This window comes from Rhizobium sp. BR 314 (genome assembly GCF_047445805.1).
GTDB classification, from domain to species: Bacteria; Pseudomonadota; Alphaproteobacteria; order Rhizobiales; family Rhizobiaceae; genus Rhizobium; species Rhizobium lusitanum_B.
Genome location: NZ_JARWLA010000002.1, coordinates 282,658 through 496,931, shown reverse-complemented (window position 1 = coordinate 496,931; position 214,274 = coordinate 282,658). Strand labels below are relative to the sequence as shown.

General features: G+C 59.4%; 201 protein-coding genes, 7 tRNA genes and 1 pseudogene (1 of these 209 running past the window's edge). 96 read left to right on the top strand and 113 right to left on the bottom strand.

Annotated features, from left to right (window positions below):
• The 4 genes from QD461_RS04930 to QD461_RS04915 form a co-directional block, all read right to left on the bottom strand.
• Nucleotides 1–247, bottom strand: a 247-nt coding sequence (locus tag QD461_RS04930) for a GTP-binding protein (protein WP_034884511.1), incomplete at its 3' end; no start/stop codon positions are given.
• 417 nt (nt 248–664) lie between these two features.
• The gene (locus QD461_RS04925; protein ID WP_414086690.1) at nt 665–1,093 is read right to left on the bottom strand and encodes a DUF3597 domain-containing protein; all 429 of its coding nucleotides are present in this window, start codon (nt 1,091–1,093) and stop codon (nt 665–667) included.
• Nucleotides 1,094–1,341: 248 nt separating this feature from the next.
• Nucleotides 1,342–1,415, bottom strand: a tRNA-Gly gene (locus QD461_RS04920).
• A 25-nt stretch (nt 1,416–1,440) separates the two neighbouring features.
• Nucleotides 1,441–1,525: transfer RNA gene (locus QD461_RS04915), tRNA-Tyr, on the bottom strand.
• 199 nt (nt 1,526–1,724) lie between these two features.
• On the opposite strand from QD461_RS04915, the gene rlmB reads away from it, so the two are divergent.
• On the top strand, nt 1,725–2,633 hold the full coding sequence (rlmB, locus tag QD461_RS04910) for a 23S rRNA (guanosine(2251)-2'-O)-methyltransferase RlmB (protein ID WP_414086689.1): 909 nt from the start codon (nt 1,725–1,727) through the stop codon (nt 2,631–2,633).
• Nucleotides 2,634–2,672: 39 nt separating this feature from the next.
• A complete protein-coding gene (locus tag QD461_RS04905; RefSeq protein ID WP_414086688.1) occupies nt 2,673–3,362 on the top strand; it encodes an AprI/Inh family metalloprotease inhibitor in 690 nt (229 codons plus the stop codon).
• Between the two features lie 158 nt (nt 3,363–3,520).
• Here the strand turns inward: QD461_RS04905 and QD461_RS04900 are convergent, their stop codons facing one another.
• From QD461_RS04900 to QD461_RS04890, 3 genes are all read right to left on the bottom strand, one after another.
• Entirely contained in the window at nt 3,521–3,814 is a 294-nt protein-coding gene (locus tag QD461_RS04900; RefSeq protein WP_414086687.1) for a hypothetical protein, read from the bottom strand.
• 176 nt (nt 3,815–3,990) lie between these two features.
• Entirely contained in the window at nt 3,991–4,260 is a 270-nt protein-coding gene (locus tag QD461_RS04895) for a hypothetical protein (protein ID WP_414086686.1), read from the bottom strand.
• A 132-nt stretch (nt 4,261–4,392) separates the two neighbouring features.
• A tRNA-Thr gene (locus QD461_RS04890) sits at nt 4,393–4,468 on the bottom strand.
• 166 nt (nt 4,469–4,634) lie between these two features.
• On the opposite strand from QD461_RS04890, the gene QD461_RS04885 reads away from it, so the two are divergent.
• Complete coding sequence (locus QD461_RS04885; RefSeq protein WP_184701907.1) at nt 4,635–5,408, top strand: NAD kinase; 774 nt, start codon at nt 4,635–4,637, stop codon at nt 5,406–5,408.
• A gap of 76 nt (nt 5,409–5,484) precedes the next feature.
• Here QD461_RS04885 and prfB read toward each other — a convergent pair.
• From prfB to QD461_RS04870, 3 genes are all read right to left on the bottom strand, one after another.
• Nucleotides 5,485–6,616, bottom strand: a protein-coding gene (gene prfB / locus QD461_RS04880) for a peptide chain release factor 2 (RefSeq protein WP_184701905.1) whose coding sequence is annotated in 2 segments (ribosomal slippage) — nt 5,485–6,546 and nt 6,548–6,616 — 1,131 coding nt in all. Because the reading frame shifts where the segments join, the coding sequence is not laid out codon by codon here.
• 126 nt (nt 6,617–6,742) lie between these two features.
• Nucleotides 6,743–9,205 (bottom strand): penicillin-binding protein 1A, encoded by a 2,463-nt coding sequence (locus QD461_RS04875; protein WP_414086685.1) that lies wholly within the window; start codon nt 9,203–9,205, stop codon nt 6,743–6,745.
• Between the two features lie 243 nt (nt 9,206–9,448).
• A complete protein-coding gene (locus tag QD461_RS04870) occupies nt 9,449–10,621 on the bottom strand; it encodes an N-acetylmuramoyl-L-alanine amidase (protein ID WP_414086706.1) in 1,173 nt (390 codons plus the stop codon).
• Nucleotides 10,622–11,345: 724 nt separating this feature from the next.
• Here QD461_RS04870 and QD461_RS04865 point away from each other — a divergent pair.
• Nucleotides 11,346–14,249: an Rne/Rng family ribonuclease gene (locus QD461_RS04865; RefSeq protein ID WP_414086684.1), complete on the top strand. Its 2,904-nt coding sequence runs from the start codon at nt 11,346–11,348 to the stop codon at nt 14,247–14,249.
• Nucleotides 14,250–14,487: 238 nt separating this feature from the next.
• Here the strand turns inward: QD461_RS04865 and QD461_RS04860 are convergent, their stop codons facing one another.
• A complete protein-coding gene (locus QD461_RS04860) occupies nt 14,488–15,645 on the bottom strand; it encodes a pyridoxal phosphate-dependent aminotransferase (protein WP_414086705.1) in 1,158 nt (385 codons plus the stop codon).
• A 210-nt stretch (nt 15,646–15,855) separates the two neighbouring features.
• Between QD461_RS04860 and QD461_RS04855 the strand changes: the two genes are divergently transcribed.
• From QD461_RS04855 to QD461_RS04825, 7 genes are all read left to right on the top strand, one after another.
• Complete coding sequence (locus QD461_RS04855; RefSeq protein WP_414086682.1) at nt 15,856–16,623, top strand: DsbA family protein; 768 nt, start codon at nt 15,856–15,858, stop codon at nt 16,621–16,623.
• A 184-nt stretch (nt 16,624–16,807) separates the two neighbouring features.
• Nucleotides 16,808–17,245, top strand: a complete 438-nt coding sequence (gene aroQ, locus QD461_RS04850; RefSeq protein WP_414086681.1) for a type II 3-dehydroquinate dehydratase — start codon at nt 16,808–16,810, stop codon at nt 17,243–17,245.
• Nucleotides 17,246–17,269: 24 nt separating this feature from the next.
• On the top strand, nt 17,270–17,743 hold the full coding sequence (gene accB / locus QD461_RS04845) for an acetyl-CoA carboxylase biotin carboxyl carrier protein (RefSeq protein ID WP_184701894.1): 474 nt from the start codon (nt 17,270–17,272) through the stop codon (nt 17,741–17,743).
• Nucleotides 17,744–17,747: 4 nt separating this feature from the next.
• Complete coding sequence (accC, locus tag QD461_RS04840; RefSeq protein WP_184701892.1) at nt 17,748–19,100, top strand: acetyl-CoA carboxylase biotin carboxylase subunit; 1,353 nt, start codon at nt 17,748–17,750, stop codon at nt 19,098–19,100.
• Nucleotides 19,101–19,103: 3 nt separating this feature from the next.
• Entirely contained in the window at nt 19,104–19,727 is a 624-nt protein-coding gene (aat, locus tag QD461_RS04835) for a leucyl/phenylalanyl-tRNA--protein transferase (protein WP_414086680.1), read from the top strand.
• 147 nt (nt 19,728–19,874) lie between these two features.
• On the top strand, nt 19,875–20,768 hold the full coding sequence (locus QD461_RS04830) for a DUF2167 domain-containing protein (protein ID WP_414086679.1): 894 nt from the start codon (nt 19,875–19,877) through the stop codon (nt 20,766–20,768).
• A gap of 323 nt (nt 20,769–21,091) precedes the next feature.
• On the top strand, nt 21,092–21,727 hold the full coding sequence (locus tag QD461_RS04825; protein WP_414086678.1) for a DUF1062 domain-containing protein: 636 nt from the start codon (nt 21,092–21,094) through the stop codon (nt 21,725–21,727).
• 65 nt (nt 21,728–21,792) lie between these two features.
• Here the strand turns inward: QD461_RS04825 and QD461_RS04820 are convergent, their stop codons facing one another.
• The 3 genes from QD461_RS04820 to QD461_RS04810 all read right to left on the bottom strand — a co-directional run bounded on the left by QD461_RS04820 (nt 21,793) and on the right by QD461_RS04810 (nt 23,311).
• On the bottom strand, nt 21,793–22,233 hold the full coding sequence (locus tag QD461_RS04820) for a DUF2155 domain-containing protein (RefSeq protein WP_414086677.1): 441 nt from the start codon (nt 22,231–22,233) through the stop codon (nt 21,793–21,795).
• Between the two features lie 105 nt (nt 22,234–22,338).
• Nucleotides 22,339–22,737 carry an NADH:ubiquinone oxidoreductase subunit NDUFA12 gene (locus QD461_RS04815; protein ID WP_184701885.1) on the bottom strand — a complete coding sequence of 133 codons (399 nt, stop codon included), beginning with the start codon at nt 22,735–22,737 and terminating at the stop codon, nt 22,339–22,341.
• Nucleotides 22,738–22,843: 106 nt separating this feature from the next.
• On the bottom strand, nt 22,844–23,311 hold the full coding sequence (locus tag QD461_RS04810) for a GNAT family N-acetyltransferase (RefSeq protein WP_414086676.1): 468 nt from the start codon (nt 23,309–23,311) through the stop codon (nt 22,844–22,846).
• Nucleotides 23,312–23,358: 47 nt separating this feature from the next.
• Here QD461_RS04810 and QD461_RS04805 point away from each other — a divergent pair, with 47 nt between their 5' ends.
• A complete protein-coding gene (locus QD461_RS04805) occupies nt 23,359–24,003 on the top strand; it encodes a hypothetical protein (RefSeq protein ID WP_414086675.1) in 645 nt (214 codons plus the stop codon).
• 61 nt (nt 24,004–24,064) lie between these two features.
• Here the strand turns inward: QD461_RS04805 and QD461_RS04800 are convergent, their stop codons facing one another.
• From QD461_RS04800 to QD461_RS04790, 3 genes are all read right to left on the bottom strand, one after another.
• On the bottom strand, nt 24,065–24,565 hold the full coding sequence (locus QD461_RS04800) for an N-acetyltransferase family protein (RefSeq protein WP_414086674.1): 501 nt from the start codon (nt 24,563–24,565) through the stop codon (nt 24,065–24,067).
• A 3-nt stretch (nt 24,566–24,568) separates the two neighbouring features.
• Complete coding sequence (gene gatB / locus QD461_RS04795; protein ID WP_414086673.1) at nt 24,569–26,074, bottom strand: Asp-tRNA(Asn)/Glu-tRNA(Gln) amidotransferase subunit GatB; 1,506 nt, start codon at nt 26,072–26,074, stop codon at nt 24,569–24,571.
• Between the two features lie 85 nt (nt 26,075–26,159).
• A complete protein-coding gene (locus tag QD461_RS04790) occupies nt 26,160–26,669 on the bottom strand; it encodes a GNAT family N-acetyltransferase (protein WP_414086672.1) in 510 nt (169 codons plus the stop codon).
• A gap of 304 nt (nt 26,670–26,973) precedes the next feature.
• On the opposite strand from QD461_RS04790, the gene QD461_RS04785 reads away from it, so the two are divergent.
• Entirely contained in the window at nt 26,974–27,231 is a 258-nt protein-coding gene (locus QD461_RS04785) for a YjhX family toxin (protein ID WP_414086671.1), read from the top strand.
• A 75-nt stretch (nt 27,232–27,306) separates the two neighbouring features.
• Here QD461_RS04785 and QD461_RS04780 read toward each other — a convergent pair whose 3' ends face one another.
• The 5 genes from QD461_RS04780 to QD461_RS04760 form a co-directional block, all read right to left on the bottom strand.
• Entirely contained in the window at nt 27,307–29,307 is a 2,001-nt protein-coding gene (locus tag QD461_RS04780) for a DUF4139 domain-containing protein (protein ID WP_414086670.1), read from the bottom strand.
• Between the two features lie 182 nt (nt 29,308–29,489).
• Nucleotides 29,490–29,789 (bottom strand): GNAT family N-acetyltransferase, encoded by a 300-nt coding sequence (locus QD461_RS04775; RefSeq protein ID WP_414086704.1) that lies wholly within the window; start codon nt 29,787–29,789, stop codon nt 29,490–29,492.
• Between the two features lie 185 nt (nt 29,790–29,974).
• Entirely contained in the window at nt 29,975–31,456 is a 1,482-nt protein-coding gene (gene gatA / locus QD461_RS04770; protein WP_414086669.1) for an Asp-tRNA(Asn)/Glu-tRNA(Gln) amidotransferase subunit GatA, read from the bottom strand.
• Nucleotides 31,457–31,513: 57 nt separating this feature from the next.
• Nucleotides 31,514–31,801 (bottom strand): Asp-tRNA(Asn)/Glu-tRNA(Gln) amidotransferase subunit GatC, encoded by a 288-nt coding sequence (gene gatC / locus QD461_RS04765; protein WP_184701868.1) that lies wholly within the window; start codon nt 31,799–31,801, stop codon nt 31,514–31,516.
• Between the two features lie 92 nt (nt 31,802–31,893).
• Nucleotides 31,894–32,604 (bottom strand): metal-dependent hydrolase, encoded by a 711-nt coding sequence (locus QD461_RS04760; RefSeq protein ID WP_414086668.1) that lies wholly within the window; start codon nt 32,602–32,604, stop codon nt 31,894–31,896.
• A 206-nt stretch (nt 32,605–32,810) separates the two neighbouring features.
• Between QD461_RS04760 and ruvX the strand changes: the two genes are divergently transcribed.
• Nucleotides 32,811–33,308, top strand: coding sequence for a Holliday junction resolvase RuvX (gene ruvX, locus QD461_RS04755; protein ID WP_184701864.1), 498 nt, complete (start codon nt 32,811–32,813; stop codon nt 33,306–33,308).
• On the opposite strand, the gene QD461_RS04750 is transcribed toward ruvX, so the two are convergent.
• From QD461_RS04750 to QD461_RS04730, 5 genes are all read right to left on the bottom strand, one after another.
• Nucleotides 33,242–33,577: a DUF6105 family protein gene (locus QD461_RS04750; protein WP_184701862.1), complete on the bottom strand. Its 336-nt coding sequence runs from the start codon at nt 33,575–33,577 to the stop codon at nt 33,242–33,244. The two genes, ruvX and QD461_RS04750, sit on opposite strands and share 67 nt — an antisense overlap.
• Nucleotides 33,574–33,705 carry a hypothetical protein gene (locus QD461_RS04745; RefSeq protein ID WP_414086707.1) on the bottom strand — a complete coding sequence of 44 codons (132 nt, stop codon included), beginning with the start codon at nt 33,703–33,705 and terminating at the stop codon, nt 33,574–33,576. Before QD461_RS04745 ends, QD461_RS04750 begins: the two co-directional genes overlap by 4 nt.
• A 170-nt stretch (nt 33,706–33,875) precedes the next feature.
• Nucleotides 33,876–34,532: a TetR/AcrR family transcriptional regulator gene (locus QD461_RS04740; RefSeq protein ID WP_414086666.1), complete on the bottom strand. Its 657-nt coding sequence runs from the start codon at nt 34,530–34,532 to the stop codon at nt 33,876–33,878.
• Between the two features lie 103 nt (nt 34,533–34,635).
• Nucleotides 34,636–35,253 (bottom strand): N-acetyltransferase family protein, encoded by a 618-nt coding sequence (locus QD461_RS04735; RefSeq protein WP_414086665.1) that lies wholly within the window; start codon nt 35,251–35,253, stop codon nt 34,636–34,638.
• A gap of 2 nt (nt 35,254–35,255) precedes the next feature.
• The gene (locus QD461_RS04730) at nt 35,256–36,914 is read right to left on the bottom strand and encodes an acyl-CoA dehydrogenase family protein (protein ID WP_414086664.1); all 1,659 of its coding nucleotides are present in this window, start codon (nt 36,912–36,914) and stop codon (nt 35,256–35,258) included.
• A 185-nt stretch (nt 36,915–37,099) separates the two neighbouring features.
• Here QD461_RS04730 and QD461_RS04725 point away from each other — a divergent pair, with 185 nt between their 5' ends.
• From QD461_RS04725 to rpmG, 10 genes and pseudogenes are all read left to right on the top strand, one after another.
• Nucleotides 37,100–38,056 (top strand): aspartate carbamoyltransferase catalytic subunit, encoded by a 957-nt coding sequence (locus QD461_RS04725; protein WP_113233019.1) that lies wholly within the window; start codon nt 37,100–37,102, stop codon nt 38,054–38,056.
• On the top strand, nt 38,053–39,342 hold the full coding sequence (locus QD461_RS04720) for a dihydroorotase (protein WP_414086663.1): 1,290 nt from the start codon (nt 38,053–38,055) through the stop codon (nt 39,340–39,342). The genes QD461_RS04725 and QD461_RS04720 overlap by 4 nt, the downstream gene beginning before the upstream one ends.
• 34 nt (nt 39,343–39,376) lie before the next feature.
• A complete protein-coding gene (plsY, locus tag QD461_RS04715) occupies nt 39,377–39,994 on the top strand; it encodes a glycerol-3-phosphate 1-O-acyltransferase PlsY (protein WP_414086662.1) in 618 nt (205 codons plus the stop codon).
• Nucleotides 39,994–41,140: pseudogene (dprA, locus tag QD461_RS04710) on the top strand (DNA-processing protein DprA). Before plsY ends, dprA begins: the two are co-directional and overlap by 1 nt.
• A 175-nt stretch (nt 41,141–41,315) precedes the next feature.
• Nucleotides 41,316–43,985, top strand: coding sequence for a type I DNA topoisomerase (gene topA / locus QD461_RS04705; RefSeq protein ID WP_414086703.1), 2,670 nt, complete (start codon nt 41,316–41,318; stop codon nt 43,983–43,985).
• Entirely contained in the window at nt 43,982–46,360 is a 2,379-nt protein-coding gene (gene rnr, locus QD461_RS04700; protein WP_414086661.1) for a ribonuclease R, read from the top strand. Before topA ends, rnr begins: the two co-directional genes overlap by 4 nt.
• Nucleotides 46,361–46,391: 31 nt before the next feature.
• Nucleotides 46,392–46,847: a DUF983 domain-containing protein gene (locus QD461_RS04695; protein WP_184701843.1), complete on the top strand. Its 456-nt coding sequence runs from the start codon at nt 46,392–46,394 to the stop codon at nt 46,845–46,847.
• Nucleotides 46,844–47,161: a hypothetical protein gene (locus tag QD461_RS04690; protein ID WP_414086660.1), complete on the top strand. Its 318-nt coding sequence runs from the start codon at nt 46,844–46,846 to the stop codon at nt 47,159–47,161. Before QD461_RS04695 ends, QD461_RS04690 begins: the two co-directional genes overlap by 4 nt.
• Nucleotides 47,154–48,338 (top strand): MFS transporter, encoded by a 1,185-nt coding sequence (locus tag QD461_RS04685; protein WP_184701840.1) that lies wholly within the window; start codon nt 47,154–47,156, stop codon nt 48,336–48,338. The genes QD461_RS04690 and QD461_RS04685 overlap by 8 nt, the downstream gene beginning before the upstream one ends.
• 96 nt (nt 48,339–48,434) lie before the next feature.
• A complete protein-coding gene (gene rpmG, locus QD461_RS04680) occupies nt 48,435–48,602 on the top strand; it encodes a 50S ribosomal protein L33 (RefSeq protein WP_003547442.1) in 168 nt (55 codons plus the stop codon).
• 817 nt (nt 48,603–49,419) lie between these two features.
• Here rpmG and QD461_RS04675 read toward each other — a convergent pair.
• The gene (locus QD461_RS04675; RefSeq protein ID WP_414086657.1) at nt 49,420–50,793 is read right to left on the bottom strand and encodes a PleD family two-component system response regulator; all 1,374 of its coding nucleotides are present in this window, start codon (nt 50,791–50,793) and stop codon (nt 49,420–49,422) included.
• A 16-nt stretch (nt 50,794–50,809) separates the two neighbouring features.
• Entirely contained in the window at nt 50,810–51,181 is a 372-nt protein-coding gene (locus tag QD461_RS04670; protein WP_028754034.1) for a response regulator, read from the bottom strand.
• Nucleotides 51,182–51,312: 131 nt separating this feature from the next.
• Between QD461_RS04670 and QD461_RS04665 the strand changes: the two genes are divergently transcribed.
• Together QD461_RS04665 and QD461_RS04660 are read left to right on the top strand one after the other, a co-directional pair.
• Nucleotides 51,313–51,621 carry a DUF3572 domain-containing protein gene (locus QD461_RS04665; protein WP_414086656.1) on the top strand — a complete coding sequence of 103 codons (309 nt, stop codon included), beginning with the start codon at nt 51,313–51,315 and terminating at the stop codon, nt 51,619–51,621.
• A 2-nt stretch (nt 51,622–51,623) separates the two neighbouring features.
• The gene (locus QD461_RS04660) at nt 51,624–52,271 is read left to right on the top strand and encodes a hypothetical protein (RefSeq protein WP_414086655.1); all 648 of its coding nucleotides are present in this window, start codon (nt 51,624–51,626) and stop codon (nt 52,269–52,271) included.
• Between the two features lie 15 nt (nt 52,272–52,286).
• Here the strand turns inward: QD461_RS04660 and QD461_RS04655 are convergent, their stop codons facing one another.
• Nucleotides 52,287–52,865 (bottom strand): GNAT family N-acetyltransferase, encoded by a 579-nt coding sequence (locus QD461_RS04655; protein ID WP_414086654.1) that lies wholly within the window; start codon nt 52,863–52,865, stop codon nt 52,287–52,289.
• 82 nt (nt 52,866–52,947) lie between these two features.
• Between QD461_RS04655 and QD461_RS04650 the strand changes: the two genes are divergently transcribed.
• The 3 genes from QD461_RS04650 (at nt 52,948) to QD461_RS04640 (ending at nt 56,944) form a co-directional block, all read left to right on the top strand.
• Entirely contained in the window at nt 52,948–54,237 is a 1,290-nt protein-coding gene (locus tag QD461_RS04650; protein WP_414086653.1) for a DNA polymerase IV, read from the top strand.
• 191 nt (nt 54,238–54,428) lie between these two features.
• Entirely contained in the window at nt 54,429–55,475 is a 1,047-nt protein-coding gene (locus QD461_RS04645; protein WP_184701827.1) for a GH25 family lysozyme, read from the top strand.
• 194 nt (nt 55,476–55,669) lie between these two features.
• A complete protein-coding gene (locus QD461_RS04640; RefSeq protein ID WP_414086652.1) occupies nt 55,670–56,944 on the top strand; it encodes a L,D-transpeptidase family protein in 1,275 nt (424 codons plus the stop codon).
• 21 nt (nt 56,945–56,965) lie between these two features.
• On the opposite strand, the gene dnaE is transcribed toward QD461_RS04640, so the two are convergent.
• Nucleotides 56,966–60,463, bottom strand: a complete 3,498-nt coding sequence (gene dnaE, locus QD461_RS04635) for a DNA polymerase III subunit alpha (RefSeq protein WP_414086651.1) — start codon at nt 60,461–60,463, stop codon at nt 56,966–56,968.
• A 355-nt stretch (nt 60,464–60,818) separates the two neighbouring features.
• Between dnaE and QD461_RS04630 the strand changes: the two genes are divergently transcribed.
• Nucleotides 60,819–61,412 (top strand): hypothetical protein, encoded by a 594-nt coding sequence (locus tag QD461_RS04630; RefSeq protein WP_414086650.1) that lies wholly within the window; start codon nt 60,819–60,821, stop codon nt 61,410–61,412.
• A gap of 79 nt (nt 61,413–61,491) precedes the next feature.
• Nucleotides 61,492–61,959: a DUF5680 domain-containing protein gene (locus QD461_RS04625; protein ID WP_414086649.1), complete on the top strand. Its 468-nt coding sequence runs from the start codon at nt 61,492–61,494 to the stop codon at nt 61,957–61,959.
• A 7-nt stretch (nt 61,960–61,966) separates the two neighbouring features.
• Here QD461_RS04625 and QD461_RS04620 read toward each other — a convergent pair whose 3' ends face one another.
• The 25 genes from QD461_RS04620 to QD461_RS04500 form a co-directional block, all read right to left on the bottom strand.
• Nucleotides 61,967–62,650: an ABC transporter ATP-binding protein gene (locus tag QD461_RS04620; RefSeq protein WP_184701819.1), complete on the bottom strand. Its 684-nt coding sequence runs from the start codon at nt 62,648–62,650 to the stop codon at nt 61,967–61,969.
• 14 nt (nt 62,651–62,664) lie between these two features.
• Nucleotides 62,665–63,975, bottom strand: a complete 1,311-nt coding sequence (locus QD461_RS04615) for a lipoprotein-releasing ABC transporter permease subunit (RefSeq protein WP_414086648.1) — start codon at nt 63,973–63,975, stop codon at nt 62,665–62,667.
• Between the two features lie 26 nt (nt 63,976–64,001).
• A complete protein-coding gene (proS, locus tag QD461_RS04610; protein ID WP_414086647.1) occupies nt 64,002–65,324 on the bottom strand; it encodes a proline--tRNA ligase in 1,323 nt (440 codons plus the stop codon).
• A gap of 622 nt (nt 65,325–65,946) precedes the next feature.
• The gene (locus tag QD461_RS04605) at nt 65,947–66,225 is read right to left on the bottom strand and encodes a DUF1467 family protein (RefSeq protein WP_414086646.1); all 279 of its coding nucleotides are present in this window, start codon (nt 66,223–66,225) and stop codon (nt 65,947–65,949) included.
• Between the two features lie 202 nt (nt 66,226–66,427).
• Nucleotides 66,428–66,832, bottom strand: coding sequence for a methylmalonyl-CoA epimerase (mce, locus tag QD461_RS04600; protein WP_414086702.1), 405 nt, complete (start codon nt 66,830–66,832; stop codon nt 66,428–66,430).
• Between the two features lie 128 nt (nt 66,833–66,960).
• Nucleotides 66,961–68,634 (bottom strand): ribonuclease J, encoded by a 1,674-nt coding sequence (locus tag QD461_RS04595; protein ID WP_184701810.1) that lies wholly within the window; start codon nt 68,632–68,634, stop codon nt 66,961–66,963.
• A 14-nt stretch (nt 68,635–68,648) separates the two neighbouring features.
• Nucleotides 68,649–69,413 carry a biotin--[acetyl-CoA-carboxylase] ligase gene (locus QD461_RS04590; protein WP_414086645.1) on the bottom strand — a complete coding sequence of 255 codons (765 nt, stop codon included), beginning with the start codon at nt 69,411–69,413 and terminating at the stop codon, nt 68,649–68,651.
• Entirely contained in the window at nt 69,413–70,855 is a 1,443-nt protein-coding gene (nuoN, locus tag QD461_RS04585) for an NADH-quinone oxidoreductase subunit NuoN (protein WP_414086644.1), read from the bottom strand. Before nuoN ends, QD461_RS04590 begins: the two co-directional genes overlap by 1 nt.
• A gap of 18 nt (nt 70,856–70,873) precedes the next feature.
• Nucleotides 70,874–72,385 carry an NADH-quinone oxidoreductase subunit M gene (locus QD461_RS04580; RefSeq protein WP_414086643.1) on the bottom strand — a complete coding sequence of 504 codons (1,512 nt, stop codon included), beginning with the start codon at nt 72,383–72,385 and terminating at the stop codon, nt 70,874–70,876.
• On the bottom strand, nt 72,385–74,379 hold the full coding sequence (gene nuoL, locus QD461_RS04575; protein ID WP_414086642.1) for an NADH-quinone oxidoreductase subunit L: 1,995 nt from the start codon (nt 74,377–74,379) through the stop codon (nt 72,385–72,387). Before nuoL ends, QD461_RS04580 begins: the two co-directional genes overlap by 1 nt.
• Nucleotides 74,380–74,386: 7 nt before the next feature.
• Nucleotides 74,387–74,695: an NADH-quinone oxidoreductase subunit NuoK gene (gene nuoK, locus QD461_RS04570; RefSeq protein WP_004122490.1), complete on the bottom strand. Its 309-nt coding sequence runs from the start codon at nt 74,693–74,695 to the stop codon at nt 74,387–74,389.
• Nucleotides 74,696–74,726: 31 nt separating this feature from the next.
• Nucleotides 74,727–75,341, bottom strand: coding sequence for an NADH-quinone oxidoreductase subunit J (locus QD461_RS04565; RefSeq protein WP_414086641.1), 615 nt, complete (start codon nt 75,339–75,341; stop codon nt 74,727–74,729).
• Between the two features lie 151 nt (nt 75,342–75,492).
• Nucleotides 75,493–75,984 carry an NADH-quinone oxidoreductase subunit NuoI gene (gene nuoI, locus QD461_RS04560; RefSeq protein WP_184701798.1) on the bottom strand — a complete coding sequence of 164 codons (492 nt, stop codon included), beginning with the start codon at nt 75,982–75,984 and terminating at the stop codon, nt 75,493–75,495.
• A gap of 40 nt (nt 75,985–76,024) precedes the next feature.
• Nucleotides 76,025–77,068, bottom strand: a complete 1,044-nt coding sequence (nuoH, locus tag QD461_RS04555) for an NADH-quinone oxidoreductase subunit NuoH (RefSeq protein WP_120663607.1) — start codon at nt 77,066–77,068, stop codon at nt 76,025–76,027.
• 12 nt (nt 77,069–77,080) lie between these two features.
• Nucleotides 77,081–79,162, bottom strand: coding sequence for an NADH-quinone oxidoreductase subunit NuoG (gene nuoG, locus QD461_RS04550; RefSeq protein WP_414086640.1), 2,082 nt, complete (start codon nt 79,160–79,162; stop codon nt 77,081–77,083).
• A 244-nt stretch (nt 79,163–79,406) separates the two neighbouring features.
• Nucleotides 79,407–80,168 (bottom strand): 5' DNA nuclease, encoded by a 762-nt coding sequence (locus QD461_RS04545; RefSeq protein ID WP_414086639.1) that lies wholly within the window; start codon nt 80,166–80,168, stop codon nt 79,407–79,409.
• A 20-nt stretch (nt 80,169–80,188) separates the two neighbouring features.
• Nucleotides 80,189–81,493 (bottom strand): NADH-quinone oxidoreductase subunit NuoF, encoded by a 1,305-nt coding sequence (gene nuoF, locus QD461_RS04540; RefSeq protein ID WP_184701792.1) that lies wholly within the window; start codon nt 81,491–81,493, stop codon nt 80,189–80,191.
• Between the two features lie 10 nt (nt 81,494–81,503).
• On the bottom strand, nt 81,504–82,499 hold the full coding sequence (gene nuoE, locus QD461_RS04535; protein ID WP_414086638.1) for an NADH-quinone oxidoreductase subunit NuoE: 996 nt from the start codon (nt 82,497–82,499) through the stop codon (nt 81,504–81,506).
• 15 nt (nt 82,500–82,514) lie between these two features.
• Entirely contained in the window at nt 82,515–82,832 is a 318-nt protein-coding gene (locus tag QD461_RS04530; RefSeq protein ID WP_414086637.1) for a hypothetical protein, read from the bottom strand.
• Nucleotides 82,832–84,022 (bottom strand): NADH-quinone oxidoreductase subunit D, encoded by a 1,191-nt coding sequence (locus QD461_RS04525; RefSeq protein ID WP_047627059.1) that lies wholly within the window; start codon nt 84,020–84,022, stop codon nt 82,832–82,834. The genes QD461_RS04530 and QD461_RS04525 overlap by 1 nt, the downstream gene beginning before the upstream one ends.
• A 66-nt stretch (nt 84,023–84,088) precedes the next feature.
• Nucleotides 84,089–84,691, bottom strand: coding sequence for an NADH-quinone oxidoreductase subunit C (locus QD461_RS04520; RefSeq protein WP_414086636.1), 603 nt, complete (start codon nt 84,689–84,691; stop codon nt 84,089–84,091).
• A gap of 18 nt (nt 84,692–84,709) precedes the next feature.
• On the bottom strand, nt 84,710–85,291 hold the full coding sequence (locus QD461_RS04515) for a NuoB/complex I 20 kDa subunit family protein (RefSeq protein ID WP_015339504.1): 582 nt from the start codon (nt 85,289–85,291) through the stop codon (nt 84,710–84,712).
• The gene (locus QD461_RS04510) at nt 85,282–85,647 is read right to left on the bottom strand and encodes an NADH-quinone oxidoreductase subunit A (RefSeq protein ID WP_034489570.1); all 366 of its coding nucleotides are present in this window, start codon (nt 85,645–85,647) and stop codon (nt 85,282–85,284) included. Before QD461_RS04510 ends, QD461_RS04515 begins: the two co-directional genes overlap by 10 nt.
• A gap of 258 nt (nt 85,648–85,905) precedes the next feature.
• Nucleotides 85,906–85,982, bottom strand: a tRNA-Asp gene (locus QD461_RS04505).
• A 51-nt stretch (nt 85,983–86,033) separates the two neighbouring features.
• Nucleotides 86,034–86,110: transfer RNA gene (locus QD461_RS04500), tRNA-Asp, on the bottom strand.
• Between the two features lie 390 nt (nt 86,111–86,500).
• Between QD461_RS04500 and QD461_RS04495 the strand changes: the two genes are divergently transcribed.
• Nucleotides 86,501–86,576: transfer RNA gene (locus QD461_RS04495), tRNA-Val, on the top strand.
• 91 nt (nt 86,577–86,667) lie between these two features.
• Nucleotides 86,668–88,011, top strand: coding sequence for an integrase (locus tag QD461_RS04490; protein ID WP_414086635.1), 1,344 nt, complete (start codon nt 86,668–86,670; stop codon nt 88,009–88,011).
• A 728-nt stretch (nt 88,012–88,739) separates the two neighbouring features.
• Here QD461_RS04490 and QD461_RS04485 read toward each other — a convergent pair.
• Nucleotides 88,740–92,198: an AAA family ATPase gene (locus QD461_RS04485; RefSeq protein ID WP_414086634.1), complete on the bottom strand. Its 3,459-nt coding sequence runs from the start codon at nt 92,196–92,198 to the stop codon at nt 88,740–88,742.
• 1 nt (nt 92,199) lies between these two features.
• Nucleotides 92,200–93,435 (bottom strand): metallophosphoesterase family protein, encoded by a 1,236-nt coding sequence (locus tag QD461_RS04480; protein ID WP_414086633.1) that lies wholly within the window; start codon nt 93,433–93,435, stop codon nt 92,200–92,202.
• A 223-nt stretch (nt 93,436–93,658) separates the two neighbouring features.
• Between QD461_RS04480 and QD461_RS04475 the strand changes: the two genes are divergently transcribed.
• Entirely contained in the window at nt 93,659–94,645 is a 987-nt protein-coding gene (locus QD461_RS04475; RefSeq protein WP_414086632.1) for an aldo/keto reductase, read from the top strand.
• Between the two features lie 175 nt (nt 94,646–94,820).
• Here QD461_RS04475 and QD461_RS04470 read toward each other — a convergent pair whose 3' ends face one another.
• The 5 genes from QD461_RS04470 to clpP all read right to left on the bottom strand — a co-directional run bounded on the left by QD461_RS04470 (nt 94,821) and on the right by clpP (nt 101,501).
• On the bottom strand, nt 94,821–95,732 hold the full coding sequence (locus QD461_RS04470; protein WP_414086631.1) for an agmatinase: 912 nt from the start codon (nt 95,730–95,732) through the stop codon (nt 94,821–94,823).
• Between the two features lie 241 nt (nt 95,733–95,973).
• Nucleotides 95,974–96,249, bottom strand: a complete 276-nt coding sequence (gene hupB, locus QD461_RS04465; RefSeq protein WP_037153530.1) for a DNA-binding protein HupB — start codon at nt 96,247–96,249, stop codon at nt 95,974–95,976.
• A 201-nt stretch (nt 96,250–96,450) separates the two neighbouring features.
• On the bottom strand, nt 96,451–98,871 hold the full coding sequence (gene lon / locus QD461_RS04460) for an endopeptidase La (protein ID WP_414086630.1): 2,421 nt from the start codon (nt 98,869–98,871) through the stop codon (nt 96,451–96,453).
• 422 nt (nt 98,872–99,293) lie between these two features.
• A complete protein-coding gene (clpX, locus tag QD461_RS04455; protein ID WP_015339478.1) occupies nt 99,294–100,571 on the bottom strand; it encodes an ATP-dependent Clp protease ATP-binding subunit ClpX in 1,278 nt (425 codons plus the stop codon).
• Nucleotides 100,572–100,868: 297 nt separating this feature from the next.
• Entirely contained in the window at nt 100,869–101,501 is a 633-nt protein-coding gene (clpP, locus tag QD461_RS04450; RefSeq protein ID WP_004122396.1) for an ATP-dependent Clp endopeptidase proteolytic subunit ClpP, read from the bottom strand.
• Between the two features lie 407 nt (nt 101,502–101,908).
• On the opposite strand from clpP, the gene QD461_RS04445 reads away from it, so the two are divergent.
• Nucleotides 101,909–103,156, top strand: coding sequence for a diguanylate cyclase domain-containing protein (locus tag QD461_RS04445; protein WP_414086629.1), 1,248 nt, complete (start codon nt 101,909–101,911; stop codon nt 103,154–103,156).
• A 257-nt stretch (nt 103,157–103,413) separates the two neighbouring features.
• Here the strand turns inward: QD461_RS04445 and pstB are convergent, their stop codons facing one another.
• The 7 genes from pstB to QD461_RS04410 all read right to left on the bottom strand — a co-directional run bounded on the left by pstB (nt 103,414) and on the right by QD461_RS04410 (nt 109,824).
• Entirely contained in the window at nt 103,414–104,247 is an 834-nt protein-coding gene (gene pstB / locus QD461_RS04440; protein ID WP_184701744.1) for a phosphate ABC transporter ATP-binding protein PstB, read from the bottom strand.
• A 29-nt stretch (nt 104,248–104,276) separates the two neighbouring features.
• On the bottom strand, nt 104,277–105,128 hold the full coding sequence (pstA, locus tag QD461_RS04435; RefSeq protein WP_184701742.1) for a phosphate ABC transporter permease PstA: 852 nt from the start codon (nt 105,126–105,128) through the stop codon (nt 104,277–104,279).
• A gap of 10 nt (nt 105,129–105,138) precedes the next feature.
• On the bottom strand, nt 105,139–106,110 hold the full coding sequence (gene pstC / locus QD461_RS04430; RefSeq protein WP_184701740.1) for a phosphate ABC transporter permease subunit PstC: 972 nt from the start codon (nt 106,108–106,110) through the stop codon (nt 105,139–105,141).
• Nucleotides 106,111–106,186: 76 nt separating this feature from the next.
• On the bottom strand, nt 106,187–107,212 hold the full coding sequence (gene pstS, locus QD461_RS04425) for a phosphate ABC transporter substrate-binding protein PstS (RefSeq protein WP_184701737.1): 1,026 nt from the start codon (nt 107,210–107,212) through the stop codon (nt 106,187–106,189).
• 263 nt (nt 107,213–107,475) lie between these two features.
• Nucleotides 107,476–107,820: a cupin domain-containing protein gene (locus tag QD461_RS04420; protein ID WP_414086628.1), complete on the bottom strand. Its 345-nt coding sequence runs from the start codon at nt 107,818–107,820 to the stop codon at nt 107,476–107,478.
• A gap of 142 nt (nt 107,821–107,962) precedes the next feature.
• Complete coding sequence (locus QD461_RS04415) at nt 107,963–109,246, bottom strand: O-acetylhomoserine aminocarboxypropyltransferase (RefSeq protein ID WP_184701733.1); 1,284 nt, start codon at nt 109,244–109,246, stop codon at nt 107,963–107,965.
• Nucleotides 109,247–109,395: 149 nt separating this feature from the next.
• On the bottom strand, nt 109,396–109,824 hold the full coding sequence (locus QD461_RS04410; RefSeq protein WP_184701731.1) for a CoA-binding protein: 429 nt from the start codon (nt 109,822–109,824) through the stop codon (nt 109,396–109,398).
• Nucleotides 109,825–109,936: 112 nt separating this feature from the next.
• Between QD461_RS04410 and QD461_RS04405 the strand changes: the two genes are divergently transcribed.
• The 9 genes from QD461_RS04405 to QD461_RS04365 all read left to right on the top strand — a co-directional run bounded on the left by QD461_RS04405 (nt 109,937) and on the right by QD461_RS04365 (nt 117,696).
• Nucleotides 109,937–110,263, top strand: coding sequence for a hypothetical protein (locus QD461_RS04405; RefSeq protein WP_414086627.1), 327 nt, complete (start codon nt 109,937–109,939; stop codon nt 110,261–110,263).
• 843 nt (nt 110,264–111,106) lie between these two features.
• Nucleotides 111,107–111,943: an EamA family transporter gene (locus QD461_RS04400; RefSeq protein WP_414086626.1), complete on the top strand. Its 837-nt coding sequence runs from the start codon at nt 111,107–111,109 to the stop codon at nt 111,941–111,943.
• Nucleotides 111,944–112,180: 237 nt separating this feature from the next.
• On the top strand, nt 112,181–112,645 hold the full coding sequence (gene rplM / locus QD461_RS04395; protein WP_004122374.1) for a 50S ribosomal protein L13: 465 nt from the start codon (nt 112,181–112,183) through the stop codon (nt 112,643–112,645).
• A 2-nt stretch (nt 112,646–112,647) separates the two neighbouring features.
• Nucleotides 112,648–113,118, top strand: a complete 471-nt coding sequence (rpsI, locus tag QD461_RS04390) for a 30S ribosomal protein S9 (RefSeq protein WP_184701725.1) — start codon at nt 112,648–112,650, stop codon at nt 113,116–113,118.
• A 139-nt stretch (nt 113,119–113,257) separates the two neighbouring features.
• On the top strand, nt 113,258–113,521 hold the full coding sequence (locus QD461_RS04385) for a hypothetical protein (protein ID WP_414086625.1): 264 nt from the start codon (nt 113,258–113,260) through the stop codon (nt 113,519–113,521).
• Between the two features lie 67 nt (nt 113,522–113,588).
• On the top strand, nt 113,589–113,966 hold the full coding sequence (locus QD461_RS04380; RefSeq protein ID WP_414086624.1) for an antibiotic biosynthesis monooxygenase family protein: 378 nt from the start codon (nt 113,589–113,591) through the stop codon (nt 113,964–113,966).
• On the top strand, nt 113,947–114,900 hold the full coding sequence (speB, locus tag QD461_RS04375; RefSeq protein ID WP_414086623.1) for an agmatinase: 954 nt from the start codon (nt 113,947–113,949) through the stop codon (nt 114,898–114,900). The genes QD461_RS04380 and speB overlap by 20 nt, the downstream gene beginning before the upstream one ends.
• Before the next feature lie 83 nt (nt 114,901–114,983).
• The gene (gene argC, locus QD461_RS04370) at nt 114,984–115,916 is read left to right on the top strand and encodes an N-acetyl-gamma-glutamyl-phosphate reductase (RefSeq protein WP_414086622.1); all 933 of its coding nucleotides are present in this window, start codon (nt 114,984–114,986) and stop codon (nt 115,914–115,916) included.
• 427 nt (nt 115,917–116,343) lie between these two features.
• Nucleotides 116,344–117,696, top strand: a complete 1,353-nt coding sequence (locus QD461_RS04365; RefSeq protein ID WP_414086621.1) for a tlde1 domain-containing protein — start codon at nt 116,344–116,346, stop codon at nt 117,694–117,696.
• A gap of 28 nt (nt 117,697–117,724) precedes the next feature.
• Here QD461_RS04365 and QD461_RS04360 read toward each other — a convergent pair whose 3' ends face one another.
• Nucleotides 117,725–118,828, bottom strand: a complete 1,104-nt coding sequence (locus QD461_RS04360; protein WP_414086620.1) for a COX15/CtaA family protein — start codon at nt 118,826–118,828, stop codon at nt 117,725–117,727.
• A 113-nt stretch (nt 118,829–118,941) separates the two neighbouring features.
• Between QD461_RS04360 and QD461_RS04355 the strand changes: the two genes are divergently transcribed.
• Nucleotides 118,942–119,151: a DUF2842 domain-containing protein gene (locus tag QD461_RS04355; protein ID WP_184701710.1), complete on the top strand. Its 210-nt coding sequence runs from the start codon at nt 118,942–118,944 to the stop codon at nt 119,149–119,151.
• Nucleotides 119,152–119,286: 135 nt separating this feature from the next.
• Nucleotides 119,287–120,543 (top strand): GNAT family N-acetyltransferase, encoded by a 1,257-nt coding sequence (locus tag QD461_RS04350; protein WP_414086619.1) that lies wholly within the window; start codon nt 119,287–119,289, stop codon nt 120,541–120,543.
• On the opposite strand, the gene QD461_RS04345 is transcribed toward QD461_RS04350, so the two are convergent.
• Complete coding sequence (locus tag QD461_RS04345; protein ID WP_414086618.1) at nt 120,544–122,751, bottom strand: GumC family protein; 2,208 nt, start codon at nt 122,749–122,751, stop codon at nt 120,544–120,546.
• A 194-nt stretch (nt 122,752–122,945) separates the two neighbouring features.
• On the opposite strand from QD461_RS04345, the gene QD461_RS04340 reads away from it, so the two are divergent.
• The 6 genes from QD461_RS04340 (at nt 122,946) to QD461_RS04315 (ending at nt 129,206) form a co-directional block, all read left to right on the top strand.
• The gene (locus tag QD461_RS04340) at nt 122,946–123,521 is read left to right on the top strand and encodes a polysaccharide biosynthesis/export family protein (RefSeq protein WP_184701704.1); all 576 of its coding nucleotides are present in this window, start codon (nt 122,946–122,948) and stop codon (nt 123,519–123,521) included.
• A gap of 12 nt (nt 123,522–123,533) precedes the next feature.
• On the top strand, nt 123,534–124,679 hold the full coding sequence (locus QD461_RS04335) for a glycosyltransferase family 4 protein (RefSeq protein WP_414086617.1): 1,146 nt from the start codon (nt 123,534–123,536) through the stop codon (nt 124,677–124,679).
• Nucleotides 124,680–124,755: 76 nt separating this feature from the next.
• A complete protein-coding gene (locus tag QD461_RS04330; protein ID WP_414086616.1) occupies nt 124,756–126,318 on the top strand; it encodes an undecaprenyl-phosphate glucose phosphotransferase in 1,563 nt (520 codons plus the stop codon).
• Nucleotides 126,315–127,577, top strand: coding sequence for an O-antigen ligase family protein (locus QD461_RS04325; protein WP_414086615.1), 1,263 nt, complete (start codon nt 126,315–126,317; stop codon nt 127,575–127,577). The genes QD461_RS04330 and QD461_RS04325 overlap by 4 nt, the downstream gene beginning before the upstream one ends.
• Nucleotides 127,574–128,785 (top strand): glycosyltransferase family 4 protein, encoded by a 1,212-nt coding sequence (locus QD461_RS04320; RefSeq protein WP_414086614.1) that lies wholly within the window; start codon nt 127,574–127,576, stop codon nt 128,783–128,785. Before QD461_RS04325 ends, QD461_RS04320 begins: the two co-directional genes overlap by 4 nt.
• Before the next feature lie 130 nt (nt 128,786–128,915).
• A complete protein-coding gene (locus tag QD461_RS04315) occupies nt 128,916–129,206 on the top strand; it encodes a DNA-binding protein (RefSeq protein WP_414086613.1) in 291 nt (96 codons plus the stop codon).
• A gap of 92 nt (nt 129,207–129,298) precedes the next feature.
• On the opposite strand, the gene QD461_RS04310 is transcribed toward QD461_RS04315, so the two are convergent.
• Nucleotides 129,299–130,318 carry an alpha/beta hydrolase family esterase gene (locus tag QD461_RS04310; RefSeq protein WP_414086612.1) on the bottom strand — a complete coding sequence of 340 codons (1,020 nt, stop codon included), beginning with the start codon at nt 130,316–130,318 and terminating at the stop codon, nt 129,299–129,301.
• A 229-nt stretch (nt 130,319–130,547) separates the two neighbouring features.
• On the bottom strand, nt 130,548–130,760 hold the full coding sequence (locus QD461_RS04305; protein WP_184701687.1) for a hypothetical protein: 213 nt from the start codon (nt 130,758–130,760) through the stop codon (nt 130,548–130,550).
• A 241-nt stretch (nt 130,761–131,001) separates the two neighbouring features.
• Between QD461_RS04305 and QD461_RS04300 the strand changes: the two genes are divergently transcribed.
• Nucleotides 131,002–131,394, top strand: a complete 393-nt coding sequence (locus QD461_RS04300; RefSeq protein ID WP_414086611.1) for a hypothetical protein — start codon at nt 131,002–131,004, stop codon at nt 131,392–131,394.
• A 91-nt stretch (nt 131,395–131,485) separates the two neighbouring features.
• Nucleotides 131,486–132,196 carry a thermonuclease family protein gene (locus tag QD461_RS04295; RefSeq protein ID WP_414086610.1) on the top strand — a complete coding sequence of 237 codons (711 nt, stop codon included), beginning with the start codon at nt 131,486–131,488 and terminating at the stop codon, nt 132,194–132,196.
• A 37-nt stretch (nt 132,197–132,233) separates the two neighbouring features.
• Here QD461_RS04295 and QD461_RS04290 read toward each other — a convergent pair.
• Together QD461_RS04290 and QD461_RS04285 are read right to left on the bottom strand one after the other, a co-directional pair.
• A tRNA-Pro gene (locus tag QD461_RS04290) sits at nt 132,234–132,310 on the bottom strand.
• A gap of 86 nt (nt 132,311–132,396) precedes the next feature.
• On the bottom strand, nt 132,397–132,792 hold the full coding sequence (locus tag QD461_RS04285) for a BA14K family protein (protein ID WP_414086609.1): 396 nt from the start codon (nt 132,790–132,792) through the stop codon (nt 132,397–132,399).
• 175 nt (nt 132,793–132,967) lie between these two features.
• On the opposite strand from QD461_RS04285, the gene QD461_RS04280 reads away from it, so the two are divergent.
• Nucleotides 132,968–133,222: a hypothetical protein gene (locus QD461_RS04280; RefSeq protein ID WP_414086608.1), complete on the top strand. Its 255-nt coding sequence runs from the start codon at nt 132,968–132,970 to the stop codon at nt 133,220–133,222.
• An 80-nt stretch (nt 133,223–133,302) separates the two neighbouring features.
• Here the strand turns inward: QD461_RS04280 and QD461_RS04275 are convergent, their stop codons facing one another.
• The 8 genes from QD461_RS04275 to QD461_RS04240 form a co-directional block, all read right to left on the bottom strand.
• Nucleotides 133,303–133,635, bottom strand: a complete 333-nt coding sequence (locus tag QD461_RS04275) for a hypothetical protein (protein ID WP_184701676.1) — start codon at nt 133,633–133,635, stop codon at nt 133,303–133,305.
• Between the two features lie 222 nt (nt 133,636–133,857).
• Nucleotides 133,858–134,964 (bottom strand): porin, encoded by a 1,107-nt coding sequence (locus tag QD461_RS04270; RefSeq protein WP_414086607.1) that lies wholly within the window; start codon nt 134,962–134,964, stop codon nt 133,858–133,860.
• Nucleotides 134,965–135,318: 354 nt separating this feature from the next.
• Complete coding sequence (locus tag QD461_RS04265) at nt 135,319–135,867, bottom strand: MerR family transcriptional regulator (RefSeq protein ID WP_184701672.1); 549 nt, start codon at nt 135,865–135,867, stop codon at nt 135,319–135,321.
• Between the two features lie 216 nt (nt 135,868–136,083).
• Nucleotides 136,084–136,422, bottom strand: coding sequence for an integration host factor subunit alpha (locus tag QD461_RS04260; RefSeq protein WP_184701670.1), 339 nt, complete (start codon nt 136,420–136,422; stop codon nt 136,084–136,086).
• Between the two features lie 108 nt (nt 136,423–136,530).
• Complete coding sequence (locus tag QD461_RS04255; RefSeq protein ID WP_414086606.1) at nt 136,531–137,502, bottom strand: beta-ketoacyl-ACP synthase III; 972 nt, start codon at nt 137,500–137,502, stop codon at nt 136,531–136,533.
• A 19-nt stretch (nt 137,503–137,521) separates the two neighbouring features.
• Entirely contained in the window at nt 137,522–138,568 is a 1,047-nt protein-coding gene (gene plsX, locus QD461_RS04250) for a phosphate acyltransferase PlsX (RefSeq protein WP_414086605.1), read from the bottom strand.
• A gap of 102 nt (nt 138,569–138,670) precedes the next feature.
• Nucleotides 138,671–139,228: a YceD family protein gene (locus tag QD461_RS04245; RefSeq protein WP_414086604.1), complete on the bottom strand. Its 558-nt coding sequence runs from the start codon at nt 139,226–139,228 to the stop codon at nt 138,671–138,673.
• A gap of 12 nt (nt 139,229–139,240) precedes the next feature.
• Nucleotides 139,241–139,795: a ubiquinol-cytochrome C chaperone family protein gene (locus QD461_RS04240; RefSeq protein WP_414086603.1), complete on the bottom strand. Its 555-nt coding sequence runs from the start codon at nt 139,793–139,795 to the stop codon at nt 139,241–139,243.
• Nucleotides 139,796–140,075: 280 nt separating this feature from the next.
• Here QD461_RS04240 and QD461_RS04235 point away from each other — a divergent pair, with 280 nt between their 5' ends.
• Nucleotides 140,076–140,585 (top strand): outer membrane protein assembly factor BamE, encoded by a 510-nt coding sequence (locus QD461_RS04235; RefSeq protein ID WP_184701660.1) that lies wholly within the window; start codon nt 140,076–140,078, stop codon nt 140,583–140,585.
• Nucleotides 140,586–140,660: 75 nt separating this feature from the next.
• Here QD461_RS04235 and QD461_RS04230 read toward each other — a convergent pair whose 3' ends face one another.
• From QD461_RS04230 to ribH, 3 genes are all read right to left on the bottom strand, one after another.
• The gene (locus QD461_RS04230) at nt 140,661–142,799 is read right to left on the bottom strand and encodes a sodium-translocating pyrophosphatase (RefSeq protein WP_414086602.1); all 2,139 of its coding nucleotides are present in this window, start codon (nt 142,797–142,799) and stop codon (nt 140,661–140,663) included.
• A gap of 248 nt (nt 142,800–143,047) precedes the next feature.
• Nucleotides 143,048–143,530, bottom strand: coding sequence for a transcription antitermination factor NusB (gene nusB / locus QD461_RS04225; RefSeq protein WP_004122322.1), 483 nt, complete (start codon nt 143,528–143,530; stop codon nt 143,048–143,050).
• 3 nt (nt 143,531–143,533) lie between these two features.
• Nucleotides 143,534–143,989: a 6,7-dimethyl-8-ribityllumazine synthase gene (gene ribH, locus QD461_RS04220; protein ID WP_414086601.1), complete on the bottom strand. Its 456-nt coding sequence runs from the start codon at nt 143,987–143,989 to the stop codon at nt 143,534–143,536.
• A 198-nt stretch (nt 143,990–144,187) separates the two neighbouring features.
• Here ribH and QD461_RS04215 point away from each other — a divergent pair, with 198 nt between their 5' ends.
• Genes QD461_RS04215 through QD461_RS04205 form a run of 3 tightly spaced genes read left to right on the top strand, consistent with a single transcriptional unit; the run spans nt 144,188 to nt 145,773 of the window.
• Nucleotides 144,188–144,712 (top strand): cupin domain-containing protein, encoded by a 525-nt coding sequence (locus QD461_RS04215; RefSeq protein WP_414086600.1) that lies wholly within the window; start codon nt 144,188–144,190, stop codon nt 144,710–144,712.
• Nucleotides 144,713–144,750: 38 nt separating this feature from the next.
• The gene (locus tag QD461_RS04210; protein WP_414086701.1) at nt 144,751–145,275 is read left to right on the top strand and encodes a GNAT family N-acetyltransferase; all 525 of its coding nucleotides are present in this window, start codon (nt 144,751–144,753) and stop codon (nt 145,273–145,275) included.
• Between the two features lie 15 nt (nt 145,276–145,290).
• Nucleotides 145,291–145,773, top strand: coding sequence for a GNAT family N-acetyltransferase (locus QD461_RS04205; protein ID WP_414086599.1), 483 nt, complete (start codon nt 145,291–145,293; stop codon nt 145,771–145,773).
• A 51-nt stretch (nt 145,774–145,824) separates the two neighbouring features.
• On the opposite strand, the gene QD461_RS04200 is transcribed toward QD461_RS04205, so the two are convergent.
• The 7 genes from QD461_RS04200 to QD461_RS04170 form a co-directional block, all read right to left on the bottom strand.
• Nucleotides 145,825–146,448 carry a riboflavin synthase gene (locus tag QD461_RS04200; protein ID WP_414086598.1) on the bottom strand — a complete coding sequence of 208 codons (624 nt, stop codon included), beginning with the start codon at nt 146,446–146,448 and terminating at the stop codon, nt 145,825–145,827.
• Nucleotides 146,448–147,557 (bottom strand): bifunctional diaminohydroxyphosphoribosylaminopyrimidine deaminase/5-amino-6-(5-phosphoribosylamino)uracil reductase RibD, encoded by a 1,110-nt coding sequence (gene ribD / locus QD461_RS04195; RefSeq protein ID WP_414086597.1) that lies wholly within the window; start codon nt 147,555–147,557, stop codon nt 146,448–146,450. The genes QD461_RS04200 and ribD overlap by 1 nt, the downstream gene beginning before the upstream one ends.
• A 2-nt stretch (nt 147,558–147,559) precedes the next feature.
• Entirely contained in the window at nt 147,560–148,036 is a 477-nt protein-coding gene (gene nrdR / locus QD461_RS04190) for a transcriptional regulator NrdR (protein ID WP_068385764.1), read from the bottom strand.
• Between the two features lie 9 nt (nt 148,037–148,045).
• The gene (gene glyA / locus QD461_RS04185) at nt 148,046–149,344 is read right to left on the bottom strand and encodes a serine hydroxymethyltransferase (protein ID WP_184701643.1); all 1,299 of its coding nucleotides are present in this window, start codon (nt 149,342–149,344) and stop codon (nt 148,046–148,048) included.
• 273 nt (nt 149,345–149,617) lie between these two features.
• Nucleotides 149,618–150,931: a L,D-transpeptidase family protein gene (locus QD461_RS04180; protein ID WP_184701641.1), complete on the bottom strand. Its 1,314-nt coding sequence runs from the start codon at nt 150,929–150,931 to the stop codon at nt 149,618–149,620.
• A 613-nt stretch (nt 150,932–151,544) separates the two neighbouring features.
• Nucleotides 151,545–152,060, bottom strand: coding sequence for a transcriptional regulator LdtR (gene ldtR / locus QD461_RS04175; RefSeq protein ID WP_106997707.1), 516 nt, complete (start codon nt 152,058–152,060; stop codon nt 151,545–151,547).
• A gap of 133 nt (nt 152,061–152,193) precedes the next feature.
• A complete protein-coding gene (locus tag QD461_RS04170; RefSeq protein WP_184701639.1) occupies nt 152,194–152,634 on the bottom strand; it encodes a DUF6163 family protein in 441 nt (146 codons plus the stop codon).
• 145 nt (nt 152,635–152,779) lie between these two features.
• Between QD461_RS04170 and hemB the strand changes: the two genes are divergently transcribed.
• The 6 genes from hemB (at nt 152,780) to QD461_RS04140 (ending at nt 156,857) form a co-directional block, all read left to right on the top strand.
• The gene (gene hemB / locus QD461_RS04165) at nt 152,780–153,793 is read left to right on the top strand and encodes a porphobilinogen synthase (protein ID WP_414086596.1); all 1,014 of its coding nucleotides are present in this window, start codon (nt 152,780–152,782) and stop codon (nt 153,791–153,793) included.
• 86 nt (nt 153,794–153,879) lie between these two features.
• Nucleotides 153,880–154,338, top strand: a complete 459-nt coding sequence (locus tag QD461_RS04160) for an RDD family protein (RefSeq protein WP_414086595.1) — start codon at nt 153,880–153,882, stop codon at nt 154,336–154,338.
• Nucleotides 154,339–154,520: 182 nt separating this feature from the next.
• Nucleotides 154,521–155,300 carry an arginyltransferase gene (locus QD461_RS04155; RefSeq protein WP_184701632.1) on the top strand — a complete coding sequence of 260 codons (780 nt, stop codon included), beginning with the start codon at nt 154,521–154,523 and terminating at the stop codon, nt 155,298–155,300.
• On the top strand, nt 155,301–156,197 hold the full coding sequence (locus tag QD461_RS04150; RefSeq protein WP_414086594.1) for a DMT family transporter: 897 nt from the start codon (nt 155,301–155,303) through the stop codon (nt 156,195–156,197).
• Nucleotides 156,198–156,246: 49 nt separating this feature from the next.
• Complete coding sequence (locus QD461_RS04145; protein ID WP_414086593.1) at nt 156,247–156,468, top strand: AbrB/MazE/SpoVT family DNA-binding domain-containing protein; 222 nt, start codon at nt 156,247–156,249, stop codon at nt 156,466–156,468.
• Nucleotides 156,465–156,857 (top strand): type II toxin-antitoxin system death-on-curing family toxin, encoded by a 393-nt coding sequence (locus QD461_RS04140; RefSeq protein WP_414086592.1) that lies wholly within the window; start codon nt 156,465–156,467, stop codon nt 156,855–156,857. Before QD461_RS04145 ends, QD461_RS04140 begins: the two co-directional genes overlap by 4 nt.
• Nucleotides 156,858–156,948: 91 nt before the next feature.
• Here QD461_RS04140 and parC read toward each other — a convergent pair whose 3' ends face one another.
• Complete coding sequence (parC, locus tag QD461_RS04135; RefSeq protein ID WP_184701626.1) at nt 156,949–159,207, bottom strand: DNA topoisomerase IV subunit A; 2,259 nt, start codon at nt 159,205–159,207, stop codon at nt 156,949–156,951.
• Nucleotides 159,208–159,439: 232 nt separating this feature from the next.
• Here parC and QD461_RS04130 point away from each other — a divergent pair, with 232 nt between their 5' ends.
• Nucleotides 159,440–160,627, top strand: a complete 1,188-nt coding sequence (locus tag QD461_RS04130) for a hypothetical protein (RefSeq protein ID WP_414086591.1) — start codon at nt 159,440–159,442, stop codon at nt 160,625–160,627.
• Nucleotides 160,628–160,759: 132 nt separating this feature from the next.
• On the opposite strand, the gene QD461_RS04125 is transcribed toward QD461_RS04130, so the two are convergent.
• Nucleotides 160,760–161,416 carry a TetR/AcrR family transcriptional regulator gene (locus QD461_RS04125; protein WP_414086590.1) on the bottom strand — a complete coding sequence of 219 codons (657 nt, stop codon included), beginning with the start codon at nt 161,414–161,416 and terminating at the stop codon, nt 160,760–160,762.
• Nucleotides 161,417–161,482: 66 nt separating this feature from the next.
• On the opposite strand from QD461_RS04125, the gene QD461_RS04120 reads away from it, so the two are divergent.
• Nucleotides 161,483–162,652, top strand: a complete 1,170-nt coding sequence (locus tag QD461_RS04120) for a serine hydrolase domain-containing protein (RefSeq protein WP_414086589.1) — start codon at nt 161,483–161,485, stop codon at nt 162,650–162,652.
• Nucleotides 162,653–162,831: 179 nt separating this feature from the next.
• On the opposite strand, the gene aspS is transcribed toward QD461_RS04120, so the two are convergent.
• Nucleotides 162,832–164,622, bottom strand: a complete 1,791-nt coding sequence (gene aspS / locus QD461_RS04115) for an aspartate--tRNA ligase (protein WP_184701618.1) — start codon at nt 164,620–164,622, stop codon at nt 162,832–162,834.
• 264 nt (nt 164,623–164,886) lie between these two features.
• On the opposite strand from aspS, the gene QD461_RS04110 reads away from it, so the two are divergent.
• From QD461_RS04110 to QD461_RS04095, 4 genes are all read left to right on the top strand, one after another.
• Nucleotides 164,887–166,278, top strand: a complete 1,392-nt coding sequence (locus QD461_RS04110; protein ID WP_414086588.1) for a multicopper oxidase family protein — start codon at nt 164,887–164,889, stop codon at nt 166,276–166,278.
• 172 nt (nt 166,279–166,450) lie between these two features.
• Nucleotides 166,451–167,596 carry a ribonuclease D gene (gene rnd, locus QD461_RS04105; RefSeq protein WP_414086587.1) on the top strand — a complete coding sequence of 382 codons (1,146 nt, stop codon included), beginning with the start codon at nt 166,451–166,453 and terminating at the stop codon, nt 167,594–167,596.
• A gap of 192 nt (nt 167,597–167,788) precedes the next feature.
• Nucleotides 167,789–168,841, top strand: a complete 1,053-nt coding sequence (locus QD461_RS04100; RefSeq protein ID WP_414086586.1) for an adenylate/guanylate cyclase domain-containing protein — start codon at nt 167,789–167,791, stop codon at nt 168,839–168,841.
• A gap of 164 nt (nt 168,842–169,005) precedes the next feature.
• Nucleotides 169,006–170,364, top strand: a complete 1,359-nt coding sequence (locus QD461_RS04095; protein ID WP_414086585.1) for an esterase-like activity of phytase family protein — start codon at nt 169,006–169,008, stop codon at nt 170,362–170,364.
• Between the two features lie 66 nt (nt 170,365–170,430).
• Here the strand turns inward: QD461_RS04095 and ppx are convergent, their stop codons facing one another.
• From ppx to QD461_RS04075, 4 genes are all read right to left on the bottom strand, one after another.
• Nucleotides 170,431–171,951 carry an exopolyphosphatase gene (gene ppx / locus QD461_RS04090; RefSeq protein ID WP_414086584.1) on the bottom strand — a complete coding sequence of 507 codons (1,521 nt, stop codon included), beginning with the start codon at nt 171,949–171,951 and terminating at the stop codon, nt 170,431–170,433.
• 11 nt (nt 171,952–171,962) lie between these two features.
• The gene (locus QD461_RS04085) at nt 171,963–174,161 is read right to left on the bottom strand and encodes an RNA degradosome polyphosphate kinase (RefSeq protein WP_414086583.1); all 2,199 of its coding nucleotides are present in this window, start codon (nt 174,159–174,161) and stop codon (nt 171,963–171,965) included.
• 76 nt (nt 174,162–174,237) lie between these two features.
• Nucleotides 174,238–174,951 (bottom strand): DnaA regulatory inactivator HdaA, encoded by a 714-nt coding sequence (gene hdaA / locus QD461_RS04080; protein ID WP_414086582.1) that lies wholly within the window; start codon nt 174,949–174,951, stop codon nt 174,238–174,240.
• A 2-nt stretch (nt 174,952–174,953) separates the two neighbouring features.
• Entirely contained in the window at nt 174,954–176,084 is a 1,131-nt protein-coding gene (locus tag QD461_RS04075) for an AI-2E family transporter (protein WP_414086581.1), read from the bottom strand.
• Between the two features lie 223 nt (nt 176,085–176,307).
• On the opposite strand from QD461_RS04075, the gene purM reads away from it, so the two are divergent.
• Both purM and purN read left to right on the top strand, forming a co-directional pair.
• On the top strand, nt 176,308–177,381 hold the full coding sequence (purM, locus tag QD461_RS04070) for a phosphoribosylformylglycinamidine cyclo-ligase (protein ID WP_414086580.1): 1,074 nt from the start codon (nt 176,308–176,310) through the stop codon (nt 177,379–177,381).
• Entirely contained in the window at nt 177,378–178,049 is a 672-nt protein-coding gene (gene purN, locus QD461_RS04065; protein WP_414086579.1) for a phosphoribosylglycinamide formyltransferase, read from the top strand. The genes purM and purN overlap by 4 nt, the downstream gene beginning before the upstream one ends.
• Nucleotides 178,050–178,153: 104 nt before the next feature.
• On the opposite strand, the gene QD461_RS04060 is transcribed toward purN, so the two are convergent.
• The 3 genes from QD461_RS04060 to QD461_RS04050 all read right to left on the bottom strand — a co-directional run bounded on the left by QD461_RS04060 (nt 178,154) and on the right by QD461_RS04050 (nt 182,183).
• On the bottom strand, nt 178,154–179,323 hold the full coding sequence (locus QD461_RS04060; protein WP_414086578.1) for an alpha-D-ribose 1-methylphosphonate 5-triphosphate diphosphatase: 1,170 nt from the start codon (nt 179,321–179,323) through the stop codon (nt 178,154–178,156).
• Between the two features lie 146 nt (nt 179,324–179,469).
• The gene (locus tag QD461_RS04055; protein WP_414086577.1) at nt 179,470–180,063 is read right to left on the bottom strand and encodes an NUDIX domain-containing protein; all 594 of its coding nucleotides are present in this window, start codon (nt 180,061–180,063) and stop codon (nt 179,470–179,472) included.
• Nucleotides 180,060–182,183 (bottom strand): molybdopterin-containing oxidoreductase family protein, encoded by a 2,124-nt coding sequence (locus QD461_RS04050; RefSeq protein WP_414086576.1) that lies wholly within the window; start codon nt 182,181–182,183, stop codon nt 180,060–180,062. Before QD461_RS04050 ends, QD461_RS04055 begins: the two co-directional genes overlap by 4 nt.
• Nucleotides 182,184–182,264: 81 nt before the next feature.
• Between QD461_RS04050 and QD461_RS04045 the strand changes: the two genes are divergently transcribed.
• Together QD461_RS04045 and QD461_RS04040 are read left to right on the top strand one after the other, a co-directional pair.
• Nucleotides 182,265–183,116, top strand: coding sequence for a 23S rRNA (adenine(2030)-N(6))-methyltransferase RlmJ (locus tag QD461_RS04045; protein ID WP_414086574.1), 852 nt, complete (start codon nt 182,265–182,267; stop codon nt 183,114–183,116).
• Between the two features lie 92 nt (nt 183,117–183,208).
• Complete coding sequence (locus QD461_RS04040) at nt 183,209–183,805, top strand: glutathione S-transferase (protein ID WP_414086573.1); 597 nt, start codon at nt 183,209–183,211, stop codon at nt 183,803–183,805.
• 130 nt (nt 183,806–183,935) lie between these two features.
• Here QD461_RS04040 and QD461_RS04035 read toward each other — a convergent pair whose 3' ends face one another.
• Complete coding sequence (locus QD461_RS04035; protein ID WP_184701586.1) at nt 183,936–184,568, bottom strand: outer membrane protein; 633 nt, start codon at nt 184,566–184,568, stop codon at nt 183,936–183,938.
• Nucleotides 184,569–184,932: 364 nt separating this feature from the next.
• On the opposite strand from QD461_RS04035, the gene QD461_RS04030 reads away from it, so the two are divergent.
• From QD461_RS04030 to QD461_RS04010, 5 genes are all read left to right on the top strand, one after another.
• Nucleotides 184,933–185,700, top strand: coding sequence for an SDR family oxidoreductase (locus tag QD461_RS04030; RefSeq protein ID WP_414086572.1), 768 nt, complete (start codon nt 184,933–184,935; stop codon nt 185,698–185,700).
• On the top strand, nt 185,697–187,739 hold the full coding sequence (gene uvrC / locus QD461_RS04025) for an excinuclease ABC subunit UvrC (protein WP_414086571.1): 2,043 nt from the start codon (nt 185,697–185,699) through the stop codon (nt 187,737–187,739). Before QD461_RS04030 ends, uvrC begins: the two co-directional genes overlap by 4 nt.
• 208 nt (nt 187,740–187,947) lie before the next feature.
• Nucleotides 187,948–188,535: a CDP-diacylglycerol--glycerol-3-phosphate 3-phosphatidyltransferase gene (pgsA, locus tag QD461_RS04020; RefSeq protein WP_092710626.1), complete on the top strand. Its 588-nt coding sequence runs from the start codon at nt 187,948–187,950 to the stop codon at nt 188,533–188,535.
• Nucleotides 188,535–188,789, top strand: coding sequence for a molybdopterin converting factor subunit 1 (moaD, locus tag QD461_RS04015; protein WP_199150698.1), 255 nt, complete (start codon nt 188,535–188,537; stop codon nt 188,787–188,789). Before pgsA ends, moaD begins: the two co-directional genes overlap by 1 nt.
• Before the next feature lie 139 nt (nt 188,790–188,928).
• Nucleotides 188,929–189,396, top strand: a complete 468-nt coding sequence (locus tag QD461_RS04010; protein ID WP_414086570.1) for a molybdenum cofactor biosynthesis protein MoaE — start codon at nt 188,929–188,931, stop codon at nt 189,394–189,396.
• Nucleotides 189,397–189,398: 2 nt separating this feature from the next.
• On the opposite strand, the gene QD461_RS04005 is transcribed toward QD461_RS04010, so the two are convergent.
• On the bottom strand, nt 189,399–190,295 hold the full coding sequence (locus QD461_RS04005) for a branched-chain amino acid ABC transporter permease (protein ID WP_414086569.1): 897 nt from the start codon (nt 190,293–190,295) through the stop codon (nt 189,399–189,401).
• Between the two features lie 65 nt (nt 190,296–190,360).
• On the opposite strand from QD461_RS04005, the gene QD461_RS04000 reads away from it, so the two are divergent.
• Both QD461_RS04000 and QD461_RS03995 read left to right on the top strand, forming a co-directional pair.
• On the top strand, nt 190,361–190,909 hold the full coding sequence (locus QD461_RS04000) for a CGNR zinc finger domain-containing protein (protein ID WP_414086568.1): 549 nt from the start codon (nt 190,361–190,363) through the stop codon (nt 190,907–190,909).
• Nucleotides 190,906–191,427 carry a hypothetical protein gene (locus QD461_RS03995; RefSeq protein ID WP_414086567.1) on the top strand — a complete coding sequence of 174 codons (522 nt, stop codon included), beginning with the start codon at nt 190,906–190,908 and terminating at the stop codon, nt 191,425–191,427. Before QD461_RS04000 ends, QD461_RS03995 begins: the two co-directional genes overlap by 4 nt.
• A 73-nt stretch (nt 191,428–191,500) precedes the next feature.
• Here QD461_RS03995 and ndk read toward each other — a convergent pair whose 3' ends face one another.
• Nucleotides 191,501–191,923: a nucleoside-diphosphate kinase gene (gene ndk, locus QD461_RS03990; protein WP_113347435.1), complete on the bottom strand. Its 423-nt coding sequence runs from the start codon at nt 191,921–191,923 to the stop codon at nt 191,501–191,503.
• Between the two features lie 192 nt (nt 191,924–192,115).
• On the opposite strand from ndk, the gene QD461_RS03985 reads away from it, so the two are divergent.
• From QD461_RS03985 to QD461_RS03955, 7 genes are all read left to right on the top strand, one after another.
• Complete coding sequence (locus QD461_RS03985; RefSeq protein WP_414086566.1) at nt 192,116–192,625, top strand: DinB family protein; 510 nt, start codon at nt 192,116–192,118, stop codon at nt 192,623–192,625.
• 156 nt (nt 192,626–192,781) lie between these two features.
• Nucleotides 192,782–193,282: a hypothetical protein gene (locus tag QD461_RS03980; protein ID WP_414086565.1), complete on the top strand. Its 501-nt coding sequence runs from the start codon at nt 192,782–192,784 to the stop codon at nt 193,280–193,282.
• Between the two features lie 49 nt (nt 193,283–193,331).
• A complete protein-coding gene (locus QD461_RS03975; protein ID WP_414086564.1) occupies nt 193,332–195,221 on the top strand; it encodes an ABC-F family ATP-binding cassette domain-containing protein in 1,890 nt (629 codons plus the stop codon).
• A gap of 106 nt (nt 195,222–195,327) precedes the next feature.
• The gene (locus tag QD461_RS03970) at nt 195,328–196,218 is read left to right on the top strand and encodes a polysaccharide deacetylase family protein (RefSeq protein ID WP_414086563.1); all 891 of its coding nucleotides are present in this window, start codon (nt 195,328–195,330) and stop codon (nt 196,216–196,218) included.
• A 118-nt stretch (nt 196,219–196,336) separates the two neighbouring features.
• Nucleotides 196,337–198,391, top strand: coding sequence for a prolyl oligopeptidase family serine peptidase (locus QD461_RS03965; RefSeq protein ID WP_414086562.1), 2,055 nt, complete (start codon nt 196,337–196,339; stop codon nt 198,389–198,391).
• A gap of 163 nt (nt 198,392–198,554) precedes the next feature.
• Nucleotides 198,555–199,478, top strand: a complete 924-nt coding sequence (locus tag QD461_RS03960) for a Gfo/Idh/MocA family protein (protein WP_414086561.1) — start codon at nt 198,555–198,557, stop codon at nt 199,476–199,478.
• A gap of 76 nt (nt 199,479–199,554) precedes the next feature.
• Entirely contained in the window at nt 199,555–200,100 is a 546-nt protein-coding gene (locus QD461_RS03955; RefSeq protein WP_414086560.1) for a GrpB family protein, read from the top strand.
• A 27-nt stretch (nt 200,101–200,127) separates the two neighbouring features.
• Here the strand turns inward: QD461_RS03955 and QD461_RS03950 are convergent, their stop codons facing one another.
• Together QD461_RS03950 and QD461_RS03945 are read right to left on the bottom strand one after the other, a co-directional pair.
• Complete coding sequence (locus tag QD461_RS03950; RefSeq protein ID WP_414086559.1) at nt 200,128–200,577, bottom strand: DNA polymerase III subunit chi; 450 nt, start codon at nt 200,575–200,577, stop codon at nt 200,128–200,130.
• A gap of 32 nt (nt 200,578–200,609) precedes the next feature.
• Nucleotides 200,610–202,106, bottom strand: a complete 1,497-nt coding sequence (locus QD461_RS03945) for a leucyl aminopeptidase (RefSeq protein ID WP_414086558.1) — start codon at nt 202,104–202,106, stop codon at nt 200,610–200,612.
• Nucleotides 202,107–202,314: 208 nt separating this feature from the next.
• Between QD461_RS03945 and QD461_RS03940 the strand changes: the two genes are divergently transcribed.
• From QD461_RS03940 to rsmA, 7 genes are all read left to right on the top strand, one after another.
• Nucleotides 202,315–203,097, top strand: a complete 783-nt coding sequence (locus tag QD461_RS03940) for a phosphatase PAP2 family protein (protein WP_414086557.1) — start codon at nt 202,315–202,317, stop codon at nt 203,095–203,097.
• A 103-nt stretch (nt 203,098–203,200) separates the two neighbouring features.
• Nucleotides 203,201–204,379, top strand: a complete 1,179-nt coding sequence (locus tag QD461_RS03935) for an LptF/LptG family permease (RefSeq protein ID WP_184701549.1) — start codon at nt 203,201–203,203, stop codon at nt 204,377–204,379.
• A complete protein-coding gene (gene lptG, locus QD461_RS03930; RefSeq protein ID WP_414086556.1) occupies nt 204,376–205,461 on the top strand; it encodes an LPS export ABC transporter permease LptG in 1,086 nt (361 codons plus the stop codon). The genes QD461_RS03935 and lptG overlap by 4 nt, the downstream gene beginning before the upstream one ends.
• On the top strand, nt 205,462–207,846 hold the full coding sequence (locus QD461_RS03925; protein WP_414086555.1) for an LPS-assembly protein LptD: 2,385 nt from the start codon (nt 205,462–205,464) through the stop codon (nt 207,844–207,846).
• A gap of 207 nt (nt 207,847–208,053) precedes the next feature.
• Nucleotides 208,054–208,998 (top strand): peptidylprolyl isomerase, encoded by a 945-nt coding sequence (locus QD461_RS03920; protein ID WP_184701543.1) that lies wholly within the window; start codon nt 208,054–208,056, stop codon nt 208,996–208,998.
• A gap of 6 nt (nt 208,999–209,004) precedes the next feature.
• The gene (gene pdxA / locus QD461_RS03915) at nt 209,005–210,030 is read left to right on the top strand and encodes a 4-hydroxythreonine-4-phosphate dehydrogenase PdxA (RefSeq protein ID WP_414086554.1); all 1,026 of its coding nucleotides are present in this window, start codon (nt 209,005–209,007) and stop codon (nt 210,028–210,030) included.
• Nucleotides 210,030–210,857 (top strand): 16S rRNA (adenine(1518)-N(6)/adenine(1519)-N(6))-dimethyltransferase RsmA, encoded by an 828-nt coding sequence (gene rsmA / locus QD461_RS03910; RefSeq protein WP_414086553.1) that lies wholly within the window; start codon nt 210,030–210,032, stop codon nt 210,855–210,857. The genes pdxA and rsmA overlap by 1 nt, the downstream gene beginning before the upstream one ends.
• A gap of 112 nt (nt 210,858–210,969) precedes the next feature.
• On the opposite strand, the gene gmk is transcribed toward rsmA, so the two are convergent.
• The 4 genes from gmk to fabF form a co-directional block, all read right to left on the bottom strand.
• Nucleotides 210,970–211,632 (bottom strand): guanylate kinase, encoded by a 663-nt coding sequence (gmk, locus tag QD461_RS03905; RefSeq protein ID WP_414086552.1) that lies wholly within the window; start codon nt 211,630–211,632, stop codon nt 210,970–210,972.
• A gap of 3 nt (nt 211,633–211,635) precedes the next feature.
• A complete protein-coding gene (locus tag QD461_RS03900) occupies nt 211,636–212,523 on the bottom strand; it encodes a YicC/YloC family endoribonuclease (protein ID WP_414086551.1) in 888 nt (295 codons plus the stop codon).
• 110 nt (nt 212,524–212,633) lie between these two features.
• Nucleotides 212,634–213,845, bottom strand: a complete 1,212-nt coding sequence (mltG, locus tag QD461_RS03895) for an endolytic transglycosylase MltG (protein WP_414086550.1) — start codon at nt 213,843–213,845, stop codon at nt 212,634–212,636.
• A gap of 201 nt (nt 213,846–214,046) precedes the next feature.
• Nucleotides 214,047–214,274 carry the end of a beta-ketoacyl-ACP synthase II gene (gene fabF / locus QD461_RS03890; RefSeq protein WP_414086549.1) on the bottom strand. It continues 1,035 nt past the right edge of the window, so the window shows 228 of its 1,263 coding nt (coding positions 1,036–1,263); the start codon falls outside the window, past its right edge — the gene reads right to left on this strand; it ends in the stop codon at nt 214,047–214,049.

Sequence of the window (214,274 nt, the reverse complement as noted above, 5' to 3'; positions counted from 1 at the left end):
AGTCAGCGTGGCCGGGGCAATCGACGTGAGCGTAGTGACGGTTCGGCGTCTCATACTCAACGTGCGCCGTCGAGATCGTGATACCACGAGCCTTCTCTTCCGGAGCAGCGTCGATCTGGTCGTACGCCTTGAACTCGCCGAAGTACTTCGTGATCGCTGCCGTCAATGACGTCTTGCCGTGGTCAACGTGCCCAATCGTACCAATGTTGACGTGCGGCTTATTGCGCTCAAACTTACTCTTTGCCATTTGAATGCTTCCTATGAACGTAATGAGTGACCCCGGCGAACCGGTTTAGTGCCGCCGTTTAAGGCTTTCGTCGCGTTTGCGCAAGACTTAATTACAGAGGCAATCGCGGGCGAAGCTTTGTCGCCGGCCAAGGATCCCCAGCCCTAGACATTCCTTCGCCGCGTAACGTTCGCCGACCGATCCGGAAAGACGCAAAAGCATTTGCCGGTTCAAACGCTTAGATAGGAACCTGCACCGGGCAATTCCAGTGGCCAAAACGGGAAAGCACCATTCCCCGGTTAGGAATATCCCGAAATGCAAAACGCCCTCTCCAGGTAGGAAAGGGCGCAGAACTGTCGAGAGACTACAAATCGTCTCCATCGCGATCGTATTGTTAGATGTCGCTCGCGAATGTGCTTCGTCAAAACCCAGCGCTTCTCAGCCGAGAAGATCGGCCGGCACCTTGCCGCCGTTGTCGGAGAGCTTCTTCAGAAGCGCCTTGTGGAGAAACATGTTCATCTTGGCGGAATCGCCAGCATCGCCGGCATAACCCAGCTCCTGGGCCAGTTCCTTGCGTTCGGAAAGGCTGGCGTCCATGCCGAGCGCCTTCATCAAATCGACAATCGAGTGCTTCCAATCCAGCTTCTGACCGTTGCTCTTGACGGCGGCGTCGAGGATCGCGGCAATATCCACCGGCGCGGATGGTGCGCTCGTCGCTGGTGAAGTTGCCGCCGTCGTTGCGGAAGGTGTGGGCGTTGCCGCGGGTTCCGGATTGGCGGTTGTAGCAGCGGTCGTCGGCGCCGGAGCGGCCTCCGCAGCCTTTGCTTGTCCCCAGATTGCACCCTTGATCTTGTCGAAGATACCCATTTGCGCTCTCCCGTTTCAGTTGCCTGAGCAATATCTATCGCTCGCAGGGATTTAAGCAACCCTTCGTGTCAATTATGCAAAGACGGGATGGAGCAAGACATTCGCGACGAGGGCAATCGCTAAATCCACTGCGATCACTTGAACATGAAATAATTAGATATAGAAATTCGAGCGAAAAATGCTGAAGACGCCAGCATCTACGTAGCCAGGCAAAAGCATGGAAATTAAAAGAAGCTTCTTTGAAATCTTGGAGCGGGTAGCGGGAATCGAACCCGCGTATTCAGCTTGGAAGGCTGCTGCTCTACCATTGAGCTATACCCGCGGGACGGTCAAGATCCGGCACGGAATGGTGGAGGGAGTTGGATTTGAACCAACGTAGGCTGAGCCAACGGATTTACAGTCCGTCCCCTTTAACCACTCGGGCATCCCTCCAGTATTCCGACTGGATCTTGCGACCAAGCTTGCTAGATGTTGGCGTCGCCGCCGTCGTCTGCGCCGCGTATATGACCGGACGAATTCCTTCTGTCAACACAAGGAATTCGCAAAAATGACGAAAAAATTTCAGCCTGTGGGAAAAGTCCGTTGCCGAAAGAGGACTATGCGCCCTGAAAGGCGCTGGTTATAAAGCCGCATGAGCAAAGATAAGACACCAGGCCGCTCCGGCCCCGACAACACCGCCGGCGACAAGTCCGCCAAGGACACGCACTACGCAACTCTGCGCCGCGCGCATCGCGACGCCAAACGCGAGCGTGGCGAAATTCCGACGCCGGCACCCCAGAAGCGCAAGCGGCCCGGCGCAGACGATTGGAAGCCGCCCGCACTCGCACCCGATCAAGTCTTCCTTTATGGCCTGCACACGGTTCGGGCCGCACTTAACAATCCCGAGCGCAAGAATATCAAGCTGTCGACGACGCAGAATGCGCTGGTGCGCCTGGAAGTTGGCCCCGTCGACGCACTCGGCATCCCGGTCGAGATCGTCTCGCCGCAGGATATCGACAAGATACTGGGACCTGAAGCCATCCATCAGGGCGTGATGCTGGAGACGCGTCCCCTGCCCGTTCGCCGCCTCGAAGCGCTGAAGGGCAGCCCGCTGCTGCTCGTTCTCGATCAGGTAACGGATCCGCACAATGTCGGCGCTATCATGCGCTCGGCTGTGGCCTTCGATGCCGGAGCCGTCATCACCACGCAGCGGCATAGCCCGACCGAATCAGGCGTGCTGGCCAAGTCCGCATCAGGTGCTCTCGAACTGATACCATATATACAGATCACCAATCTTGCCGACGCGTTGAATGAGCTGCATCGGCTCGGCTTCACCACGATCGGACTTGATTCGGAGGGACCGGCGCCATTGGAAGGCACGTTTAGCGGCGACAAGGTCGCTCTCGTGCTCGGCTCCGAAGGCAAGGGCCTCCGCCAGAAGACGCGGGAAACCGTCAATGCGCTGGCGCGACTCGACATGCCAGGCGCCATCAAGTCACTCAATGTGTCGAACGCAGCTGCGATCGCGCTTTATGCGGCGCGATCCTATCTGAAAATCTAGCGGCGCCGAAGCTGCCGTTATCAGCTGGGGGAATTTCCTTTGATCCGTATTCCTGGTCTAGCGGCGGCTTCCGTCGCCTTCGCTCTTGCCGTGGGTCAACCGGCACACGCTGCCGATGACGAGCTTATCAAGGCTCAGGCCGGCGTATGGCTGCTGGCGCCGGAAAGCGGCGCCAAGGGATGCCGGTTGACCTTCAATACCACCCCCGCCACTGGCGGCTACGGCATTACCGGCGCGGACACCTGTACAACGCCCCTGCCCGCTCTCTCCAAGGCCAGCGCGTGGAACTTCGCCGACGATGGTTCGCTTGCGATCATGGATGGCGCGGGTCAGACGCTTGTTCGGTTTCAGCAGGAAGAGGGCTCGCCATGGGTCAGCGAGAGCGGCGATCCGACGTGGCTCCTGCCCGCCTTGGGGGACGTCGATCACGTGCCGACCGTCGCGAGCCTAGCCGGAGCTTGGCGTATCCAGCGCACCGACGGCAAGGCCGTCTGCGACGTCACTTTGACCACCGACAAGGATCCCGACGGCACGGCCAAAATGTCACTGGCCAGTGACTGCGCCAAAGAGATCGGCGATCTCAAGCTCTCGCTCTGGGCTGAGGAAGGTTTCGGGCTGGTCATGCTGGGCAGCGACGGCTCATCGCTCTCCTTCGATATGAAGCCAGACGGCAGCTTCCAGAAATCCGACGAGGAAGAAGGCGAGCCACTGTTGTTGGTTCGCAAGTAGCAGGTTGCTGATTTGCAGAGCCGCCGAAGATTTGCTCCCTGGGGCACGATTGGCGTCGGCTTCACCCATTTCAGGGGCAATGGTCTTCTTGGCAACCTTTCCAGTCCCGCGCCGCAGCTCTTCGGACGCGCCTGCCGTTACGGACCAGCCACTGTTGGTCATCTGACCACGATCGGCGCCGAGCGCCAGACCGATTGGCGCAAAGCCGACCTCTCGGTGATCGGGCATCCGTCCTGCAGTTTCGACCATGAGGTGACGTTGAGGTTCATCTCGCATTGCGCGAGATAGCTCTTGCCGCCAACGTCCATGCAGACGACTTCGCCAACCGAGTGCTGTTTTCCATCCGCATTCTTGCAGTAACAATTTTCGCCGGCCAAAGCCGATGCGTTTGCAGCAAAGGCTGCAACCACAAGCGGCAATCCCCAGACCAGATATCTGACCGTCTCGCGCATGAACCCACCCTCACCCGCTTTCGACGGGAGAAGTGTATGCCTATTTCACGCTGTGTAAATCGTCTTGGGTAAATGCGCCGATTTCGCACGAGGGCAGACAGACGTTCGACAGTGCAAGGAAGGCGCAAGTCCGCCTCCCTGAAACTCATCGACACTGAGGAAACAGCGAGCCGGGCTCAGTGAACCGCAGGATCCGCGTCATCGAAGAACGACCGGATGCCGTCGCGCGCAACCGTTGCCAGGAACTCGTCGAAAGCCTCGCGGTCCGTCGTGAAAGGCTCTTCCCATTCGATGAGGTCCTCTTCCGGCGTGATGACCTCCATCCGCCAATCGCCATTGGTGCCGGCGGGGCGAAAAATATCGACCAGAACGGTCACATCGTCGTCGGTGAACTCGCCCGAGAGTTCTGAGTGTTCGAGCTTAGGCTTCTTCGGCTTGCTGGTCATGTGTTTCCAAGGGCAAGATATTGTTGAAGATCGTCACGAGCGCCCAAACGGGCGTCGGCAGCACATATTAGCCAGCCACCGCATGTTTTCCATAGCGGAGACGGCACGACGATCAAGTTCCTGGGAAAAAAGTGGTGCCCCCGGCAGGGTTCGAACCCGCGACCCCCTGATTACAAATCAGGTGCTCTACCAACTGAGCTACAAGGGCACACTGGCATGCCAAGTAGCAGATTTTGATTTCCTGTAAAGAGAAAATGCGTCGCCATCGTCGGTATTCCCGTTCGACAGTCGGGCGGGATTTACCAGTCTTTACAAAACGTCTTGTCGCATAGGGGGAATATCATTACCTAGTACGATCATTAAAAGGACATGGCATGTCGCGTCATTTTCACTCCGTCTGCTTTCTCGCCTCGCCTACCCCTGAAGCACAGGAGGCTCAGGAGGAGCTGATTCGCCTCTATGGCCAGACGGACCAGGAGGCGGCCGATATCGTGGTGGCCCTGGGTGGCGATGGCTTCATGCTCCAGACGCTGCACAAGACCATGAATACCGGCAAGCGCGTCTACGGCATGAACCGCGGCTCCATCGGCTTCCTGATGAACGACTATCGGACGGACGGCCTGGCGGAGCGCATCGAAGCCGCCGTCGAAAATGCGTTCCACCCGCTGCAGATGACCACGCGCAATGCTGATGGCAGCAGCTGCGTTGCGCTCGCCATCAACGAAGTGTCACTATTTCGCCAGTCCTACCAGACCGCGAAACTGAAAGTGGAGATCGACGGTCGCGTTCGCCTGCCGGAGCTCATCTGCGACGGGCTGATGGTGACGACCCCCGCAGGTTCCACAGCCTACAATCTTTCCGCCCATGGTCCGATCCTGCCGCTGGAAGCGCCGCTGCTTGCCATGACGCCTGTCAGTGCCTTCCGACCTCGCCGCTGGCGCGGCGCTCTGCTGCCGAACAAGGTGACGGTCGATATCACCGTGCTCGAAGCGGAAAAGCGCCCCGTCAATGCGGCCGCCGACAATACGGAGGTCAAGTCGGTGCTCGGTGTCCAGATCATGCAGAGCGAAGACACGACGGCGCGCATCCTGTCCGATCCGGACGGGTCCTGGTCCGACAGAATTCTCGCAGAGCAGTTTTCGGATTGAAGACTGAGCCATGCCGCACTTGCGGCGCCAATAAAAAAGCCCCGTCTCCGGGGCTCTCTTCTAATTTGCTTCGATCTTAATCAACGTCATCGACAACGGCATCGGCCGCGCCGCTGATGCGGTGCGCAAGAGCGGCTTCCATGAACTCGTTGAGATCGCCATCGAGCACATCGCCCGGAGCGGTGCTGGCAACGCCGGTCCGCAGATCCTTGACCAGCTGGTAAGGCTGCAGAACGTAGGAACGGATCTGGTGCCCCCAGCCGATATCCGTCTTGGAAGCGGCTTCGGCATTGGCGGCCTCTTCGCGCTTCATCAACTCAGCTTCGTACATGCGAGCGCGCAGCATATCCCACGCCTTGGCGCGGTTCTTGTGCTGCGAACGCTCCTGCTGGCACTGCACGACGATGCCGGTCGGGATATGCGTGATACGCACAGCCGAATCGGTCGTGTTAACGTGCTGGCCGCCGGCGCCCGACGAGCGATAAGTATCGATTCGGCAATCGCTTTCGTTGATCTCGATCTGGATCGAGTCGTCGACGACCGGATAGACCCAGATCGACGAGAAAGACGTGTGACGACGCGCATTGCTGTCATAGGGCGAAATACGCACCAGGCGATGGACACCCGATTCGGTTTTCAGCCAGCCATAGGCATTGTGTCCCTTGACGAGCAATGTCGCGGACTTGATGCCGGCTTCTTCGCCGTCATGCACTTCGAGCAGTTCCACCTTGAAGCGCTGGCGTTCGGCCCAGCGGGTGTACATGCGCAGAAGCATGTTCGCCCAATCCTGGCTCTCCGTGCCGCCGGCGCCGGAATGAACTTCGAGGTAGGTATCGTTGGAATCGGCTTCGCCCGAAAGCATCGCCTCCACCTGCCTGCGCGCTGCTTCCGCCTTCAAGCCCTTCAGGGCATCTTCGGCTTCACGCACAACATCGGCATCGCCTTCTTCCTCGCCAAGCTCGATCAGCTCTACATTGTCGGCAAGCTGCTGCTCGAGAGCGCGCACACCGCTAATACCATCGTCAAGCTGCTGGCGTTCACGCATCAGTTTCTGCGCTTCGGAAGCATCGTTCCAGAGGGTCGGGTCCTCTGACTTGTTATTCAACCAGTCCAGTCGTCTTACGGCCTGATCCCAGTCAAAGATGCCTCCTCAGCAGGGTGATAGCCTGCTTGGTTTCATCAACTACTTTCTCGATTTCGGCTCTCATGATCCTGTTTCTTCTTCTCGCCGCCCGATGTGAGCAGCCATCCAATTCAAAGAGTGCTGGTGACATAGATATACATGCCGCTGGTGTAAAGCCCCGCGGCATGTCGTTCAGGTAAATAGGAAGAGGTCAGAAGAGACCGCCGCTTCCGGAAGAGACCGCCTGATTCGCCTGTGGCGAGGTCCTCAGGATTTCCTCCGGCGCGACCTGGGGAGCTGCTTCACCGCCGCCAATGACCTGCAAGCTGGTGGCCGGTCCGGTACCGGGCTTGAAGGCTTCCATGATGGCGCCCTGATCACCCGGCTGCGCTGCCATGCCGGTGGCGCGATTGACGGCCACCATCGTCATGCCGGCCGGAACCTGGAACTTCTCGGGCGGCTGATCCTTGGTGGCTGCCTGCATGAACTCATTGAAAACGGGCGCGGCGAGTCCGCTACCGGTGCCGCCGCGTCCAAGCGGGGTCGGCGAATCGTAACCGACATAGAGACCGGCGACGAGGCTCGGAGTGAAGCCGACGAACCAGGCGTCCTTCTCGTCATTGGTGGTGCCCGTCTTGCCGGCGACATCGGTGTTGAGCTTTATCTTGCCGGCAGCCGTGCCGCGGATGATGACGCCCTGCATCATCGACGTGACCTGATAGGCGGTCATCGGATCGAGAACCTGCTCGCGATTGTCGCCGATGACGGGTTCATCCTGATTTTGCCAGGAGCTGACATTGCAGGTGTCGCAGACGCGCTCCTCATGCTTGAAGATGGTCTTGCCGTAACGGTCCTGAATACGGTCGATCAGCGTCGGCTTGATCTGCTTGCCGCCATTGGCGATGACCGAATAGGCCGAGACCATGCGCAGGACAGTCGTTTCACCGGCGCCGAGCGACATGGCGAGAACCGGGTTCATATGATCGTAGATCCCGAAGCGCTCGGCATATTCGGCAACCAGCGGCATTCCCATATCGGAAGCGAGACGAACCGTCATCAGGTTGCGGGATTTTTCGATGGCGAAGCGCAGCGTATGGACGCCGCCGCCCTCGCCTTCATAGTTGGTCGGCTTCCAGACATCGCCATTGCTGAGGGTGATCTGCAGCGGATCGTCGAGAATGACCGAAGCTGGCGTATAGCCGTTGTCCATTGCTGCCGCGTAGACAAAGGGCTTGAAGGAAGAGCCCGGCTGACGCTTGGCCTGCGTAGCACGATTGAATTCGGACTGCGCATAAGAGAAGCCGCCAACCATGGCAAGCACACGGCCCGTATGTGGGTCCATGGCAACCAGGCCGCCCTGCACCTTCGGCGGTTGGCGCAGACGATAGGTGGTGGAGTCGGCGTTGCCGGTTCGCTGCACGAAAACCACGTCCCCGGCACTCAGCACGCCGCTCGGAGACTTTGCAACCTTGCCGTTGGCCGCACGGAAAGCCCAGCGCATGTCGGCAGCGGCTATAGTGCCGCGCTTGCGCTCTGCCTGAACCTTGCCGCCGGCGTCGACACGCGGCTGCAATCCAATATCGGCCTCCTGGTCGGAGACGGACAGAACGACGGCCACCTGCCATTCGGGCACATCGCTCAATCCGGGGATCTTGGCGAGTTCCATACCCCAGTCCTGCGAAGTCGCGATCTGCTTGATCGGGCCACGATAGCCGCGCCGCTGGTCGTAATCGACCAAAGCGTTCTGCAATGCCTTGCGGGCTTCGAGCTGCATCTGCGGATCAAGCGAAGTGCGCACGGAGAGACCGCCCTCATAGAGGGTCTTTTCGCCATATTGATCGATCAGCTGGCGACGGACTTCTTCGGCGAAGTAGTCAGAAGCGAAAAGCGACGGGCCGCTCTTGGGCGGAACGACGCCGAGCGGCTGCTTCTTGGCTTCTTCGCCATCGCTCTGGCTCACATAACCATTCTCGACCATGCGGTCGATCACCCAGTTGCGGCGCGTAAGCGCAGCCTCGGCACGGCGGAATGGGTTATAGTTCGCGGGGCCTTTCGGCAGCGATGCCAGATAGGCCGATTCGGCGATGGTCAGCTCGTTCACCGACTTGTCGAAATAGGTCAGCGCCGCGCCGGCGATACCGTAAGAATTGAGGCCGAAATAGATCTCGTTGAGATACAGTTCAAGGATCTTGTCCTTGCTATAGGCCTGCTCGATGCGGAAGGACAGAATCGCTTCCTTGATCTTGCGGTCGAAAGTCTGGTCGGCGGAAAGCAGGAAGTTTTTTGCAACCTGCTGCGTGATCGTCGACGCACCGACGAAGCGGCGACCGGAGCCGATATTCTGCAGGTTCACCGCTACTGCGCGGATGAGGCCGCCGACATCGACGCCGGGATGGTTGTAGAAATTCTTGTCTTCAGCCGACAGGAAAGCTGCCTTGACGCGATCGGGAATAGCCTGGATCGGCACGAAAAGCCGGTTCTCGCGCGAATATTCCTTCATCAGCGCTCCGTTGCCGGCGTGGATGCGCGTCGTCACGGGCGGCGCGTATTTCGCCAGCACTTCATAATCCGGAAGCTCCTTGGAGACGACGCTCAGATAGATCGCAGCGGCGGCAGCCACGCCCAGAAACAGGAGGCAGCCTAGCCCAAAGAAATATCCAATCAGTCTGATCATCTGATACTACCGGTGCTTGTTCTTCATGCGCCATATATGCGAGATATCCGCATAATGACGGGCGTTTTGCACGCTCACGGTGTTAATGCAAGACGGCAAAGAGAAGCCGTGCGTCACTCGTGAGCGAATGATACTTCGCTGTAAAGGCGGGAATGTGAGCAAAATAGGGCTTGGCCCCTCTATTCCCAACTTCATGCCATTCTAAAGTTCGCCGCTGTTACACGGAAGCCACGTCTAGTGCCGCTAGCCGCCATTGGCTATGATGGAGACGCGGTATTGCTTCACGGCCTCCGTCAGCCGGTCCGCCACCTTCTGCCGCCAATCGGCGTCGAGCAGAAGCTTTTCATCTTCCTTGTTGGAGAGAAAGCCGAGTTCAAGCAGGATCGAAGGCACATCCGGCGCCGTCAACACCTGGAAACCAGCGTGGCGATGCGGATTGTTGATCATCGAGATCTGGCCGTTGAACGAGGACAGCACGTCTTGCGCCAACGAAATGGAGAAGGCCTGCGTCTCGCGGCGGGTCAAATCCAGCAGAATGTCGGCGACGGCGGCTGGCTGCGTCTGAGCCTCGGTTCCCGCGATCCGGTCGGAGTCGTTTTCGCGGTCAGCCACCTCGCCGGCGAGACGGTCCGAGGCCTTATCCGAGATCGTATAGACGGTCGCACCACGGATATCCTTTTGCTTCAACGTATCGGCGTGCAGCGAGATGAAGAGCGAGGCGCGATTCTGCCGGGCGATCGTCACGCGTTCGGAAAGGGAGAGATACTGATCCTTGTCGCGGGTCAGAAACGCCTTGATCCCGGGCTGTGCATTCAGCTTGTCCGCGAAAATCTTCGCGAAGGCCAGCGTGATATCCTTTTCCTGGGTGGCGCCGTCAGTGCCGGTCGCACCAGCATCGATGCCACCATGACCAGCGTCAACCGCCACCAGGAAGGTATTCGGGTCGGTCTTCTGCGTCGGATCGACGGGACCGACGTCCTTGGCGGTATCGGCAGCCGTCCAGCTCTGCTGCTTTACCAGCTCGGCAAACTGCTCCGGCGGCAGCATCTCGGCATCAAGCACGAGCCGATACCCCTTCCCGCCTTCATCGGCCTGGGCCTTCGCCATGACCAGCTTCACGGGCTTCTTGGCCGTCAGCACAATGCGGGCGCTGTTAGCGTCCATCGTGCCGTAACGGATATCCTTGAAGAGGCCGCTTGGCTTGAGATCGGCAGCCGGAAAACCGAATGCAGTTGCCGGAAGGTCGACGACCACTCGCACGGGATTGTTGAGATAGTGCACGGTAAAGGTCGGTTCGCGGTCCATGTCGACGACGATGCGCGTGCGGGCTTCATCACCCGCGATGCGCGCGCCGTAGGCGAGCAAAGGATCGGCAGAAGCCATGGCTGGATTGAATGGCATGAATGCCACTAACATCGTCAGGGCGAAGGCCGCCATCGCAAATCGCAAAGCCCTCACGCCAATCTCCACCGCATGCAGCAATCCCTTTAACAAGTGTCCAACGCCCCCATATTGGTTTCGACGTTGTTTTTGAAGTCCCAATAACGGGAACCAGGTCTGACGTGATGGGCGCCGGCTGACGATGCGCCTGGGAGAGAATCGCAACATATCCTCCCTCGTCCTCCTCATCCGAGGAATCCATCAATATTATGGCATACTTGGCTTTTCCCTTGCTATTGTGACAGATAAAACATACAACGCATATTAGGGTAGAAGTGTTGACGGGATAGAGTCGTCGCAACGGCAGCCGCCTCGAGTACCAGGCGCCATAAGCGGCATTCATCCGACGTCTACGGTGCTTCTATTCGAGACAGTGGATATCTGAATTTCCGGTTTCCAACGGGAAGTTCATCGGTGGAGAGCCACCAAACGCTCTTTAGAGAGCACATTCATCGGGCCCGGTCTTATGGGTCTTAGGCATAGTCGATCTCGCTTGGTTACGGATGTCACCGCAGCAGCTTTTTCAAAAAGTGAACAGACCCCAGGGAACTGATGCCCCGGCTGCCGTCTGGATGCTGTCATCTCCGAATAAGCCATCGCGACTTTCATTATCCGGTGCAGCAACTGCGGAACACATCCGGCCTGTCCAAGCGACAGGCAGGCCCCCCTCCGCTTGCCGGCGCCGAGGAGCACAGCTTTCATGGCAGACAAAATGCTTATCGATGCGTCTCACGAGGAAGAGACGCGTGTCGTTGTCGTACGCGGGAACCGCATAGAAGAATTTGACTTCGAGTCCGAGCACAAGAAGCAGATACGCGGCAACATCTATCTTGCAAAAGTAACGAGGGTCGAGCCCTCGCTTCAGGCCGCTTTCGTTGACTACGGCGGCAACCGGCATGGCTTTCTGGCCTTTGCCGAAATCCATCCGGATTACTATCAGATCCCCCTCGCCGACCGGCAGGCGCTTCTGAAGGCGGAAGCCGAAGAGCATCGCCGCGACGACGATGTCGAGCATGTGGAGACCGCGCTCGATCTCTCCCAGCAGGAACAGCCTGATATCGGCATCGTTGCCAAGGAGAGCGAAGAAGCCGAAGCGCCGGCTGCGATTGCTGAAGAGGCCCCTGCTGTTGAGGCAGTTGCCACGGCCGAAGAAGCACCCCTGGCAAAGAAGGCCAAGCCGCGCCGCAGCCGCAAGAAAGTAGTGGCTGAAGCTCCTGCAGAGGAAGCCGCCCCTGAGGCGACCGCTACCGTCGATGCGCCGAGCGAAGACGAAGAAGGTTCTTCCGGCTCGATGGCCGCGATGGTGGAAACCGATTCGATCTCCGAGGATGTCTCGACCTCCAAGCGCCGTCATGACGAAGACGATGATGACGATCACGACCATGAAGAAGAAGTGATCGAATCCGTCGGCGCCGAAGACGCGATGGAAGAAGTTCCGGATCGCACCCAGCGCAAGCCGCGCAAACAGTATCGCATTCAGGAAGTCATCAAGCGTCGCCAGATCCTGCTGGTGCAGGTTGCCAAGGAAGAGCGCGGCAACAAGGGTGCAGCGCTGACGACCTATCTGTCGCTTGCAGGCCGCTACTCGGTCCTGATGCCGAACACTGCGCGCGGCGGCGGTATTTCCCGCAAGATCACCAATCCGCAGGACCGCAAGCGCCTGAAGGAAATCGCCAAGATGCTCGAAGTGCCGCAAGGCATGGGCGTCATCCTGCGCACCGCCGGTGCCAACCGCACCAAGGTCGAGGTCAAGCGCGATTTCGAATACCTGATGCGCCTGTGGGAAAACGTCCGTACCCTGACGCTCGCCTCGACCGCGCCTTGCCTGGTCTATGAAGAAGGCAGCCTGATCAAGCGCTCGATCCGCGACCTCTACAACAAGGATATCGGCGAGATCATCGTTGCCGGCGAAGAAGGCTATCGTGAAGCGAAAGACTTCATGAAGATGCTGATGCCGAGCCACGCCAAGGTGGTTCAGCCCTATCGCGACATTCACCCGATATTCTCGCGCTCGGGCATCGAGGCGCAGCTCGACCGCATGCTGCAGCCGCAGGTAACGCTGCGTTCCGGCGGCTACCTGATCATGAACCAGACGGAAGCGCTGGTTTCGATCGATGTCAACTCCGGCCGTTCGACCCGCGAACATTCGATCGAGGACACCGCGCTCCAGACAAACCTGGAAGCAGCCGAGGAAATCGCACGTCAGCTTCGTCTGCGCGACCTTGCCGGCCTGATCGTCATCGACTTCATCGACATGGAAGAGAAGCGCAACAACCGCTCTGTCGAGAAGAAGCTGAAGGAATGCCTGAAGAACGACCGAGCCCGCATCCAGGTCGGCCGCATCTCGCATTTCGGCCTTCTGGAAATGTCGCGCCAGCGTATCCGCGCATCGGTTCTCGAAAGCACCACGCAGATCTGCTCGCATTGCGGCGGCACCGGCCATGTGCGCTCGCAGTCTTCCGTTGCGTTGCACGTTCTGCGTGGGATCGAAGAATATCTGCTCAAGAACACGACGCACGACATCACCGTTCGCACGACGCCGGATATCGCGCTGTATCTGCTCAACCATAAGCGCCAGACGATCATCGACTACGAGAACCGCTTTGGCGTCGCCATCGTCATCGATGCCGACACGGCTGTCGGCACGCAGCATTTCGCGATCGATCGTGGCGAGCCGGTTGCCAATCCGGTGAAGATCGAAAGCCTGTTCAACTTCGCGGCCATCCCGGACGACGATGATGACGATATTGTCATCGAGGCGGACGAGGAAGAAGACGAAGAGCTGGAAGAAAAGGCTGCAAGCAGCGAGCAGCAGCCTGCCGCCCGCTCCGAAAACAATGAAGGTGGCCGCAAGCGCAAGCGCCGCCGTCGTCGTCGCGGCCGCGGCAATGAAGGTCAGGCCGGCGCCTCCTCCGATGACGCATCCACTGCCGACGCGTCCGAAGATGCGGAAGATGGCGACGAGAGTGACGATGATGCCGACACCGACACTAATGCATCCGGCAACGACGATGACGCGCAGCAGAAGCGTAAGCGCCGTCGGCGCGGCAAGCGGGGCGGTCGTCGCAATCGTGAAAACGAGGGCAGCGAACAGGATGCCGGCAGCGACGACAAATCAGAAACCGGTGAAGCCGTCGAAGCTAGTGCAGAGGGTGGAGATGACGTCGCCGTCACGGTAGCGGAAATCGCCGTTTCCGAAGGCGAAGCTGCCGTCGGGGCCCAGTCGGCCATGGCAGCAGTCGAGACCGCAGCCACCGTTACGGAAGATGTGAAGCCTGCCAAGGGCCGCAGCCGCCGGAAGCCGAAGGCTGCCGCTGTCGAAACCTCTCCGGTTGAGACGCCGGTTGCAGAGGTAGCAGCCGTGGCTGATGTCGAAACAGAGACTGTTGCCGAGATCGTGCAGGCGCTGGTCACCACCAGCGAGTCGGCTGCTCCTGAAGCTGCCGAGGAGGCAGCCAAGCCGGCACGTGCTAACCGGGAGTCGAACGTTGCTTCCTCTGCACCGGTCGTCACGTCCAATCGCACCAATGAGGGTGGCGACACCGACGGAGAACCCAACAAGCCCAAGAAGGCTGGCTGGTGGCAGCGCCGCGGCTTCTTCTGAGAGCAGCAGATAGAGACTGATTGATTGTAATCCGGCCGTGGCGACGCGGCCGGATCTTCGTTTCGGCAGATCGGTGAGAGCGATTCCGGGAGAAAGCGCCCAGCAGCCTCCCGTCCAGAAATGCGCTAAGCGCTTCCACGAACGCCTGGCGGCTCCAGTCTAGAGATCACACGGGAAACGATGTTCGCAGCCTGCGAAATCACTTTCGCAGGCAGGCGCAACCCATTGATCGGAGATTCTATTTCAGCCAGTTGGCCATACGCGCGGTGGCTTCTTCAATCTCGGCATTCGAGCCGGCATAGGAAATCCGCATCACCCGATGCCCTTCGACGGGATCGAAATCAAGGCCAGGCGTCGCGGCCACATTGATTTCCGCGAGCATCTTGCGCGCAAAGACCATGCTGTCATTGGTAAAGCGGCTGACGTCGACATAGGCGTAGAAAGCGCCATCCATCGGCGATGCGATGTGAAAGCCGATTTCCGGCAGGCGACGCATGAGGAAATCGCGATTGCGGCCATAGCTCTCGCGATAGACATCGAGTTCGGCTCCGGCTCCGAGCGCGGCCTCGGCAGCGATCTGGGAAAGTTCCGGCGCGGAAATATAAAGGCTCTGGGCAACGCGTTCGACGGGCCGCACCAGCCGCTCCGGCAACACCATCCAACCGATGCGCCAGCCGGTCATGCAGAAGTACTTCGAAAAAGAATTGATGACGATGGCTTCGTTCGTCAGCTCCAGTGCGCTCGTCTCCTCGCCGACAAAAGTGAGGCCGTGATAGATTTCATCGGAGATAAAGGCTATCGAGCGCTCATCGCAGTAATCCGCGAGAGCTTTGAGCGCCGCCCTGCCCGTCACGGTGCCCGTGGGGTTGGCCGGGCTTGCCAGCAGCACGCCCTTCAGCCGCTTGCCGCTGGCGATCTGCGCAGCCTCGAGGCTTTCCGGCGTCAGCGTGAACTGCGTCTCCTCCGTCACCGGCACTTCCACGACATCGAGGCCCAGTGCGCCAAGTATATTGCGATAGGCAGGATAGCCGGGGCGAGCGATGGCAACGCTGTCGCCGGCGTCGAACAAGGTCAGGAACGCGAGATTGAAGCCGGCCGACGATCCGGTCGTGACCGCAATGCGTTTGGGATCGATCGATAGTCCGTGACGCGCCTTGTAGTGTATGGAAAGCGCTTGACGCAGCGCCAATGTGCCAAGGGAATCCGTATAACCTATCCTGCCATGATCAAGGGCTGCACGCGCCGCCTCCAGGGCCGCCTGTGGCGCCGGATAGGAGGGCTGACCGACCGCCATCGAAATGACAGGATGTCCGGCCTGGCGCCGCCGGGTCGCCTCGGCAAGCACATCCATGGCGTGGAAGGGTTCGACATCACTGCGCTTGGATAGGGAAAACAAGATCAATTCTCTCTTCGGTCTGATCGTCATGCGACATTTGCCGCAATATTGGCGCGTTCACAATCCTGCGACTGCGGCTTTGCCGTGAAAATTCCTGTTTCTGGAAATAAGCATGCGCCGTAGATTGCGATCCATATTTGCCGATGTTAACCCGGCGATGGTATGCCGCATCCGAGAATGACCTCTCCGCATGAATCAAACGAGGACCCAATGACCTTTTCTTTCAAGAGCCTGCTGACGGTTTCGGCGATTGCCCTCACAGCATCCTTCGCCGCGATCCAGCCCGCCGCCGCGCTGGACGAGCAGCAGAAGAAGGAAATCGGCGAATTCATCAAGGAATACCTCATCGAACATCCGGAAGTGCTGCTGGACGCGCAGGCCTCGCTCGAAAAGAAGCAGGATGAAGCCCGCCTCGCCCAATCGGCTCAGATCGTCACCCAGAACAAGGACGCCATCTTCAACTCCAAAGACGATGTCGCGATCGGCAATCTACAGGGCAGCATCACGGTCGTCGAGTTCTTCGACTATAATTGCACCTATTGCCGTCATGCGCTCGGCGACATGGACAAGCTGCTGAAGCAGGACAAGGATGTGCGCTTCGTTCTGAAGGAGCTTCCGATCCTTGGAGCGGATTCGGTCGCCGCATCGCGGGTTTCCGATGCCTTCCGCAAGCTCGCTCCGGAAAAATATGCGCAGTTCCATCACAAACTGCTGAGCAGCGACGGCCGTGCGTCGGAAGACAGCGCCATCGAAGTCGGGACATCTCTCGGCGTCACCGAAGCGGCGCTCCGCGGGGAAATGGCGAAGAGCCCGAACAACGACATGATCAAGGCGACCTACCAGCTCGCCACAGATCTCAACGTAACCGGCACCCCGGCCTATGTCATTGGCAACGAAACCATTTCCGGCGCCATCGGGCTTGAGGCCATAAAGCAGAAGATCGCCAATGTCCGCAGCTGCGGCAAGACCTCCTGCTGACGCTCCTATCCCAGCGTCTGGCGCCGCATTCGAGGTACAGCAGCAGCTCCGCCGGTTTTGGCAGGGCTCAAAAATGCCAAAATCGCGGCGTTTCCACATCTAGAGACGCGCAACCTACGATCCGGGGCTTTCCTACAAGGCCTCGGGAGTCTATAGGTTGCGCTGTACTTTGACGGAACCACTGATGGCGCAAACTATTTTTGTCCTCAACGGACCCAATTTGAATGCTCTCGGCAAGCGCGAGCCGGGCATCTATGGCGGCAAGACGCTCAAGGATATCGAGGCAGATTGCAAAGAGGCGGGCGAAAGCCTGGGCTTCATCATCGATTTTCGCCAGAGCAATCACGAAGGTGTGCTGGTCGACTGGATGCATGAGGCGGGCGACAAGGCTGCCGGCGTTGCCATCAACCCGGGCGCTTACGGCCATACGTCGATCGCATTGCACGATGCTATTCGGGCCATTTCCATTCCCGTGGTAGAGGTGCACATCTCCAATATCCACGCACGCGAAGAGTTCCGGCATAAATCGATGATCGCGCCTGCTGCAAAGGGCATGATCTGCGGTTTCGGACCTCACAGTTACATCCTGGCGCTTCAAGCGCTGAAATCCATCACCCAATAACAAAAATACAGGGCAAGAAATCCAATGGCTGAAAAGAAATCGGGTATCGACCAGGCGCTGATTCGCGATCTCGCCAACATCCTCAACGATACGGATCTGACCGAGATCGAAGTCGAACAGGAAGATCTGCGCATTCGTGTGTCTCGCGCAGGCAACACGCAGTATGTTCAGGCGCCGATCGCAGCTCCCGTTGCATATGCGGCTCCAGCAGCTGCTGCCGCGGTGCCAGCTGCTGCGGCTCCGGCAGGCAAGACCCGCAATCCGGATAACGTCGTCAGCGCGCCGATGGTCGGCACCGCCTACCTCGCGCCGGCTCCCGGTGCAGCTTCGTTCGTTCAGGTCGGCGCAACCGTCAAGGAAGGCCAGACGCTTCTGATCATCGAAGCCATGAAGACGATGAACCAGATCCCTGCGCCGAAGTCCGGCACGGTAACCGAGATCGTCGTTCAGGACGGAAGCCCTGTCGAGTACGGCGAAGCCCTCGTAGTCATCGAGTAAGCCCATGCCAATGATTTCGAAGATTCTCATAGCCAACCGCGGAGAGATCGCTCTGCGCGTGCTGCGCGCCTGCAAGGAGCTCGGCATTGCGAGCGTCGCGGTGCACTCCACCGCCGATGCCGACGCGATGCATGTACGGCTTGCGGATGAGAGCGTTTGCATCGGCCCGCCGCCGTCGCGCGAAAGCTATCTCAACATCCACCAGATCGTTGCCGCCTGCGAGATCACCGGCGCCGATGCCGTGCATCCCGGCTATGGTTTCCTTTCGGAAAATGCAAAGTTCGCCGACATTCTCGAGGCGCACGGCATTACCTTCATCGGCCCGACGGCAGAACATATCCGCCTGATGGGTGACAAGATCACCGCCAAGACCACGGCGCAGCAGCTCGGCATTCCGGTCGTTCCGGGTTCCGACGGCGAAGTGAAGACGGAAGCGGAAGCGCTGAAGACGGCGCGCGAGATCGGCTATCCCGTTCTCATCAAGGCAACCGCCGGCGGCGGCGGCCGCGGCATGAAGGTCGCCCGCAAAGAAGAGGATCTGATCGAGGCCTGGTCGACGGCACGTACGGAGGCTGCTGCCGCCTTTGGCAACGAATCCGTCTACATGGAAAAATACCTCGGCAAGCCGCGCCACATCGAGATCCAAGTGTTCGGCGACGGCGAAGGCAATGCCGTCCATCTCGGCGAACGTGATTGCTCGCTGCAGCGCCGTCACCAGAAGGTATGGGAAGAAGCCAATTCCCCGGCTCTCAACGTCGAACAGCGCATGAAGATCGGCCAGATCTGCGCCAACGCCATGAAGAAGCTGAAGTATCGCGGCGCCGGTACCATCGAGTTCCTCTATGAGAATGGCGAGTTCTATTTCATTGAAATGAACACCCGACTGCAGGTCGAGCATCCGGTCACGGAGGCCATTACCGGCATCGACCTCGTGCACGAGCAGATCCGCGTCGCCTCCGGTGGCGGTCTTTCCGTGACGCAGGATGAAGTGCATTTCCAAGGCCACGCCATCGAATGCCGCATCAATGCCGAAGATGCCCGCACCTTCGTCCCCTCGCCCGGCACGATCACGCACTTCCATGCGCCTGGCGGCCTTGGCGTTCGTATCGATTCCGGCGCGTATCAGGGTTACCGGATCCCGCCCTACTACGACAGCTTGATCGGCAAGCTGATCGTGCATGGCCGGACCCGCGTTGAGTGCATGATGCGTCTGCGCCGTGCGCTTGATGAGTTCGTCGTCGACGGCATCAAGACGACCTTGCCGCTGTTCCAGGATCTGGTTTCCAACCAGGATATCGCCAATGGCGATTACGATATCCATTGGCTGGAAAACTACCTGGCCAAGACTTCGGCCTAGCCTGTGCCAGGAGCGCGCGGCAGACGTCCCGGCATTACCCCGGAGATTTTGCTGCGCGCCTATTCCATCGGGCTTTTCCCGATGGCGGAATCGGCCGACGATCCGGAGATCTTCTGGGTTGAGCCGGAGCTGCGGGGCATCATCCCGCTCGATACATTCCACATATCCAAAAGTCTGGCGAAAAAGATTCGTCAGAAGCCCTTTGACATCCGCTTCAATACGGATTTCGACGGTGTTATCGCGGCTTGCGCGGAACAGACGATCGGCCGGCCGAGCACATGGATCAACGACACGATCCGCTCGCTATACGGTATCCTACATCAGCTTGGCCATGCGCATTCCGTCGAGGCCTGGGAAGGCAATGAGCTGGTTGGCGGACTTTACGGCGTCTCGCTGGGTTCTGCCTTCTTCGGCGAGAGCATGTTCTCGCGCCGCACGGACGCTTCCAAGATCTGCCTCGTCTATCTGGTGGAGCGGCTGCGGCAGCGCGGCTTTACTCTCCTCGACACGCAGTTCACGACCGAACATCTGAAGACGTTCGGCGCTATCGACATGCCGAAGGACGACTACGCAAAAATCCTCGAAAGGGCGATGGAATCGCCCAATCTGAACTTTTTAAACGGTTGATATTTCTGCGAGCGAATTGATTCCGATCGAGATCGCTCTAAGTTCGCCTCGACAGCCGGAGGTAGAATATCGAAGAAACATCTTGCAATCGCCGTTCTCGCCGCGTGGGCGGCCACAACACAGGCCAATGCCAAGTCCTTTCACGACATGTTCGGCGCCGAGCCACCGGCCGGACCGCGGGGCACGGTGCTGAAGCAGTTGAATTTCCAGCAAGGCGCGATCAAGCTTTCCTCGGCGAATGCAACGCTGAACGTTTCGGATCAATTCTACTATCTTAATCCGGATGACGCGAGAAAGGTGCTCGTACAGCTCTGGGGCAATCCCGAGAGTGCCGCAAGCTCCACGCTTGGCATGATCTTTCCGGCAAAATACTCGCCCGCCGACCAGCAATCCTGGGGCGCGCTGATCGAATATGAAGCCAGCGGCCGCGTCTCCGACGACGATGCAGCTTCGACGAACTACAATGAGCTGCTGAAGCAGATCCAGGATGCCATCAAGGAGGAAAATCCGGAGCGCGAACAGCAGGGTTACGATCCGATCACGCTTGTCGGCTGGGCCGAGCCGCCACATTACGACAAAGCGAGCCATGCCCTGCATTGGGCTCGCGACCTGATCTTCGGCAAGGATCAGAACGGTGAGCATACGCTGAACTACTCGGTACGTGTTCTCGGGCGTGAGGGTGTCACGGAGCTCGAATTCATTGCCGGGCTCAATCAGCTGCAGCAGATCAACGCCGCCATTCCGAACGTCATCAACACCATTCAATACGACAGCGGCAAACGCTATGCGGACTTCGTCAATGGCGACAAGATCGCCGCCTATAGCATGGCGGGGATGATCGCCGCCGGCGTTGGCGTGAAGGTGGCTGCCAAGCTTGGATTGCTTGCCGTCGTTCTCGGCTTTTTCAAGAGTTTTGGCGTCGCGCTCCTCGCGTTGAAGAAAGGCCTGATCTTCATCCTGATCGGCTTGGCAGCAGTCGGTCGCAAGATTCTCGGCCTGTTTCGCCGCAAGGACAAAACCGACATCGAAAACAATCCCTGACTGAAGCTTCAGGGGCTTCAAACTCAGGTTGTTATTTGCTATCGCTCTCCGCGAAGAGCGTTGGCACGTAGAGGTCCCACTTTGCCTTTGTAAATACCGGTCTCATCCAGTTTCACCCAGTGCGTCGAGGCGACGAGTCGCCCGGGCGTATGCTTATGTCCATCGGGTGGTGGCCTGAGACCGGTTTGGCATTGTCACAACGCGCCTTGCGCAGCCATTGCTGTCTCAGCTCTTCAGCCGCCCCGCAACATCGCCATACCGTGCCCTGATGGGCTTATCTCGCTGCCAGCTTGGTGGACTTCCAGACGGAAGACCAAGACGGTATGTGCAATATTCTTCGGGTCCGATGGACCATTTCTCCCCAGACGGCGCCGCAGCCGTGGATCGCCTGCAGCACCTGCGGAAGCTTCAAGCCCTTCAGATCGAGCGGTAAGGTCAGGCTCAACGCCAATGGCAGGAAGCTCGACGCGTGGCTCATCTACAAATGCATGGATTGCGGCAAGACCTGGAACCGAACACTCTTCGAGCGGCGAAACCTTCGCAACCTTGACCCCGACACGCTGGAGGCACTGCAGCACAGCCACCCCGAATGGGTGCGTGTTCAGGAATTCGATCTCGACGGGCTGAAGCGAACGGCAAAACGCATCGACGAACCGCCCGATGCGATCATCTCGAAGGAAAGAATGAGCGAAGCGAGCGGCTGGACAGTCCTGGAAATCGAGATGGTCACTGAACTCTCTGTGAATCTCCGGCTCGACCGGCTGCTTGCGGCAGAGTTGGCAATCTCCCGCTCCAGGCTCCAGACACTTCACGAAAGAGGCAGCCTGAGGGCCTATCCTGGTCACAACGGCTTCCTGCGCAACAGGGCCAAAGACGGCACAAGGATTATCCTCGATCTCTCCGATGCCAGCGATCGGCACGCGATCGGAAGCGCGGCGACCAATCCCGAGAGATCGTAAAAAATCGCCTGCAGGAGCAAGGCTCCTGCAGGCGATCATTTCTTACGGAGAAATCCTGAAACCGATCACTTGGCGCCGGTTGAATCCGGCGCCGGGACGTCAGACTTCTGCTTGCACTCTTTCAGCCAGACGTCATAGATCGGGTGCTCGACAGCGTTGAGGCCGGGGCTGTCGGCAAACATCCAGCCGGTAAAGATACGACGGATACGGCGATCGAGGGTAATTTCGTCGACCTCGACGAAGCCATCAACCTTCTGCTGCTCGGTATCGTCTCGCGAATAACAAGCGCGCGGTGTCACCTGAAGCGCTCCGAACTGCACGGTTTCATTGACATAAACATCGAAAGTGGTGATCCGGCCGGTGATCTTATCGAGGCCTGAGAATACGGCGACGGGATTGGCGATGCGGGCCGCTTCGGCTGAGGGGGCAGACATGATGCCGGCAAGAAGGACTATGCCCGCTCCTGCCATCGCACGCAAAGAAGCGCTCCGCGTGAAAAACGTCATATCCGCCAATCTCCGCTTGGTCTCGGTCAAAGCGCCGAGCAAGAGCCGGCTATTGTCGCGCCTAAAGCCAAATTGTGGCCAAAGGACGAGCCGGCCCCCTCGTGCTTAGTTGCCCGGGGTCCAGGCGTCATAGTCACCGGTAACGCGCGGACGCTCGCCAGCAACGGCCAAAGAGCCCGGCGGACGGTAAGCCTGCGGCGTGCCGGTCTGATTGGCGCGGTGCTGCTTCTGCCATTCCTTGGCAACGTAGTTGTCCTTGGTCGGCGGAACGTCGGTGCGGTGATGCATCCAGCCGTGCCAGCCCGGAGGAATGGCCGAAGCTTCGGCATAGCCCTTGTAGATTACCCAGCGCTTCGGAAGCCCATAGGAAGACATGCCGCCTTCGTAATAGACATTGCCGAATTCATCCTCGCCAACGCGCTTGCCAAAACGCCAGGTCGCAAAGCGCGTACCCATTGTCTGACCGTTCCACCAGGTGAAGGTTTGCAGGATGAAATTCCACATGTCTTTTCCTCGATACCCGCTGAGGGGCGAGCGATACCAGAATTCGATAGTTTGCTTATGCCGCCACCGGACCGGCTTGTCCAGTGATTCCAGCAGGCAAAACGGTTCATTTCAATGTCATCTTCAAGCCGAGATGGGTCGGCTTGAAGCCCAGTCTCTCATAGAAGCGGTGCGCATCCTTGCGTACCGCATTCGAGGTCAATTGCACCATCTTCATGCCGCGGCCTTTTGCCTCGTCGATGCAGAAATTGATCATGGCCGCGCCAATCCCCTGCCCGCGCAGATCCGTGCGCGTCTGGACCGACTCGATAATCATCGCGGATGAACCGCGCCCATGCAGCGAGGTAACGATGATCGTCTGGAAGGTACCGACGATCTCCCCGCCAAGCTCGGCGGCATAGAGCGTCTGATCCGACGATGCCGTGATGGCTCGGAAGGCATGCAGATAATCGTCATAGGCGGAAGGATCGGTCGTATCGCCATGGCCACCCATAGCGTCCGCAGCGAAAAGGCCGATCAGGGAGATAAGGTCAGATTCTCTCGCTTCGCGAATAAGTAGTCCTTGTGAGGGCAATGTATCGTACCTACGTCATTGTTCCGTGGAGGAATTTAAAGGCAATCATGTCGACCAGCGAAACGTATAGGATCGAATACGACAATTCTGCGCTGGGGTCCGAGGCAGCAACGTATATATTTTTCACGGTAGGGCTTGTCTTTATAGCCTTTCTTTCAAGAAGCCACATCGTCACAAGCATCGCGTGGATATCACTTGCGCTGATGACCGCGTACGTCGCCGTCAAGGCATTGCTAAAGCTTATCTTTCAGGCACGAAAGGCAATTTTGATCATATCGCTGAAAGGTATAAAGGATGCTCGATTGGGCTCTGATTTTGTCCCTTGGGACGACATCGAGAAAATAGACGTCCCCGCGCCACGCCGAAGCCTGGGCAAGATGTTGGGCATCATACTCCTGGGCTTTTTCTTGCTCGTCGTTGCGATAATCCTGTCCGAAGGTGGGGTTATCCCTGTCGAGGCGCTCGATTGGAGCCGACCAGACCACCATGTTTGGTTGTTATTGGCCCCAGGGCGTCGCATTACGGGGCAACTGCGCAGCTCAAAGCACCTCGTCCGCCAAGTGACTGGGGATATGCAGCACGTTTGCATCGCGGTTTCAGACCTGACCTACCAAAAGCCAGAGCTTCTCGAGCTGATGGTCAAATTCCATGCACGCTATAAAAAAGCAGAGAAAACTGAAGCGTTGGCCTAGCTGACAACAGCAGCGCCAATGAGCCAAAAGACCGGCAACGCGGGCCAAAGGCAGCCGGCTGTCAAATAGCCAGCGGCTTCTCGAATATCAGCGCCGGAATGCCCGATTGCCCGTCGCCGCAATTTTCCGTTCTGCCGACCTCGACAAAGCCGTGCGCCTTGTAGAAGGCGATGGCCGCCTCGTTCTGCGGTTCGACCTCCAGACGCATGATCTCGGCGTCCGGGAAGCAGGTTTCCAGCTCGGAGAAGATATCGCGGCCAATACCCTGCCGTTGATAGCGTGGGCTGACATAGAGCATATGGAGCATGACCGTCTTGGTCATCTCCTTGGACATGGCGGCATAGCCCATGCCGCCGATCGTCCGGCCGTCATCGGCAACCAGAAATTCGGAGTTCTTGTTCGCCAGCCGTGCTTTCAGCGAAGCCTGCGAGTGCCATGAGGCGTGCAGCTCGCTCACCCTTTCTGGACCGTAGATCCAGTCGTAGGTCGCATGCCAGGTCTCGCCCAGCAGAGCACAGACCTTTTCCAGGTCCTGCTCGCTGGCGGTGCGCACGAAGAACACCGACTATTCCTCTTCGATGCCGAGCTTGGCCTTGACCAGCGCCTGCACGGCCTGCGGGTTGGCCTTGCCGCCCGTCGACTTCATGACCTGGCCGACGAACCAGCCGGCAAGCGTCGGCTTGGCCTTGACCTTGGCGACTTGGTCCGGATTGGCGGCGATGATCTCATCGACGGCCTTTTCGATCGCGCCGGTGTCGGTGACCTGCTTCATGCCGCGGGCTTCGACGATTTCGGCGGGGTCGCCGCCCTCTGCGAGGATGATCTCAAACAGATCCTTGGCGATCTTGCCTGAGATGGTTTCGGCCTTGATGAGATCGATGATCGCGCCGAGCTGAGCGGGCGAAACCGGAGTCTCTTCAATATCTTTGCCCGATTTGTTCAAGGCGCCTAGCAGGTCGTTGATGACCCAGTTGGCAGCCATCTTGCCATCGCGCCCGGCGGCAACTGATTCGAAATAGTCGGCGATCGCCTTTTCCGACACCAGAACGGAAGCGTCGTAGATCGAGAGGCCAAGCTCGCGGACGAAACGCTCCTTCTTGTCGTCGGGCAATTCCGGCAGATGCTGGGCAAGTTCCGTAACGAAAGCATCATCGAACTCGAGCGGCAGCAGATCCGGATCGGGGAAATAGCGATAGTCATGCGCATCTTCCTTGGTGCGCAGCGAACGCGTCTCGCCCTTGTTCGGATCGAACAGGCGGGTTTCCTGGTCGATCGTGCCGCCGTCTTCCAGAATGCCGATCTGACGGCGCGCTTCATATTCGATCGCCTGACCGATGAAGCGGATAGAGTTGACGTTCTTGATTTCGCAGCGCGTGCCGAATTCGCCGCCCGGACGGCGGACCGAAACGTTGACGTCGGCACGCATCGAGCCTTCATCCATGTTGCCATCGCAGGTGCCCAAGTAGCGCACGATCGAGCGCAGCTTGGTCATGTAGGCCTTGGCCTCGTCAGCCGAGCGGATATCCGGCTTGGAAACGATTTCCATCAGCGCGACGCCGGAGCGGTTGAGGTCGACATAGGACATGGTGGCGTGCTGGTCGTGCAACGACTTGCCGGCATCCTGCTCCAGATGCAGGCGCTCGATGCCGATCTCGATGTCTTCAAACTGGCCCTGACGATCAGGTCCCAGCGAAATGACGATCTTGCCTTCGCCGATAATCGGATCCTTGAACTGCGAGATCTGGTAGCCCTGCGGCAGGTCGGGATAGAAATAGTTCTTGCGGTCGAAGATCGAACGATTGTTGATCTGCGCCTTCAGGCCGAGGCCGGTGCGCACAGCCTGCTTGACGCATTCCTCATTGATGACGGGTAGCATGCCGGGCATGGCGGCATCGATGAGCGAGACGTTGGAATTCTGCGGCTTGCCGAACTCGGTCGAGGCGCCGGAGAAGAGCTTGGAATTGCTCAGCACCTGGGCATGGACTTCCATGCCGATAACGATTTCCCAATCGCCGGTGGCACCGGGGATGAAGCGTTTCGGATCTGGCGTACGGACGTCGACAAGGGTCATTGGAAGCTCTTGAAATGCTGTTCTTCTGAACTTTGTGAGGTAGAGCAATTGGCGAGGCGGCGCAAGGCTTTCGGCGTCACCGGCGCTATATGCCCGGTCCGTAAGCGCCGCCGCCCTCCTCGACCAGCCATTTCGAAAGCCCGACCGTCGGGACATCGCTATCAAGCTTCGGGGAATAGACGATGGACAGCCAGTGGATGCCATAACCACGCGCCTTGAAGAAGGCGATGGCATCCGTATTTCCGGCATGGCTCTGCAGGGAAACTTTTTCCAGCCCCTGCTCGCGCACATCCTGCTCAATCCGCGCCAGAAGCGCAGAGCCAAGGCCGCGCCTTTCGAAATCCGGATCGATCCAGAAATCGGAAATTGCCTCGTCCAGTGCCTCGCGAGCGGCCCATCCTGCCGCCTCGCCATTCAGCTCGATGACAGTGATCGTCAGCCAGAGATTGCGGGTGAAATTCGAAAAGGCCTCGCTTGCGCTTTCCAGCAACTCGCCCGTGCCGCCAATCGCGCCCATGGCTTTCTGCCAAGAGCGCAGGCCTATACTCGCCAACACATCGGTTTCACCCTCATGGGCATTGCGAATGTGGATCATCAAGCCCCCGCTATTTCAGCTAGTAAAGCACCTGGACACCGCTTTTTCCAGCGGCGAGATTCAGAGAGAGGCCTCTCAGCGCCGGCGATCGATGCGGTTGAAGCTTGACTGTCGAGCGCAACCTGTTTTAAACACGGCGCCTCAACGGAGTTTTTATGTCCACCTTTTGTCTGTCCCGGTAAAGGCCTCGCCCGCAAGTCTTCTTGCGTGCTGGGCCTGAAAAAACGAAGCCCCGACTTCCCCTAAGGGAAGCTTCGGATCGTTTTTATGCGTCCTTTCGGGCGCTTTACGGATTCAGACAACAATGGACATTTCCCGCGCTGAACAGCGCATCCTGCACTTGCTCGCTCAAGGCGGGCGCATCGAAATCGAACGCACCGAAAATAAGAAGATCGAAACCGTCTTTTGCTACACGCGAGACGGTTGGGTCTATCCCGGCTTCGACATCGAGCTCTTCCGCCGGCTGAAACGCCTCAAGGCAATTAGATCAACCGACGGCCACCCCTACCGCATCAGCGACAAGGGATTGCGGCTGGTACGATCGCAGCTGGACAACAGGTAGCGAAAGCGTGAGAGTCGCCCGACCGGGCGGCTCTCATTTACTCCTACGGCTCTAGCAAAGGTGCGCTCGCGTCGATCAGAATGTCCGGATGATCTCTGTCACCCGATCGCCTCTGCGATCGCTTTCCTGTTGCACCGTATCGCGCCTTTCGTTCATCGAGGCGATCTGATCCTCGCTGTCCGCCAGAGCTTTCAAATAGCGCTTCTGCAGATCGCTTTTGTCCGGCACGGCGCCGAGATTGCGTCTTATCCGCTCCTGCTGGTTGACGGTTTTCTCGATTTCGCTATCGAGGCTTGCCAGTTCGTTCTGGACAGCGACCTGCCTTTTGCGCGCGTCGGCTAGCTCTGTCAGCTTGTCCGTGAGCGCCTTGTCATTGGTCGAGGCCGACCATCCGAGCAGCATGTCCGGCTCGACATCGACCAGGGCGTAGCTGTTGCTCTGCAGCTGTTCGTCGACGGCCGTCAGCACTTTTTCCGCGCCTGCCGGCACGACCGCCTTGAGCCGCTGGTGCGTTGCCGTCTTGCCGAAGCTTTCAGCCGAGGAGAACGACCAGCCGTCTCTGAACGGGTGTTCGATGATGACGGTCCTTTCGCCGTCAAGCGCGCCTGACACGGTGTATGTCGTCGTCTGGCGATATTTGACGGTGGCATTCATCACGCCATCGGCAACTTTCAGGGAGGCGATCTCCTCCTTTGGCGTCTGCTGTTCGCTGATCGATACTTTGCGATCGGTCGCAAAACTGGCGAGGCGCGTATCGTCCTTCGGCAACGCCGAGAGTTGGGAGTCGCCGATATAGCCGGCCTTGCTGTCGTATAGTGTCAGGATTCCCGCCGGCATGCTCACCCCGGTGGTGTTCTTCAGCATGACTGCGGCGATGGGATTGCGCACGCTGCTGCCGGCCCGATACATGTCCACCATGTCGGCTTCCACATCCGCGTCCATGATCGGCACCGACAAGGTATCACCATTGGCGAGGTCGTATTTTCCCGGAAGTTCGAACGTCGCGGAGATATCGCTTTCCGTCGCGGCGGTTGGGGTTCCAGCGGCAACTTGCATTGGCTCTGCCGGCCGCGCCAATTCGTCGGCTGCGACGGTCGGCGCATCCGCAACTCTCTTCGCCGCATACATCGCTCCCCCGGCTGGCGCAGGCATTTCCATGCTCGAAGCCAGACGCCGCCTGTTGGACAGATCGCCACTATCGGGAGCGAGGACATTATTGGACGCCGTGTTGACGGGCACCTCCTGCCTCTCCCTCCAATAGAGCTGATGCAGCCCCTGCCTCAACGTCACCGGCTCGGCCGAGGTCAGCGTCAGCTTGATGCCCTTCCAATCCTCACCGCTGGCATTTTCCAGCACCGTCCATGCCTGCAGGCGCGCCTTGTCTTTTCCGTCGATGACAACCTTATAGGCCGTTTTCCATATGGGGGACGGCACGACATAGGTGAGGCCTATGTCGCCGCTGATCTTCGCTCCATTCACCCTGATATCGATGGCGCGGGTGCGGTCGTTCTTGCCGCGGGCAATGGCTGCCGTCGCCTTTGCGAGCTTTGCTCTTGTGTCCGGGTCGTCAAACCGGACTGATGCGTCCTCGCCGAGCAGCAGCGTCTCCACCGCGCCATCCTTGTCGATGACGGTCAGCAGGTAAGCCGTTGCCTTCTCGTCGACCTTCCTCGCCTCGATCCCGAGAACACTTCCTTCAACGGTCTTGCCATCGCTGGTGACCGATACTTTAGCACCCTGCATCGACGTCAGAAGCGACGGCACGGACGAGAGCGCTTCCAGACTGAACGGCAGGCCTTTGAACGCCTCCCGCAAGGGCTGTGGCCCTGCGAGCGCCATGCCGGCCACCGAGCCGGCGGACCCGTTCACCACCAGGCTCTTCAGGATGTCATCGACCTGATCAAGCGGCACCTCGATCCGGATGACGCCGTCGCTATTGATATCGGCCGAACGAGACACCTGGGCCAGACCGCCCGAAGACAGGGTAATCGATCGAATGGCCCCATTGTCAGCCGCCAGCGAAATCGCTGGGAAAGACGCGCCAAGGAGCAGGATCGCCGTAACTTGCTTGAGCATGAAGAGACCTTCCGATTCGGTTGCAGAGGACGAGACTAAACGGCTCACTGCAATTTATGATCGTATTTCGGTCTAAAATGTGATGGCGCTTGGGCGGGATGTTGACATCCGACGTGGGTGGATCCTCACGCCTGTTTGTTTCATCGATTAGTGATAAGCAGCCGATCAGCGAAACGCTTGCATCAACGGCAAACACGCTCCAGATGCACTTTCGTCAAATTGATCGAAAGCGCAGCGTCAAACTCGTCGCCTTGCCATACGATTTTGAAGCCGTGTTTCTGGTAAAGGCCGATTGCTGGGGCGTTGCTTGCGAGCGTGTCGATCTTTTGTGTTGCGATGCCTTCCAGCTCCATGCTGCCAACAAGATGCTGCAGAAGCCTGGAACCGATGCCCCTTCCTTGGAATGCAGGGGCCACCCACAGATCGGAAATATTATCGGGATGCTCCTCGCGGGCGATCCAGCCAACGATGCCGCCATCCATTTCGGCAACGATGACTTCGCCCTTCGCGGTAGCAGGATAAGAAAGGAAGGCACGGCGAGCGGCTTCGATGACGCCTTCGCTCTTAAATCTCGCATCCAAGGCACCGCCGCTCAACCACGCGGCAAAGCCGGCCGCGCCGACCAAGTCATGATCGGCGGCGGTCATAGGTCTTAGAAGGACGCTGCTTACCACCACTTCGCTGGCGTGAATTTGCCGGCGGCCTGTTCGATGACGTGGGCGGTCTTGAAGAGGGTTTCTTCTTCGAACGGCTTGCCGATGAGCTGCAGGCCGAGCGGCAGACCCTTCGAGTCGAGGCCGGCGGGGACGGCGATGCCGGGTAGGCCGGCCATGTTGACCGTCACCGTGAAGATGTCGTTGAGGTACATCTTCACCGGATCGGAGGCGAGATCCTCGTCGGCAACGCCAAAGGCCGAAGACGGCGTGGCGGGCGTCAGGATCGCGTCGACTCCGGCGTTGAAGGCAAGTTCGAAATCGCGCTTGATCAGCGTGCGAACCTTCTGGGCGCGCAGGTAGTAGGCATCGTAGTAGCCGGCCGAGAGAACATAGGTGCCGATCATGATGCGGCGCTTTACTTCCTGGCCGAAGCCGGCAGCGCGGGTCTTCTCGTACATGTCGACGATATTGTTGCCATCGACGCGCAGGCCGTAACGAACGCCGTCATAGCGGGCAAGATTCGAAGATGCCTCGGCGGGGGCGACGATGTAATAGGCCGGCAGCGCATATTTCGTGTGCGGCAGCGAGATGTTGACGATCTCGGCGCCGGCATCCTTCAGCCAGGCGATGCCCTGCTGCCAGAGCGTTTCGATCTCTTCCGGCATGCCGTCGACGCGGTATTCGTTCGGAATGCCGATCTTCATGCCCTTCAGCGACTGACCGAGCGAGGCTTCGTAATCCGGCACCGGCAGGTCGACCGAGGTCGTGTCCTTCGCGTCGACGCTTGCCATCGACTTCAGCAGGATGGCGGCATCGCGAACGTCGCGAGCGATCGGGCCGGCCTGATCGAGCGACGAGGCGAAGGCGACGACACCCCAGCGCGAGCAGCGGCCATAGGTCGGCTTGATGCCGACAGTGCCGGTGAAGGCGGCCGGCTGGCGGATGGAGCCGCCGGTGTCGGTGGCCGTCGCGCCGGCGCAGAGATGGGCGGCAACGGCAGCGGCCGAGCCGCCAGACGAACCGCCCGGAACGAGCTGCTGGTTGGAGCCTTCGGCACGCCAGGGGTTGATCACAGGACCGTAATAGGAGGTCTCGTTGGAAGAGCCCATGGCGAACTCGTCCATGTTGAGCTTGCCCAGCATGACGGCGCCGTCGTTCCAGAGGTTCTGCGTGACGGTGGATTCATAGCGCGGCTTGAAGCCGTCGAGAATGTGGCTGCAGGCCTGGGTATGGATGCCTTCGGTGCCGAACAGGTCCTTGATCCCGAGCGGAATGCCTTCGAGCGCACCGGCATTGCCGGCGGCGAGGCGCGCATCCGAGGCCTTGGCCATCTCGCGCGCCTTGTCAGGCGTGACGGCGATATAGGCATTGATCTGACCGTTGGCCGCATCGATCGCCGAGATATAGGCTTCGGTCAGTTCGGTGGCAGTGATCTGCTTGGCGCGCAGCTTGTCGCGGGCTTCGGCAATGGTCAGGCTGGTCAGTTCGCTCATTTTGTTTCGCTTCAGATCTGGAATTGGGCAACGGGTCGGAAAGGCTCGAAGGAACCGTTATTCGACGACTTTGGGCACCAGGAAGAAATTCTGATCGGTAATCGGCGCATTCGCGACGATGTCGACGGCCTTGTTGCCGTCGGTCACCTCGTCGGTGCGCTTCTTCATCGCCATCGGCGTTACCGAGGTCATGGCTTCGACGCCATCGACATTCACTTCGGAGAGCTGCTCGACAAAGCCCAGAATGCCGTTCAGCTCACCCATCATCCGCTGCGCTTCGTCTTCATTGACGGCGATGCGGGCAAGATGGGCGACGCGTTTGACAGTGGCGAGATCGACGGACATGGCATTCTCCGAGGTAGGTTCTACCTACATTACGAGTAGGTATTTTTCACACTCGCTATAAAGGCCATGCCCGCCATACGCAACGGGTATCGTTAAGCAGAAACGCTCTCACCAGCCTTCGGCGCCGCAACCGCAGTTTTGGAGCCTTCCAGCCCGGCGATGAACTTTTCCGGCGTCGCATCGATGATCGGGAATGTGCCGTAATGGCAGGGAATGGCGGTCTTGAAGTTGAAGAAGCGCTGGCAGGCGAGCGCAGCCACGGCGCCGCCCATGGTGAAACGGTCGCCGATCGGCACGATACCGATATCGGGCTGATGCAGCTCGTTGATGAGAGCCATATCCGAGAAGATGTCGGTATCGCCCATATGGAACAGTGTCGGCTCATCGTCGAAATGCAGCATCAGGCCGTTCGCGTTGCCGAGCGCATGGGAAACGCCGTCCTCAGTGATCTGGGCTGAGGAATGCAGCGCATTGGTGAAGGTGGCCGAAAAGCTGCCGAGGCCGACGGTGCCGCCGGTATTGCCCATTTCCAACTTCTCGACACCCTTGGTGCTGAGCCAGGAAGCCAGATCGGCATTGGCGAGAACGACCGCGCCCGTATCTTTGGCGATCTGAACGGCGTCACCGACATGGTCAGCATGGCCGTGCGTCAAGAGAATATGAGTGATACCTTCAGTAACGTCCTTGTTGTTGAGACCAGCAGCCGCAAAGGAGGAATTGTAAGTCAGGAAAGGATCGATCAGTATTTTCGCCTTGGCGGTTTCGATGCGAAAAGCGGAATGGCCGAGCCAGGTGATCTTCATTGGATTTCTCCTTAGTACTTGATTTGAAATGGAATGCCGGTGTCCGGAGCATTTCCGGTGGAAACGCTCCTGATATTTGCTCTCCCGCATCTCCGGACGCAAAACCGCTGTGCGCTTTTGCTGGAAATGCTCTAGGAGATATCCCAAACCGCGACAAAGAAAAGCGGCTTTGACTTCAATTTGTTTTGACGAGAGCGAGACCCCCGATGACGACGCTGACCATCGAAGACCTAGCCGTGATGCTCCTGCCCGGCCAACCGATAGCAGGCCTCGATCTCGGCACGAAGACGATCGGGCTTGCGATGTCCGATCTCGGGCGGCGTTTTGCAACACCTCGTCCGGTCATCAAGCGGGTAAAGTTCACGCAGGACGCCGAAACGCTGCTCGCCTTCGCCGAAAAGGAAAAGGTCGCGGCCTTCGTCATAGGGCTTCCGATGAACATGGATGGCTCCGCCGGACCGCGCGTCCAGGCAACGCGCGCCTTCGTGCGCAGCATGTCGGAAAAGACCGCCCTGCCCTTCGTCTTCTGGGACGAGCGGCTGTCGACCGTTGCGGCCGAGCGGGCGCTGCTGGAAATGGACGTTTCGCGGGCCAAGCGCGCCGAGCGCATCGACTCGGCGGCGGCGAGCTTCATTCTTCAAGGAGCGTTGGACAGGCTGTCGGCGCTCGGCAGAGCGACCTTGCTCGATCCCGACGCCTCCTGACGGCGCTTCCACCATGCGATGATGGCAGCGCGGCGGCGAAAACCGTAGATCGCGAAAACCAATACGCTGTCGAAAGCGATGGCGCGAGCGACCAGCGGCGGAATGGTTTCCGGCGGAATGCCGAGGATCTTGCCGTAGATGTCAAAGACCAGATCGTGCCCCTGTCGCGTCAGCATGAAGATGCCGAAGCTCATGTCGTAATACGACAGGTAATACCATGCCCCGAGGAACGAGACCGGGGCGGCCCAGCAAATCAACAACCACTTCATGCGGTACCTCTTCGACGCTGAAATTGCGTCGTGCCGGTCGAAAGGACGAGCCAGTTCGACAGCGCCATGGCGCTCAACACCATTGCGGGCAGCGTTATATCGAGTGCGAGCACGGCGAAGAACATCATCGCCGTAACCAGAAACACTAATTTTGCGGGTTTCGACCCCATGGCTGCACGCTTGATGGTTAACTAATCGTCTCCTAACACTGACGAGTTAACCGCTAGGGCGCAACGTAAACCATTTGTTAAGGTTAACGGCGGAGCCGGCTTGTGGATATCCCTCCCCAAGGGCGGCGTCAGCCGTAGACGCCGCGCACGATCCGCTTCAGGGCGATAGCCGCCTTTTCCCAGTCCTTGCTGTTTTTCAACACCAGACCAGCGCATTGGTCGCTGACGGCCGAGGCGAGCACGATGTGCTGAATAGCTGCGAAAATCATGGCATTGACCGCCTGAGCATCGACGCCCTTGGGCGGCACCAGCGAGCCGCGCATACGCTCGATCCAGCCGGCGAGCGCCTTGGAGCGCGCTTCCGACAGGCGGCGCACCTGCTCGCTGCTTTCCGAGACCTCCCAGGCAACGATACGGCGCATCAGCGGATCGGCGCGCAAGGCATCGAGAAACAGCATCGAAAGCCGCTCCATCAGGTCGCCGTAAGTCAGAAGGAACATGCCGCCGGTATCGTCGGGGATGCGATCCGCCACCCAACTGCCAAGATCGGTGCCGATGGCGTCCACAAGACCGTTGAGGCCGCCGTAGTAGCGATAGATCAGCTGTTTGTCGCAGCCGGCGCCGCGAGCCACGGCGTTGATGCCGAAATTCTGGAAGCCCTCCTCCGCCAGAAGCCGCTTGGCGGCATCGAGGATCGCCTGTTCGGTCGCAGCGCGATTGCGCACGCGCTTCTCCATCGCGGGCATTTCCAAAGGGATTTTAACGGCAGCGTTTGCGATGGCCATCGACTCGACTCCAATCTGTCACCGAGCGGTGAATAGCAAGTGGAGCCCGCCTGAACAACAAAGCGAAGGGTGGCGATATCGCCTAAACCGGCGAATCCACAGATTAGAGAAACTGACCAAACCATACGGTCGTTTCGGACGCCACTCCTGGCGGCAGCTCGACGGGCACGAAACCACGCGACGACCAGAAGCGGATGCCGCCATGATTGCTGGCGTTGGCACCGAGGTGAATGCCCTTAACAGCATTGGCGCGGGCATTTTCCAGCCAGCGATCCAGCAGTGCCGTGCCCACACCCTTGCCCTGGGCACGCGGCAGCAGATTCATATGTATATGGGCCGGATATCGCTCGACGAGGATCGCGGGCGTATGCTTCGGATGATGGATCGCCGATATCCGCTGTTGATCCGCATCCCAGAGCGCCGGATCGCCAGTCGGATCCTCATAGCGTCGGCGCAGAGCCGGCCACCATTCGCGCTCAAGCTGCTCATCGAACACGATCGTGTCGAAAACGCCGGCGATATAGCCGAAAACACCCTGCTCATCCTCGGCGACGAAAACCAGCTCGGGAAGAAGCGTGGCGTAAGGTGCGGAATAGATGTGTCCGATCAGACGGCCGTCGCGATGGAGCGGCGTCGCATCCTTGCCGGCATCGCCGGTCGAAAGCGAGATGGCATAAAGCTGATCGATATCTTCGGGACGAACGTTTCGAATGGAAACCATGTTTATGTCGCCGGCGGATAAAGAAGATCGACGATGTAGCTGGCGTCGAAACGCGCATCGAGCATGCCGTAGGTCGCGCGCCAGCCGCCAGCCAATCGGGTTTCAATAAACGCATCGGCGATCTTGCCGGCACCCAGGCGGTAAAGCTCGGCGGCACCGGCCGCGAGCGCCATCTGTTCGACCAGCAAGCGGGCAGCGCCCTCATCCTGTTCGCAAAGCGCCATAGCCGCGCGCAGGACCTCGATGGTCTTCTTGCCGGCCGGGCCGAGATCGCGGGCAAGACCGGCAAAGACGGTTTCGAAGAGATCCCGGCCCCGATTCAACACGCGCAGCACATCGAGCGCCATGACGTTACCGGAGCCTTCCCAGATCGCGTTGACCGGAGCCTCGCGGTAATGACGGGCGATCGGACGCTCCTCGATATAGCCGCTGCCACCGATGCATTCCATAGCTTCATAGATCAGCGCAGGCGCGATCTTGCAACACCAGTATTTGGCGACCGGCGTCATGACGCGGGCATAGGCGGCGTCTTCGCTGCTGCCGCTCGCCTTGTCGAATGCTTCGGCCAGACGGAAGGCAAGCGCAGTTGCGGCCGCGACGTCGAGCGCCATATCGGCGAGCACGCGCGTCATGATCGGCTGGCTGACCAGCATCTTGCCGAAGACGCTGCGGCCGCGGGCATGATGAACGGCTTCGGCAAGCGAAGCGCGCATGATACCGGCAGAGGCCAGCGCGCAGTCGAGCCGCGTCAGCGTCACCATGTCGAGGATGGTGCGGATGCCGCCATCGGGCGCGCCGAGCAGGAAGCCGAACGTATCGGTGAACTCGACTTCCGAGGAAGCATTCGACCGGTTGCCGAGCTTGTCCTTCAGCCGCTGGAAATGCAGGCCGTTGGCGGAGCCGTCTTCCAGCAGCCGCGGCACGAGGAAGCAGCCCATGCCATCCTTGGTCTGGGCGAGCATGATGAAGGCATCACTCATCGGTGCCGACATGAACCATTTGTGGCCCGACAGCCGGTAGATGCCGTCGCTGACCTTATCGGCGGTTGTCCGGTTGGCACGCACATCGGTGCCGCCCTGCTTTTCCGTCATGCCCATGCCGATGGTGACGGCAGTCTTCTGCATGGCCGGCTTGTTGGAGGAATCATATTTGCGCGAAAGAATTCTTGGCGCCCAATCCTTCTGCACGGCTGGCGATGCCATCATCGCCGCCACGGAGGCGCTGGTCATCGTCAATGGGCAGAGATGGCCGCATTCAAGCTGCGCCGTCAGATAGAAGCGTGCAGCGCGCACCTTGTGCGACTGTCCCTTCGCTTCGGGGTCCGCCTGTGCATCCCAGATCGAGGAATGCAGGCCGGACGCCATGGAGCGGCGCATCAGCGCATGCCAGGCCGGGTGAAACTCGACGACATCCAGACGCTCGCCGCGCGGCCCATGGGTGCGCAGTTGCGGGACGCCCTGATTTGCCATGCGAGCCAGTTCCTGCGCCTCATGTGAGGTCACGAAACGCCCCATCTGCTCCAGGTCTTCCCGTATCGAACGCGGCAATGCAGAGGTCAGATCGACAATCAGCGGATCGGAACGATAGGCATTGATGCCGGACCAGAGGCTCGGCTGGTTCAGGTCGGCAAATGGGTCGTCAGTCCGGGTCTGTTGGGTCATGAATCGCTTGTAGAGCAAGTAGGTTGCAAAAGGAAACTGGAAGTTACGTCTCCTAACAGCATAGCTGCTGCTGCAGGATTCGGGCGAAATTGCATGGGGAACAAGCAAGCGCATCGCAAGCCCACGCTTGCTCCATGCGCACTCCCTCTTTATAGACCCCCTGACGACATCCAGAGGGCAGGTTCATGGTCTTCTTTCCCCACCGCCACCTCATTGGCATCAAGGGCCTTACCGAGCAGGATATCACCTATCTTCTCGACAAGGCCGACGAGGCCGTAAAGATCAGCCGCCAGCGCGAGAAGAAGACATCGACGCTTCGTGGCCTGACGCAGATCAATCTTTTCTTCGAGGCATCGACGCGCACGCAGTCCTCCTTCGAGCTGGCCGGCAAACGGCTTGGCGCCGATGTGATGAACATGTCGGTCGGCAACTCCTCCGTCAAAAAGGGCGAGACGCTGATCGATACGGCGATGACACTCAATGCCATGCGGCCTGACGTGCTTGTCATCCGCCATTCGAGTGCAGGCGCCGCCGCCCTGCTCGCACAGAAAGTCTCCTGCTCCGTGGTCAATGCCGGCGACGGGCAGCACGAGCATCCGACCCAAGCACTCCTCGACGCGCTGACGATCCGCCGCGCCAAGGGCAAGCTCTCGCGCATCATCGTCGCGATCTGCGGTGACGTGCTGCACTCGCGCGTTGCCCGCTCCAACATCCTGCTTCTCAACGCCATGGGCGCACGCGTCCGCGTCGTCGCGCCCGCCACGCTACTTCCGGCCGGCATCGCCGACATGGGCGTCGAAGTCTTCCATTCGATGAAGGAAGGGCTGAAGGATGCCGATGTCGTGATGATGCTGCGGCTGCAGCGCGAGCGCATGTCCGGCGCCTTCGTGCCCTCGGTGCGCGAATATTATCACTTCTACGGGCTGGACGCCGAAACGCTCAAGGCCGCCAAGGAGGATGCGCTCGTCATGCATCCCGGCCCGATGAACCGTGGCGTGGAAATCGCTTCCGAAGTGGCCGACGGCCCGCAAAGCGTTATCGCCGAACAGGTGGAAATGGGCGTCGCCGTCCGCATGGCCGTGATGGAGACCCTGCTCGTTTCACAGAACCAGGGACCTCGCAGTGAGGGAGTGGGCGCATGAGCAACTCGATCGTCCTCCAGAACGTCCGCATCATCGACCCCTCTCGCAATCTCGATGAGGTCGGCACGATCGTCGTTGAAGACGGCGTGATCGTCGCCTCCGGTAAGGATGCGAAAAACCACGGCGTTCCCAAGGGCGCGACCGTTCGCGATTGCAATGGCCTCATCGCCATCCCGGGCCTGGTGGATGCCCGCGTGCATGTCGGCGAACCCGGCGGCGAGCATCGCGAAACCATCGCCTCCGCAAGCCGTGCGGCAGCGGCTGGTGGGGTCACCTCTTTCATCATGATGCCGGATACCGATCCGGTCATCGACGATATCGCCCTCGTCGAATTCGTCAAAAAGACGGCGCGCGACACGGCTATCGTCAATGTCTATCCGGCCGCAGCTCTGACGAAGGGTCTCGCCGGCGAAGAGATGACGGAGATCGGCCTGCTGCGCGAAGCCGGCGCCGTCTTGTTCACCGATGCGCATTCCAGCATCCACGATAGCCAGGTGCTGCGTCGTTTGATGACCTATGCACGCGAATTCGGCGCTGTCATCTCCTGCGAGACGCGCGACAAATATCTCGGCGCCAACGGCGTCATGCATGAAGGCCTGCTCGCAAGCTGGCTCGGCCTTTCGGGTATTCCCAAGGAGGCCGAGCTGATCCCGCTGGAGCGAGACCTCCGCATCGCGACACTGACGCGCAGTCATTATCATGCGGCAATGATCTCGGTGCCGGAATCGGCGGAAGCCATCCGCCTTGCCCGTTCGCGCGGTGCCAAGGTCACCTGCGGCATCTCGATCAACAATCTCGCGCTCAACGAGAACGACATCGGCGAATACCGGACCTTTTTCAAGCTCTATCCGCCGCTGCGCTCCGAGGACGACCGCACAGGCATGATCGAGGCGCTGGCGGACGGCACGATCGACATCATCGTCTCCTCACACGATCCGCAGGATGTCGACACGAAACGTCTGCCGTTCAGTGAAGCGGAAGACGGAGCAGTCGGGCTCGAAACGCTGCTTCCGGCAGCGCTCAGGCTCTACCACAGCGGCCAGGTGAGCTTGATGCGGCTCGTCGATGCGCTGTCGACCCGGCCGGCACAGATCTTCGGGCTCGACGCCGGCACGCTGAAGCCCGGCGCCAAGGCCGATATCACGCTCGTCGATATTGATGAGCCTTGGCTTGTCGCCAAAGACATGCTTCTGTCGCGCTCGAAGAATACACCCTTTGAAGATGCGAGAATGAGCGGCCGGGCGGTTGCAACCTATGTCGCCGGCAAGCTGGTTCATAGTCTCTAGGGCGGCCCCAAGGCTTTACGGAGAATAAGACGTGATGGCGGATTTCTGGACTTGGCAGCTTACACCGCAGACCGTGCTGGCCGCCCTCGTCATCGGCTACCTGCTCGGCTCGATTCCCTTCGGCCTGCTGCTGACGCGCATGGCCGGCCTTGGCGATGTGCGCAACATCGGCTCGGGCAATATCGGCGCGACCAACGTGCTGCGCACCGGCAACAAGGGGCTTGCTGCAGCGACGCTGTTGCTCGACGCCTTCAAGGGCACGGCTGCCGTTCTGATCGTCGGGCATTTCTTCGGGGAAGATGCTGCCGTGCTGGCCGGCTTTGCCGCCTTCATCGGCCACATCTTCCCGGTCTGGATCGGCTTCAAGGGCGGCAAGGGTGTGGCGACCTATCTCGGCATTCTGCTCGGTCTTGCACCGCTGATGGCTCTGATCTTCGCCATCATCTGGCTGGTCATCGCCTTTACCACCCGTTACTCCTCGCTTTCCGCACTGGTTGCAACCCTTGTCATCCCGGTTGTATTATGGATATTGGGCGTCGATAAGATCGCGGCCGCCATGGCGCTGATGACCATCATCTCCTGGTACAAGCACAGGGCAAACATCGCCCGGCTCACCACCGGGACAGAAAGCAAGATCGGAGCGAAGGGGTAATGGACATAGGCAGCGCAAAACGGAATGGAGTTGCGCTGACCGAAAAACAGAGGATCGCCTGGCTCAGGCTCATCCGCTCCGACAATGTCGGCCCGTCCACCTTTCGCGACCTCATCAATCACTACGGTTCCGCAGAGGCGGCACTTGCCATGCTGCCGGAGCTTTCGCAGCGCGGCGGTTCGACGCGCGCCGTCCGCATAGCCGACGAGCGGGATGCGTTGCGGGAGCTGGAATCCGCACATCGCTTCGGCGCACGCTTCGTCGGCATCGGCGAACCGGACTATCCCCCTGCCCTTCGAGAGATAGACGGTGCGCCGCCGCTGCTTGCGGTCAAGGGCAGCATGTCAACGGCAACGAGACCGGCCATCGGTATAGTCGGCTCACGAAATGCCTCGATCAGCGGCGCGAAGTTCACCGCGATGATCGCACGCATCTGCGGCGAGGCCGGTTATGCCGTCGTCTCCGGTCTGGCGCGCGGCATCGATACGGCAGCGCATCGCGCCAGCCTCGCGACCGGCACGATCGCTGCCATGGCGGGCGGGCTCGATCAGCCCTACCACCCGAAAATATCGGGCTGCTCAATGATATCTGGGATGGGAGCGGGCTTGCCGTCAGCGAAATGCCATTCGGCTGGGAGCCGCGAGCTCGCGACTTTCCACGGCGTAATCGTCTTATCGCCGGATCTCGCTCGGCGTCGTGGTCGTCGAGGCGGCAACGAGATCCGGTTCACTGATCACCGCGCGCCTTGCCGGCGAGTTCGGCAGACTCGTCTTTGCCGTTCCCGGCTCGCCGCTCGATCCACGCTGTGAAGGAACGAATGGACTGCTCAAGGACGGCGCGATGATCGTGACGAGGCCTGACGACGTTGTCGAGGCGCTACGGCCGCTCGCCGAGCCGGACCTTTTTCGTCCGCGCCCCGCCGCACCGCCCGTTGAAAGGAGCAGGCCGCTTTCCGCGCCGCCCGACGATGCCGAACGTGACCACATTGTCGAGGCGCTCGGGCCGACGCCGGTCGAGATCGACGACATCGTCCGCCATACCGGCCTGCCGATATCGGCCGTTCACTCAGTCCTGCTCGAATTGGACATGACCGGCCGGCTGCACCGCCATCCGGGCGGGCTGGTATCGATCTCTATGCTGGATTGAAAATTGTGACACCCGTACCAATTCTAAGCATCGCATCGTCGCGCCAAGTGCAAAAATCGCCTTCGCCTCTTGACCGCGACGATTTCCCTGTCCATGTCGGAAGGCCGGGAAGACGGAAAACCCCGGTATCTCCCGCGCCTTATACCGGCGCGACCTCGTATTCAGAGACTTGATGATGAACGTTGTAGTGGTGGAATCGCCTGCCAAGGCCAAGACAATCAATAAATATCTGGGACCCGGATATAAGGTTCTTGCATCCTTCGGCCATGTGCGTGACCTGCCCGCCAAAGACGGTTCGGTGCTGCCGGACCAGGATTTCGAAATGCTTTGGGAAGTCGATGGTGCCTCCCAAAAGCGCATGAAGGACATCGCCGACGCGATGAAATCCTCCGACGCCCTGTTCCTCGCGACCGACCCGGATCGCGAAGGTGAAGCGATCTCCTGGCATGTGCTCGACCTCCTTAACAAGAAGCGCGTCATCAACGGTAAGCCGGTGAAGCGCGTCGTCTTCAACGCCATCACCAAGAAGGCCGTACTCGACGCCATGGCCGATCCGCGCGATATCGATGTGCCGCTGGTCGATGCCTATCTCGCCCGCCGCGCGCTCGATTATCTCGTTGGCTTCAACCTGTCGCCCGTGCTGTGGCGCAAGCTGCCCGGCGCACGCTCGGCCGGCCGCGTGCAGTCCGTGGCGCTGCGTCTCGTCTGCGACCGCGAATCCGAAATCGAACGCTTCATCTCGGAAGAATACTGGAACCTTTCGGCGATACTGAAGACGCCGCGCGGCGACGAATTCGAAGCACGCCTGGTATCCGCGGACGGCAAGCGCCTGCAGCCGCGCGCGATCGGCAACGGCGAAGAAGCCGGCCGCCTCAAGGCTCTGCTGGAAGGCGCCTCCTACGTCGTCGATACCGTCGAGGCAAAGCCGGTCAAGCGCAATCCGAGCCCACCCTTCACCACTTCGACGCTACAGCAGGCCGCTTCCTCGAAGCTCGGCTTCTCGGCCTCGCGCACCATGCAGGTGGCGCAGAAGCTCTATGAAGGCGTCGACATCGGCGGTGAAACCGTCGGTCTCATCACCTATATGCGTACGGACGGCGTTCAGATGGCGCCGGAAGCGATCGATGCCGCACGCCGCGCCATCGCCGGCCAATTCGGCGATCGCTATCTGCCGGAAAAGGCCCGCTTCTATTCCACCAAGGCAAAGAATGCCCAGGAAGCGCACGAAGCGATCCGCCCGACCGATTTCGACCGCGTGCCGGACCGTATCCGCAAGTTCCTCGATGACGACCAGCTCAGGCTTTACGACCTGATCTGGAAGCGCGGCATCGCCAGCCAGATGGCGTCGGCCGAAATCGAGCGCACGACCGTTGAAATCCTCGCCGACAACGCCGGCAAGAAGGCCGGCCTGCGTGCCGTCGGCTCCGTCATCCGTTTCGACGGCTTCATCGCCGCCTATACCGACCAGAAGGAGGATGGCGAGCAGAGCGACGACAGCGAAGAAGGCGGCCGCCTGCCAGAGATCAATGCGCGCGAAAATCTCGCCAAGCAGAAGATCAACTCGACCCAACATTTCACCGAACCGCCGCCGCGCTATTCGGAAGCATCGCTGATCAAGAAGATGGAAGAGCTCGGCATCGGCCGCCCCTCCACCTATGCCGCGACGCTGGCCACGCTGCGCGACCGCGACTACGTGACCATCGACAAGCGCAAGCTGCTGCCGCAGGCCAAGGGCCGGCTCGTGACGGCTTTCCTTGAGAGCTTCTTCACCAAATACGTGGAATATGATTTCACTGCCGATCTGGAAGAAAAGCTCGACCGCATTTCCGCCGGCGAGCTAAACTGGAAGGACGTCCTGCGTGACTTCTGGCGCGATTTCTTCGCCCAGATCGAGGATACTAAAGAACTGCGCGTCACCAACGTGCTCGATGCGCTGAACGAGGCACTGGCGCCGCTCGTCTTCCCAAAGCGCGAAGACGGCAGCGATCCGCGCATCTGCCAGGTCTGCGGCACGGGCAACCTGTCGCTGAAACTCGGCAAATACGGCGCCTTCGTCGGTTGCTCGAACTATCCGGAATGCAATTACACCCGCCAGCTTTCCTCCGAAGGCGGCGCGGAAGCCGAATCCAACGGATTGAACGAGCCGAAGGCACTTGGCGCCGATCCGGTGACCGGCGAAGAGCTGACGCTGCGTTCCGGCCGCTTCGGGCCTTATATCCAGCGAGGTGACGGCAAGGATGCCAAACGCGCCTCGCTGCCAAAGGGATGGAAGCCCGAGGATATCGATTACGAGAAGGCGATGGCGCTGATCTCGCTGCCGCGAGACATCGGCAAGCATCCTGAAACCGGTAAGATGATCTCTTCCGGCATCGGCCGCTACGGACCTTTCCTGCTGCATGATGGCGGCTATGCCAACCTCGAAAGCGTCGAGGATGTCTTTACAGTCGGCCTGAACCGTGCCGTGACCCTGATCGCCGAGAAGCAAAACAAGGCAGCGGGCGGCAGAGCGCGCGGCACGCCGGCAGCGCTGAAAGATCTCGGTGAGCATCCGGATGGTGGCGGCTCCATCACCGTGCGCGACGGCAAGTATGGCCCCTATGTCAACTGGGGCAAGGTCAACGCGACCCTGCCGAAGGGCACGGACCCACAGGCGATCACGGTCGAAGAAGCCTTGGCTCTGATCGTCGCGAAGGCCGGCAAGAGCGGCGGCACCACCAAGAAGGCGCCCGCCAAGGCGAAGGCTGCGGCAGCAAGCGCAAAAGCGACGAAAACGACCGCCAAGCCGAAGGCTGCTGCGAAGAAGCCTGTGGCAAAGGCGGCAACAAAGAAGAAGAGTGCAGAGTGAGCAGAGAACCGCGCGGCAGGAATCCATCGTCGGAACGGCGTTCCGGCAAACCCGGCCGCGCCGGTAAGGCTGGCGGCGACGCCGAGCCGATGATGGCGATCATTCATGGCGAGTTGCCGCCGCGCGAAGTCATCCTGCGCTTCATCGCCGATCATCCGCAGCAGGCGTCCAAACGCGAGCTGGCCAAGGCCTTCGGCTTGAAAGGCGAAAGCCGCGTCGCGCTGAAGGAACTGCTACGCGAGCTGGAAGAAGAAGGCATGGTGCAGAAGAGCCGCAAGTCGCTCATCCGCCCCGGCGCACTGCCGCCGATCGCCGTTCTCGATATCACCACCCGCGACAAGGATGGCATGCTGATCGGCCGCCCAGCAGAATGGGCTGACGAAAACGGCGTCGCTCCGGCCGTGTTGATCAAGCAGTCCTCCTCGCCGACTGGCCGTAACGGCAAGGGCAAGGCGCCTGTCGCCGGCATGGGCGACCGCATTCTCGCAAAGATCTTTTCGGCGGTGGATCGCGGCGGCCCGGCCTATACGGCCCGCATCATCAAGGTCATCGACAAGCGGCAAGGCGCCTCCATGGGCGTCTTCCGCGAAACGCCGGGCGGTGGCGGCCGTTTGATGCCGATCGAGCGACGCGGTGAGGAAATGGTGATCGACCCGGATTATACCGGCGGCGCCAAGGATGGCGATCTGGTCGAAGTGGAAGTGGCGCGTCTCGGCCGTTTCGGCATGCAGCGCGCCAAGGTTCTGTCCGTCGTCGGTTCCGTCGCTTCGGAAAAAGCGATCTCGATGATCGCCATTCACGCGCACGGCATTCCGCATGTCTTCCCGGCCGCCGTCATTGCAGAAGCTGACGCGGCCAAGCCCGCGACCATGTCGCATCGCGAGGATTGGCGCAGCCTGCCGCTGATCACCATCGACCCGGCGGATGCCAAGGATCATGACGACGCCGTCTATGCGGAGATGGACCCCTCGCCCGAAAATCCGGACGGCGTCATCGTTACCGTCGCCATCGCCGACGTCTCCTGGTATGTGCGCCCGAATTCGCCGCTCGACCGCGAAGCCTTGAAGCGTGGCAACTCGGTCTATTTCCCCGACCGCGTCGTGCCGATGCTGCCCGAGCGTATCTCCAACGATCTCTGCTCGCTGAAGGAAGGCGTCGACCGCCCTGCCCTCGCCGTGCGGATGATCTTCTCCAAGGAAGGACGCAAGGCAGGGCATACGTTCCATCGCATCATGATGAAGAGCGCGGCCAAGCTTTCCTACCAGCAGGCGCAGGCGGCAATCGACGGCCAGCCCGACGACAAGACGGGACCGATGCTGGAGCCGATCCTCAAGCCGCTCTGGCACGCCTATCACATCATGAAGAAGGGCCGCGACCGGCGCCAGCCGCTCGAGCTTGATATGCCCGAGCGCAAGATCCTGCTGAAACCAGACGGCACGGTCGATCGCGTTTTCGTGCCGCCGCGCCTCGACGCGCACAAGCTCATCGAAGAGATGATGATCCAGGCGAATGTCGCCGCAGCCGAAACGCTGGAAAAGAAGAAGCAGGCGTTGATCTATCGTATCCACGATGGCCCGACGCTCGCCAAGCAGGAGATCCTGCGCGAATTCCTGGCAACCCTCGGCATATCGCTTGCCAAGGGCGGCAATGTCCGCGCCAACAGCTTCAACGGCATTCTCGCGAAAGCCGAGGGTACGGCGCATCAGACCATGGTCAATGAAATGGTGCTGCGCTCGCAGAGCCAGGCGATCTATAGCCCCGACAATATCGGCCATTTCGGCCTGAACCTGATGAAATACGCGCACTTCACCTCGCCGATTCGCCGCTATGCGGATCTGATCGTGCATCGTGCGCTCGTCGGCTCGCTCGGTCTTGGCGAAGGCGGCATTACGCCGGATGAAGAAGCTTCGCTCGACGATATCGCCGCCGAAATCTCGACCTTCGAGCGCCGGGCCATGGCGGCCGAGCGCGAAACGGTCGACCGGCTGATCGCCCATCACCTCGCAGGTCGCGTCGGTGCGGAATTCGGGGCCCGCGTCGGCGGTGTCACCAAGTCGGGACTTTTTGTCACCCTGCCCGACTATGGCGCCGACGGTTTCATCCCTATATCTACGCTCGGCACCGACTACTTCATCTACGACGAGGCGCATCAGGCGCTGACCGGAGAGAAAACGGGGCTAGGTTTCCGTCTTGGCGACGATGTGACCGTGAGGCTGGCGGAAGCCGTGCCGCTTGCGGGCGCGCTGCGCTTCGAGATGCTGAGCGAAGGGCGGCCGATGCCGACGGCGGTGCGTTCCTTCCATAAGGCGACCCGTCGCAACAAAACACCCGCGCGCAAGGCGCCGGGAACCAGACCGTCGCGCGGCCGCCGCTAGAGGACGCTGCGGGCAAGAAGAAAGAGCATTCATGACGGGCAGCCCATCCGATTCTCCCACCCGCTATGGCGGTTCAGACGAAAGCGAGCGCCCGCTCGGTCGCTCCATTTCCCGCGGCATGCTCAATCGCTGTCCGCGCTGCGGAACGGGCAAGCTCTTCGGTTCTTTTCTGAAACCTGTCGATCATTGCGCGGTCTGCAACGAAGAGATCTTTCATCAGCGGGCGGACGACCTGCCGCCCTACCTGGTGATCTTCGTTCTTGGCCATCTTGTCGTGGGCGGCTACATGATGACGGACATGGCCTTCAGCCTGCCGATGTGGGCGCATCTCGCCATTTGGGCTCCCATCACAGTCATTGCGGCGCTCGCAATCATACAGCCCATCAAAGGCGGCGTGATCGGCCTGCAATGGGCGTTGCGCATGCATGGTTTCGGCGGCCATGACGACAGCCCGGACGAATGGGACCAGGGAAACGGCCGATCGTGAGCATGCCCATCAGCCTGCCCGCCCCGACCGCGCAAGAAATCGCGGCGACCGACTGCTGCTGCATGCTTTCGTCTCAAACCGCGATCGATTTGCCGCAGATTCGTGATTCGCAGGAATTGCTTTGCCCGCGACGACTTGACATCGGCAGCGTTTCTTGTCTGAACATGCCCGGCGTCGAAAGGATCATTCTGGGGGATATGTCCGATCTCATGAAAGCCGACCCGTCACCGGAATTTGGCCGAGCCGCGCCTTTCGAAGTTTCGAATCTCGATCGACTCGCCTGCCATGCCCTCCAAGGATCCGTTTATGCTTGAACCGACGAACGACAAGGCCGGCCATGTCGAAGAGATTCACTGGCCTTCGCTCGTCGCAGCCATTGCGTCCGTGTCTGCCGTGGGTATCGCCATCGGGTTAGGCCTGCCGCTTCTCAGCATCATCCTGGAAAAGCGCGGCATCCCCTCGACCCTGATCGGCCTTAACACGGCGATGATGGGTATTGCGGCCATGCTCGCCGCCGTCATCACCACGAAGCTCGCGCATCGTTTCGGCGTCGTGCAGACGATGATCTGGGCGGTCATACTCTCCGCGCTAAGCTCGCTGGGCTTTTATTATGCGGAGAATCTGCTTCTGTGGTTCCCGTTGCGCATCATCTTCCACGGGTCGACGACGACGCTGTTCATCCTGTCGGAATTCTGGATCAATGCAGCCTCGCCGCCGTCCAAGCGCGGTTTCGTGCTCGGCCTTTATTCCACAGTCTTTTCGCTCGGCTTTGCCGCCGGCCCCCTGCTCTTCTCGCTTGTCGGCAGTGAAGGGCTCATGCCCTTTGTCATCGGCGCCTGTATCATTCTGGCCGCAGCAATCCCAATCTTCATCGCCCGCAACGAAAGCCCGCTTGTCGACGAGAAACCTGAGCTGCATTTCGTCCGCTACATTTTCCTCGTACCAACGGCCACGGCTGCGGTCTTCGTGTTCGGCGCCGTCACCGTCGGCGGCGGCTCGCTGTTCACCAGCTACGCGACCCGACTCGGCTTCAACGAATCACAGGCTGCACTGCTGTTGACCGTCATGGGCGTCGGCAATTTCGTGTTTCAGATTCCGCTCGGTTTGCTCGCAGACAGAATGCGCGACAAGCGGCCCCTGCTTTCGATCATGGCCATCATCGGCTTTGTCGGCGCGCTGCTGTTGCCGTCGCTCTCTTCGAACTGGATTATTCTTGCCACCATCCTGCTCTTCTGGGGCGGCTGCGTTTCGGGAATGTACACGGTTGGCCTCAGCCACCTCGGCACACGGCTGACCGGCGTCGACCTCGTGGCAGCCAATGCCGCCTTCGTTTTCTGCTACGCCATCGGCATGGTTCTCGGGCCACCGACGATCGGTACGGCGATGGATCTGGCCAATCCGAGCGGCTTTGCCTGGGCTGTGGCGTTTTTCTTCGGCCTTTATGTCCTGCTTTCGGGGATACGACTGCTTTTCATGGGCAACAGAGGTTGACTTTTCAGGCGCGATTTGTATTTTCGCGCCAGAATTCGCCGTGGACCACCTCACTGGCCGTCCACGGCGTTCATTTTTATTAAAGGCAGGACGACCATGGCCAAGGCTACCACTATCAAGATCAAGCTGCTGTCGACGGCCGACACCGGTTTCTTCTACGTCACGACGAAGAACAGCCGTACGATGACGGACAAGATGACGAAGACGAAGTACGACCCGGTTGCTAAGAAGCACGTCGAGTTCAAGGAAACGAAGATCAAGTAAGTTTCCTAAACCTAGGGTTTCAAGAAGGCGCTGCCTGCGGGCTAGCGCCTTTTTTGTTTTGCGCTGGCGTCGCCCAGGCAAATAGGCTGCATCTCGCTATTCAAGGTGGATGGGAATGCCGTCGGCATGAACCACCCAAAGAAAAACGCCGCCTTCGAATGAACGAAGAGCGGCGTTTTAGATTTGGAGGCCGGCCAGCATGCAAAACGGCACGAGGAACCGTTATCTTTTGCCTGCCAGCCGACCGACCCCACGACCCAGGAGATGCGGCGGACCTGAGCATCATGGGGTATCTCTAAGCCCTGAGGGCTTGTCTCTGTACGGGACTAAATTCGCGCGAAATCGAAAGAAAATCAACTAATTCTTAATGATGAAAAATACCTGTCTGTTCGGATGGTTAAAATTCAAGCCCCAGACGGCAGGATGTTCTTACAGAATTAACAAATCAAATTTGAAACTCAATCCAGAATAAAAATCTTGCTTCGGTATATTTTGCAAAATATAAATACTTATATTTAAGGAAGTACGCACGAACAAATAAAAATCCACTTATATATAGCCGTTACCTATGCCTCGATTTAAAAACTATCAAGTAAATCGGCTTTATATAGCAAAACAATCAGCCTTCACCGAAGAGGTTCGCTGAAGAGCCGCAAGCTGCTCCGATAATCAACAAAACTACAAAGACTATCCTATTGGCAATGCCAAGGCACTTATAGCCAATGCGTGAAGTTCGGGATCACATCAAGGCTGTTCAAAACTTCGGGAATCCCCTCAATACTCATTGGGAAATTTACCTGCTTTGACCTATTATCGGTCAAGCGGCCGAAGCGACCACCCTGTTGCGCCCGGCCCTTTTCGCTTCATAAAGCGCAAGATCGGCCTGCTTCATCAGCTGCTCCGGCGTCTCCACAGTCGTCAAACGAGACGATATTCCGAAGGAAGCGGTGATGTTAAGCGCCACACCTGTATCTCGCAGCCGCACCGGCATGTTTTCTACCGCTGCGCGCAGGCGCTCTGCGACGACCGCGGCGATGTCTGCGGATGTATCCGGCATGACAACAACGAATTCCTCGCCACCATAGCGACAGGCCAGATCGGCGCCGCGCACGGTGGAACGGATGCGCGCGGCGAATTCCTTCAGCACCTCGTCGCCGGCATCGTGACCATAGGTGTCGTTGACCTGCTTGAAGCGATCGATATCTGCGATCAGGACTGAGAGCGGCCGCGCCCTCGCCAGCGAGCGATCGAAAAGAATCTTCAGATGATTGTCCAGATAGCGCCTGTTGTTCAGGCCGGTAAGCGCGTCGGTGACGGCAAGCTCGATGGTGTGCTGTACGCTGGCGCGCAGACGATCATTGTAGCGCTTGCGCCTTATCTGGGTCAGGCAGCGCGCCACGAGCTCGTTCGGATCGATCGGCCGCACGATGTAATCATTGACGCCGAGATCGAGGGCGCGGACGATCATATCGTCGGCCCCCTGCTCGGTCACCAGCAGGACCGGAAGGAAGCGCGTGCGCTCCAGCGAGCGAAGCTGCGAGCAAAGCCGCAGCGGATCGTAGTCATCGAAGTTCGAATTGACGATGACGAGCTCGAAAGGCCGTTCGGCTGCCTCAAACAGGGCTGCCTGAGGGTCGGACATGGCCGTCACCTGGGCGATCGGCTTCAGTGCCCGAATGATGCGCTCCTGCGAATTGGCGCGGCCATCGACCAAGAGCACATGCCCGACATCGTCAGCGCGGCCATCGCCGGCGCGAAGCAGATCGTCGATGCCGAAGTTGCGCGCGGTCTCGTTGCGCATGTGCAGTTCGTCGCTCAGCGTCTTCAGGCGAAGCAAGCTCTTGACGCGCGAGATCAGCTGAAGATCGTTGACCGGCTTGGTCAGGAAGTCGTCGGCGCCAGCTTTGAGACCACGGACGCGATCGGCCGGCTGATCGAGCGCCGTGACCATAACCACGGGGATGTGGGCAGTACGCGGATCGGATTTCAGACGTTCGCAAACCTCGAATCCGTCCATGCCCGGCATCATGATGTCGAGCAGGACAAGATCGACCTGGGTGCCGGCGCAGATGGCGAGCGCCTTCAAACCATCCTCGGCCGTCAGCACCTCGAAGTATTCGGCCAAAAGCCGCGCCTCCAGAAGCTTCACATTGGCGGGGATGTCATCAACTACCAGAATGCGTGCGGTCATCAGCTCGTTCCCATGCTCAGGCGTCGCCGAGATAGGTTTTGATCGTCTCGATAAATTTCGGCACCGAAATTGGCTTGGAAACATAGGCTTCGCATCCGCCCTGACGAATGCGCTCTTCGTCGCCCTTCATGGCAAAGGCCGTGACGGCAATCACAGGGATGACGTGAAGATCATCGTCTTCCTTGAGCCATTTCGTGACTTCCAGCCCGGAAACCTCCGGGAGCTGAATATCCATGAGGATAAGATCGGGGCGATGCTTGCGCGCCAGATCGAGCGCCTCCATACCGTTGCGGGTCTGGATCGTCGTATAGCCGGACGCCTCGATCAGATCGCGAAAGAGCTTCATATTCAGCTCATTGTCTTCTACAATCATTACCTGCTTAGGCATGGAAAGCTGTCCCTGCATCCGGTATTGCATCCATTCTCTCGAAATATAGGGTCGCGAGGAACCGATTCCACAAATACTTGAATCGCACATTACCGGGATTTGGTTGAAAAATAGGTAAATCACTCTTCAAAATGCAAAGTAACTTCAAGAACCCGAAGAAGAATGCAGCGGACCCGCAAGAGACGGCCATTGCCGTACTCGGATGGCTAGCCAACGAGCCGGACATGTTCGGCCGCTTTCTGGCGCTAACCGGCGTCGCACCGGCGCAAGTTCGCAATGCGATCAACGAGCCGGCGTTTCTCGCAGGCATGCTCGACTTCCTGATGAACCATGAGCCGACGCTGCTGGCCTTCTGCGAGGCAAGCGGCATCTCGCCGGAAGCCGTTGCTGCTGCGTCCGTGCATTTCTCGCCGCCGGGCCTCGCCTCCGGAGAATATTGATAATGGACGCTCCGCTCGAATGCGACGTATCCCATATCCGGCTGCAGGATCGCCCCCTGATTGTCTGCGATGTCGATGATGTCGTCTTGCATTTCTTTGCGCCTTTCCTGGCCTTCCTCGACGGCGAGGGCAATGAATTCCTGCCGCGCTCCTTCCGGCTGACCGGGAACATCGTCTCCAAGGCAAGTGGAACGGCACTTGAAGAGAAAGACGTGCATCGGCTCATCGATTCCTTCTTCGAAGCGCAGGAACTGTGGCAGACCCCTCTCGATCTCGCCGTCGACACGCTCGGCGAGGTTTCGAAGGAGGCCGATATCGTTTTCCTCACGGCCATGCCGCCGCAATTCTGGGAACAACGGCGCCGCTTGCTCGACCGGCTCGGGCTTGCCTATCCCCTGCTCGCATCGCTGCAGCCGAAAGGACCGATCGTACGGTCGCTTCATTCGAGCCGCACCTTGCCGGTCGCCTTCATCGACGATATGGCGCACAATTTGCATTCGGTCAGCGAACATGTTCCGGATTGCCTCCTGATTAATCTCAAGCCGGATTCCATCGTTCATCGCATGGCACCAGCCGCGCCGGCGGGGATTCCCGAAGCAAACGAATGGAGCCAGGCTGCCGCCCTGCTTCGAGCTCATATCGTCAGATGACGACGGCTCACGTTGTCAGAGCTCGAGGCGCATCAGCGGACGTCCGTCCTTGCGTTTAGCGACTTCCGAAAAGCCGGCCGCCTCGAATATACGCAATGAGCCGACATAGAGGCCGACGGACTTCGACTGTTTGGTGCGCTCGATCGGACAGCCCTCCAGCAAGCGTGCGCCTGAAGCCTTGGCGAAGTTCACGGCTTCCGACAGCATCCGGTGACTGTATCCCTTGCCGCGATCCCGGGAGTTCATGAAGAAGCAGCTCACGGCCCAGACGGCACTGTCCTCGGCATCGGCCGGATTGAGCGGACGCGACACCGTTTTCTCCGAATTCCATTGCGGCAGCTCCGAACGAGGGCCGACCTGCACCCAGGCAACCGGACGCTCGCCGATATAGCCAAGAAGACCGGGAGGCGGTCCGGCGGCAATGCGCTCCTGCATGAAGCGTTTCTTCGCATCTCCATCCATCGCCTTGCGCTCTGATGTCGGAATGCGGAAATGTGTGCACCAGCAGCCATAACAGGCGCCAAGCGGCCCGAAGAGCGCCTCGAAATCGCCCCAGCGATCCAGCGTCAACTGGTGCACATCTAAATTCTCCACACCGTCCTCCTCCTCGTTTTCCAGCTTGAGACTCGCAAAATTAGAACATAAAGTGGCAATGTTCAATTTTTGTTCTCATTCAATGACCGATAGGCCCGACAAAATCTCCGGTTTTTGCCGCGATTGCTTGAGTGAGCAATCGGCCGTGAGGACTCGCTGCCGAGCCTGTGGCAGCCCCCGCCTCGTCTATCATCGCGAACTTTACGCATTAACACTGGCTCACATCGATTGTGACGCATTCTACGCCTCGATAGAAAAGCGGGACAATCCGGAACTGGCAGACAAGCCGGTCATCGTCGGTGGCGGCAAACGCGGTGTGGTCTCTACCGCCTGCTATATCGCCCGCATCCATGGCGTCCGATCGGCGATGCCGATGTTCAAGGCTTTGGAAGCATGTCCTCAAGCCGTGGTCGTCAGGCCGAACATGGAGAAATATGTTCGCGTCGGTCGGGAAATCCGGGGGATGATGCAGGATCTGACGCCGCTGGTGCAGCCGCTTTCGATTGACGAGGCCTTCCTGGAGCTCGACGGCACGCAGCGGCTCCACCACGATCCCCCGGCTCGCATCCTCGCTAAATTCGCAAGGCGCGTGGAACAGGAAATAGGCATCACCATCTCCGTCGGCCTCTCCTATTGCAAGTTCCTCGCCAAGGTCGCTTCCGACCTGCAGAAGCCGCGCGGTTTCTCGGTCATTGGCCGGGAAGAAGCGCTCTCCTTTCTCGAGCCACGGTCGGTCACCACGATATGGGGGGTCGGCAAGGCCTTTGCCGCGACGCTTGAAAGCGACGGCATTCGCACGATCGGCCAGCTCCAAGGCATGGAGGAAGGCGACCTCATGCGCCGCTATGGCGTCATTGGACAGCGGCTTTTCCGCCTCTCGCGCGGCATCGACGACCGCACGGTTCACCCCAACGAGGCGGCCAAGAGCGTAACGTCCGAAACGACATTTTTCGAAGATATTTCAAAGTATGACGATCTCGTGCCCATCCTGCGCGATCTCGCAGAGAAGGTCTCGCGCCGGTTGAAGCGCAGCGGTATCGCGGGCCAGACCGTGGTGTTGAAGCTGAAGACGGCGGACTTCAAGATCCGAACGCGCAATCGGCGTCTCGAAGACCCGACGCAACTGGCAGACCGAATCTTCCGTACCGGCCTGCGGCTGCTCGAGCCGGAAACCGATGGAACGAAGTTCCGCCTGATCGGTATCGGCGTCTCCGATCTGGGCGATGCAGCGCGCGCCGACCCTCCGGATTTGATCGACGAACACGCCATGCGCCGCGCCGCGGCGGAAGCGGCCATGGATAAGTTGCGAGAAAAATTCGGAAGCAAGACCGTCGAGACCGGATACACGTTCGGTGACAAACGCCATAAATAACAATAGCTTAACTTTAAATCACCAATCGGAGACATATGGAGTGAACCAAAAATCTCCGCGTAACGCGCGCGATTCTTTGGCTCGAAAAGCTCGGATTCAAACTTTCTTGGTAAATTTCTATTAGGACTCGAATTCTGTAACTTCCGAACGGCGCGGATTCGCCGTCGATTGTGTTTTGCGTACGGGTTCCTATGCGTCTATCGGCTGTATCGACCATTCTTCTCGCCTGCCTGACGATCTCAGGCTGTGCCGCTCGAGGTGAGCGCGAAGCCGCGCGAGCCACTCCTCCTTCGAATGAATTGACCAGCTCCATCGCAAAGACCGGCCGAGTGGTACCCTCGGTCGAGATCGGCGAAACGGTTTCACGCGTCGAGCGCCAACAGGCCCTCGCAGTGGCGATGCCGACCAATCTGCGTCCGGAAGGGCTCATGCCTTCACCTTCCGACCAGGGCGACAGCGATGCTCCCGTGCCGCTGCAGCGGCCCCTCGCCATGCTTGCGCCATCCAACCCAGTGCCGCGCTCCTTGCGGCAGCAACCGATGCAGATCTACAGCCATCGCTTCCGCGATGCCAAGCCGATCAACTTCGGCACCTCCACCTCACCGCGGAAACTGGCGGTGCATGGCGTCGACGTTTCGCGCTGGCAGGGCGATATCGACTGGAACACGCTGCGCACCCAGGGCGCCAATTTCGTCTACATCAAAGCGACCGATGGCGGCGACCATCTCGACCCGATGTTCAAGAAAAACTGGCGAACCGCCCAGCAGGCCGGCCTGAAACACGGCGCCTATCATTTCTTCTACTGGTGCCGGACCGCGGGCGAGCAAGCCGACTGGTTCATTCGCAATGTACCGCGAGAAGCCGGTGCCCTGCCGCCCGTCATCGACGTCGAGTGGAATGGCGAGTCGAGCTGCAAGCGCCGCCCTTCGCGCGAACAAGTGCTCGCCAAGATGCAGGTGTTCATGGACAAGCTGGAAAAGCACTATGGCCAGCGTCCGATCGTCTACACCGCGCCGGATTTCTATCGCGACAATCTCAGCGGTGAGCTGCTCAACTACCCATTCTGGCTGCGCGCCGTCGCCCAGCATCCGTCCAAGGTCTATCCCGGCCGAAAGTGGCTGTTCTGGCAGTATTCCGGCTCGGGCGTTTCCCATGGCGTCGACGGCAAGATCGACCTCAACGCCTTCCATGGTAGCGAGCAGGACTGGCACAACTGGGTCGCATCCAGCGTGCGCTGATCACACGATATATTCACTGATAACCCCACGCCGAAGCAGGGAGCCCGCCTTGCTTCGGCGCTTCTGTATTCCGCCCGGCGAAAGACGGCTCCAGGCTTTTTTTCCGGAGTGCCAAAGCACGTCTTTTGCGAAAGTCTTCCTTAAACTTCGAAGTCTAACCTTGGGCGTTACGAGTATTGCGTTTGGTTGTGTCTATGAAGCCATTTTTCTTGCTTGGGCTTGCGCTGCTTTCAGCGACCGCCCTCTCGCAGCCCAGCTTTGCCGCTGCGTCGGATGCCCGCACCCTGCAGATCGTCGTCTCCAAGGACAGACAATCGCTTGCCGTTTATGACGGCGACCAGGTGGTGGCGACATCCAAGGTATCCACCGGCAAACGCGGTCACACGACACCGAGCGGGATCTTCTCCATTCTGGAAAAGAAGATCTACCACGAGTCAAATCTCTATTCCGCCTCGCCCATGCCCTTCATGCAAAGACTGACATGGTCCGGAATTGCTTTGCACGAATCCAACTCGGTTCCCAACTATCCGGCCTCGCATGGCTGCGTGCGCATGCCCAAGGCTTTCGCCAAGATGCTCTATCAGATGACCGAGCGTGGCGTGCACGTGGTCATCGCCAATCAGCCACTGGTACCGCAGCCCGTGGAAAACGCGATGCTGTTTCAGCCGCAGGCAGCGCCTCCGCCGGCGCTGTTTTCCGGCATAGAGCTGCGACCATCGACAGCGAGCTTCCTGCCGCTGACTCAGTCGCTGCAGGTGGCGACGAACGACGTCACCTCGATCAAGCTTCCACAGGCGACGGCAGTCGCCGCTCCACCCATCGATCTTGCACCACTTAGCATCCTGATCACCCGGCGCGGATTGCGCGAGAATGTTCGCGACCTTCAAGGCATGCTGAAAGACATGGGTTTCATAACCGGCGCGCCGGACGGCATGCTCGGGCCGTCGACTGTTCAGGCAATCGAAGACTTCAGAAAGGCGCACAACATCAAGGCGACGGGCGGCCTGGTGAGCCCGGCTCTGATGAAAGCGGTCTATGCCGCCGCCGGCAAAGGCGAACCGCCGAACGGCGCGATCATGGTCCGCCAGAATTTCAAGCCGCTCTTCGAGGGGCCGGCCATCATTGCCGAACCGCAAGAAGCTCTCGGCGTGCATTTCTTCACCGCCAATGCCATCGACCGCATCAGCGGCAAGGCCGATTGGTTCGGCATGACGCTGGAGGAAGATCTGAGCAGCAAGATGAAGAAGCGATACGGCATCACCAGCGAGGAACAATCGCAATCACTCGATGCCGCCGCACAAGCGCTTGGCCGCATCACCATTCCCGACGATATCAGGCATCGCATCGAGGACCTGCTGACATCCGGTTCGTCGCTGACGATCTCAGACACCGGCGTTGGTCCGGAAACCGGCAACGAGACCGATTTCATCACCATCACGAATAGCGGCGCGCTCGGTAAGAAGGGCTAAAGCCCTCCTCGCGGACCTGTGTCAGACAAGCTCGACATCGATCACGCCCGGTGCCGTGCGTAACGCGGCGGCGATTTCCGGCGTAATGCGATACTTCTCCGGCAATGCCACTTCCACCTCGCGCATACCTTCCTCCTTGATGACGATGAAGGAGACGAGGCCGTCGCCCTTGGCATTCAAATGCGCGGCAACCGCCTTCAGCGGCCCGGAATCGCGGATATAGACACGCAGCGCCTTCTGCATCTGCAGCGACTTTTCCTCCAGCGATTGCGCGGTCTGAAGGCGCAGGCTGATGCCTTCCGGCCGCTCATCCGCCTGGGCGGTGATGACGAAGGATTTGCCGACTTCCAGGACGTCACGATACTGGTTGAGCACTTCCGAGAAGAGCACGGCTTCAAACTGGCCGGAAGCGTCCGAGAAGACGAAGATGCCCATCTTGTTGCCGGTGCGCGTCTTGCGCTCCTGCTTCGAGATGACGGTGCCTGCCAGGCGGCCGTTACTGGCGCCCTGTTTCACCGCCGCGGAGAAATCGGCGAAGGGCTGTACACGCATCTTGTCGAGCACGCTCTTGTAGGTATCGAGCGGATGGGCCGTCAGGTAGAAGCCGAGCACCTGGAATTCGCGCAGCAGGCGCTCAGAGGCCAGCCATGGCGTATAGGGCGGGAACGAGATTTTCTCCGGCCCGGAGGCGGCGCTGCCGAACATGTCGTGCTGGCCGCTGCGCTTGTTTTCCTGCGCCACTTGCGCGTAGCCCATGATGCGGTCGAGACCGGCGATCAGTTGGGCGCGGTCGATGTCGAAGCAATCGAAGGCGCCGGCGCAGATCAGGCTTTCGAGAACACGGCGGTTGATCTGCTTCGGATCGATGCGCAGGCAGAAATCCTCGATCCCGGCAAAGGGCTGGTCGCCGCGTACCTCGACGATATGCTCGACCGCAGATTCGCCGACGCCCTTAATGGCAGCCAGGGCATAATAAATGCGGTTCTCACCAGTCTGGAAATGACGGAAGGACGTCTGGACCGATGGCGCAATGACTTCAATTCCGAGGCGCTTGGCGTCCTGGCGGAAATCGTTGACCTTTTCAGTATTGGCCATATCGAGCGTCATCGACGCTGCCAGGAACTCAACCGGATAGTGGGCCTTCATATAGGCGGTCTGGTAGGAGACGATGGCGTAGGCGGCCGCGTGCGACTTGTTGAAGCCGTAGTTGGCGAATTTGGCGAGCAGATCGAAAATGACATCCGACTGCCCCTTCGACACACCATTCTTGACGGCGCCATCCACGAAGCGCTCGCGTTGCTGGTCCATCTCCGCCTTGATCTTCTTACCCATGGCGCGGCGCAGAAGGTCGGCTTCGCCGAGCGAATAGCCGGAGAGAACCTGGGCGACCTGCATCACCTGTTCCTGGTAGACGATAACGCCCTGCGTCTCTTTCAGCAGGTAATCGATCTTCGGGTGGATCGATTCAATCTCTTCCTCGCCATGCTTGCGCGCGTTATAGACCGGAATGTTCTCCATCGGACCCGGACGGTAGAGCGCCACGAGGGCGATGATGTCCTCGATACAGTCCGGGCGCATGCCGATGAGTGCCTTGCGCATACCGGCACTTTCCACCTGGAACACGCCGACCGTTTCGCCGCGAGAGAGCATCTCATAGCTCGGCTTGTCGTCGAGTGGAATGCTGGCGAGATCGATCGAGATGCCGCGCTTGGCAACGAAATCGACCGCCGTCTTCAGCACCGTCAGCGTTTTCAAGCCGAGGAAGTCGAACTTCACGAGGCCGGCCTGCTCCACCCATTTCATATTGAACTGGGTGACGGGCATATCGGAGCGCGGATCGCGATACATCGGCACCAGCTTCGACAACGGGCGGTCGCCGATGACAATACCGGCGGCGTGCGTGGAAGCATGACGATAAAGACCTTCGATCTTCTGGGCGATATCGAGAAGGCGGGCGACGACTGGTTCCTTGTCCGCCTCCTCCTGAAGACGCGGCTCCTCTTCGATGGCTTTGCTGAGCGGGGTCGGATTGGCGGGATTGTTCGGCACGAGTTTGCAGATCTTGTCGACCTGGCCATAGGGCATTTCCAGAACGCGGCCGACGTCGCGAAGCGCAGCGCGCGCCTGCAGCGAACCGAAGGTGATGATCTGCGCCACTTGCTCACGGCCATACTTGGCCTGCACATAGCGGATCACCTCTTCGCGGCGATCCTGGCAGAAGTCGATGTCGAAGTCCGGCATCGAGACACGTTCTGGATTGAGGAAGCGTTCGAACAGCAGCGAAAAGCGCAGGGGGTCGACGTCGGTGATTGTTAACGCATAGGCGACCAGCGAGCCCGCACCCGAGCCGCGGCCGGGGCCAACCGGAATATCATGGCGCTTGGCCCACTTGATAAAGTCGGCAACGATCAGGAAGTAGCCGGGGAATTTCATGCGCTCGATAACGCTGAGCTCGAACTCCAACCGGTCGCGATATTCCTTTTCTTCGTAACCTGGCGCCATGCCGAGCGAGGCTAGGCGCTGGTCGAGCCCTTCGACCGCCTGCGCACGCAATTCCGCCGACTCTGCGCGTTCCGCCTCTTCGGCATCGTCCGTCGCGCCGGTGAAACGCGGCAGGATCGGCTTGCGGGTCTTCAACACAAAGGAGCAACGCCGGGCGATCTCGACAGTGTTTTCCAACGCTTCCGGCAGATTGGCGAAGAGCTTGGCCATGTCGGCCCGGCTCTTCAGATAATGATCCGGCGTCAGGCGGAAGCGCGTATCGTCCGAGACGATGGCGTTGTGTGCGACCGCCATCAGGGCGTCATGGGCATCGTAATCGTCACGCGTCGGGAAAAAGGCCTCGTTGGTGGCAACCAGCGGAAGCTCATGCTCGTAGGCCAGCGAAAGCATCTTGTGCTCATGACGGCGATCATAGGTACCATGGCGCTGCAATTCGACATAGAGCCGATCGCCAAACAGCCTCTTCAGCGTAAGAAGCCGGGAGAGCGCCTGCGCTGCGTGCCCCTCTTTCAGGGCCATATCGACCGGCCCGTTCAAGGAGCCGGTAAGGGCGATCACGCCCTCCGTACCAATCTCTTCCAGCCAGGACGTCGTGACGTGGACAGCGCCATTGCCCTCACCGCCAAGATAGGCACGGCTGACCAAATCGACGATGCGCTCGTAGCCCTGATCGGTTGCGGCCAGCAGAACGATCGAAGGAAGTTTGGCAAGAGCCTGCTGCGGCCCGCGCTTGTCGCCCTCGCCGCCATCCTCCATGTCGATGGACACTTGGCAGCCGATGATCGGTTGCAACCCCTCGTCCATCGCCTTCTGCGAGAATTCCAGTGCGACGAAGAGATTGTTTGTATCGGTGATGGCAATGGCAGGCTGCTTGTCGCCCGCCGCCTTCGCCAAGATCTTCTTGAGCGGCAAAGCGCCTTCCAGCAGCGAATAAGCTGAATGAACCCGAAGGTGGACGAACTCCGGCAAGCCTTCGACCGGCGCAACCGCTGCGCCGCCGCCACTCATATCCGCCATTTCGTACCCTTCCGCATGCCCAAATGAATCGGCGGCATTTTCTGCATTACGGAGGACAAAGTCCAGAAGTTGCTCCCGTCAAGTACGGCAGCAGCATGTGCATAGAGGGGAAAACTCACATCGCCATCATGATGAGGGAAAAGCTGGCGACAAACATCACGATTGAGGTGAATGCTGCAACGTCTCGAATGATATCGGTCATTTACGCGCTCCTTACTCGTTATGTTTCTTTTTTGTTCTATTTATGTTCACGAGTCAATAGATGCATCGATAAATTTCATCGCGCAGCTTTTTTTGCCTGCCGATAGACGCAGTAGTGGCCGGACGCTATGCAGGAACAAAAGGAGAGATCACCATGAAATCAGTTGCCTGCGCGCTCATTCTGCTTTCGGCTGCAAGTGCTGCTCATGCGGAAGATACCATCCCGCCGGGCCGCATCATCGACGCGGCGATTGGCGACTGGAACAAGGACGGCAAGCCGGATCTCGCCCTTCTGGTGGCACCGCCTGCGGGTGACGACGCGGACAACCCGATCGGCATCTATATCTATCTGCGCGACGACGAACATTCCCTCCTGAAGCTGGTCGCCAGCGCGCCGCACAAGATATGGGGTAGCGTCGAGCCTGGCGGTATCGTCGGTCAGGAACCGTCGATCTCAGCGTTGCCGAACGGTTCGATCGCCATCGTCTCGCAGAACGACAGCGTTGGGCGCGACCGCTGGCAGCAGACGCTTACGCTTGCCTATCGCAACAACAGCTTTGTGGTCGCCGGTTACACCTACGGATCCCGCGACACCCTCAGTCCCGATGATAGCCATAGCTGCGACTACAACGTGCTGACCGGCAAGGTGACGAAGGACGGCAAAAATCAGAAGGCGGAAGCCAGGACCGTCACCATCCAGGACTGGCAGGACGACTTCGGCCAGAAGGCGTGCGATAGCGGCAAGTAGCCACCAATGTTCTCTTTTTGTTCTTTACAAATGCTGCAGCCGATGGCATTCTTGCCGCTCACCAAAATTGGAGAGGGTCATGCCGGATCTTGCCGAGCTGAACGATTTCATTGTCAACGCCAAGGCCGAAACCTATGTCGGTGATGGCGAAAGGATGCCATCCTGCCGAAGCGGCTCACATGACATCGGTTATGCGAGCGGCTGCTGGCGCTATCTCGACAGCTATTTCGGCGGTACGGATTTTTCCGGGCAAGAGGTGGTCTGGCATGACGATCAGCCAGTATGGGCGATGAACTATTTCGGCCACATCATCGAACACGATCTGATCGATGGACATCGGGCCGGTATGGTCATTAAGGCCGCCTTGCTACGGCTTTACCTCGATGAGAAGCGCTTCCTCGGCGAGTACGAGTTCGAACACGCCTTCGGTCGATATGTCGATCGAAGCACCGGCAATTGCGACCACTTCATCGGTCGCGAGGCCATCATGGTGAATGGCCGCAAGGCTTACGAACTGGATTATCGCGGCGGCCTGATCGTTCCGTAACGAGCTATCAGACCTCGACCACCTTGCCTTCGCTCAAGGTGACACGGCGATCCATGCGGGCGGCGAGCTCATGATTGTGCGTGGCGATTAGCGCAGCGAGGCCTGATTGGCGCACCAGGGCTTCAAGAGCGTCGAATACATAGTGTGCGGTCGCTGGGTCGAGATTGCCCGTCGGTTCGTCGGCCAGCAGCACCAAGGGTGCGTTGGCGACGGCGCGAGCAATCGCGACGCGCTGCTGCTCGCCGCCAGACAATTCGGCCGGGCGATGGTCGGCGCGGTGACCGATGCGCATATAGTCGAGAAGCTGCGCAGCCCGGACGCTGGCATCCTTGCGCGAGAGCCCGGAGATCAGCTGCGGCATCATGATGTTTTCAAGCGCCGAAAACTCCGGCAGCAGATGATGGAATTGATAGACGAAACCAATCTCGCTGCGGCGGACTGCAGTGCGCTTGTCATCGGACAGTTTTTCGCATGCCTGGCCGTTGACCAAGACCTCGCCACCATCCGGGTGCTCGAGGAGGCCGGCCACGTGCAGGAGCGTCGATTTGCCGGTGCCGGAGGGGGCGACCAGCGCCACCATCTCGCCACTGCGCAGAGCGAAATCGGCGCCCTTGAGGATCGACAGGCGCGTCTCACCCTGCCCGTAATGACGCTCCACGCCAGAGAGCTGAAGAACGACGTTGCGTTTCATCAAATGCGGGTTCCTTATTCGTAGCGCAACGCCTGCACCGGATCGAGCCGCGAAGCACGCCAGGCCGGAAAGATCGTGGCAAGGAAAGACAACGTCAGAGCCATCACGACGACGGAGATGGTCTCGCTCATATTCATGTCGGCCGGCAGCTTGCTGAGGAAGTAGACCTCCGGATTGAAGATGACGGTGCCCGAAATCCAGGAGAAGAACTGACGGACGGATTCGATGTTCAGGCAGACGAAGACACCGAGCAACACACCGGCGAAAGTGCCGACGACACCGATGGCCGCTCCCGCCATGAAGAAGATCCGCATGATCGAGCCGGAGGACGCGCCCATGGTACGCAGGATGGCGATATCGCTGCCCTTGTCCTTCACCAGCATGATCAGGCCGGAAATGATGTTCAACGCCGCCACCAGAACGATCAGCGTCAGGATCATGAACATGGTGTTGCGCTCGACCTTCAGCGCCGTGAAGAAAGTCTCGTTGACCTGCCGCCAGTCAGTGAGGAATATTTGCCGGCCAGCGGCCGCCTCGACCTTCGGCCTGAGATCATCAACGTCATCGGGATTGCTGACGAAAAGCTCTATTTTCTCGACGATCCCCTGCGCATTGAAAAATATCTGCGATTCCTCAAGCGGCATGAAGACGACGGAGGAGTCATATTCCGACATGCCGACCTCGAAAAGACCGGAAATGGTATAGGCTTTGACGCGTGGGTTGACGCCGAAGGGGGTGACGTCGCCATCCGGCGCCGTCAGCGTGATCTGGTCGCCTACGGTCAGCCCCAACTGCCGCGCAAGACGTGACCCGACAAGCACACCCTGCCCTGAGGCAAAGCCAACCAAGTCGCCGGCGACGACGTGGTCCGAGACAGTCTTGAGCTTGGTCAGGTCCTCCGCACGGATACCTCGCACCAACGCACCGGTGCCTGAGCCTCCCCGACCCGACGCCAGGGTTTGCCCCTCAACCAGCGGCAGGGCCATGGTAATGCCGGGAATTGCGCTAAACTTCTTCGCTAGGTCAGCATAGTCGTTCAGCGGCGAATCGATCGGCTGCACGACAACGTGACCGTTGAAGCCGAGGATCTGTTTGATAAGCTCGGCGCGAAAGCCGTTCATGACAGCCATGACGATGATCAGCGCCGCAACACCGAGCATGATGCCGACCAACGAGAAGCCGGCAATCACCGAAATCGACGCCTCCTTGCGCCTGGAGCGGAGATAGCGCCAGGCGACAAGCCGTTCGAAGCCGGAAAACGGGCGAGACGATGGGCTGGCCTTGAACGAATTTTCCTGCTGTTCCACTGCCGCATTCACCGCCATTCGCCTTCCATCCTATCTAGAGGCTATCAGCCTGCCAGCCGCTTGATTGCCGCTTCGACCGTCATCGTTTCACGAGCGCCCGTCTTGCGGTCCTTTACTTCCACTTCGCCGTTCGCGATCGAGCGCGGGCCGATGATGATCTGCACGGGCACACCGATCAGATCGGCCGTCGCGAACTTCGTTCCGGCGCGCTCATCGCGATCGTCGTACAGCGCATCCTTGCCGGCCTTCGACAACGCGGCATAGATCGTCTCGCAAGCTTCATCGCAAGCCTGATCGCCGGCCTTCATGTTGATAACGACAACATCGAACGGCGCGACCGAATCCGGCCAGATGATTCCGTTCTCATCATGCGATGCTTCGATGATGGCGGGAACAAGGCGAGTCGGGCCAATACCGTAAGATCCCATGTGGACAGCATGTTCCTTGCCGTCGGGACCCTGCACCTTCGCGCCCATCGGCTCGGAATATTTCGTGCCGAAGTAGAAGATGTGACCGACCTCGATGCCGCGCGCCGACAGACGATCGCCTTCGGGAATGGCGTTGAAGGCGGCTTCGTCGTGCATTTCCGAGGTGGCGGCATAGACCGACGTCCACTTGTCGAAGATGCCCTTCAGGCCGGCGACATCGTCGAAATTCGTGTCTTCGCCCGGAATGTCGAAATTGACGAAATCCTTGTGACAGAACACTTCCGACTCGCCAGTATCGGCAAGAATGATGAATTCGTGGCTGAGATTGCCGCCGATCGGGCCGGTATCGGCGCGCATCGGGATAGCCCTCAGGCCGAGACGGTTGAAGGTGCGCAGATAGGCCGCAAACATCTTATTATAAGAATGGACGGCGTCTGCCTGCGTGAGATCGAAGGAGTAGGCATCCTTCATCGTGAACTCGCGGGAGCGCATGGTGCCGAAGCGCGGACGAATCTCATCACGGAACTTCAGCTGAATGTGATAGAGGTTCAGCGGCAAGTCTTTGTAGGACTTGACGTAGGACCGGAAGATGTCGGTGACCATCTCCTCGTTGGTCGGGCCATAGAGCATGGGCCGGTCCTGTCGGTCCTTAATGCGCAACATTTCCTTACCGTAGGCATCGTAGCGGCCGCTTTCCTGCCAAAGCTCGGCCGACTGCAGCGTCGGCATAAGCAACTCGATGGCGCCGGAGCGGTTCTGCTCCTCACGGATGATCTTGTTGACCTTGTCGAGCACGCGCTTGCCTAGTGGCAGCCAAGAATAGATGCCTTGCGACTGCTGACGGATCATGCCTGTGCGAAGCATAAGCCGATGAGAAACGATTTCAGCCTCTTTAGGATTTTCCTTCAGAATAGGCATGAAGTAACGAGACAGACGCATGACGCTTGTTCCACATGGTTTGACGATCCGCTCTATGCGGAATCGTTAGCAATTTATGTACTTGACGCAGTTCATAACTGCTTCGGCGCAGGAAGGAAACCCGCATTCTCTATGACGGGATTTAGGCAAACGCCTGAGAACACAGGCAATGCGGCGTATTTTCCCAATTTCGAAAAAACGCGCGTTTATAAGGATTTAAGACGGAAATCTGTCAACAGAAAAATTCTGCGCCACTGTAGCAAAAAAGCAAAAAAAAGGATGACAAAGCCCAATGATTGAGCTAATTTTAGCTCACAAAAGAGGCAGGAAGGTTAAATTCTTGCCGTTTCGCGGTCAAGTCTTGGGAGGATCAGATCTTAGGCGCGCTTGCTCGCTGCCCCGGTAACGGATAAGGATCACGCGATACTTTAAAACAAGGCTTACAGCCTTGTTTTTTTTTGGCTTTTACTCAGCCAGACCATGCCCCTGCCGCTGATTTGCAAAGTACTCGTGGTTTCGCCAGCGGCACGTCACAACCATGCCCGCCGCCTCTCTGCTTCACGCAGATGACAGGCGTGTGACGAATTGAAGGCGATTGCAGGGCAATTAGAGTTCGCGCGCCGCGTCAGCGGATTCGATGCCGTTATTTATCGAAGCTGGGAACGATTTTCGGGATGGAGTCGATACTCAAGCCGAAATAATGCGAGGCGATATACCAGGCACCATAGATAAGGGCCGATACCAGCGTCGTGAAGAAAATCACCCTTCCGGCGCGAAACTTCGTAGGCGCGCTTTCGACTGTCCCGAGGACCACGTTCTTGTCCTCCGCTTGCGTGCGCAAACCGAACGGCAGGACGGCAAAAAGCGTAATCCACCAGATGACGAAATAAACCGCGAAGCTCGCTGCAATCTGCTGGGCCATAGCACTCCCTCAGAACGGTCTAGCGCCCTTATGGATGCTCCGAACCGTTCGACCTCATTGTTTCAAGCAATTCCGGGCAGAAAGCCGCTGCGTATTCTTTCTGGAATTACTCCGGAGACGAGCCTGCTCGTCTTTTCCTCTTCCAAGCTGCTTATAGGGGCAAAGCCACCACCTTTCCAAGCATGCTTCGAGCGCTTTAATGTCACACTTGCTCAAGCTCGATCAGCGTGCCGAAGAAATCCTTCGGGTGGAGGAAGAGCACCGGCTTGCCATGCGCGCCGATCTTTGGCTCGCCATTCCCCAACACTCGAGCGCCGGCCGCAAGCAGATGATCGCGCGCTGCAAGGATATCGGTGACCTCGTAGCAGATGTGATGCATGCCGCCATCCGGGCTCTTGGCAAGGAAAGCCGCAATCGGCGATGCCTCGCCGAGCGGCTCCAGCAGCTCGACCTTGCTATTCGGTAGTTCGACGAAAACGACCGTGACACCGTGCTCTGGCAGTGCCTGGGGAGCAGACACCACTGCGCCAAGCGTCTCGCCATACGCTTTTGAAGCCGTTGCAATATCCGGAACGGCCAGCGCGACATGATTGATGCGTCCAAGCATGGATCTCTTCTCCACCTCAGGCATCTCCGCTCCAAAAGGAGCAATGGACATGCCTCTCTCCCTGTTCATGCTCGACACGACGCTCCGTCGCGGTAAACTCTTGCCGGAATTGCTCCCGATGGCGAATGTTAGCCGCCGGTGCGCGTCACGAAAACAGTTACAAGGGGTTTCTTTCCCCAGCCCTGATTGGCCGCAGCGCGCACGGCGCGGCGAGCGGCTTCCTGCAACATGTCGAGATCCTTGCGGCGCGCGCGGGGAATGCTTTCGATGGCGCTGACGACAGCATCGAAAAGCGTATCTTCCATTTCGTCACCCTCGTCGTCATAGGCCGGCAGACCGATCGGCACGACATCCGGATCGCCGACGATATCGTAGCGCGCATCGAGCACAACGTTCACAGCGACATGGCCGACATAGGAAAGCTTCTTGCGCTCGCCGATGCCCATCTCGTCGAAATCGCCGATCAGCGTGCCATCCTTGAAGATGCGCCCATGCGGCGCTTCACCGACGACCTCAGCCGGCCCCGGCGCGAGGCGCAATATATCGCCATTGCGCACACGCGGCACGACGGAGATACCGCTTTGCTCCGCCAGTTCCTTATGCGCGGTCAGATGCGTTGCCTCGCCGTGAACGGGAACGACGATCTTCGGCCGTGTCCACTCATACATTTTCTGCAGCTCGTTGCGGCGGGGATGCCCCGACACGTGAACGAGCGCTTCGGCATCCGTGACGATATGTATGCCCTGCTCGATCAGGCCATTCTTGATATCCTGAATGGCCTTCTCATTGCCGGGGATGGCACGCGAGGAGAAGACGACGATATCGCCTGCAGCCAGTGCGACATTGCGCATTTCATCTCGCGCCAGCTTCGCAAGGGCCGCGCGCGGCTCTCCCTGGCTGCCGGTGAGGATGACTACGACCTTGTCGCGCGGAATATAACCATATTCATCCTCGGCGATGAATGGCTTGATGCCCTCCATGAGACCGACATCGCGGGCGACATCGACGACGCGCTTCAGCGAGCTACCTAGTAGCAGCACTTCGCGACCGGCGGCTTCCGCAGCCTCGGCGACGGTACGAATGCGGCCGACATTCGAGGAGAAGGTCGTGATCGCCACGCGCCCCTCGGCATCCTCGATGATCTTGCGCAGGCTTTCGGAAACGTCCTTCTCCGAAGGCGAAACACCGTCGCGAAGCGCATTGGTGGAATCGCACATCAGTGCCAGCACGCCTTCTTCACCAAGCTGACGGAAGCGCGTCTCGTCGGTCAGGGGGCCAAGCGAAGGTTCGTGATCGATCTTCCAGTCGCCGGTATGGATGACATTGCCGACCGGCGTGCGAATCATCAGCGACATCGGTTCCGGGATCGAGTGATTGACGGCGACGCCTTCGATCTCGAAGGGGCCGACATTGATGCGATCGCCAGCCTTGAATGGCGTAATCGGAATCTCACCCATCGTCTTTTCATAGTCGCGCTTGGCCTCGAGAAGCCCGGCCGTGAAAGCGGACGCGTAGACGGGAACATTGAGACCGGGCCAAAGATCGTTCAGCGCGCCGTAGTGATCCTCGTGCGCATGGGTGATGATGATACCCTTGAGGTTCTTGCGCTCTTTGGCCAGAAAACGGATATCGGGCAGCACTAGGTCGACACCCGGCAAATCCGGCCCCGGGAACGTCACGCCGCAATCGACCATGATCCACTGACGATGCTCCGGCGGACCATAGCCGTACAGCGCGAGATTCATACCGATCTCGCCGACGCCGCCGAGTGGCAGGAACACCAATTCGTCTTGCTTCGCCATTTCGTTCCCAACCATTATCTAAGAAAAACATCGCCCGCCGCGATCGGCATGATCCTGCCGTCCTCGGTCTTGAGCATCAACAAGCCATTATCATCGATTCCGACGAATTGGCCCAAAATCGATCGGTCAGGCAAATTCACCGTGATTTTTTCACCGATCCCGCAGGCGGCCTCGCGCCAGCGGGCTGTGACCTCGCGCACGCCTTCGCCCTTGTTCCAAACAGCCAGCATCTCGGCCATCGCAGCGTAGAGATGAGCGAACAGCTCTTCAGCCGAAACCATCGAGCCCTGTTGGCGCAGGCTCGTCACAGGATACATTGGATTGTCCGGCGTGGTCGTGACATTAATGCCGATGCCTATGACGAGTGCATAGCGTCCATCCGCCAACGCCTCTCCCTCGATCAGAATGCCGCAGGTCTTCTTGCGACCGATCAGGATATCGTTGGGCCATTTGATTTCGGCCGGCGAGGCGGCCAACGGCAGCACGCTGCGCACGGACTGGTGCACGGCAACAGCAACCGCCAGCGGCAAGGAGCCGAGACGATCCATCGGCGCGGGATCAATCAGAAGAAGGGATGCGTAGAGATTGCCTGGTTCCGAGACCCATGGACGCCCGCGACGGCCACGTCCGCCTGTCTGGCGCTCGGCGGTCACCCAAAGGTTTCCGATATCGCCAGAGCGTGCCCTTTCCAGGCACACGCTGTTTGTAGAGGAAGTCTCTGAAAGGGCATCATGCCGGAAGTCGGCGAGCGACTTCCGGCTATTCATGTCAGACGCCATCAAAACAGCGTCGCGGCTGCCAGATCGGCAGCACCGCCGATTACGCCACCGAAGAAGACGTAAGTGATGACGAACAGGCCGGAAAGGCCGAAGACCAAGCGCAGCGAACCAGCCGTGCGCGTGAATTCATCCTTGGCTTCGTCAAACCACATCACCTTGATGACGCGCAGATAGTAGTAAGCACCAACGACCGACGACAGAACGCCGATGATGGCGAGCGCATAGAGATGCGCCTCGATAGCAGCGACGAAGACGAAGTACTTCCCGAAGAAGCCCGCAAGCGGTGGAATGCCGGCCAGCGAGAACATCAGCGCCGTCAGCACGACCGCCATGAAGGGGTTGGTCGCCGAAAGACCGGCAAGATCTTCGATCGTTTCGACCTGACGGCCATCCTTGCGGCGCATCGCCAAAATGATGGCGAAGACGCCGAGGGTCATCACCATATAGATCACCATGTAGATCATGACGCCGGAGACGCCCGTTTTGGTGCCGGCGGCAAGGCCCACCAACGCATAGCCCATGTGACCGATCGACGAATAAGCCATCAGTCGCTTGAAGTTACGCTGACCGATCGCGGCGAAGGAGCCGAGCAGCATCGAAGCGATCGAGATGAACACGATGATCTGCTGCCAGTCGGCAAGCACTGGATGAAAAGCCGTGACCACGATGCGGGTCAGGATCGCCATGGCAGCAACCTTCGGCGCACCGGCGAAGAAGGCCGTGACCGGCGTTGGAGCGCCTTCGTAAACGTCCGGCGTCCACATGTGGAACGGAACGGCGGAGATCTTGAAGGCCAAGCCAGCGAGAACGAAGACCAAGCCGAAAACGAGGCCGAGCGAACGGGTCTCCGAGCTGAGGGCCGTGGCAATGGCGTCGAAGGTCGTGTGGCCGGTGAAGCCGTAGACCAGCGACATGCCGTAGAGCAGCATACCGGAGGAAAGCGCACCGAGAACGAAGTACTTCAAGCCGGCTTCGGTGGACTTCACGCTGTCACGATTGATGGCGGCCACGACGTAGAGTGCCAGCGACTGCAGCTCCAGCGAGAGGTAGAGGGAGATCAGGTCGTGCGCCGAGATCATCAGCAGGATGCCGAGGGTCGCTAGAACGAGCAGAACCGGGAACTCAAACCGATCGAGCTGTTGCTCGCGCGCATGCCCCATGCTGAGGAACATGGCAACGATCGAGCCGACCAGGGCGACGATCTTCATGAAACGCGAGAAGCCATCGGCCAGATAGGCGCCGCCATAGGCAAGCCCCTCACCCGGCACGAAGATGATCCAGAGACCTGCCGCCGCGAGAAGCGCGATGGCAAGACCGGTGACCGTCGGCCCCGACCGCTCGCCCGAGAAGACGCCGATCATGAGCAACGCAAGTGCACCGACCGCGAGGATGATCTCCGGAATGGAAAGATGCAGGCTTGCAAGAATTGTGTCAGCAGTCATGTCGAATAGGTCCCGTCATCAATTCATCGACAGCGCAACATTCTGCGCAGCGTGCAGGGCAGCGGTATAGTTGTTGACCAGCAGATCCACCGAAGCGGCTGTGGCATCGAAGATCGGAGCCGGATAGACGCCGAAGAGGATCGTGAGTGCGATCAGCGGATAGAGGATTAGCTGTTCACGCGGCGACAGATCCAGGAGCTTCTTCAGGTTCTCCTTGTCCAGCACGCCGAAAATGACGCGGCGGTAGAGCCACAGCGCATAGGCAGCCGACAGGATGACGCCGGTGGCGGCGAAGAGCGCAACCCAGGTATTGGCGCGGAAGACGCCGATCAGGGTCAGGAATTCGCCGATAAAGCCGGAGGTGCCGGGCAGACCGACATTGGCCATGGTGAAGACCATCATGGCGACGGCATATTTCGGCATGTTGTTGACCAAACCGCCATAAGCAGCGATTTCGCGGGTATGGGTGCGGTCATAGATCACGCCGACGCAAAGGAAGAGCGCGCCGGAGACGATGCCGTGCGACAACATCTGGAAGATCGCGCCCTGAACGCCCTGCTGGTTGGCCGCGAAGATGCCCATCGTCACGTAGCCCATGTGAGCAACCGACGAGTAGGCGATCAGCTTCTTGATGTCTTCCTGCATCAGCGCCACCAGCGACGTGTAGATGATGGCGATGACGGACATCGCGAAGACGAGCGGCGCGAAATATTCCGAAGCGTTCGGGAACATGCCGAGCGAGAAGCGGATGAGACCGTAGCCGCCGAGCTTCAAGAGAACGCCTGCCAGGATGACCGAGCCTGCCGTCGGCGCCTGAACGTGCGCGTCGGGCAACCAGGTATGAACCGGCCACATCGGCATCTTCACCGCGAAGGAGGCGAAGAATGCCAGCCATAGCCACGTCTGCATCTGCGGCGGGAACTTGTACTGCAGCAGCGCCTGGATGTCGGTCGTGCCGGCCTGCCAGTACATCGCCATGATGGCGAGCAGCATCAGCACCGAGCCGAGCAGCGTGTAGAGGAAGAACTTGTAGCTGGCGTAAACGCGATCCTTGCCGCCCCAGACGCCGATGATCAGGAACATCGGGATGAGGCCGGCTTCGAAGAAGACGTAGAACAGCACGATGTCCAGCGACACGAACACGCCGATCATCATCGTCTCGAGGACGAGGAAGGCGATCATGTAGTCCTTCAGGCGCTTTTCGACCGAGAGCCAGCTTGCGAGCACGCAGAAGGGCATCAGGAAGGTCGACAAGATGACGAACAGCATAGAGATGCCGTCAACGCCCATGTGATAGCTGATGCCGCTGGTCAGCCACTGGTGCTTTTCGACCATCTGGAAGCCCGGATTGGCATTGTCGAACCAGATCCAGATGAACAGCGATACGATGAAGGTGAAGACCGTGGTCGCAAGCGAAATGTTCAGGATGTTGCGGCGGCCGTTAGGGCCTTCGTCCTGCGTGAACAGCAGGAGAAGGACGCCCACCAGCGGCAGGAACGTGACCGTTGAAAGAATGGGCCAATCGGTCATCAGAGGGAACTCCCGAGCATCATCCAGGTAACGAGGGCTGCAATACCGAGCAGCATCGCGAAGGCATAGTGATAGAGGTAGCCGGTCTGCAGACGCACGACGCGGTTGGTGACATCGACGACGCGGGCGGCGATGCCGTTCGGGCCGATGGTGTCGATGACCCCGACGTCACCCTTCTTCCACAGGAAGCGGCCAAGAGCCTTGGCGGAGCGGACGAAGAGGAAGTCATAGAGTTCGTCGAAGTACCACTTGTTCAGCAGGAACTCGTAGAGCGGACGCTGCTGCTGCGCGAGCCTGCGCGGCGTTTCCGGCGACTTGATGTAGAAATACCAAGCGGTGACGAAGCCGACGATCATCGCGATGAACGGGCTGAGCTCGACCCAATGCGGAGCGTGTTCCATCTCCTCGAGGATCTTGTTGTCCGGCAGCGTGAACAGCGCGTGCTTCCAGAATTCTTCATAATCGTGACCGACGAAGTAGTCATGAAAGTACCAGCCGGCGAAGACGGCGCCGATCGCCAGCAGATAGAGCGGGATCAGCATGACATTCGGCGATTCATGCACATGGTGCATGACTTCGTGCGAAGCGCGCGGCTTGCCGAAGAAGGTCATGAAGATCAGGCGCCAGGAGTAGAAGCTGGTGAAAAGCGCGGCGATGACCAACAGCGTGAAGGCAAAGCCCGAAGCAGGGTTATGCGACGTGTAGGAAGCCGCGATGATCGCATCCTTCGAGAAGAAGCCTGCAAAGCCGATCGGCGAGAACGGAATGCCGACACCGGTGATCGCCAGCGTGCCGATGATCATCATCCAGTAGGTCTTCTTGATGTGCGTGCGCAGTCCACCCATATGGCGCATGTCCTGCTCACCATCGACGGCGTGGATGACCGAGCCGGCGCAAAGGAAGAGGAGAGCCTTGAAGAAGGCGTGCGTGAACAGATGGAAGATGGCAGCACCGTAAGCGCCGACGCCGAGGGCGACGAACATGTAGCCGAGCTGCGAACAGGTCGAGTAGGCGATGACGCGCTTGATGTCGTTCTGCACGAGGCCGACGGTCGCCGCGAAGAAGGCGGTGATCGCGCCGATGATGGTGACGAAGGTCAGCGCATCCTGCGACAGTTCGAAGATCGGCGACATGCGGGCGACGAGGAAGACGCCGGCGGTGACCATGGTTGCGGCATGAATGAGCGCCGAAACCGGGGTCGGGCCTTCCATGGCGTCCGGAAGCCAGGTGTGCAGCAGGAACTGCGCCGACTTACCCATCGCGCCCATGAAGAGCAGCAGGCAGACCGCTGTCAACGCGTGGCCGCGGTCGAGATGCATGCCGAGGAAGTTGAGGACGACATCGGTCGACTGACCGCCCTGCCCTGCTGCAAAGCTCTGGGCGTTGCCGAAGATCACATCGAAATTGATCGAGCCGAAGAGGACGAAGACACCGGCAATGCCGAGAACAAAGCCGAAGTCGCCGACGCGATTGACGATGAAGGCCTTGATCGCCGCTGCGGAGGCGGACGGCTTCTTGAACCAGAAGCCGATCAGCAGATAGGAGGCCAGACCGACGCCTTCCCAGCCGAAGAACATCTGGGCGAGATTGTCGGAGGTCACCAGCATCAGCATGGCGAAGGTAAAGAGCGAGAGATAGGCGAAGAAGCGCGGACGATGCGGATCGTGATGCATGTATCCGATCGAGTAGACGTGAACCAGGGTCGAAACCGAATTCACGACGATCAGCATCACGGAGGTCAGTGTGTCGACGCGCAGCGACCAGGAAGCGTCGATGCCGCCGGACTGGATCCAGCGCAGGACTTCAATCTTGATCGCGCCGTCGGTATGGCCGAGCGCTACGGTAAAGAAAGCGACCCAGGACAGCACCGCAGCGATGATCATCAGACCCGTGGTGACGTATTCCGAAGCCTTGGCGCCGATCGCACGGCCGAAAAGGCCGGCGATGATCGCGCCGATCAGGGGAAGAAAGACGATAGCCTTATATAAAAACATAGCTGTATCAGCCCTTCATCACGTTGACGTCTTCGACCGCGATGGAACCGCGGTTACGGTAGAAGACGACGAGAATTGCAAGACCGATCGCGGCTTCAGCCGCAGCGACGGTCAAAATGAACAGAGCGAAGACCTGGCCGACGATGTCGTTGAGGAACGACGAGAAGGCGACCATGTTGATGTTGACCGCGAGCAAAATGAGCTCGATGGACATCAGGATGATGATGACGTTCTTTCGGTTGAGAAAAATACCGAAGACGCCGAGCACGAAGAGAATGGCGCTAACCGTCAGGTAGTGGGAAAGTCCGATGACCATGTTCTTGTTCCTTTGATCCTCGTGCCTCGCCTCAGACGCCCTGCCCCGGCTTGACCTTGACCACCTCGACGGCGGTCGCGGGCGTGCGGGCGACCTGCTGGGAAATATTCTGGCGCTTGATGTGCGTGCGATGCTTCAGCGTCAGGACAATTGCGCCGATCATCGCGACCAGCAGAACAAGGCCGGCGATCTCGAAGAAGTAAACGTAGTTGGTATAAAGCACGTCGCCGAGGGCGGCTGTGTTGGTGCGGGTCGTCACGGCCGGGATCGGCATGGCGACCGTCTTGGCGATCGACGGCGAGATCACGCTGCCGCCGATGACGACGATCAGCTCGGCGGCGAGGATGATACCGATCAATGCGCCGATCGGTGCATATTCCAGAATGCCGGCCCTGAGCTCGGAGAAATCGATATCGAGCATCATGACGACGAAGAGGAAGAGAACCGCCACGGCGCCGACATAAACGACCAGCAGGATCATCGCCAGGAATTCAGCCCCCATCAGCAGGAAGAGGCCGGCCGCGTTAAAGAAAACCAGGATGAGGAACAGGACCGAATGGACCGGATTCCGCGCCGAGATAACCATGAACGCCGACGCCACAGCGACAAAGGCGAAGATGTAGAAAAAAAGAGCCTGCAGACCCATGTTGGTGCCTTTTTCGTCTTCCCCCGGGCAGCGAGGTGTTTCCCCTGCCCGATGGAGCTCGGTCGGACCCATGTCCGGCAAAGCCCCGGTCTAGATTCAACCGCGACGGCGACAATCGTGGCCGCCCGTCACGGCATATTCAAAACTCCGCTCAGCGGTACGGCGAATCCAGCGCGATGTTGTGCGCGATTTCGCGTTCCCAGCGGTCGCCATTTTCCAAAAGCCGCGCCTTGTCGAAGTAAAGTTCTTCGCGGGTCTCGGTGGCGAATTCGAAGTTCGGCCCTTCGACGATCGCATCGACCGGGCAGGCCTCCTGGCAGAAGCCGCAATAAATGCACTTCACCATGTCGATATCGTAACGCACCGTGCGGCGAGTGCCGTCATTGCGGCGCGGGCCGGCTTCGATGGTGATGGCCTGGGCAGGACAGATGGCTTCGCAAAGCTTGCAGGCGATGCAGCGCTCCTCGCCGTTGGGATAACGACGCAGTGCATGCTCACCGCGGAAACGCGGGCTGACCGGCCCCTTTTCGAAGGGGTAATTGATCGTTGCCTTCTGCTTGAAGAAGTAACGCATCGACAAAAAGAATGCGCCGACAAATTCCTTGAGGAACAGCGAGCTGACGGCGTTGGAAACTCCGGCCATCTTCAACCTCCAAATCTGCTTGAAGCGAGGATCGACATGATCATGCCCATCCCGTCAGCTTCAGCACGAATGCAACAATAACGACCATGGCGAGTGACAGCGGCAGGAAAACCTTCCAGCCAAGGCGCATGAGCTGGTCATAGCGGTAGCGCGGCACGAAAGCCTTGACCATCGCGAACATGAAGAACACCAGGCACGACTTCAGCAGGAACCAGATGATGCCGGGAACCCAGTTCAGGATCCAGATATCGACCGGGGGCAGCCAGCCGCCGAGGAAGAGGATCGTGGTGAGCGAGCACATCAGAACGACGGCCGCGTATTCGCCAAGCATGAACATCATGTAGGGCGAAGAACCGTATTCGACCATGAAGCCGGCAACCAGTTCCGATTCCGCTTCCGGAAGGTCGAAAGGCGGACGGTTCGTTTCAGCCAGAGCCGAAATGAAGAACACGATGAACATCGGGAACAGCGACAGCCAGTGCCAGTCGAGGAACGAGGCCGGCAAGCCGAGCTTGGTGCCGAGACCCGTCTGCTGTGAAAGCACGATGTCTGTCAGGTTCAGCGAGCCGACGCAAAGCAGGACGGTGACGATGACGAAGCCGATCGAGACTTCGTAGGACACCATCTGCGCGGCCGAACGCAGCGCGCCGAGGAACGGGTACTTCGAGTTCGAAGCCCAGCCGCCCATGATGATGCCGTACACTTCAAGCGACGAGATCGCGAGGATGTAGAGAATACCGACGTTGATGTCGGCGACGACCCAGTTCTGAGCCACCGGCACGACGGCCCAGGTGGACAGCGCCAGCACCACGGAAACCAACGGTGCCAGCAGGAACACGGTCTTGTTGGCACCGGCCGGGATGATCGGCTCCTTGAACATAAATTTCAGGAGGTCGGCGAACGACTGGAATAGGCCGAAAGGACCGACAACGTTCGGGCCGCGGCGCAGCTGAACCGCCGCCCAGATCTTGCGGTCGGCAAGAAGAATGTAGGCGATGAAGACCAGCAGGCAGACCAGAAGCAGCAAAGACTGGCCGATCATGATCAGCGCCGGCCAGAGATAGGTCGAAACGAATGAATCCATAGTCCTCTGCCCTTACTCTGCCGCAGCCTGGAAATTGTTGCGGGCCAATGCCGAGCACTCGGCCATGACAGCCGAGGCGCGCGCTATCGGGTTCGTCAAATAGAAGTCTTTGATCGGCGAAGCAAATGCCGATTTGCCCATCGCACCGGCTTTTTTCGCAAGTGCGGCAATTTGGGCGCTATCGGCTTGGGCAATCTCGTCGATGCCGGCGAAATGCGGGAAGGCAGTATAGAGCTTCGCACGCAATTCTCTCAGCGAATCAAAGGGAAGCTTCCTTCCGAGCACGTCGGAAAGGGCGCGGACGACGGCCCAGTCCTCACGGGCATCGCCCGGTGCGAAACCGGCGCGGTTGCTCATCTGGACGCGGCCTTCGGTGTTGACCCAGGTGCCCGACTTTTCGGTGTAGGCAGCAGCCGGGAGAATGACGTCGGCGCTCTGAGCGCCGTTGTCACCATGCGAGCCGATATAGACCGTGAACTTCGCACCCTTGCGGCTGAAGTCGAGCTCATCGGCGCCCAGCAGGAAGAGGACATCCATCGACGACAGCATGGCAGCCGCATCGGCGCCCTTTGCGCCGGGAACGAAGCCGAGGTCGAGACCGCCCACGCGGGATGCTGCCGTGTGCAGCACGGCAAAGCCGTTCCAGCCGTCCTTGACGACGCCGACAGCAGCGGCAAGCTTGGCTGCATTTGCCAGCACCTGTGCGCCGTCTTCGCGGATCAACGCGCCCTGGCCGATGATGATCATCGGGTTCTGAGCATTCTTCAGAATGTCGGCAAACTTGTGCGAGCCGCTGACGAGATCTGCCAGAGTGTCCGGGCCAGCGCCGAGATAATCATAGCTGTAGCGCAGGTCGGCATGTTCGCCGATGACGCCGATCGGGAACTTGCCGCGGCGCCAGCGCTTGCGGATGCGCGAATTCAGCACCGCTGCTTCGAAGCGCGGATTGGCGCCGACGATGAGCAGCGCGTCGGCAGCTTCGATGCCCTGAATGCTCGGGTTGAAGATGTAGCTTGCGCGGCCGAGCGACGGATCAAGCGCCGTCCCGTCCTGGCGACAGTCGAGGTTATCGGAGCCGAGCGATTTCAGAAGCTCGGACAGAGCGTACATTTCTTCGACCGAAGCGAGATCGCCGGCGATGGCGCCGATCTTGTCACCGCTGGTAGCAGCAACGGCCGACTTGATGGCGGCGAAGGCATCGCTCCAGCTTGCCGGCTGCAGGCGACCGTCCTTGCGGACATAAGGCTTGTCGAGACGCTGGGTCTTCAGGCCGTCCCAGATGAAGCGGGTCTTGTCGGAGATCCACTCTTCGTTGATCTGCTCGTTGACGCGCGGCAGCACGCGCATGACTTCGCGACCACGGGTATCGACCCGGATGGCAGAGCCGAGGGCATCCATGACGTCGATCGATTCGGTCTTGTTCAGCTCCCACGGGCGAGCCGTGAAGGCGAAGGGCTTTGAGGTCAGCGCGCCGACCGGGCAAAGGTCAACGACGTTACCCTGCAGCTCGGAGGTCATCGCTCGCTCGAGATAGGTGGTGATTTCGGCGTCTTCGCCACGGCCGATCAGGCCAAGTTCGGAAATGCCGGCGACTTCGGTTGTAAAGCGGACACAGCGCGTGCAGTGAATGCAGCGGTTCATCACGGTCTTGACGAGCGGGCCGATATACTTGTCTTCGACGGCGCGCTTGTCTTCCTGATAGCGCGAACTATCGATACCGAAGGCCATGGCCTGGTCCTGCAGGTCGCATTCGCCGCCCTGGTCGCAGATCGGGCAATCCAGCGGGTGGTTGATCAGCAGGAATTCCATCACGCCTTCGCGGGCCTTCTTGACCATCGGCGTGTTGGTGAAGACTTCCGGAAGCTCCCCATTCGGGCCGCCGCGAATATCGCGTACGCCCATGGCGCAGGATGCCTGCGGCTTCGGCGGGCCACCCTTCACCTCTACGAGGCACATGCGGCAATTGCCGGCCACCGACAGTCGTTCATGGAAGCAGAAGCGCGGGACTTCGGCGCCGGCTTCCTCGCACGCCTGGATAAGCGTGTAGTGATCCGGAACTTCGATCTCTTTACCGTCAATCTTCAGTTTAGCCATCGTCCACTCAGTCCTATGTCACGTCTCCAGCCCAACCTGGCCGCAGACAATTTCATGATCGCATACCGGATTGCCATCGGGACGGCTCAAACGCCTGATGACACCGGTTCGCTCACAATAAGCTTTGCCGCATCTTGTCCCCGCAAGACCAGCTTTGCGATGAAAACACATGGGGCGCTTGCCCACAGCATCTCCATCGCCTTCATTCACCCTCCCCGGCCGTTCGCTACAGCCAGGGAAAAACTCAACTCCGGCCCTTGGCCAGCAACGCCTTTGCCTGCCCCACCCAGTCGTCGCGCCAGATGCGGCCGTCGAAACCGAATTCCGCGTCGACGCGCTCGATATCCGCGTCGCTCCAGGCGGCGATATCGGCAAAGCGCTTGATGCCACGCCCGTTCAGCACCTGCTCCAATTTCGGACCGATGCCCGAAATCTGCTTCAGGTCGTCCGCCCTTACCGCAGGCTTGCGACCACGAGCGGGAACCGGCTTTGCGGCCACTTCAACCGTCGCTTCGACCTTAGCCTTGCTCTTCGCGGGCGCCTTGCTCTTTGCAGGAGGCGCCGCGATAGCAACAGCAGGCTTGGACACAGCGATCTTTGCAGCAGGAAGCTTCGGCTTTGCAGGCACCGGCTTCGATACCGCAGGCTTGACAGCTGCCGCGGGCTTGACAGCGGGCGAAGCCTTTGTCGGCTTCACATCCCCTGCCCCGCTCTTCGCCACCGCCGCTTTTTCTTCGACGACATGGTTCTCATCCGGACCGGCGGCTCGATTACTCGCCGTTTCGGCCGCGCCCTGAAGCGCGCCGAAAAATGCGCCGGCGATCTGGGACGCAACGCCGAAACCGACAGCCGCCGCAGCGGCAAACGCCGCTGCCGGATGCGCCATCAGCGGATGAATCGTCATGGCTGGCGAATTCCGCAGCATATCGGCAGCGATACGCGCGAGTTCGGCCGATGCATCATCGCCCGCCCCGCCGTCCTGCCTGATGTCTGAGGTCTTCGCCATGACGATATCCCTACCTGGCCTTACTCCGCCGCTTCCAGAACCGCGCCGCGGCTCGTCGCGTTGGCGGTGTACTGGTCGATGCGCTTTTCGATTTCGGGACGGAAGTTGCGGATCAGGCCCTGTACCGGCCATGCGGCGGCGTCGCCGAGCGCGCAGATGGTATGACCTTCGATCTGCTTCGTCACCTGGAACAGCATGTCGATTTCGCGCTTCTGCGCGTTGCCGCGTGCCATGCGCTCAAGAACGCGCCACATCCAGCCCGTGCCTTCGCGGCAAGGCGTGCACTGACCGCAGCTCTCATGTTTGAAGAAGGCCGAGATGCGGGCAATCGCCTTGATGATGTCGGTCGACTTGTCCATGACGATCGCCGCAGCCGTACCGAAAGACGACTTGACTTCGCGCAGGCCGTCGAAATCCATCGGGCAGTCGATGATATCGGCAGCCGGAACGACCGGGCACGACGCACCGCCGGGAATGACGGCTAGCAGATTGTCCCAGCCGCCGCGAATACCGCCGCCATGCTTTTCGACCAGCTCGCGGAAGGTGATGCCCATCGTCTCTTCAACCGTGCAAGGACGGTTGACGTGACCGGAGAGCATGAACAGCTTCGTGCCGACATTGTTCGGGCGGCCGAAAGAGGAGAACCAGCCGGCCCCGCGACGCAGGATCGTCGGAGCAACGGCGATGGACTCGACGTTGTTGACGGTGGTCGGGCAGCCGTAGAGACCCATGTTGGCCGGGAACGGCGGCTTCAGGCGTGGCTGCCCCTTCTTACCTTCCAGGCTTTCGAGCAGCGCGGTTTCTTCGCCGCAGATGTAGGCGCCGGCGCCATGATGAACGTAAACGTCAAAATCCCAGCCGAGCTTGTTGTTTTTGCCGAGCAATCCGGCATCGTAGCATTCGTCGATCGCCGCCTGCAGAGCTTCGCGCTCGCGCATGTATTCGCCGCGAACATAGATGTAAGCGGCATTAGCGCCCATGGCGAAACCGGCAATGACGCAACCTTCGATCAGCGTGTGCGGATCGTGGCGCATGATGTCGCGGTCCTTACAGGTGCCTGGCTCGGACTCGTCGGCGTTGACGACGAGATAGTGCGGACGACCGTCGCTTTCCTTCGGCATGAAGGACCACTTGAGACCGGTCGGGAAGCCTGCACCGCCGCGGCCACGAAGGCCGGAAGCCTTCATCTCGTTGATGATCCAGTCACGACCCTTTTCGAGGATTTGCTTCGTGCCATCCCAATGGCCGCGCGACATAGCGCCCTTGAGGGACTTATCCTTGAGGCCGTAGATATTGGTAAAGATGCGATCCTGATCCTGTAACATGCTTCACCCCTTACCGCGGCTTCTTGCCGAAGACCTTGATATATTCTGCTTCGCCACCCTTAGCGAGTGCCTCAGCCTGCTTGACCCATTCGTCGCGCTCGATCCGGCCCTTGAAATTCAGATAGCCGTCGACCCAATGGCGCTCGGCCTCATGCCAGCTGGCCACCTGTGCAAAGGTGAAGATGCCGAGCTCATGCAGGATGGACTCGATCTTCGGGCCAACGCCGGAAATCAGCTGTAGGTCATCCGGCTGCGCGGGTCTTTCGATACCGGCTGGACGATCCTTGTCGTCGAGCGACGGCTTCTTGGCGGCTTCGGCCTTCTCCGTCACGGCGCCGGCGATGGGCTGCTCGGCAGCGGCCTTTGCCTTGGCGGCAACGCTCTTTGCCTGCGCCTCATCCGACCGCAGCGACGTAAGGCCGCCTTCCGGAGCGGAGAACACACGATCGATCTGCGGGCCGGTCGGGACTTCTGCGCCATTGCCTGCGGCGAACGCATCGATGATCTCTTCGAGACGCGCCGGCGTCAGATCCTCATAGGTATCCTTGCCGATCACCACCATCGGTGCGTTGACGCAGGCGCCCTGACACTCGACTTCTTCCCAGGAGAGCGTGCCGTCGGCGTTGCGTTCGAAAGCGTGATCGTGGATCCGGCTCCTGCAGACCTTGATCAGCCCTTCGGCACCGCGCAGCATGCAAGGAGTGGTGCCGCAAACCTGAACGTGTGCACGCGTACCGACCGGATTCAGCTGGAACTGCGTGTAGAAGGTCGCAACTTCGAGCGCACGGATATAGGCCATATCCAGCATGTCGGCGATCTTTTCGATCGCTGCCCTAGTAACCCAACCCTCCTGCTCCTGCGCCCGCATCATCAACGGGATGATCGCTGACTGCTGACGGCCCTCGGGGTATTTCTTGATCGTCTTTTCAGCCCAGACCGTATTCTCCGCATTGAAAGCGAAGGCGGCAGGCTGGAATTGATCTTCGGCTAGTCGACGAACGGACATCTTTCACGCCTTATCTCAGTTTAAGGACCCACACCGCGTATTCGTCAGAGACGAGAATTCGCAGGCATAGGCCGACTGGTCTTTCTGCATAAACACAACAAACTTGCCGCCATTCGGCACGGCGGCCTTGATCTGATAACCGCGCGAGAGAAGATCCGCCATTGTCGAACCACTACTCTGCGTACCCTCATTTGCACCCTTCGTGGGATTCGTGCTCTTCGCATTCGAACCCTGCAGATTGATGCTCGGCAGGCTCTGCGTCTTGCCGGCCTGCTGTGCGGAGACACCGCCTGCGACCAGAAGCGCCGGAATGATCACCTGCCAGGCTCGCATCAACGATCCACCTCACCGAAGACGATATCGAGCGAACCGAGGACCGCAGCGACGTCGGCGAGCTGATGGCCGCGGCACATGAAGTCCATGGCCTGCAGATGCGCATAGCCCGGCGCACGGATCTTGCAGCGGTAAGGCTTGTTGGAACCGTCGGAGACGAGATAGACGCCGAACTCGCCCTTCGGCGCTTCGACGGCTGCATAAACCTCGCCGGCCGGCACGTGATAGCCTTCGGTGTAGAGCTTGAAATGGTGGATCAGCGCTTCCATCGAGCGCTTCATCTCACCACGCTTCGGCGGGACGACCTTACCGTCGAGCGAAGAAACCGGTCCGGTCTTGGCATCGCCGAGCAGGCGATTGACGCACTGCTTCATAATGCGGACGGACTCGCGCATCTCGATCATGCGGATGAGGTAACGGTCGTAGCAGTCGCCGTTCTTACCGATCGGAATGTCGAACTCGAGATCGGAATAGCATTCGTAGGGCTGCGCCTTGCGCAGATCCCAGGCAGCGCCCGAGCCGCGAACCATGACGCCGGAGAAGCCCCAGGCCCAACAGTCTTCCAGCGAGACCACACCGATATCGACGTTACGCTGCTTGAAGATGCGGTTGCCGGTCAGAAGATCGTCGATATCGTCGAGCGCCTTCAGGAAGGGATCGCACCAGTCGCCGATGTCCTGCACGAGCTTCTCGGGAAGATCCTGGTGAACGCCGCCCGGACGGACATAGGCTGCGTGCATGCGCGAGCCGGAGGCGCGCTCATAGAACACCATCAGCTTTTCACGCTCTTCAAAGCCCCAGAGCGGCGGCGTCAGTGCACCGACGTCCATGGCCTGCGTCGTGACGTTCAGAAGATGCGACAGGATACGGCCGATTTCCGAATAGAGCACGCGGATGAGCTGGCCACGGATCGGGATATCGATGCCCAGCAGCTTCTCGACCGCCAGCGCATAGGCATGTTCCTGGTTCATCGGCGCGACATAGTCGAGACGATCGAAGTAAGGAACGGCCTGAAGATAGGTCTTCGTCTCGATCAGCTTTTCAGTGCCGCGATGCAGCAGGCCGATATGGGGATCGACACGTTCCACAATTTCGCCGTCCAATTCGAGGACAAGACGCAAAACGCCGTGCGCAGCCGGATGCTGCGGGCCGAAATTGATGTTGAAGTTGCGAACGTTATGTTCTGTCATGGCGGCGATGCTCGCGTTTTCAGAATTTCAGAGATTGGCAGGCCGAGGCCTGCCACACGCCAACAATCAGGCCTTCGCCTTCTCGTCACCCGGGAGCACGTAATCGGTGCCCTCCCACGGCGACAGGAAGTCGAAGTTGCGGAATTCCTGCTTCAGTTCCACCGGCTCGTAAACCACGCGCTTGGCGGCGTCGTCATAGCGAACCTCGACGAAACCGGTCGTCGGGAAGTCCTTGCGCAGCGGATGGCCTTCGAAACCGTAGTCGGTCAGCAGGCGGCGCAGATCGGGATGGCCGGTGAAGAGAACACCGTACATGTCCCAGGTCTCGCGCTCGAACCAGTCTGCTCCCGGATAGATGCCGCAGGCGGAAGGAACAGGCTGATCTTCGCCGACCGGCACCTTGACGCGGATGCGGACATTCTTCTTGGGCGACAGCAGATGGTAGACAACGTCGAAACGCTCGGCGCGCTGCGGCCAGTCGACACCACAAATGTCCGTCATGTTGACGAAGCCGCACTTGGCATCGTCACGCAGGAAGGTCAGCAGTGCGATTACGTTTTCGGTCGTCGTCGTCACGGTCAGTTCGCCATACTTGATCTCGCTCGACGAAATCAGGGCGCGGCGGACTTCCGTGAGATAGGCGGAGAGCTCGTTCAGGGCTTCACTCATGATACCTTGTCCCCTGCCTTACCGTTCGATCGTGCCGGTGCGCCGGATCTTCTTCTGCAGCAGAAGCACGCCGTAAAGCAGCGCTTCGGCCGTGGGAGGACAGCCCGGGATATAAATGTCGATCGGCACGACGCGGTCGCATCCGCGCACGACAGAATAGGAATAGTGATAGTAGCCGCCGCCATTGGCGCAGGAGCCCATCGAGATGACGTAACGCGGCTCGGGCATCTGGTCATAGACCTTGCGGAGCGCAGGCGCCATCTTGTTGGTCAGCGTGCCGGCAACGATCATGACGTCGGACTGGCGCGGCGAAGCGCGTGGCGCAAAGCCAAAACGCTCGACGTCGTAGCGCGGCATGGAAACCTGCATCATCTCGACAGCGCAGCAGGCAAGACCGAAGGTCATCCACATCAGCGAGCCGGTACGAGCCCAGTTGATCAGCTCATCGGTGGAGGTGACCAGAAAACCCTTGTCGGCGAGCTCATTGTTGATCTCGCCGAAGAACGGATCGTTGCTGCCAACCGGACGGCCGGTCGCGGGATCGATGATCCCCTTCGGCTGCGGCGCAACAAGCGTCGTGTTGCTTGGGGCTACTCCCATTCCAGGGCTCCCTTCTTCCATTCATAAATAAAGCCGATGGTCAGCACCGCGAGAAACACCATCATGGACCAGAAGCCGAACCAGCCGATCGCGCCGAAGGATACGGCCCACGGAAAGAGAAAGGCGACTTCGAGATCGAAGATGATGAAGAGAATCGATACCAGGTAGAAGCGGATATCGAACTTCATGCGGGCGTCATCGAATGCGTTGAAACCGCATTCATAGGCCGACAGCTTTTCCGAGTCAGGGGCCTTGAAGGCGACGGCAAACGGCGTGATCAACAACGCCAGGCCAATCACCAAGGCAATACCAATGAAAATCGCTATCGGAATATAGGAACTGAGCAGTCCAGTCATCATGTCCATCCCTGCTTGCGATCAGCGCCGAGGCGGCGCATCTGAGCAAATGCCCAGCAAGCGAAAGAGCGTTGCAACAAAGCCGTGGTTAGCGCAGCCGGCGCGCGGGCGCAAGCCTTTTGAATCTGTCGTCCGGAGTACTGTCGAGCGGTAGATATCAATATGTTGCGACGGCATCGCGACAAATCGGCGCAACGGCCGAACCGCTCTTTCGCAAGCGCAATAAATTGGCGTTTGATTGTAATGGCTTGCGAAGAATGGCGCGAGTGACGGGGCTCGAACCCGCGACCTCCGGCGTGACAGGCCGGCACTCTAACCGACTGAGCTACACCCGCGCATTGTTTGGTCTCTCAACCGAGTGCAATATCCGGAACCTTGCTTGAAAATGGCGCGAGTGACGGGGCTCGAACCCGCGACCTCCGGCGTGACAGGCCGGCACTCTAACCGACTGAGCTACACCCGCACTTCATTTCAAGTATTCCGGCTGCTTTCGCACCCATCAAAGCGGCCCTCGCCGTTCGATGAGCGGCTAACTACGGGGTTCGTGTTTGGGTGTCAAGCAGGTTTGAATACAAATCGATGACAGAACGTGAATTGTTTTGGACAATCCCGTTTGGAGTTTTCCGTTCCGGCGAATTGGCATGGCAGCTTCCCGCAGGACGCATTTCACCCTCGCCTGATATGATCGGGTTTATTGCCCGACCTCCGGATCGTTCCACATGGATGACGGAGACAGGAGATGTGCAAAAATCAAAAAAAACAAAAAAACTTCACAAACACTCTTGCGGTTTCTCCCCGTTCCGCATAGATCACGGCCACCGAACGCGGCGGGCCAATGACCCGCTTCGCAGAAGGGCGATTAGCTCAGTTGGTAGAGCGCCTCGTTTACACCGAGGATGTCGGGAGTTCGAGTCTCTCATCGCCCACCATTCCATCCCATTGAAATCGTTAGAAATCCTTGCGCTGTAAGGCTTTTTACCCATACTGACGTCACAAATCACGTCACTAAATGGGTTTAACGTGGCTGGTAAGCCGCAACATTGGAAAGAACGCAACGGGCGCTATTCAGCCCGCATCGTCATCCCTCCGCAACTTCGGCCATACCTCGACAATCGCGCGGAACTGGAAATCCAGTTAGGCGGCGACCGTCGCACCGCCCTTCGAAACCATGCAGCAGCGGTTGCCGCTCTCCAGCGGCGAATCGGCATCGCTCGTCAGAGATATGAAGCCGCAACCGGGCAGCAAGCGAAGGTCGCTCCCCACCCGCTCACCGTCCAGCAAATCGCGGTTCGCGACTATCAAAGTCAGATCGACTTTGATGCGGAGATTCGGCGAACAGATCCGAACTATGCACGATGGGGTGTTGATTCGGACGATGCCGCCCGCTACCGCGACGGATTCGCGGGCAAGCTGACTGACGAAGAACTGCATGATCTTGTCGGGGAACGTGTCGAACGCGCTCGACTCGCTGGGAATACAGATGCGATCATGGGCACCGACAAATGGCGTGCTTTAGCGCAGGCGCTATGCGTGACGACCTTTGAGGCTATGACCCGTGACGAAGAACGGAATGAAGGCGACTTCACTGGCAAGCCGACTCATCCACTGCTCGCCGAAGCCGCACCTGTAAATAATGACGAACCAGAGCCGATCACCTTTGACGCCATCGTTGACAACGAGGTGAAGCGGCGAGCGCGGGGCAAGAACACAAAGCCCCTGCCTGCGCGAACAGCGAAAAAATATTGCGACCACTGCGCCGCTTTTGCTGAGTGGCGAAAGAGTAAGAATTCCCTGACGGTAACGGCGGCAGAGGGCAAAGGTTGGATCGAATCATTGCAGGACGCAGGCGAACTCAGCAACCGCACTTTGAAAGCGATGCTTCAAAACGTCCGCACGGTTATGAATTGGGGCCGTCAGAACGACCCTGCAAACTTCTGTCCGGCTGGCAATCCACTGAACGGTATTAAGGCTCCAGACTACACAACGCTTCCTTCATATCTCCGCGCTTTCACCATGGATGAGGCGAAGCTCGTCCTGGCTGCGGCCCGGAAAGAAGAAAAAGCGATGTTCCGGTGGATACCTTGGCTTTGCGCTTATTCAGGTATGCGCGTTAGCGAAGCTGGAAACCTCCGAAAAGGAGACTTTTTCGAAGTAGATGACCAATGGTTTTGGAAGGTCACGACTGTAGGCGCTCGCTCGTTGAAGACTGCCGGTAGCGAACGCCGAATCCCGGTTCACAAGGCTCTTGTTGATGAGGGCTTGCTCAATTTCGTGAAGGCCGCGAAGTTAGGACGCCTGTTTAGGGCGACACAAAAGACGCAGTTCTTATTCAACCCCGCATTAGCACATGGGTTCGCGGCCTAATCCCATTCGAAAAGCGACCCGAACTCTCCCCGAATCACGGCTGGCGTCATCTGTTCGAGGAACTTTGCCGTCGTGACCATGTGCCGGAAGATGCGCGCAATTACATGACCGGACGAACAGACGGCGGCTCCCAAGAGCTATACGGGCGAAGTGATGTAATGCTTCCCGGCCTCGCAGCGGCAATGAATCAGGTCATACCGATTCCGATTGATCACTAAATTTGATTTATTTTGAACTTTCGTCAATTTTATTGATAAAAAGGATTCGCAAGCGATTCGTGACATGAGAGAATCATCCTCCAGTTGAATTGAAGACGGAACGCATAGTGCTTGTCAGTTTAAGGCGTGTTCTTGGATTTCACGCTGAGCAGAAGTCTCAGAGTGTCGAAGAACTTCGCGATCAAATTATCGCTAGTGCGCGGTCTATGGCACCGAATATTTATGTTGGCCCCGGCAACGCCCGCGAAGTTCCTGCCGTTGATCTTGCCATCGGCATTATTTCCGAGAGAAACGGCGACACCCCGTTTAAGCTATCGATGACTTCGCCCTGCCGTCCATCGCGTGGATGCGCGACCCCGATCCGGCGCGGTCCTACACGCGACGCAGAATTTCGCCGATAAAGCACTCATCCCGCCTATGGCCGGGACAAATCAGATCCGAGGATCGTGATCCCGACGCGGTTGTTCATTCCGTCGATGTCATAGCGGACCGGATAACCGGCTTCTCGGCTCACAGTCTGATCAGGTCCAGATCACCGCCGATTTCGCGCTGAGCGATCTCTACGACGCTCATCTCGTGCGTGAAAAGGATCGTCTGGAAGCGTTCGGCCGTGGTTGCCAGCACCTTCAGGCCAGCGCTTGCCCGCTCGTCGTCGAATGTCTGGAAGATGTCGTCGACGATCAGCGGAGCCGGCTCGTTGCGGCTGGAGTAATCTTCCAGGAAAGCCAGCCGCAGGGCGAGATAGAGCTGGTCGCCGGTGCCCTCGCTCAAGCCGCCAAGCGGCACGCGCTCTCCACCCACGCGCTCCGCCAGCAGCTGCAACGTGTCGCTTTCGTCTTGCGCCTCAACAAGACGCAAGAAGCGGTTTCCGGTGAGTTGCGAAAACAATTCGCCAGCGCGTTTGATGACCGGGTCTGCCTGTTTTTCCCGATAGGATTCCATCGAGCCTGCCAGCATTCGCGCTGCAAGCTTCAGGACCACCCATTGCCGCGCGAGGTCCTTGGCTTCCTGCTCAGCCGAGAGCTTTTCGAAAACCGCATATTCGGCACTGGCACCGGTTTCGAGCGCCTGTTGCTGCCGCCGATTTTCCGCCAATCGAGCCGAAAGCTCGCCGTGCCGTGTGAATTGCCGCTGATCTTCTTCGGTCAATCGCTCGATTTCGAGATCGGCCGCAATGCGCTCGAAATCATGAAGCTGACGCCGAAGCTCATCCTCCGCCCGCCCCTCGGCCTGCTGACGAAAGCGGTTGCGGCTTTCCAGCAGACGTGCGTTTAGGCGGGTACGCTCCCGCAGACGTGACAGCAGCGCCGATAGATCCGCGGCGCCTGGCAAGCCGGCGGTCAACTCATCGAGGTCGCTCGCTATTGCCGTAAGCGCCTCCTCATGACGGGCGAGTAACCCCTCTGCCCGCTGCCGATCCTCCTCAAGGCCCTCGCGCTTTTTCAACTCGCCGCGCATGGCATTGGCGCGGCTGTGCAGCGCTTCGGCTGCGGCATCCGGCGGCAGGTGTTCCAGTTCGTAGCCGGAGATGGCCACAAGCGTCGCGAGCCGCCGCTCGAAATCCGCCATGTCACGTCGCATGCCGCTGACGCGACGCAACCTGTTGTCACGCTCCGCCAGAGCGTCAGGCAGCTCTTCCCATGCCTTCAGGGCGACGGCCGCCATTTCTAGCGTCGCATCCCCAGGCAGATCGAGAGGAACCAGAGCCTTGACAAACAGTTCTCGCCAATCGGCATGCCGCCGTTCCAGGATCTGATGCTGCTCTTCAAATCGTGCCAAGCGGTCGCGCGCCGAACTGATTTCCCCTTCTCGCGTTCGGCTTTCGCTCCAGCGCTCCGCTGCAAGACGCAGGTGCTTGCGCAAACCTTCGGCCATCGCAACGGGTGGAAGACGCCCGCTTCTGTAGCCAGTCGCTTCGACGATATCCTGCAGGGCGGGCAGTACACGCTCCTCCGCCAGAGCGTTCTCGTCGCGCTCGTCCAGCAGATCACGCAGAGCCTTGCGCTGGCGCAACAGTCCTTCGACGCCACGACGCCATTCAAACATGGTCGATGGATCCAGTGCGGCAATGCCGCAAGGATCGAACAGCGCCGCAAAGGATGCCTCGGCCTCCGCCAAGAGCCTCTCATGCTGTTGCAGTCGGCCGGATAGATCCTCACGCTCCCGCCGCAGTCGCGCTTCGCGCAGACGATAGTCTGCGTGGCGGGCAACGCGATCGGCGTCGCTCAGAACGGTGTCGGCCAGCCGATCCGCGTCGCCGATGTCAACCGTTAGCGCGGCGATGACCTTGGCGCTGGGAGACCGGCCATCCGTCAGCATGTCCTGGATAGATGACCACCTGTTGTCGCGCTCTTCACGCGCAGCCGCCACTTGTTCGCGCGTGACGACCGGGCCTGTGCGTTCCGCATCCGCCAAAGCCTGCCCGATCTCCGTCAGTTGATCATCATAGGCGCGTAGCTTTTCCGCGGTCTCACGCACCCTGGTTCGGGCAGCATCGATCGTCTCGCGGCGGCTGCCGATCTCTGATGGCTCCGGCAAGGGTGCCGCGAAGAGCGCAGAGATGTCACCGACCGGCGGCAGCAGTCGCGCGGCCGCTTCCTCAAGGTCCGACTCGACGCGGCGTATCTGCGTCTGCAGAGCGTCGAGACGGGCTAGGCTCGCAAGATCTGCAGCCAATGAATCCAGCTGATCGCTATAGGGCCTCGGATCGAACGGACGTCCGGCAAAGCTGTCTCTTTCCAATTTGGCCAGCTGGGAGCGTTCGTTCTCCGACTGCTCGGCAAGCCCTTGCAGCTGGCGCGAGAGCTGCCTGCCTTGCTCCACCAGTTCGGACAGCCGGGCCAAGTCGATATCGCTTGGCTGATACGCTTCGAGCTTTGCGACATCGGGGACGCCCAGCCGACGGGCCAGTTGCGCAAGGGCAGCGTCGTAGCCCGCCAGTTCCTGATCGACACGCGGCAAATCATGGCGCTGGCTGCGATAGTTGCCGGTATCCGCAAAGAGCTGGGTAATATCGCCCGATATCTGCAGCAAGGCATCATCGACCTGCATGCGGGCCAAGTCCTCCTCGGTGCGAGCGACCGTCTGGCGCGCACGACGCATGTCTTCCTCGGCCACCTGCTTGTCACGGAGCCTCTGTTCGAGCCTGTCGGCGAGACTTTCAGGAATGGTGGAAAGGTCGGCCAGTTGGTCGAGCGCCATCCCCTCCGCATCGATTTCCGCGAGCAAGGGCTGCAAGGTCTTCAGCTTGTTGAGCCGGTCGAGGGCCTGGCGTGTCTCGTGACGCTCCGCCTGCAATCCCGTTAGCTCGGCCTCGATTTCGGCTGCTTCCGCCAGCAGCTTCTTCCAATCGCCCGATTTGAGCTCGTGATCGCGTTCGGCCTTGCGGGCGTCTTCATAGCGATCCAGCGCCTGATAGAAGCCACGATCCTTCGAGCGGCGGGCGGCGTAGATGCCATCGGCCTCCGCTTCCAGCGACTGACGCAGCCGCGAAAGGCCGGTCAGGCCGGAGGCTGCGGAAAACAACAGGCTGCCGATCTCGCCACCGCTGCGCAGCATGGCCGTCGCGCCTTGCCGAAGCCTTTGTGAATCAAGGCCGAAGGCGCGCTCGAAGACATCGCGGCTCAAATTGCCGATGAACGGCGCAAGGACATCCTCGGCAAGCGGCGTTTCCTTATCGTCAGGTGCAAGAAGCGTGCTCTTGCGGCCGCGACGGCGGCGAAAAGCCAGCTTGCTGCCGTCACGCGACCTGATATCTGCACCGATGCGCAAGGCGCCCGGTTCATGCAGAAAGCTTTGCTCGGCCGCCGTCGGAAATCCGAAGAGCAGATCGGAAGTTGCACTGAGTGCGGAAGACTTCCCCGCCTCGTTCGGGCCGAAGATGACATGCAGCTTGGCGCCGGCCCGAAAATCGAGCGTGCGGTCGGTCAACGCACCGTAGCGAAGAATGTCGAGACGATCAAAACGCATGTCAGGCTGCCCCCTGCCCGCGCGACAGCAGCAACTGCCGCGCCTCCCCGATCAGGGCCTCCACGCTGTCATCCAGCGGCATCGCCGTCGCACCCAATCCGCCTGGAAGGCGTACCGYGATCTCGTTGACCAAACGGTTTGCCTCCGCCGCGATATCGGCATCTCCAGCATTCTCGGCCAGCAATTGTTGGAGATCAAGCGCATCCTCGGCCACCACTTGGGAGGTCGGCGGCGGCTCCAGCCGCAGCTCCAGCTTTTCGAGCCAGATATCCTCGTGCACGCGATGACATGCGGCTTCGACCTCGTCGCGCCACTGCTGGCGGTTGGCGGCTATGGCGCCTTGCAGCGGCGTGATGCCGGAGAGCCGCACGCGTAGCGCCGTCATGCGTCCTTCCATGTCATCGGCTATCAGCTGCACCGCCTGCTCGACATGGCGCAGGATCGCCGCCTGATCGTCGTCGGGACCAACGTCGACATCGACCTGCGCAAAGCGCGCCTCATCGACGATCAGCCGCTCATACTCGATGCTGCCGTCTTCGACCGTCACCAGCACTGCGCCCTTGGCGCCTCGCTCGCGGATGTTGCGGCCCTGCAGATTGCCGGGAAAGACTACCAGCGGATCTTTGGCCACGACTTCATAGTCATGCACATGGCCGAGCGCCCAATAGTCGTAGCCGCGCGAGCGCAGGTCATCGATCGAGCACGGGGCATAGGGCGCGTGCGGCTCGCGGCCGGTGAGCGAGGTGTGGAGAACGCCGATATTGAACCAGCCAGCAACAGGCGGCGGATAGGAGATCGCCAGATTGTCATTGGCCGAGCGCTCTGCGAAGCCCTGGCCATGCAGCGCCACCAGCAACGCATCCAGCTTGACGCTGCCGGGCTTGCCGGTCGGAAACTCGTGCACATTGGCCGGCAAAGTGATCGTCTTCGTGATCACGCTTGCCGCGTCATGATTGCCGCGCAGCAGATAGACCGGGATACCGGCCCGCTCCAGCCGCGCCATTTCACGATTGAAGAACAGGCCGATCTTGTTGTCCTTCCAATCGCCGTCATAGACATCGCCGGCGATGACGAAGAAGTCGACACGCTTTTCGATGGCCAGCCCCACCAGCGTCGAGAAGGCCTTGCGGCTGGCTTCGACAAAGACCGCAGCGACGGCGGCGTCCTTCAGGGCCAGCCCCTGAAAGGGACTGCCAAGATGAAGATCGGCGGCATGGATGAAGCTGAAAGAGGACATGGGCTCCGATAGCAGTCAGAAATCCGATCTCCTCTTTTAAGGAAGCGGAGGCGCAAAGAACACTGTGTCACTTGCCTCATCCAATGGTTTCGTAAGCGGACGGAAGCTGCCATATTCCAAGCTCACGTGATTGCGATGCGATATCGCCTTTCGTCGGCTTGCCGCCGGTCCGAGCGGCTGCTACTGCGCTGACCTTTCATCACCTATGACGAGGAGATTTCTCATGAGACATCATGCTTTCGGGCGGACACCCTTTACCGTGACGGATGTCGGCTTCGGCGCCTGGCAGATCGGCGGCGCATGGGGCGATGTCAGCGAGGCCGATGGCCGCGCGGCGCTGAACGCCGCCCTCGATGCCGGCATGACCTTCATCGATACCGCCGATGTCTATGGCGACGGCCGCTCTGAAAGGATCATCGCCGATGTGCTGAAGGCGCGCGGCGGCGAGCGCCCGATGGTGGCGACCAAAGCCGGTCGCCGGCTCAACCCGCATGTGGCGGACGGCTACACCAAGGCCAATCTCGAAGGCTTCATCGACCGCAGCCTGAAGAACCTCGACGTCGAGAGCCTCGACCTGGTGCAGCTTCACTGCCCGCCGACCGAAGTTCTCTACCGACCAGACGTCTTCGCCGGGCTCGACGAGCTGCAGAAGGCCGGCAAGATCAAGGGATATGGCGTCAGCGTCGAGAAGGTCGAGGAAGCGCTAAAGGCGATCGAATATCCAGGCGTGCTCAGCATCCAGATCATCTACAACATCTTCCGCCAGCGTCCCGATCATCTCTTCTTCAAGGAAGCCAAGCGCAAGAACGTGGCTGTCATCGCCCGCGTGCCGCTGGCCTCTGGCCTGCTCTCCGGCAAGATCACCCGCGACACCCAATTTGCCAGCGACGATCATCGCAACTTCAACCGCCACGGCGAGGCCTTTGATGTTGGCGAAACCTTTGCCGGCGTTCCGTTCGAAGTCGGTCTGCAGGCGGTCGAGGAAGTGCGCAAGCTTGTTCCGGCCGGTGCCAGCATGGCAGCTTTTGCGCTGCGCTGGATCCTGATGAACGAGGCCGTAACGGTCGTCATTCCCGGCGCCCGCAATGCCGAGCAGGCCAAAGCCAATGCGGCTGCAGCCGATCTTGCGCCGCTTTCTGCCGACGTCATGGCGGCAACGCGCGAGATCTATGAGCGGCTGATCGCGCCGCATGTTCACCATCGCTGGTAAGCGGCGGCCTAAAGCATGTCGCGCCAAAGTGTGCAGCGGTTTTGCGGTTACGACATGCGTAAAATCAAAGAGCCAAAGCACGTGAAGCGAATCTCTGAGATCGCGACGCGCTTTGGCGAACGAGAAAGGCCGAGGGCAAGCCCGGTCCCTACTCTCTCCAGAAGAGAATTTCCGGTCAAACCTGCCGGACGATAGTTCCGATCACGTTGGTAAGAATGCGCGCGGCGGTGTTGGCCGACAAGTCGTCAACGTCGGTCGGCGGGTAGAATTCGACCAGATCGAAGCCAGCGATCTTCGCCCGCCTGCCGAGGCCTGCGATCAAATCGATGATCTCAGTATAGGTCAGGCCACCGGGCGTGCGCGCCGCTACACCAGGCATGATCGAGGGATCGATGCTGTCGCAATCGAGTGTAACGACCACCTGCGCTCCCTCAGGAATATGTCGCAGAGCTGCTCCGACACCCTGAGCATGTATTTCTCGCGCCGTCACGAAGCGGCTGCCATAGCGCCGCGCGTCTTCGATTTCGGTCACACGGGCGCTGCCGACGCTGCGAAGGCCGACCTGGACCATGCCGGCGACATGCGGCATCTCGCTCGCGCGGCGCATCGGGCTCGAATAGCCGTAGCGCTCGCCCTGTACCTCGTCGCGCCAATCGATATGCGCATCGATCTGCATGACCCAGATCGGTCCGCGATCGGCAAAGCCAGTCAGGAAGGGAATGGTTACGGAGCAATCTCCTCCGAACAGGATCGGCACGGCCTGCAGCGCAAGGACGTCACGCGTCTTGGCCTCGATCCGCTCCCGATTGCCGATATTGTCGCGCATCATGGTGGAGACATCACCGGCATCGACACAGGAGATGGGCTTTCCATCAAACAGCGGTCCACCAAGATCGAAATCCCAATGCTCGATCAATGGCGCTTCGCTTTGGCTTGCCGCGCGTATGGCGCCGGTCGCTAGGGCATAGCCACTGCTATCCTTGTTCGGATAGGTGCTGCCGTGGCCGGCTCCGTAGAGGACTGCACGGGGCGTGCTGCCATCTACGAGACGATCGGGAAAGCCGAGAAAGGAAGGCGATGCGGTCATGTCTTGCTGGTCCTGATAATCATCTGGCTGAAACGACTTCAGCCTCGATCCGAACATAGCCAAGGAAGCAGTCTCCGCAAGGGAAGGCGCGCGATGCAACCTCACATATGCAAGCTACCTTGCCGGTTAAGGTCCATGAACAAGCAGGCCCGTTGTCCCGGAACGAAAAAAGGGCCCGCAAAGCGGGCCCTCAATGTTCTCCAACCGCATGGCTAACACCTCGCGGCGGGTGAAAACGAAATCAGCTGTTGACCGCGTCCTTCAGGCCCTTGCCGGGCGTGAACTTCGGCACATTGCGAGCAGCGATGTCGACCTCAGCACCCGTGGACGGGTTGCGGCCCTTCGTGGCTGCGCGGTGAGAAACAGTGAAGCTGCCGAAACCAGCGAGGCGAATGTCGCCGCCCTTCTTCAGTTCAGCCTGGACGGTCTCGAAAACAGCGTCAACAGCGGAAGCAGCGTCAGCCTTCGTGATACCGGCCTTCTCGGCCACTGCGGACACGAGCTCATTCTTGTTCATGTTTCCACCCCTTTCTCTGGTATGAAACGACTTATCAGTAAGCGGGGTGCAAATAGGAATGCTCTTACCCGCCGCAACCCCAAAAACCCTGCGAACCAAGGAAAAGCAAGCGTTTCCGGACGCTTTTCACAAAAAAAGACCGGCAAAAATGCCGGTCTTTTCTCCATTTCTGGCAATTCGACAGAATTGAGGCGAAGAGCCTCAATGTGCGATCGACGCACCCACGTCGTCGACACCTTCGACCGTTGCGATCACGGGCGTTTCGACGGTACCATCCCATTCGATCGGCTCCGGCCGGCGGACGAGTGCGTGCTTAATCACCTCACCCATACGCGAGACCGGGATGATCTCCATGCTGTTCTTCACGTTGTCCGGAATCTCCGCCAGATCCTTGGCGTTCTCTTCCGGGATCAGCACCTTCTTGATGCCGCCGCGCATTGCTGCGAGCAGCTTTTCCTTCAGGCCGCCGATCGGCAGCACGCGGCCGCGCAGCGTGATTTCACCGGTCATGGCCACATCCTTGGAAACCGGGATGCCGGTCATGATCGAGACGATCGCGGTTGCCATGGCGACGCCGGCCGACGGACCGTCCTTCGGCGTTGCGCCTTCCGGCAGGTGCACGTGAATGTCGCTCTTGTCGAAGCGCGGCGGTTCGATGCCGAAATCGACAGCGCGCGAGCGGACATAAGAGGCCGCTGCCGAAATCGATTCCTTCATGACTTCCTTCAGGTTGCCGGTAACCGTCATGCGGCCCTTGCCCGGCATCATCACGCCTTCGATCGTCAGCAGCACGCCGCCGACTTCAGTCCAGGCGAGACCGGTGACAACACCGACCTGATCTTCGCGTTCGGCTTCGCCATGGCGGTAGCGCGGCACGCCGAGATAGTCGGGAACGTTCTCGGCAGTCACGGTGACCGACTTGGTCTTGCCCTTGATGATCTCGGTAACCGCCTTGCGTGCGAGCTTCATCAGTTCACGCTCGAAGTTACGGACACCGGCTTCGCGGGTGTACTGCTCAATGACGACCATGAGAGCCTCGTCGCTGACCGAGAACTCGCTCGGCTGCAATGCATGCTCCTTGATAGCCTTCGGCAGCAGGTGCCGCTTGGCGATTTCGCGCTTTTCGTCTTCGGTATAGCCGGCGATACGGATAATCTCCATGCGGTCCATCAGCGGCGCAGGGATATTCAGCGTGTTCGCCGTCGTGATGAACATCACGTCCGACAGGTCGTATTCGACTTCCAGGTAGTGATCCATGAAGGTCGAGTTCTGGGCCGGATCCAGCACCTCAAGCAGAGCCGAAGACGGGTCGCCGCGATAGTCCATGCCGAGCTTGTCGATTTCGTCGAGCAGGAACAGCGGGTTGGACTTCTTGGCCTTCTTCATCGACTGGATGACCTTGCCGGGCATCGAGCCGATATAGGTGCGGCGGTGACCGCGGATTTCGGCTTCGTCGCGAACGCCGCCGAGCGCCATGCGGACATACTCACGGCCGGTCGCCTTGGCGATCGACTGGGCGAGCGAGGTCTTGCCGACACCCGGAGGGCCAACGAGGCACAGGATCGGACCTTTGATCTTGGTCGCACGCGCCTGGACGGCCAGATATTCGACGATGCGCTCCTTGACCTTGTCCAGACCGAAATGATCGGCTTCAAGGATCTTCTCGGCATTGTTCAGATCGGTCTTGATCTTCGACTTCTTCTGCCACGGGATACCCAGCAGCCAATCGAGATAGTTGCGAACGACCGTCGCTTCAGCCGACATCGGGCTCATCTGACGGAGCTTTTTCAGCTCGGCATCGGCCTTTTCCTTGGCTTCCTTCGACAGCTTGGTCTTGGAGATGCGCTCTTCCAGTTCGGCCATTTCGTCGCGGCCTTCGTCGCCGTCGCCGAGTTCCTTCTGGATCGCCTTCATCTGCTCATTCAGGTAGTATTCGCGCTGGGTCTTCTCCATCTGGCGCTTGACGCGCGAGCGGATGCGCTTTTCGACCTGCAAAACCGAAATCTCGCCTTCCATGAAGCCGAGCGCCTTTTCGAGGCGGCCCTTGACGCTGGTTGTTTCCAGCATTTCCTGCTTCTCGGTGATCTTGATCGACAGATGCGAAGCGACAGTGTCGGCGAGCTTGGAGTAATCATCGATCTGGCTGGCGGCACCCACCACTTCCGGAGAGATCTTCTTGTTGAGCTTCACATAGCTCTCGAATTCGGAAACGACCGAGCGGCTCAACGCCTCCAACTCGACCTGATCTTCTTCCGGCTCGTTCAAGGTATGACCGAGGGCCTCGTAGAAATCCTCGCGGGCGGTATATTCGTCGATCTCTGCGCGCGCACGGCCTTCGACCAGCACTTTGACGGTGCCGTCGGGCAGCTTCAGAAGCTGCAGGACATTGGCAACAGTGCCGACCTTGTGGATTGCATCCGGCGCGGGATCGTCATCGCTGGCATTGATCTGGGTGACGAGCATGATCTGCTTGTCGGAACCCATGACCTCTTCCAGCGCACGAATGGATTTCTCCCGTCCGACGAACAGCGGCACGATCATGTGGGGGAAGACCACGATGTCGCGCAACGGCAATACCGGATAGGCAATGCTCTCATGTGCCGCAGACGTTTTCTTAGTCATAGTATTTCCTTTCCGTCGTCCCGTTTCCGGGCTCTCTGCCGGCTGGGGAGGATTAGCCGGCTCTCTCACTTGGTAAACAAGTGGAGCTTCACATTACCTATTTCAAGTCATGCAAGACGCACTGTCGTTAGACAGCGGACCGCGGATTCACGAGGACGAACGCAACAACAAGAACACCAAAGCCCAGCAACTCGAACACGGCTGGCGGAGCTAAATCCGAAGATAAAACGCCGGACTTGAGCCCTATCCGTCGGATACTCCAGAATCATGCCATCATGGCCGCAGCGGGAGATCTTAACAACCGGTTTCGACTGCGTTCCCATAAGCTTATCCAAGACTTTATCAGCAAACGGCGCGACTTTTCAAACGGAAAGGGGCCCGTCAGTGACGAGCCCCTCGATTCGTGATCGCTGATGCAGACATCAGGCCGTTGCGTTGGCCTTTTCTTCCTGCCGATCGGCATAGATGTAGAGCGGACGGGCAGAGCCGCGAACCACTTCCTCGGAAATGACGACCTCGCGTACGCCTTCCAGCGCCGGCAGCTCGAACATGGTGTCGAGAAGGATCTTTTCCATGATCGAGCGCAGACCGCGGGCACCCGTCTTGCGGACGATCGCACGGCGGGCAATCTCGCGCAGTGCGTCCTCGTGGAAGGTCAGCTCGACGTCTTCCATCTCGAACAGGCGCTGATACTGCTTGACGAGCGCGTTCTTCGGCTCGGACAGGATCTGGATCAGCGCATCCGCATCCAGGTCTTCCAGCGTTGCCAGAACGGGCAGACGGCCGATGAATTCCGGGATGAGGCCGAACTTCACCAGATCTTCCGGCTCCAGCTCGCGCAGCACTTCGCCGACACGACGGTCGTCCGGCGCCTTGACCGTGGCGCCGAAGCCGATCGAGGTCTTTTCACCGCGAGCCGAGATGATCTTGTCGAGGCCTGCGAAGGCGCCGCCGCAGATGAAGAGGATGTTGGTGGTGTCCACCTGCAGGAATTCCTGCTGCGGATGCTTGCGGCCACCCTGCGGGGGAACCGAAGCCACCGTGCCTTCCATGATCTTCAGAAGCGCCTGCTGCACGCCCTCGCCCGAGACGTCGCGCGTGATCGACGGATTGTCCGACTTGCGCGAAATCTTGTCGACTTCGTCGATGTAGACGATGCCGCGCTGCGCACGCTCGACATTGTAGTCAGCAGCCTGGAGCAGCTTCAGAATGATGTTTTCGACGTCTTCACCGACGTAACCGGCTTCGGTCAGCGTCGTGGCATCGGCCATCGTGAAGGGCACGTCGATGATGCGGGCGAGCGTCTGCGCGAGATAGGTCTTGCCGCAGCCGGTCGGGCCGACGAGCATGATGTTCGACTTCGCCAACTCGACATCGCCGTTCTTCGACGCGTGAGCGAGGCGCTTGTAATGGTTATGGACGGCAACGGACAGGATCTTCTTCGCCTGACGCTGGCCGATGACATATTCGTCAAGAACCTTGATGATATCCTGCGGTGTCGGAACTCCGTCACGCGACTTCACCATCGAGGATTTGTTTTCCTCGCGGATGATGTCCATGCATAGCTCAACGCACTCATCGCAGATGAAGACGGTCGGCCCGGCAATCAATTTGCGGACTTCATGCTGGCTCTTACCGCAGAACGAACAATAAAGCGTGTTCTTCGAGTCGCCGCCGTTGCTGCCGCTGACTTTGCTCATATCACTTTCCTTCCAGCACGCCGCCAATTCCAAAATTGGAATCGCGGTCCACTCAATGCGCCCGCCGGACCTGCCCCTCGCTTACTGGCAGATCGCGGCGCCCTTCGGGGTACTGAACGCAATTCCGGAAACAGGAATTGCGTGGCAACGATTCCCCTTCGAATGCCGAATGCCATGTCACAAAAACGCTACATGGCATTAATGCTTACTATTACCGCGTTCCGTTCCACATTAAACCCCTATTCGATCACAAATGGGATAGAACTGTGGCGTAGAAGTCACCGCCCCGTGGATAAGTTACGAGGCGCTTTCACCTTCTATTTCGGTACGCGAGGTCAGCACCTTGTCGATCAGACCCCATTCTTTGGCCTCGTCCGAGGACATGAAATGGTCACGATCGAGCGTCTGCTCGACTTCTTCATAGGTGCGACCGCAATGCTTGACGTAAACTTCGTTCAGGCGGCGCTTCATCTTGATGATATCGCGCGCATGACGTTCGATATCCGAAGCCTGGCCCTGGAAACCGCCCGAAGGCTGGTGAACCATGATACGCGAGTTCGGCGTAGCGAAACGCATGTCCTTGTCGCCGGCGGCGAGCAGCAGCGAGCCCATCGATGCGGCCTGGCCGATGCACAGCGTCGAAACGGCCGGCTTGATGAACTGCATCGTATCATAGATCGCCATGCCGGCAGTAACGACGCCGCCCGGCGAATTGATATAGAGTGCGATTTCCTTCTTCGGGTTTTCAGCCTCGAGGAAGAGAAGCTGGGCGCACACCAACGTCGCCATATGGTCCTCAACCGGTCCCGTGAGGAAAATGATGCGTTCCTTCAGCAGGCGGGAATAGATGTCGTAGGACCGTTCCCCACGGTTGGTCTGCTCAACAACCATCGGCACCAGAGCCATAGCTGTATCGACTGGATTTCTCATGTGCGTCCTTTACCAAGCTTGCCCCGGCGACGAAAACGCCGGGAATCGAGTAAAAATCCTTTACCCCTACATAGAGTGTCCCTGCCCTGCACTTCAAGACGCACGAAAGCATAACCTCAAAAAGCAGTAATGCCCCAAGAAGCGTTGACAAAGGATTTCTAAACGCGACTTTCGCAATGCCAATCGTGTAGGCGCGGCGTCTTGCACAACCCACCGGTTTTCCCGGCCGTAAAGTGAAGGAAACATAAAGGTCCGCTGCGATACGATGCCAACGTGAGACGCAGGTAAAATTTACCAAGTCATTTAAGGAACTTGCCACCTTATTCAGCAAGGATGGGCGCCGGCGGGAAAATAGCGCCTCCGGCGCCGCCGCTGCTGCCTTGGGGGAAAGGGAGAGAACACAGATCGTGCTGAACATGACCACAGGGCTAAGCATCTGGTGCTCGGAGGCCATCACCCTGGCAACCGTACTCCTCCTTGCCTGGCGTCACGATCGCCAGTCGCCCGCCTATCTGATGTGGGCGATGGGCTTTGCCGTCAGTGCCATCGGGTTTGCGATGGTGGCGGCTCGCGGCTTTGTTCCGGATATGTTGTCCATCAAGATCGGCAATGCGATCGCCCTGATGGGTGAAAGCGCCTGGATCGCCGGGTTCCGGTGGATGGACAAGCGCAAACTCCAATGGTCGGCGCTGCTGCCGCCGGCGATTTGGCTGGTTGGCGTGAACCTGCCCTGGGTCACCGAAAACTTCGTCAATCGCGTCATCCTCTACGATCTTGCGGGCGCCGTCGGCGCCAGCCTGCTTGCCTTTGCCGTGCGTCCGCGCGAGGGCAGGCACGAGCCTGCGCGTGGCCAGCTTGGCGTTATCTTCATGACGCTGGCTTCCTTCTGCTTCATTTCGGCGCTTTGGATGTCGTTGCGGGCGCCTGCGCTGGAAGAGGCGCAAATCTATCGCGGCTACGCGGCACTCGGCTACGGGCTGCTCGTCATCGCCGCCATCGTTCTGAACGGAAAGCTGTTGATGGAACGCTCCGAGCGGCGCTGGCGGGCGATCTCCGTCACGGACGCGTTGACAGGCGTTCTCAACCGCCGCGGCCTGCAGGACAGCTACGAAATCCTGGCCGGAGACGAACAAAGGCCGCCGCAGAAACTTGCCGCCCTATTGTTCGATCTCGACCATTTCAAATCGATCAATGACCGCTACGGGCACCAGACCGGCGACGCCGTCCTCATCGAATTCGCCCGTATCGCTCGTCTATTCGTGCCGCGCAACGGCGCGTTCGGCCGCATGGGTGGCGAAGAGTTCGTCGCTTTCGTGCCGGTGGGCGATCAGGCGGAAGCCGAGGCGCTGGCCGAAACCATCCGCGCTGATTTCTGTCGCGCTCCACTACTCGTCGGTCGCTCCTTGGTGGCAGCAACCGTCAGCATCGGCGTGGCGATCATGCCGCGCGACAAGGTCAGCTGGGACCGGCTGGTGTCTTCGGCCGACCGTGCCCTTTACGCCGCAAAACATGCGGGGCGCAATTGCACCATCGCCTTCGGTGAGACGGAGACCGCCAAGGCTGAGGATGCGCCGCCGAAGACGGATATCGGCGAGTTGGTGCCGACGCTGGAAGACCAGATCCACGCTCTGCGACGTATGGGCACGCTCGCGTGAATGTGACCGGACGTTCTTAGGCACTTGGCCGGTTCACCCTTTGCGAGTGGTCGGAGCAAAGGCCCCGGCCCTCTTATGCCGCGGCCTGATGAAACGCCCCTTGTCGAGCCTATCGCCTTGCGAAGCCCCCTTTTGCTGACTGCGGGGCAATGTGGCGGCGATTGGCAAGATTCGCCATGGTTGCTTCCGAACGCAAAATGGCACGCCTGATCAGCGCGCCATCGCAAATGGTCGATTTTGGGAATACCCGAACCGTGTCAGCCGTAACGACCGGTGATGTAATCTTCCGTGCGCTTCACCTTCGGCGCCTGGAAGATCTGTTCGGTCGCACCATATTCGATCAGCTCGCCGAGATACATAAAGGCGGTGCTGTCGGAGATGCGACTGGCCTGCTGCATGTTGTGCGTCACGATGACGATTGTGAATTCGCCCTTCAGCTGCGACACCAGTTCCTCGACCTTGGCGGTCGAAATGGGATCGAGGGCCGACGTCGGCTCGTCGAGCAGCAGCACGGACGGCTTGACCGCGATGGCGCGAGCGATGCAGAGACGCTGTTGCTGACCACCGGAAAGGCCGAGACCGCTCTGGTGCAGCTTTTCCTTCACTTCGCTCCACAGCGCAGTTTCCGTCAGCGCCGCTTCGACGCGAACATCCATTTCCGCCTTCGAGATCTTCTCATAGAGACGGATGCCGAAAGCGACATTCTCATAGATCGACATCGGGAACGGCGTAGGCTTCTGGAACACCATGCCGACCTTGGCGCGAAGATCGTTGAGATCGACGTCCTTGGTGAGAATGTTGCGGCCATCCAGCAGGATCTCGCCCGAAACCGTCTGGCCCGGATAAAGATCGTACATGCGGTTGAAGGTGCGCAGCAGCGTCGACTTACCGCAACCCGAGGGACCGATGAAGGCGGTGACCGCATTCTTGCGGATGTTCATATTCACGCTCTTCAGAACGCGATGACCGTTCTGATAGGTGAAGTCGAGGTTCTTCACCTCAAGTTTCGCAAGGCCGAGATCCGACTGGGAAGCGGCGTCCTTCCCCGTCTGTGCGTTGACGCTCTGGAAATTGCTGTCGCTCATGTTCATGGTCTCATTCCTATCGTTCGACGGCTGCGTCACTGACGGCGCCCACTCAGGACACGGGCAAGGACATTGAGGGCAAGAATGGCAACGGTGATGATCAGCGCGCCGGCCCAGGCCAGTTGCTTCAGATCCTCGCCAGGATCGGCTGCAAGCGTGTTGATGGCAACCGGCAGCGTGGCGATTGGACCGGTTAGGCCCGCATTCATAAATTTGCTGTAGCCGGCGGTGAAGAGAAGCGGCGCGGTTTCGCCGCTGATACGGGCGACGGCCAGCAGGATGCCGGTGAGGATACCCGTCCAGGCAGAACGGTAGATCACCATCATCATGGACTTCCAGCGCGGCGCGCCAAGCGCGGCAGTCGCCTCACGAAGCGCATTTGGCACGAGCAACAGCATGTCCTGCGTCGTGCGGTTGACGACCGGAAGAGCGATCAGCGCCAGTGCCAGGATGCCGGCAATGGCGGAGTTGCCATGCATGGGCACGACGACGGCGCCGTAGACGAACACGCCGACGATGATCGAGGGGGCAGACAGCAAGATGTCGTTGAGGAATTTGGCTGCCTCGGCAATCTTGGAGCCGTTGGCATATTCCACCAGATAGGTTCCTGCGAGAATGCCGATCGGCGCGGCGATCAGGATGGCGCAGCCCGTGACCAGCACAGTGCCGTAGATTGCGTTGATCAAGCCACCGCGCGAGCCCTGAGCCGGGATCGACATGGTGAAGACGTCGAAGTTGAGCGCCGATACACCACGGAAAACCAGGGTTACGAGGATGACGCTGAGAAAGAATATACCAAGGATGGCTGCGAGGAAGCAGAGGGCCATCATCACGCGGTTCTTCCCATAGCGCCTCGACACCAGGTTCTGACGAATTGCATTTTCCATGGGTTTTTCCTCAGTGCGAGTCGCCGCGGCCGATCATCCACCTTGCCAGCGCAAGCACGCAGAAGGAAAGGACGAACAGGAGCAGGCCGAGCGCGATCAGGCTCGACAATTGCAGACCATCAGCATCGCCGAAATTGTTCGCGATCTGGGCGGAAATGGTGGTGGACGGCGAGATGATCGACGATTGCAGGCGGCTCACCGAGCCGACAACGAAGGTGACGGCCATGGTTTCGCCAAGCGCGCGGCCGAGGCCGAGCATGATGCCGCCGACGAGACCGCGACGTGTATAGGGGATCAGGATATGGCGAGCCACTTCCCACGTGGTCATGCCCATGCCGTAGGCGGATTCACGCAGCATCGGCGGCACGGTGCTGAACACGTCGCGGGAAATCGCGGTGATGAACGGCAGGATCATCACGGCCAGCACGAGACTTGCCGTCAACAGGCCGACACCTGGCGCCGGCGGCTGGAAGAGCAGGCCGATCACCGGCACCTGGCCGATCGTCATGATAAGGAAGGGCAGAATATAGTTCTGCATCAGCGGCACGAGAATGAACAGACCGACGATGCCGTAAATGATCGAGGGAACACCGGCCAGAAGTTCAATGGCCGTGCTGATCGGGCGGCGCAGGCTGCCAGGGCAAAGCTCAGTCAGGAATATGGCGATGCCGATACCCAGAGGAACGGCGATCAACATGGCGATGAGTGCACTTACCAGGGTACCGACCACGGCCGGCACGGCGCCATAGATTTCGGCGGGAGCACTCCACTTCGTCCCCCAGAGGAACGAAAAGCCGAAAGCCTGGAATGTCGGCACGGCATCGATGATGAGAACCACAAGGATTGCCAGCAGCAGAAGCACGACAAGGGCGGCCGAGCCGAGCGTCATAAAGTAGAAAATCCGATCTTGCATCCGGAATTTTCTGGTAGCGGCGGTGGTATCCAGTGCCTGGAAGCCAGCCGTCTGAGTCGCATCAGCCATCGATTTCCCCTTGTCCCGTCATGAAAGGCGGACAGGGCTATACCCTGTCCGCCGCAACTTTTTCATTCAGCACAAATTATTTCGTGCCGAAGTCCGTCTTCCACGACTTCTCGACGATCTCGGCAACATTCTCCGGGATAGCGAGGTAAGACAGCGCAGTCGCGTCCTTCTGGCCATGCTCATAGGACCACTTGAAGAACTTCAGAGCTTCTTCGTTCTTAGCAGCATCGGCCGGCTTCTTGTAGAGCAGAACCCAGGTCGAAGCAGCAATCGGCCAGCTCTTTTCGCCCGGCTGATTGGTGATGATCAGGTTGAAGTTCTTGGCCTTGGCCCAATCGGCGTTCGAGGCAGCAGCCTTGAAGGTGTCGAGGCTAGGCTCGATAACCTTGCCGGCAGCGTTCTTCATCTTCGCGAAACCGATGTGGTTGGCGACGACGTAGGAATACTCAACGTAGGAGATCGAACCAGCCGTCTGGTTGACGGTGGTGGAAACGCCTTCCGAACCCTTGGCACCGAAGCCGACCGGCCATTCAACTGCCGTGTTCGAACCAACCTTTTCCTTCCACTCCGGCGAAACCTTTGCCAGGTAGTCGGTGAAGTTGAAGGTCGTGCCCGAGCTGTCAGCGCGATAAACGACGGAGATCGCCGTGGAAGGCAGCTTCACATCGGCGTTGAGAGCCTTGATGGCAGCATCGTCCCACTTGGTGATCTTGCCGAGGAAGATGTCGGACAGCGTCTTGCCGTCGAGAACGAGCTGGCCCGGCTTTACGCCTTCGATGTTGTAGGAAACAACGATGCCGCCGGAGATCATCGGGAACTGGGCAATGCCGTTCTTTTCGAGGTCGGCGTCGCTCATCGGCTTGTCCGAAGCACCGAATACGATGGTCTTGTCGAGGAGCTGCTTGATGCCGGCGCCCGAACCGACCGACTGGTAGTTGACGACATTGTTCGTCGCAGCCTTGTAGCCTTCGGCCCACTTGGACAGAACCGGTGCGATGAAGCTAGAGCCGGCGCCCGTGATGTCGGCAGCCGAGGCCGAAGCGGACATAGCCGCAATGAGGCCTGCAGTCAGGCAAAGCGAACGGAGTTTCAGGTTAAGCATAGTAGACTCACTTCCTCAAGTGAATGAAAGGATGGCGAGCAGAAGATCGGCGCGAGGCACACATAGTAAACGAGCCTCCTCACCTGAAATCTCCTGGCGACAGAGATGGCTCTAAAGACGCATTGTTTCAGTTTGATGACAATTTAATGAAGCCGCGGTGACACAACCTACGGCAATCATCGCGACCAGCGCGGAACCGCGTGAAATGGGCTGCTTCAATCAGCGCACGGATCCGAACTTCATGTTTTGATTCAACGACCTCGTCACAGACGGATCACATAGTCCTTGCGAGTCGTTTCAATGACTTCCCAGGTTCCCTTGAATCCCGGCTTCAGGATCAGACGATCGCTCGCCCGCAGGTGAAACACCTCTCCGTCGTCGGCTGTCACAATTGAATAGCCGGAGAGGATGCGGAAGTACTCCCATTCGTCATAAACGATCCGCCATTTGCCTGGAGTTGCTTCCCAGATACCGGCATAGAGGCCACCATCGGCCTCGTCGAGGTTCCATGTTCGGAAGACCGGCGCTCCCGAAATGAGACGATCCGCTGCGGGCGCGCCCTCCTCGGGCTCAACGCCATCGACATTCAGCTGCACGTAGCTTGCCACTTTAGTCTCCCGCCGATCACGCTTGGCCAAGGCCAAAAAAAGTCCGCGACCGCCATGTGGCGATCGCGGATCAACACAAGCATGAAATGTGCTGCAGTCAAAGAGGTCGCCTGGCGTTTTCGACCTCGCGCCGCCGCAGTCCTCAGACTTTTGCCAGGGACTGTTGGAGATCAGCGATGATGTCCTTCACATCTTCAATACCGATCGACAGGCGCACGACATCGGGACCGGCACCGGCCGCGACCTTCTGCTCGTCGGTCAGCTGCTTGTGCGTGGTCGATGCGGGATGGATGACGAGCGAGCGGGTGTCGCCGATATTTGCCAGATGCGAAAAGAGCTCAAGCCCTTCGACCAGCCCCTTGCCGGCCTCATAGCCGCCCTTCAGCCCGAAGGTGAAGACGGAGCCGGCGCCCTTCGGCGAATAGCGCTGCTGCAATGCGTGGTTCGGGTCGTCCTCAAGCCCGGCATAGTTGACCCAGGCCACCTTGTCCTGCGACTTCAGCCAGCGCGCGACGGCAATCGCATTGTCAGAATGGCGCTGCATGCGCAGCGGCAGCGTCTCGATGCCCGTCAGGATCATGAAAGCGTTGAACGGCGAGATCGCCGGGCCGAGATCGCGCAGGCCGAGAACGCGGCAGGCGATCGCAAAGGCAAAATTGCCGAAGGTCGAATGCAGAACGACGCCATTATATTCCGGCCGCGGTGCCGACAGCATCGGATAATTACCGGATGCGGACCAATCGAAGGTGCCACCGTCGACGATGATGCCGCCCATGGAATTGCCGTGACCGCCGAGGAATTTCGTCAGCGAATGGACGACGATATCGGCGCCGTGCTCCAGAGGCCTAATGAGATAAGGGCTCGCCATCGTGTTGTCGACGATCAGCGGCAGGCCATGCTTGTGGGCAACGGCCGCGATCGCCGCGATATCGACGAAGGTGCCGCCCGGATTGGCCAGGCTCTCGATGAAGATGCCACGCGTACGCTCATCGATCTGCGCTTCAAAGCTGGCCGGATCCGCCGGATCGGCCCAGCGCACGCGCCAGTCGAAATTCTTGAAGGACTGGCCGAACTGATTGACAGTGCCGCCATAGAGCCGTCTGGCAGCAATGAAATTGTCGCCCGGGCGCATGATGGTGTGGAAGACGAGCAGCTGGGCGGCATGACCCGAAGCGACGGCAAGCGCCGCCGTGCCGCCTTCAAGGGCGGCCACGCGCTCCTCGAGCACGGCCTGTGTCGGGTTCATGATGCGCGTATATATATTGCCAAACTGCTGCAAGCCGAACAGCGCTGCGGCGTGATCCGCATCCTGGAAGACGAAAGACGTCGTCTGGTAGATCGGCGTCGCCCGCGCGCCTGTCGTGGGGTCGGGCTGCGCGCCCGCGTGAATTGCGAGCGTGTCGAAACCAGGATTGTTTGTTGGCATGATAATTCCTCCCGCCAGATTCTCTTTGCGATGGAAAGATCATAACGGGTGCGACACGAAAGTTAACCGCGAACTTTGCCGCGGGCTTCAACTCGCGGAAAAAACTTGCCATCTTTCAGCAAGATCGCGCGATAAACTGCCGTTTCGGATCAGGCGACAAGTCGCGGATATTCGATGGCCGGGCAGCGGTCCATGACGACCCTGACGCCAGCGGCTTCGGCTCTGGCCGCGGCGGCATCGTCCCGCACGCCGAGCTGTCCCCAGATCACCGGCGGCCGAGGATCGATCATGATGGTCTCTTCGACCACCGATCTCAGATATTCAGGCGCCCGGAAGACGTCGACCATATCGACCGGCTCGGGAATGTCTGCCAGGTGGGCATAGACCCATTGTCCGAGTATTTCCTTGCCGGCCTGCCCCGGGTTGACGGGGATGACACGATAGCCCTTATTCAGCAGGTAGGCCATCACGCCATTGCTCGGCCGTGCGGGGTTTGGCGATGCGCCAAGGAGCGCAATGGTTCTGACAGATAAAAGGATGTCGGCGATATAGGAATCGTCATAACTATCGTGGTTCATCACGAAGCCTCCCAAAGCGATCAAACTTGCGTTTTTACCGCAAATACCGAAACCGCAAGCGCGGCCTCAGAGTATATATTACATTATAGCAATTTCAGGGAGGACTAACCCAATGAAAAAGATCGTTCTGCTGAGCCTGGCAATCATCTTGGCCTCCACCCCTGCCCTGGCGATTTCACGCTACAATTCCATGTCGATGACCTGCGCCGAAGCCAGGGCGACCATCAATCGCGAGCGGGCCGTTATCATGCGGTATCCGGCCAAACGGACGCCCAAGATGACGCTCTACGACCGCTATGTTGCCGACAGCCGCTCATGCGACGTTGGCTTCTACGCCGATCAGGACTATCTGCCGACGAAGGACCGCGCCTCCTGCCCCGTCTACATATGCCGGCCGGCAACCGATTTTGATGACGATACCCTGATCTTCCGGCGGTGATCGCGACGCGTAGGATCTGCGCTCATGAACAGGCACCCGGTCGACTACGACTGGTGATTGTTCCCGGCAAGGAGCGTGGCCATCCGAGCGACCATGCAACCATTGTCATACGCGTCGCTCAGACATGTTTTTCAAACAGCTTTCACCGCTTTTGCAGGTGATACCAGACATGTTCTTCTGAAATACGATCTTTGTTCCCCATTCATTCACTCCAAATTTAGAGGAATCTAATTCAAAGATTATGCACGAAGAGAACAGCCGTAGGCTAAGAAGACACGCGGCAACACGATTTTTCCGATCGATTATTTTTGGTCATCTCGCAATTTTGCACTCAGCGAATCACGTCGAAATTCCGATTTGTACTTACGATCGGACTGCCAATTTGTTGGGCAGTCATGAATTTTGCCAAAGAGGAGGCCTGTAATAGTTTACAGTATTTGAAATTTTTTCCACTATACTCAGACACCGCTCAATCTCAGCGGGAAGGAAATGCAGCAGGATCAACCAGAAAATTCTACATGATCGGATGGCAACGTTGCAACAGCGCAGAGCGCAAATAACCTTGCGTTAAATAGTGCTAATTCTACCCAGGCGTTCACATGACATGCGATGTTTGTTCGCGATTCATACCGCAATAATTTAGTTATTCATAATATATGCAACCAAAATCAAGAACATAGGAAGAACACTCTCATCGCCGGTCCGCGGCAAGGGCATAGGCGCAGGTACCGGGGCATAAACCGCCAATCCCGTTGCTTTTTGATGTATTGAGGGTCATATGTGAGCCTCACTCCCACAAAATACCAGGATTCCGCGTCTCTTCTCCTGATTTTCGAGGTTTTCGTGTCTCTCGACGTTATCGCCCTTGTCCTCTTTGGCGCGCTGTTGCACGCGACGTGGAATGCGATCATCAAGGCCGGGACCGATAAGTCTCTGGACGCAGCATTGGTCTCTGCGGGAGGCGCCGTTGCCGCCTTGCCCCTATTACCGTTCCTCCCGCTACCTGCCTCAGCAGCTTGGCCATTCATCGGCGCTTCGGCAATTCTTCAATTTGCGTACTTCCAGCTTGTTGCGGCCGCCTACCGCGCCGGAGACATCGGCTTGGTCTATCCGCTGATGCGCGGCGTGGCGCCCCTGCTCATCGTCTCCACGAGCAGCTTCATCCTCAAGGAATCGCTTTCGGGAGCCGCCCTGATCGGCACCATGACGATCTGTACCGGCATATTGACGCTGGCCTTCGAGGCACGGAAAGGCGGCCGGCGCGCGATCCTGCTCGCTCTTTCCAACGCCGTCGTCATCGCAACCTACACCTATGTCGACGGCATCGGCGCCCGGATTTCAGGCAATTCCATATCCTATACACTATGGATGTCGCTGCTGCCGCCCGTCCTTCTGTTCGTATGGGCTGTCTCGCAGCGCGGCGCCAGTGCGGTCGCTGCCCATGTCCGCTACAACTGGTGGCGCGGACTGATCGGCGGCGGCGGCTCGATCGCCTCCTACGGTGTTGCCTTGTGGGCGATGACCAAGGCACCAGTCGCCATGGTCGCGGCTTTGCGGGAAACATCAATCCTCTTCGCGCTGGTCATTTCCGTCGTCGTTCTGAAGGAGCGTTCCAGCATCTGGCGCTACATTGCCGGCGCCATTATTGCCGCAGGAGTTCTCGTTTTAAGGCTGGGCTGACACTCAAAATGTGTGGTTTCAAAATACCACATACACAAGCCATTGTTTTATATATATAATTTTTACGACCTCTCGGATCGACTATATTGACCCTGCGTCATATTCCCTCTATAAGCCGCCGCAGATCGCAGCCTTTCCGGGCTGCTTTCTTTTTGGCTCGCCTCGAGCGGATCAAACCAAGCAACAAGAAACGCCCTGAAGCCTTCGGGCCAAGGGTCTAAAAAGAGAGTATGCAACATGGCAACCTTCTCCCAGAAGCCTGCAGAGGTGGAGAAGAAGTGGGTTCTCATCGACGCCGAAGGGCTTGTCGTTGGCCGTCTCGCTTCTATCATCGCAATGCGTCTGCGTGGCAAGCATAAGGCTACCTTCACGCCGCACGTCGACGACGGCGACAACGTCATCGTCATCAATGCCGACAAGGTCGTCTTCACCGGCAAGAAGTACGAAGACAAGGTTTACTACTGGCACACCGGTTATGCCGGCGGCATCAAGGAGCGCACCGCTCGTCAGATCATCGAGGGCCGCTTCCCGGAGCGCGTCGTTGAGAAGGCTGTCGAACGCATGGTTCCGCGCGGCCCGCTCGGCCGTCGCCAGATGAAGAACCTGCGCGTCTACGCCGGCTCCAACCATCCCCATGAAGCCCAGCAGCCCGTCGTCCTCGACGTCGCCAAGCTGAACAAGAAGAACGTAAGGAGCGCCTGATAATGGCTGATCTCTCTTCCCTGAAGGATCTCGGCACGGTATCGGAAGCAGCTGCTGCTCCGGTTCACGTCCGCAAGGTCGATTCGCTCGGCCGCTCCTACGCGACCGGCAAGCGCAAGGACGCTGTCGCCCGCGTATGGGTCAAGGCCGGCTCCGGCAAGATCATCGTCAACGGCAAGGACTACACGGCTTATTTCGCCCGTCCGGTTCTGCAGATGATCCTGCGTCAGCCGATCGTCGCTGCTGCCCGTGACGGCCAGTTCGACATCGTTGCAACTGTTGCCGGCGGCGGTCTCTCCGGCCAGGCCGGTGCTGTTCGCCACGGTCTGTCCAAGGCCCTCACCTACTTCGAACCGGGCCTGCGCTCGGTCCTGAAGAAGGGTGGCTTCCTGACCCGCGACAGCCGCGTCGTCGAACGCAAGAAGTACGGCCGTGCAAAGGCACGTCGTTCGTTCCAGTTCTCCAAGCGTTAATCGCTTGCCCGAAATGGGATTTTGGAAAGGCCGGGGTTTCCCCGGCCTTTTTCTTTTGGCTATTACGATAAAATGTCGATCTGCCGGACAAGACACACCATTTTGTGGCAGACTGGTGTTGCGCACATCGGGGATTGCAATGACCAAACTCGTGCTGACATTATTACTGACGCTTGCCAGTGTCTCGCCTGCTTTTTGCGACGATACATCCCAACCACCGCCTGCGGACAAGGCGGCGGATATGCAGAGCATGAAGGACTTTCTCCAGGCGAACCCCGATTGCAGCGAATTCAGCGATAACTGCTCCGTCTGTCGTATGAAGGGCGGTCAGGCCATGTGTTCGACACCGCAGATCGCCTGTGTGAAAAAGCCGTATCAATGCACCGCCCGATCGGGCAAATAGGTGCCGGATCGGTTGGTTTGCGATTCCCCACCTGCTCCCGAAATTTGATGGCCTCCGGAGAAATACCATGGGCAAAAGTACTTCATCGCGTTTCGCGGCCACTCCCGAGCCGCCCTATTACATCGTCACATTCGCATCGCTCCGTACCGAAGGCGATAACGGCTATGGTTCCATGGGCGACCGCATGGAAGAACTGGCAAGGGCGCAGGACGGCTTTCTTGGCATGGAAAGCGTAAGGGGTCCGGATGGTTTCGGTATCACCAACTCCTTTTGGCGAGATGAGCAGAGCATTCTTGCCTGGAAGAACGTCGTCTCGCATCTGGCGGCGCAGAGGCTCGGTCGCGAGCGCTGGTACGAGCAATATAAGGTTCGCATAGGTCGGGTAGAACGGGCCTATGATTTTCAGCTAAGCAAAGGAGATACCCTTGCCGAGCACGTCGATTGATCACGCGTTTACCGCGCCCGGACTGACTTCGTCCGCCAGCGATCCGACCTTTGCCGGCGCGCTCTCCTTCATGCGCCGTCGCTTCACCAAGTCGCTTGATGGCGTCGACGCCGTTGTCTGGGGCATCCCCTTCGATGCCGCCACATCCAACCGGCCGGGAACGCGCTTCGGGCCGCAGGCGATCCGCCGTGCCTCGGCTATCTTCGACAACGATCCGCAATATCCCTTCAATCGCGACCTGTTTGCCGAGATGGCTGTCATCGACTATGGCGATTGCCTGCTCGACTACGGAAACCATCAGGATACACCCGCTGCGATCGAGCGGCAGGCAACGACGATCCTCGACAGCGGCGCATTCATGCTGACGCTCGGCGGCGATCATTTCATCACCTGGCCCCTGCTGAAAGCACATGCCGCCAAGCATGGCCCGCTGGCGCTCGTGCAGTTCGACGCCCATCAGGACACGTGGTTCGACGACGGCAAGCGCATCGACCACGGCTCCTTCGTCGCCCGCGCCGTCCGCGAAGGCCTGATCGACCCGGATCGCTCCATCCAGATCGGCATCCGCACGCATGCGCCAGACGATTTCGGCATCCATATTCTCTACGGCCATCAGGTTGAGGATATGAGCGCCGCCGACATCGCCTCGACGATCATCTCGCATACCAAGGGTGCGCCCGCCTATCTCACCTTCGACATCGACTGCCTGGACCCTGCCTATGCGCCAGGCACCGGAACCCCGGTTGCCGGCGGTCCTTCCAGCGCGAAGATCCTCTCGGCGCTGCAGCGGCTGCATCAGCTCGACATCCGCGGCGCCGATGTCGTCGAAGTTTCCCCGGCCTATGACCACGCCGATATCACCGCCATTGCGGGGGCAACGGTGGCGATGTATATGCTCGGTCTGCATGCCGAAAGGCGCGCGGCCGGACGCTGAGTCCGGCTGTTATCTTATTGAATCAACTTCATGGCAAACTGAGTCCGGAAACACTCTGAACCTATTGAAAGAGCAGGAATAACATGGCACCGAAGATCTTCATCGATGGCGAACACGGAACCACGGGCTTGCAGATCCGCACGCGCATGGCCGACCGCCGCGACGTCGAGCTTCTGTCCATTCCGGAAGCCGAGCGCCGCAATGCCGCCATGCGCGAGGATATGCTGAACAGCGCCGACATCGCCATTCTCTGCCTTCCTGACGATGCATCGAAGGAAGCGGTGAAAATGGTGGCGAGCAACAATAATGTTCGCGTCATCGACACCTCGACGGCGTTCCGTATCCATCCTGATTGGGCCTATGGCTTTGCCGAGATGGACGGCGATCAGGGTCGGAAGATCAAGGCAGCGCGCTTCGTTGCCAATCCCGGCTGCTATCCGACCGGCGCTATCGGCCTCATCCGGCCGCTGCGTGCTGCCGGCATCCTTCCGGCTGGCTACCCCGTGACCGTCAATGCCGTGTCCGGTTATACGGGCGGCGGCAAGCAGATGATCGCCCAGATGGAGAATGCCGATCACCCGGACGCCATCAGCGCGCCGCATTTCCTCTACGGTCTGACGCTGACCCACAAGCATGTGCCCGAGATGACGACGCATGGCCTGCTCGATCGGGCGCCGATCTTCTCGCCGTCCGTCGGCCGGTTCCCACAGGGCATGATCGTACAGGTGCCGCTACACCTCGGCGATCTGGCAGAAGGCGCGACGCTGGAGAGCATCCACGCAGCGCTCGCCGACCATTATGCCGGCCAGGATATCGTTCAGGTAGTGTCCTCTGAGGAGAGCCGCGCGCTATCTCGGATCGATGCTGTCGAGCTGGCGGGCAAGGACACGATGAAGCTTTTCGTCTTCGGTACGCCGGGCGCTGCCCAGGTCAATCTGGTCGCCCTGCTCGACAATCTCGGCAAAGGCGCCTCGGGTGCGGCCGTCCAGAACATGGATCTGATGCTGAGCGCCTGAGGCGCAAGACATACACCAACAGTTTGCGAGCCCGGTCGATCTTCCCCTGAGGGTTGGATTGGCCGGGCTTCTTGTCGAGCTAACGTCTGTCGCCAATTTAGGCACGTGTGCATTTCCGGCCACAATTTTGCCTTCCAGCTAAATTAGCAGCCACTACACGAAGAATTGATCCCCCGTGATGCGGCGCGACCTATTGTCGGCCGGATTCGCCGTTTAACGGCTTCACGGGCCAGGGTGAATTGAGCGTCAAACGTATCTCTTTTTTCAATGAATATCCAAGAATGAGCCAACGTAAAGGAATTGGTTACCATAATTCGGCATGCTTCCAGACAGTCGGCAATGTGGTGGTCAGACGCGAATTCCGCGTCGAGGCGCGTGTGTATCTGTGAGCCGGCATAGTGTCTGTGTAGTTTGGATAACGAGTATCATGGCGTTTGTCACCGAAGGCTTCGGTAACTTCAATTCGCGCACCGGCTACGCCCCGCGACTGAAAAAATCTCTCAGCATCCGTCCCGGCACATTGGCCACCGGCGTCGCCGTTGTGGCTTTCGCCTGGGTCGCCGCGACGCTGGTCACCACCCAATCGATGATGTTGTCGCTCCCTCGCGCGGCAACAACGACAAACGATTTCCTGACACCACGAGCGTCGGCGTTCATCGTATCCCAGAGCCCGATAGCCCGCCCTGCCCGTCTTTCCAGCCAGGTTGCCTCGCTGAACGGACAAGGCCGCTTCGCCGGTGTGCCCGCAACGGCTCCTGCAACCGGGTCGACCTCTGCCACCACGGGGACTAATGTTCAGACGAATGCTGGCAGTAAGGACGCCATTCGTTCGCAACTGGCCTATGCTTTGACGCAGCAGGCATCCCAGATCAAGCTGGAGCAAAGTGCGGCCGCAAGCATCAAGAGCGGCCGCATCGAAATGGCAGCCGCATCGCCCGAAACGCTCGACCGGCTGCGTAAGGTGATTGCCGTCAACTTTGCCGCCGCGGTGCAGTCGCTGGCGCAGGTGAAATATGCAGCCGCCTCGATCCCCTCAGCAAGCCCCGCAAAGGAGGCCGTTCAGCCGATCGCCGTTGCTTCGGCAGCGCCTGCAGCCCTGCCGGCCATTGCGGAAGCGACGCCGCTACCGGCCAGGGATGCTGACATCGCCATGACGCAAGCCGTGCTGACCGTTGTGCCGATGGCCCGCCCTGCCCGCGACGAGGATGTACGGCGGCCCAACACTCCAGCGACGGCCGCCATTGCTAAGGCAACAGTCAAGGATACCCCGGCCCAGCCGCCGGCGCGGCTTCTGGCCTATGCCGATCCGGACGACAGCTCTGTGCGCAAGGCAAAGCCCTTCATCAATCCCTTTGCCGCCATCAGCCCGGGAAGCGGTACCGCGATCTACGATATCGAAGCGAAGACGGTCTACCTTCCCAGCGGCGAACGCCTCGAGGCGCATTCCGGCCTTGGTCACATGCGCGACAATCCCCGCTATGTCGACCGCAAGAACACCGGTCCGACGCCGCCTGAGACTTATAAGCTAACCTACAGGGAAAGCCTGTTCCATGGCGTGCGGGCGCTGCGCCTGACGCCCACAGGCGGCGGTCGCGTCTATGGCCGCGATGGCTTGCTGGCTCACACCTACATGCTCAGGGGCGGCCGTGCAGAATCGAATGGCTGCGTAGTCTTCAAGGACTACAATCGCTTCCTCGCCGCCTTCAAGCGCGGTGAAATCAAGCACTTGAAGGTCGTGTCGCGGATGTCGTCGGCGGCAAGTGTCGCCTCGGCACGCTGACAAGGGTTGAATTGAGGCGCTATGCGCCTCAATCTCCCACGACAATCGAGGTCTGGCGCGGCAGCTCGCCATAGAAGCCCCGCCAGTTGGCAATTGCAAAGCCGAAGACGATCAGGGCGCCCGCCTGATGCGCAAGCGCCAGGTGCAGCGGCACCTGCAGCAGCAGCGTGGTAATGCCGAGAATCGCCTGAATGAGAACCAGCACGAACAGCACGACCGAACGGCGGGCATGCGTCGTCTGCGGCGCAGCCCGCAACGACATGATCATGTTGACGACCACGACTGCGAAGAGCGCATAAGCGCCGAGGCGATGGACGAACTGCACCATTTTCGGATTCTCGAAGAAATTGATCCAGCCCGGCGACTGCACGAGCAAGCCATCCGGAACGATGGTGCCGTCCATCAGCGGCCAGGTATTGTAGCTCATGCCGGCATGGAGACCGGCGACGAGCGCGCCTAGATAGATCTGGAACAGAGACATGATGGCGATGAGGCCGGCCAGTTTTGCCGAATAACGGGTCGGCGCCGGCTCGTTCGAATGCGGAGACAGCGCCCGCATGAACCACATGCAGGCAGCAAAAATCAGACAAGCCATGACGAGATGAATCGCAAGGCGATACTGGCTGACATTGGTGCGTGCCTCCAGACCCGAGTAGACCATCCACCAACCGACTGCGCCCTGCAGCCCGCCAAGGAGAAAAATGCCGCCCAGCGGCAGCCACAGCCTGCGTTCGACGCGGCCGGCCAGCACGAAGAACAGCAGCGGCACGCCGAAGATGACGCCGATGCCGCGTGCAAGCACCCGATGCACCCATTCCCACCAGAAGATTCCCTTGAATTCGTCGACCGTCATATCCTTGTTGAGGATCTGAAACTGCGGGATGCGCTTGTAGAGATCGAACTCGTCCTGCCATTCCTGCGCGTTCAGCGGCGGGATGATGCCATGGATCGGCCGCCATTCCGTGATGGACAGGCCGGATTCAGTGAGCCGCGTCGCGCCCCCCACCAGCACGAGCCCGAAGAGAGCCAGCAGCACACAGGCAAGCCAGAGGCGGATGGCCCGGCGATTGCGGCCCTGGCGAACGACTTCCTTCATGATAGCCTGTTCTGAGGTGAAATTAGTGGCAGCCATGGCATCTCCCTTCCATCAGGCTGTTGATTTGCCCGATAGGGGCGTGCAAAACAAGTCCCGGGAGTTTGCGGCATGCCGTCGCGGCATATCGCCTTGAGAGGAGAAACCAACCCGTGCCCCTTCGCCTGCGCAAATTCATCGGCATGATCCTGCTTGTGTTGCTGGTTGCAATCTATGCGATCGTCGCCATGATCGTTGCAGTCCGCACGCTCGGAGATCAACCAGCCTGGGTCCATTTCCTCTACTTCCTCTTCAGCGGCACCATCTGGGTGCTGCCAGCAATGGGCATCATCAAATGGATGGCCGGACCGCGGCCGCAATGACGGATGCATACCCGCCGTTTACGCAATGCTAACCCTGATCCACGGGATGTGCGGGCAGATCGTGCCATCTTAAGCCAAAGATAAACCGCTATCCGCGAAACTGCGTTCGAATACCGCCAATGCGGAAAGGATCGAATGCAGACGCAGGAGCAAGATATCGCCGGCATCGCCGTTGCTCGGACAGCAACTGGGCAGGCTGCGGCTGTCCTTAGGCGGTCGGCGTTGCATGACGATCTCAGGATCGAAATCTTCGACAGCATGGCACCACTCGAGGCGGAATGGCGCGCGTTGGAGCGAGACAATCTTGTATCTCTGCATCAGAGCTATGACTGGTGCCTGCCCTGGGTCGAAACATTTAGGCGCCCTCTCGCCATCATTCGCGGTTCCATCGGCGGCCGGACCGCTTTCATCCTGCCGCTGGAAATCATTCGTGGCCGTGGCGTTCGGCGGGCGGAATTCATCGGTGCACAGCATAGCAACATCAATACAGGGCTGTTCTCTACAGAGTTCCTGTCAAATGGCGATCTGACTCCGGCACAAACGGCAGCCACGGTCGCGGCTTTGCGCGGCAAGGCGGATCTTGCCATCCTGCGCAATGTCCCGCTCGAATGGCGCGGCCGCAAAAGCCCACTCGGCTCCCTGCCCGCAGTCGAAAACCAGAATCGCGCCTTCCAGTTGCCGTTCCTGGAGAGCTTCGAAACCAGCCTGAAGCAGGTCAACGCCAAGCGGCGGCGCAAGAAGTTCAAGCACCAGAGCCGGATCCTCGACGCCAAGGGTGGCTATGAACATGTGATTGCGACGCCGGATCAGGAGCATGCCCTGCTGGATCTGTTCTTTCGGCAGAAGGCCACTCGGTTCAAGGAAGCGGGCTTACCCGATGTTTTCGCCGATGCCCCGACCAAAGCGACGCTGCACAAGCTGTTGCGCCGACAGGAGAGCGCCAGTCTCGACGCCACGTTGCAGATGCATGCGCTGCGGCTCACAGGCGAGCATGAGGGGCATGTGCCGGCCATCGCGGCTCTTTCGCGCAAGGGCGATCACGTCATCTGCCAATTCGCCTCGATCGACGAAACGCTGGTGCCCGAAGCAAGCCCCGGTGAGCTGCTGTTCTGGCTGATGATAGAGCGGCTGCATAAGGAAGGCGTCGCGCTCTTCGACTTCGGTATCGGAGATCAGCTCTACAAACGGTCCTGGTGTCCTGTGGAAACTACGCAGCACGACCTGCTGCTGCCCATTTCCGCCATCGGCCATGCCGCGGCAACGATACAGCGCGGCATCACGCAGGCCAAGACGGCCATCAAGAGCAATCGAAAGGTCTATGCCCTCATTCAGAGGCTGCGATCGCGGCGCGTCGCCGCAACGGCAGGGACGGACACGGCCGAGAATGATTGATCAGGCGGCGTCGCGGCGCGTATCCGGATCATGCTCCTCACGCCATCCCGACATCAGGATAATGTGTTCGTAGCCGGCCTTCTGGAATTCGGTCATCGCCGATAGGAATTGCTTTTCGTCGGGCTGCGGCATGGAGAGAATGATTTCCGTATCCTTGCTCCGCGTCAGCCGCGCCACGCCGGAAACTTCGGCCGCGCCGCATTCCACCAGAACAATATCGTAGGCCGAGCCGAGCGCATCGAGGATGAGCGACAGGCGATCCGCTCCGCGCATTGCGCGGCCGAGATCACTCATGCCTTGCGGTACGAGATGAGCGTCGGAAAGCCGATCCGGATGGATCGTGTCGGCAAAGGCTGCCTCCCCGCAAAGTAGGTCGGTGACACCGGGAAGTTCACCGTGCTCTGCCATGAGTTTGGAAGGGCAGCCGGTTCCCGTCATGTCTACCAGCACGATGCGGTGTCCCGCATCAGCAACCGTTCGTGCCAGCATAACCGAGGCGGTAGAACCATCGTCACCGGTCGGTGATATGGCAATTGCCAGCCTTGAGCCGCTATCGATCAAATAGTCGGCAACGGATTGGATGGAAAAATCCTCTTCGTCTTCTTTGGCCGACACCGTTTCCTTCGGCTTATGAGCCGCATCGGCGAGGTCCTCTTCCGTCTTTCCGGCCAAGATATCGTCTGCGGGCACCGACAGCATGCTTGCCGGCGCCCCAGCACGCTTCATCGTAACAATCTCTGCAACATCCTCAGCCTGAGGAGGCTGCGAGGCATTGGCCGCGGCTTTCCGCTCGCGGTTAACCGGTCCGACGGGACGCAATGCACGACCGCTGAACAGTTCAGCCAGCATGATGACGATACAGGTCAAAAGGAAGGTTGCGAGCGTGGATACGACAACGATCGGGACAACCTTCGGGAAAGCGGGGTCGACCGGCTCCACCGCCGACGAGACGACACGGGCATCGGCCGGGCTGGAATTCTTGTCGACGCGGGAAGCAGCCTCGCGGTAACGAGCGAGATAGGTCTCCAGCAATTGCCGCTGGGCTGTGGCTTCGCGCTCCAGCGCGTTGAGGCCAACCTCATCCTCCCCTGCCTTGGCGCTTGCGGCCTTGAGCGTATTCGACTGCGCCACCAATTGCTGCTCACGCAGTTGCGCAAGCTTGGCTTCATTGTCGATACTGGCGAGGATCCTCTGTGTTTCCCGGCTGATTTGCTGGCGGCTATCGGCGAGCTGTGCCCGCAGGCTCTTCAGGCGCGGGTGGCCATCCATGAGCGTCGTGGAGAGATCCGATATCTGCGATTCCAGGGTGGACTCCGTCGCCTTCAACCGCTGAATGGCCTGGGATCCTGAAACGTCGGAAAGCGTATCAATCGAGCGACCGCTTGAGAGCGCATTACGCACAGCCTGGGCGCGTGCATCGGCATTGGCCTTGTCGGCCCTCACCTGCGCGAGCTGCGTGATAATATCGGAGAGCTGCTGGGTGGCGAAGTTGCTGTTCTGACTGGCCTGCAGAAGTCCGTTGGCAGATCGGTAATCCGCGACATTCTTTTCAGCTTCGCTGACCCTCTCGCGCAGCTTGGTGATCTCCGGTTCCAGCCAGCGGGTTGCCTCACTGTTGGAATCGAGCTTGGCGCCACTCTGCATCGACAGGTAAACCTGTGCGATCGCATTCGGAACGTTGGCTGCAAGAAGAGGATCGCGAGAGCTGAAGCTTATGCCGATCACCCGCGACGAGTTGATCTGGTAGACTTGCAACCGCCCGGTGAACGCATCCAACATCCGTTCTTCCGGCGCCTTATCGGCAGGCGGGCGCTTCAGGTGCAGCTTGATGAGAATATCGGAGAGCGCTGAACTTTTGCTGGCCGTATCGAATTCCGGGCTCTGGTAGAGCTTGAGATTGGCGATAACCTGCTTGATCAAGTCGGCCGACTGAAGGATCTGAACCTGGCTGGCAATATTCAGTTCGTCCAGCAGCGGCGCAGAGCCAGCGTCGTTGCTGGTCGTGGTTGCGAAGGCCGGCGCGCGCGCCTCGATCAGAATGCGAGTTTCGCTGCGATACTCCGGAGAAACGACCTTGGCAATGACGAGCGCCAGACAGGCACCCGCAAGGGTGATGGCAACCACCCGCAGCCGCCGTCGCCAGACGGCGCGAAAAAGCTGCGCAAGATCGATGTCTACATCCTGCTGGGTGTTGTTGACACCGGACATATACAAAAACTCCGTAATAGAAAGCCGGAGATAAACGTAAACGACTATGGTAACCCAAGCGTTAATAGTATTTCACCGGCGTTATTTTTGGCATCGCTAATTTTTTGCTGGTTTTTCTTTCGGTCTTTACCGGCCGTTAACCCTAACGGATTGATAACGACGCCAGTGTCTTCTCCCATTCTAATGAGCGCGAAATGCCCTTCGCAAAGCCAAAGATTGCCCTTGCACTCGGCATGGTAGCCATGAGCGTCGCGCTCGCAGGCTGCAACACTTATCAGCCTGCGCCGAAGGCGTTCAGTGAGGCCACGATCCAGCCCTATACGTTGGACAGTGGCGACAGGCTGCGCGTAACGGTGTTCGATCAGCCGGGCCTCAGCAACACCTATACGGTCGATCAGGCCGGCTACATTGCGTTTCCGCTGATCGGTCAGGTCACGGCTCGTGGCCGAACATTGCAGCAGCTCTCCGGGCAGATCGCCCAGAAGCTGCGGCAGGGTTATATTCGCGATCCCGACGTTTCAATCGATGTCGATCGCTATCGCTCGGTCTACATCATGGGTGAAGTCGGCCAGCCGGGGCAGTATTCCTATGTACCGGGCATGACCGTCCAAAATGCCATCGCGGTTGCCGGCGGCTTCAGCAGCCGCGCCAATCAATCCAACGCGGACGTCACGCGCAAGATCAACGGTCACGTCATGACGGGCCGTGTCGGCATCTCCGATCCGGTGCTCGCTGGCGATACGATCTATGTCAGAGAGCGGTTGTTCTGACCGCGCTCACTCATGGCAAAACCGCTCCGCATCCTTCACTGTTTCAGATCGCCCGTCGGCGGGGTCTTTCGCCATGTCCGGGATCTGGCAGAGGAACAAAGCAAGGCGGGACATGAGGTCGGCATCCTTTGCGACAGCCTGACCGGCGGAGAACACGAGGATCATCTGTTCGACGATATCGCGCCATTTCTCGCGCTCGGCGTCGTCCGGTTACCGATCCGGCGTCAGATCAGCCTCTCCGATGCGCCGACGCTTTGGAGCAGCTATCAGAAGATCAAGAGTTTGCGGCCGGATGTGCTGCACGGGCACGGCGCCAAGGGCGGCCTGCTTGCGCGCCTTCTCGGCTCATTGCTGCGGGTTAGTAGGTATCGCGTCGCCCGCCTCTATACTGCGCATGGCGGCAGCCTGCACTTTTCGCGCGGCTCGCTGCAGGGCATGCTGGTGCATAGCCTTGAACGAATGCTGGAATTTCTGACCGATGGTTTGATTTTCATCTGCGACTTCGAGCGGCGCACCTATGAAAGGAAGATCGGTAAGCCGCGGACGCGATCGGTCCTGATCTACAACGGCATCAGCGAGCGAGATTTCCGCCCCATCCCGACACGATCGGACTCCGTGCATTTTGTCTATATCGGCATGCTGCGGGACCTCAAAGGTCCCGACCTGTTCATCGAGGCCTTCGCCAAGACCGAACGGCGGATCGGCAAGCCTCTCTCCGCGCTGATAATCGGCGACGGACCGGACAGGGACAAATACCACCGGATGATGATCGAACGCGGCCTTGGCCATCGGATCGGCATGCTGCCGGCCATGCGCGTGCAGGAGGCCTTCGCTGTCTCGCAAAATGTTGTCGTTCCCTCGCGCGCAGAAGCGATGCCCTATATTGTTCTCGAAGCGCTGGCGGCGGGAAAGACCGTGATTGCCTCACGCGTTGGCGGCATCCCTGAAGCCCTCGGAGAAAACAGCGCCGCACTCGCCCGCACCGAAGATGCCGACGACCTGTCCCGCATCATGGCCGAGTCCATCATCGAACAGGACTGGGGCGGCCGCCATATGCCCAATATCGAGACAATCCGGCTCAATTTTTCAGCCTCGGTCATGGCTCGGGACACATTGAAGCTGTATCAAAATATACTTGGTTCTGGTGACAAACACTAGAATACAAGCAGGTGTTGTAAGTGTTTCTTAGCTGATATCTGGTAGGCCTTTTCCGGTAACGACCGGATAAGTTGCCATGAACACTAGCGAAAAGTCCGAACAATTTAACTTAGACAATATTCGCAAGCAGGCTTCGGAAATCCGCACCCGCGGTGCCGAAGAGTCTCAGAGCGATCGCCCGAACGGTGAACTCAATCTCTATGCGCGGCAGATTGCCGAGCAGTTCCGTGAAACCAACCAAACGCCGGCGATTATCATCGGCCAGTATCGGCTGTTCGAGTTCCTGTCGCTGCTCGCAGTCGGACTGGCACTTCTGTTGTTCGGCACCAGGCTCGGCGATCATCCCTTCTTGTCGAGAGCTGCGGTGACGATCGCGGTCAGCGGCCTTGCTATCGCCTTTCTGCAGGTGGCGGATGCCTATCAGATACCGATCCTGCGCTCACCCCATCGCTTCCTTCACCGGATTTTGGGACCTTGGATTGTCGCCTTCGCCATCATGGCTCTGGCCCTCGTTCCTGTCGGCCTGGGCGACATCTATTCCCTGCCACTCCTCGGCGCCTGGCTGGGTGCCGGAGCTGCGTTCCTCCTCGTCGCACGGCTCCTTTTCGCCTACGGCATCCGTAACTGGGCTCGCAACGGTATCATGGAGCGGCGCGCCGTCATCGTCGGCGGTGGCGAGCCGGCCAAAGAACTCATCCGCGCGCTGGAACACCAGTCCGATAACGACATTCGAATTTGCGGCATCTTCGACGATCGCGGCGAGAAGCGTTCGCCGGTCATGGTCGCCGGCTATCCGAAGCTCGGGACGGTCCCGGAGCTAGTCGAGTTCGCCCGGCTGGCGCGGGTAGACATGCTGATCATTTCTCTTCCGAGCAGCGCTGAAGATCGCATCCTGCAATTGCTGAAAATGCTCTGGGTCCTGCCGGTCGATATTCGCCTGGCTGCCCATGCCAACAAGCTGCGTTTTCGGCCGCGCGCCTACTCGCATGTCGGCGCCGTGCCGATGCTCGATATCTTCAACAAGCCGATCCGTGATTGGGACGGCGTCGGTAAGCGCATCTTCGACATCTTCTTCAGCCTGTTCGCCCTTGCCTTGCTCTGGCCGATCATGCTGGGTGCCGCAATTGCCGTGAAGGTGACTTCGAAGGGGCCGATCCTCTTCATGCAGAAGCGACACGGCTTCAACAACGAGATCATCAACGTCTTCAAATTCCGCTCGATGTATACGCATATGAGCGATCCGACCGCACGCAACGCCGTCACCAAGAACGATCCGCGCGTTACGCCCGTCGGACGTTTCATCCGCAGGACGTCGATCGACGAATTGCCGCAGCTCTTCAACGTGATACTCGGTAGCCTTTCGCTCGTCGGCCCGCGGCCGCATGCCGTGCTCGCCGCCAGCCATAACCGCACTTACGCCGATGTCGTCGAAGGCTACTTCGCACGCCATCGCGTCAAGCCAGGCGTCACCGGCTGGGCGCAGATCAACGGCTGGCGCGGCGAGATCGACAGCGACGACAAGATCAAGTTCCGCACGGCCTATGATCTCTACTACATCGAGAACTGGTCGCTGCTGTTCGATCTCAAGATCCTGTTCAAGACGCCGTTCAGCCTGCTCAATACGGAAAACGCCTATTGACCGCGATCGAGCTCCCACCTCCCGGCGTTGCGCAGCCGCAGCTCGCGGCATTGCGACTGGTCGGTACGGCCTGCGTCGCCATAGGGGTGTTGATGTCGGGTTTCGTGATCGCGGAACCCGCGCCCTATGAGCTGTGGCTCGCCTTTCTTATCGGCACGTGGTTCATTCTCGGGCTGAAGATATCCCGCAGCGTCGCGCCGCTTCTGGTGCTGTTCCTGACGTTCAACATCGGCGGCATGCTGTCGATCACTCAGATGCGCAACCTTGCGGCAAGCAACCATCTCGACGGCCCGATCTATATTGCCGTCTCCACCTTTCTGGCTTTGAGCTCCGTCTTCTACGCCGCCATCGTTGAGGACAGCCAGAAGCGGCTGAAGCTGATCTTCAATACCTGGGTGGTGGCAGCATTGATTACCGCAAGCCTGGGCATTCTCGGCTATTTCCACGCCGTCCCAGGCTTCGATATTTTCACACGCTACGATCGCGCCATGGGCGCCTTCCAGGATCCGAACGTCTTTGGTCCCTATCTGGCGGCGCCCAGCCTCTATCTCATGCATGGGCTGCTGATCGGCGACCTGAAGAAGGCGCCGATCAGGATCGTATGCCTCCTCGTTCTCGCTTTTGCGGTCTTCCTTTCATTCTCGCGAGCGGCCTGGGGGCTGTTTGCCTTCACCTCGGTGATGCTGATCTTCTGCATGCTGTTGAAACATCGCAGCAACAAGTTTCGCCTGCGCATCCTGGTTATAGCGCTGGCGGCGATCATCCTCATGGTGGTGCTGCTTGTCATCGCGCTGCAGTTTCCACAGGTCAGTGACCTGTTTTCCATCCGCGCGCAACTCGTTCAGAGCTATGACGGCAGGCATCTCGGCCGTTTTGAGCGTCATAGCGTCGGCTTTGCGATGTCGATGGAGCGGCCTTTCGGTATGGGACCGCTGGTCTTCGGTCACATGTTTGAGGAAGACGAGCACAATACCTGGCTGAAGACGCTGACCACCTATGGCTGGCTCGGGTTCTTCTGCTGGGTCAGCATGATCTGCTGGACCATCTATATCGGGTTCCGCAACCTTTTGAGGGAGCGGCCCTGGCAGCCCTTCGCGATGATCGCCTGGATCGTCGTTCTCGGCCATGTCGGCATCGGCAACGTCATCGACACCGATCACTGGCGTCACTTCTACATGTTAATCGGCATCGTCTGGGGCTGCGGCGCCCTTGAGCAAAAGTATCAGCGTAGCTTGAGTGGAAGGGAGGCGGCGCCTTGAATATCCGCACCAGCGTCAAGCGTCTGTCGATGCTGCAGGTCCTCGAACCAAGCGGCGGCGGCTCTGGGCGGCACTTCCTCGACCTCTGCCGGGCCATGCAGCATCGCGGTCATTCGGTGACCGCCATCTATTCGCCGGTGCGCGCCGAGGCGGCCTTCGTTGGGGAATTGGAGGGCATCGGTCTCGACCGGGTCATTCCCGTCGCCATGCGACGCGCGCCGGGACCATGGGATATCACCGCATGGAGACATTTACGCAGAATCGCCACGGAGCAAGGGCCGTTCGACCTGATCCATGGCCACAGCTCCAAGGCCGGAGCGCTGACGCGGTTGCGCTTGCCTGGAAAGCACGTCCCCGTTCTTTATACCCCGCACGCATTTCGCACCATGGACCCAACGCTGGGCTCGAAGGGGCAGTTGATCTATGGCGGCATCGAGCGCCTGCTCGGCAACTGGCTGACGGATCAACTGATCTGCGTATCGCGAGACGAATATAACCATGCCTTGTCGCTTGGCATCTCCGAGGCACGGCTGCGCATCGTCGTCAACGGCGTCGGCTCGCCGCCGACCAGCCAGCGCGCCGCCATCCGTAGGCGGTATGGGGTCCCTCAGGACGCTCTGCTCTTCGGCTTCGTCGGCCGGATGACCCGCCAGAAGGCTCCGGAACGGCTTGTCGAGGCATTTACCCGCATCGCCAACACGCTGCCGCAAGCACATTTGCTCATGATCGGCGTTGGGGAGTTGGCGACCGCCGTCACCGACATGATCAAGGCAGCCGGCCTGGAGAAGCGTGCCTACATCGACGGCGGCATACCCGGAGTGACCGCGATCGAGGCCTTCGACGTCGTCGTTATGCCGAGCCGTTACGAGGCGATGTCCTATGTGATGCTCGAGGCCGCAGCCGCCGGCAAACCACTGTTGCTGGCCGATGTCGGTGGTGCGCGAACCGTGCTCGAACACGGCAAGAACGGCTACATCGTGCCCAACAGCGATGACCCGGAGGAGCTCGCCAGCGCCATGGCGCGCCTTGCCGACCCCAGACTACTTGCAAACTTCTCCTCCGAGGCGCGTCGCCGCAAGGATGGCTACACTCTTGCCGGTATGGCCGACGCCACGGAACAGATCTACTACGATCTGCTTGGCTATCCCGTCCCTGCCCCACTTGCTAGCCCTGAAGGCATCAGGCCTCAGAACGCCGCAGCCTTTTAGAACACTCGCGCAAGATCAGGCACCTGAAGCGCGAGACACCACTCCGAGAAAAGCGCAACGCGCTTTTGACGCGCGCGATTTTTGCGTGAAACTGGTTCCGCTTCTCGGGCGTATGGAGTAGAGTTGAGTCATGATCACATCTGCACAATTGCGCGGTGCGCGCGCCATGCTCAGGCTGACGACAGAAGCACTCGCTAATGAGAGCAAGCTTCCGATCTCATCCATCGAAGCGTTGGAGATGGACGTCGATTCCAAGGATATGAAGGCGGTTGCCGCCGTTCGTGCCGCCTTGGAGAGCCACGGCATAATTTTTCTCGCCGGCGGGAGTGACGGAACCGGCGGCGCCGGTATCCGTTTCAAGCATTGGGCCGAGAATGATGGCATTCGGCCCGAAAATCTGAATGCGACCAACGACGATTGATTGCAAGACTGGCGGCGCCTTATGAGTAGTCGCCCGAGCTTCCTCTCATACTACTCTTGACGCGAGCGCGAGCCCGCTCTTCGAGGGCAATCTCAGGCGACCAGCCCCCAGCCTTTGATCAGTTGTTCTGGCGCGGAGATGGCCGCAGGCAGAATGAAACGCTCGGTGTCGTTTGCCGGCTCCCTGCCCTCGATGACCAAACCGACCGGGAAACCGTGCCCGAAATCCGTCAGGGTGACGAGTTCCAGGATCATATTGCCATAGTCATCACGCCATTCGCGGCGCTCGCCGCCTTCGAACAGACGCAGGCGGCCCTTGGTGCGCGGGCGCTCGCGCACGGCAAGCCATTGTGCGATGGCCGACTCTGCATTGACATAGGAAACAACTTCATCGGCATCGCCATGCCAGATGGAAACGACAGGAAAGCGGGTAGCATCGGGAGATGCTTCGCGAACGAGCTCGCCCCATTTATCGGCCGAGCGCGTCGAGCCGCGCTTCATGACATCCAGTGCCGACATGGCGTCGCGGGCGGCGCCGAAAGGCAGGCCGCCGATGATGGCGCCTGCTGCAAAGAGTTCCGGATAGGTGGCAAGCAGCGCAGCAGCCATCGCGCCGCCGGCCGAGAGGCCCATGACGAAAATCCTGCTGTCGTCGATTCCGTGCACCTTGCGACTGAAATCGATCATCTCGCGGATCGAACCTAGCTCGCCGCGATCGCGCGTTACCATGCTCGGGCGGAACCAGTTGAAACAGAGATTGGGATTGTTGAATGCCTTCTGTTCGGCGTAGAGCACGGCGAATCCGTGCTGGCGGGCAAGAGCCGTCCAGCCGCTGGATCGATCGAAATCCTCGGCATTCTGATGACAGCCATGCAGGACAACGACGAGTGGCATCGGGCCTTTGATACCAGGCGGTACGTATTCGAGCATGCGCAGGCTGCCTGGATTGCGACCGAACCAGAGAATTTCGGTCAACCGCTGGGGGGCCGTACGCGTGGAGACGCGCCGACGCGCCGGCTGTGCTTGCGGCTGGGTTACCGGAAATTTGAACTGCGGCAACTCGACAGAGTCGGCAAGCAGGCGGCGGAGCCGGCTCGGAACTTTGAGATTCATTATGGACCTTTCTGCTTATTCGCGCCCGCCGCTTTTCGTTTTTCCTTTGTCGCGACGGCCGCGCACCGCTCCCAAAGGGAATCGGTAACATCGAGAGACGAACTCTCTTTGTGCAATGCAGCAAATATAGGGTGGAATTATCACTTCGAACAGCGACAAAGCATCATTGCAGCTATGTGAAATCAGCTTAAATCGATTAGATTCAAGACCATAAAAAAACGCTGATGTGTCAGAAATAAGCCCTTGCAAGCGCAAGCAGCTTCGCATCGTCCTTCACGCCCTGACGATAAAGCTGGATGATCAACGCGCCCAGCCGCTCCGCCTGCACGCCACGCGAATCGATGCCGCGATCTCGGCAGACAGTATCCAGCACCTTCTCCAGACGATCGAGATCGTCCGAAAACAAAGGCAAATCCCTTGGATGGATAGGGGTTTCCAACATTCGCGCGGTCTCGTCCTTTGAGTAAGAGAATGCGGCCCCCCCTCGGCGCCGGCTTCATACTCTACAGCAGGACTGGACTATGCGCTTCGGCCCCAGAGTTGGCAAGGAAGCAATTACATGGTCGAGGGCTGCTGATTCGAATGCAATGCCGAGGCGCAGCCCGGACGTACAATTTTAAGTTAGGCCATCACCCCGTCTTCATCCATACCTGCGATAAACCGGCTGAACAGGAGAGACGACAATGACCAGATTTTTAATGCCCGCTACACTCGGCCTGCTGCTTGCCGCCACAACGCTGCCAGCCTTTGCGCAGAACTTTCAGAACCTGCCCTTACGCAATCCTCGCCAGCTGCCGGACGGATATATTTCGGTGCAATCGGGAATATCGCTGTCCTACTCCGTGCCGGATGGCGACAACGAGGAGCAGCAGGAGAAGGCTTTGAAATCCTTCTACAAGATCGCCGCAAGCAGCTGCGGCACCCTGCTCGCTACCATAGCGGACGCTTGTGAAATCAGCGCCATGTCGAGCAATACGTCGGTCAATAATTTCGATGGTCGGGGACTGAAGCTTTCCGTCAACGGACAGGTGACGATGTCGGTGAAGCTGAAACCATCGACGGCTTCAACGAAATAGGAATCCTGTGGTCCCGTCATCGGAGAACGAAAAGCCAACGGATCGGTAAGAAATCGCAGCGATAATCTCCCCGCAATCGAGGGACGACACTATGGCTAAAGCGAAACGACGCGTTCGGCGCAAACCGCAACCCAAGGCGGGAGGTTCGATATGGCTGTGGGGCTTCGTTGGCCTGGCGACAGTAGGCGGCATGTATGCCTACCAACACCGTAAGGACATGCCTTCCATGCTCGCCCATGCCGGTGCGGTTGCCGGCATGCCGAAGATGACCCAGGACGCACCGACGCCGGCGGTAAAACCGAAGATCAAGACCACAGCGGTTATTCCGGAACCTCGCGCCACCCCTGCCTTTCCCGTGCCACCGGCAGCCATTCCGGCGGTAACGGCCGCGATCCCCGTGGCGCTGCCGATCAACAGACCGGCGATCGATCGCCCCGGCATGCGGGCGCAGACGGGCGGCCGCTTCGTGCTTTGCAGCGCCGGTTCGGGCACCAACTGCGTGGTGGACGGCAATACGTTCTGGCAGGACGGGATAAGGATCCAGCTCGCCGATATCGACGTGCCGGGCGTTGAGGCTGCACGCTGCTCGGGTGAGAAACAGAAGGCCGTGGCCGCCAAGCTGCGCCTGCAGGCCATTCTTAATGACGGGACTTTCGTGCTTTCCGGCAGCAACCGTCGCGATGACCTGAATGGCGGCAAGCTACGCATCGCCATGCGTGCCGGCCGCTCGATCGGCGATCAAATGGTTTCCGAGGGACTCGCGCGGCGCTGGACTGGCCAGTCACCCTCGTGGTGTGGCTAAGTTATTGAAAATCTGATTGGGAGTTCAAGAAGATAAATGGTCGGGGCGACTGGACTCGAACCAGCGACCCCTTGACCCCCAGTCAAGTGCGCTACCGGGCTGCGCTACGCCCCGACCTGCCGAAACGGCTTGTTTCGTTTAGAGTCTAGCGTTAGCCGAAGCAAGCGAAAAGTAGCGGCTCACTCAGAAAAAGTTCACGCTCAGCGACATGCCTGCCGCGGCCCATGGCTCGGCTGGTAAGTATTGTCCGCAGGATTATAGGAACGATAGCGGCTTGCGCAGCTGCGGGCATGGCCATCGTAGTAACCACGATCGCGCTGCCAGCTGAACAGGGTGCCGGTCACGAAGGACTTGAAGAGCACGCCGCTGTCTGAATCATCATCGTAGTAGCTGTCGGAACCATGAAACCGATGCCCGCCACCCCATCGGTTGTGGTGATGCCAATGCCCATGGCCGTGATCATGAACCTGGATGACGGTGGACTGTTGGGGCACCGACAATGCCGGCATGGTGATGGCGCCGGCCGGCACAGCGGCACCAGCCGCCAGCAGCAAACCGAAGCCCGCGGCAGTTATCGATCTTGCAATCGTAAACATAGGCGACTCCTTCGAAATCCGGCCGCAGCGCCAAGCAAATCTGCGTGAGGACCTTGCCGCCGGACGCGCCGATATTACCTTTATATAGTAATTTGAAATCACACTCATAGAGGCTGTCCCGTCTTTATTGCGCGATGATTTCGCAGGGACCGGACACGCGCAGAAAGCCAGGACAATGAGGCCCTTCATAGCCCTTTTAGTATGCGGACCCTTGCTTGCCGCATGCAACACAACCGACCCCCTGCAACCCATTCCCGGCAGCATTACCTATGGCGGCCAGCCGCATATGAAGCTGACGCAATCGCCTCCCGGCACCCGGATCGCGCATCGCTTCACCAACCAATGGGGACAGGACATCTACGAAACCTACATCCTCCAGCCCGACCGCAGCCTGAAGCTGGTCAGCCGCGAGGAAGTGACGCCGCTTTGACCGGCATGCAACAAAAATGAAAACTCCGCCGGGTTGAATCGGCGGAGTTTTCCATTGTCATACGAAGCCGCGAGCGACTTTTACCAGCAGCGATAGCAACGGCGGTAATAGGGCCGGTCGTAATCGCGGCGATGATGATGACGGCTGTCGCTGACGGCGGCGCCAATTAGGACGCCACCGATAATACCTGCTGCCGCAAGGCCGGCAGCCTGATTTTCAGCCTGCTGCGCCTGGGCGCGATTGGCTTGATAGGTGGACCCGACGCAACGATTGTAGCGCTGCGAGCCCGGGCGGAACCCTTGAGACTGGCAGGTCATTTCGGCATTCATCGCTGATTCCTGCGGCGTCTGACAGCTCGCTAGAATGGTTGAAACGGCGACAAGGCTAGCCGCCATGGTGGCGCGTATACGCATATTCCCTCCGGCACAAATAATACAACCCCGAGGATCGAACTACAGCCAAAGGTAATATTTGGCAAGCCGAGCTCATCAAGCTATGCGCGAAGTTGGCATCATGATTAATAGCTCAAGGTTGCTTTCTGACCTGCAAACTCCTCTCGCGCCTAGCGAAACCCTTGCCGGCCGGTTCCCGTCCGCTGGCATTGCTGCAGACGGGAACCATCTCGTCAGCCCAAATCAGAAGTTCCGTTCGAAACGAAGAATGCCGGCAACCGTATCGTCCTTGATGAAGTCGTAGTGCATATAGGTCACTTCGGGTTCGACCAGCAGATCCTTGACCGGATTGAATTTGAGGTTCGTCGTCGCCTCGAAAATCTTCGATTCCGTGTAGGCGAGCTGCAGGTTCCACTTCAGCTTTTCATTGATCGGAAAACCGACGCCGCCCCAAACAGCCCAGTCTCCCCAACCGCATTTGGCGGCATTGACGGCGCCGCCCGATGTCGTGCAGGCGGAAATATCCTGGTTGGTGCCGGCATATTTGTTCAGCTTGTCGCCGTCCGTATTCCAGCCACCCATGAGAAAGGCTTCCACGCCGCCGAACTTGGCATCGATGCGCGCCTTGATGGCGCCCTCCTCGACGATCGAGTCATAACCGCCGACGACCTTGAAGCCCCAATCGCCAGTCTTGTAGCCGAAGCCGGCGACGACGTCGGGGGTATAGTGATTGGACTTGTCGTCCGTCCACCAACCCGCGCCATAGGAGGCTTGACCGTCGGTCGTGGAGTTGCTGTCTTCCAGCGAAATCACGGCAGTAAAGCCGTTACCGGCATCATAATTGTAGGTCAGCTGGTTCAATTCGTAGGGGCCGTCATAGATCGCGTCGTCATTGATGACGTCGCCGGCATAGCCAGCATAGAGATTGAATTGCGAGTCGAGTTTGCCGACCGTGAAGCCTGCGAGGCTGATATTGGCAAAGAGCAGCTTGGAGGATGTCGCACCTCCATCGTGCCACTCCCAGCGGAAGACGGTGTTCGTCTTCAGCGCGCCATATTCCGTATCGGTGGCCGTATCGACATTGAGTTCGACACGCTCGTGCCAGAGCGTACCCACCTTGCTGCGCGGATTAAAGGCGTCGTACCACTCGCCTTCTGTGCGGACCTTGCCGCCGATCTTGAGGCAGGTTTCAGTGCCGGGAATGTAGAAATAGCCGGTGCCGTAGACATCGCAGATCCGGACATATTCCAGGGGCTCTGGTTCAGCGGAAACAATTGCATCTGCAGCATGGGCGGCGCTCGCTGCGGCAATAGCAGCGGCGGAGCCGAGAAGAAGGCTCTTGATGTTCATGATATCTCCATTCGACGATCCATCAGGGATGGAGTCTCCCGGTAGGCAACCTCTTGCCCCTCCATGGCCCGACTGGCTTTTCCCTTCTTTGAAGGGCGAAGCAGCGAAGCTTCATGGTCAGACTGAACCTGTGGTTTGGGTCGGGCAAGTTAAGAAGGTTAGCAAACTAACTTCTTGGGCACAGAAGCACCGGTACGTGACAAATTTGTCACGTAGATTTGCGCAGGCGTATTATGGCGAAACGGAACTCCGCCTCGCGACGGTAAGGCGGCCCAGAGGAGGCACGGATTGCCTTAGCATGGTCACATCCCATGCACACATCCGGGCGGGTCGTCTACGCGGCAGCTCGTGGTACTACCGCACCTGATCCAGGAGACGCTTGCATTCCAGAAGATCGTAAAGCGTTTCCTGCAGCAAGGCCCGGTCTTCCTTGCCGACACTGGATTTGCCGATGGAAACATCCGGCACGCCGTCGTCTCCGCTCACAAAATTGAAGAAGCGGCGGCTGATTGGCGCCTTGGCGCGGCCGACGACCTGATCCTCTTCCGGATTGGCAGAGCTGACGCGTGGTTCGACGGGAGCGTGCTCCTGCGCTGCAGAAGCAAGCGCTTCGACACTTGCAAGGTCCCCGTGCCCCACCGCGATGACAAACTTGTTGCCATTGGTCTTCAAGAGCTTCTGGACGCCCTTGATCGTATAGCCGTGATCGTAGAGCAGATGGCGGATGCCGTTCAGCAGGTCGACGTCTTCAGGCCGATAATAACGCCTGCCGCCGCCGCGCTTCATCGGCTTGATTTGCGGGAAACGCGTCTCCCAGAACCGTAGGACATGCTGCGGCAGGTCAAGGTCTTCCGCGACTTCGCTGATCGTGCGAAATGCATCCGGGCTCTTGTCCATCATCATACTCCCACAGCGCAATTGCGGCACCGCCCGGGCCGCATTGCACAAAAACGGATATCGACGTCGCATCCTATCGAGATACGAATCATCATATTTCAACGGTTTGGCAGAGGAAATTCAAGTGGTCTCTGCAGCTGCTGCACAAGCAAGCCGCAAAACCTTAAGACAAAGGCCGCAGCGCAAGGCATACGACCCAAGGAAAATCAGTTTTCCGGCAGATCAGGAAGCGGGATTCGCAGGCCTTACCTTCGCCTTGCGGCTGGCATGCGCCTTGAGGATCCTGCTCTTCAAGACATTCGATGCCTTGAATGTCATGACGCGCCGTGGAGAGATCGGCACTTCCTCGCCGGTCTTTGGATTTCGACCAATGCGTTCATTTTTGTCGCGCACCTGAAACGTCGCGAAGGACGAAAGTTTCACCGTTTCGCCGCGCACGATGGCGTTGCAAATTTCATCGATCACCGTCTCGACGAGCTCTGCCGACTCCGTGCGGGAGAGGCCGACTTTCCGGAATACTGACTCCGCCAAATCCGCGCGCGTCACTGTCTTGCCCGTCATAGCTCCCCGCCCATAGTGATTGGTAATCTTATTCAAGCTTAGCGAGACTATTGCCCTTGCGCCAAACGGTCAAGCTCTTGTTCGGAATCGGCTTTTAGAGATGCAGCGCTACCAGCGCAGCAGCACCGCACCCCAAGTAAAGCCGCCGCCCATGGCCTCCAGCATCACTAGATCGCCCTTCTTGATTCGTCCGTCTCCGGCAGCTGTCGCGATCGCCAGAGGGATGGAAGCGGCCGAGGTATTGCCATGAAGATCGACGGTGACCACAACCTTCTCGGGAGCAATTCCAAGCTTTTTGGCGGAGCCGTCAATGATGCGGCGATTGGCCTGATGCGGCACCAGCCAGTCTAGATCGTCCACCTTCGCGCCAGTTGCGTCGAAGGCAGCCTGGATGACGTCGGTGATCATGCCGACCGCATGCTTGAAGACTTCCCGTCCCGCCATATGCAGAACGCCGACCGTGCCCGTCGAAGACGGCCCGCCGTCCACGTAAAGTTTGTCCTTGTGGGCACCGTCGGAACGCAGGCTTGCCGCCAGCACGCCGCGATCGCTGTTGGCGCCACTTCCCTCGCCAGCCTCGAGGATCAGCGCACCAGCGCCGTCACCGAAGAGAACGCAAGTCGTTCGGTCGGTCCAATCGAGGATGCGCGAGAAGGTCTCCGCGCCGATCACGAGAACACGCTTGGCAAGGCCACCGCGAATATAGGCATCGGCCGTGGTTACGGCATAGACAAAGCCTGTGCAGACGGCCTGAACGTCAAAGGCAAAGCCATGATGCATGCCGAGCCGGTTCTGGATATTGACGGCGGTTGCCGGAAAAGTGTTGTCGGGCGTCGACGTCGCGACGATGATCATGTCGAGATCATCAGGCGTCATGCCGGCATTGGCGAGAGCGGCGCGCGCTGCCTGCTCGCCCAGCGAGGCCGTGGTTTCGCCTTCACCGGCAACATAGCGCTGACGGATACCCGTGCGCTGGACGATCCACTCGTCGCTGGTATCGACGACCTGTTCCATCTCGGCATTGGTCATGACGCGTTTGGGGAGCGCCGCCCCAAATCCGCGAACAACTGAACGGATCATTCTGCTTGTACCCCGTAGCTCATGCCGCTTCCGGCCCGATGGGGGGCAGCCGTTTGGCATGGTATTTCTTCAAATCGTTTTCGATCTTCTGCGTCAAACCGTTCTTGGCCATGTCATAGCCGACATCGATGGCAGCGGCGAAAGCTTCGACATTGGCGCCACCATGACTCTTAATGACGATGCCATTAAGGCCGAGGAAGACGCCGCCATTGACCTTGCTCGGATCGAGCTTCTCGCGCAGCAGATCGAAGGCGCCCTTGGCAAGAACGTAACCGATGCGCGCCAACAGCGTGCGCGACATCGCCGCACGCAGATACGAGCCGATCTGCTTTGCCGTGCCTTCCGCCGCTTTCAGCGCGATATTGCCGGAGAAGCCTTCCGTGACCACGACGTCCACAGTGCCCTTGCCGATATCGTCGCCCTCGACGAAGCCGAAGTATTCCAGCGACTCAAGATTGGCTTCGCGAATCAGGCGGCCGGCATCCTTGACGTCTTCCTGTCCTTTGATTTCCTCGACTCCGACATTCAGCAGGCCGATGGTCGGACGCTCGATCTCGAAGAGCGCACGCGCCATCGCGCCGCCCATCAGCGCAAAGTCGAGCAGCTGCTGCGCATCGGCGCCGATCGTGGCACCGACATCGAGTACGATGCTTTCGCCACGAAGCGTCGGCCAGATCGCCGCGATTGCCGGACGTTCGATATTGGCCATGGTGCGCAAACAGAATTTAGCCATCGCCATGAGCGCACCTGTATTGCCGGCGGAAACGACAACATCGGCATCACCTGCCTTCACGGCGTCGATCGAGCGCCACATGCTGGAAACATAACGGCCGCGGCGGAGCGCCTGGCTCGGCTTCTCATCCATGCTGATCGCAACTTCGCATTCGTGAAAGACCGATTTTTCGCGAAGCTTGGGATATTTGGCGAGGACCGCTTCGCAGCGATCCTTCTGTCCGTACATAATGAATGTAATATCGGGATGCCTATCCAGCGCCTTGGCCGCGCCGGGAACAACAACCTCAGGGCCGAAGTCGCCACCCATTAGGTCAAGAGAAATTCTGATCACGCGTCCCTAGTCCTTTTTCTTCGCCGAGACCGACGAATTTGGCGTCAAAATACCGTTTTCTCCCCCGGTTACAACAGAATTGTGCTCGATCAGCACCCGAGCCTAGTCCTTTTTCCAGTCTTTCAGAACTGCGAACGGCGAAGGCTTCCTGTCGTTTTCACCAGTATCTTCTATATGTCCTTCGAACTCGACACCGGGCTTGCGCGGATAGGGATCGATGGCAAGAGCGGCGAATTCCGCAACGACCGCACCGGCATCAATCGTATCGCCAGTGAACGTCTCCGGAAGGTCCGGACCATCCGGATCGAGCACCATTTCTCCCGCATCCGACGACGGCGCACGCGCCAGCTTGGAATCCTCCGGCACGAAGATGTGCTCGAAATCCTCGTCAATGTCCGATTCGACCGGATCGAGCGTTACGACGCAGGCCTGGACGATCTTTGCCTTCACATTGCCCTTCACCCGTACGCCATCGCGCTTCCAGCGCGAAATCTTGAGATCGGCCTCCAGCTTTTCCACAGAGACGACATCCCAAAGCTCTGCCAAACCGGCAAGCTCGCGCTTATCCGCTTCGACATGCACGTCGACGGGATTGGCCGAGATGTGGCCGACCTTCACGAGATAGGAAAAGGGTGTTTCGTCGGAACCGTGTGTTTTCATTCCAGTCTCCTGTTACTGCTCTTGGCCACGTCCGGCCGGCAGTGGCAGTACGGCGGAACCCGTGGCAAGTTCCGCCTCCGTCACGGCGGCCAGATGCGCCTCCGCCTGCATCATCCAATCCGCCAGCGTGACCATCGACGGTGCACGCTCGTCCGCTTTCGGATAGATGTTGCGTCGAAGCGCTGTGGCTAGAGCATCGCGATCGTCGCCGTCCATGGCGGTCGCATAGCTTTCGAGCCGACCATAAAACATGCCGGCCAGTTTCTTCATGCGTTTCGGCACGCTGTTATCACCGATTCCCAGTTCGCGGATCGAATAGTCGATATCCTCGAAAAACGCATCGACGATTTCCTGTGCAAGCTCCTGGCCGCTGGTCGCGGAAGACCGCGTGCGGCGAAAAAACAGGATCATGACGACGGAAAGCAACTCGAAGCGCCCCATCACCGTGTCGGGCACATCATAGTCGGTATAGAAAACCGGCTGACGCGCCGCCGATGTCAGAAGCTCATATTGCCTGACGACGATGATCTGATTGTGATTTCTTTTGCGAAAGAGCCCAAAAATCATGAGAATTCCCGGTATTAGCTCATTCAGAGCGCGCCGTTTTTGCTTGGCCTTGTTGCATCCACGCTAAAGCTGGTTTACCGAAGCAGGCGCGAATTGCAATGCCGTTTGTGCCCGCTTCGAGGCTTCTGCCCTTAACCGTCGTTACGTTGTGAATGATTGGTGATGAAGAGTGCCGAACAGCGTCTTGTGCCTTTTTCAATCGCGGAAAGGACACAATGATGTGCACAGCAAGGTCATATCGGCCGTCCGGCCATCGGATTGATTCATTAGGGGAGATGAGATGTCGTTGACCAGACGGTATTTCAAGTCTGACATATCTTTCAGCAGCACTGCCGCCATCGCCCTGGTGATTGCGACCATAGGCCTTTCGGGTTGCAAGACCAGCGAGGTCATGAACAACGGCTACATCTTCGATCCGCAATCGCTGGCGCTTGCGCCGGTCGGCTCGAGCCGCGAGCAGGTTCTGCTCTCGCTCGGCACACCTTCCACGACAGCAACCTTCGACGGCGAAGTCTTCTATTACATCTCGCAGAAGCGCACCCGCGCCGCAGCATTCATGAAGCCGAGGCTCGTCGACCAGAACATCCTGGCGATCTACTTCGACAAGGACGGCATCGTGAAGCAGGAAGCCAACTACACGCTGAAGGATGGCAAGCTCTTCGACATGATCAGCCGCACGACGCCGACCGGCGGCCGCGACATGACCTTCCTGCAACAGATCCTGCAGGGCGGCGGCAACGGCGTGAACGGCGCGAGGAACTTCCTCAACAACCTCAATCCTGGCCAATAAGTCGGGACGCTATTCTACGAAAAAGCCCGCGAGGCACTGCCCCGCGGGTTTTTCTATGCTTTCTGTTTGCTTTCCTTATCCGGCAAGGATGGCCAGCAGCAGCAATGCGACGATATTGGTGATCTTGATCGCCGGGTTGACCGCAGGGCCAGCCGTATCCTTGTAGGGATCACCGACGGTGTCGCCCGTCACCGATGCCTTGTGCGCTTCCGATCCTTTCATATGACGCGTGCCGTCCTTGTCGACGAAACCGTCTTCGAAGCTCTTCTTGGCATTGTCCCATGCACCGCCGCCCGACGTCATGGAAATGGCGACGAAGAGGCCGTTGATGATGACGCCAAGCAGCGAAGCGCCAAGGGCTGCGAAAGCCGAAGCCTTGGAGCCGGAAATAAGCAGAACGCCAAAGTAGACGACAACAGGCGCAAGCACTGGCAGCAGCGACGGAATAATCATTTCCCGAATGGCGGCCTTGGTCAGCAGGTCGACGGCACGACCGTAGTCGGGACGCTCCGTACCCTGCATGATGCCCGGCTTCTCACGGAACTGCCGGCGCACTTCCTCCACGATCGAACCGGCAGCCCGGCCGACAGCTGTCATGGCGATGCCGCCGAAGAGATAGGGGATAAGACCGCCGAACAGCAACCCGGCAACGACGTAGGGGTTGGAAAGATCGAAGGAGATCGTGCCTACATTGGCGAAGTAAGGGAACTTGTCACCGTGAGCTGCGAAATACTGCAGGTCGTTGGAATAGGCGGCGAACAATACCAGCGCACCGAGGCCGGCCGAGCCGATGGCATAGCCCTTGGTGACGGCCTTGGTGGTGTTGCCGACCGCGTCCAGGGCATCGGTGGATTTGCGCACTTCCGGCGGAAGATGCGACATTTCTGCGATACCGCCGGCATTGTCCGTCACCGGGCCGAAGGCATCGAGCGCCACGATCATGCCGGCAAGGCCGAGCATGGCGGTGACGGCAATGCCGGTACCGAACAGGCCACCGAGCTGATAGGTGGCGATGATGCCGGCGACGATGACGATCGCCGGCAGTGCCGTCGATTCGAGCGAGACGGCAAGACCCTGGATGACGTTAGTGCCGTGGCCTGTGACGGAGGCCTGGGCGATCGAGTTGACCGGGCGCTTATTGGTGCCGGTGTAGTATTCGGTGATGACGACGATCAAGGCTGTCACGATGAGGCCGACGATACCGCAGGCAAAGAGCCTCGTGCCGGTGACTTCAAAGCCTGCGATGGTGCCTAGCGACCCCCAGCCAATGGTCAGCGAAGTGGCAGCTCCGAGACCGATGATCGAGAGGACACCAGTAGCGATCAAGCCTTTGTACAGAGCGCCCATGATGGAGCCATTGGCACCAAGCTTCACGAAGAAGGTGCCGATGATCGAGGTGATGATGCAGGTGCCGCAGATCGCCAGCGGATAGATCATTGCGGCGCCGAGAAGCGGCGAGCCGGCAAAGAAGATCGAGGCCAGAACCATGGTCGCGACAACCGAGACCGCGTAGGTCTCGAAAAGGTCAGCCGCCATACCGGCACAATCGCCAACGTTGTCACCGACGTTATCGGCAATGGTGGCAGGGTTGCGCGGATCGTCCTCGGGAATGCCGGCTTCGACCTTGCCGACAAGGTCGCCGCCGACATCGGCACCTTTGGTGAAGATGCCGCCGCCGAGACGGGCGAAGATTGAAATCAGCGACGCGCCGAAGCCGAGGGCGACCAGCGCGTCGATGACGTCGCGCGACCCGGCCTCATGACCGAGAACGCCGGTCAGAAAGTAAAAGTAGATGGAGACGCCGAGCAGAGCCAGGCCTGCAACCAGCATGCCGGTGATGGCACCCGATTTGAAGGCGATATCGAGGCCGGCGGACAGGCTTTGCGACGAGGCCTGGGCCGTGCGGACATTGGCGCGCACGGAAACATGCATGCCGATGAAACCTGCGGCGCCTGAGAGGATTGCGCCGATCAGGAAGCCGAAAGCGGCCTCGGACGACAGAAGGAGCCAGGCCGCGATGAAAACAATGACCCCGACAATGGCAATGGTTCTATATTGACGCGCAAGATAGGCCTGCGCTCCTTCACGAATATAACCGGCAATCTCTTGCATGCGGGCGTTGCCCTGATCGGCAGCGAGCACCGACCGGGTTGCCCATACGGCGTAGATGACCGAGAGCAGTCCGCATGCGATCACTCCTAAAAGAATCGACATTTCGCTTTTTCCCTCCAAAAAAGCCGGCGGTTCACTCCTCCCCCGGCCGCCTGCGACACCGGCCGATCCCCTCCTCCAGGGCGATCGATCAATGTGCAATGCAAGATTGATGTCGGGAAAACGTCGCGTCAAGACCGCTCACAGGTAAAACACCCGCGGGAGGTTCAAAAGAAGATTCGAAGATGGAATCAGACGCGAACGAAGGAAACGAAAGCGCAAGCCGCTGGAGGTTGCGCCTTCAGGCAGGCCTACTTCTTGGCTTCGCCGCGAACCTGCTTGGCGATTCGGTCAAGCACCGCGTTTACAAGCTTCGGCTCGTCTTCTTCGAAGAAGGCATGCGCGATCTCAACATACTCGGTGACGATGACCGGAACCGGCACGTCCTTACGGTCGAGCAGCTCGAATGTACCGGCACGCAGGATAGCACGCACGGTGCTGTCCAGCCGCGACAGCGCCCAGTCGTCCTGCAGGGCAGAACCGATCAGCGGGTCGAGCCGGGTCTGTTCGCGCACGACGCCGGACACGATAGAGCGAAACCAGGAGGCATCAGCCTTCAGATAGGTTTCGCCGTCCAGCTCCTGTCCGAGGCGGTGCGCTTCATATTCCGCCACCACTTCCAGAACGCCGGTTCCGCCGATATCCATCTGATAGAGCGCCTGCACCGCCGCAAGACGTGCTGCGCCCCGCTGATTGGCGGGCTTTGCCGGTCGCTCGTTATCCTGATTGCTCATGTATTATGCACCCAACTTTTCTTTCAGTGCGATCATGGTCAGCGCTGCACGGGCAGCAAAGCCGCCCTTGTCCTTGTCCGAACGGCGGGCGCGCGCCCAAGCCTGATCGTCGTTCTCGACGGTCAGAATGCCGTTGCCGATCGCGAGCGATTCGCTGACGGCCAGATCCATCAGCGCACGCGAGGATTCGTTTGCGACGATGTCAAAATGATAGGTCTCGCCGCGAATGACCAAACCGAGGGCAACATAGCCATCATAGATCACACCGCCATTGTCGCCCCCATCGAGCGCCATGGCAATCGCTGCCGGGATTTCCAGCGCACCGGGAACGGTTACGATATCATAGGTCGCGCCGGCTTGATCAAGCGCGGTCTTTGCGCCGTCGAGCAGAGCGTCGGCCATATCATCGTAGAAGCGGGCTTCGATGATGAGAATGTGGGCATTCGAAGAGCTGGACATACATCACCTGAGGATTGAGAGGGCGCGGCACCTTATTAGGCCGGGTCAAACCACGGCGGGCCGCGCTTGGCAAGTGTTTTTCAATGGTCCATGCCGATTCCAGCCCTATTTGGAAATGATCGGAGCTCCGCAGAAATTGTGGCTTCCGCAGACGCAACCGCTTCGATAATAATTTCCGACCTGCGAGGGGGGAGGTTCATGACAAAAAAAACGATACCCGCCGTCAATTTCGGCGACCTTGAACTGGATCATTGGCAACAAGGCAGCTTCTTTGCCGGCAGCGATACGTCGTTCGGCGCGATGCTCGGATTGAAGAACCTCGGGATCAGCTACAACGAAGTGCCGCCGGGCAAATCCGGCTGTCCGTTTCACAATCATCACGTCGAGGAGGAGATGTTCGTCATTCTCGACGGTGAAGGCGAATATCGCTTTGGCGATCACCGTGTCGCCGTCAGCAAGGGTGACGTGCTCGGCGCACCTGCAGGCGGCCCGGAGACAGCGCATCAGTTGATCAACACCGGCCCCGCCGTCCTAATCTATCTCGCCATTTCCACGAAGGCGAAAACAGAAATCGTCGAGTATCCGGATTCCAACAAGTTCCTGGCCAAGACCTACACCGACGGTAAGACAACGTTCCGTGCCATCGGTCGTGCCGCTGACACCAATCTCGATTACTGGGACGGCGAGCCCGGCACGACGAATGCCCGCACGACGAATGATTGAGCATCGACAAAAACAATTTCAGCAAAGTTTTAAGCCCCATGACCATCATTCCGACATTGACGACCGACCGGCTCCTGCTGCGCGGTCACAGGCTGGACGAGTTCGACGAATACCTGGCCCTCTGGCAAAATAAGGATCTTGCACGCTTCATCGGTGGCGAAATGCTAACGCGCGAGCAGGTCTGGGCTCGCCTCCTGCGTCATGCCGGCCTATGGCATCATCTCGGCTTCGGCTTCTTCGCCGTCGAGGAGCGGCAAAGCGGCAAGCTTATTGGTGAAGTGGGCTTTCTCGATCTGCACCGAGACATGACGCCGTCGACGGAAGGTACGCTAGAATCCGGCTGGGGCATTATGCCGCCGATGCAGGGCAAGGGCTATGCGACGGAAGCCATGAATGCGGCGATCGCCTGGGCCGGCAGTCAATTCGCCGGCCGGCGCATGACCTGTATCATCGATCTCGAGAATGGATCATCGCTGCGCGTGGCCGAGAAAATTGGTTTTCGCCGGATCGGTGACGCCATCTATAAAGACAAACCCAACGCGATGTTCGAACGCTACGCCTGATATGAAGGGCATGACATGCCGGCTTCACAAGACAAATTCTCGGTCAAGGCTTACGATCCCGGTGATGCGCAGGCCACGATCGATATTTTTCTGCGGGCCATTCGCGAGGTCGCCTCGAGAGATTACAGCCCAGCGCAGATCACCGCATGGGCGAAAGTCGATGATGGCGAGGTATGGGCACAGTATAGGGCAAGCCGACCGACCTGGCTTGCAATGGATGGTTCAACACCTGTCGGCTTTACCGATCTGAAAGCGGATGGTTGCCTCGACATGATGTTCGTCGATCCCGATTATCAGGGAAGAGGTGTCGCCAGCCTATTACTTGCGACGGTCGAGCAGGCTGCTTGCGAACGGGGCCTGTCGCGAATTTTCACCGAAGCCAGTCTGACCTCCTGCCCCTTTTTCGAGCGTAAGGGCTTTTTAGTCATGACCATGCAGCAGGTACAAAAGCGTGGCCAAACCTTCATCAATTTTCTTATGGAGAAACCGCTTCGGTAGGAAAACCGAAGCGGTCCAAGGAACGAGTCCGAGACACCTAGCGCTGGCGGCTCAAGCTTCTTCGCGTGCAGCCGGGAATTCCGCCAGGCGGGCGGCGTAACGCGCCATGGTATCGACTTCGAAGTTGACGAAGTCGCCAGCCTTGCGCTCGCCCCAGGTCGTGACCTCAAGCGAATGGCGGATCAGCAAGACGTCGAATTCCGTGCCATCGACGGCGTTGACCGTGAGCGAGGTGCCGTCGAGCGCAACCGAACCCTTCGGCGCCACGAACCTGGCGAGATGTTCCGGCGCACGCAGGCGGAAGCGAGTAGCCTCACCTTCCGGCGTCACCGAGAGAATTTCCGCTCTTCCGTCGATATGGCCGGACACGATGTGACCGCCGAGCTCGTCGCCGATTTTGAGAGAGCGCTCAAGGTTGATCTTGCGACCCGCTTCCCAGGTGCCGATCGTCGTCAGGCGCAAGGCCTCTTCCCAGGCCTCGACCTCGAACCAACGGCCGTTGCTGCCCTGCTCCGGCAAGCCGGTGACAGTCAGGCAAACGCCGGCGTGCGAGATCGAAGCCCCCATGTCGATCGTTGCCGGATCGTAATTGGTGGCAACGCGCAGCTTGATGCCTTCCTGCATGGGGGAAATGGATTCGACAGTCCCGACGTCGGTGACAATTCCGGTAAACATCAAAAACCTCTTTCATATTCGTCGCAGAGATCGTCGCCAAAGCGGCTCTCTCCTATATGTATGAAACTGGCAGGGATATTGGATTTCAGGACGGGGGATTCAATACCGCCCTTGCCAATAGTCGCCGGCCCCTGAAACAGCAGGATGCGGTCGACGAGATCCGCATCGAGGAAACGCCGCGCCGTCCTGGCACCACCTTCCAACAGCAGCGAGGAGATGCCGCGTGTGCCGAGTGCCTCAAGAAGCTCACCCGGCTCATTCGAATTCGATTGCAGAACTTCGACGCCCGCCGCATCGAGGGCCGCCCGACGGCCCAGAAATGCGGCATCGGTGTTCTCATCAAAAGACGGTTGATGAGCGGCGACGGCGATGACCGGGTATCTGCGCGCCGTCTGCACCAGCTTGCTGCCAAGGGGCAGCTGCAGCTGTTCATCTATGACGATACGCAGGGGTGAGCGGTCTTCCAGACCGGGAATCCGGCAGGTCAATTCCGGATCGTCTGATATCGCCGTGCCGATGCCGACTAGGATGGCGTCGCTTTCGGCGCGCAACATCTGCACCTCTGCGCGGGCGGCATCGCCGGTGATACGAACCTGCCCCTCGCCTACCCTGCCGATCATGCCATCGGCGGAAATAGCAAGCTTGAGGGTCACATAGGGCCGGTTTCTCGTCTGGCGCATGAGGTAGCCGGCGAGCGACCGCCGGCCCTCCGTCTCCAGAACCCCGGTCTCGACTTCGATGCCGGCAGCGCGCAGCATGTTGATGCCGCGCCCGGAGACGCGCTGGTCGGGATCGGTGACGCTGATGACGACACGCGCGACGCCATAAGCGATCAATGCCTCGGCGCAGGGTGGCGTTTTGCCGTAGTGAGAGCAGGGTTCGAGCGTCACATAGGCTGTGGCGCCCCTCGCCGCTTCGCCGGCCTCGGCCAGTGCCTGGGGCTCGGCATGCGGACGGCCGCCAACGGCCGTCACTCCACGGCCGATGACAATGTCGTCCTTGACGATAAGGCAACCGACCGACGGATTGGTCGATGTCAGCCCCAGATGCTCACGCGACAGGCGGATAGCCTCCGCCATGAAACGTTCGTCTTCCGGCAGCTGCGTCATGGTCAAGGGTCCAGCGGATCGCGGGCGATCTTGGCGTTGATCTCGTTGATGACGTGCTCGAAATCCTCGGCATGCGAGAAATCGCGATAGACGGAGGCATAGCGTACGAAGGCCACGTCATCGAGACTCTTCAACGCCTCCAGCACTTGCAGGCCAATCTGTTCCGAACTGATTTCGGTCTCGCCCGAGCTTTCGAGACGGCGGACGATACCAGAAACGGCGCGCTCGATGCGGTCGCGATCGACCGGACGCTTGCGCAGTGCGATCTCGAAAGACCGCACCAGCTTGTCGCGATCGAAAAGCACCTTGCGGCCGGTCTTCTTGATGACCATCAGCTCGCGCAGCTGCACGCGCTCGAAGGTCGTGAAACGACCGCCGCAATCCGGGCAGATCCGCCGCCGGCGGATGGAGGTATTATCCTCCGCCGGACGCGAATCCTTGACCTGGGTATCTTCCGTACCGCAATAGGGGCAGCGCATGCGCCCTCCTTAGCCCATGTAGCCGTACATCGGGAAGCGGTCGGTGAGCTTGACCACCTTCTCGCGCACGGCAGCCTCGACGGCAGCGTTACCTTCGTCGGAATTGGCAACCTTCAGGCCATCGAGCACTTCGATGATCAGATTACCGATTTCGCGGAAGTCTGCCTCTTTGAAGCCGCGCGTCGTGCCAGCCGGCGTGCCGAGACGAACGCCCGAGGTGACGAACGGCTTTTCAGGGTCGAACGGGATGCCGTTCTTGTTGCAGGTGACGTAGGCGCGGCCGAGAGCCGCCTCGGCGCGCTTGCCGGTGGCGTTCTTCTTGCGCAAGTCCACAAGCATCAGGTGGTTGTCGGTGCCGCCGGAGACGACGTCGACGCCGCCGGAGATCAGCGTTTCTGCGAGCGCCTTGGCGTTCTTGACGATCTGCGCGGCATAATCCTTGAACTCCGGCTGCAGTGCTTCGCCGAGAGCGACGGCCTTGGCGGCGATGACATGCATCAGCGGACCGCCTTGGAGGCCGGGGAAGACGGCCGAATTGAACTTCTTCGCCAGATCCTCTTCATTGGTGAGGATCATGCCGCCGCGCGGGCCGCGGAGCGACTTGTGGGTCGTCGTCGTGGCAACATGGCAATGCGGGAACGGCGACGGATGCTGGCCACCGGCAACGAGACCGGCGATGTGGGCCATGTCGACCATCAGATAGGCGCCGACGCTGTCGGCGATCTCGCGGAAGCGCTTCCAGTCCCATATACGGGAATAAGCGGTGCCGCCGGCGATGATCAGCTTCGGCTTGGTTTCTTCGGCCTTGCGCTGCACTTCATCCATGTCGAGCAGGTTGTCGCCTTCGCGCACGCCGTAGGAAACGACGTTGAACCACTTGCCGGACATGTTGACCGGCGAACCGTGCGTGAGGTGGCCGCCCGAATTCAGGTCGAGGCCCATGAAAGTGTCACCCGGCTGCAGCAGCGCCAGGAACACGGCCTGGTTCATCTGAGAACCGGAGTTCGGCTGAACATTGGCAAAGTTGACGCCGAACAGCTTCTTGGCGCGCTCGATGGCAAGCTCTTCTGCGATGTCGACGAACTGGCAGCCGCCGTAATAGCGCTTGCCCGGATATCCTTCGGCGTACTTGTTCGTCATGATCGAGCCCTGCGCTTCCAGCACGGCGCGCGAGACGATGTTTTCCGAGGCAATCAGCTCGATCTCGTGACGTTGGCGACCCAACTCCTTGCCGATCGCTCCAAAGATGTCCGGATCGGTGTCGGCAAGCGAGCGATTGAAGAAGGATTCGGTGGACGCATTTGTCATCGTGAAAGCTCCTGAACGGCCGGGACGGCAATGCAGACGGTATTAGCGTCAGGGTCGCCGGAGAGCAATACGATCAGCGACATTTGCGCGCATAATCCCGTAATCGACCAAGATTCTCGGGAGAGATTATGCGCCATTTCAAAGTCTTACTGCGTCCTTCGCGTGCCCCAAGGACGCGCGGCGCAGTAAGCATTCTACGCTGAGCGGCTCCGGCCAATGAAAAAGCCGCGCCCAGGGACGCGGCTTTGGCAATAATAGAGACGAAAGGGCCGATTACTGAACCGGCTGCTCCATGCCCTGCGTCGTGTCGAGCGCCAGCTCGGCATTGCCGTCGAGCTGATAGATATCGTCGCGGAACTGCACGATGCCGTCGCGGGCACTCCAGGCGGAGATGTAGACGAAGTAGACCGGAACTTCCGTCGCCAGGGTGATCGGCGTGTTGACGCGGCTGGCGATCACCTGCTCGATGTGCTGGCGCGGCCAGCCGGGCGTGTCCATAAGCAGCCAGTTCGTCAGGTCGCGCACGTTCTGAACGCGGACGCAACCGGAGCTGTCGAAACGCATCAACTTGTTGAACAGGCCCTGCTCGGGCGTATCGTGCATGTATTCATTGTTGGGGTTGTGGAAGTTGATCTTCGTGGACGCCATGGCGTTGGTCTTGCCCGGGTCCTGGCGGAACATCAGGTCCGGCGCCTTGTCCGAATTCCAGTCGATCGTCTCCGGCGCGACTTCCTGACCCTTGCCGTCGATGAGGCGGATGTTGCTCCGCTTCAGATAGGTCGGATCCTTGCGCATCAGCGGCACGATGTCCTTGACGACGATAGAACGCGGCGCCGTCCAGTACGGGTTGAGGATGACCTCGTAGATCTTCGAATTGATGATGTGGGTCGGGCGCGACTGCCGGCCGACGATCGCTTCATGGCGCAGCGCCACCTGACCATCCTGAACGGCCTCGACGTAGGTGGCCGGGATGTTGACCATGACGTGACGACGGCCGAGATCGGACGGGAACGTCTGCAGGCGAACGAGGTTGGTGTTGAGCTGCTGCAGGCGGACATTGGCGGGAATGTTCATTGCCTTCAGCGTGAATTCGCCGATGACACCATCCGGCGGCAGACCATGGCGGGCCTGGAAACGCTTAACGGCGCCATCAACGTAGGAATCGAAAGACGAGGAGATACCCGCTTCGCGCGGCAGGTCGCCGCTGACCATCAGGTGCTGACGCAGCGACTGCACAGCAGGATCGGTCACACCGATCTGCAGCGCCTGCTGGCTGGTGGGGCTGATCTGCGGCCAGCCGCCATTGGCGACGATGCTCTGATACTGAGCGATCGCCTGCTGAATATTCGGAACGGAGTCAGGCCCAAGGATCGGTGTATTCGAGAGAACGGCTGCCGCCGTGCGCGCCGCAGCCTTGGCATCGAACTGATCATCCCAATTGCCACGAGAACGGTCATTGATCAGCGCTTCCAGCGGTGATGCATTTTGCGCGAGAGCCGGCGCAGCCAATGCAGCAGCGCCGAACGTTGCAGCCGACCGCAGGAACGAGCGGCGCGAGAATGATTCAATTCCGTTTTTCTTCGACATATCCCAACCGTTCAACGCTGCGATCCAGACATACGCAGCTTAGAGAGGAAGCAGTAAACAGCGCGGTGTGCGCCAAGTAACGCAACTCAGTACGATCCGTTCCCTTAAGGCACCATCAAGAACTTCACCGCGAACTATCACAATATTGCGAAGTGCAGATTTGAGGGTCGGAAAATCGGAACCTGAGAACGCCGCTTGCCGTTAGTTTCCGCTGTCATAGCAATATGGCCAATTCGTGTCGTTCGGCATGAAACTTGCCCTGCCATACCGCCACGGAAGACGTGCCATGCTGCAATTGCTAAAATACCACAAGTGCGCGTGGTTCATAGCGTGTATTGCCCCGCCGTCAATGGCGCAAATGCCCGGCGCGTTACATGTGACGCAAGGTGAAGGAAGGACGTGGCAAAAAGCGCACAACTACAAGCCTTAAACGGGTTCAAGCCAGACACGCAGGGAACGTGTCCAGCTTGCTTTTACCGGAGAGTCTCACGGCATATCCGCCGCCGTTGCTTGAGGCGCGTCGCGAATTTTTAGATTCGCTATGAGCCTTAAGCCTTTGATGCTTCACATGTCGTTGTCGCAAAACCGCTAGGCGCTTCTGTACGGCATGTTCTTAGAGGCGATACAGGATCTGGTCGTTCCAGAAGCGGTCGAGGCGCTGCAGGAGCTTGTTCATCTGGGTGAACTCGTCGGTGCCGATGCCGCCGACCTTGTCGATCGAGCCGATGTGGCGCTCATAGAGCTTGGCGACGGTTTCGGCGATTTCCTGACCGGTTTCCGTCAGGCTGATGCGGACCGAGCGACGGTCGATACGCGAGCGCTGATGGTTGATGAAGCCGAGGTCGACCAGCTTCTTGACGTTGTAGGAAACGTTGGAGCCGAGGTAGAAACCGCGCGACCGCAATTCGCCGGCCGTCAGCTCGGAATTGCCGATGTTGAAAAGGAGAAGTGCCTGGACGGCGTTGACGTCGTCGCGACCCTGACGGTCGAACTCGTCCTTAATGACATCAAGCAGGCGGCGGTGCAAACGCTCGACCAGGTGGAGGGATTCCATGTAGAGAGCCCGGATATCGTCAACCTGCTGGTCCCGAGCGTTCGCAACTGCCTGCGGCTTGATTTTCGTGTTCATCATGACTTGGCCTCACTCTGTTTTGTTTGGCGGTGTCGTTTTCTTCCCGCCTTGAGTGAGACCCTATCGAATACACATAAAATTCTACTTAAACTGCAGGCTTAACAGCACCTTACCAGGAAGTGTTGCTGTCTCAGGGTAAATCAACCATTACCTGCTGCCGACGGCGGCGGCGCTTTTCCTGCCACAGCAGGATACGGAACAAGCAATAAAGCACGGCAACGCAGGCATGCAAGATCATGATCAAAGGATTGGATCCGAAGACCTCCGGCCACATGCCATACATCAATGCCTGACCGCCTGCGGCCAGCACCCACATGACCGGTCCCCATGATACGGTCAGCCACAAGCCGAGTGCCGCCACCGGGAAGACGACGGCCAGTCCGGCACCTGCTACCTTCCAGGGAAGATTGAGGAGATCGAAGCGGGCATGGCCATCCAGCGAATAGCCGACGAGCATCGCCCAATATTGCAGGCCGAGCCAGAAGCACGCGATCGCGATCAGCCGCAGGAACAGCACGAACAGGATGTCCGTCAGCGTATTCTTGGGTACGGTCGAAGAATCAGGTTCCATGCGCGAACAATACGTAGGAGGCATCGGCCTCGCCAGCGAGATCTTGGCTGCGGCCTTTCGCCCGCTTTTGAATTCTGGGGACAGCGTGATAGGTACGCTCTCCATATAATAGGCCTTTCATAGACGAAAAAAGGATGGCGGCATCATGGAAAACAAGACGCATCTCGTTGACGAGATCACCGGGCATCGCCGCATGCGACGCAACCGCAAGGCCGACTGGACGCGCCGCCTCGTGCAGGAAAACCGCCTGACTGTGGACGATCTGATCTGGCCGATCTTCATCATTCCCGGCACCGGCATTCTGGAGCCTATCCCCGCCATGCCCGGCGTCAACCGCATGACGGTGGATAAAGCCGTCGAAGCGGCGAAGGAAGCGGCCGATCTCGGCATCCCCGCGCTTGCCACCTTCCCGAACATCAAGATGGAGCTGCGCGACGAGACCGGTTCGAACAGCCTCGAGAAGAACAATCTCATCAATCTTGCCAGCGCCGCGATCAAGAAGGCCGTTCCGAATATCGGCGTCATCACCGATGTCGCCCTCGACCCCTTCACCAGCCATGGCCATGACGGCATTCTGCGCGGCAACGAAATCGTCAACGACGAGACGGTCGAACAGGTGGCGCGCGCCGCCGTCTATCAGGCGGACGCGGGTGCGGACATCATTGCGCCGTCCGAAATGATGGATGGGCGTATCGGCGCGATCCGCCAGGCGCTCGACGCCGCCGGACACCAGGGTGTAGGCATCATGAGCTACGCGACGAAGTTCAGCTCCGGCTTCTACGGCCCTTACCGCGAGGCGATCTCGACCGGAGGCCTGCTGAAGGGCGACAAGAAGACCTATTATATCGACCCCGCCAACGGCACCGAGGCCGTGCGCGACGCCGCACTCGATGTCGAGGAAGGCGCCGATATGCTGATGGTCAAGCCCGGCCTACCCTATCTCGATATCTGTTGGCGGCTGAAAGAAGCCTTCGGTCTTCCGACCTTCGCCTATCAGGTCTCGGGCGAATATGCGATGATCAAGGCGGCCGCCGCCAATGGCTGGATCGACGGCGACAAGGTAATGCTCGAGACCCTGCTCGCCTTCAAGCGCGCCGGCTGCGACGGCATCCTCACCTATTTTGCCGTCGAAGTTGCTAGGCAGCTGGCGAAAAGATAGTTTCGGGTCGTGTCGGTGGCCTGCTTATTGTATTTGCAGGCCCTGATACCATATGTTCGGCAAATGTTTCCCCAAGGAGGAAAACGATGAGCCTGAACCCCAGCCCGCTCTACGCAGCACCGGACGACTGGCGCGCCTATAGTGGCGTGCTGAGCCGGCGCGTCTTCGCCTTCATTGTCGACTATATCATCGTCGCCCTGCTCTGCATTCCGGCGGCGGTGCTGCTGTTTTTCGTATCGATCCTGACATTCGGGCTAGGCTTCGTTCTCTATCCGGTGCTCTTCATCCTCGTCGCCGGGCTCTATTTCGGCTGGACGCTCGGCGGGCCGTACCAGGCATCGCTCGGCATGCGCGCCATGGGCATCACTATGGTAAGGGTCGACGGCCACCGGATGGATTTCCTGACGGCGATCGTTCATCTCGCGCTATTCTGGATCCTCAACTCCGTGCTGACACCGCTCATCCTGCTGGCAGGTTTGTTCACCGACCGCAGCCGGCTGATCCATGACATGCTGCTCGGCACGGTCATCGCTCGCACGGCCTAAAATCACGACGAAACCTTGTCACAAAGGGCTACCCCGCAGAGCCAATCGGGGCGCGGGGTGGCTTTGCCATGTGCAGTCAATTAGGAAACTGTGATCTTTAACGAAGGACGTAGTTGACGTTTTCTAAACTTGGGCCATGCTTGTGAAAACACTAGTGCCGAAAGAAAGGCAATAAACGGCAGATGAATACGCAGTCGACGCCATCTCCGCAGTTTTATCTGACGGCACCGGCTACCTGCCCGTACTTGCCGCACGAGATGGAGCGCAAGGTCTTCACTCATCTTGTCGGCCCGCGTGCGGCGGAGATGAACGATATCCTGACCCAGGGCGGCTTCCGACGGTCGCAAAACATCGCCTATCGCCCCGCCTGTGAATCCTGTCGCGCCTGCATATCGGTGCGGATTCTCGCCCAGGAGTTCGAGACTAGCCGTTCGATGAAACGCGTGCTGGCGGCCAACAGCGATGTGATTGCCACCGAATTTCCAGCACAGCCCTCGAGCGAGCAATATTCTCTTTTCCGCCGATATCTCGACTATCGCCACCAGCAAGGCGGCATGTCCGATATGACCGTGCTCGACTATGCGATCATGGTCGAGGACACGCATGTCAACACGCGCATCATCGAATATCGCCGCCGCGAAGAAGGTTCCGGATTGGAGCAGCGCCCGAAAGGCGAGCTTCTGGCCGCCGCTCTGACAGATGTGATGAGCGATGGCCTGTCGATGGTCTATTCCTACTTCAACCCCGATCTCGACCAACGCTCACTCGGCACATTCATGATCCTCGATCATATCAAGCGGGCGAAAGCGCTCGGCCTGCCGCATGTCTATCTTGGCTATTGGGTCAGGGGATCGCGCAAGATGGATTACAAGACACGCTTTCAGCCGCAGGAGCATCTGACCCCGCGCGGCTGGGAGCGCTTCGATCCCGCCGCGGACGACGGTAAAGACAGCGCACGCTGAATGTTCGCCAATCTCTCCGACCATAGAAAGGGCCTGTTGCTGACCACGTTCGGCGGCTTGGTTCTGTCGATGGACATACCATTGATCCGACTTGCGAGCGGCGAGGTGTGGTCGGTGCTCTCGGTGCGCAGCTTGGCCACGGTCATTGCTGCGCTTAGTGCCCTTTTCGTCATCCGGCGTGTCACCGGTTCGGTACGCCACGCACTGCCGGGCTGGCTCGGCATCCCCGTCGGCTTCTTCTATGGCCTGACGACGATCTGCTTTCTTCTTGCCGTCTATTATACGACGGCGGCGAATGTGGTGTTCATCATCGCCCTCAATCCGATGTTCACCGCACTTCTTTCCTGGATCTTCCTCAAGGAACGCCCTGCCGTTTCGACCTTCATCACCATGGCAGTCATGATCATCGGGGTCGGGCTGATCGTCGGGGACGGCATGGAGGGTGGCCATCTGCTTGGTGACGCCCTGTCGGTGCTCGCGTCGCTTTCCAGCGCATGCGCCATAACGATCAGCCGCGCCTCCCGCCGGGGCATGGGCTTCGCTTCGCTGCTGGCAGCCACCCTACCCGCAACGGTGGGACTTTATCACGTCGTGCCGGTCGGCTTCTCCATCGATCATCCTGGCTGGATCCTGCTGGATGGCGGCGTGCTGATGCCGCTCTCCTTCTGGTGCCTCGCGACAGGCACCCGCTATCTTTCGGCACCGGAAGTCGCGATGTTCTATCTCTTGGAAACAATCCTGGCGCCGATCTGGGTCTGGCTGATCTTCACGGAGGCGCCAAGCAACATGACGCTCGCCGGCGGCGCGATACTGATCCTGGCGCTCGCCTCCCATTCGCTGTGGCAGGCCAGGGTCAAGGCGAGAGCGGCGATTGTCGCCGAAGGCGTTGCACGTTGAGGCGACGCCCCCTTATGTTATAACCAGGTTATTACATAGGAGCTGAAAAATGAACGTCACCATCCGAAAGATCGGCAACTCCGAAGGCGTCATTATTCCGAAGGAAGTTCTCCAAAGACTGGGCCTGAAAAACGGCGATGCGCTGGAGATACGAGAAGTGAACGGGAACATCGAACTGGTTCCCGAGCGAGCCGACCTTGCGGAACAATTGCGTGCCGCGCGGCTTGGCATGCAGAAATATCGCAGCGCCCTGCGCGAACTCGCAAGATGAATGAATATAAATGGCTATCCCGCGAAGCCGTTGAGATCATGCATGAGGAGCAGATCGCCGAGCATGGCGGGTTGCCGGGTCTAAGGGGCGAGAATGCGTTGGAAGCTGTAATGGCGTGCCCGTTGAATAAGGCCGCTTATGGCGAGAGTGATTTATTTGTCCTCGCCGCCGCTTACCTCTACGGGATCGTCCGAAATCATCCATTTTCCGATGGGAACAAGCGGGCCAGCTATCTAGCGACGTTCACGTTCCTATACATCAACGGCTATCTCATCGAGGCTGATGATGGGACTATTGTCGCTTTCGTAGAAGGTGTCGCAGCCGGAGAAATTGACGAGATGGGCACAACCCAATTCTTGAGAGATTTCAGCATTCGGCTTGCCGGGTGATAATCGCACCACCCGGCTCTTCGCTAGGGATCTGGCATTCGTCGCAGTGATGGGCACCGGGTCGATTGACCGGGCTTCGCCCGGTCATCCCCTACCCAGAAAACCTGCCGCTTCTTGGGAAGCCCTTCGGCACCCCGCGGCCTGCGCCGGCGCGATCGCCGAGCCATTCCGTCAGTTCGTCCTTGGTCTTGGTGAAAGTGCGGCCGGCGCTATCTTCCCAGGTCAGACCATCTGCGATGACGAAGCAGCGGATGTCGGAAATGCCGCCGTCCTTGTATTTCTGCAGGCGCACGCCCTTGCCGCGGGACATCTCAGGTACCTGCGACAGCGGGAAGATGACCAACTTGCGGTTCTCGCCGACGACCGCGGCATGGTCGCCTGAGACCGGCACCAGCAACTTCGTTTCGTCGGGATACGAGACGTTCATGATCTGCTTGCCCTTGCGGGTATTGGCGACCAGTTCCGCCTCAGCCACGATGAAGCCGTTGCCCGCCGTAGAAGCAATCAGTTGCTTGCGCTGCGGATCGTGCACGAACGCCGTCAGCACGTCCTGATCGTTTTCCATATCGACCATGATGCGCAGCGGTTCGCCGTGCCCACGGCCGCCGGGCAGTTTGTCGCCGCCGAGTGTATAGGCCTTGCCACCCGTTGTGATGATGAGGATCTTGTCCGTCGTCTGTGCGGGGAAGGCAACCTTCAGCCCATCGCCTTCCTTGAAGGTGAGCGATGCAGTGTCGGAAATATGTCCCTTCAGCGCACGGATCCATCCCTTTTCCGAGACAACGACCGTGATCGGTTCCTTCTCGATCATCGCCTGCAGGATTGCCGCGTCGTCGGCTTCGGGCGCTTCGGCAAACTGGGTGCGGCGGCGTCCGATCTCGGTTGCCTTGGCGAATTTCTTCTTCACTTCGCCGATTTCCCAGGCGACCGTCTGCCACTGCTTGTCTTCCGAAGCCAGCAGCGACTCGATCTCGGCCTTTTCCTTGGTGAGGCTATCGAACTCCTTGCGGATTTCGAACTCTTCCAGCTTGCGCAAGGAGCGCAGCCGCATGTTGAGGATCGCCTCGACCTGAATATCCGTAAGGCCGAATCGCTCCATCATTACGGGCTTCGGCTCATCCTCCTCACGGATGATAGCGATAACCTCGTCGATGTTGAGGTAGGCCGTCAGGAAGCCGCCGAGGATTTCCAGGCGCTTTTCGATAGCGGCAAGCCGGAAGCGCGAGCGGCGCAGCAGCACTTCGCGGCGGTGGTCAAGCCACTCCTTCAGCACCTCGTTCAGCGCCATGACCTTCGGAATGCGGCCCATGGACAGAACGTTCATGTTGAGCGGGAAGCGGCTTTCCAGCTCCGTCAACTTGAACATCGATTCCATCAGGATCGTCGCATCGACGGTACGGCTCTTCGGAATCAGGACGACGCGGATATCCTCTGCGGATTCATCGCGGATGTCTTCCAGCAGCGGCAGCTTGCGCGCAATGAGCAGCTCGGCGATCTTCTCGATCAGGCGCGACTTCTGCACCTGGAAGGGAATTTCGGTGATGACGATCTGGTAGCCGCCGCGGCCGAGATCCTCGATTTCCCATTTGGAGCGAACACGAAACCCGCCGCGACCGGTCTTGTAGCTGTCGATGATGCTCTGACGATCATCGATGATGATGCCGCCGGTCGGGAAATCCGGGCCGGGAATATACAGTTCCACCAGCTTCTCGACGGTGGCATCGCGATCCTTGATCAGATGCAGCGCCGCGTCGCAAAGCTCGTGGGCATTGTGCGAGGGAATGGAGGTCGCCATGCCGACGGCGATACCGGAAGAGCCGTTGGCCAGCAGATTTGGGAAAGCGCCCGGCAGAACGATCGGCTCGGAATTCGACTCGTCGTAGGTGTCGCGGAAATCCACCGCATCCTGATCGATGCCCTCGAGCAGCAGTTCGGACACCGCCGTCATCTTCGATTCGGTGTAACGCATCGCGGCCGGGCTATCGCCGTCGATATTGCCGAAATTACCCTGGCCGTTGACTAGCGTATAGCGCTGGGAGAAATCCTGCGCCAGGCGCGCCAGCGCATCATAGATCGACTGGTCACCATGCGGGTGATAGTTACCCATCACTTCGCCGACAATCTTGGCGCACTTGCGGAAGGCCGAATTCGGGCGAAGTCCCATCTCGCTCATCGCATAAACGATACGGCGATGTACCGGCTTCAGCCCGTCGCGGACGTCCGGAAGCGCGCGCTGCGTGATCGTCGACAGAGCATAGGCCAGGTAGCGCTCTTCGAGCGCGGCCTTCAGATCGACCGGAAGGATGTTGTCGTCGCCGTCACCGGGCGGCGGTGTCAGATTTTTTCCCATGGCCCTTGACTATCGGAGATGGCGATTCCCGGCAAGAAATCAGCGGAAAGCACCTGTGGATGAAGGCGGTTCCAGCGCCTTTCGACACGGTTGCGCACACATTTTTGCTGCGGTTGCACAGTATCCTCTTTGTCGTTGGATTTTTACGGAAAGATCAATATAAATCCCCCGCAGTACACCCTGAATATGTACGCCCCCGCCGAGACACCGGCTCAACGAGGAAACGCCAACTATGACTTTCTATCGGACCACGCGGATGATGCTCTGCAGCGCCGCCATTCTGTCTTTCGCCAGCTCGGCCTTCGCGCTTGACGGCAATGATCTCCTGAAGAAGATCAATGATGTCTACGGTCAGCAGGGTGGCACAGTCGCCGCCCAGGGTATCGATATCGACGGAAACACCGTGACGCTGAAGGGTGCAAGCTTCAAGGCCGCCGGTATGGACGATAGCCTTCCGCTCGGCGACATCACCCTTGACGGCGTCGAAGAAAAAGACGGCGGCTACACGATCGAAGAGATCAACTTCGCCGACGTCGATTTCGACAAGGATGGCGCCTCCATTTCTGCCACCGATCTCAAGCTCAATGGCGTCGAAATTCCGGCTGACACAAGCAAGGGCGACCTGAGCTCACTCCTCTATTATAAGAGCGCCCATGCCGGCGCCGTGTCCGTTACCAAGGACGATGCCGAAGTGTTCTCGATCGAGGGCGCCGACGCCACCATGAACAAGCGCGACGACAAGTCGGGCATCGATTTCGATGCCAAGATCAATGGCATCAAGGGCGACCTGAGCAAGGTTGACGATGCCAAGGCCAAGGAAGCCATCGAAGCGCTGAAACTACAGCAGATCGACGGCACCATCGCCATGAAGGGCAGCTGGGAGATCGGCCCCGGCACCATCAACATCAGCGAATACTCCTTCGATTTCAAGGATATCGGCAAGCTGAACCTAGCCTTCAGCATTTCGGGCTACACGCCTGCATTCGCCAAGTCGCTGCAGGAAGCGCTGAAGACGGTTCGCTCGAACCCGAACCAGCAGGAAGCACAGCAGTCGGCTGGTCTCGCCATGCTCGGCCTGCTGCAGCAGCTCACCTTCAACAGCGCCAAGATCCGCTTCGACGATGCGTCGATCACCGGGCGCGCGCTTGATTTCGCCGGCAAGCAGCAGGGCGTCTCGGGCAAGCAGCTGGCCGACACGCTGAAGGCGATGACGCCGATCATGATGGCACAGCTCAACGTTCCAGAACTGCAGAACGCCGTTTCGACCGCCGTCAACGCCTATCTCGACAATCCGAAGAGCCTGACGGTCACGGCTGCTCCCGGCAAGCCGGTTCCGGTTCCGATGATCATCGGCGCCGCCATGGGCGCTCCGCAGTCGATCCCGCAGGTCATCGGCCTGAAGGTTTCGTCGAACGACTAAGACGCAGTTCCCAAGCCATTTCCAGAAACCCGGCGATCTCGGTTGCCGGGTTTTTCTTTGACTGGAGCCCTTTGTTCTTACGCAATTTCGGACAGAAAACCGCTTCGCACTTTTCCTGGAATTGCTCTGAACTCACGTCGCGGGGTGCAGTTGATATTTCCTGAGTTCGTTCAGCGCATGGGACATCAGGGAAAGCAGCTCCTCCGTCGTCGCGCCATCTCGCGCCTGAACGGACATACCCTGCACGATCGCGCCCAGAAACCGGGCCAGGGAACGGGCATTGGTATCCGGCCGCATGTCTCCTTCGGCGATGCCCCGTTCAATGCGGGTGGTGAAGATATCCAGCGACTGAAGCCGCATCGATGCGACGTGATGGGCGATCGGCTCGTTTTCCTCTGCGCAGTTCAGTACCGCCGTCGAGATCATGCAGCCCTTCGGGTGCTCCGGAGCAGTGAAAATCTTGGCCGAATTCGTCAGAAAGCGTTCAAAGGTGGTGACCGTATCCACTTTGTCCTGAAACGGGTTGCCGGGCTCCGGCCGGGGCATGCGCCGATACTGATCCAGCGTCTCTCGGTAAAGCTCCGCTTTCGAGGTGAAGGCGGCATAGAGGCTCTGTGGCGTGATGCCCATCGCCGCCGTCAGATCGGCGATGGAGGAACCGTCATAGCCATGCTGCCAGAATGTGTCCCGCGCCGCAGCCAAAACAGTCTCGCGATCGAAGGCTGGTGGGCGTCCGCGCTTGCGCGGTGAAGATTTTTTGGTCTCTTCCTTATTTTTCACAATAGTCACTCTAGAAATACTCTCCGAACTGGGTTATTCAGGAATGGTCATTGTGATTATAGAAGGTTTTGCCCGATGAGTCTCCCCCTGGAAAATTCCACGCGTCCGACCCAAAGCAGCCTCGCCGAAGGTGTCGACGCCGCAATCGATTCCGCTCTCGCTGATAAGAGGTTAGTTGGGACCGTGGTCCTGGTCGCCCAGGACGGAGAGCTGGTCTACGCCCGCGCCGCCGGTCTGGCAGATCGGGAAAACAAAGTCGCGATGCGCGAGGATGCCATCTTCCGACTGGCCTCCGTCACCAAGCCGATCGTCACCATCGCCGCCATGCGCCTCGTCGAACAGAACCGTATCGGGCTCGACGATCCGATCACCAAATGGCTGCCGGATTTCCGGCCGCGACTGGCCGATGGAACCGAGGCCGCCATCCGTATTCGCCATCTCCTGTCGCACACGTCCGGGCTGGGTTATACCTTCGCTGAAGAGCAGGATGGTCCATATCATCGGGCCGGCGTCTCCGATGGTCTGGACACGCCAGGCCGTTCCGTGGCTGACAACCTTCAGCGCCTCGCAAGCGCGCCTCTCATCTTTGCACCCGGCGAGGACTGGCGTTACTCGCTGGCGATGGATGTGCTCGGCGGCATCATCGAGAAGGAAACCGGCCGTGCGCTCGGTGAGGCGGTCGCAGAGCTCGTCATGCAGCCGCTCGGCCTTTCGGATACGGCATTCTCAGTCCGGGATCGCAGCCGCCTCACGGCCAACTACGTAAATGGTGATCCCCAGCCGCAACGAATGGAAGACGGCACGCTTGTTCCGATACTCGACGGCGTGATCCGCTTTGCGCCCGACAGAATATTCGACCCCGCCTCCTATCACTCCGGCGGCGCGGGCATGGCGGGAACGGCAAGCGACGTGCTGGCCATTCTCGACACCATCCGCAAGGGCGGTGCCCCGCTGCTCTCACCCGATACGGTCAAAACGATGATGACCGATCAGGCAGGCGGTCATATGCAGGCACTGCAGGCCGGTTTCGGCTTTGGCTATGGCTGGTCCCTCGTCACCGACCCTGTTGCGGGCCAGGTCCCCTTCTCCGCCGGCACGATCAAATGGGGAGGCGTCTACGGCCACAGCTGGTTCGTAGACGCTGAGAAGGGCCTGACGGTGGTTGCCCTGACCAACACCGCACTGGAAGGCATGTGGGGGCAATTTACGATGGATCTGGCGAAAGCGGTTTATGCCGGGATCTAGAGCGCTTCCGCTTTTCTTCGAATCGCGGAAACGCTCTATCTTCTTGTTTTCTTGCGCATTCCGGACGAAAAACCGCTGCGCACTTTTCCTGAAGATGCCCAGACTGACACCATAATGCCAAACAAAAACCCGGCGACTTCGGTCGCCGGGTTTCCGCATTTCTGGAAGCCTAAAGAACCTCAGTCCTTCTTGACCGGAGGTATCGGGCGAATGGCCAGTTCGCGCAGCTGCGTCGGCGTTGCGGCCGAGGGAGCGCCCATCAGCAGATCCTGTGCCTGCTGGTTCATCGGGAACAGCGAGATCTCGCGCAGGTTCTTGGCGCCGACCAGCAGCATGACGATACGGTCGATGCCGAAGGCAGCGCCGCCGTGCGGAGGTGCACCATACTGGAAGGCGCGGTAGAGGCCACCGAAGCGCTCTTCAACGTCGGTCTGGCTGAGGCCGACCTTTTCGAAGGCGGCGACCATCGTCTCCGGCGACTGGTTACGGATCGAGCCCGAGGCAATTTCGAAGCCGTTGCAGACCGCGTCGTACTGGAACGCCTTGATCGTGAGGGGATCCTGGTTCTGCAGTGCCTCAAGGCCACCCTGCGGCATCGAGAACGGGTTGTGGGCGAAATCGACCTTCTTTTCTTCCTCGCTCCATTCGAAGAATGGGAAGTCGACGATCCAGCACAGCTCGAAGCGGTCGCGATCGACCAGGTTCAGCTCTTCGCCGGCCCGGGTGCGGGCTTCACCGGCAAACTTGTAGAACTTGGAGGGATCGCCGGCGACGAAGAAGCAGGCGTCGCCGTCATCGAGGCCGAGCTGGGTGCGGATCGCATCCGTACGCTCTTCGCCGATGTTCTTGGCAAGTGGGCCTGCACCCTCGAGCTTTTCGCCTTCCTTGCGCCAGAAGATGTAGCCGAGACCCGGCTGACCCTGGCTCTGCGCCCAGGCGTTCATGCGATCGCAGAATGCACGCGAACCGCCGGTCTTGGCCGGGATTGCCCAGACTTCAACCTTCGGGTTGGAGGCGATCATGTTGGCAAAAACCTTGAAGCCGGAGCCGGCAAAATGCTCGGTGACAGCTTCCATGACGATCGGGTTACGCAGGTCCGGCTTGTCGGAGCCATACTTGCGGATGGCGACATCATAGGGGATGCGCGGCCACTCCTTGGTGACCGGCTTGCCTTCGGCAAACTCTTCGAACACCTGGGTCATCAGCGGGCCCATCGTGTTCCAGACGTCTTCCTGAGTTACGAAGCTCATTTCGAGGTCGAGCTGGTAGAATTCGCCCGGCAGACGGTCGGCACGCGGGTCCTCATCGCGGAAGCACGGTGCGATCTGGAAGTAGCGGTCGAAACCGGCGACCATCAGCAGCTGCTTGTACTGCTGCGGCGCCTGCGGCAGCGCGTAGAAAGTTCCGGGGTGGATACGGCTCGGCACGAGGAAGTCGCGCGCGCCTTCCGGCGAAGACGCCGTCAGGATCGGGGTCGTGTATTCGGTGAAGCCGACTTCGCCCATATGGCGGCGCATGGAGGAGATGACCTGCGTGCGCTTGACGATGTTCCGGTGCAGCGTTTCGCGGCGCAGATCGAGGAAGCGATACTTGAGGCGCACGTCTTCCGGATAGTCCGGCTCGCCGAAGACGGGCAGCGGCAATTCCTTGGCGGCGGAGAGCACTTCGATCTCCTGAGCGTAAAGCTCGATCTCGCCGGTCGGCATGTTCTTGTTGACGGTATCGTCCGTACGGGCCTTCACCAAGCCGTCAATGCGGATGACCCATTCGCCGCGAACGGTTTCGGCAAGCTTGAAGGCCGGAGAATCGGGATCAGCGACGACCTGGGTGATGCCGTAGTGATCGCGCAGGTCGATGAACAGCACGCCGCCATGATCTCGGACGCGATGAACCCAGCCGGAGATGCGGACGGTCGAACCGACGTCGGACTTGCGCAGGGCGGCGCATGTGTGGCTGCGATAGCGATGCATAGTATATATCCTGGACTTGGCGGGCCGCGGCGAAAGGACATGCAAGCCCCTCGCCTGCCGACGAGAAAATCGGGCGGAAAAGCGCATGGCGCGCCCGATTTGTCAAGGCTCGAACGCCGGAAGTCGACTTAAAGCTGTTGCATTCACCACCTCTGCCAGCATCCGCAAGTAGCCGCTGCGGCAGTTTGGCTACTGCAATGCTATTGCTGAACGGCAAGGTCAACTTTAAACAGACACCACATATCTTCGCCCCAGGAGCCCGACATGCCGATCCTCACACGCCGCAACCTTCTGAAAGCCTCCGCGGTCGCCGGCGCCTATGGGGTAGGCCTCGGCATTGCCGGGAAGTTTGCCGGCAGCGCTGCAGCAGCCGAGCCGCGCGTGATGAAGACCGCCAAGATCGAGGCAAATCTTGCGGATGGCGGCGCAACCAGGGATGTCCTGACCTATGGTGAAGCTGGCATGCCGCCGGTGGTGCGCATGAAAAAAGGGGAAGCTTTCGCCGCGCAGCTGATCAACGGCATCGACGATCCCACGACCATCCATTGGCACGGCATCCGCCTTCCGAACAACATGGACGGCGTTCCCTTCCTCACCCAGCCCTATGTCTATACCGGCGATCACTTCGACTACGCCTTTACACCGCCCGATGCCGGCACTTTCTGGTATCATCCCCATTGCAACACGCTGGAGCAGATGGGTCACGGCATGACCGGCGTCATTGTGGTCGAAGACCCCAAGGACCCGGTGTTCGATTCGGAAGTCGTGCTCAATCTGCGTGACTGGCGACTGGGCAATGACGGGCAATTCATCGCCCAGTTCCGCCCGCGCGATGCAGCAAAATCCGGCACCTACGGCACGATCCGCACCGCCAATTGGCAGCAGGAGCCGCAATATGACGCGCCTTCCGGCGGGCTTGTGCGGCTACGCATGGCCATTACCGACGTCACGCGCATCTTCTCATTCCGTGTGGACGGCGCCGAAGCGACCGTGATCGCGATCGACGGCAACCCCGTACCGCAACGTTTTCCGCTCGATGTCCTGCAGCTTGGCCCCGGACAGCGGCTGGAACTCGCCGTGCGCATGCCCGATGCCGAAGGCGCGGTCGTCAAGTTGGAGGATATCAAGGGCACCAATCCGAAAGTGCTGGCGACGTTGCGGGCGGTCGGCTCCACGCTGAAGCGCGACGTTCGGGATCTGGCCCCGCTTGAGGCCAATCCAGTCCAAAAGGCCGACCTCGGCTCTGCCACCCATATTCCGCTGATCCTCAGCGCAACAGCCGAGAACACGCCAGTAAACAGCATTTGCGGCTCGCTCGGCTACAGCTTCTGGGCCATCAATAAGGTGCCATGGCCGGGCGATACACCCGATCCGACCGCGCCGCTTGCCGAACTCAAACTCGGCAAGAGCTATGTCATCGACATAGAAAACGTCACGCCACACAGCCATCCCATCCACCTTCACGGCATGAGCTTCACGGTCCTCTCCTCCTCGACACGGGAGGTGCAACCGTTCGTGTCCGATACTTATCTGATCCAGCCCGACGAAAAAGTGCAGCTTGCCTTCGTTGCCGACAATCCGGGTGACTGGCTGCTGCATTGCCATATCATCGAGCACCAGAAGACGGGCATGACCAGCTACGTCCGCGTGGCGTAACGAAGGGCCGCAGGCAGCTCTTGAAGCCCATTACCCCTTCGAAGAGGCATCAACCCTCTAGTAATTTCAGCCAAAAGCGGCAAGCCGCAACGCTTTGTCCGCGAAAGTATTGACATATCCGGCTGAAAGGAGAAGGAAGTTAAAGAACTATTTTATCGATGAATGTGTTGAGATGATCGAAACTACCGCCCAATTGGAGGCGGCCTGCCAAGAGCTGGCCAAGTCGGATTTTATTACCATCGATACCGAATTCCTGCGGGAGACCACCTTCTGGCCGGAACTGTGTTTGATACAGATGGCGAGCCCGACCACCGAGGTATTAGTCGACCCGCTGGCCAAGGGGCTCGACCTCGCGCCCTTTTTCGAGCTCATGGCCAATCCGGCCGTGCTGAAGGTTTTCCACGCCGCGCGCCAGGATATCGAAATCATTTTCCATCGCGGCAATCTCATTCCGCATCCGATCTTCGACACGCAGGTCGCGGCGATGGTGTGCGGTTTTGGCGATTCGGTCTCCTACGACCAGCTCGTCAGCCGCATCAAGAACGTCCACATCGACAAGTCCTCGCGCTTTACCGACTGGAGCCGTCGGCCCCTCTCGGAAAAGCAGCTGGACTATGCGCTCGCTGACGTAACCCATCTGCGCGATGTCTACCTTTCGCTTGCTGAGCAGCTGAAGCGTGAGGGACGAGCCTCCTGGCTGCAGGAGGAAATGGCGATCCTCGAAGCGCGCGACACTTATGACCTGCATCCTGACGATGCCTGGCAGCGGCTCAAGATGCGGCTGCGCAAGCCCCCGGAGCTGGCAGTCCTGAAATATGTGGCCGCCTGGCGCGAACGCGAGGCGCGCTCCCGCAACGTTCCGCGCGCCCGCGTGCTGAAGGACGATGCGATCTATGAGATCGCCCAGCAGCAACCGAAGGATACCGAGGCACTGGCGCGGCTGCGCACCATCCCGAAGGGCTGGGAGCGTTCGGCTGCCGGTGCGGCTGTTCTCGAAGCCATCAATGCGGCGCTCGCTCTGCCGAAGTCCGAGATGCCGCATCCGCCGCGCCATCAGCAGGCGCCCGAGGGCACTGCAGCGGCGTCAGAACTGCTGAAAGTGCTGCTGAAGCTGATCGCCGAAAAGCATGGCGTCGCACCAAAGGTCATCGCCAACAGCGACGATCTCGACAAGATTGCCGCCGAAGGCGAGAAGGCCGATGTCGCAGCCCTCACCGGCTGGCGGCGCGATCTCTTTGGCGAAACTGCCCTGCAGCTGATCCAGGGCCATGTGGCATTGCGCTTCGTCGGAAAGCGGATCGAAACCGTCGCCCTATAATAGCGACATTCTCCTTCCACAGCGTCTCGTGATTGCGTATGATTCGCACATCGGGACGCTGGCCGCCATCACGATCGCGCCGCAAATCTCGTGGAATGAACGTCTTACGCAGTCGTTATGTTCGATGACGTTTCGGTTTCCCGGCGCAATCCCGCGTCGATGACAGGCGTCGCTTCTCGGCGGAATAGGTGAATGGGCATTCTCCATTCGATGCGTACCTGGCTTTTGTCATCGCTGCTTGTCGCCTCGACCGGCGTGATCTACGGCGTGATGTTCTTCCCGCAGGCGCCGATGTATATCGGCGCAATCTTCGCGCTGTTCTGCGGCATGCCGCTGCTGGTCTTCGAGCGCCGAATGATCCTGCCGAGGCTGAACGTCTGGGTACACCGGCTGCCGACGCCTGCCTTCATCCTTTCGTCGCTGATCGTCGATTTTCTTCTGATGAGCGTCGGCTATGCGATGGCCGGCAGCCTGCTGAAGCTGCTCGGCCTGGTCGATGGCTCATGGGAAGACCTCACCCTGCTGAAGTTCGACGTCTATTTATACGCGGTCCTGGTGACTGCCGTGATCATCTTCGTCGGCCGCGTGCGAGAACTCCTCGGTCGCGATGTCTTCCTCAGCCTCTTGACCGGGCGGTATCGCAACCCGACGCAAGAAGAGCGCGTTTTCCTGTTCATCGATCTCGTCGGCTCCACCGCCTTTGCGGAGGAACATGGGGATCTGAAGACGCAGGCGTTTCTGGGTGCAGTGTTTGCCGCGATGGCCGAGCCGGTGCGCCGGCACAAGGGCGCTATCGACGACTATATCGGCGATGCCGCGCTGATCACCTGGCCACTTCGCCGCGGCCTGAAGAACGCCAACTGCGTCCGCTGCGTCTTCAATATTCTCAATGATATCGAGGCGAATGCCGAAACCTGGCTGAAGTCCTATGGCAGAGTGCCGCGTCTGCGCGCCGCGCTGCACGGCGGCAGCATCGTCACGGCAGAAATCGGCGTCGATCATCACAAGATCGCCTATTTCGGCGACACGGTGAACACTGCCGCCAGGCTTGAAACGCTCTGCAAGACACTGGAGCGTCAGGTGCTGATTTCGAGCGATCTGGCCGCAAGGCTCGACCTTCCCGAAGCAATCATCAAGGAAGAGCTGGGTGAGCACGCCGTGCGCGGTCGCGATCAGCATCTCGGTGTCATCGCGCTGCATACGCAAGACCGGCAAGCGCTGAAGGCCGCCAACGGTAGATCGTAAGTCATAGAAATCTCTGGCTGTATCATCTGGCCGATGCGCGCCTGAGCTTCACACCCTATGGGTTGTCCACAGTCACAAAAACTTTACCTAGGCGTTAATTCGCCGACACAGCTCACCTGCTAAGCGGAGGATGTTTTCGCCAATCCCACCAACCAGGTGACATAATGACCAAAATTCTTTCCGCCTCCACGGCACTCTTTATTCTGCTCACTGCATCGGCTCAGGCAGATGAGCAGCAGTTCAAGGCAAAGCTCGTTGGACAGGCTATCCTGCCGGCCAATACAGTCGCCGCCGCCCCTGCCGACGCAGCGGAATTCCTGAAAACCTCCGGTAAATTCACTACGCCGGACCGCAAGCGTACCGAAGCGCTCAGCTCCATCGCGGGCAAGGATGGCGCTCGCGTCACCGACATCAAGCTGCCTTTCGCCGGCCAGCCGATCCAGGGTTTCTCCGGGATCAAGACCATGCCCGACGGCACCTTCTGGACGCTCTCCGACAACGGCTTCGGCACCAAGCAGAACTCCAGCGACGCCATGCTCTTCCTGCACCAGCTCAAGTTCGATTGGGACAGCGGCAAGGTCGAAGTGGTCAAGAACCTGTTCCTGTCCGACCCGAACAAGAAGGCTCCCTTCCCGATCGTTATGGAAGGCGCGGACAAGCGCTATCTGACCGGCGCTGATTTCGACATCGAATCGATCCAGCCTGTTGCCGACGGATTCTGGATCGGTGAAGAATTCGGCCCCTATTTGCTGAAGTTCGACACCAATGGCCAGCTGACGGACGTCTTCGCAACGACGGTCGACGGCAAGTCGGTCATGTCTCCCGATAACCCGCTGCTGCAGCTGCCGGGCAACCCGACACAGAAGATGCCCGCCTTCAATCTGAAGCGCTCGGGCGGCTTCGAGGGCCTTGCCATGTCGAAGGATGGCTCCAAGCTCTACGGTATGCTCGAAGGCCCGATCTACAAGGAAGACGGCCAGGTTGAAAACGTCGAAGGCAAGACGGCCATTCGCGTCATCGAGTTCGACGTCGCCTCCAAGAGTTGGACCGGCCGCAGCTGGCTGTATCCTTTCGCCGACAAGGGCCACGCCATCGGCGATTTCAACATGCTTGACGAAAAGACGGCTCTCGTTATCGAGCGCGATAATGGTGCCGGCACCAAGGACAAGGCCTGCGCCGATCCCAAGCAGCCGAAGCCCGATTGCTTCGAAGCTCCGGCCGAGCTCAAGCGCGTCTACAAGATCGAATTCAGCGACGCCAATGTCGGTAAGTCCGTTCGCAAGATCGGCTATATCGACCTGATGCGGATCGAGGATCCGGACCACAAGCGTCGCCAAGGCGGTGGCGAAGGCTTCTACGACATGCCGTTCATCACCATCGAGAATGTCGACCGCGTCGACGCCACCCATATTATCATCGGCAACGACAACAACCTGCCCTTCTCCGCAGGCCGCGCCGTCAACAAGGCCGACGATAACGAATTCAGCCTGCTCGAAGTTGGCGACTTCCTGAACGCGAAGTAAGCCGCGACGAAACCGCCTCTCCCTGCTGCGCGGGGAGAGGCTTTGAACCTGCGAAAGCAGGCAGATTTATTCGAAGCAGAAGGCCAGCCGGCGGTTCGTGAGCTTGCCGAGCTGCTGCAGTCGCCCGTCCAGCCTCTCACCGGCAAAATCGTGATATTCAGCCGGAACGACGAATTCGAGATCCAGATCCGGGTTAGCCGAGCGACGGAATGACAGGTTTCGCACTATGCCCGGCATAGACGCCGAAAACAGATAGACGACGCGCAGCAGACCGCCGAGAAGCTTGGCGCGCTCGATGTATAGCGGCGTGGCGATCGTCGCCAGCGGCTCGGTCGCACCATCATCATGCAGGCCTTCGAAGCGATAATAGTTGGCGAGCGCCACAAATGCGCGGCCGGCATGGGTGATGCCGACGAAGGAGGTATGGGCGATGATGTTCAGCGCCTGCAGGCCGCGATAGTCGGGGTGGGCACGCCAGCTGATGTCAGCGAGCAGACATGCTGCCTGGCGATAGCGGCTCTCCTCCTCCGTCTCGGTGATCCCGAAGAACGGCGTCATGCGACCGGTCCAATCCGCAAGCTCGCGGGCATGCTCCGGCGAACGAGCACGCAGGATGGCGAGCTCTCCAGCTGCGACCAGCAGCGGATCGCTATGGCGCTCCGCCTCCGTCAGCAACGAATAGAGATAGCCTTCGCGCACGCCCTGTGCGGAAAAGGAAATGATTGATGGCTTCATGGCTGTCAGCACTTCGCGCATGGCGACGGCACCGAACGGCAGCAGCAAACGGCGATGCTTGGAAACGGCTTGGAAGGCCGGATCCTTTGAATCTTTCGATTCGACGATCTGATCCAGGAAGCGCAGCATCTCATCGAGCTGCACTTCATAGCCCTGCATCATGTGCAGCGGATATTTGCGGATTTCCATGTGCAGCTTGGCGATATTTCGCCATGTGCCGCCAACGGCGTAGAAGGTACGGCCCTCGCCCTTGCTCAGAAGCTTGGCCGTCTTGACGTGCTTGCGCGCGAAACTGCGCGCCTTCTCGATCGAGCCGCCGGCATATTCGGACAGGCGCAGGCCGCCGAGCGGCAGCGTGATGCCCTTTCCGAACTCGCGATCCTTGATGTCGATCAATTCCAGCGAGCCGCCGCCGAGATCGCCGGCGATACCATCCGGATGGAAGAAGCCGCTGATGATGCCGAGCGCGGAAAAGCGCGCCTCTTCCTCGCCCGAGAGTACCCGCACCTTACGTTGCAGGATCGTTTCGGCCTGATGGATAAATTCTGGGCCGTTGCTGGCCTCGCGAGCCGCTGCGGTCGCGAGCACATAGATGGTCGAGGCACGAGCCTGATCGGAGAGCGCCTTGAAGCGATGCAAGGCGGCGAGCGCCCGCGCCACGCTTTCCTCATCCATCTTTCCGGTCAGCGCTATGCCCTTGCCGAGGCCGCAAAGCACCTTCTCGTTGAAAAGAATGGTCGGAGACCGCGAATGGCCTTCATAGACGACGAGGCGGACCGAATTCGATCCGATATCGACAACGGAGACAGGGGCAATACCGGGAAGGCGCCCCTGGGCTTCTGATTCAACCATGCAGGTCCAGTTTATTTGTTGCGGCCCGACAACAGCCCAGCGATCAGTTTCGGCGCACTGGATTTCAAGGCTTCACCACGGCCGGAAAGGCTGGGATTCGTCATGAAATACTGCTGCGCATTGAATGGCTCTTTTCCCTGGCGCACTTCCATGCGCCTCGAAGTACCGTCCGGCAATATCTCGTAGCTCTGTTGATTGTCAATGATATTGCCCAGCATGATCTGTGAAAGCACCTGCTCGTGCACCGTCTTGTTGGTGAGCGGCACCAGGGTTTCGACGCGACGATCGAGGTTTCTCGGCATCATGTCGGCCGAGCCGATATAGACCAGCGCCTTCTCCGACGGCAGGCCCTGACCGTTGCCGAAACAGAAGATACGGCTATGCTCGAGGAAGCGACCTATGATCGACTTGACGCGGATCTTTTCCGAAAGACCCGGCACTTGCGGACGCAGGCAGCAGATGCCGCGCACGACGAGGTCGATCTCGACGCCCGCATTGCTGGCACGATAGAGCGCGTCGATGATCTCGGGATCGACGAGCGAATTCATCTTCATCCAAATCGCCGCCGGCTGGCCGTTCTTGGCGTGGTCGATCTCGCCCTCGATATGCTGGAGGATGCGGGTGCGGAGCGTGTAAGGCGAAACCGCGATCTTCATATCCTGCTCCGGCTCGCCATAGCCGGTGATGAAGTTGAAGATATTTGCCATGTCATGGGCGATCTTCGGATCGCAGGTAAAGTAGGAAAGGTCGGTATAGATCTTGGCGGTGACCGGATGGTAGTTACCGGTGCCGAGGTGGCAATAGGTCCGCAGCTTGCCGTCTTCGCGGCGCACGACCATGGACATCTTCGAATGCGTCTTGAGCTCGATGAAGCCGAAGACGACCTGAACGCCGGCGCGCTCCAGATCGCGCGCCCAGCGGATGTTTGCCTCTTCATCGAAGCGGGCCTTCAATTCCACCAGTGCCGTAACCGATTTACCGAGATCGGCGGCATCGATCAGCGCGCGAACGATGGGGCTGTCGTTCGACGTGCGGTAAAGCGTCTGCTTTATCGCCAGAACATCAGGATCCCTAGCAGCCTGGAGAAGGAACTGGACCACCACGTCGAAGGACTCGTAGGGGTGGTGGACCACCATGTCCTTTTCGCGGATGGCGGCGAAGCAATCGCCCGCATGTTCGCGGACACGCTCAGGAAATCGCGCATTGTAGGGCTCGAAGCGCAGATCGTCGCGCGGCGCCTTGCAGATTTCAGACAGCGTATTGAGCGCCAGCAAGCCGGGCAGAACCGCAATGCGGTTTTCCGGCACGTTCAGCGATTCCACCACGAACTGGCGAAGCTCGAGCGGCATTTCGGAATCGGTCTCGATGCGGATCACCGAGCCGCGGCGGCGGCGCTTCAATGCGGTCTCGAAGAAACGCACCAGGTCTTCGGCCTCTTCCTCGACTTCAATATCGCTGTCGCGGATGATGCGGAACGTACCAGAGCCCTGCACTTCATAGCCGGGATAGAGCCGGTGGATGAAGATGTTCACCACATCTTCGAGCGTAATGTAGCGGATGACATTGCTCGCATCCGGCAGGCGGACGAAGCGGTCGAGCGCCGGCGGGAGGCGCAGCAGCGCCGTCATCGGCTCACGGCCGTTCATGCTCTTCAGCTGCAGCGCGATCGAGAAGCCGAGGTTCGGAATGAAGGGGAACGGATGCGCCGGGTCGATGGAGAGCGGCGTCAGAACCGGGAAGATCGCCTGTTCGAACTCGGTATGAAGCCACTGCCGATCCGTGTCGGAAAGAGCGGCCGGACGGACGATCAGAATATCTTCCTTGGCGAGATATTGCTGCAGGACGGCAAGCGAAGCCTGCTGCTCCATCTGCAGGTTATCGATCTCGCGCAGGATATCGTCGAGCTGCTCGGCCGGCGTCTTGCCGTCCGGCGTGCGCACCAAAATCTTCTGGCGGACTTGGCCTTCGAGGCCGGCAACACGCACCATGAAGAATTCGTCGAGGTTGGCAGCAGAGATCGAGAGGAAGCGCACACGCTCCAGCAGGGGATGCGCCGTGTTCAGCGTTTCCTCAAGGACGCGGCGATTGAACTGCAGCCAGGAAAATTCGCGGTTGATGAAGCGTTCGGGGCTGGTCAGCAACGGATTGATCGCGGCCTCCTCCGAAGCTCCCTGGCTGGAGTCCTGATGTTCCGTGAGTGCCGAGTCCATGTTCCACCTACCCTCTATCTAATCCTGTGCCACGTATATCAGTTTGACGACGGAACTGTGACAGTTCGGTATCAACTCAATCTGGCCGAGAAGCACTCCCTAGCTCGTCCAGCACTTCTGCAGCCAATACGCGTGTGATCCTTGTCCCCCGCCCCAGCGCCAGCCTGTCCAGACGGTCGACAATCAGCTGCGCTGCATTCATGGAGCGCTCCATCCGGTTGACGATATAAAGGACAAGTTTGTCATCGATATAAAGCTGGCGGTCGGCGAAGAGCTTTACGATGATCTGCGACAGCAATTCTTCGTCCGGCTCGCCGATCTCGACCACGGTCGCCGCTTTCAGACGCGAGCGTAGGTCGGGCAGCGTCACCGGCCAGGACATCGGCCAAAGCCGGCTCGTCATCAAAAGGCTGGTGCCGTTTTCCCGGACGCTGTTGATGACGTGGAAAAGTTCAGTATCGTCAAACCCCAGCCGATCCACATCCTCGAAGACGACCGGGCCGTTCGCAGCCACGACAGCGGCATCGGACCCCGCCACGGGATGAACTGCAGTCGCATCGCATCGCTCGCTCCAGATGCTGGCAAGATGCGATTTTCCCGAGCCGACCGGACCGGCCAGTATGACGACAGGCGACGGCCAGTTCGGCCAGGAATCGACGATCCTCACCGCGGCAGTCAAAGGGTCGGCAACCAGCAGGTCGTCGCGGCCGCTAGCCGGATCGTGTGTAAAGGCCAAGGGCAGCTGTTCGGCGGCCCTGCGCCTCAAATCAGCATTCTTTGCGTCGGTCATGTCTAGTTATTCTCGGGTTTGCCGGCCTTGGCTCTGCGCGCCCTGCCCGCCTCCGAGCGTCCGTGGTAAAGTTCGCTCTGAAGGTACCGCGAAAGGGCAAAGCGGACAAGGACACCACAGGCCGCGGCAGACGGAACTGCGATAAGCAGCCCAACGAAACCGAAGAGCGCGCCGAAGGCGAAAAGGGCGAACATCAGCCAGACCGGATGCAGGCCGACGCTTTCGCCGACGAGCTTCGGCTGTAGCACGTTACCCTCTAGGAACTGGCCGGTGAAGAAGACGACCAGCGTCAGGCCGACCCAGAGGTAGTCGGGCCAGAACTGAACGAGCGCGACGCCGACGGCCAGAACGAGGCCGACCATCGAACCGACATAGGGAATGAAGCTGATCATGCCGGCGAACAAGCCGATCAGAAGACCGAAGTTCAAACCGACGAGCGAGAGGCCGACGCCGTAATACACGCCAAGAATGATGCAGAGCGAGCCCTGCCCCCGGATGAAGCCGGCAATGGCCTGGTCGATCTCGCGGGCGATCTGGCGGACGGTCGCGACGTGATCGCGCGGGATCCAGTCATCCACCTTCGCAATCATCCTGTCCCAGTCGAGTAACATATAGAAGGCGACGACCGGCGTGACTACCAGCAGCGAGATCACATTGACCAGCGCCTTGCCGGAGCTCCAGAGCTGCGCAAACAACCCTCCGACGAAGCTCAACCCTTCGGACATGATGCTGGAGAAATTATCCTTGATCGCGCCGAGTTGATTGCGGATCCAGTCGGGCAGCACCATCGTCTGCGCCTTGGCGATCAGCTGCTGTATCTGCTGCACATAAGACGGAATATGCTGGATGAAATCGTTGAACTGGTTGATGATGATCGGAATGAATATCGTCAGCGCCAGCGCGAAGATCAGCAGGAAGGAGAAGAGGATCACCACCGTCGCCATGAGGCGGCTGAGACCGAACCGCTCCAGCCGGTCTGCAACGGGATCGAGAAAATAGGCGACGGCCATGCCGGCGATGAACGGCAGCAGAATCGTGCTGAAGACATACAGAAAGCTGACGAAAGCGACGAATACGATCACCCAGAACGTAACTTGGCGCTTGAGGCTGGCCCCGCTGACCTTTTGCTCCATCGACTTCCCCGTTGTTTCCGGCCCACCTGCCGTTGTGCTTAGGACATAGGATGATGCCGCAATTATGGTCAAGTCTGGGAGCTGAAATCAGCCCCAAGCGCTGTGAAGCGGGGAAAATCGCAGTGTTTACGGCGCTTGCGCCTTGCATAACGGCCCCTATCATGCAATGGCGACCCGATGAAAGCCCTGTCATAATGGACAGGCGGCCATCGGAGGCGGAAGCATGAGCCAGTCTGGAAAAAACGGTCTGACCTATAGCGACGCGGGCGTCGATATCGATGCCGGCAACCTGCTCGTCGAAAAGATCAAGCCTGCCGTCCGTTCGACGCGCCGGCCGGGTGCGGACGGCGAAATCGGCGGCTTCGGCGGCCTCTTCGACCTCAAGGCCGCAGGCTTTACCGATCCCGTTCTGGTCGCTGCCAATGACGGCGTCGGCACCAAGCTCAAGATCGCGATCGACGCCAACTATCACGACACGGTCGGCATCGACCTAGTCGCCATGTGCGTCAACGATCTGGTCGTCCAGGGCGCAGAGCCGCTGTTCTTCCTCGATTACTTCGCCACCGGCAAGCTTGATCCCGACCAGGGTGCAGCGATCGTCGGGGGCATTGCTGCCGGCTGCCGCGATGCGGGTTGTGCACTGATCGGCGGCGAGACGGCGGAAATGCCGGGCATGTATTCGCATGGTGATTACGATCTGGCGGGCTTTGCCGTCGGTGCCGCCGAGCGCGGCCAGCTGCTACCGTCAGACGATATTGCCGAAGGCGACATTATTCTCGGCCTCGCCTCGTCAGGCGTTCATTCCAACGGCTTCTCGCTGGTGCGCAAGATCGTCGAGCTTTCCGGCCTCGGCTGGGATGCGCCGGCTCCCTTCGCCGAAGGCAAGGCGCTGGGCGAAGCGCTGCTCACACCGACACGCATCTATGTGAAGCCGCTGCTCAAGGCCATCCGCGAAACCCATGCACTGAAGGCGCTCGCCCACATCACCGGCGGCGGCTTCCCGGAGAACATTCCGCGCGTGCTGCCGAAGCATCTGGCCGCTGAAATCGATCTGACGGCCGTCAAGGTGCCGCCGGTCTTCTCATGGCTTGCCAAGGTCGGCGGTGTCGAAGCCAAGGAAATGTTGCGCACCTTTAATTGCGGCATCGGCATGATCGTCGTCGTCGCTCCGGAAAACGTCACGACCGTGAAGGCCGCGCTTGAGGCCGAAGGCGAAGCGGTCGTTACGCTCGGCCGTATGATCGCTCGCGAAGAAGGCGCGCTCGGCACCGTCTACAAGGGCACGCTGGCTCTATGACCACGCCGCGCAAACGCGTCGTCGTCTTCATCTCGGGCGGCGGCTCCAACATGCTGGCGCTTTTGAAGGCAACGGCGGCGGCCGACTACCCGGCCGAGATCGTCGGCGTCATCTCCGACAAGGCGGATGCCGGCGGACTTGCGAAAGCAGCCGCGGAAGGCATTGCCACCTTCGCGTTCGTGCGCAAGGAGTTTGCCAGCAAGGAAGCCCATGAAGAGGCGATCCTTGCACAGCTGGAAGCCCTCTCCCCCGACATAATCTGCCTCGCCGGCTATATGCGGCTGCTCTCCGGCCGCTTCATCCAGGCCTACGAAGGGCGGATCATCAATATTCATCCGTCGTTGCTGCCGCTTTTCCCCGGCCTGCACACGCATCAGCGCGCCATCGATGCCGGGATGCGCGTCGCCGGTTGCACTGTGCACTTCGTCACCGAGGGCATGGATGAAGGCCCGGTCGTCGGCCAGGCCGTGGTGCCGGTGCTGAACAATGACACCGCCGACAGCCTCGCCGCCCGGGTCCTCACGGTCGAGCACCAGATCTATCCGCAGTCGTTGCGGCTGGTGGCGGAAGGCAAAGTCAGGATGGAAGACGGCAAGGCCGTGAGCCTCGCCGAGACATCTGCCGCCCAGGGGCGGCAGATCGTGTCACTGCTTGGTGATGCAAGCTAAAGCACTTCCGTTTTTCTTGAATCGCGAAGCGCTCTATCTTCTTGTTTTCTTACGCATTCCGGACGGAAAACCGCTGTGCATCTTTCCTGGAAATGCTCTTGCTTTCAAGCCGCCATCGCCATCAGCGGATGCAGCGTGCCGTCGCTATAGACGATGCGGCCGCCGCGGAAGGTCGCACGGATGCGATGAACCGAACCGGGCTCGACGGCGACCAGATCGGCGAGCTGACCGACAGCAATTTCACCGCGATCCATCAGACCGGCCGAGCGGGCGGCATTCGAGCTTGCCATGGCGACTGCCGCCGGCAAACCACCGCTGGCAACATCTGCAATCTTGAAAATCGCCGGCACGAAGGCGGCCGGGTGATAGTCGGCTGCGATAATGCCAAGCAGGCCGGCGCGGGCCGCATCCAGTGCGCTGAGATTGCCGGACATCGACTGGCCGCGAAGCGCGTTCGGCGCACCCATGAGCGTCCAGAGACCACGGCGGCACGCTTCTTCGGCAGCCGGGCCAGTGACGGGAAACTCGCTGATCGTCACACCGAGATCGTGCATTGCCGCCACCTTCTCGGCACTGTCGTCGTCATGCGACGCCAGCGAAAGCTTGTGCTTTAGCGCGAGTTCGACCACGTCGTGCAGCTTGCGTTCGATCTTCGGATCCTGGCGCTGCGCGATGCGCTGTGCCACGACTTCCTCGGCCGCCTCACGAGACATGGAGCGACGCTCGGACATGCTGCGGATGTAGCTTTCGATGTCGTTATACTGGCCCTGCCCCGGCGTATGGTCGGTCAGGGAGACCATGTCGACGGAGCCCTCCTCCAGCAGCCGCTCCAGGGTCGGAGCTGCGCCGAGATTGGTGATTTCGTAGCGGGCATGGACGCGATGATCGATCAGGAGTTCATCGCGCAGACTGCCGATGCCGCGGATAACAGCGGAGGTTGTTTCGAGCGAACGGACATGACCGTAGACGCTTTCGGTCGCAAAGGAGAGTGCCGCGAAGGCGGTGGTGACACCAGCGGCGGCCAGCTTCTTATCGAGCTCGTGGATACCGAAATCGATCGGCATCATGGCGTTCGGCCGCGGCGCGATCTCGCGCTCGATCATGTCGCAATGCAGGTCCACGAAACCAGGCATCAACAGGCGACCGCCACCGTCAAAGGTCGGCCGCTCCACCGACTCGGAGCGGATTTCGGCAATCACGCCGTCCTCGACGCGTACCGCGCCATTTTCGACGACTTCATTGGAAAGAATGAGCGTGAAATTGCTGAGCCACATCGGCTTTCTCCTGAAACAGCGTCCATGATCGAAGGAGGCACGGAAACATTCGAATGTTTCCGGCCAGCACGCCCCGGTAAGCTCGATTCGTGACATTGTGATGAATGAGGAGCTGAGTTTTACCAAAGCTCCCGATCACTCAGCCTCTATCGCAAAGTCGCGACGTTCAACGTTGCCCATTGCAGCAGCATGATCGTCTTGGCGTCATAGATATCGCCGCTCTCGATCATTGCCATCGCGTCAGACAGGCGCACCTCCAGAACCTCGATATCCTCGTGCTCCTCGGCAAGCCCACCGCCATCGGCGATACGGTCGGATGTATCGATCACGGCGGCGAAGAAGTGGAGAATCTCGGTGATCGCGCCTGGAGACGTCAGCGCCTTGAAGAGGAAGCGGACGTCGCGCACGCGAAAGCCGGTCTCTTCCATGGCTTCGCGGCGGATGGCTGCTTCCGGATCGTCGCCGTCAAGCAGGCCGGCGGGCACTTCCAGCATCCAGGCAGGTTCGCCGGTAAGCTGGGCCGGCAGACGGAACTGCCGAACGAGCACCACCGTTTCCCGCTTGGGATCATAAAGCAGGATGCAGGCGGCCGGTGTGCGGTGATAGACCTCGCGCTTCAGGCGATGCGTTTCTCCGAGCGAATCCGTGTAGTTGAGATCGAAGCTGCTCAGCCGCGTCCATTGATCCGCCAGTGTTTTTTCGCCGGCGATTTCGGCTTTCGCCTTTTCGAATTTAGTCATGCCATATCCTTACGGAGCCATACCTTGTTGTCATGGACAGCCGCGCCACCATAGGGCGCGACCGGGTCGGCGCCGGTGAGCACGTTGATGCCCTCGCCATCGACATGGGCCTTATTCGGCCACAAGCCTTCGGCGATCAGGACGCCCGGCTTCACTTCCGTCGTCACGCGGGCATGGATGCGAATATCGCCTCTTCCATTGCCGACGCGAACCAGTTCGCCATGGGCAATATCAAGCGCTTCGGCATCGGCCGGATTGATCATTACTTCGGGACGACCTTCCTTCTGCCGCGAGGTCTTGGTTTCCGAAAAGCTCGAATTCAGGAAGTTGCGCGATGGCGAAGTCGCAAGCCGGAACGGATGCTCGGGATCAGCCACCTCGATGACATCGACCTGATCCGGAAACTCCGGCAGCTCGACGTGCGGCCCAAGTAGGCCGACAGAGGCAGGTGGGCGATTCGGCGCCGGCTGGTTGGCCCAATCCGGACGAAAGCGGAACTTGCCGTCAGGATGACCGAAACCATTGATGAAATGCGCGTCGTCAAAGGCGGGTTGCCGATCGAACCATTTGTGCTCGAGGAAATAATCGTAATCCGGCAGGCCGCTCCTTGACAGAACACGGTCGATCATCTCGCGCGCGGAGAAGCCGAAACCGGGGCGATCGGCAACACCGAGGCGCTTAGCCAGCTCTTCGATCACGAAGAGATTGCTGCGCACCGTCGGCGGCGGCTCGACAAGCTTCGGGCCAAGAAGGATGTGGTTCTGGCCACCGGCGCGGTAGATGTCGTCATGCTCGACGAACATGGTGGCGGGGATGACGATATCCGCCATCTCGGCTGTATCGGTCATGAACTGCTCGTGCACGGCAACGAAGAGATCGGAACGGGCGAAGCCGCGCTTCACCAGCCGCTGTTCCGGCGCGATGTTCACCGGATTGGTGTTCTGGATCAGCATGGCGGTGACAGGACCGCGATGGCGCAACGCCACGGCATCGCCGGTCAAGGCGCGGCCGATCTGCGACTGGTCGATCATGCGGATATCCATGTCCTTCATGGCGCGGCCGGTTAGTTCGCTCGCGTCCATACGGAAGATATCGCTGTTCGAATGAAAGGCGCCGCCGCCTTCATATTGCCAGGAGCCGAGAACAGTGGCGATCGACGCTGCCGCATGCATGGCGATCGCGCCGTTGCGCTGGCGGGTGAAGCCGTAGCCGAGGCGGAAGTAGGTCTTCTTCGTCGTTCCCACGAGCGTGGCGAAGGCTTCGATTTCGTCGACCGAAAGGCCGGTGATGTCAGCGGCCCATGCCGGGGTCTTCGACTTCAGATGCTCTTCGAGGCCCGAGGGATCGTCGGCATATTTGGCCATATAGGCGCGGTCGGCATAGCCATCGCGGAAGGCAATATGCATGACGGCGCAGGCAAGCGCCGCATCCGTGCCCGGCTTGACGATCAGCGCCATATCGGCCTGCTTCATCGTCGGGTTGTCGTAGATGTCGACAACAACGATCTTGGCGCCGCGCTCCTTGCGGGACTTCACCGCATGGGTCATGACGTTGACCTGGGTTACCACAGCATTCGTACCCCAGATGACGACGCAATCGGTACGGCCCATCTCGCGCGGATCGGGACCGCGCAGAACGCCCGTCGCCATGGTGAAGCCGGTCCAGGCCGGATTGGTGCAGATCGACGAGAAGAAGCCGGAATAGCGCTTGGCGTGGCGCAGCCGCTCGATGGAATCGCGCTGCACCCAGCCCATCGTGCCGGCGTAGAAATAAGGCCAGATCGCCTCGCTGCCATCCTTGGCTTCCGCCCTCACAAAGGCTTCGGCGATTTCGTTAAGCGCGTCGTCCCAGGAAAGTTCCTGCCAGCGCCCCTCGCCTTTGGCGCCGGCGCGGCGCAACGGCTTCATCAGCCGATCGGGGTGATAGAGGCGCTCGGCGTAGCGCGCGACCTTGGCGCAGATGACGCCTGATGTGTAAGAGTGGTCGTTGGCACCGCGCACCCGGCCGATCCTGCCGTCTTCAGTCAGATCGACCTCCAGCGCGCAGGTGGAGGGACAGTCGTGCGGACAGGCCGTGTGGCCGATGCGCGATTTGGCTTGGATGGGGGTCGCAATGTTCATGAGGTTTGTATATTTCAAGCAGGGACCGGCCACTAGAGACAATCCGGCCCATCTCAACAATTCATGCGGACTTCAACGACGATGAACTATCGGCACATCTACCACGCGGGCAATTTTGCCGATGTCTTGAAACACGCTGTTCTCGCGCGCCTCGTCCGCTACATGCAGAATAAGGACAAGGCCTTTCGCGTTCTCGACACGCATGCTGGCATCGGGCTTTACGATCTCTCATCGGAAGAGGCGCAGAAGACGGGCGAATGGCGCGACGGCATCGGCAGGGTGCTGGAGGCGGAACTCGTGCCGCAGGTCGCCGAACTGCTGGAGCCCTATCTCACCGCCATCCGCGAGCTGAACCAAGAAGGCGGCGTCCGGCTCTATCCCGGCTCGCCGAAACTCGCCCGCATGCTGTTTCGCCCTCAGGACCGGCTTTCGGCCATGGAACTGCACCCGGACGATTTTCAGCGGCTTCACCGGCTGTTCGAAGGCGATCATCACGCCCGCATCACCGAGCTGGACGGCTGGCTGGCGCTTGGCGCGCATCTGCCGCCGAAGGAAAAGCGCGGCATCGTGCTCGTCGACCCGCCTTTCGAAGAGGAAGGCGAATATGAGCGGCTGGTCGACGGCCTGGCGAAAGCCTGGCGCCGTTTTCCTGGCGGCACCTATTGCCTCTGGTATCCGATCAAGAAAGATGCGCCAATCAAGCAGTTTCATGAGGCGCTGCAGGCACTGGAAATTCCGAAGATGCTCTGTGCCGAGTTGACCATCAAAAGTGATCGCGGTTTCACCGGGCTTACCGGCTCAGGCCTCATTATCGTCAATCCGCCTTTCACGTTGAAAGATGAGCTACATGCGCTGCTGCCGGCGTTGAAGGATATGCTGGCGCAGGACCGCTTCGCCTCGCAGCGCGCCTTCTGGCTGCGCGGCGAACATTGAATTCGCTCTAGAATCAAATAGGCGGAGCGGGACGTCGTCCGAAAACCGCTTACACTTTTTTCACCACGCTCCAGCACGTCCACAGGTGATCCATGAGACTTCTCTGCGCGCCCGCCTCCCCTTTCTCCAGCAAGGTGCGCATGGCGGCGCGCCATTTCGGCATCAAGCTTGAAGAAATCCATGTCGATACGAATGCCGGGCCATCGCTCCTCATCGACAACAATCCGCTCGGCAAGATCCCGACGCTGCTGACCGACGAAGGCGACGCCATTTTCGACAGCCGCGCGATCATGCATTACTTCCACCGGCGCAAGGGCAAGTTCTATCCGACCAAGAAAAGCAAACGCACGGAAGTCGAGGTTCTGGAAGCGCTATGCGACGGTACCAACGAGTGCCTTTTGTCGATCGTCTACGAACGGCGCGTCCGCGAGCCTGAAAAGCAGCACCAGCCCTGGATCGACCGGCAGTGGACGAAGGTAAGCCGCGCCCTCACTCATCTCGACGCGGAACCGCCGAAGATCGGCAAGAAACTGCATGCTGGGCATTTCGCATTCGCCGCCCTCATCGGCTACTTGCACCTGCGCTTCGAGGGCCAGTGGGAAGCGGACTTTACCGGGCTGATGGAGTGGGAGCGTGAGTTCGAGAAGCATTTCCCGGATTATCAAGCGATGAAGCCACGCGCTCAGTAAAATCTCATCGAGTGCATGGGTACGGCGGCACGACGAGATCGGACGCCGCTATCGCCTTTTGCATAATGCTCAAACAGAAAGAGCCGAGAGTTTCCTCCCGGCTCTTTCTTCATTCCATATCGGCAAGTAATTAGAACTTGACGCCGATACCGACCTTGACGCTCTGCTCGTCGTAACCGCGCGAGAAGCTGCCGGAGTCGAGGTTGAAGGTCTTCTTGCCGTAGTCCGTGTAACGGTACTCGAGGCGAGCCGTGATGTTGTTGGTGATGAAGGTTTCAGCACCAGCACCGACGGTGTAGCCAACTGCCGTTCTGCTTTCAGACGAGGTAGCGTCGGAGAGCTTGTTCTGGCCGAGTGCCAGACCGGCCGTGCCGTACAGCATGAAGGGGTTGAAGTCGTAGCCGAGACGGGCGCGGACAGAGCCGTTGACGCCGTTCTTGGCGGTCAGGCCGTTGCGGGTAGCGTCGGCGCCGGAGTAGCCGAGGTCAGCTTCAACACCGTATACGATCTGGCCCTGCTGCCAGTTGTAGCCGGTGAAAGCCTGGCCGCCGAAGCCGTAAGCGTTACCGTTGCGGGTAAAGTGGCCCTTGTTCCAGTCGCCTGCACCACCGATGTAGAAGCCAGACCAGTTGTTGACCGGCGGAGCTACGTCCTGTGCGACGGGCGGCTGCGGAATCTGCTCAACGGCGTCGGCAGCGTGAGCCGCAGTGAAACCGCCGAGGGCGAGAGCGGAGACCATGAGGGTCGTTACGAGAGTACGCATACTTTTCTCCTTATCAGTCCCGTGTGCCTCATCTACTGTCTTTGACTTCGAAGCGTCACGAGCAATTAAAACAAATCCCTCCCGGATCGAGGTCGAAATTGGAGTGCAAATGAGGAATTGGAAGAGCCAAAATATGATATCATTGTGGCACAGACATGGCTGAATTTCGATGTTGCTTCACCGCAACAGATGAATTGTTAACCATAACCAATGGTTAAAGCGTGTATACTTATTTTAATCTAAATACATCTCAAGCTTTACATAAATCACTTCAAGAACGTTATCTGCCTAGGCACCTTTTCATATGGTGTATCGAAGCCCTATATGATCACCGGTCAGGTAACTACGAGCTAAAGGCGATCTCTTGGGCCAGGAAAAACTACGCACGGCATTGATAACCGGCGCCTCAAAAAGAATAGGCCGGGCCATCGCAGAGGATTTGTCGGCTCATGGCTTTGCCGTGGCGCTGCATGCCAACCAATCCTTCGCAGAGGCAGCGGAAATTGTGGCGAAATTGCAGCAAAAGGGCCGAAAGGCAATTGCGATCAAGGCTGATCTGCAAAATTTGGACGAGACGTCAAGCCTTGTCGAAAGGGCTACAGATGCACTCGGTCCGCTCGATCTGCTGGTCAATAATGCCTCAGCCTTTCTCGGTGATTCCGCCGGCCATTTCGATGCAGAAGCCTTCGAGGCGCATTTCTCGGTGCATGTACGCGCCCCGTCGATCCTTGCCGCCGATTTCGTCCGGCAATTGCCTGAACCCTATCAGGGCCTCATCGTGAACGTGGTCGACCAGCGTGTCTGGGCCCTTACACCGCGCTTCTACTCTTATACTCTGTCGAAAGCGGCGCTTTGGACCGCGACGCAGACGATGGCACAGAGTTTTGCGCCCCGCATCCGCGTCAATGCGATCGGCCCCGGCCCGACCGTGCGCAGCGTGCGGCAGACGGAAGAGGACTTTCAGGCGCAGATCGACGGCCTGATATTGAAGGCGGCGCCAGGGCTCGAAGAATTCGGCCGCACGGTCCGCTTTCTTTTTGACACGCCCTCGATCACGGGCCAAATGATAGCGCTCGATGGCGGCCAGCATCTTGCCTGGGAAACGCCTGACGTGGCGGAGAGTGCGGAATGAACGGACGAAAGCTGCCTGACGGCGGCATTCTCTACGACGAATCGGATGATATCGAAGACGACATCGAGGTTGAGGGCGATGCCGCCGCCTCCCCCGTTGCGCCCGTCGACTGGAACGAGGGCGGCAAGAACGAGACCGGACTTCGCGGCGCGGAACTAATCGCTGAATTCGTCAAGCGGCTGCCGAACAATCCCGGCGTCTACCGCATGTTCAACGAGGCCGGCGACGTACTCTATGTCGGCAAGGCGCGGAACCTGAAGAAGCGCGTCGCCAACTATGCCATGGGCCGGGTGCATTCCAACCGCATCGCCCGCATGGTACGCGAAACCGCGAACATGGAGTTCGTAACCACCCGCACGGAAACCGAAGCGCTGTTGCTGGAAGCGAATCTGATCAAGCGCTTGCGGCCACGTTTCAATGTGCTGCTGCGAGACGACAAGTCGTTTCCTTATATTCTCATCACAGGTGATCAGCGCGCGCCGGCCATCTTCAAACATCGCGGCGCTCGCGCCCGCAAGGGCGACTATTTCGGCCCTTTCGCGTCAGCTGGCGCCGTCGGCCGCACCATCAATTCGCTGCAGCGCGCCTTCCTGATCCGCACCTGCGCCGACAGCGTTTTCGAAACGCGCACGCGGCCCTGTCTGCTCTATCAGATCAAGCGTTGTTCCGGGCCCTGCACGCATGAGATCAGCGATGCAGGCTATGCGGAACTGGTGCAGGAGGCGAAGGACTTCCTCTCCGGCAAGAGCCAGAACGTCAAAGCGCATATGGCCGAGGAGATGAACGCCGCGGCCGAGGATCTGGACTTCGAGCGCGCAGCCGTCTTCCGAGACAGGCTGGCTGCGCTTTCGCATGTGCAGAGCCACCAGGGCATCAATCCGGCCGGCGTCGAGGAAGCCGATGTGTTCGCCATCCACCACGAGGGCGGCATTTCCTGTATCCAGGTCTTCTTCTTCCGCACCGGGCAGAACTGGGGCAACCGTGCCTATTTCCCGAAGGCTGACCCGTCGCTTTCGGGCGCCGAAGTGTTGAATGCCTTCCTGGCGCAGTTCTACGACGACAAGCCGGTGCCGCGGCAGATCCTGCTTTCGGAAACGGTTGAGGAAATCGATCTGCTTGCGGCAGCTTTTGGCGAGAAGGCCGGACACAAGGTGGCGATCCTGGTGCCGCAGCGCGGTGAGAAGCGCGATCTGGTCGATCATGTCGTCGCCAATGCCCGGGAGGCGCATGGCCGCAAGCTGGCAGAAACGGCATCGCAATCGCGGCTGCTCGAAGGCTTCAAGGAAACGTTCCAGCTTCCCTATGTGCCGCAGCGCATCGAGATCTACGACAACTCCCATATTATGGGGACGAATGCGGTTGGCGGCATGGTGGTGGCGGGGCCGGAAGGCTTCGTCAAAGGCCAGTATCGCAAGTTCAACATCAAATCGACCGACATTACACCGGGCGACGACTTCGGCATGATGCGCGAGGTCATGACCCGGCGCTTCTCCCGCCTGTTGAAGGACGAAGGCAAGCCCGACCGCAGCGCGGCGGCGGAATCTGCCGGTGCCGATGCGGCCGACCAGCCCTTCCCTGCCTGGCCGGATGTCATCCTCATCGACGGTGGCCAGGGGCAGATGACGGCCGTGCGCGCCATCCTGGAGGAACTCGGGATCACCGACAGCGTCATCGCCATCGGCGTCGCCAAGGGTGTCGACCGCGATGCGGGGCGGGAACGCTTCTTTGCTGCCTCGCGCGAAAGCTTCACGCTACCGCCGCGCGACCCGGTTCTCTATTTCATTCAGCGCATGCGCGACGAGGCACACCGCTTTGCCATCGGCTCGCACCGCGCCCGGCGCAAGAAGGAAATGGTGAAGAACCCGCTGGACGAGATCGGCGGCATCGGCCCTTCGCGCAAGCGGGCGCTGCTGCAGCATTTCGGCACCGCCAAGGCCGTTTCACGCGCTGCTCTCTCCGATCTGATGGCCGTCGAAGGCATATCGGAGGGTGTAGCGCGGCAGGTCTATAACCATTTCCATGAGGACGCCGCGAAATAGAAAATCGCGGTCGCAAATTCCACGCAATAGCGGTGAAAAAACAGAAACAATGTTGACGATAAGCTAGTCAAACCATCATCTAAGCATGACCCCAAAAAGTGCGAGACGGTTTTTGGATCAGATCATGCCCAATCAAATGGCTGTGACGAGATGAGGCTTGAATAAAGGCTCACCGAAACCGCCGAGACAAACGAGACGAAACGATTCCATGGCTTCGCGCGCTTACAGCATCCCCAACCTGCTCACCTATGGCCGCATCATTTGCGTGCCGCTGATCGTTCTGTGCTTCTTCATCGAAGGCAAGCTGGAAGGATCTGACTTCGCGCGCTGGGTTGCTCTATGGATCTTCATCATCGCCTCGATCACCGACTTCCTCGATGGCTACCTCGCGCGCATCTGGAACCAGACCTCGAATATCGGCCGCATGCTCGATCCGATCGCCGACAAGCTGCTGGTCTCCGCGATCCTGCTTTTAGTCGCGGCCGACGGCACGATCGCCGGCTGGTCGCTCTGGGCCGCCATCATCATCCTCTGCCGCGAAATTCTGGTTTCGGGCCTGCGCGAGTATCTGGCGGCGCTGAAGGTCAGCGTTCCCGTGACGCGCATTGCGAAATGGAAGACGACTGCCCAGCTCGTGGCCATCGCCTTCCTGCTGGCTGGGCCGGCAGGCGACAAGGTGCTACCCTATACGACAGAAATTGGCATCGTGCTGCTCTGGGTTGCAGCACTGCTGACCATCTACACCGGCTATGATTATTTCCGTGCCGGCCTGAAGCATGTCGTGGATGAGGAATAATGACGAAGCTCGTCTATTTCGCCTGGGTGCGTGAACGGATCGGCAAAGCGGAAGAAGAAATTTCCCTTCCCGCTGAAGTCGTGACCGTCGGCGATCTTCTGAGTCATTTGAAGAGCTTGGGCGAAGAATACGAGGCGGCACTTCAATTCCCCGAAGCTATCCGCGTTGCCATCAACATGGAGCATGCCGATCATGACGAACCTATCGCCGGTGCACGGGAGATAGGCCTTTTCCCGCCGATGACGGGAGGATGAGGAGCGGTCAGGCGGCGCCCGAGCAATCGATCCAGTGAAGCGATTGCAGCGACGAACGCCCTTCGACTGGCTCAGGGTGCCAAAGCGAAGGAGCGGGAGACCCCTCAATCTGTTTTGAGCGGGCAATCAAGGAAATGCGATGATTTCACCATTCGTCAAAGTTCAGCGCGAAGATTTCGACCTCCAGTCGGAGATCGACCGGCTGACGAATGGCCGGCACGATATCGGCGCGGTCGTAACCTTCTCCGGCCTTTGCCGTGACGAAGGCGGCACGCTCGGCGCGCTCGAACTCGAACATTATCCCGGCATGGCGGAGGCTGAGATTACCCGTATCTCCAATCTTGCCATCGAACGCTTCGAACTTCTCGGTCTGACGGCCATCCACCGCTACGGCAAGATTGAGCCGGGCGAAAACATCGTGCTGGTCATCGCCGCAGCATCCCATCGGCAAGCCGCATTCGATGGCGCCAATTTCGTTATGGACTTCCTGAAGACCTCCGCACCCTTCTGGAAGAAAGAGCATGGCAACGACGGCACGGAGGGTGGCTGGGTTTCAGCCAAGGATGCCGATGATGCGGCTCGCGCCAAGTGGACGGGCGGCAAATAGGCTCAGGGGGCGACCCTTTCCCGTCGGCTCAACACCAGCAAAAGCACGAGCAGCGAGAACATGACGAAGTCGCGCCACAGGAACGGACCGTAGGCGCCCCACATGGTCTCGGACAGCCCGAGCAGCGCCGCGCCGCCCGCCGATTTCAGCGGATCGGAATAGCCGCCGACCGCCGCAATCATCAGCACCTTCAGTCCAAACATCAGCCCCGCCCCGAAATCCATCGTGCCGTAGTAGGACGTGGCCATCAGGCCGCAGACAGTCGCCACCAGCGCGGAAGCCAGATAGGCAATCAGGAAGACGCGATTGGCACTCGCGCCGCAAAGCTCGGCGGCGAGAGCATCATCGGTCACGGCGCGCCAGATGCGGCCCCACCCCGTGCATTTGAGGACAAGGGCGCCTGCGAGGATGACAAGGAGCATCAGCACCGTGTTGAGCAACTGGATTTCGGTCAGGGTCACCTGAAAGCCGCAACTCTCCCAGAAAACGATCGCGCGGTTCAGAAAGGGCGGCAACCAGATGCCGCGCGTATTCGAGGCCAGCCGGGCGGTTTCCATCAGAATGATCATCATGCCGAGCGCTGCGACGATGATCGTGTTCGGCGATTTGTGCGAGAGAGGCAACATGATCGCGCGACCGACAAGAAAGCTGATGCCGAGCGTATAGGCCGCCGAGACAGCGGCGCCGAAGGCGAAGGCAGCCGGCAGGATGAGGTACATTCTCGTATAGCCGACATCCGTAAAAAGCACGAGCATCTGACCGGAGAAAGCGAAGAGCGCGCCATAGGTGATGTCGGCCCGCTTCATGACGCCAAAGACGATGGAATAACCGAAGGCCAGCGCCGCATAAAGTGCAGCGATGGGAACTGCATTCGCCAATTGCTGCAGAAAATATGCCATCCACTCCTCCGGGAACCAACAAATAGTAACTGGCAAAATGAATTTTACCAGTTATAATTTTTGTCATGACCTTTTCCTGGACTCCACATCGCTTTTCCGGAGGCGCGCTTGCGCTCGATGTCGCCAACAGCGTGATCCTGCGCCATGACGACGAGCGCCGGATCGATCGCTTCGAGGCGACAGGGCATATGGAGAGCTTCCCGAAGGCGGCCGCAAACTTCTGTGCCGAGCGGGCGCTCTTCGGCAACATTCTGCCGGTGCAACGGGAAAACAGAGCGGAGTTCATCGCGCTACGCGAGACGATCGACCGTTATTTCCGAGCGCGCGTCCTCGGCGAGGATGCCGACGCGCTGCTTGCGGATCTGCTTACCGCATTGGCGAGGGTTTTGAGGCACGCCCAAGCCGATAGCCTCGATGCCGCGACGGTGCATTCGGCGCTGCGGCTCATCGCCATGCCGGATCCTGAACGGATGAAAATCTGCCGTAACTGCGGCTGGCTCTTCATCGACCGCAGCAAGAACAAGAGCCGTGCGTGGTGCGATATGGCGGTCTGCGGCAACCGTGCCAAGGCCAGCCGGCACTACCGGCGCAAGAAGGAGGAGACTGCGCCATGACAATGCGAAGGATCATACTGACGGCCATCGGCACAGGGGCAATCGCCGGCCTGGCGCTGTCCGGCTGCCAGAGGAAGGACGACCAGGGGCCGACCGAACTCACCGGCCGCATCTTCGTGTTCAACTACCGCGTGGCGAGCGCGACCTATATGATCACGCTGAAGAAGATCGCCCCGATCCCCGATGGTACGACGGCGGTTGCAGAATTCGAAAATCCGGCAGGTGGCGATCCGCTCGTCATCCACGAGAAGATCTACTCCTTCTGGGACAAGATCACGCTGGAAAGTCCGGATCTGCGCTGCGTGCGCAAGGATCGCCCTTACTCCGTCTCGATCAAGCTGGTGGATGCCAGCGACAAGACGCTTCAGACGATCAAGACCGAAGTCAAATCCGATCTCGATCAGACGGTGCTACCGACGAAACCGCTCGTGGTCGGCCCCGCCTACACCGCCAATCCCGATGTCTTCAGGGAAGACGGCAGCACCAACTATGGGAAGGATGCGGCCTGTCCGGCATGAAAAAAGCCGGGATGCGATCCCGGCTCTTTCACAGTCAATTCAAATCGTTCAGCGATGGAGCTGAGAGGCTGAATCAGCCGACGATTTCTGTTTCGGAGAACCAGTAGGCGATTTCGACGGCAGCCGTTTCCGGAGCGTCCGAGCCGTGAACGGAGTTTTCGCCGATCGACAGGGCGAAGGTCTTACGGATCGTGCCTTCGTCAGCGTTGGCCGGGTTGGTTGCGCCCATGATTTCGCGGTTCTTCAGGATGGCGCCTTCGCCTTCCAGGACCTGAACGATGGTCGGGCCGGAGGTCATGCCTTCGACGAGTTCGCCGAAGAACGGACGTTCCTTGTGAACGGCGTAGAAGCCTTCAGCTTCGCGCTTGCTCATCCAGACGCGCTTGGAGGCGATGACGCGCAGGCCGTTGTCTTCAAAAACCTTGGTGATGGCGCCGGTCAGGTTGCGCTTCGTTGCGTCCGGCTTGATCATCGAGAAAGTACGTTCAATCGCCATGGATCCGTTCCTTGTAATCAGAGAAAAGTGGGCGGTGTTTACCTGCCTCAAAGCCCGAAAACAAGGGGGATCGGCCAATTTCACGCCGCTGTCACAGTCGAAGCGTCCGATTCGCGATCGGCACGGTGGCACTGCCAAGGTTTATTTGCAAATCTGGCGGCAACACCGCCGCACCATTGGGGGAGAAGTCATATGCTCAAACATTTCAGGATGCTTGCCGACTACAATCGTTGGGCCAATGTTCAGGCCTACAATGCCGCCGCAGAACTTAGTGATGCCGAATTCAACGAAGACCGTGGCGCCTTCTTCGGTTCGCTTCACGGGACGCTTAATCACCTGCTGATAGCGGATCGGTTATGGATGCATCGCTTCAACGGCACCGGCGGGTTGCCGGCATCACTCGATGTCGTCCTCCATGACACGCTCAAAGGACTTTACGGCTTACGGGAGGCGGAAGATCGGAATATCATCGGCTGGCTGGAAACGCTCGATGCCGACGCGCTTGCCGTCAATATTACCTACACCTCGATCCTGCGGCCGGGCGCCATTACCGTTCCCCTCCACGCGGCGGTATCGCATATGTTCAATCACCACACCCACCACCGCGGCCAGTGCCATACGATCCTCACATCCATGGGCAAGCCGTCGCTGGTGCTGGACCTGCTGCACTTCCTGCGCAGTGAAGGTACACGCTGGATGTGAGCAAGAGGCGAGCCGCAATTTTCCGCGTTCGCCGAAGCGTTGAGCACCTGCCTCATTTTGTTGCGGCGCAGCGTGAATAAGGCATTTTGTTCATGTTCCCTTAACCTGCCGACCTGCAGATTGAGAAGATATATCAGATCACGGTCATGAGCAGGCATGAAGAACTCACAGACAGGCGTTTCGGCATATTCCATCGATGAAGATGAGACGGAAACCGAACTTGAAGTCATCGGCCGCTTCATGATGCGGCTGAAGGTAAGGAACCTGCCGCGCAACTATCAGCTCTTTCATGAGGCGCTCTATGGCCAGAATAGTGATCTTGCTGCTGAGATCGAGGCGCTAGGCCCCCTTCCCCCGCAAAGCGGGCTCGACGAAATCGGCCTGAAGCATCGTCTCGTCAGCCATTGCGGGCTCGTTGCTCGCAAATCGGAAAGCGATGCGGCGGAAATGCTGCGCGAAGTGGCGGATCAGCTCGCCAAGGGGCTGATGAAGAAGCAGCATTTCGCCCGAACCATCGAACAGGCACCCAATACAAGCGATGCGCTCGACAGTCTCAACGCATCGCTTAGCAATCTCATGCTCTACGAAACTGAGCTGACCGAGAGGCTGAGAAACTGCACGACCCCGCCGAAGCCATCGCGCGGCGCGGGCGTCTGAACGCTCTCGCGCTCTTGCCTTCGGCGCCGAGTTCGGCCAAAACCGCGCCATGATTTCGATTTCAGACCTTTCCGCCCGCATTGCCGGCCGCCTTCTCATCGACCATGCCAGCGTGACGCTTCCGGCGGGCACGAAGGCTGGCCTCGTCGGCAAGAACGGCGCCGGCAAATCCACGCTGTTCAGGATCATCACCGGCGATCTCGCAGCCGAAAGCGGCTCTGTCTCGATCCCGCGTAACGCGCGCATCGGCCAGGTGGCGCAGGAAGCGCCAGGCACCGAGGAGCCGTTGATCGACATCGTGCTGGCAGCCGACAAAGAGCGCTCGGCACTGCTGGCGGAAGCTGAAACCGCCACCGATCCACACCGCATCGCCGATATCCAGACCCGGCTTGCCGATATCGGCGCGCATTCCGCCGAAGCACGTGCCGCCAGTATCCTTGCCGGTCTCGGCTTCGATCATGAGGCGCAGAAGCGCCCGGCCTCTTCCTTCTCCGGTGGTTGGCGCATGCGCGTCGCGCTCGCAGCCGTGCTGTTTTCCGAGCCAGATCTGCTGCTGCTCGACGAGCCGACGAACTATCTCGACCTTGAAGGCACGCTCTGGCTGGAGGATTATATCCGCCGCTATCCGCATACGGTCATCATCATCTCGCACGACCGCGATCTGTTGAATACGGCGGTCAATTCCATCGTTCATCTCGACCAGAAGAAGCTCACCTTCTATCGCGGCTCCTACGACCAGTTCGAGCGCCAGAAGGCCGAAGCCGACGAATTGCAGATGAAGGCGAAGGCGAAGAACGATGCGGCGCGCAAGCATCTGCAGAGCTTCATCGACCGCTTCAAGGCCAAGGCTTCGAAGGCGCGGCAGGCTCAATCGCGCGTCAAGGCGCTGGAGCGGATGGGCACGGTCGCGGCCGTTATCGAGGACCATGTGATGGGCTTCAGCTTCCCGGAACCCGAAAAGCAGCCCGCCTCGCCGATCATCGCGATCAGCGGCGGCGCGGTTGGCTACGAGCCGGAAAAACCGATCCTGAAGCGGTTGAACCTGCGCATCGATGCCGACGATCGCATTGCCCTGCTCGGCTCGAACGGTAACGGCAAATCGACCTTTGCGAAGTTCATCTCCGGCCGGCTCGACGCCGAAAGCGGCGATGTCAGGCTGGCGCCGAATCTGAAAATCGGCTTCTTCGCCCAGCATCAGCTCGACGATCTCATCCCCAACCAGACAGCCGTCGAGCACGTGCGCCGGCGCATGCCCGAAACACCGGAGGCGAAGGTGCGCGCTCGCGTTGCGCAGATGGGCCTGGCGACCGAGAAGATGGACACGCAGGTCAAGGATCTCTCCGGCGGCGAAAAGGCTCGCCTGCTGATGGGCCTTGCCGCCTTCGATGCGCCGAACCTCTTGATCCTCGACGAACCGACGAACCATCTCGATATCGACAGCCGCAATGCGCTCATCCAGGCGTTGAACGACTATTCCGGTGCCGTCATCCTCATCTCGCACGACCGCCATCTGATCGAAGCGACGGTCGACCGGCTGTGGCTGGTGCGCGACGGTACGGTTTCGAACTTCGACGGCGACCTTGAAGACTATCGCAGCCTCGTCGTTGCGAGCCCCAAGCCGAGGGATGACAGGGGCAAGGCAAACGGCAGCGACGATTCTGTTTCCAAGGCGGATCAGCGCAAGCTCAATGCCGATCGCCGCGCCTCGCTCGCGCCGCTCAAGAAAAAGATCAACGAAATCGAATCCTTGACCGGCAAGCTTGAAAAACTGATTCAGGCGCTTGATGCGGAACTTGCAGATCCCGCCCTTTACGAAAAGGCGCCCGCCAAGGCTGCGGAGAAGGCAAAGCAGCGTTCCGATGCGGCTGACAAGCTCGCCGCGGCCGAGGAACAATGGCTCGAATTGTCATCCGAATATGAAAGCGCGATGGCCGGTTGATCTCAGCGAATTCTTAACGGTTCCGAGACAGATCCTAACCGATCATTAACCATAATTACGGAAAGTGCGCTCAACCTTCATTGACATTGAGTGTTGAGCGATTCCCATGAATTACCGTGTTTTATTGGCTGGGCTAGCCGTGTCCCTGGTATTGGGAGGATGCGCGTCCAAGCCGACCAACGATGCTTCGCTCAAAACCGGTTATGCAGCCGAAGAGTCGCGTCATAAGCCGTTGAAAGCTAACGACCCTGTCGACATGGAGCCAAAAAAATGGCTCGTTGCCGACCTGGAGACGCGGGAACTGCAGGGCATGAACGGCCCGCATGATCTTGCCGGCCGGACGCTGGAAGTCGCCTCCCTCAAGGACATCCGGCTCGTCGACAAAGAAGTCATCCTGACATTCGACGACGGTCCCGCCCCGGGCAAGACGGATCGCATTCTTGCCGCGCTCGACAAGTTCGGCGTCAAGGCGGCGTTCATGATGGTCGGGGAAATGGCGCAGGCGCACCCGGCGACCGCTCGCGAAGTTCTCGCCCATGGTGACGCCATCGGCAGCCATACCTTCCGCCACCCCGATCTCGACAAGATGACCTTCGACGCGGCCATGAACGAGATCGCCCGAGGCAAGGACGCCGTGACCAAGGCGATCGGCACGGACGTCCCGTTCTTCCGCTTCCCCTATCTCGCCGACTCCAGGCGCCTGCGCAATGCCATGGCCGCGCGCGACATGATCGTGATGGACGTGGATATCGACAGCAAGGATTACTTCACCTCGACACCAGCCGCTGTGGTGGAGCGCACCATGAAACAGCTTCGCCAACGCGGCCGTGGCATCGTCCTGATGCACGACATTCATCTGCGTACGGTCCGGATGCTGCCCGTTCTTCTCAGCCGCCTCGAAAAAGAGGGCTATAAGGTCGTCACGCTAAAATACAAGCGCAACCCGACGCCAGCGACCAATCTTGTCGCCCAAGCCCAAACCTCGATGGTGCGCTGAAGCCGATCGCCACCACCGATTCGTAGGATTAAATAGCCGCGGAAGCATGGTTGCTTCCGCGGCTATTGTTTGATTTGGTTACAGGCGACCACCACCAGCAATGGAATGGCAAGCCTCGATGCACCTCTACCTTGAGCACGACGACGACCCCAAAACCTTGCAATTCGTTGCCGAGAAAGACGCCGAATCCGAGCGGCTCTTGACGACGCCGGAGTTCGAGGCGGATCGCGACGCCATCAAGGCGATGATCGAACGCGAGGACCGGCTGATCGCCACGACGCGGCGTGGCAGCTGGCTGTTCGATTTCCATCGCAGCGCCGATCATCCGCTCGGCCGCTGGTATCGACTGCCGGCCGACCTTGCCCCCCTGCCTGATGCGCCCTGGGAGCCGATCTTCGATCTCGACGCCTTCTGCGCGCAGGAAAACAAGCTGTGGCTCTGGCGTGGCGTGCTCACCTGCCCGTGGGAGCCGACACGCGTTCTGATCTGCCTTTCCGACGGTGGCTCCGACCCCATCCGCATGCTCGAATTCGACTGCGAAGCCAAGAGCATCGTCGAAGGCGGCTTCGATACGCCGGCGGTGCGGAGCCACGCGACATGGCTCAGCCGCGACGAAATCGCCTATTTCGGCTCGATCGACCGCGAATCCTCGACGCGCTCGGGCTGGCCGCGTGTCGGCCGCCGCCTGAGGCGCGGACAGGCGCCGGCGGATGCGCCGATTCTTTATGCCGCCGCCGATAGCGACGTTTACGGCTCCTGCGCCGTCTTCGATCCGGTGCTTGCCGGCCTGGCAACGGATGCAACCACCCGACCGATCCGTATCTTCACCGCCAGCCACGAGATCAGCAATTGCAGCCTGTTCATCGAAGATCACGACGCCTCCTTGCGGAGGATCGATCTGCCGACGGATATCGATTTCGGCTTCAATCAGTCTCATCTCGTCTGGCTGGCCAAGACAGACGAACGGATACCGGCCGGAAGCCTGGCGCTGCAGCCTTTGCCATTGAAGCCTGATCAAACCGACACAAGACGCATCCTGTTCTCACCCGGCGAGCGGCAATCGGTTTCGCAATTCCTGCTCATGCGCGAATGGTGTGCCTTCGTCGTCTCGGACAATATGGAGCCGCATCTTTTCGTTCTGGATCTGACCAAGCCGGATGCTGAAATTCAGGAAATCGCGCTGCCCGCGGATGTCCAGACCCTGTCTCTCCAGACGCTCTACTCGGATCTGCATCTCGGAGACGACACGCTGCAGATCTACGGCTCGGGCTTTGTGCAGAAGCCTTCCTGCTACCACCTGAACCTCAGCAATCGCCAGGAACCACTGGAGCTCAAGCTAATCGCCAGCGCGCCCAGCTATTTCAACAGCGAAGGCATGACGTCCTTCCTGCTGGAAGCCACTTCCGAAGACGGTACGAAAGTGCCCTATCACATTGCCTTGCCGAAAAGCTGGACCAAGGGCGAACTGCCGGTGCTGCTATATGGCTATGGCGGGTTCGATGTCTCGCTCGGGCCGTATTATTCCGGCGTCATCGGCCGCTGGATGGAACAGGGTAACGCCTATGTGATGGCCTATATTCGTGGCGGCGGCGAATTAGGCCCGAACTGGCATCGCACCGCCAAAGGACACGGCCGCCACAAGGCTTTTGCGGATTTTGCTGCGGTCGCCCGCGACCTCGTGGCGCGCGGCTACTCCAAACCGTCCCGCATTGCCGGAAACGGCGGCAGCAACGGCGGGCTGCTAACGGGTGTCATGGCGACGCGATATCCTCAGGACTTCGGCGCCATCTGGTGCCAGGTGCCCGTGCTCGACATGACCCGCTTCCATACCTTCCCAGCCGGCAAAGCCTGGATCGACGAATATGGCAATCCTGAAAATCCGGCCGATCTCGACTATCTGCGGTCCTACTCGCCGTTGCACAACATCAAGCCGGCCCCCGAGATCAGCTATCCGCCGATCTATATCGAGAGCTCGAGCAACGACGACCGGGTCCATCCATCCCATGCACGCCGATTTGCCGCGCGCCTGGAGGAACTCGGCCATCATCCGCTCTTCCACGAATTCGGTTCGGGCGGCCATGGCGGCGACGGTGCGTCGAGCGAATTGGCGGCTCGTACCGCGTTGGGATACAGCTTCCTGCGCGAGACGATCGTGAAAGCGAAGGGTGCCTGACCCATCGCCCGACGCTCCTTGATGTCACCAAGAAAAAGAGTAAGGAGCATGATTTGCGGGGGCGGCGCGTAAACGAGCTGCCCCATCGCGATCAACCACCCTTGCCCGTCGGCGGCATTCTGTTAAAGATCGCATCAATAATCATACTAATCGAGAGACACACATGTCCCCCATCAAGCTCGCTATCGTTGGCGTCGGCAAGATCGTCCGTGATCAGCACCTTCCGTCCATCGCGAACAACGCGGATTTCGAACTCATCGCTACGGCGAGCCGTCACGGCACCGTCGACGGTATCCCCGCGTTCACGACCATCGAAGCCATGCTCGATGCCGTGCCCGCGATCGACGCCGTTTCGCTCTGCATGCCGCCGCAATATCGTTATGAAGCCGCCCACAAGGCGCTTTCCGCCGGCAAGCATGTCTTCCTTGAGAAGCCGCCCGGCGCGACCTTGAGCGAAGTGGTCGATCTCGAAAACCTGGCGAAGGCCAAGGGCGTCTCCCTTTTTGCCAGCTGGCATTCGCGCTATGCACCCGCCGTCGAAGCCGCCAAGGCCTTCCTTGCGGGCACGACGATACACAGCGCCCATGTTATCTGGAAAGAAGACGTGCGTCACTGGCATCCGAACCAGGAGTGGATCTGGCAGGCCGGCGGCCTTGGCGTTTTCGACCCCGGCATCAATGCGTTGTCGATCGTCACCCACATTCTGCCGCCACTCTTCTTGACCGGCGCGACGCTGGAATTCCCTGAAAATCGCGATTCCCCGATCGCTGCGGACCTGCACTTCAAGAGCGGCGCTGGCCTTCCCGTTCACGCGGAATTCGACTGGCGCCAGACCGGCAAGCAGAGCTGGGATATCGTCGCCGAAACGGCAGCGGGCCAGATGGTTCTGGCCGATGGCGGCTCCAAGCTTTCCGTCAACGGCGTGCTGACCTTCTCGGCGCCGGAAGCCGAATATCCTTCGCTCTACTGCCGTTTTGCCGAGATCGTCAAAGCCGGCACATCGGACGTCGATGTCTCGCCACTGCGTCATGTCGCCGACGCCTTCATGCTCGGCAAACGCAAATTCGTCGAAGCATTTTACGATTGATACGCATTTCCCGGTGAAGACAATACGCTCCGCAACGTGCTAGCGTAGCGTATAGTCCTCATCGGAGATGATGCCTATGGCATCGGAACATGAACAATCCTTCGGGCTCGGCGTCGGTCACAAATCTGTCAGGCTCGCCGAGCCAAATCAAAGTTGGCACGAGGCTTATTTGCTGGAAGAGGCCGCCATCCGCGGCGCTCTCGGCGAACTTGCAGTCGATGTCCAGCATTTCGGCAGCACCTCCATTCCGGAGATCAAGGCCAAGCCGATCATCGATATCGCGGTGGGGGTGCGGCGTTTCGACGACGGCCTCGCCTGCATCGCGCCGATGGCATCCATCGGCTACGTCTACGCCGGCAGCAATATAGTCCCCGACGATCATATTTTCGGCCGCGACATTGCGGGAGACACCCGCACCCATCTGGTGCATGTCGTCGAATATGGTGGTCCGACCTGGCGCAATTTCCTCATGTTTCGCGACCGAATGCGCAGGGAGCCGGAGCTGGCGCATGCCTATGAAGCGCTGAAAGTCGAGCTGGCGGCGAAATACGCCAATGATCGCGCGGCCTACACTGCTGCGAAAAAGGACTTTATCCAGAAGATCCTTTCGGAAGGCGAATAGAGCAGCTCCCCGCCACTTGCGAGAAGTTCAGGCCTTCTTTTCCCAGCGGCCATCCTGCGTCTGCTGCCAGTAAGTGAGGTTATGTCCCTCGCCCTTCAGGCGCTTCCACTGGGCGCGCGCGCTTTCCAGCTGCTCCTGATCATAGCCGTCGAACATCAGCACGACGCGCTGATAAGCTCCGACATCCGTGACTTCGGCGCCATCGATGAAGAAGCGTACGGTGGCGCTGTTTAAATTGTCGGGCGAAACGGTCAGCAAAACCGGCTGACGGCCTGCCGTCTCCTCTTCGTCGGTGCCATGCGGCAGGAAACTATCTTCACGATATGTCCAGAGATGGGTATCGAGAAGATCGCGCCGCGCGGGCTCCCGCAACTGAACGGCGACCTGCCAGCCGCGCTCGACGCTTTTGTCGAGCAGCGGCGGCAGGGCATCTTCGAGTTTCGATTCTGTCAGGTGATAGAAGAGTACGTCTGTCATGCGGCGTCTTCTATCTCACAAAGCCCGGCAGGTCACGATTCGTAGTTGGCCCGAACCAGTTCGTCGAGCAGGCGCACGCCGAAGCCGGAACCCCATGACTGGTTGATCTCATCCTGAACCGAACCCATTGCCGTGCCGGCGATATCGAGATGCGCCCAAGGCGTTTCCCCGACGAAACGCTTGAGGAACTGAGCTGCGGTGATCGAACCCGCATAACGACCGCCGGAGTTCTTCATGTCGGCAAACTTGCTATCGATGATCTTGTCATAATCCTTGCCGAGCGGCATGCGCCACAAGCGCTCGTCGGTGACGAGGCCTGCTGCCGTGAGTTCACCCGCCAGCGTGTCGTCGTTGCTGAAGAGGCCGGCCTGCAAATTGCCGAGGGCAACGAGGATGGCGCCAGTCAGCGTTGCCAGATTGATCATGAATTGCGGCTTGAAGCGATCGTTGGTGTACCAGAGCGCATCGCAGAGAACGAGGCGGCCTTCGGCATCCGTATTGATGATCTCGATCGTCTGGCCGGACATGGAGGTAACGATATCGCCCGGGCGCTGCGCATTGCCATCGGGCATATTCTCGACCAGGCCGATGACGCCGATGGCGTTCACCTTGGCGCCGCGGGCCGCAAGCGTATGCATGAGGCCGGTGACGGCAGCCGCACCGCCCATGTCGCCCTTCATCTCCTCCATGCCGGCTGCCGGCTTGATCGAAATGCCGCCGGTGTCGAACACGACGCCCTTGCCGACGAAGGCGACCGGCTTGTCCTTCGCCTTGCCGCCCTTCCATTGCATGATCACCAGACGTGGCGGGCGGGCGGAACCTTGAGCCACGCCGAGCAGCGCGCCCATTCCAAGCCGGCGCATCTCCCGCTCCGTCAGGATTTCGACCTCGACGCCGAGTTTTTCCAACTCCTTGGTCTTGGCTGCAAACTCGACCGGGCCGAGAACATTCGGTGGTTCGTTGACGAGATCGCGCGCAAGGATCACGCCGCCGGCGATGGCCTCGGATGCGGCGAAGAGCTTCTTCGCAGAAGCCGCTTCCTGTGTGACGATCGTGACCTTCACGGCCTTGCGGCCATTGCCCTTCTCTTCTTCATCGCCCTTCTTCGTCTTATATGTATCGAAGCTGTAGGCCCGCAGCAGCATGCCCAGAGCAAAATCGGCGGCCTGCTTGGCTCCGACATCGACGCCATGCGCATCGACGAAAATGGCGACTTTCTCGACGTTGCGAATCTTCCCGGCTGCGCTGCCGCCGAGTTTCAGCCAGTCATGGGCGCTGACATCCTTCGCCTTGCCCGTGCCGATCACAATAATCCGATCGACCGGCGCACCTTCGGGAGCGATAATGTCCAAGCTGCTCAACGCCTTGCCCTTGAAGCCGGAGACCGGCGCGGCTCTGGCGAAGACATTGGCCGGATCGGCGCTCTCGGCTCCCGCGGGCAAGTCTCCATCCGTACCTTTCAGAAGAATGGCCAGACCACCGCTGAGGCGAGTCGACTTGGCGAAGGAAATCTCGAATTTCACAGACATCTCTGCTCCACTAGTTACGCATATTCATCAGGTGAATTCCTTTACAACCATCATTCAAGGTTTCATTAGGGAATACAAGCGATTGGCGGCATATTCCCGGAGGAAGCGGATTGACGGCCACATATTTCCTGTCATTCAATGTGGCTAAAATTGTAAGGCTGGCGTTTCGCGGAACCTGGCGACATTAGTTTTGCTGCGAAAGGCAATCTTGATCACAGACCCCAACAGCCCGAGCCGCGGCGGTCGCTTTCCCGAGCTTCTGCGTCCACGCAACGCTGGCGATGCCTTCATCAGCCTTTTTTGCCTCTGGTGGGGTCTGCTGGGTCTGTTTTCGCTCTTTCCACAAATCGACCTTGCGGTCGCGAAGCTGTTCTTCGTACCCAAGCAATGTCTGGTTCCGTCAAGACCCGGGCAAATCTGCGGGTCTTTCCCCTACAGCGATGACCGGATCCTACGTCTGCTTCGGGAAGCGTTTCTCGATCTGCCCTATATCGTAGCATTCGTTCTCGTCTGGATGCTGTTCCGCTGCTGGCAGCATCATGGGGCAACTTTCAACAGCCTCCGAGCAAGAAACCTCAAGCTCGCGCTCGGCACGCTACTGATCGGCCCGGTCCTTATCGTCAATCTTTGGCTGAAAGCCTTTTCTGGCCGGCCGCGTCCGCGGCAGACCGACCTCTTTGGCGGTGCGTTCGATTTCGTCCAAGCAGGCTCCTTTGCCGGCAAATGCGTCAGCAACTGTTCGTTCATCTCCGGTGAAGCGGCGTCGGCGGGCTGGCTGTTTTGCCTGATCTTCATCATACCAAAACCGATGCGCTCTCTGGTAGCGGTGCCGATTGCCGTCGTTTCATTGCTGATTCCGGCGCTTAGAGTGGCTTTTGGCGCGCACTACCTGTCCGATGCCGTGCTTGGCTGGCTGTCTTCGCTCGTCGTATTCGCTGCCCTGCTGGCATTATCTCAAACAACACACAACAGAAGAATCTCGGAAAATTAACGATTTTTTCGCAAGTTGGTTGTCGCCAAAAAAACGCAAACAGCGTAGATGAGGGTGGAATCTCTGTCGGCTCGCCCGGCGAGTGTTGCGTTTAAGGGCCGGCATGAAGTTATTCGAAACCTATATCGCTCGGCGTGCCGGTATGATGTTCCTGGTGGCGTTGCTGCCGGTGCTCGCTATCATTTGGACCACTCAGGTCCTGCAGCGCATCAACCTCGTAACGGATAGCGGCCAGTCGATGGGGTCGTTCGCGAAACTCGCGACCCTTATCCTGCCGACGATCATTCCGATCGTTCTGCCTTTCGCGCTCGTCATCGGCATTACGCAGACACTGACTGCGATGAACAGCGATTCCGAGCTGACCGTCATGGAGGCGGCCGGCGCCAAGCGGAGCATCATCATCCGTCCGATCATGATTCTCGCTATCGTGGTCAGCGCGTTTTCGTTTTTTGTAGATAATGTCGTCGAACCCAAGGCCCGTGTCGCAGGTCGCCAGATGGTGGCGGAAGCCTATGCCGACCTTCTCTCGACAGTGATCGAAGAAAAGAATTTCCGGCGTATCGAAGATGGCCTTTATGTCCAGATCTCGCAGCGCCTGTCGGGTCGTATCCTCAAGGGCCTCTTCGTCGTGGATTCCAGAGACCCCTCTTTCGATCTCATCTATTACGCAAAGGAAGGCGCCGTTGATCCGAGCGGCACATCCCTGCTGATGAAGGACGGCGAAGTTCACCGCAAGACCGCCGATGGCAACGTCTCCGTCATCAAATTCGATTCATACTCTTTCGACCTCTCGGATATGACCCAGAGCCGTGGCCAGGCAACTTTGCGTGCCAGCGACCGCAGCCTCGGCTTCCTCCTCAATCCGGATCCGAATGATCCTGATGTCAAAGCACGGCCGGGCAATTATCGCTCGGAACTGCATCGCCGCCTCAATGAGTGGGCCCTTCCGGCCATATTTGCGCTGATCTCGCTGGTGATAGCCGGTGATGCGCGCTCACATCGCGAGGCGCGGCTGCATCCGATGGTTTCGGCGATGACGATCGCTTTTGCGCTACGCTGGGCCGATTTCTATGCGGCTAACCAGATCGACAGCAATCCCAAGTTCGTTGGCGTTCTCTACGCCATCAACATTCTTTCCGCTCTCATCGCCATTGCCCTGTTGTTACGCAGCCGCAAGATGACGATGCCGGTTACGATCCGGAACCGCCTCAACAATTGGAGGCAGAAAATCCAGGATCGCATACCGACCGCGCCAGACGGTTCGAACGGGAGCGGCGCATGATTTTCGGCACGCTCGGACGCTATTTCTTCAGCCGCTACATCGTAACAACGTTCTGGTTCTTGCTTGGCGTTGTCTCGATCGTCTACCTCGTCGATTTCAGCGAAAATGCCGGCAGGCTTTCCGGCTTGCCCGGCTATTCGGTTTCTCTCGGCCTGATCATGACGGCCGTCAGACTGCCGCTCATTCTGCAGCAGACAGTGCCCTTCATCGCACTTTTCGTCGGCATGACGGTTTTGATCGCGCTCAACCGGCGCCGTGAGCTGGTCATTGCGCGCGCGGCGGGCATTTCCGTCTGGCAGTTCATGGCGCCGTTCATCGTAGGCGCTTTTTGCGTGGGATTGCTGACCACCCTCGCCCTCAATCCGGTCGCGGCATGGGGTCAACGCCAAGCCGAAACGATGGAAGCCGATCTGCGCGGCGATCCTTCCTATCACAACCGTCTTTCCGTCCCGTGGCTGCGTCAGTCGAGCGGAAAAGACGACACGATCATCGGCGCCAAGGCCATTTTGGACAACGGAACGACGCTGATGGGTGTCGTGTTTATCCACTTTGATTCACAGGGGAACATCGTCTCCCGGCAGGACGCCCAGTCGGCAAAGTTGCAAGATGGTTACTGGCTTCTTAACAATGTCATCGAACGGCGGCCCGGCGAGATACCGGATCACAAGAGTTCGATGCAGGTTCGTACGAATCTGAAACAGGATTTCGTATCCCAGCGTCTGGCGCAGCCGGAAACCATTGCTTTTTATGATCTTTCTAATCGAATAAAGGTTGCGAGGTCCTTCGGCATCTCGACCAACGCACTCGAAACGCAGTTTTATTCGCTCGCGTCGCAACCACTCCTTCTGGTGGCAATGACGCTGATCGCAGCAACTGTGTCCCTAAAATTCAGCAGATTCAACCAATCGCGTTCCGTGATTCTGGGTGGAATCCTCTCAGGCTTCGTGCTTTATGTTGTCACCGTGCTTGTAAAGGCATTCGGGAGCAGCGGAGTGGTTCCTCCCTTCGTGGCGACATGGGTACCCGTGATCGTCGCATTGGCATTCGGAGCAACGATCCTGCTTCATCAGGAGGACGGCTAAGTGGCGGCAGGCAACCGCGAGAGTATCAGAAAGATTGTGGCTGCCCTTATTACGGGCACGGCTGCATGTGCATATGTTATGAGCCCGGTCGTCGCGTACGCCCAGTCGAATAATAGCAACAGCAATGGCGGCACTGGCGCTGTGACCTCTCCCGTGAAGGTCAACGTGCCGGAGGGCTCGAAACTTGTCCTCTCGTCCAATGAACTGACCTATAATAAGGACGCACAGATCGTCACCGCCACCGGTGCCGTTCAGATCAACTATGGCGGCTATAAGATGGTCGCTCAAAAGGTTGAATATAATCAGAAAACCGGTCGGATGATGGCTCTCGGCAATGTCGAGCTAATCACTCCGGACGGCAACCGCATGTATGGTGACAAGATGGATGTCACCGACAGTTTTTCCGACGGGTTCGTGAACGCGTTACGCGTCGAAATGCCCGACAATACCCGCATGGTCGCCGAGAAGGGCGAACGTGTCGGCGGCACGCAGATGATTCTGACGAAGGGCGTCTATACGGCTTGTATGGCCTGCTCCGAGCAAGGCCGCGCGCCGTTATGGCAGGTCAAGGCTCAGCGCGTCGTTCAGAATGGCGTCACCCATACCATTCGTCTTGAGCATGCTCGCTTCGAGCTGTTCGGTCAGCCGATCGCCTATGTCCCGTGGATCGAAGTTCCCGATAACACGGTAAAGCGCAAGTCCGGCTTCCTGTTCCCGTCGGCGAGCATATCGCAGCGGCTCGGCGTTGGCGTGAGAGTTCCTTACTACTACGTCATATCGCCCAGCATGGATGCCACGGTCACCGCCACCGGCTTCACGAACCAGGGACTGCTGCTTGAAGGCGAATTCCGTCAACGTCTGGAAAACGGCACGCACACCCTGCGCGTTGCCGGTATCAGTCAGATGGATCCCGGGACATTTACCGCGGGCTCAAGCGATGCCGAGCACAAGAATCGCGGCATGATTTCCTCTAAAGGGGACTTCAGAATCAACCCGCGCTGGACCTTCGGCTGGGATGTTATGTTGCAGACCGACAATAACTTCTCGCGTACCTATGGTCTGGATGGCATTAACCAGAGCACACATACAAACCAAGCCTATTTGACCGGCATCGGAAAGCGCAACTATTTCGATATGCGCGCCTTCTACTATAATGTGCAGAATGCCGATGATAGCAACACGGCGCAAAAGCAGCAGGCATATGTCTATCCGAGCATCGACTATCACTATGTCGATCCGAAATCGGTTTATGGCGGCGAGCTGTCGGCGACGATGAACTTCACGCACCTGTCGCGTGACAAGACTTCGGTGCTCGACGCCACCACTGCGCTCGGCGATCCGGCCCTCAATGACCGTTATCTCGGCCTCAAGGGGGACTATACCCGCTTCAGCACCGAACTGCAGTGGCAGCGCACCTTCACCACCGATGAGGGGCTGGTGCTGACGCCGCTCGCTGCGGCTCGAGGCGATGTTTATGGTCTGGGCATGAACTCCCCGGGCATCGGCACCTATTCCGGGAACTATGACGGCAGCGACTATGCGACGCGTGGTATGGTCACTGCAGGTCTCGAGGCCAAATATCCGTTCCTGATCACCACAAACAACAGTACGCATGTGTTCGAGCCGATCGCGCAGGTCTATGTGCGCCCGGACGAGCAGCTTGGCGGACGATTGCCGAACGAGGATGCACAGAGCTTCGTCTTCGATGCGACCAATCTGTTCGATCGTGACAAGTTCTCCGGCTTCGACCGGGTAGAAGGCGGTACGCGAGCCAATCTGGGCTGGCGCTATACCGGCAGCTTCGACAACGGCTACAGGTTGCAGCATATCTTCGGCCAGTCCTACCAGCTGGCGGGCCGCAACTCGTTTGCGTCCGCGGATCTGGCGGGCGTCGGCTCGGATTCCGGTCTTGAGACGACCCGATCCGACTATGTCACGATGTTCGGCTTGACGACGCCGCAGGGCATCTCACTGGCGACCTCCTATCGCTTCGATGAGAAGGACTTCGCCTTCCGCCGTGGCGACACGTCGGTCGGCTTCGCAAACGACATATTCCAGACTTCCTTGATCTACACCCATATTGCTGCCCAGCCGCAATACGGCTTTACGAGCAATCAGGACGAAATACAGTCGCGCGCTCAGATCAAGTTCAAGGAATACTGGTCGGTTTTCGGAACGGTCAGCTACGACATCAACAATGGTCAATTTACGCGCCAGGGTGTCGGTCTCTCGTATGAAGACGAATGCACGATCTTCACGGTCTCGTTCCTCGACAAGAAGGATTCGACCTCCCAGGCCGCAAGCGATTGGTCCATTGGCGCTCGCATCACCTTCCGCACGCTTGGCGACATCAACCTCGGCAATGTGCAGAACGCAACGTTCTGATCCATTGAAATAGCAGATAAAGCCGGCCTCGTGGCCGGCTTTATTGTTCCAACATGAGCCGCAATTCCTTTGCGTCATTGTTTCGCCGCAAGGATTTTGCAATTCATCGCGCCTGATGTAGACATGTGGCGCAAACTTGCCGTATTGCGCCTATGGCGTGCGGATATGGCGCACGCCGATAGAAAGACCTTTGGGAAGGGGTAGTTGATGTTTTCTGGAAAGACACCGATTCGCGCTCTGGTGTTCGGAGCTGCAGCCCTGGTCATGGCAAGCTTCGCCGTGCCGAGCAGCGATGTCGCTTTCGCGGCAAGCGAGGTAAAGGTCCTTGTCAACAGCCAGGTCATCACATCGGGCGACATCGCCAAGCGCATCAACTTCCTGAAGTTGCAGCGTCAGAAGGGCGACCTCAATAAGATGGCGAAGGAACAGCTTGTCGATGAGACGCTGAAGCGGTCGGAAATCTCCCGCCTGCGCATGTCGGTATCGACAACGGAAGTCGACGCAGCCTTTGGGCGCTTTGCCGCCAGCAACAAGATGTCAACCCAGCAGCTCGGCCAGATCCTCGACAAAATGGGGGTGACGGTCGATCACTTCAAATCCTATATCGCCGTTTCCATGAGCTGGCCGCGCGTCGTTAATGCACGCTTCGGCTCGGCTAGCCGCCTCTCCAACGACGCTCTCGTTACCCGGATGACGGAGAACAAGACGAAGCCTGTTACGACGGAATACTTCCTGAAGCAGATGGTTTTCGTTGTCCCAGCGGCAAAGCGCAATGCCGTCCTGAAGTCGCGCAAGGCGGAAGCGGATGCATCGCGATCCAAATTCCCGGGCTGCGACCAGGCAAAGGCCTTTGCTGCGACCATGCGGGATGTTTCCGTTCAGGATCTTGGCCGCGTACTCGCACCCGACGTCCCGGAAATCTGGAAGCCGTTGCTCGAGAAGGCATCCGGCAATACGACCGCATCCGTCGTCACCGACCGCGGCGTCGAATACATCGCCATTTGCTCTCAACGTCAGGTCAACGACGACGTAGCCGCAGCGGCTGTTTTCCGCGCCGAAGACATCGGCAAGAACAATGCTCAGGGCGTCAGCGCCAACGACAAGAAGTACATGGACGAGCTGCGCGGCAAGGCGCAGATCGTCTATCGCTGATCACCAATGTCCTCGCACCCATCCATCCCTCTGGCACTCACGCAAGGGGATCCGGCAGGCATAGGTCCAGATATCACGCTTGCCGCATGGCTACGGCGCAACGAGCTTGAGCTGCCGCCTTTCCTGTTTCTCGGAGACACAACCGTTCTTCGAGAGCGGGCCGCCCAGCTAGGCCTAAACGTGCCGCTGAAGCAGGCCGATCCGGCGACGGCATGCAAGATCTTTCGCGACGCCTTGCCGATCCTTCAGATCGATGCAGGAAGCGCTGTCATCGCCGGAGAGCCGCACGTCGAAACGGCACGAGGCACTATTGCCGCCATTGAGATGGGCGTTTCGCTCAGCATGAGTGGCAAGACATCGGCGATCGTCACTAACCCGATCGCCAAGTCCGTTCTTTACGATGCGGGCTTCGGTTTTCCGGGTCACACCGAATTCCTGGCGGACCTTGCAACGCGTGCGACAGGCAAACCGCACATGCCGGTTATGCTTCTCGCCGGTCCGAAGCTTCGCGCCATCCCGGTCACTATTCATATTCCCCTGAGGGATGTACCGCAGGTGCTGACCTCAGATCTTATCGCCGAGACCTGCAGGATCACCGACCACGACCTGCGCACCCGTTTCGGTATTGCCAAGCCGCGCCTGGCGGTTGCCGGCCTCAATCCGCACGCGGGAGAGAACGGCGCACTCGGCAAGGAAGATGACGAGATCGTCAGACGGGCAATCGATGTCCTCCGTGCTGAGGGGATCGATGCCTTCGGTCCCTTGCCGGCAGACACGATGTTCCATGACGAGGCCCGCCGCCGGTATGACGTCGCCATCTGCATGTATCACGATCAGGCGCTGATCCCGGCCAAGGCGCTCGGCTTCGACGATTCCGTCAATGTGACGCTCGGGCTCCCGTTCGTCCGCACGTCCCCCGATCATGGCACGGCCTTTGGCATCGCCGGCAAGGGCATCGCCAAGGAAGACAGCCTGGTGGCCGCCCTCAGGCTGGCGAGTGCGATCAGCGGCAAGACTGGAAGCAACACCTGATGGCTGCTCTCGATGGCCTGCCGCCCCTGCGCGATGTGATCCAGCGTCATGGCCTCGACGCGCGCAAAGCACTCGGCCAGAACTTCCTGCTCGATCTCAACCTGACCCAGAAGGTTGCCCGCACGGCAGGCTCTCTCGAAGGCATTACCGTTTTCGAAGTCGGCCCTGGGCCAGGCGGCTTGACGCGCGCAATCCTCGCACTCGGAGCCGCGAAGGTCATCGCGGTCGAGCGGGATGCGCGCTGCCTGCCGGCGCTGGCGGAAATCGCCGACCATTATCCCGGCCGGCTTGAGGTCATAGAAGGCGATGCGCTGAAAACGGATTTTTCGGCTCTTGCTCCGCAGGGGCCAGTCAAGATCATCGCCAACCTGCCGTATAATGTCGGAACACAGCTTCTGGTGAACTGGCTCTTGCCGACGCAATGGCCGCCCTTCTGGCAGTCGCTGACGCTGATGTTCCAGAAGGAAGTCAGCCAGCGGATCGTTGCCCAGGAAGACGACAATCACTACGGGCGTCTCGGCGTGCTCTGCGGCTGGCGCACGCAAGCGCAGATGGCGTTCGACATCTCGCCACAGGCCTTCACACCGCCGCCGAAAGTAACGTCGACGGTGGTGCACCTAACCCCGAAGGAACATCCCATTCCTTGTGCTGTCGAGAAACTTGAGGCTGTGACTCAGGCGGCCTTTGGCCAACGCAGGAAGATGCTGCGTCAGAGCTTGAAGCCGATCGGCGGCGAAGCGCTGCTGCTCAAGGCCGATATCGACCCACAGCGCCGGGCTGAAACACTTTCGGTGGAAGAATTCTGCCGGTTGGCGAACGCTCTTTAGAACAATGTTGCGCGAAAATGCTCAGCGATTTGGCGAGCATGACATGTGCAAACGCAAAGATCTGAAGCGCGAGACGTTAATCTGAAAGATTGCCGCGCGCTTCAGACTATTCTCAGAGCTTCGGTGTCTCTTCCAGCAAATCCCGAACGAAATCGAACATGCCGTGACGGCGATCGCGGCGCAGGCGCTCGGCCTTGACGATCGACTGGACGGCGTCGAAGGCGACGTTCAGATCGTCATTGACGATGACGTAATCATATTCGCGCCAATGCCCGATCTCCGCCCGCGAATTGGCGAGACGCATGGCGATGACCTCCTCGGAATCCTCTGCCCGGCGATGCAGGCGCAATTGCAGCTCCGTCATGGTCGGCGGCAGCACGAAGATGGAAACGACGTCGGCCGGCATCTTCTCCTGCAACTGCTGAGCGCCCTGCCAGTCGATGTCGAAGAGCATATCGCGCCCCTCTGACATGGCCGTCTCCACAGGCTCGCGCGGCGTGCCATAGAAATTGCCATGGACTTCGGCCCATTCGAGCAGCGAGTCGGAATCGCGAAGGCGCTCGAACTCGCGCTGCGAGACGAAATGGTAATGGACGCCCTCGATTTCACTCGGCCGGCGCTGCCGGGTCGTGACGCTGACCGAAAGGCTCACCTGCTTATCCTTATCGAGCAAGGTGCGCGCAATCGTCGACTTGCCTGCGCCTGACGGCGAGGAGATCGCAAGCATCAGCCCTCGGCGGGCAATCGGAATGGAAGTGGATGTCGCCGGCTTCATGGCCTACTCCAAATTCTGAACCTGTTCGCGAAACTGGTCGATGACCACCTTCAGCTCGATGCCGGCAGCAGTCACCGCTGCTGCATTCGACTTGGAACAGATGGTATTCGATTCCCGGTTAAATTCCTGTGCAAGAAAATCGAGCTTGCGGCCAACAGGCCCGCCCTTGGAAATAAGGTCGCGCGCCGCGGCCACGTGAGCCTTCAACCGATCGATCTCTTCGCGCAAATCGGCCTTGGTGGCAAGGAGAGCCGCTTCGGCATGCAGCCTGTCGCGGTCAAGACCCGCAGAGCCCTCAAGCAGCATGGAAACCTGTGTGGCCAACCGACCCGCAATCTCCTGCGGCGAACGCGAAGGATCACGCTCGACGGTGTCTGTCAGCGTCTCGATCGTGGCGACATGACCAAGCAGGATCTGGCCGAGGGCTTGACCCTCCCCGCCCCGCATATCGCAAAGATCGCCGAGAGCAGCCGTGAGGCCCGCCATGATATCGGCATCACGCGCGGCAAGCGCCTCTTCGCTTTCCTCGGCTTCCTTGAATTCCACCAAGCCGCGAACCGCCATGAGGCTATCCAGACGCAACGGCGCGGGATCAATGACACCGGTGAGCTGATCCCGCAAGGCGAGCACGGCTGCAAGCGCATCCTGGTTCACGACGACCTCGACGCGACTATCCTCGACCGACAGCGACAGACCGACCTGGAGATTGCCGCGGGAGAACCGATCGGAGATCAATTTACGAACATCCGTCTCCAGTCGCTCCAGCCCCTGCGGCAGACGCAACCGGACATCCAGCCCCTTGCCGTTTACGGATCGCAACTCCCACGCCCAGCGACCACGCCCGCTCGTTCCCTCACGCCGGGCAAAACCGGTCATGGACTGCAATGCCATGCAAGCCTCCGAAAATTCCTATCCCCTATCCGTCGAAAATCATCGGATTACGGATCAATGTAAAGTGAAACCGCGCCATGATCTTCGCCGAAGCCATGGCGCAACAAGGATCAGTTGGTCTTCTTTTTCTGCTGGGCGCCAGAGCCTGGGGCCGTCGTGCCGTCGTCAGGCTGGCCGTCGACGGCAATGGAGCTCGGATCTTCGCCCTTTTCGGCGACAAGCTTGCGCCAGCGCTTGACGTTCGCATTGTGCTCTTCCAGCGTCGCTGCGAACACATGGCCACCCGTGCCGTCGGCTACAAAATAGAGGTCCTGCGTCTTCCAGGGGTTGGCGACAGCCTCAAGCGCATCCTTACCCGGATTTGCGATCGGTGTCGGCGGCAAGCCCTTGATGATGTAGGTGTTATACGGCGTCTCCTTCTTCAGGTCCGACTGGAAGATCGGACGATCGGAAGGCTTTCCCTCGCCGCCGAAGAGACCATAGATAATCGTCGGATCCGACTGCAGGCGCATGCTTTTGCCGAGACGGTTGAGGAAGACGGAGGCGACGTGAGCGCGTTCATCCGCAAGGCCGGTTTCCTTCTCGACGATAGAGGCAAGCGTCACGAAATCCTGCTTGTTCGCCAGTTGCACGCTTGAATCGCGGCGGTCCCAGATCTGGTCGACCAGCTTTTTCTGCGCACCCGCCATCTGATCGACGATTTCAGTCCGCTTGGTGCCGCGCGTGAATTTGTAGGTATCGGGCCTCAGGCTACCCTCGGGCGGGAGCGCCGATGGCAAATCGCCTTCCAGCACTGTATCGGCCTGCAGCTTGTTGAAAATTTGCCGAACCGTGAGCCCTTCGGGCAAGGTTACCGAGTACAGGATGGATTTGCCCGACTTCAGCAGCTCCATGATATCCTTCATGGAAGCGCCCGCTTTGATCTCGTACTCACCATTGCGCAGCGTTTCGCCGTGCAGATAGGTGGTCGTCAGCCAGCGGAAGATACGCTGATCGGTGATGATGTTGTTTGATTCCAGACGGTTGGCAATTTCATTCAGGCCGGCGCCATTGCGCACGATGAAATTGGTGTTGGTCGTCAGCGGACCTGGGCTCTGATACACGGAGAAGGCATAATAGGTGCCTGCAACGGCCGCAATGACGACGAAAACCACCAGCGTCATCAGGAAGTTCAGGAAAATCACCATCTGGCTGCGAGCTTTACGCGAACGCTTCGGCGGATCCGGAACCCGCTCCGGACGCAGGGCTTCATTTGCCGATTTGGGTATGATCGGCCCCTTTTGTCCGTTTGGAGTTCCGTTGCTCTGGTTCGTATCGCTCACCGGCAATCCCTTCCCTTTTTAATTGCCTGCTCTTTGGCCAAGCAATGCGGCAAAAAACAGGTCCAGAGGATAAGCCGGGGCCTGTTGAGGTTCCGACTTAGACCGATCAGACATTACCCCTGTGCATCATCCGGACGCATAGGGGCAACATTCGGGAACGGCGCATGGGCTTGCCGAAGAACATTCCCGCTTTCGCAGTTACTATGCCTCATACCGACGCAGGACAAGCGATGCATTGGTGCCGCCAAAGCCGAAGGAGTTCGACAGGGCGACATTGACGTCCCGCTTGCGCGCCTTGTGCGGAACAAGATCGATGACTGTTTCTCGTTCCGGATTGTCCAGATTGAGCGTCGGCGGAACGATATTGTCGCGAATGGAAAGCGTCGCAAAGATCGCTTCGATCGCACCGGCAGCGCCAAGCAGATGGCC

Coding starts and splice junctions, on each gene's coding strand:
- QD461_RS04925 (WP_414086690.1), bottom strand. CDS start 1,093: ATGGGTATCTTCGACAAGATCAAGGGTGCAATCTGGGGACAAGCAAAG.
- rlmB (WP_414086689.1), top strand. CDS start 1,725: ATGAGCAAAGATAAGACACCAGGCCGCTCCGGCCCCGACAACACCGCC.
- QD461_RS04900 (WP_414086687.1), bottom strand. CDS start 3,814: ATGCGCGAGACGGTCAGATATCTGGTCTGGGGATTGCCGCTTGTGGTT.
- QD461_RS04895 (WP_414086686.1), bottom strand. CDS start 4,260: ATGACCAGCAAGCCGAAGAAGCCTAAGCTCGAACACTCAGAACTCTCG.
- QD461_RS04885 (WP_184701907.1), top strand. CDS start 4,635: ATGTCGCGTCATTTTCACTCCGTCTGCTTTCTCGCCTCGCCTACCCCT.
- QD461_RS04875 (WP_414086685.1), bottom strand. CDS start 9,205: ATGATCAGACTGATTGGATATTTCTTTGGGCTAGGCTGCCTCCTGTTT.
- QD461_RS04870 (WP_414086706.1), bottom strand. CDS start 10,621: ATGTTAGTGGCATTCATGCCATTCAATCCAGCCATGGCTTCTGCCGAT.
- QD461_RS04865 (WP_414086684.1), top strand. CDS start 11,346: ATGGCAGACAAAATGCTTATCGATGCGTCTCACGAGGAAGAGACGCGT.
- QD461_RS04855 (WP_414086682.1), top strand. CDS start 15,856: ATGACCTTTTCTTTCAAGAGCCTGCTGACGGTTTCGGCGATTGCCCTC.
- aroQ (WP_414086681.1), top strand. CDS start 16,808: ATGGCGCAAACTATTTTTGTCCTCAACGGACCCAATTTGAATGCTCTC.
- accB (WP_184701894.1), top strand. CDS start 17,270: ATGGCTGAAAAGAAATCGGGTATCGACCAGGCGCTGATTCGCGATCTC.
- accC (WP_184701892.1), top strand. CDS start 17,748: ATGCCAATGATTTCGAAGATTCTCATAGCCAACCGCGGAGAGATCGCT.
- QD461_RS04830 (WP_414086679.1), top strand. CDS start 19,875: ATGTTCGGCGCCGAGCCACCGGCCGGACCGCGGGGCACGGTGCTGAAG.
- QD461_RS04825 (WP_414086678.1), top strand. CDS start 21,092: ATGTGCAATATTCTTCGGGTCCGATGGACCATTTCTCCCCAGACGGCG.
- QD461_RS04820 (WP_414086677.1), bottom strand. CDS start 22,233: ATGACGTTTTTCACGCGGAGCGCTTCTTTGCGTGCGATGGCAGGAGCG.
- QD461_RS04815 (WP_184701885.1), bottom strand. CDS start 22,737: ATGTGGAATTTCATCCTGCAAACCTTCACCTGGTGGAACGGTCAGACA.
- QD461_RS04805 (WP_414086675.1), top strand. CDS start 23,359: ATGTCGACCAGCGAAACGTATAGGATCGAATACGACAATTCTGCGCTG.
- gatB (WP_414086673.1), bottom strand. CDS start 26,074: ATGACCCTTGTCGACGTCCGTACGCCAGATCCGAAACGCTTCATCCCC.
- QD461_RS04790 (WP_414086672.1), bottom strand. CDS start 26,669: ATGATCCACATTCGCAATGCCCATGAGGGTGAAACCGATGTGTTGGCG.
- QD461_RS04785 (WP_414086671.1), top strand. CDS start 26,974: ATGGACATTTCCCGCGCTGAACAGCGCATCCTGCACTTGCTCGCTCAA.
- QD461_RS04780 (WP_414086670.1), bottom strand. CDS start 29,307: ATGCTCAAGCAAGTTACGGCGATCCTGCTCCTTGGCGCGTCTTTCCCA.
- QD461_RS04775 (WP_414086704.1), bottom strand. CDS start 29,789: ATGGATGGCGGCATCGTTGGCTGGATCGCCCGCGAGGAGCATCCCGAT.
- gatA (WP_414086669.1), bottom strand. CDS start 31,456: ATGAGCGAACTGACCAGCCTGACCATTGCCGAAGCCCGCGACAAGCTG.
- gatC (WP_184701868.1), bottom strand. CDS start 31,801: ATGTCCGTCGATCTCGCCACTGTCAAACGCGTCGCCCATCTTGCCCGC.
- QD461_RS04760 (WP_414086668.1), bottom strand. CDS start 32,604: ATGAAGATCACCTGGCTCGGCCATTCCGCTTTTCGCATCGAAACCGCC.
- ruvX (WP_184701864.1), top strand. CDS start 32,811: ATGACGACGCTGACCATCGAAGACCTAGCCGTGATGCTCCTGCCCGGC.
- QD461_RS04750 (WP_184701862.1), bottom strand. CDS start 33,577: ATGAAGTGGTTGTTGATTTGCTGGGCCGCCCCGGTCTCGTTCCTCGGG.
- QD461_RS04745 (WP_414086707.1), bottom strand. CDS start 33,705: ATGATGTTCTTCGCCGTGCTCGCACTCGATATAACGCTGCCCGCAATG.
- QD461_RS04740 (WP_414086666.1), bottom strand. CDS start 34,532: ATGGCCATCGCAAACGCTGCCGTTAAAATCCCTTTGGAAATGCCCGCG.
- QD461_RS04735 (WP_414086665.1), bottom strand. CDS start 35,253: ATGGTTTCCATTCGAAACGTTCGTCCCGAAGATATCGATCAGCTTTAT.
- QD461_RS04730 (WP_414086664.1), bottom strand. CDS start 36,914: ATGACCCAACAGACCCGGACTGACGACCCATTTGCCGACCTGAACCAG.
- QD461_RS04725 (WP_113233019.1), top strand. CDS start 37,100: ATGGTCTTCTTTCCCCACCGCCACCTCATTGGCATCAAGGGCCTTACC.
- QD461_RS04720 (WP_414086663.1), top strand. CDS start 38,053: ATGAGCAACTCGATCGTCCTCCAGAACGTCCGCATCATCGACCCCTCT.
- plsY (WP_414086662.1), top strand. CDS start 39,377: ATGGCGGATTTCTGGACTTGGCAGCTTACACCGCAGACCGTGCTGGCC.
- topA (WP_414086703.1), top strand. CDS start 41,316: ATGAACGTTGTAGTGGTGGAATCGCCTGCCAAGGCCAAGACAATCAAT.
- QD461_RS04695 (WP_184701843.1), top strand. CDS start 46,392: ATGACGGGCAGCCCATCCGATTCTCCCACCCGCTATGGCGGTTCAGAC.
- QD461_RS04685 (WP_184701840.1), top strand. CDS start 47,154: ATGCTTGAACCGACGAACGACAAGGCCGGCCATGTCGAAGAGATTCAC.
- rpmG (WP_003547442.1), top strand. CDS start 48,435: ATGGCCAAGGCTACCACTATCAAGATCAAGCTGCTGTCGACGGCCGAC.
- QD461_RS04675 (WP_414086657.1), bottom strand. CDS start 50,793: ATGACCGCACGCATTCTGGTAGTTGATGACATCCCCGCCAATGTGAAG.
- QD461_RS04670 (WP_028754034.1), bottom strand. CDS start 51,181: ATGCCTAAGCAGGTAATGATTGTAGAAGACAATGAGCTGAATATGAAG.
- QD461_RS04665 (WP_414086656.1), top strand. CDS start 51,313: ATGCAAAGTAACTTCAAGAACCCGAAGAAGAATGCAGCGGACCCGCAA.
- QD461_RS04660 (WP_414086655.1), top strand. CDS start 51,624: ATGGACGCTCCGCTCGAATGCGACGTATCCCATATCCGGCTGCAGGAT.
- QD461_RS04650 (WP_414086653.1), top strand. CDS start 52,948: ATGACCGATAGGCCCGACAAAATCTCCGGTTTTTGCCGCGATTGCTTG.
- QD461_RS04645 (WP_184701827.1), top strand. CDS start 54,429: ATGCGTCTATCGGCTGTATCGACCATTCTTCTCGCCTGCCTGACGATC.
- QD461_RS04640 (WP_414086652.1), top strand. CDS start 55,670: ATGAAGCCATTTTTCTTGCTTGGGCTTGCGCTGCTTTCAGCGACCGCC.
- dnaE (WP_414086651.1), bottom strand. CDS start 60,463: ATGGCGGATATGAGTGGCGGCGGCGCAGCGGTTGCGCCGGTCGAAGGC.
- QD461_RS04630 (WP_414086650.1), top strand. CDS start 60,819: ATGAAATCAGTTGCCTGCGCGCTCATTCTGCTTTCGGCTGCAAGTGCT.
- QD461_RS04625 (WP_414086649.1), top strand. CDS start 61,492: ATGCCGGATCTTGCCGAGCTGAACGATTTCATTGTCAACGCCAAGGCC.
- QD461_RS04620 (WP_184701819.1), bottom strand. CDS start 62,650: ATGAAACGCAACGTCGTTCTTCAGCTCTCTGGCGTGGAGCGTCATTAC.
- QD461_RS04615 (WP_414086648.1), bottom strand. CDS start 63,975: ATGGCGGTGAATGCGGCAGTGGAACAGCAGGAAAATTCGTTCAAGGCC.
- proS (WP_414086647.1), bottom strand. CDS start 65,324: ATGCGTCTGTCTCGTTACTTCATGCCTATTCTGAAGGAAAATCCTAAA.
- QD461_RS04605 (WP_414086646.1), bottom strand. CDS start 66,225: ATGGCCCAGCAGATTGCAGCGAGCTTCGCGGTTTATTTCGTCATCTGG.
- mce (WP_414086702.1), bottom strand. CDS start 66,832: ATGCTTGGACGCATCAATCATGTCGCGCTGGCCGTTCCGGATATTGCA.
- QD461_RS04595 (WP_184701810.1), bottom strand. CDS start 68,634: ATGGCGAAGCAAGACGAATTGGTGTTCCTGCCACTCGGCGGCGTCGGC.
- QD461_RS04590 (WP_414086645.1), bottom strand. CDS start 69,413: ATGGCGTCTGACATGAATAGCCGGAAGTCGCTCGCCGACTTCCGGCAT.
- nuoN (WP_414086644.1), bottom strand. CDS start 70,855: ATGACTGCTGACACAATTCTTGCAAGCCTGCATCTTTCCATTCCGGAG.
- QD461_RS04580 (WP_414086643.1), bottom strand. CDS start 72,385: ATGACCGATTGGCCCATTCTTTCAACGGTCACGTTCCTGCCGCTGGTG.
- nuoL (WP_414086642.1), bottom strand. CDS start 74,379: ATGTTTTTATATAAGGCTATCGTCTTTCTTCCCCTGATCGGCGCGATC.
- nuoK (WP_004122490.1), bottom strand. CDS start 74,695: ATGGTCATCGGACTTTCCCACTACCTGACGGTTAGCGCCATTCTCTTC.
- QD461_RS04565 (WP_414086641.1), bottom strand. CDS start 75,341: ATGGGTCTGCAGGCTCTTTTTTTCTACATCTTCGCCTTTGTCGCTGTG.
- nuoI (WP_184701798.1), bottom strand. CDS start 75,984: ATGGCCGGAGTTTCCAACGCCGTCAGCTCGCTGTTCCTCAAGGAATTT.
- nuoH (WP_120663607.1), bottom strand. CDS start 77,068: ATGGATTCATTCGTTTCGACCTATCTCTGGCCGGCGCTGATCATGATC.
- nuoG (WP_414086640.1), bottom strand. CDS start 79,162: ATGGCTAAACTGAAGATTGACGGTAAAGAGATCGAAGTTCCGGATCAC.
- QD461_RS04545 (WP_414086639.1), bottom strand. CDS start 80,168: ATGGCGAAGACCTCAGACATCAGGCAGGACGGCGGGGCGGGCGATGAT.
- nuoF (WP_184701792.1), bottom strand. CDS start 81,493: ATGTTACAGGATCAGGATCGCATCTTTACCAATATCTACGGCCTCAAG.
- nuoE (WP_414086638.1), bottom strand. CDS start 82,499: ATGTCCGTTCGTCGACTAGCCGAAGATCAATTCCAGCCTGCCGCCTTC.
- QD461_RS04530 (WP_414086637.1), bottom strand. CDS start 82,832: ATGCGAGCCTGGCAGGTGATCATTCCGGCGCTTCTGGTCGCAGGCGGT.
- QD461_RS04525 (WP_047627059.1), bottom strand. CDS start 84,022: ATGACAGAACATAACGTTCGCAACTTCAACATCAATTTCGGCCCGCAG.
- QD461_RS04520 (WP_414086636.1), bottom strand. CDS start 84,691: ATGAGTGAAGCCCTGAACGAGCTCTCCGCCTATCTCACGGAAGTCCGC.
- QD461_RS04515 (WP_015339504.1), bottom strand. CDS start 85,291: ATGGGAGTAGCCCCAAGCAACACGACGCTTGTTGCGCCGCAGCCGAAG.
- QD461_RS04510 (WP_034489570.1), bottom strand. CDS start 85,647: ATGACTGGACTGCTCAGTTCCTATATTCCGATAGCGATTTTCATTGGT.
- QD461_RS04485 (WP_414086634.1), bottom strand. CDS start 92,198: ATGCGTTTTGATCGTCTCGACATTCTTCGCTACGGTGCGTTGACCGAC.
- QD461_RS04475 (WP_414086632.1), top strand. CDS start 93,659: ATGAGACATCATGCTTTCGGGCGGACACCCTTTACCGTGACGGATGTC.
- QD461_RS04470 (WP_414086631.1), bottom strand. CDS start 95,732: ATGACCGCATCGCCTTCCTTTCTCGGCTTTCCCGATCGTCTCGTAGAT.
- hupB (WP_037153530.1), bottom strand. CDS start 96,249: ATGAACAAGAATGAGCTCGTGTCCGCAGTGGCCGAGAAGGCCGGTATC.
- lon (WP_414086630.1), bottom strand. CDS start 98,871: ATGACTAAGAAAACGTCTGCGGCACATGAGAGCATTGCCTATCCGGTA.
- clpX (WP_015339478.1), bottom strand. CDS start 100,571: ATGAGCAAAGTCAGCGGCAGCAACGGCGGCGACTCGAAGAACACGCTT.
- clpP (WP_004122396.1), bottom strand. CDS start 101,501: ATGAGAAATCCAGTCGATACAGCTATGGCTCTGGTGCCGATGGTTGTT.
- pstB (WP_184701744.1), bottom strand. CDS start 104,247: ATGAACATGAGCGACAGCAATTTCCAGAGCGTCAACGCACAGACGGGG.
- pstA (WP_184701742.1), bottom strand. CDS start 105,128: ATGGAAAATGCAATTCGTCAGAACCTGGTGTCGAGGCGCTATGGGAAG.
- pstC (WP_184701740.1), bottom strand. CDS start 106,110: ATGGCTGATGCGACTCAGACGGCTGGCTTCCAGGCACTGGATACCACC.
- pstS (WP_184701737.1), bottom strand. CDS start 107,212: ATGCTTAACCTGAAACTCCGTTCGCTTTGCCTGACTGCAGGCCTCATT.
- QD461_RS04415 (WP_184701733.1), bottom strand. CDS start 109,246: ATGCCAACAAACAATCCTGGTTTCGACACGCTCGCAATTCACGCGGGC.
- QD461_RS04410 (WP_184701731.1), bottom strand. CDS start 109,824: ATGAACCACGATAGTTATGACGATTCCTATATCGCCGACATCCTTTTA.
- QD461_RS04405 (WP_414086627.1), top strand. CDS start 109,937: ATGAAAAAGATCGTTCTGCTGAGCCTGGCAATCATCTTGGCCTCCACC.
- rplM (WP_004122374.1), top strand. CDS start 112,181: ATGGCAACCTTCTCCCAGAAGCCTGCAGAGGTGGAGAAGAAGTGGGTT.
- rpsI (WP_184701725.1), top strand. CDS start 112,648: ATGGCTGATCTCTCTTCCCTGAAGGATCTCGGCACGGTATCGGAAGCA.
- QD461_RS04385 (WP_414086625.1), top strand. CDS start 113,258: ATGACCAAACTCGTGCTGACATTATTACTGACGCTTGCCAGTGTCTCG.
- QD461_RS04380 (WP_414086624.1), top strand. CDS start 113,589: ATGGGCAAAAGTACTTCATCGCGTTTCGCGGCCACTCCCGAGCCGCCC.
- argC (WP_414086622.1), top strand. CDS start 114,984: ATGGCACCGAAGATCTTCATCGATGGCGAACACGGAACCACGGGCTTG.
- QD461_RS04365 (WP_414086621.1), top strand. CDS start 116,344: ATGGCGTTTGTCACCGAAGGCTTCGGTAACTTCAATTCGCGCACCGGC.
- QD461_RS04360 (WP_414086620.1), bottom strand. CDS start 118,828: ATGGCTGCCACTAATTTCACCTCAGAACAGGCTATCATGAAGGAAGTC.
- QD461_RS04350 (WP_414086619.1), top strand. CDS start 119,287: ATGCAGACGCAGGAGCAAGATATCGCCGGCATCGCCGTTGCTCGGACA.
- QD461_RS04345 (WP_414086618.1), bottom strand. CDS start 122,751: ATGTCCGGTGTCAACAACACCCAGCAGGATGTAGACATCGATCTTGCG.
- QD461_RS04340 (WP_184701704.1), top strand. CDS start 122,946: ATGCCCTTCGCAAAGCCAAAGATTGCCCTTGCACTCGGCATGGTAGCC.
- QD461_RS04335 (WP_414086617.1), top strand. CDS start 123,534: ATGGCAAAACCGCTCCGCATCCTTCACTGTTTCAGATCGCCCGTCGGC.
- QD461_RS04330 (WP_414086616.1), top strand. CDS start 124,756: ATGAACACTAGCGAAAAGTCCGAACAATTTAACTTAGACAATATTCGC.
- QD461_RS04315 (WP_414086613.1), top strand. CDS start 128,916: ATGATCACATCTGCACAATTGCGCGGTGCGCGCGCCATGCTCAGGCTG.
- QD461_RS04310 (WP_414086612.1), bottom strand. CDS start 130,318: ATGAATCTCAAAGTTCCGAGCCGGCTCCGCCGCCTGCTTGCCGACTCT.
- QD461_RS04305 (WP_184701687.1), bottom strand. CDS start 130,760: ATGTTGGAAACCCCTATCCATCCAAGGGATTTGCCTTTGTTTTCGGAC.
- QD461_RS04300 (WP_414086611.1), top strand. CDS start 131,002: ATGACCAGATTTTTAATGCCCGCTACACTCGGCCTGCTGCTTGCCGCC.
- QD461_RS04295 (WP_414086610.1), top strand. CDS start 131,486: ATGGCTAAAGCGAAACGACGCGTTCGGCGCAAACCGCAACCCAAGGCG.
- QD461_RS04285 (WP_414086609.1), bottom strand. CDS start 132,792: ATGTTTACGATTGCAAGATCGATAACTGCCGCGGGCTTCGGTTTGCTG.
- QD461_RS04280 (WP_414086608.1), top strand. CDS start 132,968: ATGAGGCCCTTCATAGCCCTTTTAGTATGCGGACCCTTGCTTGCCGCA.
- QD461_RS04275 (WP_184701676.1), bottom strand. CDS start 133,635: ATGCGTATACGCGCCACCATGGCGGCTAGCCTTGTCGCCGTTTCAACC.
- QD461_RS04270 (WP_414086607.1), bottom strand. CDS start 134,964: ATGAACATCAAGAGCCTTCTTCTCGGCTCCGCCGCTGCTATTGCCGCA.
- QD461_RS04265 (WP_184701672.1), bottom strand. CDS start 135,867: ATGATGATGGACAAGAGCCCGGATGCATTTCGCACGATCAGCGAAGTC.
- QD461_RS04260 (WP_184701670.1), bottom strand. CDS start 136,422: ATGACGGGCAAGACAGTGACGCGCGCGGATTTGGCGGAGTCAGTATTC.
- QD461_RS04255 (WP_414086606.1), bottom strand. CDS start 137,502: ATGATCCGTTCAGTTGTTCGCGGATTTGGGGCGGCGCTCCCCAAACGC.
- QD461_RS04245 (WP_414086604.1), bottom strand. CDS start 139,228: ATGAAAACACACGGTTCCGACGAAACACCCTTTTCCTATCTCGTGAAG.
- QD461_RS04240 (WP_414086603.1), bottom strand. CDS start 139,795: ATGATTTTTGGGCTCTTTCGCAAAAGAAATCACAATCAGATCATCGTC.
- QD461_RS04235 (WP_184701660.1), top strand. CDS start 140,076: ATGTCGTTGACCAGACGGTATTTCAAGTCTGACATATCTTTCAGCAGC.
- QD461_RS04230 (WP_414086602.1), bottom strand. CDS start 142,799: ATGTCGATTCTTTTAGGAGTGATCGCATGCGGACTGCTCTCGGTCATC.
- nusB (WP_004122322.1), bottom strand. CDS start 143,530: ATGAGCAATCAGGATAACGAGCGACCGGCAAAGCCCGCCAATCAGCGG.
- ribH (WP_414086601.1), bottom strand. CDS start 143,989: ATGTCCAGCTCTTCGAATGCCCACATTCTCATCATCGAAGCCCGCTTC.
- QD461_RS04215 (WP_414086600.1), top strand. CDS start 144,188: ATGACAAAAAAAACGATACCCGCCGTCAATTTCGGCGACCTTGAACTG.
- QD461_RS04210 (WP_414086701.1), top strand. CDS start 144,751: ATGACCATCATTCCGACATTGACGACCGACCGGCTCCTGCTGCGCGGT.
- QD461_RS04205 (WP_414086599.1), top strand. CDS start 145,291: ATGCCGGCTTCACAAGACAAATTCTCGGTCAAGGCTTACGATCCCGGT.
- QD461_RS04200 (WP_414086598.1), bottom strand. CDS start 146,448: ATGTTTACCGGAATTGTCACCGACGTCGGGACTGTCGAATCCATTTCC.
- ribD (WP_414086597.1), bottom strand. CDS start 147,557: ATGACGCAGCTGCCGGAAGACGAACGTTTCATGGCGGAGGCTATCCGC.
- nrdR (WP_068385764.1), bottom strand. CDS start 148,036: ATGCGCTGCCCCTATTGCGGTACGGAAGATACCCAGGTCAAGGATTCG.
- glyA (WP_184701643.1), bottom strand. CDS start 149,344: ATGACAAATGCGTCCACCGAATCCTTCTTCAATCGCTCGCTTGCCGAC.
- QD461_RS04180 (WP_184701641.1), bottom strand. CDS start 150,931: ATGTCGAAGAAAAACGGAATTGAATCATTCTCGCGCCGCTCGTTCCTG.
- ldtR (WP_106997707.1), bottom strand. CDS start 152,060: ATGAACACGAAAATCAAGCCGCAGGCAGTTGCGAACGCTCGGGACCAG.
- QD461_RS04170 (WP_184701639.1), bottom strand. CDS start 152,634: ATGGAACCTGATTCTTCGACCGTACCCAAGAATACGCTGACGGACATC.
- hemB (WP_414086596.1), top strand. CDS start 152,780: ATGGAAAACAAGACGCATCTCGTTGACGAGATCACCGGGCATCGCCGC.
- QD461_RS04160 (WP_414086595.1), top strand. CDS start 153,880: ATGAGCCTGAACCCCAGCCCGCTCTACGCAGCACCGGACGACTGGCGC.
- QD461_RS04155 (WP_184701632.1), top strand. CDS start 154,521: ATGAATACGCAGTCGACGCCATCTCCGCAGTTTTATCTGACGGCACCG.
- QD461_RS04150 (WP_414086594.1), top strand. CDS start 155,301: ATGTTCGCCAATCTCTCCGACCATAGAAAGGGCCTGTTGCTGACCACG.
- QD461_RS04145 (WP_414086593.1), top strand. CDS start 156,247: ATGAACGTCACCATCCGAAAGATCGGCAACTCCGAAGGCGTCATTATT.
- QD461_RS04140 (WP_414086592.1), top strand. CDS start 156,465: ATGAATGAATATAAATGGCTATCCCGCGAAGCCGTTGAGATCATGCAT.
- parC (WP_184701626.1), bottom strand. CDS start 159,207: ATGGGAAAAAATCTGACACCGCCGCCCGGTGACGGCGACGACAACATC.
- QD461_RS04130 (WP_414086591.1), top strand. CDS start 159,440: ATGACTTTCTATCGGACCACGCGGATGATGCTCTGCAGCGCCGCCATT.
- QD461_RS04120 (WP_414086589.1), top strand. CDS start 161,483: ATGAGTCTCCCCCTGGAAAATTCCACGCGTCCGACCCAAAGCAGCCTC.
- aspS (WP_184701618.1), bottom strand. CDS start 164,622: ATGCATCGCTATCGCAGCCACACATGCGCCGCCCTGCGCAAGTCCGAC.
- QD461_RS04110 (WP_414086588.1), top strand. CDS start 164,887: ATGCCGATCCTCACACGCCGCAACCTTCTGAAAGCCTCCGCGGTCGCC.
- rnd (WP_414086587.1), top strand. CDS start 166,451: ATGATCGAAACTACCGCCCAATTGGAGGCGGCCTGCCAAGAGCTGGCC.
- QD461_RS04100 (WP_414086586.1), top strand. CDS start 167,789: ATGGGCATTCTCCATTCGATGCGTACCTGGCTTTTGTCATCGCTGCTT.
- QD461_RS04095 (WP_414086585.1), top strand. CDS start 169,006: ATGACCAAAATTCTTTCCGCCTCCACGGCACTCTTTATTCTGCTCACT.
- ppx (WP_414086584.1), bottom strand. CDS start 171,951: ATGGTTGAATCAGAAGCCCAGGGGCGCCTTCCCGGTATTGCCCCTGTC.
- QD461_RS04085 (WP_414086583.1), bottom strand. CDS start 174,161: ATGGACTCGGCACTCACGGAACATCAGGACTCCAGCCAGGGAGCTTCG.
- hdaA (WP_414086582.1), bottom strand. CDS start 174,951: ATGACCGACGCAAAGAATGCTGATTTGAGGCGCAGGGCCGCCGAACAG.
- QD461_RS04075 (WP_414086581.1), bottom strand. CDS start 176,084: ATGGAGCAAAAGGTCAGCGGGGCCAGCCTCAAGCGCCAAGTTACGTTC.
- purM (WP_414086580.1), top strand. CDS start 176,308: ATGAGCCAGTCTGGAAAAAACGGTCTGACCTATAGCGACGCGGGCGTC.
- purN (WP_414086579.1), top strand. CDS start 177,378: ATGACCACGCCGCGCAAACGCGTCGTCGTCTTCATCTCGGGCGGCGGC.
- QD461_RS04060 (WP_414086578.1), bottom strand. CDS start 179,323: ATGTGGCTCAGCAATTTCACGCTCATTCTTTCCAATGAAGTCGTCGAA.
- QD461_RS04055 (WP_414086577.1), bottom strand. CDS start 180,063: ATGACTAAATTCGAAAAGGCGAAAGCCGAAATCGCCGGCGAAAAAACA.
- QD461_RS04050 (WP_414086576.1), bottom strand. CDS start 182,183: ATGAACATTGCGACCCCCATCCAAGCCAAATCGCGCATCGGCCACACG.
- QD461_RS04045 (WP_414086574.1), top strand. CDS start 182,265: ATGAACTATCGGCACATCTACCACGCGGGCAATTTTGCCGATGTCTTG.
- QD461_RS04040 (WP_414086573.1), top strand. CDS start 183,209: ATGAGACTTCTCTGCGCGCCCGCCTCCCCTTTCTCCAGCAAGGTGCGC.
- QD461_RS04035 (WP_184701586.1), bottom strand. CDS start 184,568: ATGCGTACTCTCGTAACGACCCTCATGGTCTCCGCTCTCGCCCTCGGC.
- uvrC (WP_414086571.1), top strand. CDS start 185,697: ATGAACGGACGAAAGCTGCCTGACGGCGGCATTCTCTACGACGAATCG.
- pgsA (WP_092710626.1), top strand. CDS start 187,948: ATGGCTTCGCGCGCTTACAGCATCCCCAACCTGCTCACCTATGGCCGC.
- moaD (WP_199150698.1), top strand. CDS start 188,535: ATGACGAAGCTCGTCTATTTCGCCTGGGTGCGTGAACGGATCGGCAAA.
- QD461_RS04010 (WP_414086570.1), top strand. CDS start 188,929: ATGATTTCACCATTCGTCAAAGTTCAGCGCGAAGATTTCGACCTCCAG.
- QD461_RS04005 (WP_414086569.1), bottom strand. CDS start 190,295: ATGGCATATTTTCTGCAGCAATTGGCGAATGCAGTTCCCATCGCTGCA.
- QD461_RS04000 (WP_414086568.1), top strand. CDS start 190,361: ATGACCTTTTCCTGGACTCCACATCGCTTTTCCGGAGGCGCGCTTGCG.
- QD461_RS03995 (WP_414086567.1), top strand. CDS start 190,906: ATGACAATGCGAAGGATCATACTGACGGCCATCGGCACAGGGGCAATC.
- ndk (WP_113347435.1), bottom strand. CDS start 191,923: ATGGCGATTGAACGTACTTTCTCGATGATCAAGCCGGACGCAACGAAG.
- QD461_RS03985 (WP_414086566.1), top strand. CDS start 192,116: ATGCTCAAACATTTCAGGATGCTTGCCGACTACAATCGTTGGGCCAAT.
- QD461_RS03980 (WP_414086565.1), top strand. CDS start 192,782: ATGAAGAACTCACAGACAGGCGTTTCGGCATATTCCATCGATGAAGAT.
- QD461_RS03975 (WP_414086564.1), top strand. CDS start 193,332: ATGATTTCGATTTCAGACCTTTCCGCCCGCATTGCCGGCCGCCTTCTC.
- QD461_RS03970 (WP_414086563.1), top strand. CDS start 195,328: ATGAATTACCGTGTTTTATTGGCTGGGCTAGCCGTGTCCCTGGTATTG.
- QD461_RS03965 (WP_414086562.1), top strand. CDS start 196,337: ATGCACCTCTACCTTGAGCACGACGACGACCCCAAAACCTTGCAATTC.
- QD461_RS03960 (WP_414086561.1), top strand. CDS start 198,555: ATGTCCCCCATCAAGCTCGCTATCGTTGGCGTCGGCAAGATCGTCCGT.
- QD461_RS03955 (WP_414086560.1), top strand. CDS start 199,555: ATGGCATCGGAACATGAACAATCCTTCGGGCTCGGCGTCGGTCACAAA.
- QD461_RS03950 (WP_414086559.1), bottom strand. CDS start 200,577: ATGACAGACGTACTCTTCTATCACCTGACAGAATCGAAACTCGAAGAT.
- QD461_RS03945 (WP_414086558.1), bottom strand. CDS start 202,106: ATGTCTGTGAAATTCGAGATTTCCTTCGCCAAGTCGACTCGCCTCAGC.
- QD461_RS03935 (WP_184701549.1), top strand. CDS start 203,201: ATGAAGTTATTCGAAACCTATATCGCTCGGCGTGCCGGTATGATGTTC.
- lptG (WP_414086556.1), top strand. CDS start 204,376: ATGATTTTCGGCACGCTCGGACGCTATTTCTTCAGCCGCTACATCGTA.
- QD461_RS03920 (WP_184701543.1), top strand. CDS start 208,054: ATGTTTTCTGGAAAGACACCGATTCGCGCTCTGGTGTTCGGAGCTGCA.
- pdxA (WP_414086554.1), top strand. CDS start 209,005: ATGTCCTCGCACCCATCCATCCCTCTGGCACTCACGCAAGGGGATCCG.
- rsmA (WP_414086553.1), top strand. CDS start 210,030: ATGGCTGCTCTCGATGGCCTGCCGCCCCTGCGCGATGTGATCCAGCGT.
- gmk (WP_414086552.1), bottom strand. CDS start 211,632: ATGAAGCCGGCGACATCCACTTCCATTCCGATTGCCCGCCGAGGGCTG.
- QD461_RS03900 (WP_414086551.1), bottom strand. CDS start 212,523: ATGGCATTGCAGTCCATGACCGGTTTTGCCCGGCGTGAGGGAACGAGC.